This window comes from Pseudomonas sp. MYb185, from assembly GCF_002979975.1.
In the GTDB taxonomy this organism is placed as follows: Bacteria; Pseudomonadota; Gammaproteobacteria; order Pseudomonadales; family Pseudomonadaceae; genus Halopseudomonas.
The window spans coordinates 236,475-420,432 of the sequence record NZ_PCQD01000005.1; the positions used below are offsets into that span (position 1 = coordinate 236,475).

General features: G+C 59.7%; 171 protein-coding genes, 4 tRNA genes and 5 pseudogenes (1 of these 180 running past the window's edge). 133 read left to right on the forward strand and 47 right to left on the reverse strand.

Annotated features, from left to right (window positions below; all coding sequences use genetic code 11):
- The 5 genes from CQ007_RS09880 to gloB all read right to left on the reverse strand — a co-directional run.
- On the reverse strand, positions 1-528 hold the 5' end (the start) of the coding sequence (locus CQ007_RS09880; protein ID WP_105645656.1) for a microcin C ABC transporter permease YejB. 546 nt of this gene lie to the left of the window's left edge; 528 of the gene's 1,074 nt are visible here — the first part of the coding sequence; its start codon is at positions 526-528; its stop codon lies off the left edge, out of view.
- A gap of 3 nt (positions 529-531) precedes the next feature.
- The gene (locus CQ007_RS09885) at positions 532-2,367 is read right to left on the reverse strand and encodes an extracellular solute-binding protein (protein ID WP_105645657.1); all 1,836 of its coding nucleotides are present in this window, start codon (positions 2,365-2,367) and stop codon (positions 532-534) included.
- A gap of 19 nt (positions 2,368-2,386) precedes the next feature.
- Positions 2,387-4,222 (reverse strand): extracellular solute-binding protein, encoded by a 1,836-nt coding sequence (locus CQ007_RS09890; RefSeq protein ID WP_105645658.1) that lies wholly within the window; start codon positions 4,220-4,222, stop codon positions 2,387-2,389.
- 76 nt (positions 4,223-4,298) lie between these two features.
- Complete coding sequence (locus CQ007_RS09895) at positions 4,299-5,648, reverse strand: LysM peptidoglycan-binding domain-containing protein (protein WP_105645659.1); 1,350 nt, start codon at positions 5,646-5,648, stop codon at positions 4,299-4,301.
- Positions 5,649-5,791: 143 nt separating this feature from the next.
- Entirely contained in the window at positions 5,792-6,571 is a 780-nt protein-coding gene (gene gloB, locus CQ007_RS09900; RefSeq protein WP_105645824.1) for a hydroxyacylglutathione hydrolase, read from the reverse strand.
- Positions 6,572-6,647: 76 nt separating this feature from the next.
- Between gloB and CQ007_RS09905 the strand changes: the two genes are divergently transcribed.
- The 7 genes from CQ007_RS09905 to CQ007_RS09935 all read left to right on the forward strand — a co-directional run bounded on the left by CQ007_RS09905 (position 6,648) and on the right by CQ007_RS09935 (position 12,790).
- Positions 6,648-7,421 (forward strand): class I SAM-dependent methyltransferase, encoded by a 774-nt coding sequence (locus CQ007_RS09905; protein WP_105645660.1) that lies wholly within the window; start codon positions 6,648-6,650, stop codon positions 7,419-7,421.
- Complete coding sequence (gene rnhA / locus CQ007_RS09910; protein WP_105645661.1) at positions 7,418-7,879, forward strand: ribonuclease HI; 462 nt, start codon at positions 7,418-7,420, stop codon at positions 7,877-7,879. The genes CQ007_RS09905 and rnhA overlap by 4 nt, the downstream gene beginning before the upstream one ends.
- Positions 7,872-8,606, forward strand: a complete 735-nt coding sequence (dnaQ, locus tag CQ007_RS09915) for a DNA polymerase III subunit epsilon (RefSeq protein WP_105645662.1) — start codon at positions 7,872-7,874, stop codon at positions 8,604-8,606. Before rnhA ends, dnaQ begins: the two co-directional genes overlap by 8 nt.
- Positions 8,607-8,782: 176 nt before the next feature.
- Entirely contained in the window at positions 8,783-9,595 is an 813-nt protein-coding gene (locus CQ007_RS09920) for a crotonase/enoyl-CoA hydratase family protein (protein WP_105645663.1), read from the forward strand.
- 40 nt (positions 9,596-9,635) lie between these two features.
- Positions 9,636-11,288 carry a ferrous iron transporter B gene (locus CQ007_RS09925; protein WP_105645664.1) on the forward strand — a complete coding sequence of 551 codons (1,653 nt, stop codon included), beginning with the start codon at positions 9,636-9,638 and terminating at the stop codon, positions 11,286-11,288.
- A 1-nt stretch (position 11,289) separates the two neighbouring features.
- A complete protein-coding gene (gene nudC / locus CQ007_RS09930) occupies positions 11,290-12,123 on the forward strand; it encodes an NAD(+) diphosphatase (protein ID WP_105645665.1) in 834 nt (277 codons plus the stop codon).
- A gap of 19 nt (positions 12,124-12,142) precedes the next feature.
- Positions 12,143-12,790, forward strand: a complete 648-nt coding sequence (locus CQ007_RS09935) for a hypothetical protein (protein WP_105645666.1) — start codon at positions 12,143-12,145, stop codon at positions 12,788-12,790.
- 37 nt (positions 12,791-12,827) lie between these two features.
- Here the strand turns inward: CQ007_RS09935 and CQ007_RS09940 are convergent, their stop codons facing one another.
- Positions 12,828-13,595, reverse strand: coding sequence for an SDR family oxidoreductase (locus tag CQ007_RS09940; protein ID WP_105645667.1), 768 nt, complete (start codon positions 13,593-13,595; stop codon positions 12,828-12,830).
- A gap of 198 nt (positions 13,596-13,793) precedes the next feature.
- A complete protein-coding gene (locus tag CQ007_RS09945) occupies positions 13,794-14,108 on the reverse strand; it encodes an SCP2 sterol-binding domain-containing protein (protein WP_105645668.1) in 315 nt (104 codons plus the stop codon).
- Between the two features lie 206 nt (positions 14,109-14,314).
- Between CQ007_RS09945 and sohB the strand changes: the two genes are divergently transcribed.
- Genes sohB through alkB form a run of 3 tightly spaced genes read left to right on the forward strand, consistent with a single transcriptional unit; the run spans position 14,315 to position 16,991 of the window.
- On the forward strand, positions 14,315-15,334 hold the full coding sequence (sohB, locus tag CQ007_RS09950) for a protease SohB (protein ID WP_105645669.1): 1,020 nt from the start codon (positions 14,315-14,317) through the stop codon (positions 15,332-15,334).
- Between the two features lie 9 nt (positions 15,335-15,343).
- Positions 15,344-16,330, forward strand: coding sequence for a YhdH/YhfP family quinone oxidoreductase (locus tag CQ007_RS09955; RefSeq protein WP_105645670.1), 987 nt, complete (start codon positions 15,344-15,346; stop codon positions 16,328-16,330).
- A gap of 16 nt (positions 16,331-16,346) precedes the next feature.
- Positions 16,347-16,991, forward strand: a complete 645-nt coding sequence (alkB, locus tag CQ007_RS09960; protein WP_105645671.1) for a DNA oxidative demethylase AlkB — start codon at positions 16,347-16,349, stop codon at positions 16,989-16,991.
- Positions 16,992-17,071: 80 nt separating this feature from the next.
- Here alkB and CQ007_RS09965 read toward each other — a convergent pair whose 3' ends face one another.
- The 5 genes from CQ007_RS09965 to metH form a co-directional block, all read right to left on the reverse strand.
- Positions 17,072-17,566: a DUF934 domain-containing protein gene (locus CQ007_RS09965; RefSeq protein ID WP_105645672.1), complete on the reverse strand. Its 495-nt coding sequence runs from the start codon at positions 17,564-17,566 to the stop codon at positions 17,072-17,074.
- Positions 17,550-19,208: a nitrite/sulfite reductase gene (locus tag CQ007_RS09970; protein ID WP_105645673.1), complete on the reverse strand. Its 1,659-nt coding sequence runs from the start codon at positions 19,206-19,208 to the stop codon at positions 17,550-17,552. Before CQ007_RS09970 ends, CQ007_RS09965 begins: the two co-directional genes overlap by 17 nt.
- A gap of 377 nt (positions 19,209-19,585) precedes the next feature.
- Complete coding sequence (locus CQ007_RS09975; protein WP_105645674.1) at positions 19,586-19,777, reverse strand: DUF2970 domain-containing protein; 192 nt, start codon at positions 19,775-19,777, stop codon at positions 19,586-19,588.
- 73 nt (positions 19,778-19,850) lie between these two features.
- Positions 19,851-21,185 carry an MATE family efflux transporter gene (locus CQ007_RS09980; protein WP_256582260.1) on the reverse strand — a complete coding sequence of 445 codons (1,335 nt, stop codon included), beginning with the start codon at positions 21,183-21,185 and terminating at the stop codon, positions 19,851-19,853.
- A 9-nt stretch (positions 21,186-21,194) separates the two neighbouring features.
- Positions 21,195-24,887, reverse strand: coding sequence for a methionine synthase (metH, locus tag CQ007_RS09985; RefSeq protein WP_105645676.1), 3,693 nt, complete (start codon positions 24,885-24,887; stop codon positions 21,195-21,197).
- Positions 24,888-25,056: 169 nt separating this feature from the next.
- Between metH and nfuA the strand changes: the two genes are divergently transcribed.
- A complete protein-coding gene (gene nfuA / locus CQ007_RS09990) occupies positions 25,057-25,641 on the forward strand; it encodes a Fe-S biogenesis protein NfuA (RefSeq protein WP_105645677.1) in 585 nt (194 codons plus the stop codon).
- A gap of 197 nt (positions 25,642-25,838) precedes the next feature.
- Here the strand turns inward: nfuA and CQ007_RS09995 are convergent, their stop codons facing one another.
- Positions 25,839-27,785 (reverse strand): transglycosylase SLT domain-containing protein, encoded by a 1,947-nt coding sequence (locus CQ007_RS09995; protein WP_105645678.1) that lies wholly within the window; start codon positions 27,783-27,785, stop codon positions 25,839-25,841.
- 214 nt (positions 27,786-27,999) lie between these two features.
- On the opposite strand from CQ007_RS09995, the gene CQ007_RS10000 reads away from it, so the two are divergent.
- Entirely contained in the window at positions 28,000-29,916 is a 1,917-nt protein-coding gene (locus tag CQ007_RS10000; protein ID WP_105645679.1) for an ATP-binding cassette domain-containing protein, read from the forward strand.
- An 18-nt stretch (positions 29,917-29,934) separates the two neighbouring features.
- Here CQ007_RS10000 and CQ007_RS10005 read toward each other — a convergent pair whose 3' ends face one another.
- Entirely contained in the window at positions 29,935-30,381 is a 447-nt protein-coding gene (locus CQ007_RS10005) for a universal stress protein (protein ID WP_105645680.1), read from the reverse strand.
- A 259-nt stretch (positions 30,382-30,640) separates the two neighbouring features.
- Between CQ007_RS10005 and CQ007_RS10010 the strand changes: the two genes are divergently transcribed.
- From CQ007_RS10010 to fadA, 3 genes are all read left to right on the forward strand, one after another.
- Positions 30,641-31,084, forward strand: coding sequence for a hypothetical protein (locus tag CQ007_RS10010; protein ID WP_105645681.1), 444 nt, complete (start codon positions 30,641-30,643; stop codon positions 31,082-31,084).
- Between the two features lie 231 nt (positions 31,085-31,315).
- Positions 31,316-33,463: a fatty acid oxidation complex subunit alpha FadB gene (fadB, locus tag CQ007_RS10015; protein WP_105645682.1), complete on the forward strand. Its 2,148-nt coding sequence runs from the start codon at positions 31,316-31,318 to the stop codon at positions 33,461-33,463.
- Positions 33,464-33,493: 30 nt separating this feature from the next.
- Positions 33,494-34,669, forward strand: coding sequence for an acetyl-CoA C-acyltransferase FadA (gene fadA, locus CQ007_RS10020; protein WP_105645683.1), 1,176 nt, complete (start codon positions 33,494-33,496; stop codon positions 34,667-34,669).
- Positions 34,670-34,964: 295 nt separating this feature from the next.
- Here the strand turns inward: fadA and CQ007_RS10025 are convergent, their stop codons facing one another.
- Entirely contained in the window at positions 34,965-36,119 is a 1,155-nt protein-coding gene (locus tag CQ007_RS10025) for an acyl-CoA dehydrogenase family protein (RefSeq protein WP_105645684.1), read from the reverse strand.
- 315 nt (positions 36,120-36,434) lie between these two features.
- Between CQ007_RS10025 and CQ007_RS10030 the strand changes: the two genes are divergently transcribed.
- Positions 36,435-37,673 carry a CaiB/BaiF CoA-transferase family protein gene (locus tag CQ007_RS10030; RefSeq protein WP_105645685.1) on the forward strand — a complete coding sequence of 413 codons (1,239 nt, stop codon included), beginning with the start codon at positions 36,435-36,437 and terminating at the stop codon, positions 37,671-37,673.
- 48 nt (positions 37,674-37,721) lie between these two features.
- Here the strand turns inward: CQ007_RS10030 and CQ007_RS10035 are convergent, their stop codons facing one another.
- Positions 37,722-38,213: an Lrp/AsnC ligand binding domain-containing protein gene (locus tag CQ007_RS10035; RefSeq protein ID WP_105645686.1), complete on the reverse strand. Its 492-nt coding sequence runs from the start codon at positions 38,211-38,213 to the stop codon at positions 37,722-37,724.
- 139 nt (positions 38,214-38,352) lie between these two features.
- On the opposite strand from CQ007_RS10035, the gene CQ007_RS10040 reads away from it, so the two are divergent.
- The 3 genes from CQ007_RS10040 to CQ007_RS10050 are packed head-to-tail and all read left to right on the forward strand — an operon-like array spanning position 38,353 to position 41,135.
- Positions 38,353-39,651: a D-amino acid dehydrogenase gene (locus tag CQ007_RS10040; protein WP_105645687.1), complete on the forward strand. Its 1,299-nt coding sequence runs from the start codon at positions 38,353-38,355 to the stop codon at positions 39,649-39,651.
- A complete protein-coding gene (locus CQ007_RS10045) occupies positions 39,626-39,982 on the forward strand; it encodes a RidA family protein (RefSeq protein ID WP_105645688.1) in 357 nt (118 codons plus the stop codon). The genes CQ007_RS10040 and CQ007_RS10045 overlap by 26 nt, the downstream gene beginning before the upstream one ends.
- A gap of 43 nt (positions 39,983-40,025) precedes the next feature.
- On the forward strand, positions 40,026-41,135 hold the full coding sequence (locus CQ007_RS10050; protein WP_105645689.1) for a hypothetical protein: 1,110 nt from the start codon (positions 40,026-40,028) through the stop codon (positions 41,133-41,135).
- 69 nt (positions 41,136-41,204) lie between these two features.
- Here the strand turns inward: CQ007_RS10050 and CQ007_RS10055 are convergent, their stop codons facing one another.
- Positions 41,205-41,672 (reverse strand): MaoC/PaaZ C-terminal domain-containing protein, encoded by a 468-nt coding sequence (locus CQ007_RS10055; protein WP_105645690.1) that lies wholly within the window; start codon positions 41,670-41,672, stop codon positions 41,205-41,207.
- Positions 41,673-41,857: 185 nt separating this feature from the next.
- Here CQ007_RS10055 and CQ007_RS10060 point away from each other — a divergent pair, with 185 nt between their 5' ends.
- From CQ007_RS10060 to CQ007_RS10095, 8 genes are all read left to right on the forward strand, one after another.
- On the forward strand, positions 41,858-43,540 hold the full coding sequence (locus CQ007_RS10060; RefSeq protein WP_105645691.1) for a long-chain-fatty-acid--CoA ligase: 1,683 nt from the start codon (positions 41,858-41,860) through the stop codon (positions 43,538-43,540).
- A gap of 237 nt (positions 43,541-43,777) precedes the next feature.
- Positions 43,778-45,466 (forward strand): long-chain-fatty-acid--CoA ligase FadD1, encoded by a 1,689-nt coding sequence (fadD1, locus tag CQ007_RS10065; protein ID WP_105645692.1) that lies wholly within the window; start codon positions 43,778-43,780, stop codon positions 45,464-45,466.
- Positions 45,467-45,573: 107 nt separating this feature from the next.
- On the forward strand, positions 45,574-49,479 hold the full coding sequence (hrpA, locus tag CQ007_RS10070) for an ATP-dependent RNA helicase HrpA (RefSeq protein ID WP_105645693.1): 3,906 nt from the start codon (positions 45,574-45,576) through the stop codon (positions 49,477-49,479).
- Positions 49,480-49,530: 51 nt separating this feature from the next.
- Positions 49,531-50,418, forward strand: a complete 888-nt coding sequence (locus CQ007_RS10075) for an alpha/beta fold hydrolase (RefSeq protein WP_105645694.1) — start codon at positions 49,531-49,533, stop codon at positions 50,416-50,418.
- Between the two features lie 66 nt (positions 50,419-50,484).
- Entirely contained in the window at positions 50,485-51,609 is a 1,125-nt protein-coding gene (locus CQ007_RS10080; RefSeq protein WP_105645695.1) for a beta-ketoacyl-ACP synthase III, read from the forward strand.
- A 246-nt stretch (positions 51,610-51,855) separates the two neighbouring features.
- Positions 51,856-52,905 carry a porin gene (locus tag CQ007_RS10085; protein ID WP_105645696.1) on the forward strand — a complete coding sequence of 350 codons (1,050 nt, stop codon included), beginning with the start codon at positions 51,856-51,858 and terminating at the stop codon, positions 52,903-52,905.
- 232 nt (positions 52,906-53,137) lie between these two features.
- Positions 53,138-53,854, forward strand: coding sequence for a DUF2057 family protein (locus tag CQ007_RS10090; protein WP_105645697.1), 717 nt, complete (start codon positions 53,138-53,140; stop codon positions 53,852-53,854).
- A gap of 69 nt (positions 53,855-53,923) precedes the next feature.
- A complete protein-coding gene (locus CQ007_RS10095; RefSeq protein ID WP_105645825.1) occupies positions 53,924-55,063 on the forward strand; it encodes a GNAT family N-acetyltransferase in 1,140 nt (379 codons plus the stop codon).
- 11 nt (positions 55,064-55,074) lie between these two features.
- Here the strand turns inward: CQ007_RS10095 and CQ007_RS10100 are convergent, their stop codons facing one another.
- Positions 55,075-55,638, reverse strand: coding sequence for a peptidylprolyl isomerase (locus CQ007_RS10100; protein WP_105645698.1), 564 nt, complete (start codon positions 55,636-55,638; stop codon positions 55,075-55,077).
- A gap of 118 nt (positions 55,639-55,756) precedes the next feature.
- On the reverse strand, positions 55,757-56,647 hold the full coding sequence (locus CQ007_RS10105; protein ID WP_105645699.1) for a LysR family transcriptional regulator: 891 nt from the start codon (positions 56,645-56,647) through the stop codon (positions 55,757-55,759).
- 55 nt (positions 56,648-56,702) lie between these two features.
- Between CQ007_RS10105 and CQ007_RS10110 the strand changes: the two genes are divergently transcribed.
- A complete protein-coding gene (locus CQ007_RS10110) occupies positions 56,703-57,047 on the forward strand; it encodes a 3-phosphoglycerate kinase (protein WP_105645700.1) in 345 nt (114 codons plus the stop codon).
- Positions 57,048-57,063: 16 nt separating this feature from the next.
- Here CQ007_RS10110 and CQ007_RS10115 read toward each other — a convergent pair.
- Positions 57,064-57,169 (reverse strand) — tRNA-Asn (locus CQ007_RS10115).
- A 9-nt stretch (positions 57,170-57,178) separates the two neighbouring features.
- On the opposite strand from CQ007_RS10115, the gene CQ007_RS10120 reads away from it, so the two are divergent.
- From CQ007_RS10120 to CQ007_RS10325, 43 genes are all read left to right on the forward strand, one after another.
- Positions 57,179-58,045 (forward strand): ParA family protein, encoded by an 867-nt coding sequence (locus CQ007_RS10120; RefSeq protein WP_105645701.1) that lies wholly within the window; start codon positions 57,179-57,181, stop codon positions 58,043-58,045.
- Entirely contained in the window at positions 58,032-59,405 is a 1,374-nt protein-coding gene (gene dnaB, locus CQ007_RS10125) for a replicative DNA helicase (RefSeq protein WP_105645702.1), read from the forward strand. The genes CQ007_RS10120 and dnaB overlap by 14 nt, the downstream gene beginning before the upstream one ends.
- A 1-nt stretch (position 59,406) precedes the next feature.
- Entirely contained in the window at positions 59,407-60,123 is a 717-nt protein-coding gene (locus CQ007_RS10130; RefSeq protein ID WP_105645703.1) for a hypothetical protein, read from the forward strand.
- 174 nt (positions 60,124-60,297) lie between these two features.
- Positions 60,298-60,534, forward strand: a complete 237-nt coding sequence (locus CQ007_RS19180; RefSeq protein ID WP_105645704.1) for a type II toxin-antitoxin system HicA family toxin — start codon at positions 60,298-60,300, stop codon at positions 60,532-60,534.
- A complete protein-coding gene (locus CQ007_RS10140) occupies positions 60,531-61,223 on the forward strand; it encodes a DUF2786 domain-containing protein (RefSeq protein WP_105645705.1) in 693 nt (230 codons plus the stop codon). Before CQ007_RS19180 ends, CQ007_RS10140 begins: the two co-directional genes overlap by 4 nt.
- The gene (locus tag CQ007_RS10145) at positions 61,216-61,710 is read left to right on the forward strand and encodes a hypothetical protein (RefSeq protein ID WP_146114566.1); all 495 of its coding nucleotides are present in this window, start codon (positions 61,216-61,218) and stop codon (positions 61,708-61,710) included. Before CQ007_RS10140 ends, CQ007_RS10145 begins: the two co-directional genes overlap by 8 nt.
- Positions 61,710-63,626 (forward strand): ParB family protein, encoded by a 1,917-nt coding sequence (locus tag CQ007_RS10150; RefSeq protein ID WP_105645707.1) that lies wholly within the window; start codon positions 61,710-61,712, stop codon positions 63,624-63,626. The genes CQ007_RS10145 and CQ007_RS10150 overlap by 1 nt, the downstream gene beginning before the upstream one ends.
- Position 63,627: 1 nt before the next feature.
- Positions 63,628-64,233 (forward strand): DUF2857 domain-containing protein, encoded by a 606-nt coding sequence (locus tag CQ007_RS10155; protein WP_105645708.1) that lies wholly within the window; start codon positions 63,628-63,630, stop codon positions 64,231-64,233.
- Positions 64,221-65,465 carry an STY4528 family pathogenicity island replication protein gene (locus tag CQ007_RS10160; protein WP_105645709.1) on the forward strand — a complete coding sequence of 415 codons (1,245 nt, stop codon included), beginning with the start codon at positions 64,221-64,223 and terminating at the stop codon, positions 65,463-65,465. The genes CQ007_RS10155 and CQ007_RS10160 overlap by 13 nt, the downstream gene beginning before the upstream one ends.
- A gap of 117 nt (positions 65,466-65,582) precedes the next feature.
- Positions 65,583-66,392 (forward strand): PFL_4669 family integrating conjugative element protein, encoded by an 810-nt coding sequence (locus CQ007_RS10165; RefSeq protein WP_105645710.1) that lies wholly within the window; start codon positions 65,583-65,585, stop codon positions 66,390-66,392.
- A gap of 170 nt (positions 66,393-66,562) precedes the next feature.
- On the forward strand, positions 66,563-67,051 hold the full coding sequence (locus tag CQ007_RS10170; RefSeq protein WP_158256749.1) for a DUF3158 family protein: 489 nt from the start codon (positions 66,563-66,565) through the stop codon (positions 67,049-67,051).
- A 104-nt stretch (positions 67,052-67,155) separates the two neighbouring features.
- Positions 67,156-67,623, forward strand: coding sequence for a single-stranded DNA-binding protein (locus CQ007_RS10175; protein WP_105645712.1), 468 nt, complete (start codon positions 67,156-67,158; stop codon positions 67,621-67,623).
- Between the two features lie 85 nt (positions 67,624-67,708).
- On the forward strand, positions 67,709-68,305 hold the full coding sequence (locus CQ007_RS10180) for a hypothetical protein (RefSeq protein ID WP_105645713.1): 597 nt from the start codon (positions 67,709-67,711) through the stop codon (positions 68,303-68,305).
- Between the two features lie 67 nt (positions 68,306-68,372).
- On the forward strand, positions 68,373-68,576 hold the full coding sequence (locus tag CQ007_RS10185) for a hypothetical protein (protein ID WP_146114567.1): 204 nt from the start codon (positions 68,373-68,375) through the stop codon (positions 68,574-68,576).
- Between the two features lie 7 nt (positions 68,577-68,583).
- Positions 68,584-70,602 carry a type I DNA topoisomerase gene (gene topA, locus CQ007_RS10190; protein ID WP_105645715.1) on the forward strand — a complete coding sequence of 673 codons (2,019 nt, stop codon included), beginning with the start codon at positions 68,584-68,586 and terminating at the stop codon, positions 70,600-70,602.
- A 756-nt stretch (positions 70,603-71,358) separates the two neighbouring features.
- Positions 71,359-71,673: a hypothetical protein gene (locus tag CQ007_RS10195; RefSeq protein WP_105645716.1), complete on the forward strand. Its 315-nt coding sequence runs from the start codon at positions 71,359-71,361 to the stop codon at positions 71,671-71,673.
- Positions 71,670-72,293, forward strand: a complete 624-nt coding sequence (locus tag CQ007_RS18805; protein WP_146114568.1) for a hypothetical protein — start codon at positions 71,670-71,672, stop codon at positions 72,291-72,293. Before CQ007_RS10195 ends, CQ007_RS18805 begins: the two co-directional genes overlap by 4 nt.
- Positions 72,294-73,081: 788 nt before the next feature.
- Complete coding sequence (locus tag CQ007_RS10200) at positions 73,082-73,720, forward strand: hypothetical protein (protein WP_105645717.1); 639 nt, start codon at positions 73,082-73,084, stop codon at positions 73,718-73,720.
- Positions 73,717-74,349 carry a hypothetical protein gene (locus tag CQ007_RS10205; protein ID WP_105645718.1) on the forward strand — a complete coding sequence of 211 codons (633 nt, stop codon included), beginning with the start codon at positions 73,717-73,719 and terminating at the stop codon, positions 74,347-74,349. The genes CQ007_RS10200 and CQ007_RS10205 overlap by 4 nt, the downstream gene beginning before the upstream one ends.
- 9 nt (positions 74,350-74,358) lie before the next feature.
- Positions 74,359-75,096: a TIGR03759 family integrating conjugative element protein gene (locus tag CQ007_RS10210; RefSeq protein WP_105645719.1), complete on the forward strand. Its 738-nt coding sequence runs from the start codon at positions 74,359-74,361 to the stop codon at positions 75,094-75,096.
- A 3-nt stretch (positions 75,097-75,099) separates the two neighbouring features.
- Complete coding sequence (locus CQ007_RS19380; RefSeq protein WP_105645720.1) at positions 75,100-75,783, forward strand: transglycosylase SLT domain-containing protein; 684 nt, start codon at positions 75,100-75,102, stop codon at positions 75,781-75,783.
- A 56-nt stretch (positions 75,784-75,839) separates the two neighbouring features.
- Positions 75,840-76,334: an integrating conjugative element protein gene (locus tag CQ007_RS10220; protein ID WP_105645826.1), complete on the forward strand. Its 495-nt coding sequence runs from the start codon at positions 75,840-75,842 to the stop codon at positions 76,332-76,334.
- On the forward strand, positions 76,334-76,858 hold the full coding sequence (locus CQ007_RS10225; RefSeq protein ID WP_105645721.1) for a hypothetical protein: 525 nt from the start codon (positions 76,334-76,336) through the stop codon (positions 76,856-76,858). Before CQ007_RS10220 ends, CQ007_RS10225 begins: the two co-directional genes overlap by 1 nt.
- A complete protein-coding gene (gene traD / locus CQ007_RS10230; RefSeq protein WP_105645722.1) occupies positions 76,855-79,095 on the forward strand; it encodes a type IV conjugative transfer system coupling protein TraD in 2,241 nt (746 codons plus the stop codon). Before CQ007_RS10225 ends, traD begins: the two co-directional genes overlap by 4 nt.
- The gene (locus CQ007_RS10235; RefSeq protein WP_105645723.1) at positions 79,088-79,786 is read left to right on the forward strand and encodes a TIGR03747 family integrating conjugative element membrane protein; all 699 of its coding nucleotides are present in this window, start codon (positions 79,088-79,090) and stop codon (positions 79,784-79,786) included. Before traD ends, CQ007_RS10235 begins: the two co-directional genes overlap by 8 nt.
- Positions 79,787-79,990: 204 nt before the next feature.
- Complete coding sequence (locus CQ007_RS10240; RefSeq protein ID WP_105645724.1) at positions 79,991-80,542, forward strand: HNH endonuclease signature motif containing protein; 552 nt, start codon at positions 79,991-79,993, stop codon at positions 80,540-80,542.
- A gap of 319 nt (positions 80,543-80,861) precedes the next feature.
- Positions 80,862-81,209, forward strand: a complete 348-nt coding sequence (locus CQ007_RS10245) for an RAQPRD family integrative conjugative element protein (RefSeq protein WP_105645725.1) — start codon at positions 80,862-80,864, stop codon at positions 81,207-81,209.
- On the forward strand, positions 81,206-81,433 hold the full coding sequence (locus tag CQ007_RS10250) for a TIGR03758 family integrating conjugative element protein (RefSeq protein ID WP_105645726.1): 228 nt from the start codon (positions 81,206-81,208) through the stop codon (positions 81,431-81,433). The genes CQ007_RS10245 and CQ007_RS10250 overlap by 4 nt, the downstream gene beginning before the upstream one ends.
- A gap of 32 nt (positions 81,434-81,465) precedes the next feature.
- Positions 81,466-81,831: a TIGR03745 family integrating conjugative element membrane protein gene (locus CQ007_RS10255; protein WP_105645727.1), complete on the forward strand. Its 366-nt coding sequence runs from the start codon at positions 81,466-81,468 to the stop codon at positions 81,829-81,831.
- A gap of 11 nt (positions 81,832-81,842) precedes the next feature.
- Positions 81,843-82,226 (forward strand): TIGR03750 family conjugal transfer protein, encoded by a 384-nt coding sequence (locus CQ007_RS10260; protein WP_105645728.1) that lies wholly within the window; start codon positions 81,843-81,845, stop codon positions 82,224-82,226.
- Entirely contained in the window at positions 82,226-82,858 is a 633-nt protein-coding gene (locus CQ007_RS10265; RefSeq protein ID WP_105645729.1) for a PFL_4703 family integrating conjugative element protein, read from the forward strand. The genes CQ007_RS10260 and CQ007_RS10265 overlap by 1 nt, the downstream gene beginning before the upstream one ends.
- Positions 82,855-83,667: a TIGR03749 family integrating conjugative element protein gene (locus tag CQ007_RS10270; protein WP_105645730.1), complete on the forward strand. Its 813-nt coding sequence runs from the start codon at positions 82,855-82,857 to the stop codon at positions 83,665-83,667. Before CQ007_RS10265 ends, CQ007_RS10270 begins: the two co-directional genes overlap by 4 nt.
- Before the next feature lies 1 nt (position 83,668).
- Positions 83,669-85,105, forward strand: a complete 1,437-nt coding sequence (locus CQ007_RS10275; protein WP_256582265.1) for a TIGR03752 family integrating conjugative element protein — start codon at positions 83,669-83,671, stop codon at positions 85,103-85,105.
- Positions 85,092-85,544 carry a TIGR03751 family conjugal transfer lipoprotein gene (locus CQ007_RS10280; protein ID WP_105645731.1) on the forward strand — a complete coding sequence of 151 codons (453 nt, stop codon included), beginning with the start codon at positions 85,092-85,094 and terminating at the stop codon, positions 85,542-85,544. Before CQ007_RS10275 ends, CQ007_RS10280 begins: the two co-directional genes overlap by 14 nt.
- Entirely contained in the window at positions 85,544-88,495 is a 2,952-nt protein-coding gene (locus tag CQ007_RS10285) for a conjugative transfer ATPase (RefSeq protein ID WP_105645732.1), read from the forward strand. The genes CQ007_RS10280 and CQ007_RS10285 overlap by 1 nt, the downstream gene beginning before the upstream one ends.
- A complete protein-coding gene (locus tag CQ007_RS10290) occupies positions 88,492-89,286 on the forward strand; it encodes a thioredoxin fold domain-containing protein (RefSeq protein WP_105645733.1) in 795 nt (264 codons plus the stop codon). The genes CQ007_RS10285 and CQ007_RS10290 overlap by 4 nt, the downstream gene beginning before the upstream one ends.
- 146 nt (positions 89,287-89,432) lie before the next feature.
- Entirely contained in the window at positions 89,433-89,693 is a 261-nt protein-coding gene (locus CQ007_RS10295) for a DUF4282 domain-containing protein (RefSeq protein WP_105645734.1), read from the forward strand.
- A gap of 211 nt (positions 89,694-89,904) precedes the next feature.
- The gene (locus CQ007_RS10300) at positions 89,905-90,318 is read left to right on the forward strand and encodes a TIGR03757 family integrating conjugative element protein (RefSeq protein ID WP_105645735.1); all 414 of its coding nucleotides are present in this window, start codon (positions 89,905-89,907) and stop codon (positions 90,316-90,318) included.
- A complete protein-coding gene (locus CQ007_RS10305; RefSeq protein ID WP_105645736.1) occupies positions 90,308-91,255 on the forward strand; it encodes a TIGR03756 family integrating conjugative element protein in 948 nt (315 codons plus the stop codon). The genes CQ007_RS10300 and CQ007_RS10305 overlap by 11 nt, the downstream gene beginning before the upstream one ends.
- 2 nt (positions 91,256-91,257) lie before the next feature.
- Positions 91,258-92,694, forward strand: coding sequence for a hypothetical protein (locus CQ007_RS10310; RefSeq protein ID WP_177424321.1), 1,437 nt, complete (start codon positions 91,258-91,260; stop codon positions 92,692-92,694).
- The gene (locus CQ007_RS10315) at positions 92,694-93,602 is read left to right on the forward strand and encodes a hypothetical protein (protein ID WP_105645737.1); all 909 of its coding nucleotides are present in this window, start codon (positions 92,694-92,696) and stop codon (positions 93,600-93,602) included. Before CQ007_RS10310 ends, CQ007_RS10315 begins: the two co-directional genes overlap by 1 nt.
- Before the next feature lie 285 nt (positions 93,603-93,887).
- Complete coding sequence (locus CQ007_RS10320) at positions 93,888-94,244, forward strand: hypothetical protein (RefSeq protein ID WP_146114569.1); 357 nt, start codon at positions 93,888-93,890, stop codon at positions 94,242-94,244.
- Positions 94,241-95,809, forward strand: a complete 1,569-nt coding sequence (locus CQ007_RS10325; RefSeq protein ID WP_105645739.1) for a conjugal transfer protein TraG N-terminal domain-containing protein — start codon at positions 94,241-94,243, stop codon at positions 95,807-95,809. Before CQ007_RS10320 ends, CQ007_RS10325 begins: the two co-directional genes overlap by 4 nt.
- Before the next feature lie 15 nt (positions 95,810-95,824).
- On the opposite strand, the gene CQ007_RS10330 is transcribed toward CQ007_RS10325, so the two are convergent.
- The 3 genes from CQ007_RS10330 to CQ007_RS10340 form a co-directional block, all read right to left on the reverse strand.
- A complete protein-coding gene (locus CQ007_RS10330; RefSeq protein WP_105645740.1) occupies positions 95,825-96,169 on the reverse strand; it encodes a hypothetical protein in 345 nt (114 codons plus the stop codon).
- Positions 96,170-96,449: 280 nt separating this feature from the next.
- Positions 96,450-96,758: a type II toxin-antitoxin system PemK/MazF family toxin gene (locus CQ007_RS10335; RefSeq protein WP_256582267.1), complete on the reverse strand. Its 309-nt coding sequence runs from the start codon at positions 96,756-96,758 to the stop codon at positions 96,450-96,452.
- A gap of 14 nt (positions 96,759-96,772) precedes the next feature.
- Positions 96,773-97,030 (reverse strand): antitoxin MazE family protein, encoded by a 258-nt coding sequence (locus CQ007_RS10340; protein ID WP_371919818.1) that lies wholly within the window; start codon positions 97,028-97,030, stop codon positions 96,773-96,775.
- A gap of 257 nt (positions 97,031-97,287) precedes the next feature.
- On the opposite strand from CQ007_RS10340, the gene CQ007_RS18810 reads away from it, so the two are divergent.
- From CQ007_RS18810 to CQ007_RS18820, 3 genes are all read left to right on the forward strand, one after another.
- Positions 97,288-97,749: a hypothetical protein gene (locus tag CQ007_RS18810; RefSeq protein WP_146114570.1), complete on the forward strand. Its 462-nt coding sequence runs from the start codon at positions 97,288-97,290 to the stop codon at positions 97,747-97,749.
- Positions 97,736-98,017 carry a hypothetical protein gene (locus CQ007_RS18815; protein ID WP_146114571.1) on the forward strand — a complete coding sequence of 94 codons (282 nt, stop codon included), beginning with the start codon at positions 97,736-97,738 and terminating at the stop codon, positions 98,015-98,017. The genes CQ007_RS18810 and CQ007_RS18815 overlap by 14 nt, the downstream gene beginning before the upstream one ends.
- Positions 98,018-98,619: 602 nt before the next feature.
- Complete coding sequence (locus CQ007_RS18820; protein WP_146114572.1) at positions 98,620-98,994, forward strand: hypothetical protein; 375 nt, start codon at positions 98,620-98,622, stop codon at positions 98,992-98,994.
- Positions 98,995-99,272: 278 nt separating this feature from the next.
- Here the strand turns inward: CQ007_RS18820 and CQ007_RS10355 are convergent, their stop codons facing one another.
- The 3 genes from CQ007_RS10355 to CQ007_RS18825 all read right to left on the reverse strand — a co-directional run bounded on the left by CQ007_RS10355 (position 99,273) and on the right by CQ007_RS18825 (position 101,387).
- Positions 99,273-99,902: a recombinase family protein gene (locus CQ007_RS10355; protein ID WP_105645745.1), complete on the reverse strand. Its 630-nt coding sequence runs from the start codon at positions 99,900-99,902 to the stop codon at positions 99,273-99,275.
- Complete coding sequence (locus CQ007_RS10360) at positions 99,899-100,444, reverse strand: DUF192 domain-containing protein (RefSeq protein ID WP_218278864.1); 546 nt, start codon at positions 100,442-100,444, stop codon at positions 99,899-99,901. The genes CQ007_RS10355 and CQ007_RS10360 overlap by 4 nt, the downstream gene beginning before the upstream one ends.
- A 91-nt stretch (positions 100,445-100,535) precedes the next feature.
- The gene (locus tag CQ007_RS18825; RefSeq protein ID WP_146114573.1) at positions 100,536-101,387 is read right to left on the reverse strand and encodes a hypothetical protein; all 852 of its coding nucleotides are present in this window, start codon (positions 101,385-101,387) and stop codon (positions 100,536-100,538) included.
- Positions 101,388-101,787: 400 nt separating this feature from the next.
- On the opposite strand from CQ007_RS18825, the gene CQ007_RS10370 reads away from it, so the two are divergent.
- From CQ007_RS10370 to CQ007_RS10405, 8 genes are all read left to right on the forward strand, one after another.
- Positions 101,788-102,018, forward strand: a complete 231-nt coding sequence (locus tag CQ007_RS10370) for a hypothetical protein (protein WP_105645748.1) — start codon at positions 101,788-101,790, stop codon at positions 102,016-102,018.
- 105 nt (positions 102,019-102,123) lie between these two features.
- Entirely contained in the window at positions 102,124-102,561 is a 438-nt protein-coding gene (locus CQ007_RS10375) for an STY4534 family ICE replication protein (RefSeq protein WP_105645749.1), read from the forward strand.
- Between the two features lie 76 nt (positions 102,562-102,637).
- The gene (locus CQ007_RS10380) at positions 102,638-102,844 is read left to right on the forward strand and encodes a hypothetical protein (RefSeq protein WP_105645750.1); all 207 of its coding nucleotides are present in this window, start codon (positions 102,638-102,640) and stop codon (positions 102,842-102,844) included.
- A gap of 72 nt (positions 102,845-102,916) precedes the next feature.
- Positions 102,917-103,141 carry a hypothetical protein gene (locus tag CQ007_RS10385; RefSeq protein WP_105645751.1) on the forward strand — a complete coding sequence of 75 codons (225 nt, stop codon included), beginning with the start codon at positions 102,917-102,919 and terminating at the stop codon, positions 103,139-103,141.
- Positions 103,142-103,217: 76 nt separating this feature from the next.
- Entirely contained in the window at positions 103,218-103,802 is a 585-nt protein-coding gene (locus CQ007_RS10390) for a DUF3275 family protein (protein ID WP_105645752.1), read from the forward strand.
- 210 nt (positions 103,803-104,012) lie between these two features.
- Entirely contained in the window at positions 104,013-104,627 is a 615-nt protein-coding gene (locus CQ007_RS10395; protein ID WP_105645753.1) for a hypothetical protein, read from the forward strand.
- 56 nt (positions 104,628-104,683) lie between these two features.
- Positions 104,684-106,132, forward strand: a complete 1,449-nt coding sequence (locus CQ007_RS10400; protein WP_105645754.1) for a DUF6094 domain-containing protein — start codon at positions 104,684-104,686, stop codon at positions 106,130-106,132.
- Between the two features lie 104 nt (positions 106,133-106,236).
- Positions 106,237-108,486 carry a DEAD/DEAH box helicase gene (locus CQ007_RS10405; RefSeq protein ID WP_105645755.1) on the forward strand — a complete coding sequence of 750 codons (2,250 nt, stop codon included), beginning with the start codon at positions 106,237-106,239 and terminating at the stop codon, positions 108,484-108,486.
- A gap of 74 nt (positions 108,487-108,560) precedes the next feature.
- Here the strand turns inward: CQ007_RS10405 and CQ007_RS19010 are convergent, their stop codons facing one another.
- Complete coding sequence (locus tag CQ007_RS19010; RefSeq protein WP_177424325.1) at positions 108,561-108,704, reverse strand: hypothetical protein; 144 nt, start codon at positions 108,702-108,704, stop codon at positions 108,561-108,563.
- A gap of 426 nt (positions 108,705-109,130) precedes the next feature.
- On the opposite strand from CQ007_RS19010, the gene CQ007_RS10410 reads away from it, so the two are divergent.
- From CQ007_RS10410 to CQ007_RS19190, 11 genes and pseudogenes are all read left to right on the forward strand, one after another.
- Positions 109,131-109,526, forward strand: coding sequence for a DUF2946 family protein (locus CQ007_RS10410; protein ID WP_105645756.1), 396 nt, complete (start codon positions 109,131-109,133; stop codon positions 109,524-109,526).
- 71 nt (positions 109,527-109,597) lie between these two features.
- Positions 109,598-111,754, forward strand: a complete 2,157-nt coding sequence (locus CQ007_RS10415) for a TonB-dependent siderophore receptor (protein WP_105645757.1) — start codon at positions 109,598-109,600, stop codon at positions 111,752-111,754.
- A gap of 5 nt (positions 111,755-111,759) precedes the next feature.
- Positions 111,760-113,259: a PepSY domain-containing protein gene (locus CQ007_RS10420; RefSeq protein WP_256582272.1), complete on the forward strand. Its 1,500-nt coding sequence runs from the start codon at positions 111,760-111,762 to the stop codon at positions 113,257-113,259.
- Positions 113,260-113,536: 277 nt separating this feature from the next.
- Positions 113,537-115,378, forward strand: coding sequence for a TonB-dependent receptor (locus CQ007_RS10425; RefSeq protein WP_256582268.1), 1,842 nt, complete (start codon positions 113,537-113,539; stop codon positions 115,376-115,378).
- Positions 115,379-115,380: 2 nt separating this feature from the next.
- A complete protein-coding gene (locus CQ007_RS10430) occupies positions 115,381-115,857 on the forward strand; it encodes a copper uptake system-associated protein (protein ID WP_105645760.1) in 477 nt (158 codons plus the stop codon).
- A gap of 184 nt (positions 115,858-116,041) precedes the next feature.
- The gene (locus tag CQ007_RS10435; protein WP_105645761.1) at positions 116,042-116,518 is read left to right on the forward strand and encodes a copper chaperone PCu(A)C; all 477 of its coding nucleotides are present in this window, start codon (positions 116,042-116,044) and stop codon (positions 116,516-116,518) included.
- Between the two features lie 122 nt (positions 116,519-116,640).
- Positions 116,641-117,279, forward strand: coding sequence for an SCO family protein (locus tag CQ007_RS10440; protein ID WP_105645762.1), 639 nt, complete (start codon positions 116,641-116,643; stop codon positions 117,277-117,279).
- Positions 117,280-117,581: 302 nt separating this feature from the next.
- Positions 117,582-119,645 (forward strand): TonB-dependent hemoglobin/transferrin/lactoferrin family receptor, encoded by a 2,064-nt coding sequence (locus CQ007_RS10445; RefSeq protein WP_256582270.1) that lies wholly within the window; start codon positions 117,582-117,584, stop codon positions 119,643-119,645.
- A 9-nt stretch (positions 119,646-119,654) separates the two neighbouring features.
- A complete protein-coding gene (locus CQ007_RS10450; RefSeq protein WP_105645764.1) occupies positions 119,655-120,536 on the forward strand; it encodes an MbnP family copper-binding protein in 882 nt (293 codons plus the stop codon).
- Positions 120,533-121,660 (forward strand): methanobactin export MATE transporter MbnM, encoded by a 1,128-nt coding sequence (locus CQ007_RS10455; protein ID WP_105645765.1) that lies wholly within the window; start codon positions 120,533-120,535, stop codon positions 121,658-121,660. Before CQ007_RS10450 ends, CQ007_RS10455 begins: the two co-directional genes overlap by 4 nt.
- Before the next feature lie 204 nt (positions 121,661-121,864).
- A pseudogene (locus CQ007_RS19190) lies at positions 121,865-122,269 on the forward strand (DDE-type integrase/transposase/recombinase); the annotation flags it as partial.
- 149 nt (positions 122,270-122,418) lie between these two features.
- On the opposite strand, the gene CQ007_RS18830 reads toward CQ007_RS19190, so the two are convergent.
- Entirely contained in the window at positions 122,419-122,625 is a 207-nt protein-coding gene (locus CQ007_RS18830; RefSeq protein ID WP_146114574.1) for a hypothetical protein, read from the reverse strand.
- 381 nt (positions 122,626-123,006) lie between these two features.
- Between CQ007_RS18830 and mobH the strand changes: the two genes are divergently transcribed.
- Together mobH and CQ007_RS10470 are read left to right on the forward strand one after the other, a co-directional pair.
- On the forward strand, positions 123,007-124,791 hold the full coding sequence (gene mobH / locus CQ007_RS10465) for a MobH family relaxase (protein ID WP_105645767.1): 1,785 nt from the start codon (positions 123,007-123,009) through the stop codon (positions 124,789-124,791).
- A gap of 1 nt (position 124,792) precedes the next feature.
- The gene (locus CQ007_RS10470) at positions 124,793-125,767 is read left to right on the forward strand and encodes a site-specific integrase (protein ID WP_105645768.1); all 975 of its coding nucleotides are present in this window, start codon (positions 124,793-124,795) and stop codon (positions 125,765-125,767) included.
- Between the two features lie 194 nt (positions 125,768-125,961).
- Here the strand turns inward: CQ007_RS10470 and CQ007_RS10475 are convergent.
- Positions 125,962-126,037: transfer RNA gene (locus CQ007_RS10475), tRNA-Asn, on the reverse strand.
- A gap of 81 nt (positions 126,038-126,118) precedes the next feature.
- A complete protein-coding gene (locus CQ007_RS10480; protein ID WP_105645769.1) occupies positions 126,119-127,324 on the reverse strand; it encodes an amino acid aminotransferase in 1,206 nt (401 codons plus the stop codon).
- A 168-nt stretch (positions 127,325-127,492) separates the two neighbouring features.
- Between CQ007_RS10480 and uvrB the strand changes: the two genes are divergently transcribed.
- The 13 genes from uvrB (at position 127,493) to CQ007_RS19385 (ending at position 138,849) form a co-directional block, all read left to right on the forward strand.
- A complete protein-coding gene (gene uvrB / locus CQ007_RS10485) occupies positions 127,493-129,508 on the forward strand; it encodes an excinuclease ABC subunit UvrB (protein WP_105645770.1) in 2,016 nt (671 codons plus the stop codon).
- A gap of 148 nt (positions 129,509-129,656) precedes the next feature.
- A tRNA-Val gene (locus tag CQ007_RS10490) sits at positions 129,657-129,733 on the forward strand.
- Positions 129,734-129,866: 133 nt separating this feature from the next.
- Entirely contained in the window at positions 129,867-131,792 is a 1,926-nt protein-coding gene (gene thrS / locus CQ007_RS10495; protein ID WP_105645771.1) for a threonine--tRNA ligase, read from the forward strand.
- Positions 131,789-132,340 (forward strand): translation initiation factor IF-3, encoded by a 552-nt coding sequence (gene infC / locus CQ007_RS10500; RefSeq protein WP_177424329.1) that lies wholly within the window; start codon positions 131,789-131,791, stop codon positions 132,338-132,340. Before thrS ends, infC begins: the two co-directional genes overlap by 4 nt.
- Before the next feature lie 60 nt (positions 132,341-132,400).
- The gene (gene rpmI, locus CQ007_RS10505) at positions 132,401-132,595 is read left to right on the forward strand and encodes a 50S ribosomal protein L35 (RefSeq protein WP_105645773.1); all 195 of its coding nucleotides are present in this window, start codon (positions 132,401-132,403) and stop codon (positions 132,593-132,595) included.
- A 21-nt stretch (positions 132,596-132,616) separates the two neighbouring features.
- The gene (gene rplT, locus CQ007_RS10510) at positions 132,617-132,973 is read left to right on the forward strand and encodes a 50S ribosomal protein L20 (RefSeq protein WP_105645774.1); all 357 of its coding nucleotides are present in this window, start codon (positions 132,617-132,619) and stop codon (positions 132,971-132,973) included.
- Positions 132,974-133,075: 102 nt separating this feature from the next.
- Positions 133,076-134,092 (forward strand): phenylalanine--tRNA ligase subunit alpha, encoded by a 1,017-nt coding sequence (gene pheS, locus CQ007_RS10515; RefSeq protein WP_105645775.1) that lies wholly within the window; start codon positions 133,076-133,078, stop codon positions 134,090-134,092.
- A 38-nt stretch (positions 134,093-134,130) separates the two neighbouring features.
- Positions 134,131-136,512: a phenylalanine--tRNA ligase subunit beta gene (gene pheT, locus CQ007_RS10520; protein ID WP_105645776.1), complete on the forward strand. Its 2,382-nt coding sequence runs from the start codon at positions 134,131-134,133 to the stop codon at positions 136,510-136,512.
- Between the two features lie 10 nt (positions 136,513-136,522).
- The gene (ihfA, locus tag CQ007_RS10525) at positions 136,523-136,825 is read left to right on the forward strand and encodes an integration host factor subunit alpha (protein WP_105645777.1); all 303 of its coding nucleotides are present in this window, start codon (positions 136,523-136,525) and stop codon (positions 136,823-136,825) included.
- A complete protein-coding gene (locus tag CQ007_RS10530; RefSeq protein WP_105645778.1) occupies positions 136,806-137,165 on the forward strand; it encodes a MerR family transcriptional regulator in 360 nt (119 codons plus the stop codon). Before ihfA ends, CQ007_RS10530 begins: the two co-directional genes overlap by 20 nt.
- Positions 137,166-137,248: 83 nt before the next feature.
- Positions 137,249-137,325 (forward strand) — tRNA-Pro (locus CQ007_RS10535).
- A 200-nt stretch (positions 137,326-137,525) separates the two neighbouring features.
- Complete coding sequence (locus tag CQ007_RS10540; protein WP_371919819.1) at positions 137,526-138,683, forward strand: ferric reductase-like transmembrane domain-containing protein; 1,158 nt, start codon at positions 137,526-137,528, stop codon at positions 138,681-138,683.
- Complete coding sequence (locus CQ007_RS19385) at positions 138,664-138,849, forward strand: hypothetical protein (RefSeq protein WP_371919820.1); 186 nt, start codon at positions 138,664-138,666, stop codon at positions 138,847-138,849. Before CQ007_RS10540 ends, CQ007_RS19385 begins: the two co-directional genes overlap by 20 nt.
- Before the next feature lie 67 nt (positions 138,850-138,916).
- Here CQ007_RS19385 and rimO read toward each other — a convergent pair whose 3' ends face one another.
- The 8 genes from rimO to CQ007_RS10580 form a co-directional block, all read right to left on the reverse strand.
- Positions 138,917-140,263 (reverse strand): 30S ribosomal protein S12 methylthiotransferase RimO, encoded by a 1,347-nt coding sequence (rimO, locus tag CQ007_RS10545; protein WP_105645779.1) that lies wholly within the window; start codon positions 140,261-140,263, stop codon positions 138,917-138,919.
- 107 nt (positions 140,264-140,370) lie between these two features.
- Complete coding sequence (locus CQ007_RS10550; protein WP_105645780.1) at positions 140,371-140,724, reverse strand: DUF1428 domain-containing protein; 354 nt, start codon at positions 140,722-140,724, stop codon at positions 140,371-140,373.
- Positions 140,725-140,735: 11 nt separating this feature from the next.
- The gene (locus CQ007_RS10555; protein ID WP_105645781.1) at positions 140,736-141,770 is read right to left on the reverse strand and encodes an alpha/beta fold hydrolase; all 1,035 of its coding nucleotides are present in this window, start codon (positions 141,768-141,770) and stop codon (positions 140,736-140,738) included.
- 28 nt (positions 141,771-141,798) lie between these two features.
- Positions 141,799-142,614 carry an SDR family oxidoreductase gene (locus tag CQ007_RS10560; protein ID WP_105645782.1) on the reverse strand — a complete coding sequence of 272 codons (816 nt, stop codon included), beginning with the start codon at positions 142,612-142,614 and terminating at the stop codon, positions 141,799-141,801.
- Positions 142,615-142,641: 27 nt separating this feature from the next.
- Positions 142,642-144,117: an NAD(P)/FAD-dependent oxidoreductase gene (locus CQ007_RS10565; RefSeq protein ID WP_105645783.1), complete on the reverse strand. Its 1,476-nt coding sequence runs from the start codon at positions 144,115-144,117 to the stop codon at positions 142,642-142,644.
- A 156-nt stretch (positions 144,118-144,273) separates the two neighbouring features.
- Entirely contained in the window at positions 144,274-144,492 is a 219-nt protein-coding gene (locus CQ007_RS10570; protein ID WP_105645784.1) for a YgdI/YgdR family lipoprotein, read from the reverse strand.
- Between the two features lie 137 nt (positions 144,493-144,629).
- The gene (acnB, locus tag CQ007_RS10575) at positions 144,630-147,224 is read right to left on the reverse strand and encodes a bifunctional aconitate hydratase 2/2-methylisocitrate dehydratase (protein WP_105645828.1); all 2,595 of its coding nucleotides are present in this window, start codon (positions 147,222-147,224) and stop codon (positions 144,630-144,632) included.
- A 297-nt stretch (positions 147,225-147,521) separates the two neighbouring features.
- Positions 147,522-148,382, reverse strand: coding sequence for a universal stress protein (locus CQ007_RS10580; protein ID WP_105645785.1), 861 nt, complete (start codon positions 148,380-148,382; stop codon positions 147,522-147,524).
- A 150-nt stretch (positions 148,383-148,532) separates the two neighbouring features.
- On the opposite strand from CQ007_RS10580, the gene CQ007_RS10585 reads away from it, so the two are divergent.
- Entirely contained in the window at positions 148,533-149,144 is a 612-nt protein-coding gene (locus CQ007_RS10585) for a tRNA-(ms[2]io[6]A)-hydroxylase (RefSeq protein ID WP_105645786.1), read from the forward strand.
- A 51-nt stretch (positions 149,145-149,195) separates the two neighbouring features.
- Entirely contained in the window at positions 149,196-150,044 is an 849-nt protein-coding gene (locus tag CQ007_RS10590) for an ABC transporter substrate-binding protein (protein WP_158256752.1), read from the forward strand.
- A gap of 13 nt (positions 150,045-150,057) precedes the next feature.
- Here the strand turns inward: CQ007_RS10590 and CQ007_RS10595 are convergent, their stop codons facing one another.
- Positions 150,058-151,005, reverse strand: coding sequence for a LysR family transcriptional regulator (locus tag CQ007_RS10595; RefSeq protein WP_105645788.1), 948 nt, complete (start codon positions 151,003-151,005; stop codon positions 150,058-150,060).
- Positions 151,006-151,176: 171 nt separating this feature from the next.
- Here CQ007_RS10595 and CQ007_RS10600 point away from each other — a divergent pair, with 171 nt between their 5' ends.
- Complete coding sequence (locus CQ007_RS10600; protein ID WP_105645829.1) at positions 151,177-152,385, forward strand: acyl-CoA dehydrogenase; 1,209 nt, start codon at positions 151,177-151,179, stop codon at positions 152,383-152,385.
- Between the two features lie 146 nt (positions 152,386-152,531).
- On the opposite strand, the gene infA is transcribed toward CQ007_RS10600, so the two are convergent.
- From infA to aat, 3 genes and pseudogenes are all read right to left on the reverse strand, one after another.
- Complete coding sequence (gene infA / locus CQ007_RS10605) at positions 152,532-152,750, reverse strand: translation initiation factor IF-1 (protein ID WP_036989719.1); 219 nt, start codon at positions 152,748-152,750, stop codon at positions 152,532-152,534.
- Positions 152,751-152,866: 116 nt separating this feature from the next.
- Positions 152,867-153,574, reverse strand: a complete 708-nt coding sequence (locus tag CQ007_RS10610; protein ID WP_105645789.1) for an arginyltransferase — start codon at positions 153,572-153,574, stop codon at positions 152,867-152,869.
- Between the two features lie 101 nt (positions 153,575-153,675).
- Positions 153,676-154,332: pseudogene (aat, locus tag CQ007_RS10615) on the reverse strand (leucyl/phenylalanyl-tRNA--protein transferase); the annotation flags it as partial.
- A gap of 184 nt (positions 154,333-154,516) precedes the next feature.
- On the opposite strand from aat, the gene CQ007_RS10620 reads away from it, so the two are divergent.
- The 7 genes from CQ007_RS10620 to corA all read left to right on the forward strand — a co-directional run bounded on the left by CQ007_RS10620 (position 154,517) and on the right by corA (position 163,267).
- A complete protein-coding gene (locus tag CQ007_RS10620) occupies positions 154,517-156,907 on the forward strand; it encodes a DNA translocase FtsK (protein ID WP_371919821.1) in 2,391 nt (796 codons plus the stop codon).
- Between the two features lie 24 nt (positions 156,908-156,931).
- The gene (lolA, locus tag CQ007_RS10625; RefSeq protein ID WP_105645792.1) at positions 156,932-157,570 is read left to right on the forward strand and encodes an outer membrane lipoprotein chaperone LolA; all 639 of its coding nucleotides are present in this window, start codon (positions 156,932-156,934) and stop codon (positions 157,568-157,570) included.
- A gap of 1 nt (position 157,571) precedes the next feature.
- Complete coding sequence (locus CQ007_RS10630) at positions 157,572-158,906, forward strand: replication-associated recombination protein A (protein ID WP_105645793.1); 1,335 nt, start codon at positions 157,572-157,574, stop codon at positions 158,904-158,906.
- On the forward strand, positions 158,903-159,274 hold the full coding sequence (crcB, locus tag CQ007_RS10635; protein WP_105645794.1) for a fluoride efflux transporter CrcB: 372 nt from the start codon (positions 158,903-158,905) through the stop codon (positions 159,272-159,274). Before CQ007_RS10630 ends, crcB begins: the two co-directional genes overlap by 4 nt.
- A 38-nt stretch (positions 159,275-159,312) precedes the next feature.
- A complete protein-coding gene (gene serS, locus CQ007_RS10640) occupies positions 159,313-160,596 on the forward strand; it encodes a serine--tRNA ligase (RefSeq protein WP_105645795.1) in 1,284 nt (427 codons plus the stop codon).
- 196 nt (positions 160,597-160,792) lie between these two features.
- Positions 160,793-162,187 (forward strand): siroheme synthase CysG, encoded by a 1,395-nt coding sequence (gene cysG / locus CQ007_RS10645; protein WP_105645796.1) that lies wholly within the window; start codon positions 160,793-160,795, stop codon positions 162,185-162,187.
- 15 nt (positions 162,188-162,202) lie between these two features.
- Complete coding sequence (corA, locus tag CQ007_RS10650; RefSeq protein ID WP_105645797.1) at positions 162,203-163,267, forward strand: magnesium/cobalt transporter CorA; 1,065 nt, start codon at positions 162,203-162,205, stop codon at positions 163,265-163,267.
- Here the strand turns inward: corA and CQ007_RS10655 are convergent.
- Positions 163,224-164,888, reverse strand: a complete 1,665-nt coding sequence (locus tag CQ007_RS10655) for a murein L,D-transpeptidase (RefSeq protein ID WP_158256753.1) — start codon at positions 164,886-164,888, stop codon at positions 163,224-163,226. The genes corA and CQ007_RS10655 overlap by 44 nt on opposite strands.
- A gap of 158 nt (positions 164,889-165,046) precedes the next feature.
- On the opposite strand from CQ007_RS10655, the gene CQ007_RS10660 reads away from it, so the two are divergent.
- The 12 genes and pseudogenes from CQ007_RS10660 to CQ007_RS10710 all read left to right on the forward strand — a co-directional run bounded on the left by CQ007_RS10660 (position 165,047) and on the right by CQ007_RS10710 (position 177,632).
- Positions 165,047-165,796 (forward strand): murein L,D-transpeptidase catalytic domain family protein, encoded by a 750-nt coding sequence (locus CQ007_RS10660; protein ID WP_105645799.1) that lies wholly within the window; start codon positions 165,047-165,049, stop codon positions 165,794-165,796.
- A 1,725-nt stretch (positions 165,797-167,521) separates the two neighbouring features.
- Positions 167,522-167,647: pseudogene (locus CQ007_RS19390) on the forward strand (HAMP domain-containing protein); the annotation flags it as partial.
- A 339-nt stretch (positions 167,648-167,986) separates the two neighbouring features.
- Positions 167,987-168,514, forward strand: a pseudogene (locus CQ007_RS19395) (methyl-accepting chemotaxis protein); the annotation flags it as partial.
- 84 nt (positions 168,515-168,598) lie between these two features.
- Entirely contained in the window at positions 168,599-169,144 is a 546-nt protein-coding gene (locus tag CQ007_RS10670; RefSeq protein ID WP_105645801.1) for a hypothetical protein, read from the forward strand.
- Positions 169,144-169,482, forward strand: coding sequence for a transcriptional regulator (locus tag CQ007_RS10675; protein ID WP_105645802.1), 339 nt, complete (start codon positions 169,144-169,146; stop codon positions 169,480-169,482). Before CQ007_RS10670 ends, CQ007_RS10675 begins: the two co-directional genes overlap by 1 nt.
- Positions 169,483-169,526: 44 nt before the next feature.
- Positions 169,527-170,402, forward strand: coding sequence for a MotA/TolQ/ExbB proton channel family protein (locus CQ007_RS10680; RefSeq protein WP_105645803.1), 876 nt, complete (start codon positions 169,527-169,529; stop codon positions 170,400-170,402).
- A gap of 1 nt (position 170,403) precedes the next feature.
- The gene (gene exbD / locus CQ007_RS10685; RefSeq protein WP_105645804.1) at positions 170,404-170,838 is read left to right on the forward strand and encodes a TonB system transport protein ExbD; all 435 of its coding nucleotides are present in this window, start codon (positions 170,404-170,406) and stop codon (positions 170,836-170,838) included.
- Positions 170,838-171,554 (forward strand): TonB C-terminal domain-containing protein, encoded by a 717-nt coding sequence (locus CQ007_RS10690; RefSeq protein ID WP_105645805.1) that lies wholly within the window; start codon positions 170,838-170,840, stop codon positions 171,552-171,554. Before exbD ends, CQ007_RS10690 begins: the two co-directional genes overlap by 1 nt.
- Positions 171,555-171,581: 27 nt before the next feature.
- Positions 171,582-174,179: a hypothetical protein gene (locus CQ007_RS10695; protein WP_105645806.1), complete on the forward strand. Its 2,598-nt coding sequence runs from the start codon at positions 171,582-171,584 to the stop codon at positions 174,177-174,179.
- Between the two features lie 60 nt (positions 174,180-174,239).
- Positions 174,240-175,781, forward strand: coding sequence for a phospholipase D family protein (locus CQ007_RS10700; protein WP_158256755.1), 1,542 nt, complete (start codon positions 174,240-174,242; stop codon positions 175,779-175,781).
- 61 nt (positions 175,782-175,842) lie between these two features.
- On the forward strand, positions 175,843-176,838 hold the full coding sequence (locus tag CQ007_RS10705; protein ID WP_218278865.1) for a DUF4105 domain-containing protein: 996 nt from the start codon (positions 175,843-175,845) through the stop codon (positions 176,836-176,838).
- A 77-nt stretch (positions 176,839-176,915) separates the two neighbouring features.
- A complete protein-coding gene (locus tag CQ007_RS10710) occupies positions 176,916-177,632 on the forward strand; it encodes a gamma-glutamyl-gamma-aminobutyrate hydrolase family protein (RefSeq protein WP_105645808.1) in 717 nt (238 codons plus the stop codon).
- 9 nt (positions 177,633-177,641) lie between these two features.
- Here the strand turns inward: CQ007_RS10710 and CQ007_RS10715 are convergent, their stop codons facing one another.
- Complete coding sequence (locus CQ007_RS10715) at positions 177,642-178,619, reverse strand: hypothetical protein (protein ID WP_218278866.1); 978 nt, start codon at positions 178,617-178,619, stop codon at positions 177,642-177,644.
- Between the two features lie 59 nt (positions 178,620-178,678).
- On the opposite strand from CQ007_RS10715, the gene arfB reads away from it, so the two are divergent.
- A complete protein-coding gene (gene arfB, locus CQ007_RS10720; protein WP_105645809.1) occupies positions 178,679-179,092 on the forward strand; it encodes an alternative ribosome rescue aminoacyl-tRNA hydrolase ArfB in 414 nt (137 codons plus the stop codon).
- Positions 179,093-179,098: 6 nt separating this feature from the next.
- Here the strand turns inward: arfB and CQ007_RS10725 are convergent, their stop codons facing one another.
- The gene (locus tag CQ007_RS10725) at positions 179,099-179,953 is read right to left on the reverse strand and encodes a PA4780 family RIO1-like protein kinase (protein ID WP_105645810.1); all 855 of its coding nucleotides are present in this window, start codon (positions 179,951-179,953) and stop codon (positions 179,099-179,101) included.
- Positions 179,954-180,014: 61 nt separating this feature from the next.
- Positions 180,015-181,232: a serine hydrolase gene (locus CQ007_RS10730; protein WP_105645811.1), complete on the reverse strand. Its 1,218-nt coding sequence runs from the start codon at positions 181,230-181,232 to the stop codon at positions 180,015-180,017.
- Between the two features lie 174 nt (positions 181,233-181,406).
- Here CQ007_RS10730 and CQ007_RS10735 point away from each other — a divergent pair, with 174 nt between their 5' ends.
- On the forward strand, positions 181,407-181,784 hold the full coding sequence (locus tag CQ007_RS10735; protein ID WP_105645812.1) for a YkgJ family cysteine cluster protein: 378 nt from the start codon (positions 181,407-181,409) through the stop codon (positions 181,782-181,784).
- A 101-nt stretch (positions 181,785-181,885) separates the two neighbouring features.
- Here the strand turns inward: CQ007_RS10735 and CQ007_RS10740 are convergent, their stop codons facing one another.
- On the reverse strand, positions 181,886-183,550 hold the full coding sequence (locus CQ007_RS10740) for an electron transfer flavoprotein-ubiquinone oxidoreductase (protein WP_105645813.1): 1,665 nt from the start codon (positions 183,548-183,550) through the stop codon (positions 181,886-181,888).
- 301 nt (positions 183,551-183,851) lie between these two features.
- Between CQ007_RS10740 and CQ007_RS10745 the strand changes: the two are divergent.
- A pseudogene (locus CQ007_RS10745) lies at positions 183,852-183,958 on the forward strand (electron transfer flavoprotein subunit beta/FixA family protein); the annotation flags it as partial.

Genomic DNA, 183,958 nt, shown 5'->3' on the forward strand with positions numbered 1-183,958 from the left:
CAGCAGGAAGCCGGGGATGGCATAGCCGACGATGATCAATGAACTGGTCCAGACGTCGAACGCCGATCCGTGACGGATGGCCTTGCGGATGCCCAGTGGAATGGAGATCAGGTAGGTGAGCAGAGTCGTCCACAACCCCAGGGAAATGGAAACCGGCATCTTCTCGATGATCAGGTCGATGACGCTGGCGTCGCGGAAGAAGCTGTCACCGAAGTCGAAGGTCAGATACCCCTTGATCATCAGCCAGAAACGTTCATGCGCCGGCTTGTCGAAGCCGTACATACGCTCGATCTCGGCGATGATGTCCGGGTCCAGGCCCTGGGCGCCGCGGTAGTTGCTGCCGCTGGCCACCTCACCCTGGGTGCTGCCGGAAATCCGGCTGGTGGCCCCCTCGAAGCCTTCGAGGTTGGCGATCATCTGCTCCACCGGGCCACCGGGAGCGGCCTGGATGATCAGGAAGTTGATCAGCAGAATGCCGAACAGGGTCGGGATGATCAGCAGCAGGCGCCGAATGATGTAGGCAAGCATGGCTCAGTTCTCCTGCGCAGGGTCGGGCAGGAGCACGGGGGCCGGTTGTTCCGCCACGCTGGTCGCCCACCAGGTGTACAGCCCCAGGTCATACTTGGGAGCGACCGGCGGATGGGCGAACTTCTTCCAGTAGGCTACGCGGTACATGCTGGTGTGGTAGTTGGGTACCAGATAATGGCCGGCGCGCAGTACCCGGTCCAGCGCGCGGGTATGGGTGACCAACTCGGCCCGGGAATCGGCCTGGATCAGACCTTCCACCAACTGGTCGATGGCCGGATCCTGCAGTCCCATCAGGTTGCGGCTGCCGGGGTTGTCGGCACTGCTGGAATGCCAGTATTCGCGCTGCTCATTGCCCGGCGAGTTGGACTGGGCGAAGCTGGAGACGACCATGTCGAAATCGCGGGAACGCAGGCGGTTGACGTACTGCGACACATCGATGCGACGTAGTTCCATGTTGATGCCCAGCGAAGCCAGGTTGCGCTTGAATGGCAGCAGGACCCGCTCGAAATCGGCCTGGATCAGCAGGAACTCGAAACTCAGCGGTTCGCCCTCGGCATTCACCAGGCGATCATCCTCGATACGCCAGCCGGCTTCCTGCAGCAGCGCATAGGCCTGGCGGCGCTGCTCGCGGATATTGCCGCTGCCATCGGTGACCGGCGGTACATAGGCCGGGTCGAACACGGCCGCTGGCAGATGCTCGCGCAGCGGTTCGAGCAGCGCCAGCTCATCCTCGCCCGGCAGCCCTTCGGCACCCAGTTCGGAGTTGCCGAAATAACTGGAGCTGCGGGTATAAGCGTCATGGAACAGGCGGCTGTTGGCCCACTCGAAATCGAACAGCAGGGCGATGGCCTTGCGCACCCGTACATCCTGGAAGTAGGGCTTGCGCAGATTGAACACGAAGCCCTGCATGCCCCTGGTGTTGAGATTGGGGATCTCTTCCTTGACGATCCGTCCGGCGCTCAGCGCCGGGCTGTCATAGCCGGTACTCCAGTTCTTGGCGGCGTACTCTTCATTGAAGTCGAACTGACCGGCCTTGAAGGCTTCCAGGGCAACGCCGAGGTCGCGATAGTAGTCGATGGTGATCCGGTCGAAATTGTAGAAGCCTCGGCGTACCGGCAGCTCGGCGGCCCAGTAGTCGGTCACCCGCTCGTAGCTGATGGAGCGGCCGGGGCGTACCTGGCCGATGCGGTAGGGACCGCTGCCCAGCGGCGGCTCCAGCCCGCTGCGGGTGAAGTCTCGCTCAGCCCAGTAATGCTCGGGCAGCACCGGCAACTGGCCGAGCACCAGTGGCAGCTCGCGGTTGCGGCCATGCTGGAAATGGAAGGTGACACTGTGCTCGCTGTCTGCGACTACCTCCTTCACGTCGCCATAGTAGGCGCGATAGAAGGGCGCGCCGTGTTCCATCAGGGTGTTGAAGGTGAATACCACATCCGCGGCGGTAACCGGGTGGCCGTCGTGGAAGCGCGCCTGGGGACGCAGGTGAAAGCGCACCCAGGTATTATCATCGGCTCTCTCGATGCGCTCTGCCAGCAGGCCGTATTCGGTGAAAGGCTCATCCAGCGCGTGCGCGGTCAGGGTGTCGTAGATCAGCCCGATCTGGTCGGCGGGCGTACCGCGGCTGATGAAGCCATTGAACGAGTCAAAGCTGCCGAAGCCGGACAGGCGCAGGGTACCGCCCTTGGGCGCATCGGGATTGACGTAGTCGAAGTGGCTGAAGCCTTCCGGGTACTTGGGCGGCTCGCCATACAGCGTCATGGCATGACTGGCAGGGGCTGCGTTGGCGGCCACGGAGCCAGCCAGCAACAGGCATCCCAGGCAGGTTTTCAATTTATCGAACATCGAGGTGACCTTTTCTTGTTCAATCGGTCCTGCCGTCCACCCACCAACTGCGGATGGATAGCGAATAGGGCGGAATCGGTGGTGACCGCAACGTACTTCGATGGGCTATGCGGTGGTAGTTTATATACCAGTTTGGAATTGTATAGTGCTCCCACAGCAATACCCGGTCGATTGCCTGTGCCGCGGCGATCTGCCTGGTTCGGGTGTCGGCGGTCAACAGCTCGCCGAGCAGGTCGTCGACGATCGGGTTGGCGATGCCGGCATAATTGCGGCTGCCCTTGACGTCGCGCTGGGAGGAATGGAAATAGACGTGCTGTTCATACCCCGGCGACAGGCTCTGCGGCAGGCTGGTGAGGATCATGTCGAAATCGAACTGATCGAGGCGCGCCTTGTACTGGGCGCGGTCCACGGTACGAATGCGCAGGTCTATGCCCAGGCGCGCAAGGTTGGTGCGCCAGGGCAACAGGATGCGTTCCAGGCTCGCATTGACCAGCAGCACCTCGAAGGCCAGCGGACGCCCATCACGGCTCTGCAGACGGCCGTTATGCAGTGTCCAGCCGGCCTCGGCGAACAGCTCCACCGCCTGGCGCAGGGTTTCCCGCGGGATGCCCCGGCCATCGGTGGTCGGCAGGCTGAAGGGTTTCAGGAACAGTTCATTGGGCAATTGCTCACGGTATTCACTCAGGAACAGGAACTCCTGGCCAGAGGGCAGCTCCGTGGCACTGAAAGGGCTGTTGGGGTAGTAGCTGAGCGAGCGCTGGTAGGCATCGTAGAACAGCACCCGGTTGGACCACTCGAAGTCGAACAGCATGCCGAGTGCCTGACGCACCAGACGCTGGTCGAAGGGGCTGCGCCGGGTATTGAAGAACAGCGCCTGGGTCGAAGCGGGAATCTGGTGTTCGATGGCCCGTTTCAGCACGGCCCCCGACGTCACCGCGGGAAAGTCATAGGCGTTGGCCCAGTTGCTCGCCTTGTGTTCGAGGTAGATGTCGAATTCGCCGGCCTTGAAGGCTTCGAAGGCGATGTTGTTGTCGCGGTAGAACTCCACTTCCAGCCGGTCGACATTGTACTTGCCGCGGTTGATCGGCAGGTCCTTGCCCCAGTAGTCCTTGACCCGCTGGAACACCAGCCGCCGGCCCGGAGAGACCTGGGTGATGCGGTAGGGGCCGCTGTTCAGTGCCGGCTCGAAGGTGGTCTCGCCAAAGGGCCGGTCGCGCCAGTAGTGCTCGGGCAGTACCGGCAATTCGCCCAGGCGCAGTATCAGCAGGGGGTTGTTGCTGCTCTTGAAGATGAAGCGGATGCGGTAGGTGCCGAGCAGGTCGATACGCTCCACCTCCTGCAGCATCGCCCGGTAGTTCGGATGCCCCTGTTCGCTCAGCAGCCGATAGCTGAAGGCGACGTCGTGGGCGGTGATCGGCCGGCCATCATGAAAGCGCGCCTCGGCTCGCAGGTTGAACACCACCCAGCTACGGTCATCGGGAAACTCCAGGGTTTCCGCGATCAGGCCGTAGGCGGAATAGGGCTCATCACCCGAGGGATCATAGATGCCGCTGCCGACCATCAGCGGCTCGTTCAGCTCGCTGATGCCGTACTGATAGAAGTTACCGGTGCTGATCGGGCTGGTGCCCTTGAGGGTGTAGGGGTTGAGGGTATCGAAGGTGCCGCTGCCCATCACCCGCAGGCTGCCGCCCTTGGGCGCGTCCGGGTTGACGTAGTCGAGATGGGTGAAGTCGTTCGGATACTTGGGCTGGCCAAAGACCGCATAGCCATGCTGCCGATAGATCGTCGCATCTGCGTCGGGGCACAGCGAGATGAAGAGGAGCAGGGCGCAGAGCAGTTTGAGCGGCAGTATCATGGACGGTCGCATAGCCAGAGAATGTCCGTACGCTAACATTCTGCGGCTATAAGCGAAAGCCTGGCCCAGACGCCGCTCAAGGCATCTGCAGGGTCAACTGCTGGCCGGGCTTGAGGTGCGTGTCGACACCGTTCCAGGCGCGCAGCTGCTTGATCTCGACATTGAAGCGCCGGGCGATGCTGTATAGCGAGTCACCGGACTGTACAGTATAGATACGCTTGCGCGCTGCGGGAGCGCTGGCCGGCGGGGGTGTGGCACCATGAGGCACCATGAGCGTCTGGCCGACATTGATCAGGCTGCCCTGGATATCGTTAGCCTGGCGCAGCGCATTCACGCTCAGATTGTGTTTGCGGGCGATCTGCGAGAGGTTGTCACCGCGGCGCACGGTATAGCGGGTGAAAGGAATGCGCTCACTGTCAGGCAACTTGGTCAGCGCAGCGCTGAACTGTTCGGCCTGCTCCACTGGAATCAACAACTGGTAGGGTTCGGCGGGAGTGACGACGCGATGCGTGAAGGCCGGGTTCAGGTACTTGATCTCATCGGTGGAAATGCTCGCCAGCTCTGCCGCTTTGTACAGGTCCAGGGGACGTCTGATGGTGATCTGAGCAAAGTAGGGCTCGTCATTCAGCGCCGGCAGAATGGTGCCGTACTGCTCCGGGCTGCTGACGATCTGTGCCAGGGCCAGCAGGCGGGGCACGTAGTCCATGGTCTGGCCAGGCAACTGCAGGTTCCAGTAATCGGCTGGCAATCCCAGGCTCTGGTTGCGTTTCACCGCACGACCGACACAGCCCTCGCCACAGTTGTAGGCGGCCACAGCCAGCAACCAGTCACCGTCGAACATGTCGCCGAGCTTGCTCAGATAGTCCAGGGCGGCGGCGGTGGAGGCGGTAATATCACGCCGGCCGTCGTACCAGTCATCCTGGCGCAGGGAGAAGACCTGGCCGGTGGAGGGAATGAACTGCCAGATGCCGGCGGCGTTGGAAGTGGAGTAGGCCATGGGGTTGTAGCCGCTTTCCACGAACGGCAGCAGTGCCAGTTCCAGCGGCATGTCGCGCTTGTCCAGTTCTTCCACTACATAATGCAGATAACGCTGGGCGCGTTGCGAGGTGATCTCGAAATAGCGGGGCTGGGAGGCGAAATACAGCCTTTGCTGATCGATGCGCGGATTGTCGATGACGCTCGGGTCGAGCAGGAAGCCGTCGCGGATGCGAGTCCACAGGGTGCGCGGCTCGTCGATTTTCTGCGGCGATCGCCAGCGCACGGTATTGCTGCTGGCGGTGCGCTTGGCGGAGGTAGTGGAGTGTGCGGGCACTGCGGAGGTGACCGCAGAGCGGTCGGGAGTGCCGGTGGTGGTCTGGCAGCCAACCAGAACCACGAGCCACAGCGTCAGGAGTCCATTTCTGAGTGCGTTGGGCGAAAGAGTCATGGGCCGATCCGTTAAAATTTGCCCGATTCTAGGGAGTCGCCTCCCCAGGGTCAAGGAAGCCGGGCGGGACCCTCTGTCGCATCCCTGCTCCTGGCTCGACAGGCACCTGTAGTTCGCGGCTTCGGCTCAGCGTTGCTACTATTTCAAAATGTGTCTTTCCAGGCGCGGATGGCGGCGAAGGTCTGCACCCCGGGGGCGCTGACCGCGCCACTGTGCGCGGCGGCCGCACCCACGACGTGCGGTTCCTCGCAGCGCAGGAAAGGGTTGGTACGCTTTTCCAGCGCCAGGGTGGTGGGCAGGGTGATCCGGCCATCGCGGCGCAGCTCATCCACGACTTCCAGGCGTACCTGGATATCCGGATTGTTCGGTTCCACCGCCTGGGCGAAGCGCAGGTTGGACTGGGTGTATTCATGGGTGCAATAGATGGTGGTGTTGTCCGGCAGGCTGGCCAGGCGCTGCAAAGAGGCGTACATCTGTTCTGGGGTGCCTTCGAACAGTCTGCCGCAACCACCGGCGAACAGCGTGTCGCCACTGAGCAGCCAGGGTTCCTGTGGGTCATTGCAGAAGAACGCGATATGATCCAGTGTATGACCGGGTACCGCCAGCACCTCGATTTCCTGTTCATACAGGCGCAGCTGGTAGCCTTCCGCCAATGGACGGTCGATGCCCTGGATGCTGTCGTTGGCCGGCCCCCAGACCTTGCAGCCGGTGGCGGCCTTGAGCGTCAGGACACCACCGGTGTGGTCGCGGTGGTGGTGCGTGAGCAGAATGGTGTTGAGTTGATATTCCGGATGACGGCTCAGCCAGGTGATGACCGGCCGGGCGTCTCCCGGGTCCACGGCGGTGACCTGCAGGGTGCTGTGATCCTGTAGCAACCAGATATAGTTGTCCTGAAACGCGGGTAGCGCAATGAACGTTGGCATGGGCATTCACCTTCCTGGAATAGTTGTTTTCGCTATCTTATAGAGGTCGTATCACCCAGGCCAACCCGGAGGCTGTATGGAGATTCCCGAACTGTCCCGTTCCATCAGTCAGGAGGACCTGATCCGCCTGCTCACGGGCGCGCGGCAATGGTTGACCAGCGCCCCGGGGCAACTGCTGCTGGAGACCGAGCGGGCGGTGCTGGGTCGCGAACTGGGCAACTGCTTCGGCCAGCATCTGGTGCAGTATGGGCTGGCACCGGAGCTGCTGGATAACCAGCGCTCGGTGCTGCGTAACCACTGGCGGCTGGATCTGCTGGCCGGAGAGGCAGTGTTGCCGGTCGAGGAAACCCATTGGCCGTTCGCTCCCCATTCGCTGGATGTGGTGCTGCTGCACCACGGTCTGGACTTCTGCCTGTCGCCGCGCAGCCTGTTGCGCGAGGCCAGCCAGGCGGTACGTGCCGGCGGCCATCTGCTGGTGTTCGGCTTCAATCCCTGGAGTTGCTGGGGGCTCAATCACTTCGCCGGACGTGACTGGTTCAGTGAAGCCGGTTTCATCAGCCCGGCGCGGCTGACCGATTGGCTCGACCTGCTGGGTTTTGCGGTGGAGAAACGCGTCGATGGATGCTATCGTCCGCCCCTCAAATCGCAGGCCTGGCTGGACCGGCTTGCGCGCATCGAAGCGTTGGGCGAACGGCATCAGCTGCCGGGCGGTGGCTTCTATTTTCTGCTTGCGCGGCGCCAGACCCTCGGCGCCATGCCGCGCCGGCAGCGTGGCATGGCGTTCCCGGCGCTGAGCCTGCCGCCACTGGTTGCCGGCAACCGACGGGCACACAAACGGAACAAGCAATGAGTCATACGATCGAGATATTTACCGACGGCGCCTGCAAGGGGAATCCGGGCCCCGGCGGCTGGGGGGTGTTGTTGCGCCTGGGCGAACATCAGAAGACCCTGTTCGGCGGCGAGCTGAACACCACCAACAACCGCATGGAGCTGACGGCGGCCATCCGCGGGCTGCAGGCATTGAAGAAACCGGCCCGGGTATTGCTGACCACCGACTCGGAATATGTCATGAAGGGTATCCGCGAATGGATGCCCAACTGGAAGAAGCGTGGCTGGAAAACCGCCAGCCGCCAGCCGGTGAAGAATGCCGACCTGTGGCAGCAGCTGGATGAGCTGGTCAACCAGCATCAGGTGGACTGGCGCTGGGTCAAGGGGCACAGTGGTCATCCGGAAAATGACCTGGCCGATGAGCTGGCCAATCGCGGAGTAGATCAGGTGTTGGGCAGGAGGAGTGCTCTGGATGCGTGAAGTCGTTCTGGATACCGAAACCACGGGTATCGAAGTACGGGAAGGTCACCGGATCATCGAGATCGGCTGTGTCGAGTTGATCGACCGGCGCCTGACCGGCCGCCACTTCCATGTCTACATCAATCCCGAGCGGGAGGTAGAGGAAGGCGCTTTCGCGGTGCATGGCATCAGCGACGAGTTTCTTGCCGACAAGCCGTTGTTCGGCCATGTGGTCGATGACTTCATGGACTTCATCAAAGGGGCGCGGCTGGTCATCCACAACGCAGCGTTCGACGTCGGTTTCATCGACGCTGAGCTGGAGCGGCTTGGCGGTCGCCACGGACGGGTCGCCGAGCATTGCGGTGTGGTGGACACCCTGCTGATCGCCCGTGAAAAGCATCCCGGCCAGCGCAACAGCCTCGATGCCCTGTGCAAACGCTATGGTGTCGACAACTCCCAGCGTGACCTGCACGGCGCCTTGCTCGACGCGGAAATCCTGGCTGACGTCTATCTGGTGATGACCGGTGGTCAGACCGCGTTGCTGCTGGCCAGTCAGAACAGCGGTGACCATGGTTCTGCGGAGGTGGGGAGCATTCGTCGACTCGATCCCCAGACGCGGCCCCGATTGCAGGTGCCGCGGGCCAGCGAGGCCGAATTGGCCGCCCATGCCGAGCGCATTGCGGCCATCGAGAAGGCCGCCGGCTTCGCCTTGTGGAGTCAATCCGAAGCGGTCGATGCGAGCGTCTGACTAGCGTGTTTCGGTCTGTGGCAAAAGGCCGTCGATGCGAAATTGCGGAGCCTGCCACAGATCGAAATGGCGAATGCCGCCCAAGGTATGCCGCTGATACCCATGCTTGATATAGTGCGTGATTGGCCATCGATGCAGGGCCAGTCTCAGCACAGGCAATCAGGGAGCCGCTACACATGCACCAATATCAGTCACTGAAAGTCGAGCAGCAGGGCGCTATCGCTCATGTCATGATCAATCGTCCGGCCAAGGCCAACGCCATGGACGAGGCGTTCTGGACCGAGATGGTGCAGGTGTTCGACTGGGTCGACCAGACCGACAGCGTCCGCGTGGCGGTGATTTCCGGCGCTGGCAACAACTTCTCGGCGGGAATCGATCTGACCATGCTGGCGCAGGCCGCCGGCGATATGGTGCAGGATGTCGGTCGCAATGCCGAGCGCATACGCCGCAACATCCTGCGTCTGCAGGCTGCTTTCAATGCAGTCGATGAATGCCGCAAGCCGGTCATCGCCGCGATTCACGGCTATTGCATCGGTGGTGCCATCGATCTGATCGCTGCCTGCGACATGCGTTATGCTACCGGCGATGCGCATTTTTCCATCAAGGAAATCGACATGGGCATGGCGGCGGATGTAGGCACTTTGCAACGATTGCCCCACCTTATCGGGGATGGCATGATGCGGGAACTGGCCTATACCGGACGGGCGGTGTATGGCGATGAGGCGGCGCAGCTGGGGCTGGTCAACCGGGTATACGCAGATCATGGCGCATTGATCGAAGGTGTGATGGACATCGCCGCGCAGATTGCTGCAAAGTCCCCCCTGGCGATCCGCGGAACCAAGGAAATGATTCGCTACAGCCGCGACCACAGCGTTGCCGATGGTTTGAACTACATAGCGACCTGGAACGCGGCCATGCTGCAGTCGGAAGACCTCAAGCTGGCGGTGGCGGCACACATGAGCAGAAAACCAGCCGAGTTCGCCGATTGAGCGTGCCAGTCTGACTGCAGGGACGAAGGAGACTGAAGCGATGTTAACCGGTGCCACATCACTTGATCTTGTCAGGGACGAACTCTTTGTCAGCGTGACCGGCGTCGAGGAGCTGCTGCAGCAGTTCCTCGAGGAGCGCCATAATGGCAGCCTGCTGCAACAGGCCATCGAAGGGTTGCAGCAACTGCGCGGAACCTTGAATCTGATCGAGCTGGACGGCGCCGCCTTGCTGCTCGAGGAAATGATCGCCCTGGCGACCGATATCCCGGTGCATGAGGGCGAGGGCCGCAATGCCCCACTGTCGACGCTGTGCAACAGCCTGTTCCTGCTGCAACGCTATCTGCATCTGTGCCGCCAGCAGGGGCGCGAACGCCCCGAACTGCTGTTGCCGGTGATCAACGAACTGCGTTCGCACAGACCGGATATGCAACCCCTGCCGGAAAGCCATTTCTATCCCCTGGACCCATACCGGATGCCGGCGGCCCTGCGTGATGGCGCGCGCCAGCCGCTCGATCCCCGGACCTTTGCGCGGCTGCGCCAGATGTATCAATTGGGATTGCTGGGCATGATCCGTGATGAGCGGCCGGGGGCCGGGATTTCACTGATGCAGCGGGCGCTGCAGCGCTGGGAGACCCGCCTGGATGACCGTGCCGCCACGCTGTGCTGGATCGCCTCGGCCTCGCTGGAGGCGGTGGAGCGGGTACCGCTGCAGCTGACCGGGGAGCGCAAGCGCCTGTATTCGCGTCTGGATCGGCAGATCAAGCGGCTGGTGGCGGGCGGCACCGAGTCGGACGATACCGCTCGGCTGCGCCGCGACCTGCTGTATCTGGTGGCGCTGGCCGACTCGCGCTGCGTGTTGTGCGAAGAGGTCCGGCGAGCGGTCAACCTGCCGGATCCAGGCTACACCGAGGCAGCCTTGCAGCATGACTTTGCCAGCCTGCGCGGGCCGGGGGCCGATGTCATGCGCTCGGTTGCCGAGGCGCTGCATGAAGAAATCAACGCGATCAAGGATCTGCTCGACCTGCTGGCGCGCAATGCCGGTGATGCCGAGCAGTCACTGGAAACCCTGGATGTATCACTGCAGCGGTTGTGGAAGACCCTGGGTATGCTGGACATGACCAGCGTCTCCGAACAGATTCGCCGCGCCGCCGAGCTGCTTGATGGCTGGCGGGCGGGTGACCAGGGTGTCCTGGAACAGGTTGCCGATGCGGTCTTGCATGCCGAACTGACTGTCACCCGCATGGAGAGCGAAGGTGAGGGCGCTGCGGTCTTTGCCGAGGACCAGCAGCCAGCGCCAGTCGAGCTCAAGGAAGCGCATATTGTACTGGTGGAGGAATCCCAGGCCGGCCTGGCTCTTGCCAGAAGGGCGGTAACCGCCTATATCGAATCGGGTAATGACCGCATGCACCTGCTGAACGTGCCGGCGACCCTGGAAACCGTGCGTGGCGGTCTGATTTTCCTCGGCATGACCCGGGCGGCAGACATTATTCGCACGGCATCGCGCTTTATCCGCGAAGCGATGCTGGAGCAACAGAAGGTACCAGGCGTGCAGCAACTGGAAATACTTGCCGATGCACTGACCAGCATCGAATTCTATCTGGAATCGGCGGAGCGCTCTTCGGTGAATACCGGTGATGTGCTGGCTCTGGCCGAAGACAGCCTGGCAGAACTTGGTTATACGGTAGGTGCCTGACATGCAGAAATTCACCCGCTTCACCGCATCGATATCGACTGAAACCCGCGGGGATGGCTGGGTGCTGATTCGTCATGAGCAATCCTTCGCGATGTATCAGGGCAACCTGTTGCATGATCCGGACATGGCGCGTTATCTGGGTGATGCCGAATATCAGCTGACCTTGGGGCTGGTCGATGACAAGCCCTGTCAACTGGTGCGGGTCAAGGAACAGATCGACCTGCCGGGACTGTCCTGGCATGGTCTGCGTGGTTTGCTTGGGCACGTGGATGACTCCACCTTCCGTCTGCTCGGCGTGGCCCAGCAGCTGGATATCTGGCATGACACCCATCGCTTCTGTGGCCGTTGTGGCCAACCAACCCAGGTGCGACTCGACGAACGGGCCATGGAATGCAGCGCCTGTGGCAATCGCCAGTATCCCAAACTCTCACCCTGCATCATCGTTCTGGTGACGCGGGGCGATGAGGTCCTGCTGGCGCGTTCGGCGAATTTCCGTTCGGGTTTCTTCAGCACCCTGGCCGGTTTCATCGAGCCGGGCGAGTCGGCGGAAGAAGCCCTGCGCCGCGAGGTAATGGAGGAGGTGGGCGTCGAGGTCGATCAGCTGGAGTACCTCGGCAGCCAGAATTGGCCGTTCCCCAATTCGCTGATGCTGGGATTTCACGCCCGCTACGCGGGAGGCGAGATCGTGCCCCAACCCGGGGAAATCGAGGAAGCCCATTGGTGGCATGTCGACCAGCTACCTTCCATTCCGCCGCACGGCACCATTTCACGCTGGTTGATCGATTGTTACCTGGCGCGGCTGGCCGGCCAGCCGGAGCCGCCGGTTCCGGCCTGACTGTCTACAAGGAGTTCGCATGCAATATGCTGGTCTGGCAGCGCTGGTGGGATGCCTCGCGCTGCTGTTGCTGTGTCTGACGCTACGTTTCGGTTGGCGTCTGGAATGGTTGCTTGGCTGGCTCAAGGGGTGCGGCCTGCTGCTGTTGCTGGGTGTGTGTGTATCAGCGGCGGCAGTGGCCTGGGAGCTGTATCAGTTCCGCAGCATCACCGATGGGGGCCGGGTAGCCACGCTGGAATTGCGGCAGATTGCCGAGCAGCAGTACGAGGCGCGATTGGATGCCGCTGCCGGCAGCCATCAACTGCCTTTGCATGGCGATCTCTGGGAGCTGGAAGTACAGGTGCTGCGCTGGCGCGGCCTGCCGCATATTCTCGGCCTGGAGGATGGCTACCGGCTCAATGGCGTGAATGGCCGTTACCTGAGGCTGGAGCAGCAGCGCGAGATGGGCGCGGTGCTGGCCCGTCCCCTTCACGACACACCACCCTGGCGCGATGCCTGGCGCTGGTTGGACCGCCTGGATCTGGGCTGGCTGTATGCCGATGCCTTCGCCATCCGCTTCATGCCCATGGCGGACGGGGCGCGTTACGTGATCGAGATTGGTGCCACCGGGCTGTCACCGGTGGCGATGAACGCCCAGGCACTGGGGGCGATGAAGGGCTTCGAGTGAAGGGAAGGATGCCGGCCAAGCTGCCGGCATCGTCGTTTCAAGCGAGCATGCCACCATCGACATTGATCGCGGTGCCGGTAGTGTAGCTGGATGCATCGCTGACCAGATACAGCACGGTGCCGGCCATCTCGCTCGGATCGGCCGGACGTCCCAGCGGAATGCGCGCCAATGCCGGCTTGAGGATGCTCTCGTTCTTGACCAGCGCCGAGGCGAACTTGGTATCGGTCAGGCCTGGCAGCAGCGCGTTGCAGCGGATGCCGAACTGGGCGCACTCCTTGGCGAATACCTTGGTCATGTTGATGACCGCCGCCTTGGTGATCGAGTAGATACCCTGCATCATCGCCGGCACCATGCCGTTGACCGAGGCGACGTTGAGAATGACGCCGCCGCCGTTCTCACGCATCAGCTTGCCGGCTTCGACCGACATGAAGAAGTAGCCGCGGATATTCACGTCGACGGTCTTCTGGAAGGCCGACAGATCGGTATCCAGTACATTACCGAAGTGCGGGTTGGTAGCGGCGTTGTTGACCAGGATGTCGAGCTTGCCGAACTGGCTGCGAATGGCCTCGACGGTGGCAGTGATCTGTTCCATCTCGCCAATGTGGCAGGCCATGGCAGTGGCCTTGCCACCTGCGGCGACAATGGCGTCCGCCACTTCCTGGCAGCCATCGATCTTGCGGCTGGTAACGATCACATGGGCGCCTTGCTGGGCCAGCAGTTTGGCAATGGCCTCACCGATGCCACGGCTGGCACCGCTCACCAGGGCGATTTTTCCGTCCAGATCGAACAGTTGGGTTTTCTGCATCTGTCTTGTCCTTGTTGATATAGGCGTGGTCGCTGGTCAATCTACTGCAGCATCCGAGGCCTGCCAACAGCCAGCATTGCTTATCAGAAACCGTGTTGGAGGTGGATTGGTTGTATCTATGTGACCGGGTGACGGTAGCCAAGAGCAAAAAACCGGAGCCAGGCTCCGGTTTTTCATTGTGGCTGTGTTGTTGTCCGATCAGACCGGAAACAGCTCACCAAGCTTCAACGCCAGCATCATGTCGCCTTCAGCGCGCAGCTTGCCGCCCATGAAGGCCTGCATGCCGTCGGTTTCTCCGGAAATGACGCCCTGCAGCGTGGCAGCATCCATGATCAGCGTGACGTTCGGGTCTTCGGCATCACCCTGATTGACGGAGCAGGTACCGTCCTTGATGACAGCGTAGAAGTTGGAGTCATCTTCGATGTTGAACTGGAAAACCAGATCCAGGCCAGCCGCGGCGGCCGGATTGAACTTGCCTTCCATGTTGTTGATGATGTCGGCAACGGTAGTCATGGGTTCATCCTTATAGGGCTGTTTCATTGAGGCAACGGCGCAGCCGTCGCGGGGCATCGTTGTGCAGCTCAACAGAGGGTATGGTGGGTGGCGGGGCCTGTCAACAAAAATCATACGACCGTTTGAATTCGGCCTGTGCGGCCCAGTCTCCAGCGGCGGAATCATCCTGTATGCTTGGCAGGATCGAATCGAATAGGGAGATATCTGTGGATTGGCTTGCTGAGTATGGAATGTTTGCCGCGAAGGCGCTGACGACCCTGGTGGTGATATTTATCGTCTTGCTGATGGTGGCCTCGCTCAAGGGGCGGCAGCGTAAGGGCGAAGGCGCGTTGCAGGTGACCCGGCTGAATGATCAACTGGCGCGGATGACCGAGCGGCTCGGCCAGGCGGTGCTGGACAAGCCGGCACTCAAGGCCTTGCACAAGACCCGCAAGCAGGAGGCCAAGGCGCGCAGCAGGGGCAATGCCGACCGGGACAAGGTCTTCGTGCTGAACTTTCATGGCGATATCAAGGCCAGTGCCCTGGAGAACCTGCGTCATGAGGTGACCGCGGTGCTGGAGCTGGCTACCCCGCGGGACGAGGTCATCGTCAAGCTGGAAAGCGGTGGCGGCATGGTGCATGCCTACGGCCTGGCTGCGGCGCAGTTGACCCGGGTGCGTGAGGCAGGGATACCGCTGACCGTGTGTGTCGACAAGGTGGCGGCCAGCGGTGGCTACATGATGGCCTGCATTGCAGATCGTATCCTGGTGGCGCCCTTTGCCATGCTGGGATCGATTGGCGTGGTGGCGCAGTTGCCCAACTTTCACCGGGTACTGAAGAAGCACGAGATCGACTACGAGATGCTGACCGCGGGGGAGTACAAGCGCACCTTGACCCTTTTCGGTGAGAACACCGACAAGGATCGGGAGAAATTCCAGGAAGACCTGGAAAACATCCATCGTCTGTTCAAGCAGTTCGTGACCCGTTATCGTCCGGTACTGGATATCGATGCGGTGGCCACAGGGGAGGTCTGGTTCGGTAGCGAGGCTCTGGAGCGCGCTCTGGCGGATGAACTGAAAACCAGTGACGAGTATGTCAGCCAGCGTATTCGCCAGGCCGATGTGTTCGAGGTGCATTTCGCTCGTCCCAAGCGGCTGCAGGATCGTCTGAGTTCCAGCGTGTCCGCCGCCCTGGACCGTCTGCTGCTGACCTGGGTCTCGCGTTTCTACAATCAACGTTTCTGGTAGGAGTCTGTCATGTCCGAGTTCAAGGCGTTGCTGGTCAGTGAAGAACAGGGGCGGTTCGTCCCCCGGGTGGTTGCCCGGCAGGTGGATGACTTGCCGGCCGGCGAAGTACTGATCCGCGTGCAATGGTCATCGCTCAATTACAAGGATGCCCTGTCCGCCAGTGGCAACCGCGGCGTTACCCGCAACTATCCGCATACACCGGGCATCGATGCCGCTGGTGTAGTCGAAGCCAGCTCGGTATCGGAGTTGGCAGCCGGTGACGAGGTCATCGTCACTGGCTATGACCTGGGCATGAATACCCCGGGCGGGTTTGGCCAGTACATCCGCGTGCCAGCGGCCTGGGTGTTGAAGCGGCCCTCCGGCCTGACCCTGCGCGACAGCATGGTGCTGGGCACCGCCGGGCTGACCGCCGCGCTGTGCATCGACAAGCTGGAACGTTCCGGGCTTACTCCCGGCGCTGGTCCGGTGCTGGTCACTGGCGCCACCGGCGGTGTGGGCAGTATTGCCGTGGCTATGCTGGCCGGGCTCGGACATGAAGTGGTGGCGGTGACCGGCAAGGCCGAGCAGGCCGATTTTCTCCGCCGGCTCGGCGCCGCCCAGGTCCTGGAGCGCAGCGAGTTGCAGGCTGGCACCGACAAGATGTTGCTGGCCGAACGCTGGGCTGGTGCCGTGGATACGGTCGGCGGCGATATCCTGTTCAATGTGATCAAGTCGCTACGTTATGACGCCAGCGTGGCCTGCTGCGGCCTGACTGCCGGTGTCCAGTTCCAGGCCAGCGTATTCCCCTTCATCCTGCGCAACGTCAATCTGCTGGGGGTGGACTCAGTGGAGCAGCCGCTGGTGGCCAAGGCGTCGATGTGGGACCGTCTGTCCCTGCAATGGAAGACCGACCTGCAACAGTTGGAGCATGAGGTCACGTTGGAGCAGTTGCCGGAGCAGATCAGTACCATTCTCGGTGGTGGCATGGTTGGCCGTACGGTGGTCAACCTCGGTTGAGACGGTTGCCGCCGGCATGAGCACTCTCGATCTGTTTCAAGTGCCGGGACAACGGCTGCCGCTGGGCGCCCAGGCGTTCATCCTGTGTGGTTTTGCCATGCCGTATCAGGATGAGCTGTTGGCGGCGCTGAGCGCCATCGAGGCGCAGTCACCGTTTCGTAAGATGCAGACGCGTGGTGGCTACCGGATGTCGGTGGCCATGACCAACTGTGGTGAAGTGGGTTGGGTTTCCGATCTTCAGGGTTATCGCTACAGCAGTATCGATCCGCACAGTGGTGCTCCATGGCCTGCCATGCCCGGCGTATTCTCCAGGCTGGCGGAGACCGCCGCGGCAGCGGCGGGTTTTGCAGCCTTCCAGCCGGATGCCTGTCTGATCAATCGCTATCTGCCAGGCTCGCGGTTGTCGCTGCATCAGGATAAGGATGAACGGGATTTTTCCGCGCCCATTGTCTCCGTGTCGCTGGGTATGACCGCGACCTTCCTGTTCGGCGGACATCGGCGGGAGGAAAGAACCGCCAGGGTGCAGCTATACCATGGGGACGTGGCAGTGTGGGGCGGAGAAGACCGGCTGCGCTATCATGGCGTGCTGCCGCTCAAGGGAATGGCGCATCCGCTGCTCGGCGAGCGGCGAATCAATCTGACTTTCCGCAAGGTGCGCTGACGGTTGAGTGTCGTGGCGGGGAGCGGGGCGGTGCAAGCCGGACGGGCATCGACCCGTCCGACTGACCTGGGTAGAGCGGATCAGCGGCGACGGAACAGCGGCAGCGGTTCGTCGGTGGCGGCCTGATAGACCTCCGAGAAATCCTGCAGGCTGGCCAGGGCCGCATGTGGATCGTGGTCCTCACGCAGGGCATAGGCATCGAAGCCGCAGCGGCGCATGAAGAACAACTGATCGCGCAGCACGTCGCCGATCGCACGCAATTCTCCACGGTAGCCATAGCGATCACGCAGCAGGCGGGCATTGGAGTAATTGCGTCCATCGCTGAATACCGGGAAGTTCAGCGCGATGACCTGGAAGTGCTGCAGGTCATCGGCGATGCTCTCGGCTTCCTCATCGGAATCCAGCCAAACACCCAGTCCGCCATCGCGGGCCCGGAGCGCATGGGCGTGTTCGAGCCAGAGCGCCAAGGGCACGATGAGGTTACCTGAGTTGGTCAGGTCCTCGGTGCCGGCGTCCTTGGGCAGCAGTTGCCAGGTGTCCTCGATGACCTGATTACCCTTAATGATTTGCTGCATACACTCGCTCCTTAAACGGGGCCATGCCAATACGCTCGAAAGTATCGATGAGGCGCTCTTCCGGGGTGCGGTTTTCCACATAGACGTCGATCAGTTTCTGCACCACCGTCGGCATCTGGTCGGCAGCGAAGGACGGCCCGAGGATCTGGCCGATGGCGGCGTCGCGGCCGGACTTGCCGCCCAGCGATACCTGGTAGAACTCCTGACCTTTCTTGTCGACACCGAGGATGCCGATATGGCCGACGTGGTGATGGCCGCAGGCGTTCATGCAACCGGAGATGTTCAGTTCCAGGTCACCGATGTCATACAGGTAATCCAGATCATCGAACTGGCGTTGGATGGACTCGGCGATCGGGATCGACTTGGCGTTGGCCAGCGAGCAGAAGTCACCGCCGGGGCAACAGATGATATCGGTCAGCAGGCCGATATTCGGTGTGGCGAAGCCCAGTTCACGGCACTGGCTCCACAGTTCGTACAGATCCTGCTGACGTACGTAGGGCAGCACCAGGTTCTGATAGTGGGTGGAGCGGATTTCACCGAGGCTGTATTTATCCGCCAGATCTGCAGCGGCATCCAGCTGCTCGGCGGTAATGTCGCCAGGGGATACCGAGGTCGGTTTCAGCGACAGGGTCACCGCGGCGTAGCCGGGGGCGCGGTGTGCCTGCACGTTGCGGCTGGCCCAGTTGTCAAAGCCCCTGTCGCTGCCACGCTTGTCCAGGTAGCTGGCATCATCACCAGCGAAGCTTTCCAGCTCCGGAGTAACGAAGTATTTGCTGACGCGCTGCAGTTCAGCGTCGGTCAGGGTGACGCCGCTGTCCTTGAAGTTCTCCCACTCGGCTTCGACCTTCTCGGCGAAGACCGCAGGAGTCAAGGCCTTGACCAGAATCTTGATGCGCGCCTTGAACTTGTTGTCCCGACGACCGTAGCGGTTGTATACGCGCAGGATGGCTTCCAGGTAGGTCAACAGGTGCTGCCAGGGCAGGAAGGCGCGGATTTCCGCACCGACCATGGGCGTGCGGCCGAGGCCGCCGCCGACCAGTACCTGAAAGCCCAGCTCGCCGGCTGCGTTACGCACGGCATTCAGGCCGATATCATGCACGCTGATGGCGGCGCGGTCCTGCTCGGCACCATTGATGGCGATCTTGAACTTGCGCGGCAGGAAGGCGAATTCGGGGTGGAAGGTCGACCATTGGCGGACGATCTCGCACCAGGGGCGTGGGTCGATCAGCTCATCGGCAGCCACACCAGCGAATTGGTCGGTGGTGGTGTTGCGAATACAGTTGCCACTGGTTTGGATGGCATGCATCTGCACCGATGCCAGTTCTTGCAGAATGTCCGGCACGTCTTCCAGTTCGGGCCAGTTCAACTGGATATTCTGGCGTGTGGTGATGTGTGCATAACCCTTGTCGTAGCGGCGGGTGATGTAAGCCAATTTACGCAGGCGTTCGGATGAGAGGACGCCATAGGGTACCGCGATACGCAGCATCGGCGCGTAGCGCTGGACATACAGGCCATTCTGCAGGCGCAGCGGCAGAAATTCCGTTTCGGATAGTTCGCCAGCCAGATAGCGGCGTACCTGATCGCGGAACTGCTTGGCGCGGTCCTCTACGATACGTTGGTCATACTCGTCGTAAATATACATTCTGACAACCTGTTGTTGGGCGTTCACGCCCTTGGCTAACGGAGGTTCAACCCGGCAGGGCTCAGGAAGCGCCGAGACGATATCAGTTTTTTTTTATGCTTAAAAGGAATGTTTGTATATATGCTTATGTCGAATATCTAGGTTCAGATGATGCTGCTTGTACATCCGGCGGGACTGGTCTTAACTGTAGCGACAGTACATTCCCATTCCAAGAACAAGAGGAATCGCATCATGAACGACAATGACATGCACACCGGTGGCGACCACAATAGTGGGCTGGATGCCTTTGCTGCCGTCGCGCTGATTCTCATCGCGGTGGCGACTGCTGTGTTCTGGGTCAGCCAGCACTAGGACTGGCCTGACCTGGACCAACTATTCTAGCTTCCCGCGAGGTGCAGCACCAGCTTGACAATGCCGAGGATGCCGAGGATGAACACCAGCATGAAGCCAAGCCCGAACAGAATGAAGTGGCTTGGCTTGCCATGGGTGAAGTCCCGCTCCCTGGCCTTGTTGCTCTGAACTCCCAGAGCGCCGAACAGAACGGTGCTGATCATATCCCGCAATCGCATGCCTGATCGGGGGGTGGGTTGATCCTCGTGATTCTTGTGATTCTTGTTGTCGTCTGTCATTACCGGCTAGCCCTCAGATTCGGATTTCAGCCCAGTGCTTGCGTCTCCACATTATGGCAAAGATAACAGATGCCATGACCCGGTACAGGCTCTGCAGCAGCCACACGGCGAGTAGTCCGCCACCGAGCACCGGCCCGACCAGATAGGCGCAGGGCAGAAAGATCAGCCATTGGCTACCCAGGTTCACCGTCATCACCGTACGGCTGGCACCGGCTCCCAGCAGTGCCTGGGTCAGCACCAGGGCGGTCGCATCCAGGGTCATGCCCAGGCCGGTGATGCGTAGCGGCCATTCACCCAGCGCCAGCAGTTGCGGATCCTGGGTGAACAGTTGCAGCACCAGTTGCGGAGCCAGCCAGAAGGGCAGTCCCATGACGAACAGGACTATTGCCGCCACCCGCACCACGTCCCAGCCCCAGCGGTAGGCTTCCTGTGGCTGTTCCTCGCCGAGGCTATGGCTGACCAGAGTGGTCGCCGCCATGCCCAGGCCCACGCCGGGCAGGATCAGCAGCAGCGCGAGGTTGATCAGCACGTGGGCGATGGCCAGTTCGGCGGTGCCGATCTGACCGATGATCCAGAACAGGGCGGTGACGCCGGTGGCGAAGAACAGCTGTTGCAGAGAGTTGGGCAATGATAGCCGCAGCATCGAACGGACATCGGAAAGGCTCGGCAGACTGCGCATGAAGCCGTGCTGCCGAGCCTGGCGCCAGGTCAGCGCAAAGTACATGCCGCTGCCGAGGAACATGGCGATGCTGGTACCGAGTCCGGAACCGGCAGCGCCCATTTCCGGCAGGCCGAAGTGACCGAAGATCAGTCCGTAGCTGATGAGCACATTGAATACATGCATGGCGACCAGGATCTGCAGATACAGTCCGGATTGCCGTATGCCGTTCCAGTAGCCACGGTAGGCGAAATTACAGCCCACGGCGATGATCGCCAGTGTTCGCCAGCGGAAATACTCGCTGCCAATGGCCGTGACCTCGGGATCATTGGAGAGCAGGGCGATGATGTTCTCGGCATTGAACCAGCACAGCAGCATCAGCGGCAAGGCGACCAGCGTAGCGATCAGCAATCCATGGTTGAGGGGCGCTGCGGCCTGCTCGTTGCGGCCTTCACCGCGGCGGCGGGCCACCATCGCCTGTACGCCGACACCGAGACCCATTACCAGGGCAATGGCCATGAAGTTGGCGTAACCGCCCAGGCCGACGCCTGCCAGCGCCGCCTCGCCCAACGAGCCGACCATGGCGGCGTCGACCAGGTTCAGCAGGCTCTGGCTGAGCATGCCGCCCATGATCGGCAAGCCCAGCAGGATGATACTCCTGAAGCGCTCGCGGGACGGAAGCAGCGTCACTGTGCGCTATCAGACGTCGTAGCCGAGGTTCGGCATCAGCCAGCGTTCGCTGAGCTCGATATCCTGGCCCTTGCGCCGGCTGTAGCTCTCGACCTGATCCTTGTCGATCTTGCCCACTGCGAAGTACTGCGCCTTGGGGTGGGCGAAGTACCAGCCACTGACCGCTGCCGTGGGGAACATCGCGTAGTGCTCGGTCAGGGTGACGCCGCAATCGCCCTGCGGGTCGAGCAACTGGAACAGGGTGCCTTTCTCGGTATGGTCCGGGCAGGCCGGATAACCGGGGGCAGGGCGGATGCCCTTGTACTGTTCGCGAATCAGATCGTCATTGCTCAAACTCTCGTCCGGATCGTAACCCCAGTACTCCTTGCGCACCTGCTGGTGCAACCACTCGGCGCAGGCCTCGGCCAACCGGTCAGCCAGGGCCTTGACCATGATCGAGTTGTAGTCGTCACCGGCGTCCTGGTAGGCCTTGGCCACTTCCTCGGCGCCGATGCCGGCGGTGGTGATGAAGCCACCGACATAGTCGGTAAGACCGCTGTCGGCGGGCGCGACGAAGTCGGCCAGGGCGAAGTTCGGCTTGCCATCGGTCTTGATCGTCTGCTGGCGCAGGTGATGCAGGCGGCAGTGTGGCTGGCCCTGCTCGTCATACAGCTGGATGTCGTCATGATCGACCTGGTTGGCCGGCCAGAAGCCGAATACCGCCTTGGCGCGGATCAGCTTTTCATCGATCAGCTTGCGCAGCAACACCTGGGCATCGTTGAACAGTGAGGTTGCGGCTTCGCCGACTACCTCATCCTGGAGAATGCGTGGATACTTGCCTGCGAGGTTCCAGGAGATGAAGAACGGCGTCCAGTCGATATAGTCTTCCAGCACTTTGAGGTCGATATCTTCCAGCACCTTGCGGCCGACGAAACTGGGCTTGACCGGTGTGTAGTCCTGCCAGTCGAACTGCGGAGCAGCGGCCAGGGCCTGCTGGTAACTCAGGCGTTCGGTACGCTTGGCGCGGTTGGCGGTACGCTCGCGGATCATCGCGTACTCGTCGCGGATCTTGCTGGCGTAATCCGGCTTGAGTTCCTTCGACAGCAGGGTGGTGGCCACGCCCACAGCACGCGAAGCGTCGGTCACATAAATCACTGCATCGTTGCTGTAATGCGGGTCGATCTTCACGGCGGTATGCGCCTTGGAAGTGGTCGCGCCGCCGATCATCAGTGGCAGCTTGAAGTCCTGGCGCTGCATTTCCCGGGCGACATGGACCATCTCGTCCAGCGACGGGGTGATCAGGCCGGACAGGCCGATGATGTCGCACTTTTCCTCGATGGCGGTCTTGAGGATCTTGTCCGCCGGCACCATCACGCCCAGGTCGACGATGTCATAGCCGTTGCAACCGAGCACCACCGCCACGATATTCTTGCCGATATCGTGCACATCGCCCTTGACCGTGGCCATCAGGATCTTGCCCTTGGCCTCGGGCTTGTCGCCTTTTTCCTCTTCAATGAAGGGGATCAGGTGGGCGACGGCCTGTTTCATCACCCGGGCGGACTTGACCACCTGCGGCAGGAACATCTTGCCCGAGCCGAACAGGTCGCCGACCACGTTCATGCCGCTCATCAGTGGGCCTTCGATGACCTCGATTGGCCGCGCTACCTGCTGTCGGCACTCCTCGGTGTCTTCCACGATATGGGTGGTGATGCCCTTGACCAGCGCATGTTCCAGGCGTTTTTCCACCGGCAGCGCGCGCCACTCCTCGTTCTCGACTTCCTTGACCGAGCCGTCGCCACGGTAGTCCTCGGCGATGTTCAGCAGGGCTTCGGTGGCGCCCGGGTGGCGGTTGAGGATGACGTCCTCGACCTTGTTGCGCAGGTCTGCCGGGATCTGGTCATAGATTTCCAGCTGACCGGCGTTGACGATGCCCATGCTCAGACCATTCTGGATGGCGTAGTAGAGAAATACCGAATGGATCGCCTCGCGCACCGGGTTGTTGCCGCGGAACGAGAAGGACACGTTGGATACCCCGCCGGACGTCAGCGCATGGGGCAGGTGATCACGGATATAGGCACAGGCCTCGATAAAGTCCACGGCATAGTTGTTGTGCTCTTCGATACCGGTGGCCACGGCGAAGATGTTCGGGTCGAAGATGATGTCTTCCGGTGGAAAGCCCACCTCGTTGACCAGAATGTCATAGGAGCGCTTGCAGATTTCCTGCTTGCGGGCGGCGGTGTCGGCCTGGCCGGCCTCGTCGAAGGCCATGACCACCACGGCCGCGCCGTAGCGTTTGCACAGGTGTGCATGCTCCTTGAACTGTTCGACTCCTTCCTTCATCGAGATGGAGTTGACGATGCCCTTGCCCTGGATGCACTTGAGGCCAGCTTCGATCACTTCCCACTTGGAGGAGTCGAGCATGATCGGCACCCGGGAGATATCCGGTTCACCGGCAATCAGATTGAGGAAGGTCACCATGGCCTTCTTCGAATCGAGCATGCCCTCGTCCATGTTGATATCGATCACCTGGGCGCCGGCCTCGACCTGCTGCAGGGCCACTTCCAGCGCCTCGGTGTAGTTGTCCTCGCGGATCAGCCGGGCGAACTTGGCCGAGCCGGTGATATTGGTACGCTCACCGACGTTGACGAACAGCGAGCTGCGGTCGATGGTGAAGGGCTCCAGACCCGAGAGGCGGCAGGCCTTGGGGATATCCGGAATCTGCCGGGGCGGGTGCTGGCTCACCGCCTCGGCGATGGCGCGGATATGTTCCGGGGTGGTACCGCAGCAGCCGCCGACGATATTGACGAAGCCGGATGCGGCGAATTCGCCGACCAGTTCGGCGGTCTGCGCGGGGGTCTCGTCGTACTCACCGAAGGCATTCGGCAGACCGGCGTTGGGGTGCGCCGACACGTGGGTGTCAGCCTTGGCCGACAGTTCCTCCAGATAGGGACGCAGCTCCTTGGCGCCCAACGCACAGTTCAGGCCAATGGAAATCGGTTTGGCATGGCGTACCGAGTTCCAGAACGCTTCGGTGGTCTGCCCGGACAGGGTGCGGCCGGAAGCGTCGGTGATGGTGCCGGAAATCATGATCGGCAACTCGACGCCGAGTTCCTCGAACATGCCCTGCACGGCAAAGATCGCCGCCTTGGCGTTGAGGGTGTCGAAAATGGTCTCGATCATGATCAGATCGGCACCGCCCTCGATCAGGCCACGGGTGGCCTCGCTGTAGTTGTCCACCAGGGCATCGAAGGTGATATTGCGGTAGCCGGGGTTGTTGACGTCCGGCGACAGCGAGCAGGTGCGGCTGGTCGGCCCCAGCACCCCGGCAACGAAGCGCGGGCGGTCCGGGGTTTCGATGGTTTTCTCGTCGCAGACGCGGCGGGCGATACGGGCGCCCTCCAGGTTCAGCTCGTAGGCCAGCTCTTCCATGCCGTAGTCGGCCTGGGATACGCGGGTGGAGTTGAAGGTGTTGGTTTCGATGATGTCCGCGCCGGCATCCAGATAGGCGCGCTCGATATCGGCGATCACATCCGGGCGGCTGAGGATCAGCAGATCGTTGTTGCCCTTGACGTCCTGCGGCCAGTCGGCGAAGCGTTCGCCGCGGAAATCGGCCTCTTCGAGCTTGAAGCTCTGGATCATGGTGCCCATGCCCCCGTCGAGGATCAGGATGCGCTGGCGCAGAGCCTCATTCAGGGCGGTCAAACGGGTGGTCAGGTCAGACATGAATACTCCGCAAATGCATGGTGAAAAGCCGTCCATCTTACCAGACGGCAGGGAAACACTGAATGACAAAGGTGTGCGGAGTAATAACCGAGTGAAAAGGTGGGACTTTATTCGCGGATGCAGATCCCGTACACTATGTCCCATCAAGTCATCGAGCACGAGGCATTTCATGGCAGGCATTCACTTTACCGAGGCTGCCCAGAGCTATCTGGCGGAGTTGCTATCCAAACAGGACACCGACGGTATCGGTATCCGTGTGTTCATTACCCAGCCCGGTACTCCTTACGCTGAAACCTGCATCGCCTATTGCAAGCCTGGCGAGGAGAAGGCCGAGGACACGGTGATCGCGCTGGAGCCATTCCGCGTCTGGGTCGATGCCACCAGCGAGCCGTTCCTGGAAGAAGCGGTAGTGGACTACGCCACCGATCGCATGGGTGGGCAACTGACCATCAAGGCGCCCAACGCCAAGGTGCCTATGGTCAATGATGACAGCCCGCTGAATGACCGCATCAACTACCTGCTGCAGACCGAGATCAACCCCGGTCTGGCCAGCCATGGTGGCGAGATCAAGCTGATCGACGTCGTTGATGGCGGCATTGCCGTACTGCAGTTCGGTGGTGGTTGCCAGGGCTGCGGCATGGTCGATGTCACGTTGAAGGAAGGGGTGGAGAAAACCCTGATTGCGCGGATTCCTGAAATCAACGGCGTGCGTGATGTGACCGACCACTCGGTGACGGAAAACGCCTACTACTGAGCAGTCTCGCCATTATGAGCAGCCTTGTCATTGCGACGAGGCGTTTACGCCGACGCGGCAATCACTGACCCGGAGTCTGCTGCTCAATGGATTGCCACGCCCCGCTGGGGCTCGCAATGACGGCAGTGATTGTAGTCGATGCCGAGCCCTGCTACTCCGTTATTGTGAGGAGGCGGGGCGCCGACGTAGCAATTCATTTACTCGATATAACGCTCATGCTGCTCCATCACCGGCTGGCTGATGCCGAGCTTCTCCCCATAGATCACACCGTAGGTGAGCACCGCCTGGACGTAGGCGCGTGTCTCGTCGAAGGGGATGGTCTCGATCCAGATATCGGAGGGCAGCGCCGGCATGTCCCGGGTCCACTGCCGCACTCGGCCGGGGCCGGCATTGTAGGCGGCTGAAGCCAGTACCCGATTACCCTGAAACTGGCCATACAGCTGCGAAAGGTAGGCGGTACCGAGGGCGATGTTGCGCTCGGGCTGCAGCACGTCATTGGTATTGCCCAGGGGAATGTCGTAGCGGCGAGCGGTTTCCCGGGCAGTTGCCGGCATCAATTGCATCAGGCCCATGGCACCGGCGTGGGAGCGGGCGTCAGTCATGAAGCCGCTTTCCTGACGGGTGATGGCGTAGACCCAGGTCGAATTGAGCTGACGCAGTCGAGCCTGCTCGACGATGGGTTGGCGATAGGCCAGCGGGAAACGGATATCCAGATCGTCCCAGTGCTGGGCCTTGCTGATGCCGCGAATGGCCGGAAAATACCAGTCCATCTGGCGAGCCAGACTGGCCTGGGCAATCAACTCTTCGCGGCTGAACAGTCGTTCGGCGTGATACCACTCGCGGCGGGCGTCCAGATAGTCGCCGCGGGCGAAGAACTCCCGGGCGCGGATGATGCCGGCGGTATCCATCACCCGGGCTGCGGCGCGGGCATCGATCGGCACCGGCTGGTGATTGATGGCGTAGGGTTGGCGGCTGCGCTCGGCGGCGAGAAAACCGTAGAAGTCGCGCTCGGTGGCCAATTGTGCATATTCGCTGGTCAGCTCCCCGGTGCCGGCATTGGCCAATTGACTGCTGCGTAGTTGCCAGTAGCGCCAGCGGCTGTGCTGCTGCAGGTTGGCCGGCATGCTGCGAGTCAGATCCTGCACGCTATGCCAGTGACCGGTGCGCAGGGCCAGGCGTGCGCGCCATTCGGTGACGGTATCGTCCTGCATCTGCGGGTCGTTGGCCGCCATGAATGCCAGCGCCTCGGGCTTGTACCGGCGCGCCAGGCGCACGCCGATATCTCGGGTCAGGGCCAGGCGCTGTTCGTCAGTGAAGGGTAGCTGTTGATAATGCGGCCAGAGTGCCAGTGCGGCCTCCGCATCATCACGGCCGAGGCGGCGCAGGGCAACGGTAACGATGTCGACCAGTTTCTCCATCGGTTGGCCGGCGCTGGGCTGATACTGACTGAACTGGTTCAGCAGCTTGGGGTTGCTGGCGGTGGCAACGAAGCGTTCGGCCAGCGTGCTCTGCCGGGGCAGGTAGCGTGTCAGGTACTTGGCCAGCCCGTCCTGGCGATGCAGCAGGGCCAGGCGGATGCGCTCCCAGGCAACATCCTCGGTCAACCCGCCGGCGGCGATCCAGCGTTGGAACAGCGGGTCGCAGACATTGGGTTGGGATTGGCCGACGGTCCATAGTTCCCGGGCGCGCAGCATGGCCTGCTCGCTCTTGCCTTCATGCCACATCTGCATCACCAGCGGGCATTCCAGCTCCGCGGTCAGGCTGTCCTGATCGACGTGACGGCGCAGGCGCGGCCAGTCCTGTTCCTTGACCAGGCGCTTGAGCCAGTTGCTCTTCAGGCCGGCGGCGGCGGGCAGATCACCGTGGGTGGTGAGAAACTGTTCTATCTCCTGGTGCGGTGCGTGGTCCAGGCGCTTGCGCAGGGACTCGAGCTGCAGATAGGGATACAGCGGGTAGTCACTCAGGCCGGCCTTCAGCGACTGGAAGCGGGCGTGATCGCCGCGGGCCAGGGCACTCTGGGCCTGGTCGTACTGGCGGCGCTGTTCACTCAGGCGGTCGGCCTGTGCCGGCAGGCTGGCCAGCAGCAGGGTGCCGCACAGCAGACCGGTAATTCTGGCTAGGTATCGTTTCAACTGCTGAGGCATCGATCATCCTGCCCTGAGGGGCATAAGGCTGGTTTGCAAGGGGCTGCCGCAGGACGGCTCCGATTGCGCTCAGCTTAGCTGTTTGGCTCGTAGCTTCAAAGCGGTGACTGACGACGGAGGCGTTACACGATGCTTCCCAAACGATTCTTTCTAAACAATGCAGCTATCGGCGCCGGCAGGTAGAATGCTGGCCTGAATCAGCAAAAGGTGTGATATGGCTCTGCTTTCCTTTACCGACGTGTCCCTGGCCTATGGGCTGAATCCGCTGCTCGACAAGGTCAGCTTTCAGCTCGATCGTGGCGAGCGTGTCTGTCTGATCGGTCGTAATGGTGCCGGCAAGTCCAGCCTGTTCCGGCTGGTGACTGGCGAACAGGCGGCCGATGACGGCGAGCTGTGGTTCGCTCCTGGATTGAAGATCGGTCAACTGCCCCAGGAACTGCCCGAGGCCGGTGCGGCCAAGGTCTACGACGTGGTCGCCGCCGGTCTGGCGGGCGTCGGTGAGCTGTTGGCGGAATACCATGCCCTGGTGCATGGCGAGATGGGCGAGGCCGAACTGGCGCGGCTGGAAAAGGTACAGCACCAGTTGGAGTCGAAGGATGGCTGGCGTCTGAACCAGTTGGTCGAAACCACCCTGACACGCCTCGGCCTGCCGGCGGACAAGAGCATGTCGGAGCTGTCCGGCGGCTGGCGTCGCCGAGTGTTGCTGGCCCAGGCGCTGGTGGCCGAGCCGGATATCCTGCTGCTCGATGAGCCGACCAACCATCTGGATATCCATACCATCGCCTGGCTCGAACAGGCGCTGCTGGAATTTCGTGGAGCGGTGCTGTTCATCACCCACGACCGGCAATTCCTGCAGGCGCTGGCCACGCGTATCCTGGAACTGGACCGTGGCCAACTGATCGACTGGCAGGGTGATTACCGCAGTTTCCTGGAGCACAAGGAGCAGCAACTGGCGGCCGAAGCCACGGCCAATGCACTGTTCGACAAGAAGCTGGCCCAGGAAGAAGCCTGGATTCGCCAGGGCATCAAGGCGCGGCGTACCCGCAACGAAGGACGGGTGCGGGCGCTCAAGGCGATGCGTGAGGAGCGGGCCAGACGCCTCGAGCGTCAGGGCAAGGCCAGCTTCCAGCTGGAAACCGCCGACGCCTCCGGCAAGCGGGTGATCGAACTGGAGCATGTCAGCTTCGCCTGGCCGGGACAGCCGCCACTGGTGCGTGATCTGAGTACCTTCGTGCTGCGTGGCGACCGTATCGGGTTGATCGGTAACAATGGCTCAGGCAAGAGCACGCTGCTCAAGCTGATGCTCGGCCAGTTGCAGCCAACCAGTGGCAGCGTCAAGCATGGCACCAAGCTGGAAGTGGCCTATTTCGACCAGTTGCGTGGCCAGCTGGACCTGGAGCGCAGCGTGATCGACAACGTGTCCGAGGGTCGCGACTTCATCGAGATCAATGGCGAACGGCGACACGTGATCAGCTACCTGGGAGATTTCCTGTTCTCGCCGGAACGGTCCCGTACCCCGGTCAAGGCGCTGTCCGGGGGCGAGCGGGCGCGGCTGCTGCTGGCGCGGCTGTTCAGCAAGCCGGCCAACGTGCTGGTGCTGGATGAGCCGACCAACGACCTCGATGTGGAAACCCTGGAGTTGCTGGAGGAGGTGCTGGACGGATTCGATGGCACCGTGCTGCTGGTCAGTCACGACCGGGCATTCCTCGACAACGTGGTCACCAGCTCTCTGGTGTTCGAGGGGCAGGGCAATGTTCGCGAATATGTCGGCGGCTATGCCGACTGGCTGCGCCAGGGGGGACGGATCGAGTCACTGGCGGAGTGGGGCGATGATGTCGAGAGTAAGCCGGTCGAGCCGCAAGCGGAGGCTGAGCCGGTCAAACCGGCCAAGGCGCCGTCGACGAAGAGCAAGCTGAGCTACAAATTGCAGCGGGAGCTGGATGCGCTGCCGGCATTGCTGGAACAGTTGGAAAACGAGTTGCAGGCGCTGCAGCAGCAGGCCAGTGATCCGCAGTTCTACCAGCAGCCCCACGACCAGACCGCGCCGGTCCTGGCGGCCCTGGAAAGCAAGCAAGCTGAACTCGATCAGGCCCTGGAACGCTGGGCCGAGCTGGAGGAGATGGCGGGCTAGATCGGGCCCGCCGTCAGTTCAACTGGTGGTGCCGGTCTTGTTCAGGCGTACCGCGATGACATCACAGGGAGCGCCATGCAGCACGTCATTGGCGGTGGAGCCAAGCAGCAGTGCCAAGCCGTGGCGGCCATGGCTGCCCACCACGATCAGGTCGCAGCCACACTCGGTGGCGACCCGGTGAATTTCCTGGCGCGGATGGCCAAAGGCGATCTGCAGTTGCTGTTCGGGCAAACCATAATCACCGGCAAACAGCTGCATGCGTTCGCGGGCCTGTTCGAACTGCTGTTGTTGCAGCATGGACAGGTCCATGGGGACGTCGCCGCCATAGGCCATCGCCAGTGGTTCGACCACGTGGACGATAGTCAGTTTGGCGTCCAGTGCCTGGGCCAGCTGTCTGGCGTGATCGGCAACCGCGCGGCACTCGTCGATCAGATCTATCGCCACCAGCACATGTGAATAGAGCATGCAGGTTCTCTCCTTGTTTTTCGCTGATCTTAGGGCCTATTGTCGCTTCATCGCAAGCCGCGCCGGCGCCTGTTTTTGCGCGAGGCAAGGCGCGAGATGTGTAGTTTGGTGGGCCAAATAAACATCGAGCAACGCAGCATCGCGCAACGCGGCTGGCGATGAAGTGATAATAGGCCCTAACAGTCTTTCAGAACAGGTCTACAGTGAATAGCTGGCGGCCGATCAAATAGCTGGTTTTCCATCCAAACGGGGTTGCAAGATGTTGACCTGGGTAATAGTCGGCCTGGTGGCAGCGGTGCTGGTGTCCAATTTTTTCAAGCTCATGCCGCGAGGCCGGGAGCGCCATCTGCAGCGCTTGCGCGAGCGGGCCAGGGAGCAAGGCCTGGCCGTGGAATGGCTGCGTGAGGCGCATAAGGTGAACCAGTTGGCCGGTTGCATTGCCTACCGCATGCCACTGGAGCGCTGCCCGCTGGAGCGGGAGTTCAGTTGTCGCCGTGGTGAGGATGGCTGGCACTGGCTGAACGGCTCGGCCGCCACGCCTGACTGCAATGACGTATTGCAACGGCTGCCGGAGCAGGTCCGGGGCATCGATCGGCAGAGCCTGTCGGTGGTGGTGTACTGGCGGGAGCCCGATGATCTGGCGGTGCTGCAGCAACTGGTCGCCGCTCTCGAGCCGTTGAAAGGAGCGCCGCCAGGCCGCTGAGAGGGATTGTGTCGCGATCATCCCCGGGCACGTTTTTTCGCCCCCATCTGCGCACCGCAGATTGACAACGGCGGCGTTTTCCATAAAGGTGTGCGTACCCGAATCAAACGAGCGTATGAATTTTGCCTGGGCAAGGCAGCATTCCAATGCAGTCGGGAACTATCATGACACCGTCCGGCGATGGGCCGGACAGTGTTTTCTCATGTGCTTTCACAGCGTGGAGATCAGTTGATGATTTACGAAGGTAAAGCCATCACGGTTCAAACCCTTGAAGACGGTATCGCCGAACTCAGATTCGATCTGCAGGGCGAGTCGGTCAACAAGTTCAATCAGGCCACCCTCGCCGAACTCAAGGCGGCCGTTGACAAGATCCAGTCCGACAGCAGCATCAAGGGCGTCATCGTCACCAGCGGCAAGGATGTATTCATCGTCGGCGCCGACATTACCGAATTCGTTCACGCCTTCCAGCTGTCCGAAGAAGAGCTGGTTGCGGCCAATCTGGAAACCAACCGCATTTTCAACGCCTTCGAAGACCTGAATGTGCCCACGGTTGCCGCGATCAATGGCCTGGCACTGGGCGGTGGTCTGGAAATGTGCCTGGCCTGCGACTTCCGCGTCATGGCCCAGGGCACCAAGATCGGCCTGCCGGAAACCAAACTGGGCATCTACCCCGGTTTCGGTGGCACCGTGCGCCTGCCGCGCCTGATCGGTGTGGACAATGCCGTTGAGTGGATTGCCGGCGGTGCCGAGCAGCGTGCCGACAACGCCCTGAAGGTTGGCGCAGTGGATGCTGTGGTTGCCGATGACAAGCTGCGCGACGCTGCGCTGGACATGGTGCGCCGTGCCATCGCCGGCGAGCTGGACTTCCGCGCCAAGCGCCAGCCCAAGCTGGAGAAGATCAAGCTCAACACCATCGAGCAGATGATGGCGTTCGAAACCACCAAGGGTTTCGTGGCTGGTCAGGCGGGCCCGAACTACCCGGCTCCGGTTGAAGCCATCAAGACCATTCAGAAGGCGGCCAACCATGGTCGTGAGAAGTCTCTGGAAATCGAGGCTGCCGGTTTTGCCAAGCTGGCCAAGACCAGTGTCGCTGCCTCTCTGGTGGGCCTGTTCCTCAACGACCAGGCGCTCAAGCACAAGGCCAAGAAGTACGACAAGCAGGCCGGCGAAGTGAAACTGGCTGCGGTGCTGGGCGCCGGTATCATGGGTGGTGGCATTGCCTACCAGTCCGCCTCCAAGGGCACCCCGATCCTGATGAAGGATATCCGTGAAGAGGGTATCCAGCTGGGGCTGGACGAGGCAGCCAAGCTGCTCGGCAAGCGTGTCGAGAAAGGCCGCATGAAGCCGGCGCAGATGGCCGCTGCCCTGAATGCCATCCGCCCGACCATGTCCTATGGCGACTTCGGTAATGTCGACATCGTGGTCGAGGCCGTGGTCGAGAATCCCAAGGTCAAGCACGCGGTACTGGCCGAGGTGGAACAGCATGTGCGGGAAGACGCGATCATTGCTTCCAACACCTCGACCATTTCCATCAGCTACCTGGCCCAGGCGCTGAAGCGCCCGGAAAACTTCTGCGGCATGCACTTCTTCAACCCGGTGCACATGATGCCGCTGGTCGAAGTGATCCGTGGCGAGAAGTCCAGCGAGAAAGCTATCGCTACCACCGTGGCCTACGCCAAGAAAATGGGCAAGACGCCGATCGTGGTCAATGACTGCCCGGGCTTTCTGGTCAACCGCGTGCTGTTCCCGTACTTCGGTGGTTTCGCCCGCCTGATCGGCATGGGTGCGGACTTCCAGCGTGTCGACAAGCTGATGGAAAAATTCGGCTGGCCGATGGGGCCGGCCTATCTGATGGACGTGGTCGGCATGGATACCGGACACCATGGTCGTGATGTCATGGCCGAAGGTTATCCGGACCGCATGGCCGACAAGACCAAGACCGCCGTCGATGTCATGTACGAGGCCAACCGCCTGGGCCAGAAGACCGGCAAGGGCTTCTATGCCTATGAAGTGGACAAGAAGGGCAAACCGAAGAAGGTTGTCGATGCCGAGGCCTACGAGCTGCTCAAGCCAGTGGTGCAGGAGCAGCGCGAGTTCACCGATGAGGAAATCGTCGAGATCATGATGGTGCCGCTGTGCCTGGAAACCGTCCGCTGCCTGGAAGACGGCATCGTCGAGTCCGCCGCGGACGCCGACATGGGCCTGATCTACGGTATCGGTTTCCCTCCCTTCCGGGGCGGCGCACTGCGCTACATCGACACCATCGGAGTGGCCGAGTTCGTGGCCATTGCAGACAAATACGCTGAGTTCGGCCCCATGTATCACCCGACTGAGAAGTTGCGTGAAATGGCCGCCAACGGCAAGAAATTCTTCGGTTAACCGCGGAACGTACAGAGCGAGAGTGAATTTATGAGCCTCAATCCGAGAGACGTTGTTATTGTCGACTTCGGCCGCACGCCGATGGGCCGATCCAAGGGTGGCATGTACCGCAATGTCCGTGCCGAGACCCTGTCCGCCAAGCTGATTACCGGCGTGCTGGCGCGCAACCCGAAAATCGATCCGGCGGAAGTCGAAGATGTTATCTGGGGCTGCGTCAACCAGACCCTGGAGCAGGGCTGGAACATCGCCCGCATGGCCTCCCTGATGACGCCGATCCCGCACACCAGCGCTGCGCAGACCGTCAGCCGCCTGTGCGGCTCTTCCATGAGCGCACTGCATACCGCCGCCCAAGCGATCATGACCGGCAACGGTGATGTGTTCGTGATCGGTGGGGTAGAGCACATGGGCCACGTGAGCATGATGCACGGTGTGGACCCGAACCCGGCGCTGTCGCTGTATGCGGCCAAGGCCGCCGGCATGATGGGCCTGACCGCGGAAATGCTGGGCAAGATGCACGGCATTACCCGTGAGCAGCAGGATCAGTTCGGCGTACGTTCGCACCAGTTGGCGCACAAGGCGACCGTCGAGGGCAACTTCAAGGATGAAATCATCCCGATGGAAGGCCACGACGAGAACGGCTTCCTGCGCGTGTTCGCCGAGGATGAAACCATCCGCCCGGAGACCACCCTGGAAAGCCTGGCCGCACTGCGCCCGGCGTTCAACCCCAAGGGCGGTACCGTGACAGCCGGTACATCCTCGCAGATCACCGATGGCGCCTCGTGCATGATCGTCATGTCCGCGGAACGCGCCAAGGCCCTGGGCCTGGAGCCGCTGGCCGTGATCCGCTCCATGGCGGTGGCCGGTTGTGATCCGTCGATCATGGGTTACGGTCCGGTGCCGGCGACCAAGAAGGCGCTCAAGCGTGCCGGTCTGAGCATGGATGACGTTGACCATGTCGAACTGAACGAAGCCTTTGCGGCACAGGCTCTGCCGGTGCTCAAGGACCTGAAACTGCTGGACAAGATGGATCAGAAGGTCAACCTGCATGGCGGCGCTATTGCCCTGGGTCACCCGTTCGGCTGTTCCGGTGCACGTATCTCCGGCACGCTGTTGAACGTGATGAAACAGAACGGCGGCACCATTGGTGTTTCCACCATGTGTATCGGTCTGGGGCAGGGCATCACTACCGTTTTCGAACGGGTCTGATAGCCGAGTCCTGACTGAAAAGCCCCGTCAGAGCGATCTGGCGGGGCTTTTTCATTTGCGGCCCTTTGTCGTCGAGCAGGCGCTCGACAACCCGAGGTAGGCGTACCGTTCGGGGCTTGGGGTGTAGCGCGCCTGTGCTACGTCTGCTTCGGCGGCGCGGGAAACAGTCGTCGAGCAGGCGCTCGACAACCCAGGGCAGGCGCTGCGTTCGGGGCTTGGGGTGTAGCGCGCCTGCGCTACGCCTGCTCCAGCTGCGCGGGAAAGTCGCCGAGCAGGCGCTGGACAACCCGGGGGCTCAGCCCTCGACCTCGCGGATCATGTTGCGGGCGATGATCACCTGCTGGATCTGCGTGGTACCTTCATACAGGCGGAACAGGCGCACGTCGCGGTAGAAGCGTTCGATGGCGTATTCGCTGATGTAGCCGGCACCGCCATGGATCTGCACGCCCCGGTCGGCGACCCGGCCGCACATCTCGGTGGCGAACATCTTGGCGCAAGAGGCTTCGGTGCCAATGTTCAGCCCTTCGTCGCGCTTGCGGGCGGCGTCCAGCACCATGCAGCGAGCGGCGTAGATTTCCGCCTTGCTGTCAGCCAGCATGGCCTGGATCAGCTGGAAATCAGCGATACGCTGCCCGAACTGCTTGCGCTCCATGGCATAGCGCAGCGAATCGTCCAGCATGCGTTCGGCGGCGCCAACCGAAAGCGCAGCGATATGCAGGCGGCCTTTGTCCAGCACCTTCATGGCAGTCTTGAAGCCGACTCCTTCCTTGCCACCGATCAGGTTGGCTGCTGGCACCCGTACGTTGTCGAAGATCACATCCGCGGTATGTGCGCCTTTCTGGCCCATTTTCTGGTCTGGCTTGCCGATGGTCAGGCCGGGGGTGCCGCGCTCGACGATGAATGAGCTGATGCCACCAGCCCCCTTTATTTCCGGATTGGTGCGGGCCATGACGGTATAGATGCCGGCATGCGGAGCGTTGGTGATGAAGCGCTTGGTGCCGTTGAGCACATAGAAGTCGCCATCCCGCACTGCGGTGGTTTTCAAGGAAGCAGCATCGGAGCCGGAGTCCGGCTCGGTCAGGCAGAAGGAGCTGAGATATTCGCCGGCAGCCAGTTTCGGCAGGTAGTGGGCTTTCTGCTCGTCAGTGCCATCCAGCAGGATACCGATGGAGCCGATGCCGTTGTTGGTGCCGATATAGGAGCGGAAGGCGGGGGAGGTGCGGCCCAGCTCGAAGGCGATGCTGACTTCCTCCTCCATGGTCACGCCCAATCCGCCGAACTGCTCTGGGATGGTCAGGCCGAACAGACCCATTTCCTTCATCTGTTCGACGATATCGGCCGGAATAGTGTCCGTTTCCGCGACTTCATGCTCACGTGGAATCAGTTCCTGATTGACGAACTGGCGGATCGAGTCCAACAGAATCTGCAGCGTTTCCGAATCACGAATCATGTTTTCTCCTGGGCTGGCAAACAGGCCAACTGTAACGAACAGGTTCACCCGGGACGGGTGATGGATAAATGTCCCGCATGTTAGCGTCAGGGCAGCTAAAATATCAATAAATCAAAATGAAATACCGCTTGGCGAAACATGAGATTGCTGTAGATCGGTCCGGTGATTGTCAGAGCTGCTGCACCGAGGGCCCTAAACCGCGCTTTACCCGGCTGCCAGGGATACTTATGATGGCCGGCAAGACGCAGCTCCATGTTGCAGCAAGAGCGGGTATAGCGCCTGCCGGGCAGCTTTCACATGCAAGGGAAACAATCGATGGGTGCATTGACGGGAATACGCGTGCTGGATCTGAGTCGGGTGCTGGCCGGGCCCTGGTGCGGCCAGATTCTTGCGGACCTGGGAGCGGAAGTGATCAAGGTCGAGCGCCCGGGTAGCGGTGATGACACCCGCGGCTGGGGGCCACCCTGGATGAAGGATGGCCAAGGGCAGTGGACGGCCGAGGCGGCTTATTACCAGTCGGCCAACCGGGGCAAGCACTCGGTGGCGGTGGACCTGGCCACGCCGCAAGGACAGGAGCTGGTGCGCGCGCTGGTGGCTGACTGCGATGTACTGATCGAGAACTACAAGGCTGGTTCGCTGGCCCGTTACGGGTTGGACTACCAGAGCCTGTCCACGCTCAATCCGCGGCTGGTGTACTGCTCCATTACCGGCTTCGGCCAGACCGGCCCGCGGGCTGCCGAACCGGGCTATGATTTCATCATCCAGGGCATGGGTGGCCTGATGAGCATCACCGGCGAGCGGGATGACCTGCCGGGTGGCGGGCCGCAGAAGACCGGGGTGGCCTTTGCCGACCTGATGACCGGACTGTATGCGACCATTGCCATCCAGGCAGCGCTGATCGACCGGCAGAAGACCGGGCACGGGCAGCATTGCGACATGGCGCTGCTGGATGTGCAGGTCGCGACCCTGGCCAACCAGAGCATGAACTACCTGGCTTCCGGCAAGGTACCAGGACGTTTTGGCAATGCCCATGCCAATATAGTGCCGTACCAGGTGTTTCGTGCCGCCGACCGGGACTTCATCATTGCCTGTGGCAACGACAGCCAGTTCGTTGCGCTGTGCCAGGTGATCGGGCTGCCGGGGTTATCCGCCGATCCGCGCTTCGTGCGCAATGCCGACCGGGTCAGTCACCGTGAGGAGCTGGTGGAGATACTCTCGGCGCATTTTCTCACCGCCACGGCTGATGAATGGGTGGCGGCGATCCATGCGGTGAAGGTGCCGGTAGGGGCCATCAACAATATTGCCCAGGCCCTGGAGGAGCCGCAGGTCCAGGCTCGCGACATGCTGGTCGACCTGCCGCATCCGTTGAACCCGGCCTTCAGCATGGTGGGCAGCCCGATCAAGCTGTCGGCATCGCCAGTGGAGTACCACCGGCCGGCACCGATGCTGGGGCAGGACACCGATGCGGTACTGCGCGAGCGGTTGGGGCTGAGCGATGAGCAACTGGCCGGGCTCAAGGAGTTGGGCATCATCGAGCAATCTCCCTCAAGCTGAACTACCCTTTATATGATGCTCATGCTCCTGGACGGAAGGGCATGAGCATCATTGTTCGGGAATCGGCAGTGCCAGCGACTCCTTCACTTCCTCCATGACGATGTAGCTTTTCGATTCGCGTACATGGGGCAATTTCAACAGGATGTCGCCGAGCAGTTTGCGGTACGACGCCATTTCGTTGATCCGCGCCTTTATCAGGTAGTCGAAGTCGCCGGATACCAGGTGGCACTCCAGAACGTGGGGTAGCTTGAGTACCGCGCGCCGAAATTCCTCGAAGATATCACCGGATTTGTAGGACAGGTTGATTTCCACAAACACCAGCAGGCCGGCTTGCAGATGTTCGGGGTTGAGGCGGGCGCTGTAGCCCATGATGACCCCCTCCCGCTCGAGGCGACGGACCCGTTCGGTGCACGGGGTGGTCGACAGACCGACCCGCTCACCCAGTTCGGTAAAGGCCAGGCGGCCTTCGGCCTGCAGTTCGCGGAGGATCTGACGATCTATGCGATCCAGCTCTCTTTGTGCTCTATGTTTGGTTCTCATTGGGGGATCTGCCTAGACCTTTGGCTAATTGCGCGGGACTTAGTGCCAAATATAGCGGATTAAACAGTGAAATCAACTGCAGCGGCTCTCCTATAATCCGGTCCAACGTGATTGGCCCCGGTGGGCGAGGAGTTTGAACATGCGTATTCTGGTTCTTGGTAGTGGCGTTGTTGGTACCGCGAGTGCCTATTATCTGGCCCGACAAGGATTCGAGGTAACCGTGGTTGACCGCCAGCCCGCAGTTGCGGAGGAAACCAGTCATGCCAACGCCGGCCAGATATCACCCGGTTACGCTTCGCCCTGGGCGGCGCCCGGTGTGCCGCTCAAAGCCATCAAGTGGCTGATGCAGAAGCATGCACCGCTGGCGATCAGGCCGACAGCGGATATCAATCAGTACCTGTTCATGGCACGCATGCTGCGTAACTGCACTGCAGCCCGCTATGCGGTGAACAAGGAACGTATGGTGCGTCTGTCCGAATACAGCCGCGATTGCCTGGATGAGCTGCGTGCCGAAACCGGTATCCAGTACGAGGGACGTCAGCGTGGGACCACCCAGCTGTTCCGGACCCAGGCACAGCTCGATGGCGCGGCCAAGGACATCGCTGTCCTCGAACAGATGGGCGTGCCCTACGAACTGCTGGATCGCAACACCCTGCCCAGCGCCGAGCCGGCCCTGGCCAAGGTCGCGCACAAGCTGACCGGCGGCCTGCGTCTGCCCAATGACCAGACCGGCGATTGCCTGATGTTCACCCGCCGGATTGCCGAGATGGCCCGGGAGCTGGGTGTGGAGTTTCGCTTCAACCAGAATATCGAGCGCCTGGACTATGCCGGCGACCGTCTGAATGGCGTGTGGATCGATGGCAAGCTGGAGACCGCAGATAACTATGTGCTGGCTCTGGGCAGCTATAGCCCGCAGATGCTGGCACCCTTGGGTATCAAGGCACCGATCTATCCGCTCAAGGGATACTCCATCACCGTGCCGATCACCAATCCCGACATGGCCCCGGTATCCACCATGCTGGATGAAACCTACAAGGTGGCCATCACCCGCTTCGATAACCGCATTCGAGTCGGTGGCATGGCCGAGATCCGCGGCTACGATCTGAAGATCGACCCGCGCAAGGGCGAAACCCTGAAGATGATCGTTCAGGATCTGTTCCCGGAAGGGGCCGATACCTCGTCCATCGATCTGTGGACCGGTCTGCGTCCGGCTACGCCGGATGGTACGCCGATCATCGGGCCGACCCGCTACCGGAACCTGTTCCTCAACACCGGTCACGGCACCCTGGGCTGGACCATGGCCTGTGGTTCGGCACGACTGCTGGCTGACCTGCTGGCGAAGAAGACCCCGCAGATCAGCACCGAAGGGCTCGCCATTTCCCGCTACAGCAATAACCAGGAGGCACATAAGCATGCGCACCCAGCGACTGCACACTGATCGGCGTATGAGCCAGATCGTCATCCACCAGGGCACGGTCTATCTTTCCGGCCAGGTGGGTGAGAGCATGGAAGCAGGCATCGAGCAGCAGACACGGGAAACGCTGCAGGAAATCGAGAAGCTGCTCGCCGAGGCTGGTAGCGACAAGGAGCATATTCTTTCAGTAACCATTTACCTGAAGGATATAGAGCGCGATTTCGGCGGCATGAATGCCGTGTGGGATCGCTGGCTGCCCGAGGGCGTCGCCCCGGCGCGAGCCACTGTGGAGGCCGGAATGTGCGAGTCGGACATTCTGGTGGAAATGTCAGTTATTGCCGCCCAGCGTGAATAGGGCGGCCAGACCGAAAATTATAAATCCAAGTTGAGATAGACGAATGAACAAACATTCCTTGCAGATTGCACTGGCTTACATGTCTGTGGTGATTGGCGGCGGTTTCGCTTCCGGTAATGAAGTATTGCAGTTCTTCACCGGATATGGACTCGTTGGTATCGCTGGCTCAGTGGTTGCGGCTGTGCTGTTTGCCTTCCTCGGTATGCACATTGCCCGTATCAGCTCGATAATGCAGGCAGATTCACATAAACAGGTGCTGTACAGCCTATTCGGTCGGCAAGCCGGTTTTGTTGTGGACGTCATCTTGTCCTTCTTCCTGTACGGGGTAGGTGTGGTCATGCTCGCTGGAGCCGGCTCGACCCTGGCTCAGCAGTTCGGTCTGGCTCCCCTGGTTGGCTCCATTCTGATGACGGTGCTGGTGATTGGCACCCTGTGCCTGAACGTCAAGGGCATCATCAACCTGATCAGCGCGGTTATGCCGTTTCTGCTGGTCATGGTGTTGGCGATTACGGTCTATTCCATCTATACCAGTACAGGCACCAGCGCAGAGCTGAGTCAGGCGGCCACTGAGGTACAGGTCATCACCTTCCTGGGTGCCGAGGTACCGAACTGGGCGCTGAGTGGTCTGCTGTATGCTTCGTTCAATATCGCCGTAGGCTTCCCCATGTTGGCGGTAATCGGTGGGCTGACCAAATCTCCCAAGGCAGCCGCTTTTGGTGGCGTTGGCGGGGGCTTGGGGTTGGGTTTCCTGATCATTCTGCTCAACGTTGGTCTGTTCGCCAATCTGGACAAGCTGGTGGGCATCGAGATTCCCACCCTGCTGCTGGCGCAGCAGATCCACCCCTGGCTGGCTGTGTTGATGTCCCTTGCACTGATCTGCATGATCTACAGCACGGCGGTCGGTATGTTCTTCGCTTTCGGTGCCCGCTTTGCTACACCGGAAACAACCCGCTTCAAGGTCCTGAGCGCGATTTTTGCGGTGGTAGGCCTGGGTCTGAGCCAGGTAGGTTTCACCAAGCTGGTAGGTACTGTCTATCCGATGCTGGGTGTGGTGGGCCTGATCCTGATCATCGCTATCGGCATCAGTTGGGTGCGTACCCGCAAGCGTTCGGTTGAAGAGCTGGCTGCCGATCCCAGAGCGCAGCACAAGTAAGTCTGGCTCTGGAATTAACCACAACGGCCGCCCCTCAGGGCGGCCGTTGTCGTTTCTGCAGAAGGGAAATCAGTAACTGACAGGGGGGAGTTGCGGCCTGGGCAGTGCGACTTTCTCGGTGGGGGCCATCACGGTCGCGGCTCCATCCACTACCTTCTTGCCTTCCTGGTTAACGACCCGCGTGGCTATCTTCAGCCGGTTCTTCGGCAGCTTCTCGAGGATTTCCAGCTCGATGCGAATCTCGTCGCCCAGGCGCACCGGGCGCAGAAAGCTCATCTCCTGGCCGATATAGATAGTGCCAGGGCCTGGCATCTCGCAGGCGATGGCTGCGGAAATCAGTGCACCTGACAGCATGCCATGGGCAATCCGGCCCTTGAACGGGGTGGCAGCGGCGAACTCTTCATCGAGATGGACCGGGTTCACATCCCCAGAGACCGTGGCGAACAGGATCAGGTCACGCTCGGTCACCAAGTGGCTGAGGCTGGCACTATCGCCAACGTTGAGCTCATCGTAGGTGCGGTTTTCCAACATGGACATGGATTGACTCCCCATAAGATCTGAAGCGGCATGCAGCCATATTCAGAGAAGTAATGAAACAAAAGCGGATTTTGTATTTTTCGGCATTGCTGGTAATTTTGCCCAATACGCGGGTACGGCGTAAATAATAACAGCGCAAGTGTCTGGTCAGGCACTTGGCACTCCAAACGGGAGACATGGAGCCAATGGAAGCATCGTTCTGGAACGATAAACGCCCCCCAGGGGTGCCCCACGATATTGATCTGAGCCAGTTCAGTTCGATCATCGATGTATTCGAATCATCCTGCGCCAAACACGCCAGTCGCCCGGCGTTCACCAATATGGGGGTGACGCTGAACTATGCCGATCTGGAACGTCATTCGGCCGAGTTCGCCAGCTATATCCAGAAATACACTGACCTCAAGCCGGGCGACCGCATCGCCATCCAGATGCCCAACGTGCTGCAGTTCCCGATAGCCGTATTCGGCGCCATGCGCGCCGGACTGGTGGTGGTGAATACCAACCCGTTGTATACCGCGCGGGAGATGCGCCACCAATTCACTGATTCCGGCGCGCGTGCGCTGATCTATATGAACATGTTCGGCCATCTGGTGCAGGAAGTGCTGCCCGATACCGAGATCAAATACCTGTTCGAGGCGCGCATGGGCGACATGCTGCCCGGCCTCAAGGGGCTGCTGGTCAACGCGGCGGTCAAGCATGTGAAAAAGCTGGTTCCCAGTTACCGCCTGCCGCAGGCGGTATCTTTCAAGAGCGCCTTGTCTCGCTGCCGGGATGCCAGACCGGTACCGGTTTCGCGCACCCTGGATGATATCGCCGTGCTGCAGTACACCGGCGGCACCACTGGCGTGGCCAAGGGCGCCATGCTGACTCACGGCAACCTGGTGGCCAACATGCTGCAGGTGTATGCCAACATGCAGCAGGTGGACAAGGAGGGCAACCGCCTGCTGGCTGACGGCGGCGAGATCATCATCGCACCCCTGCCGCTGTACCATATCTTCGCCTTCACCGCCAATTGCATGTGCATGATGCTGGCCGGCCAGCATAACGTGCTGATCACCAACCCCAGGGATATTCCTGGCTTCATCAAGGAATTGAAGAAGTGGCAGTTCTCCTCCATCGTCGGGCTGAATACCCTGTTCGTGGCGCTGATGGAGCATCCCGAGTTCATGGAGCTGGACTTTTCCAGGCTCAAGAGCACCACTTCCGGTGGCACCGCGCTGGTCAAGGCGACCGCCGAGCGCTGGGAGGGCAAGACCGGCAGCGGCATCGGGGAAGGCTATGGCCTGACCGAATGCTCCCCGGTGGTCTGCTCCAGTCCGGGTGACGGTCTTGCGCGGCTGGGCAGTGTCGGGCTGGCGGTGCCGGGCACGGCGCTGAAGGTGATCGACGAGGAGGGCAACGAGTTGCCATTGGGCGAGCGCGGTGAACTGTGCGTCAAGGGCCCACAAGTGATGAAAGGCTACTGGCAACGTCCCGATGCGACCGCCGAGGTGATGGATGCCGATGGCTGGTTCAAGACCGGGGATGTGGCAGTGATCGATGAGGACGGCTTCGTCAGCATCGTTGATCGCATCAAGGATCTGATCATTGTCTCCGGTTTCAACGTGTATCCCAATGAAATCGAAGATGTGGTCGCCGCCCACCCCAAAGTCGCCAATGCGGCGGCGATCGGCGTGCCGGATGACAAGTCGGGCGAAGCGGTCAAGCTGTTCGTGGTGCCGTCTTCCCCTGATCTCACCGTCGATGAGCTCAAGGCCTACTGCCGGGCCAACTTCACCGGCTACAAGGTTCCCAAGTCCTACGAGATCCGTGACTCCCTGCCCATGAGTCCGGTCGGCAAGATTTTGCGCCGCGAGCTGCGCGACTAGATCTCCTCCCTCAGGAAAACCGGCTGACTGAACAGTCGGTTTTCTACTCCCGCGTTCTACCGTTTGATGGCCGCTCCAGGGCGGTGGAAGCTATGGCTTGAGCCGAAAAAAGCTGTTAGGCTGCAGCCACTTTTCGACCGGAATGAGTGAAATATTCACGAATGGGTCGAAATCTGTTTCTGCCTTCTATTAAATACAACAGCAGTTATCGCAACCGGACGCATCCAGGGGGTCTTCATGCATGAGAATTTTTGGGCTGACAAGTATCCGGAGGGCATGCCCACCGAGATTGATGCCGATCAGTACCCCAATGTTCTGGCTGTCCTGAAAGAATCCTGTGAACGCTTCGCTGACAAGCCGGCCTTCACCAACCTTGGCAAGACCATCACCTACGGTGAGATGTATCGCCTGTCGGGCGAGTTCGCCGCCTATCTGCAAACCCATTCCGGCCTGCAGCCCGGCGACCGTATCGCCGTGCAACTGCCCAACGTGCTGCAATATCCGATCGTGGTGTTCGGTGCCATGCGCGCTGGCTATGTGGTGGTCAACACCAACCCGCTGTACACCGCGCGGGAGATGGAGCACCAGTTCAATGACTCGGGAGCCAAGGCGCTGGTGTGCCTGGCCAACATGGCGCATCTGGCTGAAGAAGTGGTGCCGAAAACCGGCGTCAAGCACGTGATAGTGACGGAAGTGGCTGACATGCTGCCCACCTTCAAGCGGCTGCTGATCAATGCCGTGGTCAAGCATGTGAAGAAGATGGTGCCGGCCTGGTCGATTCCTGGCTCGGTACCCTTCCTCCAGGCGATGAAGGCTGGCGCCAACGCCGGCTTCAAGGAAGCCAGCCCGGCGGCGGAAGATACCGCGGTGCTGCAATACACCGGTGGCACCACCGGGGTGGCCAAGGGTGCCATGCTGACTCATCGCAACCTGGTCGCCAACATGCTGCAGTGCAAGGTGATGATGCCGGTGGAGATGAAGGAGGGCGAAGAAGTCATCATCTGTCCGCTGCCGCTGTATCATATCTACGCCTTCACCTTCCATTGCATGTCGGTCATGCTGCTGGGCGGGCACAATATCCTGATCACCAACCCGCGGGATATCCCGGCCACGGTGAAGGAGATGGGGCAATACAGGTTCAGCGCCTTTGTCGGTTTGAACACCTTGTTTGCCGCGCTGTGCAATAACGAGAACTTCCGTCAACTGGATTTCACCGGCATGAAGTTGACCCTGTCTGGTGGCATGGCGCTGCAGCAGGCGACCGCCGAGCGCTGGCACAAGGTGACCGGCTGTGAAGTGGCTGAAGGCTATGGCATGACCGAAACCAGTCCGGTCGTCTCGGTGAATCCGGCCAACGCAATCCGCCTGGGCACCATCGGCATTCCGGTACCCTCGACCCTGTGCAAGGTGATCGATGAGGATGGCCAGGAGCTGTCGTTGGGGGAGCGTGGCGAACTGTGCGTCAAGGGCCCGCAGGTGATGAAGGGCTACTGGCAGCGTCAGGAAGCCACCGACGAGGTGCTCAGTGCCGACGGCTGGCTGCAGACCGGCGACATCGCCATCATCCAGGACGATGGCTATATGCGCATCGTCGACCGCAAGAAGGACATGATCGTGGTCTCCGGCTTCAACGTCTATCCCAACGAACTGGAAGATGTCATGGCGGCCATTCCCGGTGTGTTGCAGTGTGCTGCCATTGGCATTCCCAGTGACAAGACCGGCGAAGCGATCAAGGTGTTCGTGGTCAAGGAACCGGGGGCGGAGTTGAGTGCCGAGCAGATCAGAACCCATATGCGCGACAAGCTCACTGCCTACAAGGTACCCAAGGAAGTGGAGTTCCGCGACAGCCTGCCGACGACCAACGTCGGCAAGATCCTGCGCCGCGAGCTGCGTGACGAGGAGTTGAAGAAACTCGGCGCAGCATAACGTCCGATTCTTTGCGACAATAAGCCCCGCCCGGGTCCTCCGGGCGGGGCTTATTCGTGCAGGACATGAATGCCCCTTGCGTGGCCACCTCTGACAGACAGGAAAGCATGACCGATTTCGACACCCTTGCCGCCAATCTTGACCAAGCCATGTCCGCGGACCGTCACCGCTTGCAGCGCCAGTTGCAGGGGCTGGGCCGTGAGCCGGCGCCGGAGCCGGGGCGACTGGAGCAGTGGCTGGCGCGCCTGTCCGCCTCCTGTGCCAGGGTGGTGGCACGGCGTGCCAGTGTGCCCCGGGTGCATTACGATGACAGCCTGCCGATTGCCGCCAAGCGTGACGAGATCAAGCGTGCCATCGCCAGCAGTCAGGTGGTGGTGATTGCCGGGGAAACCGGCTCGGGCAAGACCACCCAGCTGCCCAAGATCTGTCTGGAACTGGGGCGGGGTGTGCATGGCCTGATCGGCCATACCCAACCACGCCGTCTCGCCGCGCGCAGCGTCGCCAGTCGTGTTGCCGAGGAACTGGGCACGCCCCTGGGCGAACTGGTCGGCTTCCAGGTGCGCTTCACCGATCAGAGCAACGAGCGCACTCTGGTCAAGCTGATGACTGACGGTATCCTGCTGGCGGAAACCCAGAACGACCGTTTTTTGTCACGCTATGACACCCTGATCATCGATGAGGCCCATGAGCGCAGCCTGAACATCGATTTCCTGCTCGGCTACCTGAAGACCATCCTGCCGAAGCGCCCGGACCTGAAGGTGATCATCACGTCGGCGACCATTGATCTGGAGCGCTTCTCCGCTCACTTCAATGATGCGCCCATTATTGAGGTCTCGGGCCGTACCTTCCCGGTGGATGTCTGGTACCGCCCGCTATCGGCGGAGGTGGACGAGGAGGGCAACCGGGTCGAGGAAGACCTGAGTATCGACCAGGGTATTCTCGCTGCGCTGCGTGAGCTCGAAGCCCATGAACGGGCGACCGGCAAACCACCGGGTGATGCACTGGTGTTTCTGCCCGGCGAGCGGCAAATCCGTGATACTGCCGACTTTCTGCGCAAGGCCAACCTGCGGCATACCGAAATACTCCCGTTGTACGCCCGGCTGTCCGTGGCCGAGCAGCAGAAGATATTCTCCAGCCATGCCGGGCGCCGGGTGATTCTGGCGACCAACGTTGCCGAGACTTCCCTGACCGTACCTGGCATCGTCTACGTGATCGATCCCGGCGAGGTACGCATCAGTCGCTACAGCCCCCGTTCCAAGGTGCAGCGGTTGCCGATCGAGCCGGTGTCCCAGGCCAGCGCCAATCAGCGCAAGGGCCGTTGTGGCCGGGTGGCTCCGGGTATCTGTGTGCGGCTGTATGATGAGCCGGACTTTCTCGGGCGTCCGGGTTTTACCGACCCGGAGATCCTGCGCACCAACCTGGCGGCGGTCATATTGCAGATGCTGCATCTGCGCCTGGGCCGGATCGAGGATTTCCCCTTCATCGAGCCACCGGACGGGCGGGCCATCAGCGACGGCTTCAATCTGTTGCAGGAACTGGGCGCGGTCGAGCGGGACGGGCAGATCACTGACATCGGGCGTCAGTTGGCCCGCCTGCCGGTCGACCCGCGCATCGGGCGGATGCTGGTCGAGGCCGCCCGGCTCGGCAGCCTGAACGAAGTGCTGATCATCGCCAGCGCGCTGGCGGTGCAGGACCCGCGTGAACGGCCGATCGAGCGCCAGCAGGCGGCGGATCAGGCGCATGTCCAGTGGCGTGACGACCAGTCGGACTTCGCTGCCTTCGTCAATTTGTGGCGCGGATTCGAGGAACAGCGCCAGGCGCTGTCACAGAACCAGTTGCGTAGCTGGTGCCGGCGGCAATTCCTCAACTACCTGCGCCTGCGTGAATGGCGCGAGACCCATCGCCAGCTGCTGCTGACCTGTCGCGATATGACGCTGCCGGTGAATGCCGACCCGGCAGGCTACGATGCCGTGCACAAGGCGCTGCTGGCCGGATTGCTGAGTCATCTGGGCAACAAGACCGAGGAGGGCGACTACCTGGGAGCGCGGCAGCGGCGCTTCATGCTGCACCCCTCGTCTGCGCTGGCGAAGAAGCGCCCGGCCTGGGTGATGGTGGCTGAGCTGACCGAAACCCGGCGGCTGTATGGCCGGCTGGCGGCCAGGATCGATCCGCTGTGGGTCGAACCGCTGGCCACGCACCTGACCAAGACCAGCCATAGCGAGCCGCACTGGGAGAAGAAACGTGGCCAGGTGGTCGCCTTCGAGCAGGTCACCCTCTATGGGCTGATCATCGTACCCAAACGCAAGGTGCATTTCGGGCCGATCGAGCCGGTGGTCTCCCGCGAGCTGTTCATCCGCCACGCCCTGGTAGCGGGCGAGTGGCACGGGCGGGCGGCCTTCAACCGCGCCAACCAGGCGCTGCTGGAAGAGCTCGACGCATTGGAAGCGAAGGCGCGCAAGCGTGACATCCTGGTGGATGATGAAACCCTGTATCGATTCTTCGACGAGCGCATTCCTGCTGAGATCTACCAGCTCGCCAGTTTCGAGCGCTGGCTGAAGAAGACCAGCCAGAGCCAGCCACAGTTGTTGCACATGACCCGTGATGATCTGCTGCAACGCGAGGCCAGGGAGGTCAGCGCCGAGCAGTATCCCGATACGTTGCGCTGGCAACGGGTGGCGCTGCCGCTCAGCTACCATTTCGAGCCGGGGCATGTGGCTGATGGGGTGACCCTGACCGTGCCCCTGGCCTTGCTGCGCCAGTTGCCCGAGGAGCGGCTGGAATGGCTGGTGCCGGGGCTGCTGTATGACAAGTGCGTGGCACTGGTGCGGGGCCTGCCCAAGGCGTTGCGCAAGAACTTCGTGCCCGTGCCTGACTTCGTGCGGGCCGCTCTGGAGCGCATGCCCTTCGGCGAGGGGCGTCTGACCCAGGCGCTGGGGCGGGAACTGACCCGCATGACCGGTGCGCGCCTGGAGGAGGGTGTCTGGGCTGACATCACCCTGGAAGAGCACCTGCTGATGCGCATCGCCGTGGTGGATGCCACGGGCAAGGAAATTGCCTCCGGCCGTGACTACAGCGCATTGTGCCGCCAATTGAGCGGTGAGCTGGCCGAGCGGCAGGTCGCATCGGCGACGCCTGCGATGCCGACGGTGAGGTCGACCGCAGCGGCGGGGCAGGCCGCATTGCCGCTCAAGGTCAGCCAGCGTCAGGCAGGGATCGAGGTGGACTTCTGGCCGGCCTGGGTGGATCAGGGCGAAGGCGTTGCCGAGCAGTTGTTCGACAGCCCGGTACAGGCTCAACAGGCCCATCGCCTGGGTGTGCAGCGGTTGATCCTGCAGGCGTTGACCGAGCAGGCCAAGTTCCTGCGCCAGAAACTGTCGCCATTGAAAGAGGCGGCCATCTATTATCGCGAGCTGGGTACCCAGCAACAGTTGACCGAGGATGTGTTGCTGGCTGCGATCGATCGGGTATTCCTGCCACAGGAGCAGCCCTTGCCGCGTGATCCAGCCGAGCTGCAAAAGCGCATCGAAGCCGGTCGTGCCGAGTTCGTCCCGGCTGCGGAGCAGCTTGCGCTGCAGGTGCTGGCGATTCTCAAGGCCTGGCATGACCTGCAGAAGCGGCTCAAGGGCAAGATCGACCTGGCGCGGGCGATCGCCATGAACGATATCCGCAGCCAGTTGGAGCAACTGGTGTACAAGGGGTTTGTGCGTAACGTGCCGGGGCAGTGGCTGGCACAATACCCGCGCTACTTTGCCGCGATAGCACAGCGGTTGGACAAACTGCCGGGGCAGGTCCAGCGTGACCGGGTGTGGACTGATGAAGTCCAGCAATACTGGCAGCAGTACCAGGCGCTGACCCAGCGTTACAGCCTCGAAGGGCGACAGGACGAGCGTCTGCAGCAGTGGCGCTGGATGCTCGAGGAATATCGGGTTTCGCTGTTCGCACAGCAGTTGGGTACGAAAATGCCGGTATCGGAAAAACGTTTGAAGAAACTTTGGCACGAGATCACAGCGTGAGATGCTCGCTGTCGCTACACTGTGGCCTGGTGAAGAAAGGGCAGGCAAGGAATGACATCACTCTGCATACCGGTAGCCGCTGACGGGCAGCTGCAGGTACGGCGTTTCGCTGCTGCTGGTCCCGCGGTGCTCATGGTGCACGGCCTGGGGGCACGCGGTGACCTGTTCTGCCCGACGGGCGGTGGCGGTCTGGCGCCCTGGCTGGCCGAAGCGGGTTACGATGTCCATGTACCGGACCTGCGTGAACGGGTCTCCAGCAGCTCGGTGATACCAGATATCTCCCAGCACCAGTTGATCTGCGAGGATTTCCCGGCGCTGTTCCAGCGGCTTGCCGAGGCGCATCCGCGACAGCGCTTCTTTGTGGTTGCCCATGGTTGGGGCGGTGTGCTGGTGGCCAGTGCCCTGATCCGCCAGCCGCACTGGCTGGAGCAGGTGGCCGGGCTGGTCCATCTGGGGGTACGGCGGGTTTGCCGGCAACGCAACTGGCAGCGACGCCTGCTGCTCGACCTGATGTGGGATCGCCTGGCGCCGCTGATCGGCCAACGTCGGGGCTATCTGCCCTTGCGTTCGCTCGGGCTCGGTAGCGCGGACCTTTCCCGACAGCTGCATGATGACAGCCGGATGTGGCAAAATGGCGGCAAATGGCGTGATCCGCAGGATGGTTTCGACTATGCTGCGGCATTGACCGGCGTCGTGTGGCCAAGCAGTCTGTACCTGGCTGGCCGCAATGATCGCTGCATGGGGCATGTTGCTGATGTCAGGGCTTTCGCCCGTGAGCTGGGCGAGCACGATGCGCAACTGGTCCTGTTGCAGAAAGGCACCGGCAGCTCCCGTGATTATGGTCACCATGACCTGTTGACCCACCCACAGGCGGCCAATGACCATTTCCCGCTGATCATGTCCTGGCTGGGCCGGCATGTCGGTGCGAACACGCCATAGGGTATCGCCTGCCTGGGCGATGCATTGCCAAACCACTGAATAGACTGAATACAAAGAGGCTCAACCGTGCAGAAAGTAGTGATCAGCGGCACCGGTTTGTACACCCCCCCGCACAGCATCAGCAACGATGAGCTGGTGGCCAGCTTCAATGCCTGGGCGGAACGCTTCAACCAGGACAACGCGGCGGCCATCGCCGCGGGCGAGCTTGAGCCGGCCCCGCTGTCGAGCAGCGAGTTCATCGAGAAGGCCTCCGGCATCAAGAGTCGCCATGTGGTCAACAAGAGCGGCATTCTGGATGTCGAGCGCATGGTGCCGCTGATTCCAGAACGCAGCAACGACGAGTGGTCGATCCTCTGCGAAATGTCGGTAAAGGCCGCCACCGAGGCGCTGCAGCGGGCAGGGCGCACGGCAGCGGATATCGATGGCGTTATCGTCGCCTGCTCCAACCTGCAGCGCCCCTATCCGGCGATAGCCGTGGAGGTCCAGGCAGCGCTGGGTATCAACGGCTTCGGCTTCGACATGAACGTAGCCTGCTCCTCAGCCACCTTCGGCATCCAGACCGCGGCCAATACCGTGAGCAACGGCCAGGCCCGCGCGGTGCTGATGGTCAACCCGGAGATCTGCACCGGGCACATGAACTTCCGTGATCGGGACAGCCACTTCATCTTCGGCGATGCCTGCACTGCGGTGATCATCGAACGTGCCGAGGATGCGGTATCCGAGCACCAGTTCGAGATTGTCGGCACCAAGCTGCTGACCCAGTTTTCCAACAATATCCGCAACAACTTCGGCTTTCTCAACCGGGCTGATGAGAGCGGTATTGGCAAGCCGGACAAGCTGTTCGTCCAGGAAGGTCGCAAGGTGTTCCGTGAAGTCTGCCCGATGGTGGCCGAGCTGATCGGCGCGCATCTGCAGGAGCTGAATCTGACGGTCAGCGATGTGCGCCGCTTCTGGTTGCACCAGGCCAACCTGAACATGAACATGTTGATCGCGCGCAAGCTGCTGGGCCGTGATCCCGACCTGGAGAAGGAAGCACCGGTGGTGCTGGACGAGTATGCCAACACCAGCTCGGCTGGCTCGATCATTGCCTTCCACAAGTACCAGGATGACCTGCCAGCCGGCAGTCATGGCGTTATCTGCTCCTTCGGTGCTGGTTATTCCATCGGCAGCGTGATCGTGCGCAAACACTGATAGTCCCTCCGCGATGCTGGCCTGACGGTCAGCGTCGCGCCGCCCCTCCTGTCTGGCTACGTCGGGCGCCCGCTCGACGCAGGCCCCCGCTGTAATGGCCTTCTGCAAAAAGTTCCCCTGACTTCAAATCTTCATATTGCGGAAAGCGTTCTGTCATATCGGCTTTCCATAATCGCTTCGGTCGAAACAAACGACGTCAAGTCACTCGCAGGATGACGTTTTACAAAACCCGAAGGAGTTTTTCCGATGAAGAAGAAGTTGATTGCGATTGTTGTTGGTGCTGCAGCTGTCATGCCTGCTCTGGCCATGGCCGACGTGAGCATCTACGGTCGCGCTCACGTTTCCACCGATTTCCTGGATGACGGTGCCGACTATTCCGAAACCAACCTGTCCAGCAACTCTTCGCGCCTGGGCTTCAAGGGTGAACACCAGATCAACCCCGACCTGAAAGCGTTCTTCCAGATCGAGCAACAGATCAACTTTTCCAGTGGCAGCAGTGACGGCAGCAGCTCGAACTTCAGCACCCGCGATACCTTCGTCGGTGTGACCGGAAACAACTGGGGCGCCATCCAGATGGGGCGTTTCGACAGCCCGTTCAAAGTGGCACGTGGCCCGGCCAACCTGTTTGGTGACCAGGTCGGTGATATGCGTAACCTGACTCGGGTGGGCGACGCCCGTTTCGATGAGCGTTATGACAATACCGTGCAGTACACCACGCCAGACCTCAATGGTTTCAATATCAAGCTGGCCTATTCGGTCCATGAAGGCCAGAGCGCTGCCCAGGATCATGACTCCGATGGCTTCAGCGTCTCGCTGAACTATGCTGCCGGTGCGTTCGAAGGCGCGCTCGCTTACGAGAAACTGGAGGAAGACGTTTCCCGCGGAGAGCGTGATGGGATCCGTGCTGCTGCGGCCTACAACCTGACTGACGCCTTCAAGCTGGTAGGTTTCTATCAGACGGTAGAGCATGATACCGATGACGCTGCCCTGCGTGATCGCTGGACCTCCGATACCTACGGTGTGGGTGGTGAGTACAAGTTGACATCCAACACGGCCCTCAAGGCCATGTGGATGACCCGTGATGCCGATGATTCCGACTATGACGCTGATATGTGGGTTGTCGGTGTGGAGCACAAGCTGGACAAGGCCGTCCGCGTCTATGCCAACTATGCGGTTGTCGATAACGAGGCAGGATCGACTCAGCGGCCTTGGGCCGAGGGGCGTAGTGCCAACCCGGGTGCTGCGGCGGGCGAAGAGGCTACGGCCTTCTCCGTAGGTCTGCGTTACGACTTCTAATCCCTCTCCCTGGGATGAAGCCCCGAGCCGGGTTGCTCTGCAAGAGCAACCCGGCTTTTTCATGCGCTTCCATCCGTGGCCACTTTCCTGCGGCCCCAGTCGATGCCAAGCCAGAACTGCCCCGTAGGGCCTGTCATCGAACTGAAATCATTTGTTCTTATTCTTGTTTCGCTTGTAACCATATACATGGCGGCCGCCCCAATCAGCTTGCCCATCGCATCAAGGAGTTTTCATGCGTAGTCTTTTCGTTCTCGCCATTGCCTGCCTGCTTTCCGCCTGCGCGCAGCAGTCCCATGTACAGCTGTATCCCGGGTCTGCATTGCCGGAGCAGCAGGTTGTGACCGTCGTGATACCCAACGAACTCGAGGTGCAGAGCATCAACGGCCAGCGTGTGTCCGCCGCCAACGCCATGTTCGGCACCGGTGAGAAGCGCTTGCACCTGCAACCCGGAGCCTACCGGATCAATGCCTTCTACAAGAACGGTTTCGATATCGACGGTGGCATGAGCCATGAAGTGGTACGCGGACGCACTGGTGTGTTCAGCATCGATGGCCAGGCTGGTGAATTGTGGCAGCTGGATTTTGACCGGCCGCAGAACCTGCAGCAGGCCAAGGCCTTCGAAGCCGAGTTCAACGCCTGGGCGGTGAACACCCGCACCGGTGAGCGCCAGGCAGCACAGGCTGGCCAGCGCAACAGCTCGCTGGTCAACAATCTGCTCGGTACCGCAGAGCCTGTGGATGAGCAGTCCACCGTCGCCCCATTGGGCGCAACCACAGCCAGTGCGCCTGCGGCGGTTCCCCGGTCCAGCAGCAGCGTCACCCCTCTGCCAACGGCAGTAGCCAGTGAAACCCTGCCACACAACGATGCTACCCTGACCACGCTGCAGCAGATGTGGCACCTGCTCAGCCCGCAAAGCCGCGAGGCCTTCCTCGACTGGGTCCAGCAGTAACCAGTTAACCGCATTCGGGAGGGTGCAATACCCTCCCGTCATTGGCTGCCTTGTGGCATGCTGTTGGCCATGCTCATACGCCAGTTGAATCATATAAGCGACATCGACCCTGCCCGGTGGGACGCCCTGGCGCCCGCCGGTTATCCCTTCCTTCGCCATGCCTTTCTTGCTGCCCTGGAAGACAGCGGCTCGGTTACGCCGGCACAGGGCTGGACTCCCGCCCACCTGGTGGTGGAAAACCCGGATGGCAGTCTGCAGGCTGCAATGCCCCTGTACCGCAAGATGCACTCCTGGGGTGAATATGTGTTCGATTTTCAATGGGCGCAGGCCTGGGAACGGGCAGGGCGGGATTATTATCCCAAGCTGACCGCAGCCGTTCCCTTCTCGCCAGTGCAGGGGCCACGATTGCTGGCGCGTTGCGAAGACAGCCGTGGATTGCTTATCGGCTGGCTGGAGCAGCAGTTGGTGGCGGGCAAGGTCAGCGGTGTACATGTGCTGTTCAACAGCGGAGAGGAGAGCCGGCAGCTTGCGGAATCGGGCTGGGTGCAGCGCCTGGGCTGCCAGTTCCACTGGATCAACCGCAACTATCAGGGCTTCGAGGACTTTCTGGCAGCCTGCAGTTCCCGTAAACGCAAGAGCTTCCGCAAGGAGCGCCAGAGCATCGCCGCGCAGGGCATCGAGTTTGAATGGCTGACCGCTGAGGAGGTAAGGGCAGAGGACTGGGAGCGTTTCTATCCGTTCTATGCCGCAACCTACCTCAAGCGGGGTCGTCAGCCCTATCTGACGCCGGCATTCTTCCAGCTGCTGTCGCAAGGGATGGCGGATTCGCTACGGCTGGTGTTCGCCCGGGAGCACGGTCGTGATGTGGCCGGTGCGCTGTTTCTGGCCGGCGAGGATACCCTGTACGGTCGTTATTGGGGATGTCTGGAGGAGTATGACCGGCTGCACTTCGAGACCTGCTTCTACCAGGGCATGGAGCGCTGTATTGCCGAGGGCCTGCAGCGGTTCGATGCCGGCGCCCAGGGCGAACACAAACTGCTGCGTGGTTTCGAGCCGGTGCTGACCCAGTCGTGGCATCGCCTGCAGCCGGGTCTGCATGAAGCGGTAGCGGATTTTCTGTTGCAGGAAGGCGAGGGGGTGAAGGCCTATCGGCAGGACGCTCAGGACTACTTGCCCTATCGCAGGGGGGATTCGGCCGCCCCGCGATAGGTGCTGCTGCCTTACTCGGCGGTCTCGACCCGCTTGGCGCTATTGATGACCACCGGATTGCGCGGCACATCGCCATGCCCGTTCTGGGTGCCGGTGGGTACCTTGCCGATGGTTTCCACCACATGCTCGCCGCTGACCACCTTGCCGAATACCGCGTAGCCGAAATCGCGGCTGCCATGGTTCAGGAAGTCATTGTTGTTCAGGTTGATGAAGAACTGGCTGGTGGCGCTGTCACGCACCTGGGTGCGGGCCATGGCGATGGTGTAGCGATTGTTCTTCAGGCCGTTATCCGCCTCGTTCTTGATCGGCTGGCCGACGGCGCGCTGGCGCATGTCGGGGGTGAAACCGCCGCCCTGGATCATGAAGCCGGGAATGACGCGGTGAAAGATCAGGCCATCGTAATGGCCGGCATCGGCATAGCGCAGGAAGTTTTCCACCGAAATCGGTGCTTCCTCGGCATTCAGCTCGAGCTCGATATCCCCATGGCTGGTGCTGAGCATCACGCGGGGGTTGTCTGCCAGGGCGGTCGAGGCTGCGAGCAGCAGGGCGCAGGTTCCGATCAGTTGTTTCAGCATGCTTGGCTCCATGGGCAATAGAATGACGCGCAGCGCGTCAGGTCAGGATCTGGTTGGCGATGAGTGTAAGCACAAGCGCGCCCGGGCACAACGAGCGCGGGCATATCCGCTGTGGCGTTCAGGCATCATGCGAATGCTGGATGATCAGGTCCGCCAGTATGCGGGTGGCCGGCCCAAGGGGCTTGTCCTTGTTCGCGTAGAGGAACATATAGGCGTTACGCTGGCCGCCCTGTTCCATTGGCAGCGCCTTCAGGCTGCCCTGTGCCAGTTGCGCGGCGATCTCATGCTGGGGCAGCCAGGCGAAGCCCAGGCCCTGGGATATCAGCTTGGTTGCGGTGCTCATGCTGGTGACTGTCCAGCGATGCTCGGCGCCGAGCCAGCCCTCGTTCCGCGGCTGGCGCCGCCCGGAATCACGAATGACCACCTGCAGGTGGGTTTCCAGGTCGCTGTGGGTCAGGCTGCGGTTGAGCTGTTGCAGGGGGTGCTGGGGGTGCGCCACGGCGATGAACTCGATGGAGTTGAGCTGCTGCGGCAGATAGCCGGCAATGCTGATGCCGGAGATGGCCAGGTCGGCACTGCCATTGAGCAGGCATTCCTCGACGCCGGAGAGAACCTCTTCACGCAATTGCACGCGGCACCCCTTGCTCTGTGGCATGAAGGCGCCCAGGGCCCTGGCCAGGCGTTCGGCGGGGTAGGCGGCATCCACTACCAGCTGCACCTCGGCTTCCCAGCCCTGGTCCATGTTCCAGGCCAGTTGCTCCAGTTGATTGGCTTCCTTGAGCAGATGCCGGGAGCGTCGCAGCAAGGCGGCGCCGGCATCGGTCAGGATGGCCTTGCGCCCGGATATTTCCAGCAGTGGCACACCGAGCTGCTCCTGCATGCGGGCGACGGTATAGCTGACCGAGGATTGCGAGCGGTGCAGTGCCTCGGCGGCCTGGGCAAAGCCACCATGATCGACGACGGCCTGTAGGGTGCGCCATTGTTCCAGGGTGACGCGTGGTGCTTTCATCAATGGTTTCTCTGGCCTATGGTGAAGGGGCAGCATGACTGCGAGGATGAATGCAATGTACCAATTTTTACTGGCCATCGGCATAGCGTTGAGCCTGCCATTGTCAGCCTGGGCTTTTCCCATCGACGTGGAGTTGCAGCCCGGCGCCGCGCAAGTGTCGGTGCGCACCGCTGATCTGAGCAATCTGGCTGCGCTGATGCTGACCAATAAAGGCGAGGTGACGTTGCAGTGTCGGGTGAGTTTCGTCAATGGTCCGGAAAGACCTGTACCGCGGCGAGTGCGCTTGCAGCCAGGCAAAGAGGTGGCGGTAAGTCAATTCTTTCGGCGTGCGATCAATCGAGTACGGGTAGGTATTGATTGTGTACCTGAAGAGGCGGGAAATGAAAAACCCGGCATATAGCCGGGCTTTCAGGATGTGGCTCCGCGACCAGGACTCGAACCTGGGACCCAATGATTAACAGTCATTTGCGCGGCGTCTAGCTAGGCTCAACAAGATTACACGTATTCCATTCCAACGCTGGAGTACGTGAAATGCAGGTTTACACAGTAATATCGACCAAGGGTGGTGTCGGCAAAAGCACCACCTGCGCTCATCTCGGCGGCCTGCTGGCCGACTCATCTATCAGGGTGCTGCTGATTGATCTCGACAATCAGCCGACGCTGTCCAGTTACTATCAGCTTGAGGCCGAAGCGCCGGGCGGTACCTATGAGCTGATAGCGCTAAACCAGACTGCAAGCGAGCAGGTGGTGTCCAAAACCGTCATCAGCGGTCTGGATATCGTCGTATCCAACGACTACCACGCGCAGCTACCTCAGCTTTTGCTGTCGGCACCGGATGGACGCTTTCGTTTATCGAACCTCATACGGCAGTTTGAATCACGCTATGACGTTGTGATTCTCGACACCCAGGGCGCAAGGTCGATTGTCCTGGAAGCGGCTGTTCTTGCCGCTGATCATGCATTGTCTCCCATCACGCCAGAACTCTTGTCGGCACGTGAATTCATCCGGGGTACCTTGGGGATGCTGGAAGAGTTGGAGGTGCTTACCCAGTACACCAACCTGGTTGTGCCTAAAGTGTCATTGCTGATCAACAGGCTGGATGAAACGCGGGATGCCCGCGAGGTGAGTGCCAGCCTCTACCAGATGTTCTCCACCGACACGGACGCCCGGGTCCAGGTCATGTCGGCACCACTACGGCATTTGACTGCTTTCCGACAGGCTGCTGCGCTCGGTCAACCTATCCATCGTTTTGAGCCTACCAAACCTGCGGGACGCAAGTCTCCCGCCGGTGCAGATCAGATACGTGCAGTTGCCCTGGAGCTGAATCCAGAATGGAGCCCGTTCTTGCGAGCGGATGCCAACCAGACAGTGGAGGGCGCAAGCGATGCAATCCACTGAGTCGAAAAAACGTGTCACCCAGGAAGTTGGGAGGCTGCCGCCTCACTCGGTAGAGGCGGAACAGGCGGTACTGGGCGGCCTGCTGCTCAACAACGACTGCTGGGACGACGTGTGCGAGATCATTACCGCGACTGACGCCTTTTATGTTCCGGAGCACCGGGTGCTCTGGAAAGCGATTCAGGGGCTGATTACACGGAATCTGCCTTTTGACATCGTGACGGTGGCTGAATACCTGAGCCCGGATGAGCGCCAACTGTTGGACTTGAGCTACTTGGGCAACCTCGTTCAGAACACGCCATCCACCGCCAACATTCATGTCTATGCACAGATTATCAGGGATCGTTTTCAGCTACGTCAGCTGATGCTGATTGGCGCTGACCTAAGCCAGGAGGCGGGATCGGGTGATCTGCCGGGAGTGGAGCTGGTCGAGCAGGCTGAGAAACGATTGGCCGGCCTGGTCGAGTCGCCTGGCAAGCAGTACACCCCTTTGTCAGAAACGATGTCCAAGGTCATTGATCACATTGATTACAGCTTCAACAAGGGCGATGGCATCACTGGAGTTTCTACAGGCTTTGTGGATCTGGACAAGGAGACTGCGGGGCTGCAACCGGCAGACCTGATCATTGTTGCTGGTCGCCCTTCGATGGGGAAAACCACATTCGGGGTGAATCTGGTTGAGAACGCCCTGGTCGCGAGGGCTGATCAGCCAGCATTTATTTTCAGTCTGGAGATGCCCAGGGAGCAGTTGGTCATGCGCCTGTTGGCCAGCATGGGCAAGATCAATTTGCAGCGTTTACGAACAGGTCAGTTGGAAGACGAGGACTGGCCGAAGCTGACGCTGGCTGCCACCAAGCTTAAGGCAGTGGAAGATCGACTGATCATTGAGGATGAGGGTGGCTTGTCGGCCAGCGCGCTCAAGGCCAGGGCGCGCCGCTTTGCGCGCCGTTTCGGCAAGCCGTCAATGATCATGGTGGACTACCTGCAGTTGATGCATGAGCCGGGTAGGGAGAACCGCAACCTGGAAATTGCTTCGATCAGCATGGCTCTGAAGCAACTGGCCAAGGAGCTGGATACGCCAGTGGTGGCTCTGTCCCAGCTCAACCGTTCTGTCGATCAGCGTCCCAATAAACGCCCTACAAACTCCGATCTGCGTGACTCCGGCTCCATCGAGCAGGATGCCGACGTGATCATGTTTGTGTACCGGGATGAGGTTTATCACCCAGAAACCCCGGACACTGGAACTGCTGAGGTCATCATTGGAAAACAGCGTAATGGGCCGATAGGAACCGTCAAGCTGGCCTTCAACGGCAACTGCACCCGGTTTGACTCTTTGGAATTCAAACATCGGGAGGGGTTCTGATATGGCCAAGTCATCGTCAAGAAGTATCACCACTGATCAGGTACTGGACGCAGCCAAGTACCTCAGTTCTCAGGACCTTCGTTCCATGCAGTCCCGGCTGACCACCACCGGCAAAGAGCTATCCAAGCTGGCGGAAACATCATCGCTGAACCGTCTGTTAAGTAACGAAGAGAAGGCTGTGCTTCAACGGGCAGCGGGGGTGGTCAACACTGTCAATGCACGTATTGCTCATGCTAAGGAAAAGAAACAACGTGATGAGAAAAGACGAGAAGCAGCATTCAAAGCCAGACATGCCGAGGCTCGGAAACTTGCGCTCCAACACTTTCCATTGCCACCGGTCAATTCCGTCGAGCAAGGTGTTGAGGTTATCAGGGTGGCTCTTGTCCTCAACCATTTGAAGGTACTGCACTACTTCTACAGTACCGACGAGTTTGCCGCAAAGATATCCAGAGCCAGGCATACACCGGCCAATAGGGACGTAGCCAGCCACCTGCGACGCGAGCTTAGATTTCTTGCAAGTAAAATTCTGCAGGGCGTGGAAGATGCGTTGGCGGATCGCCCCGAGGCATTGGATGATGATCAACGAGACCTAAGCACTCTTCTCGGCATCTTGATAGCCAAGGCGGATGAAGTGCGTCCACAGGTGCTGAAACAGCAAGCGGAGGTCATTGAGGGCTGGACTGCTGCGCTGTCTGAGGCGGGGGTGGCCAATGACTAAGCCATCCGAGTCTTTTCGTTTAAGCCACTGGTGCCGTAACTGCGAGCGACATCTGACTGAGCTGCAAGCGCGAATTGTTTTCCCGGGGGAACGAGCTCATAAGACCAGGTCAACGCTATGGGGCTGCCCTTATTGCCACTCCCATGAAGTTGAGAAACTTCAGGAGGTGAGTGCATGAACAGCGCAATCGCACTCGGAAAGCTGAAAAAACCTCTCCAGGAGCTGGCTGACTTTGCCGTCGGCCTGGGCTGGCAAGTGAGCCGTACCAGGGGTGGGCACATCCGTTTCACCAAGGAGGGTTACCCGCCAATCTACACCTCATCTACGCCAAGCGATCCACGTGCAGGACTCAATGCGCGGGCTCTGTTGCGCAGGGCGGCAAGCAGATCGGTACGGAGGGTATCTCCATGATCCCGGATCGCATCATGCGCAAGATTGAGCGCTGCCTTGCCCTGTCATCCAGTGCCAATGCTAACGAAGCTGGAATTGCATTGCGTCAGGCGCAGAAGCTGATGGAAGAATATGGTCTGACCCGCCTGGATGTGGCGGCTTCTTCTATTGAGGAGAAGTGCGTTGATTCCAAGTCAGGCAAGACGCCACCCAACTACCTCGTGGTGTTGGCCTCGATGGTGGCAGCCGGCTTTGGCACTGAGGCCATTTATTCCGTCCGCTATTCCAGAAACGGCTATATCGGTAGCTGGTCTTTCATTGGCCCTGACGGAAGTCCGCGAATCAGCGGCTATGCCTACACGGTGTTACAGCGCCGCCTGCTGCAGGACCGCAAGCAGTACCAGGACTCCTTGCCCTCACGCTTGAAACGCACCACCAAGATTCGCAGGGCCGACGCATTTGCAGAAGCCTGGCTGGCTGCCGTGAAGAAGCAGGTCATCCCCGCCGCGCCTACCGATGAGGCACGGCAGGCGATTGAGTATTACCTGTCCAGGCATCACGGCAACCTTCAGGATCTTACAGGCAGGGCGACCGGCGATCTTCGCCGTCATGACCGAGCTGCACTGACAGCAGGATATGAGGCTGGCCTTTCGATACAGCTCCACCAGGCAGTAGAACAACGTTACACAGAGGTACTGACCCATGACTGATATTCGATCGTTCCCAAACAAGATGGCGGCGGATACTCGCTTCCAGTGCCAGTACTTTCTCTGTGTTGAACTGGATCCGTTATTGGCCATGAAACAACTGGTTGAGCCAGCCAATTCGTGCTCCAGATTGCTGCAACAGCTCCTCAATGATCGCCCATTGAAGGACGGCGAGGTCTGGCAGTATGAACTGGAGGATGTACGCATGATCCTGCAGGCGGTGCGTAACCCGTTGGTAAGTGAACAGGATCGGCGCCGCTGGGTGCTTCTGGAGCTGCAGGAGCAACCTGACTTTGAGCTGTATGCCATTGCAATCGATGGGGTGGCCACGGTACTGAAGCAACTGACCAATGTGCCGGGCTGGGAGGAGATAGCCAGCGCACGACAGCTGGTACTTGCCCTGAATGATTTGCATGACCGGATCATGACTGCGGTACATCCAGACAGTCAGGCGCTGCTGGAAAAACAACAGCTGGTAAGGGGACTGTGATGAGCAAGAACCTTTCCACTGCAGATTATATGGCCAAGCTGCAACAGCCTGGTCCGGCGTTACGGACAAAGCAGGTCGACAAACTGACAGCGCCGCTGGCCGAGATGGCCATGCAGATAACGCTGGACCAGGTGCGCCCCTATGACCGCAACCCGCGTACCTTACGCAATTCGAAATATGATGAGATCAAGGAGTCCATCCGGGAGGTTGGACTGAAACAGCCGCCGCCCATTACCCAACGACCGGGCGATGACAAGTTCATGATTTCCGATGGCGGCAATACTCGCCTGGCAATCCTGAATGAGCTGTATCAGGAGACGGGAGATGAAAAATACTACCGCTTCTGGTGCGTGTACCGGCCCTGGCAGTCGGAGCTGGCCACCATGGCTGGACACCTGTCTGAGAACGAAAACCGCTCGGACCTGACCTGGATTGAGAAGGCCCTGGGTGTGGCTGAACTCAAGCAGATGCTGGAGGAGGAGGCTGACAAGGAGCTGTCGCAGCGTGAACTGGCCAGACGCTTTGCCGCACTGGGCTTTTCCGTCAGCCATAGTCATATCAGTCGTATGCTGTATACCGTCGAGCACTTCTGGCCAACGCTGCCGACCACCCTGAAAAGCGGGCTGGGAAAACCTCAAATTGAGAAGCTGATTGCCTACCGCGAAGCCTGCCTGGAAATCTGGAAGCGCTGTGACGCCAAGCCGGTGGAGGAGTTCGATCCGGCCTGGCATGAGATCCTCAGCCAATTTGACTATGAGGAGCAGACCGAGCTGCCCTGGTCGATCGTTGAGGATCGCCTGTTGGGCATGCTGGAGGATCATTCGGGCGCTCACCTGCATACGCTGGATTGGTGTCTCAGACGTTTGCTGGAGTGCAGGAAGCGACGCCAGAGCATCGATGACCCGGAAATCTGGCATCCGCTGGTTGTGGAGATGGAGCGAGTACGCGACCCGTCGGCGCATCCACTGAAATTCTACCCGCCGTTGCCGGGCGAGGAGGAAGATGCGCCCAAGCGCGAGCGCAAGCCGCGCCAGGGCGAGCCGGAGCAGAGTGAAGACATTGTCCCGCTCACTGATCCTTCTGCTACTGCTACTCACAACACCTCGAGTGAAGATGAGGAAGAGAAGGCCCGTCTGCAGGCGGAGATCGAGCAGCTGCGCATGGAAAAGGAACAACTGCTGAGGCGCACCCCGGCGCCCGCGCCAAGTGTGCTGGCCGGAAATGGTGTAGGCGAGACCGATAATGAGCTGGATGACGATGCGACGGCGTTGATGTTGGGCGCAGACCAGCAGCCTGCGACTGTTGAGCCGACACTGATGGGTGAATATCTGGATGAACGCACAGATGAGCAGCGTATAGCAGACTTGACGTTGTCTCCGGTCTTCGAGTCAGAGAGCAAGCGCAAGATGCGCCACGCTGTAGCGGAATTGCAGGGAGGCAAGGCGGGCAACTTCGAGGACTTTGCTGTTCAGGCCATTCCCCTGATGTCCGCCGGGCCATTGACGGCAGTGACCGATATCTGGTGGATCGATGACCATGGCAAGGATCCGCGTACGCTGCGGTTCCTGATTTTCCGCCTGGCGATGGCAATCGGACAATGGGCAGGCTTTCCGCTGATGGATACAGCGGAAGGTGAAGCGCCGCTGCAGCGAAATCAGCAGGAGGGGCTTGGCTATGAACTGTATCCTCTGACCGGCGAACTGGAGCATAGCCTGGTCGCCCAGCGTGTCTGGCAGCTACTGGCTGCATTGAAAGGTGAAATGCAGCCGCTGTATCCCTCTGACATTACCTTGCTTGGTGACCTCTTGGGCACCACCGATAACGAAGGCTACATGCCAGATGAGGTGCTGATTCGGCTGTTCCGCCTGATTCGTCTGGTTCGTGTTCTCCACTCACTCGACAAAGGAGAGTCCTGATATGGATAGCGTCGTGACATTGTCCATCCTTCGCCAGGCCATCACCTATGTGCGTGAAGGTAATATGCGCCGCGCCAGGGCGCTGGGCTTTACTGATCCGGAGCTTCGAGAGTTGCGCCGCTTGAGCGCAACCGATGTGGATGCGTTGGCCAGCAGCAATCCGGTTGTCTGCCGGCTGTCGGTAGACCATGAACTGCTTGGCGGCGTGTTCCGCCGCCTGAGTACGGATGTGGATCGGGAGAAAACAATTGATCGGTGCCTGATGCTGGGGGCATCGGTGCAGATGATGTATTCCTTCTTCGGTTTGACCGGCAATGACTGTTCAACTCGGCGAGCGTTGCTCGGGCTGGAGTCAAGGCAGGGGCGTCTGGCCATGCCTGCCGAAGAAAGCGAGCATGATGCCTACAGGCGTTGGCAGCAGATCTGTGATGCGCCTGATGATGTTCGGGCAGCGGATGACATTCAAGGCATGATCGTGCTGGCGGAAGAAACCGACATTCCCCTGGGCGTGGTATGGCAACTGGTAAAAAACTGGAGTCGGGCCACAAGCGGCTCGCCCGCCAAGCTCCAGCTGCTGTCTGACGGGGGACGTGCATGCGCACGGTAGATGATTGGCAAGTGCTGGTGGGTAGGGCCACATCTGCCATCACCCAGCGAGCCGATGCCGGTACCGCAGAGCCATCCAGTGGTGACACACTGGATGGCTTACTGTTTTTTGGTAATCCGCATGAGACCGTTCCCAGGGCTCTGTTGTTGGACAGCTGTCTTGGCGCCGTGGATGTGCTGGGATGGCAAATGATCAGACTGCTGTCGACCGCTGACCGAACCACCGCCTTTCCTACCTATGATCAGCTGCAGCCTCTGTTGAGGTCTGCGCCGGGCACCAGTGCTTCCCGCGGCACAGTGGCACGGGTGATAGCGGTGCTACGTCTGACACGCTGGTTGAGTCTCTGTCATAAGGCACGGCATGACACCAATGGACGGATCATGGGCAACGTTTATGCGCTGCACGATGAGCCTTTGGCGGCGGATGAGGCAACCATGCTGGATCCGGCCTACTGTGAATTTGTGGAGCAGTGCCTGGAGCACAGCAACGCCGCTGTGCGTGCTGTCGCCAGGCTGGTGACTGAAGAGATGCAGCACGATGGTGGAGGCCGCTCGGTATCTCGTCTCAATCGCCGGATACAGCGCTTTGCAGAGATGAGCCAAGGTAGATCGAAGAAGGCCCGGGCGAGAGTGGGACAAGCCCAGTTCTCAGAGCGAACCAGGGCCGAGAACCAGGTGAAAACACCTAGTTCTCAGAGCGAACCAGGGCAGTTCCCTGACGTGCTCAAGCCTGGTTCGCAGAGAGAACTAAGTGGAAATACGGGGCTTTGCGCCCCAGTTCGCTCTGAGAACCAGGACAGTACAGTACAAGTACGTATTTATAAAAATACAAGTACTGTACCGAGCGACCAGGACTTGCACTGGGATGCAGCTTTGCAGATGAGCGATCAGGAGCGCGCTGACCTGGTTCCGACACTTGGCCGGCTGGAGAGAGAAACAGCCCAATGGGTGCTGGACGAAACCGCTGGCCGAGTGTTGGCGGGCAAGGCACGATCGCCCAAGGCGTTGCTGCGCTCACTGGTCAACCTTGCGCTCAAGGGTGAGTTCAAGGTTACGACCTATGCGCACTCGGTGCAGAGTGCACGACATCCCATGCCGGCTGCGCCTGTACAGCCCAACGGTAATGTTCAATACATCGCTGATGTTCCAGAGCCTCCATCACCGAGAGTGAGCGCCGAGGAGGCTCATGCCAGTCGCCAGCAGCTGTTGGCAGCCATGGGGCTGAAACGATGAATGCCAGCCCAGGGAATTGTCCGCAATGGGATTCATATTTTCCCTATGCGCCCACAGGCGTGATGCGCACAGTGGCGCCACCCATTGCATTTTCATTGTTTACAGGAGCTGGACATTATGGCTGAGATCGCTGTTGGAGCGCTGCGAAGCAAGATCGAGCTGACGCTGCATACCTACCATGCTACTCGCACCTGGTGGGGGCGGGGTGTGGAATCGGGCAAACCGCAAATCATCGGTATGCGTCAGTACCTCGCACTGGCAGGTCGAATCCAACAGAACGCTGCCAAGGATGACCCCTATGCCGATGACTGGATGTTGAGAATTGATGCGAAGCTGGACGAGGTGCGCAATATCCTGGACCCGATTTACAAGTGGTCCATGGATGTTCTGGCTGATGTGCCGGAAGAGTTGAACATCGAAGAGAATATTTCACAGAAGCCGTTCAAGACCGGAGTGTACCCCGGCGGTCAGCAGGGCTGGCAGGGTATTCACCTGCTTATCCGCTATGACCGGGTGGTGCGGAACATCCTGCTGGCCCAGCACATTGCCATGATCACCCGCGAGGAGGCCCATGAAAAACTCAGAGTGAGCGGCAACGCTATCCGTTCCCTGTGTACCAGTACCCAGCGTTACCCCGGCCTGAGTGGTACGACCCGCGATGACTTTGCGGCCCAGAATGCCAGGGCGAGGGCCGCTATCGACAAGTGGGGAGAGCTGCATCCTGATGTGTTGTCGGGCGCTCGCCGCAGTCCCTATGCCCCCATTGCCCGTACACCAGTCGCAACTACGGAGAGCGGCTCAGGTATTGCTGATACCAAGTCGGCAGCGCCGGATCTGGATCAGTTGCAGTTGGAGGTTCAGGCTGCAAAACCCGAAGAGGCTGGTTCAGGCCAGGGGTTACTGGGGGAGGGGGATGAGCTGGAGTGATGCCAGTGGCATCACCGGTGACTGGAATGAGGTTTTTGGTCGCGGCTGTTGCCAGTGGCAACACTGGTGACTGGAATGGGGTTTCTGGTCACGGCTGTTGCCAGTGGCATCACCGGTGACTGGAATGATGAGGCGATAGGCGGAACCTGATAATGAGAGCGCTACAGCAGATGAAAAACAAACCACGACATAGCTATCACCTGCCACGATATTGCGGCGAAAGGGAAAAGGGCCTTTTTCCTTTTAAGGGTAAGGGGGGACTGCTGAAATACCTGGACCAGATTGAGGGCTATGCCGCGGAACTGGAGCAAGCGGAGCACGATTTGGCGCAGCGCTATAATCCGATCCTGAAACACTATGATCTTGCCCTGGCTGTTCAGAACGAGCAGAAGCGTGGATACCTGGTGCCGATGGTGCGGTGGCGTGGTATCACTAACCGCACGATGGGGATGGCGCGCTTTGATCGTGTGTTTCGACTGGTGCAGTCTGAGGGTGAGCGGCGGAAGCTGCATGAGATCGAAGTCGAGCGCTGCTTGCTGAACCATCAGGCGGGTGTGGTCAATGCAACAACGCGGCGACTGCGCACGACACTGGAGTCGCTGGAGCATGCCGATGAGCTTTTGAAGGCTGAGCCAATCATTGGAGTGGTCAGGGATTGACTGCACCAGAATACCTTTGAATCAGAAAACTGTTTTCCTGTGTCAGTAGCGGTTTGCCCGAGGCAATGTGTTCCCACATTGTTCAACGAGGTGGAGAGCTGCTGATGAGCACGCATTTTGAAGGTGAAGGCAATATTGGATCGGACCCGCAGGTCAAGGTTTTCCCGACCACAGATAACACTCCTCCCAGGGGAATCCTGAGGCTGAATGTCTTTTTCGATAACCCTGTCGCCGTAGCCGATGGCAAGTTTGAAGATCGAGGCGGATTCTGGGCGCCGGTTGAGTTTTCCAGGGACGCTCAAACCTGTGAGCAGTGGGCAGAGCTGTATCAACGGGGTATGCGCGTCATGGTGGTTGGGCGCATGGTCCGGGAAACTTGGACAGATTCGAACGACCAGGATCGTTCTGCGATGAAGGTGCGGGCGCGCGCAGTCGGGATTCTGCCGTATCGTATTGAGCAGGTGGTGATGGTCCAGTCTCAGAACGCGACACGTTCGCGTCCTGTTGAGCAGCCTGTCCCGGACGAGCCTCTGCCGGAATCCGACGCCTTCGATGATGACATTCCCTTCTGATGAGGCCCTTGTGCAGCGTTGTCACTGCTACAGCGTAATTGCTGAATTGCCCATTTGATTGCGACGTGATGGTCAGGAGGGACCAATGAAAAAAACGATCTTCTTAGCGCTTGGTGTTGTCTCTGTCACGCTGTCCGGCTGTGCAACCGATCAGCATGTGTATTATCAAGGCAAGTGTCTCAGTTGCATGAATAACCCGCTGACCGGAGAGCCGGTCAATTATGACCCGGAGAAACTGCCGGAGGGGGCAATGGCCGTTACCGGATTCAATTCCGGAGCCAGCCAGCCATCGAATACTGGTGGGCCGCAGCCCGTGTCGATTCTGGGTGTTTCTCAAAGGGAGGAGCTGCGGATGACCTATGCGGGTGATGTGGACACTGCGGCTGCGCTCCTGAAAAACGCGTTTGGGTACATGACCAGGGAAGAAGCCATTGCAGAGAAAGGCTCGATGGTTGGCGGGATGATGTTTCACAATGGCGACTACGCCTATAGCGCGGTACCGGGAAGCACCTATTCCATGAGCGGGCTTATTTACGATGGCAGCTTGAGAACACGAGTCAGCAAAGCCTCGACCGGAACGGATGTTCTGTTTACGTTTAGCGTGACCAGGAACTACCAGGGACCGAGCATTGAGTCCGTGATGCAGGCCGTCCATGAAAGAGCGAAGGCTGCTCTGCGGTAAATTGGAGCGCGATGGCCGTGAGGCTTTTGATGATGCAAGCTGCTGAGCGGCGCTGATGGGGGAGCTGATGAAGAAGTCACCAATTGGTCGTGAGCGGGTTGGGATCACTGATGCGGCGCGACTACTGCGGGTATCGGTGACGGAACTGAAAGATGCCATTCGCCAAGGTAAGCCGGTTCATGGTGTCCAGTTACCCAAGGCCATCCTGATCGGAGCGCATTATCAGTTCTGGTTGGATGAATTGATGGCGATGGAGTTGCACCAGAGATGAGGGCGGTATGACAACGCTGGTTATCGTGGAATCACCAGGCAAGATCAAGAAGATCAGTTCGATCCTGGGGGCTGGATACAAGGTGGTGGCCAGCGTTGGGCATGTGCGGGATTTACCGGGCCGGGAGCTGGGCGTTGATCCAGCCAGTTACAAGCCCAGCTATGTGCCAACGGAACGGGGAAAGGGCGTGCTGGCGAAGCTGCGTAAGGAAGTGGCAGCAGCCGACCAGGTTATTCTGGCCACTGACCCGGATCGGGAAGGTGAAGCCATTGCCTGGCACCTGGCTGACGCTTTGAGGCTGAAACAGCCGAAGCGGATCACCTTTACCGCTATCACCAAAGAGAAGATTCGCGAGGCCATGGCACAGGTCCGTGGTATCGACTACGACCGGGTGCGGGCACAGGAAGCGCGACGGGTGTTGGATCGACTGGTGGGCTATAAAGTCAGTCCGGCCTTGTCGGATCGCGCCGGGCACGCACTATCTGCTGGGAGGGTTCAATCTCCTGCTGTGCGGCTGGTGGTGGATCGGGAGCGGGAGATCAGAGACTTTCAGCCAGTGAAGCATTTTGGGGTGGAGCTGCTGCTGCCGATACCGGGGCATTGGCCTGAGAACCCCAAGGCGGTCTGGCGAGCCCAGTGGGACACCCGTCCGCACTTGGTTGAAGGTCAGGAGTACCTGGTGGATCGCGGTCTGGCTGAGCAGGTCGCCACGGTGCGGGATGTACAGGTGACGCGCTTTGAGAATGCGTTTGCCAACAGGGCGCCGGCGGCGCCGTTCACCACGTCGACGTTGCAACAGGAAGCTGGGAAGAGGCTGAAGATGAAGCCCAAACGGGTCATGGATCTGGCCCAGAAGCTATATGAGCAGGGAGCGATTACCTATCACCGAACGGATAATCCCAACCTTGATCCCGCCGGCATCGAGGCGATTCACAGCTATGCGCAATCAGCGGGTCTGGAACTGGCAGGCAAGTTGCGCACCTGGAAGGCCAAAGACGGTGCCCAGGAAGGGCATGAGGCGATTCGTCCTGCTGATGTGACTGCCCTGCGGGCGGGTGAAGATACCGATCAGCAGGCTATGTATGAGCTTATCTGGCGGCGGGCTGTTGCCTCACAGTTGGCTGATGCCCGTTATGCGGTGAGACGTGTGCTGCTGACGGGGGCAGTGCAGGGGCTGTCTGTGCGCTTTATCGGCCAGGGCCGCAAACTGATTGATCCCGGCTGGCTACGGGTTTATGGCCAGGATGAGCCGGAGGAGGGCGACCAGGCCGAGCCGGTCAACCCCATTCCCAAGCTGGAAGTGGGGCAGGGTGTTCGTGCGGTGGATGCTCGAGTGCTGGACAAGGTCACCAAGCCGCCGGCGCGCTTCAAGCAGTCCACGCTGGTCGCCGAGTTGGAGCGCCAGGGTATTGGTCGACCGAGTACCTATGCTGCCATTCTGGAAAACATCACCAGCCGCAGTTATCTGATCGAGGACAAAAAGGGGTTTCTGTCACCATCACCAACAGGGGAGGTGATTCGTGACGCACTCGTGGGTACCTTCGCTTTTGCCAATCTGGACTTTACTCGTGAGCTGGAGGATCAGCTGGACATGATTGCAGAACAGCGCATGACCTATGATCAAGTGATAGGCCAGACCTGGGCGTTGCTGGACCGGGAGTTAGGTGGGCTTCGGCAAAGCCAGGTCAACCTGCCGAAAAGCGAACATGCCTGCCCGACCTGTGGCGCTGCGCTTCGCCGGCGCAAGGGCGGCAAGGGGTTCTTTTGGGGGTGTTCGGCCTACCCCGAGTGCAAGACGGCGTTGCCGGATGAGAAGGGCAAGCCGGGTAAAGCCCGGGAGCGCAAACCCCAGCCGGAGCCGAGTGAACATGCTTGCCCAAAGTGTTCCAAGCCGCTGTTGCACCGAGTTGGTACGGGGAAAAAAGGCCCCTATGATTTCTGGGCCTGCAGTGGTTTTCCGAAGTGCAAGGCATCGTTTGAGAACAGCAATGGGACACCGGTGCTCGATGGGGCTGCAACGAGATGAGTTGGAGATGTCATGGATAAAATGGGGCTGCTAATTTTGGCTTTGGCCATTTGGGGAGGAGTGTCAGGCCTCTTGCTGAGAAGTTATATAGGAGGGTGATGAGCCGGTGTTTGATGTAAATTCAATGAACACCTGCCTGTTCTCGCTGTATCAAAGACGCCAGGTCCTGGGAAGGATCTGGCGTTTTTGTTTGAGGTAAAGGGTGGGAAGCTGGATGGTGGTGCTACAGGCCATGTAGCTGAATGATGGAGGCTGCTGTACGTATTGCATGTCCGGCAAGCCATGCGTTGGTCCGTACCCGAATCTGATATGCAGCCGCGACTCGGTAATTTGTATGCACGATTTCCGCACAAAAGGAGCCCAGGGTTCAAGCAGCGGGCACTGCCGGAGTGAAGCACTTGGAACATTGGCCAGCCATGGTGCCTTGTTGCAAGCAGCATGGCTGGCCAATGTTACCGGGTAAAGGGTGCCCTCGACCAAGAGGGCGAAGTACAAGGAGACTGGGTTCCGGGTAGCAACACCGTGGACGTTTGGACGTTGGAACCGTGCCTTTTCACCAGTCGCAGGCACTTATAGGGCAATGAGCCGCAAGGACTCAAAGGGCGCTACTGAAACCGTCAGTAGCCAACGGGGTGAGCTTTCATTATCAGGCAGCTGGCCCAGCCGGTCAATGCTGGCTCGATCGGGTTAACATTTCCCATCGTTCGTATCGTGACTGTCATTCATTGTCGGTTCTGTCTACCTGAGGAGCTGCATATGAACCACCATGACACTACGCGAACCTTGACTGGATTGAGTGAGGCGGGCATTGCCAAGCTACAAAAGCATCTTGCTTGGACAGGCAATGAGGGGGTTGTTCAATTCGAAGTGGCACGCTCCGATTTGATAGTTGTTGTGAGCCCGCAGATCAATAATCCGGATCCCCGATTGGCCGTCGAGCCTTGGCTTTTTGCTATGGCTGTTGCTGGTACAACATACCCGAAAACAGGCGCTGAGCATGAATCATCGGGCTACGAAGAAGTATGTCTGAGTTACTACGAGGCTGATTTTCAGTTTGAGGAGGCGCTGTGAGCAAGGCCACACCTATCAGCCATTTCCAGCGTCAGGCTGAGGAGGATATTCATGCTGCGCTGGATTCTCATCAGTTAGGGGTGGGCTGGATACAGGCTCGACGAGTGGTTTTTTCTAATCGTGGGCCGTCGGGCGCCCCAGAGCTGCTGGCATTGATTTTTGCGGATGATCCCTCTCTGGGATACTGGTACGGGCATATTGTCCGGCATCCAGTCAGGCGAGCCTTATTTGTCAGCGCAATAGTCTGGACCGACGTGTTTATCGACGCTGGAGAGCCTCAGTTGGTGCTGAACCGTTTTCATTATTGGACCTCGGTGAGGCTTCGATATCAACCATGCACCGCCCAGCAGCCTGATGATACTTATGCCGAGGCAACAACTTTTGAGCAGGCGAGTCGAAACCTCGCACTGATGGTGCGTCGATTTGATCTTCGTCTGCGTGGCTCCTCGATGCCATCAGGCGCAGGCCCTGTGAACGGGGTGTTGGAATGCCGGGTCCTCGAGGTATACGGGCTTGAAGGAGGGGCCGACCAGAATGGCCAGTATCCAGAACCCCCTGGAGTGGAAAACTATATACCGCCTAACATCGCTCCGACCGGCCCGCTTGACACCCACTCATAGTCTCCAGCCGTTTCCTCTAACTGTGGATGGCTGATAACTAGGGGGTTGTCTGAAGTTTTGACAAGGTCACCAGAAGCTGAGAATACCTTCTTGAGGTAGCATTTCTGGTTCGGCTGCCATATCTGGGAAAGCCCTTTGCTCTGGCTTTTCGATAGCACGAAGTGAAAGGGGAACCTCGATTGAGGTCCGGATCCGAAATTACCGAGAGTCAATAAGATGTAGGGAATAATCCATAGAGGAATGTCTTGGTAAGCCCATATCTTTTTGTGATCAGCTATACGGGTTAGCGCCTTAAACTCCGAGACAGACAGGTTTCCTTTACGGCAAAGGGTCAGGCAGAAAGCATATGCCTGGCAAATATTATCCCGCTCAAAGAATTGCCTACGTAGAGCATCGCCTCGTGAGTAGTCCCAGCCATCAGCATGCATACCCTTATATCGGTCAGAACGATTGGCCTCCAAGCAGTCGTCCCAAGGTGCTTGTAGTTCGTTAATATTTTGATGGTCGAAGCGAGACGTTACCTGTGGGCTGTGAACCCCGTATGGGTCTACAGCCTCATCACAGCTGGGGCAGTATGGAAGTACGCCTTTGGCCCGGAAGTCAGGACCTGCCAGAGCCATGAATTTTTCAGGAGTCACGATTGGACCACCTGGGCGACCGTAACATGCGTACAGCATGCATCCTCCAATAGTCGATTATTCGCTTTTGACTTTAACATTCCTTATCGCTCCTTTTAAGGCATTTGCCGCATTGTGCCCCCTGATTGATCCATCACGAGGGCACAAATCATGTCGTTTCGCTTGCAACATTTCTCTTTGCTTGCCGCTGGGTGCGCGGTAGCTGTGTTGAGCGGCTGCGTGCAGCAGCCGGTGGCTCCCAGCCTGGCAGAGCAGTACCCGGACTCGCAGCAACTTGAGCTGCCCAGCTATCAGCCTATTGCCAATGACCTGTATGGCGAGCAGCAGCCTGATCAGCTGGAGGTGCTGCGCACTGGTCGCTATACGCTAGTCTCGACGGCGGCCCAGGTGGGGCAAAGTAATCTGCTGGAGCAGACCGTGCAGGTGCGGATTCCTACCAGGTTGAAAGCGACTGTTGCAGATGGGGTGAAACATACCCTGGATCGCTCGGGTTATCAGCTATGTTCGGACAAGGGCAAGCCCGCCCTGGAAACCTTGTTCAGCCGTCCTTTACCGGCAGCACATTATGAGCTGGGGCCGATGCCACTGCATGCGGCGCTTCAGCTACTCGGTGGGCCAAGCTATCAGTTGCAGGTCGAGCCGGTTAAAAGAGAGGTGTGCTTTGGACTGCGGGTAGCCACATTGAGGCAGGCAAGTACGAATACGGACGCTGCTGTTCTGGCCGCTCCTGCACCTGCGCAGGTGTCACCCGTACCGGACAGTCCCTCGCTGGGTGGAGGTCAGCCATGATGCGGCGGGGTGTACTGGCCGGTATCGCACTTCTGGTCTTGGGTGGTTGCTCAGGGGCAGACGATGCCGCGTTGCTTGCCCGCCTGGGCGAGTACGAAACGCGGCTGGAAACACTGGATCAGCAACTGCTGGAAAGCAGTGAAAGCTATGCGCGGGATCAGGAGAACTTACACGATAGGGTTGTTGGCTTGGTCGCTGAGTACAGCGGTCAGTTGATTGATCTCCTTGATCAGATCACCGGAATGCAGGCGACGGTGAATGAGCTGGGCGAGCAGCAGAGCAAACAGGACCTTCTGATAGCCAGCCTGAAAGAGGAGGTTGAACAACTTGAGTCACAGCTGGCCAGGCTGCAGACCGTCCGCACTACCCAGAGTGCCCCAGTTCAGCGCCGTGCAGCCCCCAAGCAGGAACCAGCCAAACCCGTAACACCAGCCTTTGATGTAACCGGCATCGAGTTGCGAGGTGGGCGACCTTTTGTGGCGGTGGCATCGCACAGTGCTCAGTCCCTCAATGAGGTGCAGTTACTGGAAGTGGGAGATACTTTCTCGGGGTGGAGGGTATCCCGTGTTGGGGACCAGGCCGCTGAATTCGTGTCTGGCACTGGAACTGTCGAACTGACAGTGCAGTAGGAGGTAGAGATGGTCAACCCGTTGAAGGTGCGGCCTGGACGCTGGGGATGTGGGCTGATAATGCTGGCATTGGCATTCCAACTCCAGGCTCAGACAGAACAGACTCGGCAGCAGGATCTCAATCTTGATCAATCGAAAAACGTTGAAACCCAGATCATTGAACGCCGAACCAAAGCTGCCGAGTGGGGGCTTACGGATGAGGAGTGGGAGCGCTACGAGTCCTTGATGGCTGGTCGTCGCGGCATCCTGTCGCCAGGGCTTGATCCTCTGACCGCGCTGGGGGTGGAGGCTCGTACAGATCAAGAGCGCCGCCGCTACGCTGAGCTACAGGCCCGCTTCGAGTACGAGCGCATCGAGCGGGAGCTGGCCTACCAGCGTTCGTATGACGAGGCAATTCAGCGTATAGCCGGGGATCAGCCCCGCGTGTCGACCTTCACGATGCGACCTGAATCAACAGTGGGGATGGGCTCCTTGAGCCAGGCTGCTGGTCCAGTGCGTTATGACGTTGTGGTTGCACTGTCAGATTGTGCGGCTTGCGACAGCACTGTACGAGACCTGGTGGCAGAGGGGCGGGCAATCAACATCTGGGTGACCGACAGCGACGGTGATGACGGAAAAATCCGGCGCTGGGCTACCAGCCTTGGGATCCCGGTGGAGAGAGTGACCAGTGGTTCCGTTACGCTGAACCATGGAGCCACTTTGGATATGACCGGGCAATCCCTGCCTGTCGTCCGCCTGCGGCAGTGAATCATGCGAAAGCACCTGCCTGCCGCCTTGGCGTATGTTGTCTGTTCGGCGCTCAGTGCTTCTCTGGTTTGTGCGCAGACAGTTGACAGGCTTGATCCAGTCGTATTTGAGAGGATTGCCGAACGGCATGGGGTGCCGGCGGATGTATTGTACGCCCTGGCCCGCACTGAATCAGGTCGCACTCAGAAGGGCGAGCATAAGCCGTGGCCCTGGACGCTGAATATTGCCGGGCAGGGCAGGTATTTCAATTCCCGCGCTGAGGCGTGTAGTGCCTTGAGAGCGGCTCTGGAACATACCAGGTTGATCGATGTCGGTGTTGCCCAGCTCAATATTCGCTGGAACCCCGAGCTGTTTGGTGCCGGGAAGCGATTTTCCGATCCTTGTGCGGGGCTCGACCCGCAACACAATCTTGATGCTGCTGCCGCCATCTTGCGCTCCCACTTCGATGATACGGGGCATTGGTTGACTGCGGTCGGGCGCTATCACCGCCCTGCAGGAGGGGAGGCTGCTCATTACTATGCCAGGGCGGTAGCATCCCGCCTGGCTCCTCGCTCCAGTCCGTCGGCGTACCGTTCTGCCGGCTCTTCCGCCGCTTCACATTCCAGCCCTGTCCCCCCACAAACAGCCATCGCGCCCACGCACTGGATCGCTCCTGTTGCGATGGTCTGGATTTCTTCTGGAGATTGAATATGTATTTGACGCTTCATTTCGTACGAGCTTTTGCTGCCGGATGCTTGGTGACCATGTCCTGGTCATGCGCTGCTTTAGCCCAGCCGGCAGGCTTGCCAAGCCTCACTATTGTGGCGGATCTGGGTGGAGAGCCGGCGCGGCCTTACTTTGTGGCTATTGGAGGGGCCGGGGTTTCCGAGTATGAGGGAGTTCAGGCTGCACGCACCGCGCCGTACTCCGTTGACGATATGTTGCCCGTGTCAACGCCCAGTCTGAGCCCGGGCCGGGTCGAGCGCCGTGCCCTGTCCATGCCACCCGCATTCCAGCCGCTGTTTATCGTTGGAGATGACCCTCTGAGCCTGAGTTGGCTTGCTGCCAGGGGGCCATCATTATCGCAGATGGGAGCCAGCGGTCTGGCGGTCAACGTGCAAACGGCTGAGTCATTGCGGTCGCTGCAGGAGCTGGTGCCAGACCTGCGCATAGATCCTGTTCCTGGTGATGACCTGGCCAACCGATTGGGTCTGACACATTACCCGGCTCTGATTACGGCTACGGGGGTGGAGCAGTGATGGATTGCCTTGATCTGGAGCTGCCGAAAGAGGCGTTTACCAGCCTTGAATTGCCGACGATTGACAGGCCCTTTGCAGTCGGTGAACAGGCTCATGTGTTATGGCTTTGCCGTGCCATGTGGATAGCGCTACATGCCACGCAGCGAGAGGTGACCCCTGACGAACTGGTTGAGCAGCTGCGAACCCAGGATCAGGTGGATCAGCTTTGCATCGACTATGCGCAGTCCTTCTTGTCAGCACAGGATGCCGGAGCCTGGCCGCAAATCGTGGCATTGGTCGACAGCCTGTCGGAGCCTGCGTTGCCTGTAAGGTTCAAGCACAGAGATCGTCGTATCCCTGCCCTGAAGCTGTATATCGCTACGGCCGCTCAAAGGTCTGCATTGAAAACAGACGCTGTGTTCGCCGGCCTTACCACTCTGACTGATTATGACCCTGACCATTATCGCGCCCTGACCGCTGTGCTGGATCAGGATGGCTTGCCGATCGCCAAGGCTGCATTGTCCTTGTGGGAGGGCGATTCATGAATCAGCGACATCCGATGGAATCGTTGCTACGGCCTGCTGTAGAACTACAAACCGTATGGGTCTGTCTCGGGTGCGCGGTGTTGTGCATCTGGGCACCTTGGTCGGTGGCTTTGACCCCATCAATCGGGCTGGGAATGGCGGCGGGATTTCTGATCTATGGCGCGCATCGAGGTCGACAGGCGTGGATTATTCTCAGGTACCGCCGGAATATGCGCCGCTTGCCGCGCTTTGCGCTACGCAGCGAACAGATTCCGGTGAGCAGCCGGTATCTGTGGCTGGGCAAAGGCTTTCGTTGGGAAGCCAGACATACACAGCGTCTACATGAGGCCCAGCAGCCGAACACTCAGGTCTATGTGCAGCCATCAAGGTGGTACCGGCTGGCCAGGCGTCTGGAGATTGCGTTAGATCGCTACCGTGCTGCTCGCCTGCTGGTCAGGATGCTCGCAGCTGACGTGCCGCTCAACCCTGTTCGACCGCTTCCTCCCGTTGGCGGGAATCCGGCTATTCATGCAGTGGAGTGGAAGGAGGAAGATGCTTGGATGCCACTTGGGGAGCGTGTCGGACACACTTTGGTCGAAGGAACCACGCGGGTAGGGAAAACGCGAATGGCCGAGGTGATGATTACCCAGGACATTCATCGGCCCAGCAAGGATGTGGTGGTCTGTTTCGACCCAAAAGGCGATGCGGACTTGCTGGTGCGCATGTACATCGAGGCAGTGCGTGCTGGACGTCAGAATGAGTTCTATGTGTTCCACTTGGGCTGGCCCGGCCTGTCGGCGCGCTATAACGCGGTAGGTCGGTTTGGCAGGTTGTCGGAGGTGGCCACGCGGATTGCCAACGCACTACCCAACGAGGGAAACAGCGCCGCATTCAGGGAGTTTGCCTGGCGGTTCGTCAATATCGTCAACCGGGCTCGGCACGCCCTTGGGCACCGGCCCAGCTATGAGCAGATCCTCACTGATGTCGTGAATATCGACGGCCTGCTTATCGAGTATGCCGAGCAGAAGCTGGAGGCGGCCGTACCTGGTGCGTGGGGACATGTAGCGGAGTTCGAGGGGCGATTGAACGACCGGAACTGGCCGCGTAACCTGATGGGGCGGGATAAGCGGGTAGTGGCCTTGATCCAATATCTGCAGTCGCCCGACGTGTCGATCAAGGACTCGGTGCTGGAGGGGCTGCTGTCAGCAGTACGTTATGACAAGACCTACTTTGACAAGATCGTGGCTTCGCTGCTGCCGCTGCTGGAGAAGTTGACCAGTGGGCGGATCAATGAGCTGTTGTCGCCGGATTACGATGACCTGGAGGACACTCGTCCCATCTTCGACTGGCTTCAGGTGATCCGCAAACGAGGCATCGTCTATGTCGGGCTTGATGCGCTGAGTGACTTCGAGGTGGCCCAGGCTATTGGCAACTCCATGTTTGCCGACCTTGTCTCGGTGGCTGGGCACATCTACAAATTCGGTGTGGATGATGGGCTGCCGACCCCGGCCAGCGGCAAGATTGCCATCAACCTGCACTGTGATGAATTCAACGAGCTGATGGGGCCGGAGTTCATTCCGTTGGTCAACAAGGGCGGGGGTGCCGGCATCCAGGTGACAGCCTACACACAGACCGTCTCTGACATCGAGGCCAAGATCGGCAGCGCCGCCAAAGCGGGGCAGGTCGTGGGTAACTTCAACAATCTCATCATGCTGCGGGTCAGGGAAGACAAAACCGCGGAACTGCTGACCAACCAACTGCGACAGGTGAATGTGCAAAGCCGTATGTTGGTGTCCATGGCTGCGGACAACAGTAACCCTGATTCCGATGTGGACTTCACCAGTTCGGGCGGGGATCGGATCAGCACCGTACAGGTGCCCATGTTGGAGCCTGCCGACATCGTCAATCTGCCGAAAGGCCAGGCGTTTGCACTAATGGAAGGGGGGCAGTTATGGAAAATTCGCATGCCGTTGCCGCTGCCGGATAAGGGCAAAGATGTTCCCGCATCAGTATCGGATATTGCTGCAGGCATGCGTCGACAGTACAACACTGGCGAGCGCTGGTGGGAGGCGGTGGCCCCGCCGCCGGTGGAAATCGATCCGGAGCTGCGCAGGGCGTTCGATAGCTTTGCCGCTGCGAACCCTCAGCCACTTGGTGAACAGGGGCTTGCCGCAAATGAAGGAGCCAGGGAAAGTGCTGTGAGGGTGGCTCTGGATGACTCCGTAGCGAACACAGCGGAGGTCCACGGCGATGGCTGAAGATGCACGGGTGCGGACGGCTGAAAAGAAGCGCACCGGGGCAGTGTCGAAACTGTTTTCCCTGCCATTCAAGGTCGTGGGCGTTGTGTTGGTCTCTATCCTGATTTCTGTAGGGATTGAATGGGCGGGGATCTACCTTGCCTGGTGGGCCTTGCCAGGAGCTGAGCATGCCGAGATGGTGATGCGCCAAGAGATGCGCTGGCTGGATACCAACTTCTCTCGTTCACTTATGGTGTCGGATCCGGTGCAGTTTGCGGGGCAGGCTCTCGCTGCGGTGAACGACTGGCTGTTCATTCGGACCGGCATTGCCGGGTGGGCGCATGAAACCACCAGTGGCGGTTGGGCGGGGGCAATCAAGCAGTACGTGATGGCTGCGATGTACGTCACGTTGATGACCCTGACGCGCTGTGTGATCCTCGTGCTGACCAGCCCCTTGTTTCTGCTGGCAGCCCTGGTTGGGTTTGTCGATGGCCTGGTGTTGCGCGATCTGCGCCGTTTTGGGGCAGGGCGTGAGAGTGCCTTCATCTACCACCATGCCAAGCGAACCGTTGTGCCGGTATTTCTGATCGGCTGGCTGATCTATCTGAGTCTGCCCTTTGCGATACATCCCAACCTGTTCTTGTTGCCCTGTGCGGCCTTGTTCGGGTTTTTGATTGCTGTGGCTACCAGTACATTCAAGAAGTATCTTTGATATGGAGAATCGGGGTCGGAGTTTAGGTTCTGTACGAAAGGTATTACTGTAGGCGCTGCGCACTAGACAGTTTGAAAAATACAGTTGTGGTCGTTCATTGGGCTCAATATTGGATGAGAGGGCAGAGTCGATGGCTTTACACAGCAAGGATCGTCTATAAATGCATACTCAGCTCTTAAAGTCAGCCGAACAGGTAGGATGTCGATGAGACAGAATGAGATAGACGATATTGCGAAGGCAGCAGAAGGGGATGCCAACGCCTTGATGCGCATAGAGCGGCGAGACGTCATACGTAAAATGGTTCAGGAAGCGCGCCGCGATCGTCTGAAGGACGCTACGCCTGCTTGGTCCGACCTAAAAGCGATCAAAGCTATTTACCAGCAAGCACGTCGCCAAACATTGGAGACTGGAATTAAGCACGAAGTTGATCATATCCTACCTATTCAGGGTAAGAAGGTATGTGGGCTACATGTTCCCAGTAATCTTAGAGTAATTACCAAGGCAGAGAATGCTCGTAAGCGTTCGAAGCATGGTGATGAGGATGTGGCTGGATTCCTCTCTACGAAAGGCTATGAGGTAGTGTACGGCAGTCGTAAACTGAATCACGCAATAAAGACAGGAAAAGCAGTGGTCGTATATACGGGACTCGGCGAGTGGTTTCGTATCTATGCAGATCATGGCGAGCTTGTTATGTCGAGCATTGCAGAAAGTGACCTGAAGTCAGAAGTTCTTATAAGAAAGAAAGCTAAGGATTGAATTCCGAGGTTCAGTACGATTAATCGATGCGAAGCAGAATAGCCACCATGATTGGTGAGGAACACACACGGCAAGGTGCGACGAACTCCCAGCCCCCAGCATGGGGGCTGATCAAGGATTCTCCTTCCAGGGCCCAGAAGATGGGCTGGCCTCGCCTGTGATGACTACTCTGTGGAGTCCACGGCAATATTTTTCGTATAGAACCTAAGCCCCCTTACCGAATAAAACCCATCGCATTGCACTTAATGTTCTCTATCGAATTGCCAGCTCGGAGCTTTGACACTGTAGCCAAAGCATCACACCGGGGGCCTCTTGGCACATGTACCACTTTAAATCGTTGTTTCTTCCCATGCTGCTGTCGGCATCTGGCGCGCTTGCCAATGTGGTCTATGCGGCGGAGCCCTATGACGAAATCCAGCGTCGTGACCTTTCGCTGATCCAGGGCCAGCTCAATCAGGTTGTGACTGTCCTGGATCGCCTGGAGGCGCGTCAGGCAGGCCAGGCCGGGCAGATCGACCTGTACCTGGATATTCCCCGCGTGCGCGCTGATGTGCATGCCATTCAGCGCGGTCTGGATGAGTACCTATCCCCGTCACGTATGCCGCCACGGCGACTTGAGCCCATGGAAGACGATGTGGTTGGTCGCTACCTGGGACAAAAGCCGTGACGCCAGGTGAAGCCTTCCAGGCCGGATCAGGGTTCGAGTCGCTAGATGTCTGGACGTTGATCGTTGGTGTGGGCTGCGTCGTGGTGCTGATTATCGCCGCATGGGTTCTGACTTCCTGTTATCGGGGGTGGGCAAAAAACAATCTTGATGGTGATGAGGCGCTGCATACAGCAATCAAGGCGATTCTCATCGTTGTGGTGATGTTCTGGATTCTGCTGTCGTGAGGATCCGCGTTTCTTAACTAAGGAGTGAATACATGAAGTTCAAACAAACGATCCGGGTAACCGGGGATAAGGCAGCACAGGTTCTGGCGTTGGCAGGCCTTGGCATGAGCCAGGCTTTTGCGCAGGGGCTGCCTACGATGGATGCACCTTCTCAAGGTAGCGGTGGGGGGCTTATGTCCACGCTGCAGGGATATATTTACGACGGTGCAATCCTGATCGGCCTGGTTCTCTGCGTTATTGCATTCTTTGTGGTGGCCTCATCCAGTGTGGCCTCATTCAAAGAGGCGCGAGAGCGGGAAACCTGGGGCAAGTTTGCAGTGACCGTCATGGTGGGGGTGCTGCTGGTCGTTGCTGTCATCTGGCTGGCTACCGAAGCCGCGCCGGTTCTCTCACAGTAACAGGGTGACCCATGGCCGACACCATCAGCTGGGTACCCAAGCGATTGAACGCTGCTCCCATAGTGTTCCGAGGGATGACTGGCAAGGAAGTCGCCACGCTGACATTGGCGGGTCTGGGTGTATTTACACCGATCGGCATTGTGGCTGCGCTGGTCATGGGCATGATTGCGATGGCGCCGACAGTGGCCTTTCTCGGGGCAGGGCTGACGCTGTTCTTCGGCGGCACCATCATGCGCCGCCTGCGTCGGGGAAGGCCCACCTCTCTCATGTATCGCCAGCTCCAGTTCTATCTGGCGTGTAAGGGGATTGCTTCCGGCGAGAAGCTGATTACCCGCACGACGAGGTACAGCATTCGTCGCCACCCCCCACTCAAGCCTGACTTCAGGAAACACTAATGTCTCAATACCGAAATGCCAATACCTCACGGGATTCGCATATCACAACGCTGCGTGCCATTTGTGGTGTTCTTGTGCTGGCCTGTGCTGCGATGTGGTGGGGATGGAGTCAGGCCCCCAAGGATCTGACCATCAATATCCCACCGGACTTGCGTAGCGGTTCAACACAGAAGTGGTGGGAGGTACCACCCTCTACCGTCTATGCGTTCAGCTTCTATATCTGGCAGCAGCTCAACCGTTGGCCAGTTAACGGTGAGGCTGACTACCAGCGCAACCTTCATGGGTTGCAAGCCTTCTTCACTCCCGCCTGTCGCGTAACGCTTAACGAAGAGTATGAAATGCGCCGCAGCCGCTCGGAATTGCGTGGGCGGGTACGCGGTGTTTTCGAGGTGCCCGGCAGAGGATATCGGCCTGAGTCCATCAAGATCCTGGGACAGGACACCTGGATCGCAAACCTGGATCTGGTGATCAACGAGCAGTACGCGGGGGTGGATGTGCGTGATGTGTATGTGCGCTACCCCTTGCGTGTCGTTCGGGCAGATGTGGATCGCGAACGGAATCCGTTCGGCCTGCAGATCGACTGTTTTGACGGAGTGCCACAACGCCTGAACATGCCGGGAGTAGATAAATGAAAATGCGTTTGTTGAAAGGATTGGTGTGTGGTGCGCTGCTTGCGGCGCCCCTGGCCAACGCTGTCGAGTTGATGGAGTGGGATCGTACGCCATTGGTGATCGACTTGCCGGTTGGTCAGGAGCGACTGGTGGTGCTGAACCGAAATGTGTCGGTCGGACTGCCGCTTACGATTGCGCATGATGACATTCTGCGAGTGCAGTCAACAGGTGGAGTGCTCTACTTCAAGGCTCATGAGGCGTTTGATACTGAGCGTGTTCAGCTGAAGGATGAATCGACAGGTGAAATCATCCTGGTCGACCTTACTGCCAAGGCAGATGCGTCTGCAGAGCAGATCCAGGTAATCAGTGCCGAAGTGGCTGAGGCAGATGCCAGCGAGCGCCCAGATCCAGCTGCGGAACAGCGCGCACCCTTGCCGGTGGTGTTAACCCGCTACGTTGCTCAGTCCCTGTATTCGCCGTTGCGCGTTATCGAGCCGGTACCGGGCATCAACCGGGTGGCCATGCGGCTGCCGGGTTCCGTGGAAACACTGTTACCAGCCTTGCCTGTGGAAGCCAGGCCCATAGCTGCCTGGACCCTGGAAGGACTGCATGCGACGGCGATTGAGCTGCGCAATCAGGATCCAGACCGTAGTTTTGAGCTGGATCCGCGCTATCTACATGGTGCATTGATGGCTGCGACCTTCATGCACCCAACCATTGGCCCCCGCGGACACCTGGATGACACCACGACCATCATTATCGTGACCAGAGGGCCACTGGCAGAGCACCTGCAACTACCGCGCTTTCAGCCGACGGTCGGGGAGGGGTGAGATGTCGATGTCATTGAAGAGCAACGGTCTGCTGAAAATCTTGGTACCAACGGTATTGGTAGTGGTGGTGCTGATCGTAGTGATGTCCGGTGGCAAAGGCTCGGGGAGACCGACGCAACAGGAGGTGGACCCCTCGCTCCAGCTCACGTCAGAAGAGCTGGAGTTGTTGGGTGTTGAGGCTGATACCCCCCAGGACACAGTAGCCACCTTGGTTGGCCGTGTCCGGCTGATGGAGCAGGACCTGCAAAACACCCGCAGTGAGAGTCAGCGCCTGGTGGAGCAGAACAAGAAGCTGGCAGAGCAAAACACCAATGTCGATCGCCGGTTGGAGGAAGTGCTGCGTCAGGAGCGCCGGCGGATGGCCGAAGAGGAGCAGCGCAAGGAACAATCGATGCTGGCTCGGTTTGAGCGCCAGTTTGAACAGTTGAAAAATAACTATGCATCTAATGCGGACCCAGCCAGTACCGGACAGATGCCGATCGGGGCGGCCCGAGGGGATGGTTCAGGGTTCGCCCCAGCCCCATCAACAGTCTGGGTTACGCCTATGGATGGTGTCCAGGAACAGAAAGGCCGCAATCAGGGAGAGTGGAGCTTTCCCAGCGCGTTTGCTGATGGTGTAGGTACTGTCGCGGATTCTGTTGTGCGTGGTGCAACGGCAGCAGAGTCGAAGGTGACAGGAAAGCCGGACGCTTCATTGGTGCAACCAGTCTATACGGTGCCCGCCAATGCCACCTTGATGGGCTCGCTCGGCATGACGGCATTGATTGGCCGGGTGCCGGTGAACGGCACCGTCAGCGATCCGTATCCCTTCAAGGTGGTAATCGGCAAGGACAACCTGACAGCGAATCACATCGAGATCCCGGAAGTTCATTCAGCGATCGTCAGTGGTACTGCCACGGGTGATTGGACTCTGTCCTGTGTGAGGGGAGCCATTAATTCGATGACCTTCGTCTTCGAGGACGGAACCATCCGTACTGTCCCTCAACCGGAGACTGGTAACTCTCGTCAGAGCCGTTCCAATAATGATGAGGTACTCGGCTACATTTCCGATCCCTACGGGATCCCCTGTGTCAGCGGGATTCGTCGTAGCAATGCCAAGGAGTACCTGAGCAGCCGGGCGCTGATTACGGCTGCCGGCGCCGCTGTGGCATCCAGCCTGGTAGATGATTCCGAAGGGGTGGCCACCATCAATACTGATGGTTCTGTATCCAGCGCTATCACGGGCAATCAGGCTGTGACCTCGGTGTTGACCAACGGTATTTCCGATATTTCCGACTGGGTAAACCGGCTCTATGGCGAAGCATTCGCTGCCGTATACGTGCAGCCGGGTGTAGAGGTGGCTGTGCATATCGAGCGGCCACTGGAAATTGACTATGAGCAGGCGGGTCGCAAGGTTCGCCATGGTACGACAGCGAGGGTGTCCTATGAACTTCCCTAAGATCATCACTGTGGCCTTGTTGGGGGCTGCGCTGGCCGGATGTGCTACGTCCAAGGATGAGTTGATGCCGCATGGCGATCAGACGATGCAGGACCTGTGGCGCCAATCGGCCAGCGGTCGCAGTGGTGACAATCTGAGTCAGCAGGCTCTGCTCGATGCGCGGTCGGACTTGCGTCGTCCGATGACGGATGGCGCCCTGGTGGAGCAGCGTATCCACCATACTCGAACCGCAGCCAATGAGATTTATAGCCAGTTTGCCCGCCTGCCGAACCCGGACCTGGTCATGTATGTCTTTCCTCACCTGGCGGGAGGAGAGCCAGTGCCTGTTCCAGGGTATTCGACAGTATTTCCGCTATACAGCAGACCGCAGTATGCAATGCCAGGCGATATGGCCAGGCCGCAGCTCAACCCACTTGACCGTATGGGAAGGGCGCGCTGATGTCTGGATTCAATGCGTTCATGTCGAGGCTTTTTCCGGCCAAAGGGGCAGGCGTTTCATCGCATGAAACTGACGAGGTGGTTGCGGAAACTCAGGGCAACGAGGTGACGCCGAATGTGGAGGAACTGATTACCGATGAGTCGGGTCAGCGGCTGGTACTTCCACGCGGCAAACCTATCACTATGGCGGCCCTGCGTCGGACCTATGAACGTGCGCCGAGTTTTGCCAGCCGGCTGCCCTGGGTTGAATTCCTGGACGAGTCCGGCTGCTTTATGCTGGAGGACGGAAAATCGGTTGGGGTGGTGGCGGAAGTCACGCCGGTACCAACCGAAGGGCGGTCGCCGGAATCCTTGGAGCATATACGCGATCAGATAGAAGCCGCACTGCAGGATAGCTTGCCGGAGGAGGATGATTATCCCTGGGTGGCGCAATTGTATGTCAGTGATGACACCAACCCCCGGACTGATATCGAAAAGATCCACCATTACATAAAGCCCGATGTGTTGGATACACCCTATACCCAGGATTGGTTAGCCAATATGGACCGGCACCTGAAGGCCATTTCCAAGCCTGGTGGGCTGTTCTTCGATGAGGTTATTACCCAGGCCGACTGGCGCGGCCATACCCGTAGAACGCGATTGGTGTTGTACCGGTGGTTGCCGGATCACGCAAAACAGGGCAAGAAGCGTATCGGTGACCGTAAGCGGGCCTTGAACCCGGAGGCAGCGGTCAATCATGTTTATGACCGCCTGGTGGGAGGGCTGGGCGCTGCCGGACTGCGTTTGAAGCGATACGGTGCAGCGGATTTTCACAATTGGATGATGCCATGGTTCAACCCCAGGCCACGCCTGTCGCCTGAGGATCCCAGGGCATTCTATGACCAGTTCCGCTATCCCGAGCGTCCGTCCTGGTCTTATGACCTGTCAGAGGGTTTGCTGGCTTCCAGTCCTCGAGGAGATATGGAAGCGGGACTGTGGTACTTCGATGGCATGCCGCATTGCGTAGTGCCAGTCGAGGAGCTGAGAACACCACCGAAAGTCGGTCACCTGACAGGTGAGTTGCCCCGGGGCGACTCGGCAGCGCGCAATGCATTGTTTGACCATCTTCCTGAAGGCACGGTTGCGTGTTTGACTATCGTCGCCACCCCGCAAGAACCTTTGGAAAGTCATATCAATACCCTTCGTCAGAAGGCGATCGGCGACAGTGTGCTGGCGGCCAGTGTGCGCAGCGACTGTGACAAGGCCCGGGACATGCTCAGCGAGAGCCACAAGCTGTACCAGGGCAGCCTGGTGTTCTTCGTTAAGGGAGACACGGAAGCTGAGCTGGATACACGGCTTCTGCAGCTAGGTACGCAGTTGATCAATGCCAACCTCAAGCCCACTGAGCTGGAGGATGAGGTGGCCGCGCTCAATAGCTATCTGCGCTGGTTACCAATGAACTTCCAGCCGGAGCTGGATCGGAAAAACCGCTGGTATACCCAGTATCAGTTTGTGCAGCACCTGGCCAACCTGGCTCCTTTTTTCGGTCGAGCGCGTGGTACCGGTAACCCGGGGCTGAGCTTTTTCAACCGGGGAGGTGAAACGCTGAGTTTCGACCCCCTGAATCTTGATGACCGTCAGGCCAACGCGCATATGCTGATTTTCGGTCCTACGGGTGCCGGAAAATCAGCGACGCTGAACGCCATGTTGGCGCAATTGATGGCGGTGCGCCGGCCGCGTCTGTTTGTGATTGAAAAAGGCAACAGCTTTGGTCTGCTGGGTCAGTATTTTGAGCGCCTTGGATTGTCAGTGAACCAGGTGCGTCTGTCCCCTGGCAGCGGTGTGCGCTTGCCACCTTTTGCAGAGGCCCACCGACTCCTGGAACCAGAGGAGTTACGCCGCAAGCAACTGAAAGATATCGAAGCGCGTCTTGGCCAGGAAGATGCGCCGGCTGACCTGGAGATCGAGGAAGAAACGACTGAGGATGAGCGCAACATCCTGGGAGAGATGGAGATCACTGCCCGGTTGATGATTACCGGCGGTGATCCCAAGGAGGAGGCGCTGTTTCGTCGTAGCGACCAGCGTACCGTTCGTGATGCCATCTTCCGTGCTGCACGCAAGGCTGTGGCTGAAGGCAGGCAGTGCTTGACGGAGGATGTGCGGGCCGCATTTCGGGAAATCGCTAATGACCCGGATACGCCAGAGCATGGGCGCATGCGTGCCTATGAGATGGGCGAGGCCATGGGGCTCTATGTGGATGGTTTCGACGGTGAGGTCTTCAACCGCCCAGGCGAACCCTGGCCGGAATGTGACGTTACCATCATTGACTTGGCCCACTATGCCGATGGGGGCTATAGCGCCCAGCTGGCTCTGTCCATTATCTCCATCACCAACGTCATTACCGCCATGGCTGAGCGCGACCAGTATAACGGTCGTCCCATTGTCCAGGTAATCGATGAATCCCACTTGCTGACCACTAACCCATTGCTGGCACCGTTCCTGGTGTCGGTCGGCAAGATGGGGCGCAAGCTCTCGCATTGGCTGTGGATGGCTACTCAGAACCTGGAAGACTACCCCGACGTTGCAGCGAAGCTGCTGAACATGATCGAGTGGTGGGTGCTACTGACCATGCCGCCTGATGAGGTTTCCATGGTCATGCGCTTCAAGGAACTTTCTGATGATCAACGCAAGTTGGTTCAGTCGGCAACCAAGGTTACCCGGAAGTACACCGAAGGGGTGGTGCTGGGCGGTCGGGTTGAATCGCTTTTCCGAATCGTACCGCCCAGCTTGTACCTGGCTTTGGCCGGCACAGAGGGGGAGGAGAAGGCCGAGCGGCGACGTGTGATGCTTGAGTTGGGCTGCTCCGAACTGGACGCGACCATCGAAATTGCTCGGAGGCTGGATGAGAAGCGGGGAATTAATGGAGGCGTCTGTGTGGCCTATTCAAGCAGTAACCAGGGGATGGCAGGATGAATATGGGAGATGCTGAAGCACGTGCTCTGGCTTGGGCAGGCGGTGCAATGCTGGTAACCCTGCCGGTTGCCGCGCTTATTGCTGGAGTTGGCAGTGTTTTCGCCTTGTGGACCCAGTTGGGCGAAGACAATCAACAACAGGTCGAAGCAGTACTGCCGATCGTTGAGTCCAGATTGTCGCCGGTACTAGGGCTGAACGAAGCGCGACTGCAGAGCGGGGAGCGGGTATACATCAGTCATGGTGGTAATTTCTTCCTGGTCGGTAATCTGTTCCAAGTCACGGCGGAAGGAGTAGTCAATCTGACGGAGATCGCCCATAGGGAAGACCGCCTGGGTGAGCTGGCCAGCGTGCCGGAGGACCGTTTCCTCAGCTTTATTGCCAATGATGAGCGTGCTGTGGTGACAGTCTTCACCGACACGAGCTGCCCGTACTGCCAGCTTCTTCACCGGGAAGTGGCCAAGCTCAACGAGTTGGGCATCACCGTACGTTACCTGGCGTTTCCCCGGGCCGGATTGAACTCCACCGTAGCCTCGCAAATGCAATCTGTCTGGTGCAGCTCTCAACCAGAGAATGCGCTGGAGCAGGCTTTTCAGGGTGGCTGGGTGCAGGTAGATCAAAACACATGTTCTGGAGCAGCTATTTCAACCGGTTTTGAACTGGGGCAGCGCTTTGGGGTTAGAGGAACGCCTGCTGTAGTGTTGCCCAACGGTGAGCTGGGGGAAGGGTATATGTCGGCTGCTCAACTTGCCGAGGCTATCAGCGCATCCAGCGCCGGGAGTGAGTCGCACTGAGGTTTTGGTGTCGCATCAACAGGCAAGCATTGGTCGAACGTTGAAACACCAGCACATTACCCTAGAATAGCGCGGGCTGTTCTAGGGCCGTGGGTGGCTTTGCCTGGACAGCGATTAACGCTGTGCTTTCTCATCAAGGAATAAAAATGAATCAAATATTTTTCATCAAGTCGATGCTCACTCCCAAAATCATTACGGTGGTGTACTGGCTTTTATTGGTGGGTGTTGTCTTTGCCGGTTTGGGTAGCATGTACACTGGGTTTGGTGGTTTTTCCTTCGGCAGCTTCATCAGGGGATTGTTCTATATCGTGATCGGCGCAGTGGGGGCTCGGATCTGGTGTGAGCTGATGATTGTGCTGTTCAAGATTCACGAAAACCTGCAAAAACTTGCCGACCGGGAGTCCTGACCGGCGATCCAGGCCTGTCTGAGGGGGACCTCAGTTCAGGCTTGAGCGGGTAGCTGCTACTACCCAACTACCTTCCCTTGATTGTCTGACGCGCTGAGCTATAAAGGTGGCCGAGCCAGAAAAAAGCTGGACTGCATTTAACATTCCCTGATGCGCCGACTGACAGTAGCCAGTCAATCTGTAGGTCTCATGCCTACGGAGCTTTTTCATCATGCGTTTCATCACTATCGGTTTCACCTCGCTTGCCATGCTGGCCTGTTGGTCCAGTTCGATATTGGCAAGCCCCGAGGTCTTTACCGCATCCCATATTGAGCTGAGCAACCTACCTGAGAATGCCACAGTGGTGGAACTGGATGCTTTGGCTGGGCTGGATGAGCTGTTATCCCTGCAACTGCCGGGTGATCCTGACATGGCCAGTGCCATTGCCCTGGAGCGTATGCAAAGTGCCAAATGGCTGGAAATGCGTGAACGGTATGAGCACGCCGCCATGGCGGTGGCTAGAGCCTGGATGCTGGGTGTCGAGAAGATCCCAGCGGTGGTGATCGATGGCCATGTCGTTTATGGCGAGACAGACGTGGCCACCGCTGTTGCGCTGATCGAGGAGGCCCTGATCCATGCTGAATAAATCCATTCTGATCTGGGTTGCAGGGTTGGTTGCCGTCGCCGGCATTGCTGGCCAGGCACAGGCTGCCAGGCTGTCTACGGCTGAGGTTATCTCTTCTGCTGCTTCCCCTGCCTGTGTCGATTACCAGGTGGTGGGCGTGTGTGCCTGGCTGCATTGTTCACTTGGGTGCCGAGTTAGAACCTCAGTGAAGGTCAAGCACTATATCCCAGAGCTGGTGGTGTCCAGTTACAACAGGACTGGTGGCAACCCCTGGTCAGATGTGGCGGCGCTGAGCCCGCCGGTGGCAGGGGCGCAAGGCGGCGGAACCATGACCAACCGCCATAGCCACTCCAGAGACATCCTTCGGTTCAAGAATGTCGACGCCATTGGTCATCCCGCTACCTCGATGTTCTCGGCATTGACTGGTTTGCGCGGAATGGTATGTGCGTCTGGCACGGTATCCATGAAGCCTCACTTCTTCTCAACACTGGATTTTGTGGGGTGGCGGCAAGCACTGGTGGAGATGTTGTACCCAGAAGCCTATGTCCCAGGTATGCGCGAGCTGGGGCGAGCAGGGGATGTATGGGGCAACATCTATCCGCGTAGCGGCTTTGTATCTCAATCAGACGACTATCGTGGGGCTGCGCTGGCAGCTCAGCGTGTGGCGGACCTGGTTACCCGTAGCGGCTCTCCTCATGTCTACCAACCGCTTACGCCGAGTTCTCGGGATGGGTGGTGGCCACCATCGCCAGTGCTGGAAGGCAATGCTGGGACTCACAAATGGCAGGCGTTGTCACCCAGAAGCGAGGGCAGCTGCGATGTGTGGCCGGATCGAGGGCAGCTTGCCTCGTATGGCGATCGCACTGATGGCTCAGGTGACTATGCATGGGCTCTATGGCGACCGTATAGCTGCTGTGAGCGGCGTGGTCAGCGGCTGCTATGGCATACAGGAGGTTGAATATGAAGCGTACTATGCTGTTTTCCCTGGCTCTGATGAGTGCTGCAGCAAGCCATTCCACCCAGGCAGAGAATATCTATTACCGCATTGGCGGAGCCAGTCCGTTTTCAGTGTCGGCAACATCCGGCATCAACCTTCCGCCGGCGCCAATCCATATGGGCGTGCGTTGGAATGCCAATGCTACCTGCGGGAACTTTGACCTCGGCTATTCGGTATCGAATTCGCTCAATGGCGTCACCAACACCTTTCAGAACCTGATGGGCAACGTGATCCAGAATGCCCAGGGAGCCGTGGCATCGCTACCGGCTTTGATCATTCAGCGTTCCTATCCGCAGTTGTATGAGCTGCTAAGCAATGGTGTGCTGCAGGGGAGGATCGACTATGACAGAGGCAAGCTGTCGTGCCAGAACATGAGCGAGCAGATGGGCGACTGGATGATGGGCTCGCGTCTGCAGCAAGTGGCTACCGGGGAAGCGTGGGCCAATGCTGCTACGGCGACACGTGATCCAGTACAGGCACAGGAGCAGGTTGAGCAAACCCGTGGTAATGAGGGGGTGATCTGGGTAGGCGGTGCCAAACGCGGTGGCCAGGGGCAGCCGCCGATCAATGTGGTCACTGATGTGGCCATTGCGGGATACAACCTGTTGCATGCGCGTACCGACCCGACCAGCTCGCAACCGGTAACCGGAGGTGGCGGCGGTTGGGGCGCGGCACCGGCCAATAGCGGGACCTGGCCAGGCGGCGGCAATCAGGCCGGTAGCACTGCTGCATCTGCCAGTGGGCTGTGCAGAGGTGGCATGTGCACCATCTGGGGGGAGCCTGAGGATGCTGCACGCTGGGTCAAGAAAGTAGTGGGTGAAACGACGCTTCAGACCTGCGATGGCTGTGAGCGCGGGGAAGGCCAAGCCGGTACAGGCCTGATGAAAGACCTGGAAGAAGAGCAGAAAGACATACTGGACATGCTGATGCAGCTGCTGGCTGGTGCTGCGCCGATTACCCCAGACAACCTGCGACAGGTCTCCGGTGGTGAAGGCCTGGCAGTGTCGCGGAACGTGATCGAGGCGATCCGGACAGATCCTGATTCCGAATTGCTGGCTCACCGGCTTTCCAGTGAGATGGCTTTATCCAGGACGTTGATCAAGGCCATGTGGGCGAGGCGAATTCTGATGGCGGGTATGACCGAGCCCTCGATCTCGGAGGGCACCGCCAGTGAGCAGTCCCCAGTCGGTCCAGCTCTGAAGCAGAAGGTGGAGGCACTGGATCGTGATATAGCGGCCTTGAAGACCGAGCTGGAGATCCGTACGGCGATGGCCAGTAACACGGCTGTGGTCGCTCTGGAGCGTGCTGCCGGTCGTTCGCAAGGAGCCAGTGAAGCTGAGACCTTTGTACCTGGCTCGACACTGGACAGTCGTGGCCGTCCTACAACTGGGGCGCCGTGATGATGCAGAATGTGAGGGTGATCAAGCCTGCCGTGGTGGAACGGGATGAAAGTGGCCAGTGGGTTCATCCTGACCTGCCGGACTTTGATGATGATGTACAGGCATACCGGCGATGGGTCTATGAAGAGCAGCGGCTGGATATTACGCAGAGCCTCATGCCGGACAGCCAGGGCGAGAAAGCAGAGCAGGGCTGCGTCGGATGGAACCCGTTGCCCCCGGCAGGTCCCGGCTGGTTCATGCTGGCTATCGCTGACACCTGTGATGGACCTTGTGTCACCTGGGCCAGGCCCCAGCGGCGCAAGGGTATTCCACTCCTAGAGCGCAAGGCTCCTGAGCAGAACCGGGAACTCTGCCTGGAGCTGTTGCGCGATGTGATCAAGGGACCGGACATCACTTTCACAAACCGCAATATCCTTTGTATCAGAGCGTTCTTGACCCCGGATAAACTGTATGTGATCCGGGGCAGTTTTGAAGCCATGCTCAAACGCCTATATGCGCACCGATACAAGATAGGCGAAGGGACGCCGACCGTTGAGCAATTCATCAATCACGGGCTTATCGCCCCGCGCCAGTTGTTCGGGCTAAACACTGATGGCTCACGGCAACACAGCTTTGCCGTCATTGAAATAGAGCCTGGCATCATCTGGGGTGCGGGCGAGGCGAGGCCTGTGTACTGGTCACACCACCCCGTAGTCGAGGCTGCTACAGCGTCTGAGGAATCTCGGTCGAGTGATCCTGCCAGACATCAAGTGGACTGGGATACAGATCTGGCTTTCCTTCTCTGCACCAAGCCTCAAGAGGCTCTTCGGGAATCGTCAGATCTTTCAGAGCGGCATGTATGGCTATCCACTTGTCGCGAGGAATTAGATCGCGCACATCATGTAACGGCCAGGAATATTTCTGAATGATGGCATATTCAATAGCCTCGATACCTTTCAGATCCCAACTGTACTTCTGGGCCAACGCATTCCCTTGCACATATAAAGCAAAGACTTCGGCAATGTATTTCCATTTGTGTGTATTGCGCTCTGTGTCTGGCGAATGCTTTTTGTATAAGTGTTCGATGAGTTTGTCATACGGGAAATTATCTTTCATGCCGGACCTCCGTTGGTTGGCCATTGGGTGTGTAGGAGCGCCAATCCTACCACCGGGCGCGTCCGGCTCCTTTTGTGCTCAACCCGGGGGGATCGCTGATGCAGCAGAGTAGATTGATCAGCACTGCGGTGGTTGTAGTCTCTATTGCCGGAATGGTTCTGCTGGGCTTACTGATCGTGTATATCGGCTCGCGCCTGGCAGGCGGGCTAGATGCCTATGGTCAACTGCTGCTATCTGCCTGGCCGACTTTACTGGTGTGGCGGCTTGCGCTGTACGTCCTGCTCACCGTGCTGTGGGTTGGTCGGCTTCGTCAGCAGGTCGTGCGGTGGCTGAGGCAGGATGAGGACGGTGGCGTGGAAGGCTATGCCCGGCTCAGGCGGCTGGAATGGGCGGCGCTGGCCTTCGTGGTACTGCTTGAAATATACAATCTGAATGCAGCGTGGGGGCAGGCATGAACGCGAACCTGATCGTTACCGACTACATGGAAGCACCTCTGCTACTGCTGGGCTGGATCGTCAATAACACGCTCTGGAACACCCTGATGGCGACCGGCCTGGCTGCGGTGCCCTTTGTCGCCATGATGGTCTCGGAATGGTTCCGCGCTCGCAGAGAGGGCGATGATGAGGGCAACAAGGGCAAGCTGGCACTTAACCGGATTGAGACCGGCCTGTACTCCATGGTGCTCTGTTACGCCTTTACTTGCTTGCCGTTGCTCAACGTATCCATCAACCCGGTCAACACCATAGTACGCACCGATGGAAGTGGAAATGCCTGCTCTGTGGCAGTAATCGGCGAAGGCGAGTGGAGTAGCAACACGATGAACTCGCTTTCCGGCCAGACTGCCAGTATTCCACTCTGGTGGGCCTTCGTGCATGTCATTTCAAAAGGGGTGACCAACAGTGCCGTGGCATCGATTCCCTGTACCCCGGACTGGCAGGCTATCGCAACAGAGGTTGACCTGCAGGAGGTTGGTGATCAGATCCTGAAGGCCGAGATCGCTGACTTCCAGCGGGCTTGCTATGGCGCGGCGCGGGACAAGCTGTTCCGTGAGCAGCCCACCATCGAGAGAAGCCTGGCGAAGGATGTTGCTTGGCTTGGCTCAAACCATCTGCTTACCACTCCTGGCTTTTACGATACATTCTATGCGCCGCGTCCCATTCAGGGTTTTCCCTATGTGGAGGCGCGGGATTCGGCCAGGAGCAATACCGGGCCGGGGCAGCCGGGGTATCCAAGCTGTTCCGAGTGGTGGTCAGACGGTACCCAGGGGCTGTATAAGCGACTGCATGACGAAGTGAACCCGAGCCTCTGGACTACGCTGCAGGCAGCAGTGGGTGTGCATGACTCCGCTGAAGAGGCGGTGATCAGAAGAATGGTCAGTCCAAAGGAAGGGGCTGCCAATGGTAAGACTGTAAACCCGGTGCGTGGGTATGGGGACGTTAACCTCGATGCCGGGGCACTTGGGCGCGCCGGCGCGGGGGCATCTCATGTTGTTTCTGGGGCGCTGGGTGCTGTGGGTGGAGCCTACATGGTGGCCAAGGAAAAGGCCGGCATGGACATGCTGAAGATGGCTCTACCTATGGTTCAGGCTGCCTTGGTCATGGCCGTGATCATCTGTCTGCCCCTGATCATGGTCATGTCCGGCTACAGCATGAAGGTGGCTGGCACAGCGACTTTCGGGTTGTTCGCTCTGTGGTTTCTGACCTTCTGGTGGGAGCTGGCCAGGTGGTTGAGCAACAATCTGATTACCATGCTGTACGATGGTGGCGGCTCGTCAGGAGGACCCTTGGACGCTCTTTCTGGTGCGGTCAACCTGTATGACAAGTCGCTGTTGGTGCTTGTCGAACGGGCCATGTTTCTGGTGCTGCCGATGGTCTGGATGGCTGTGATGGCTTGGGCGGGATCGAATGTCGGAAGAGGGGTTGATAGTATGTTAACTGGCGGGACAAAAGGCGCACAAGCAGCAGGAGATAAGGCATCAGGTGCAGCAATAGGCGCGGCGACCAAAGGCAAGGTTCGGTAGGTTTTCTGCTACGGGTTATCCAATCCTCTCACCCGGGTAGACCCAGCCATCGACAGGATCATCCTTCAACCCGCAGCTAGGAGCTTCGTCTTCATCGTCATCTAAATGCTGAGACGCTTCAGCCAGAAAAGCCGCTACGGAACCTAGTGTAGAGAAGGTCGCATCAACAGCCCCTTGCATGGCTAGAACGCGCACTGGGGTAGGGGGCAACTGCCGGATCTTGGCGGCGACTGTCTCCGCATCGTCGATCGGCTCGCCATAGATATTGCAGGCACGGCCATCAGCCCGCTGTGGCAGCTCCACGGCGGGTTTTTCTGTGACAATATCAGGGATCGGTTCCCCGTAGAGATTGAAGGCCATGACGCCCCTCTGTAGCAAAATCGTGGCGATTCACTTGGAACATAGCGGCTGGGGATGGGGTTGTCCAGTTCAGCCAAAAACTCGCCCAAATACCCAGACTCCGATCAGGCCCAGTATGCCGAGGATGAGCAGACAGACCAAGATAAAGACCAAGCGAACCCAAAGCGTTACCAAAAACATACCGAATCGGCCTATAGAATGAGCGCAGGCGACGATCAATCTGTCTATGAACTCCATCAGCGTAATATCTCCAACGGTGTATCTGTCTTGCAGATAGCTTTCACTTGGCAATCCCCAGGAACAAGGCAAGACAGCGCTCAATCTCCACTAAGGCATCCGCATCAATATGTCCGAAAGCCGGCCCAATCTTGTCCCGTTTGATCGTCATGGCCTTGTCCACCATCACTTGTGAAGGCTTCTTCAGGCCATTTTCTACGCTGGGCTGGACCGTGATGCGTAGTAATGGAGCGCGGATCAGGGTGCTGGTTACTGGCAGAACAGTGATAGAGCTATGCTCGTTAAACAGGTCTGCCTGAATCACCAGTGCTGGCCTGGGTTTTCCAAAGTCGCCTGCCATGGCGACGGTCACGAAGTCACCTCGCATCACTCTGTCCAGCCTTCGATGTCCCCAAGAGCTTCATCCATAAAGTCCTGCATGTTATGGTCGGCGGAGTCTGCTTTGGCAGCAAGGCGGCTCTGGCGACGGCATTCCTCAGCGAAGTCCGGGCGTCGTGTATCAGGGACCCATATCTGCACCGGTCGAAGCCCTGACATACGCAGCGCGTCTCGGTGTTTCTGAACCCGTGAATTGACATGTGTGTTTGCCATTCGACGAACCTCCTTTCTGTTACATGTAACCATGATAGATATGTTTTTTGTTACATGCAACAGAGCATGAATGAATAGCGATCAACGACGGCGCAAAGGGGGCTGCGTGTGTCAGAACTGAAAACCCATGGAGAGGAGAATACCTGATTCCTCGTACGGTACGGCCTGCATGGACTTCCCTCCAGGATGTATCGTTGGCTGATGAAAATGTCCTGTCCGCCGAGCGCTCGGAGCTGATTGATGAAATGGCCATCGGTAATATTGATTCTGAGTAACCAGCAGGGCTTGAAATGGCAGTAACTTACTATGGGCCGGGCGAGCATCCGGTCGGTTTTATCGGGTTCCGTGTGACGGCGGGATTCAATGGTGACTTTCATCAGCGCTATTTCAGCACTTCAGCAGCAGCCCAGCAGGCGGACGAGGATGTTATCTTTCTGTCGCGCCGTTTGGAGGCTGAGTTGCAGGACCTGGAGTGGCGACGCGATAGTCTGCAATACCGGTACCAGCGTTTTGTCAGCGAGGACCATTCCAACACCTTGCCGGAGCGTGGTGTGGGTGTGCATGGTATCACTGCTGCGTTTGTTCGCCGGGGCAGGGGGGCCTTGGCGAGCCTGCTTCAAGGTGGCCAAGTCTCAAGCTGCAACAGCCTCTCGCCAATCATCAAAGGTATTTCCATTCTCCAAGCCTTTCTCAGAGGTGTGGGAGGAGGTGGTCGAGTTCTGGGCAGAGGAGCATGGAGTGCGTTCTGCTGACAGGCAACGAGTACTCGATAGCCAGCCTGATCCAGATCAGTTCAAACGGCTGCGCCGGCAGATGAATGAGCATAAGGGGTATGACGTCCCAGTGGAGGTGCTATCACCGGTATTTGCGGAGCAGCGGAGCCTGCTTGCCAAGCAGCGGGCAGAGTTGAAAGCAAAGGAGATGAAGCTGCATGTCGGGGTGCCTTCTCCGGTCAGTACGGATATTCAGGCGGAGATGGCGGCGTGGTTTGAGAGTGTGACCCGCGCCGATCAAAGATAGCAGAAGGTAGCCATTGGCTAAATGGCTGCACCAGCCGAAAGGGGAAAATGGCCCTTGAAGGGAATGGTAGACCAAGGGTCAAGGGCCTTGCCCGAAAGGTATAGACTTGATTAACCCCAAAAGGGTAAAGGGTGCCGGAAAGGGTTGCTTTCGTGAGACGTTCCTTCGAAAAAGAAGCCAGCTTTCCGACCCTAAAAAGGGGCGTCGAGAGAGAAATTTAATTATTAAAGAACTAGCTCGAATGAGGTTGACAAGCTCCGTATGACGGCCCTGATTTGTATGTTATCTTAAAATCAGCTGGCTCAGGATTAGGTTGACACGCAGGGCTATGGAAGGTGAAAGTAGTAGGAAATTGAGGCAGAATCGACCATGATCGCTGACGGCGGAATGCCGCAGAGTAGGAGGGTTTGTGTATACACTCTATGCTATAGGGATTTTCTTTGGGCTGTTAATTCTCAGCTTTACGCTTGCAGGTATTAGTTATCACATTAAGGCTATTAGTCCTATCTGGTATGTCTCGTACATGCTTAATAAGTTTTCCGCCGTTGCCATCCCGGTCTGCATGGTAATCGATATTTTTAATCTGATATTTTGAGAAAGCCATGTTATATAGTGCGAACGATTTGAGCCGCATCCAAAAAGCAACTGGAATTAAAGTTGGACAAAACCAAATAAACTCCATTCTCACCCTGCAGAGCCCTGAACAAACAGAACAATTTATTGAAGATCTTCAGAAAGTTGTTTTTATCTACGAGGATTCGCTGCCAGCAGACGGACGGGTGCAGGATCAATATGCCGAGGAATGGGGGCGGGTTTGCAAGAGAATTGGCATATGGTTCTCTTATCTTTCCCTCCTTGAACCCAAGCGACGTGGCTGGTTTGGTAAAAAAGAAATCCCATTTGCTGCAAAAATGATGTTGTCCCGAGCATTATCCCCAGACGCTCCAATACGAAAAACAGGGATTCTCGAAATTTGAGGTGTTGATCAAGCCTTGCCTTATCCGTCGCATTGTTAGGGCGTCTGGCCGTAGATAATACATACCGTGGCCAAAGCCTGGGGGCAATTTTGCTTGCCGATGCCTGCAAACGTATTGCTGCAGCGAGTCAAACGCTGGCAGTTACAGCATTGGTGGTTGATGCCAAATCAGCCCATAAGCACTTCGGTTTTTTTGAACTGCCCGGACAGCCGGGGAGGTGGATGCTGCCGAAAAAGCATTTTGTGAGTTAATTGAATGCTCATACAGGCTTGGTGCTCTCACACCTTTCTGTTCTGGTCGGCCTGCCACTGCGCCCATATCCGTTTCACCTGGCTTGGACTACAGCCGGCCAGCCTGGCTGTCTCTGCTATGGTGTGGCCACTACGACGCAAGGTGATGATTCGCTCATGGGTGAGGGCATCCGCTTTGCGACCCTTGTATTTTCCGGACTGCTTGGCCAGCTCGATGCCTTGGCTCTGTCGTTCCCGGCGATCCTCGTAGTCGTCTCGGGCCATCTGCAAGGCAAGCCGCAGCAGCATATCCTGAACCGATTCCAGCACAACTTTTGCGACACCAGTGGCATCAGCGGCAAGATCTGACAAGTCAACGAGGCCTGGCACAGCGAGGCGAGCGCCCTTGGCTCGGATAGCGGCAACCAATCGCTCTGCCTCGGACAGGGGCAGCCGGGACAGTCGGTCAATCCGTTCGGCAACCACCACTTCGCCTGGTTGCAGGTCCTCAATCATGCGCAGCAGCTCGGGGCGATCAGAACGGGCTCCCGAGGCTTTTTCACGATAGATGCCCGCCACATAGAAGCCAGCCTCTCTTGCGCCTTCGATCACTCCGTTTTGGCGGGCCAGCTCTTGGCTGTCGGTACTGACTCGCAGGTACGCCCTTGCAACCTTCATTCTGCCTCCAGTTTGCGCATTGCTTCATTATCGAGAAGCCAGCAAGTTCTACCTGTCAGGCGGACACCTTCTTGCAAGCCGTATCTCTGAAAATCACCTTGTGGCAGCTCCAAGGCATCAGCCGCTGGATGCACGGAAGCGTGGTGATCATCTGTGTTTGGTTGCATGTCTTCAATAGCAAACAACCGGCCATCACCATCGAAGAAGCCGATTGTCAGGGGTATCCAGGTGTCCCGCATCCAGAAAATACGTGGTTCCGGCTCTGGCCATGTGAAGAGCATGCCTGGCCCTACATCGTTCCGCTTGGACAGTCCCTTCGTATGCTGAGCGACTGTCTCGGCAACGGGCACGCCGGCGAGAGTATAGCCATTGGAAAAATGCAGATCACAGGCCCGGGTTGGTTCTGCTGGGTCAGATTGTCCTTTTAAGCTGATAGCAGCCACTGTGACAGTGATTCCAAGAGCACAAAGCACAGCGCTCTGGATCAGTCTGACTTGATTAGCTGATTGTTGCTGCATTGTTCGGTGGTTGTGTCGGCTCATTAGGGTATAGCCATACTGGCCAGTAAGTGGCAGCTGGCCAAATAGTAGTGACGACAATCCTACGTGGCCATGTGGCTATTGACCACTCAAGTTAGCCAGGTATGCCCAGCAAATGTTTCAATAACCGGTGTTTCCAATGCGTATTCCGTTTTATCTCTGCCTGTCGTCGCTGCGCTTCTTTTTCCTCCTGTTGCAGCACTTCATGCAGGTCGAGTGTTCTGGCTGCTTCAGAGCGGCTACCAGGGGAGGCAAAGAGCTGCCGGTCACAGACCGCACGATACACACCAGCTTCACTGGGTACATTTTCCAACTGATTCCAGCGTGTTGTTTTGACGCCGTAGCTACTCAAGATCTGCTGAGTGGTATGTGGCGCCAGAAGCACTTGCAGGTACCGATTGTCGAGCACGGCGTATCGCAATTCACTGCATGTGGTCGAGGTCACAATCTTCAGCCTGTCTGGCGACGGGTAGGGGAGATTGTCGACTTCGGCCTGGAACAGTGGCTCATGGTGGTGGCGCATGAAAGCAACCCGGTGTTTTCCTTCATGAGCAAAATACACACCCAACGCAGGTATATATGTTCCTGATGCCGCAGGGCCCGATGCTTTATTTTCTCGATACTGAGCTATGCGTTCAGGGATGTCCTTTTCCTTGATATGGTTAGGAAGTCCCTTGATAGATGCGCCTATGGCGATTTCTACCGGCACCAGGGCTGAATACTTTGTCGAACTGGCTTCTTCTTCCCAAAATAGGAAAGGCAATAGACGCCGCATATAGGTGTCTGGGAAAAATGCACAGGTGTTGCTGGCCTGCATCCAGTCGTTCAAAAATGCTTGGCCGAGCAGGGTGCGGGAAAGCCGATCTTGATCGATTTTCAGCGCGGCCATGCTTTCAATGACTGATCGCAGTGCAGGTGGTGGGCCTGCCAAGGCAGCTAGCTCCATGTTTCACTCCAAGATCTGTTGAAACATGGCTGTGTGGGCCGTCTCAACCCCAGCAGGCCGCACACGAGACGCTGGTGATTGTACGGCTGTAGGTTGCATATAACTTATGGAAAATAAGAATGCCGTGGCCCCGAGGCTTGCAAGCAAGCTCGAACTCAGCATGGGATGGAGGGTTTTGAGAAGGGCGCCTTGACAACCCACTCCAAATCGCCAACCATCCCTCTTGCATAACCGTTGTCCACGTCCGGTAATCGTGGAGCCTTTAGCATCTTCGGATGCAACCCTTTGAGCGACTGCGCATTCTGAAAAGTCGACCGCACGAGAGTGCTGAATGCTACCTAAACCACCCCAGACGGGCCTTCCCGTCGGGCGGGTCTCGTCATTACGATTGGAGAGACCCATGAAAAGCAGTATTGCGCTGTACCAGGCGCTGAAGTCGATCGATATATCCGACGAACGCGCAACCGCTGTAGTCGATGCCGTGGAGGCAGATATGGCAACACATCTTGTCACGAAGGCAGATCTTAAAACTGAACTCAAAGATCTTGAGCTCAGGCTGACCATTCGTATGGGGCTCATGCTATCTGCGGTCGTCGGCATCATGCTGGCTGGCATGCGGTACATGCTCTAACCCTACATCTCAATCCGTTGTGCCCACCCAAGCGGGGAATCCTTTCCCCTGCAGGGGCAAGTGTTTCTCCGCTTTCGCATATCTATTCGAAACTGGAGAAATACCATGAGCAATACCTCTACCAACGAAGCCCAATATTTCGACCTGCACACCACTGGCGTTGGCTATCTCAACCGCATACGTGAAGTGAAGCCCCGCAAGGGCAAACCCTTCATGGCTGTGACAGTCAGTGCCCTGAAAGGCTCTACTGATTCAGCTGAGTACACCCGCATCGACTGCAATGTCGTCGGAGAAGAAGCTGACAAGCTGATTCGGCGCTGCCAGCAGGCCGTAGAGGCTGAGAAGAAAGTCCTGGTTGGCTTTCGAATCGGTGACATATGGACCGATCCCTTCACCTACCAGAAAGGCCCCAAACAGGGCCAGCCCGGTGCAGCCCTGAAGGGGCGCTTGCTATACCTCGGCTGGATCAAGGTTGATGGGGAAATGGTCTACCAGGCCGAACCTGTGAGCCCAGCCTCAAATCAGCAAAAACAAACCGCTTGATACCAATCTGAACCACCCCAGACGGGAGCCTTTCCCTTGGGAGAGGTCCGTGCTGGTAGGCTTTTAGGAGAACCGCATGCTTCATGTGTCTTTGGGGCGTTTGGCCGCAGCTATGGGCAAACAGTTGCCATTGAGCGTTTTGAAAAGTGCTGCTGGCTTCTACATTGGAACTGCCGACGAGTGCGGACCTGTTTCACGGGAGTCGGTGGAGTATTTTCGCTCAGAAAAGTCCGCGTGGAATGCTTTGCAAACAGATCGTTGGCAGCAACGGACTAACCCTTAACTTCGTTAACCACCCCATGGCGGGAGCCTTTCCCGTCAGGGGGAGGCTATCGCCAGGGATATGGAGATCGCAATGAACTGGATATTCAATACCGCCCTGGATGCGCGTACTGAGTTTGAGAAATCCCTGCTTCAAGGGGAGCGTAACCTGGAAGCGCTGTTTCAGGCGCAGCTTTGTGGCTACCACTGCTTTGCTGATGGTGTCCACCAGGTTCCACCGTTGCTGGCTAGTCAGTCTCGCTTGAAACAAGCGTGGACGGATGGATACCTGGTAGCTGCCGAGCGCCGCTGCGGTTAGCGCTATCACTCAAAACCTTTTCATACCCTTGAGAAACCGTCCAGATGACGGTTTCTCGTATTCCCTGGGGATACCCATGATCAATATTCCCGGCCAACTGGCCATTCGTACCATCCATGGACGTAACGGCGCGTTCAACGTCGCGCGACTACTTACCAGTATTGGTGAGTTTGCGGTCAAAGATCCGATACTGGAGCAGTACACCGAGGGAAAGTACGAAGGTAGCTTCGTAATCGCTCACATCGGCCCATCCAAACCTTACTTGACTGGCAGCGGCAGAATTGTCATTGAGGCGCCGAAGGCCAAAATTGACAGCATGGTTCTCAATGATATGGACGCGCTGTCCCAGGACGATACCGAGCGGCTGGATCAGAAGGAAGTCGATCCACTCGAAGAGGAGGTGCCTGCCGTACCTGCTACATCACCCTCTGATGTTGGTGATGCACCTTTCGGCATGCCGTCTTCAGAGCCTGCACCCCGTGCCAGTCCAGCTCCTACCAATGAGGACGAAGCACTGTTCAGTACGCTTTGGCCTCTGGGCGACAGCGTGAAACTCGATCCCACAGTGGATCGGCAACGGATGCGTGCTCAGTGCGTACGGCTTGGCCAACTTGGCTACAAACTGGACTTCAAGCAGCAAATATGGGAGCGAGACTCATGAATACCGCTGCACACCCCTCTGTTTTCTGAGTTGCTTTTGCTGGTATGTGGTGCATTGCGAGAAGTGGGGCTGACTCAGGAAGCGAATGCTTTTCGAGATGCTCTACCCGTACCACCAGCAACGCGCCTGCAACTGATCTATCAACCCACCCGAGGGGCCGATTCGCCCCTTGTCTGGGGCGGCCGCGCCCTCCGTTCAGGAGGCCCACTTATGAACCAAGGTTCACCTGTTGCTTTGTACCAGGTCGATGAATGTCCTGACCTGTATGTCGATGCCTGCGTCTGCGATGAGCAGCGCAACTTGGTGTTTCTGTCCGTCTGGGGCCGGGATACGGCTATTCAGGAGTTCCTGGCCAGGCTGACCCTGGGTAGGGAAGAGCGGGGGCTGGAGCAGTTCCACATCGTTGTGGATGGCCGCAGCCTACCGGTCTTTCCTCGCGTCGACATGCTGGAAAAGCGCACAACCCGCCAGATGCGCGGAACGCTATTCGGCAGCCTGCTGCACCTATGGCTGTTCGACAGCCGCTGCATGACGCCCGACCGGGCCAATCACATCGCCTACGCCTTGATCGAGGCTGACGCGAACCCTCAACACAGGCTGTGGCCTCTGGTCATGGACGCCTGTCCTTTACCGCTGCTTCAACACTGGCGTGAGCCGGTTATGGAACTGTTGGTACAGCAGGAAATGCTACAGCGCTTACCGGGCTCAACAGGCCCTGTGACTGCCTGGCGCTTGTCCCTGCAACTGGATCGGCTTGAAGCCGAGCTGGGCCAGCTCATTCGCCAGAATGTCCTGGACACCTCTTCCGACCAGGCCTGTGCCTGAATTTCCCATCCACTGAGCGGCTTTGCCGCTCTACCTGACTCACAATGGAGGCTTTCATGGCTTTGATGTTTCCGCGCCTGGCGCGCAACTTTGCTCGCAATGGCTACTATCCCACCGACGAAGCGACCCTGGAGCGCACGTTGCAAGCGCTGGCACCATCACCAGGATGCATGCGTATCATCGACACCTGTGCCGGGGAGGGCGTGGCACTGGCCGAAGCTGCCCATGCCCTTGGGCGTGAGAACGTCGAGGCCTGCGCGGTGGAATATGACCGCGAACGTGCCGCCCATGCCCGTGGTCTGCTGGATCGGGTGCTGCACAGCGACCTGATGGATACTCTGATCAGCAAGCAGTCGTTTGGACTACTCTGGCTCAACCCACCCTACGGTGACCTGGTAGCCGATCACTCGGGCGCATCGGTGTATCAAGGGAAGGGCAGGCGGCGGCTCGAAAAACTGTTCTACCAGCGCTCATTGCCACTGCTGCAGTATGGCGGCGCCCTAGTCTTCATTATTCCGCACTACGTGCTCGATGACGAGCTGTGCGGCTGGCTGTGCAATCACTTCACTGACCTGCGGATTTATGCGGCCGCCGATGCCACCTTCAAGCAAGTGGTGATATTTGGTACCCGTGTCCGCCGGCAGGATCTGGTCAAGCCCCGAGTGGCTGTGATGCGTGACCGTCTCAGGGCGGTGGCGGCTGACCTGCAAGCAGCTGAAGAACTTCCAGCCAGTTGGCCCTGGGAACCCTATGTGGTGTTGCCGGCGGTCAACGAACTGGAGCACTTCTGTCGGGTCAGCCTGGAGCCGGAGCAGTTTGCTGATGAGATAGGGCGTCTGCGCGGTTTCTGGCCGGACTTCATGCTGCATTTCGGACAGACAGGTATCCAGCCCAGGCCTCCGGTGAGGGAATTGTCTAACTGGCATTTGGCATTGGCCCTGGCGGCAGGTGCCATTTCCGGTGTGGTTCACTCCAAGACTGGGCGTGTCCTGGTGCTAAAGGGTGACACCTACAAGGATAAGGTACGCAAGACCGAGTTCACCGAGGATGCTGACGGCAACGTCTCCGAAGTGAGGATTCTGACAGACCGTTTCATACCCATTATTCGGGCATGGGACATGACGCCAGATTCCCCAGATCGGGGGCGGGTACTGACGATCAGCTCATCACCGAGCGAGTCGCCAACACCAGCCACGGAGAGGGAGCCGGAACCTGATCCTGTACCCAGCCTGTTGTTTGAAACAGGCCGCCTGGTCATGACGCGCGCCGTCAGCGATCTGGTCGAGCGCGGTGTGCTCGATCCCTCCCTCTATCTCAGGCGGCATATTGCTGGTGACTGGGGAGAGCTATGCGATGAAGACAGGCAGACCAATCAGCAGGCACTGCGCCATGGTGATCGGCTGCTCTCAAGCTATGACCTGAGCATCGACGAAGAGCCTCGGCTCTGGATCATCACAGAGACTGACCGGAGCGTGACCACGCTGCTGTTGCCATCTGACTACTGATCTCCAACGCCGTCTGGCGTTACTTCAAACCACCCGCAGGGTATGCCTATACCCGCCGGGGTGTCGTGCATGCCCTGCTTTATTCCATATCACGGAGAAGCATCATGAGCGACCTGATCCAGGGCCTTGCGGCCCCTCTTTCCCCCCTGACCATCGGTCTGACCGACTTCATCGACGAATTCGGTGACGAGCTGCTGGACTCCCTCAACCGTTCCAATCCACCGGTCTATACCGGCAACGCCCACCCGCGTCGCCAGGCCGTCATGGACTCCCTCAAGCGTACCCCTTTCCCTGCCCAGGCAGAGGTGGTGCAGGCCATTACCGCGTTGCTGCTGGATCGCAACGAGCAGGCCGGCATCATCAATGCTGAGATGGGGACGGGCAAAACCATGATGGCCATCGCCACGGCGGCTGTCATGCATGATGCCGGCTACCGGCGGACCCTGGTCATCTCGCCACCGCACCTGGTCTACAAGTGGCGGCGCGAGATCCTCGAAACCATCCCGGACGCCCGTGTCTGGGTGCTCAACGGCCCGGATACCCTGGTCAAGCTGCTGAAGCTGCGCGACCAGTTGGGCGAGCCCTACGATGGACGCCAGGAGTTCTTCGTCCTCGGCCGAGTGCGTATGCGGATGGGCTTCCATTGGCGCCTGGCCTGCTGGCCACGGCGTGCAACGGGTGGCCAGCTTCTGGCGGGTTGTCCAGATTGTGGTCGCATCCTCGAGGACCAGGATGGCAACTTCGTCACGGTCGAGGCGTTTCAGCAGGAGGACCGGCGCCGTTGCTGTCCACACTGCCATTCTGCGCTGTGGACTCTGATGCGCCCTGGGAAATCGAATGGCGGTGACCGGCGTTCGACGATTCTGAAGTCGATGTGCCGGATACCGACCATCGGCCCGGTGCGTGCTGAACGGCTGCTCGGTGACTTTGGTGAGGACTTTCTCGCCTCGATGCTGGGTGACAACGTCAGCGAGTTCATCAACCTGATGGATGCCAAGGGCAACTTCATCTTCAGTGACCGCCAGGCTAGGCGTATGGAGCGCGCCATGGCCAACATCGAGTTCGGCTTCGGTGAAGGTGGTTACCAGCCGACGGAGTTCACCAAGCGTTATCTGCCTGATGGATTCTTCGATCTGCTGATCGTCGATGAGGGGCATGAGTACAAGAACGCCGGCTCTGCCCAGGGCCAGGCCATGGGTGTGCTGGCAGCGAAGGCACGTAAGACCCTGCTGCTGACCGGCACCCTGATGGGTGGCTACGCGGACGACTTGTACTACCTGCTGTTCCGGATACTCACCCGGCGCATGATCGAGGACGGTTACCGTCCAAACGCGCGTGGCAGCATGGCCCCTGCGGCTATGTCGTTCATGCGTGATCATGGGGTGTTGAAGGACATCTACACCGAGCGGGACAACGAGTCGCACAAGACGGCCAGGGGCAAGAAGCTCTCGGTACGCACGGTGAAGGCTCCGGGCTTCGGCCCGAAAGGCATCCATCGGTATGTACTGCCGTTCACCGTGTTCCTGAAGCTCAAGGATATCGGCAGCAACGTGCTGCCGGCCTACCAGGAAGATTTTGTCGACGTGGCTATGGATGCTGATCAGGCTTTGGCCTATCAGAAACTGGCTGGCATCTTGACCCAGGCGTTGCGCCAGGCTCTGGCCCGGCGGGATACCACCTTGCTCGGCGTTGTGCTCAACGTGCTGCTGGCCTGGCCGGACTGCTGTTTCCGTTCGGAAGTCGTCAAGCATCCTCGTACCCGGGATACGCTGGCGATGGTGCCGTCGATATTCAGTGAGGGGGAGCTGATGCCCAAGGAGCGGGCGTTGATCGACCTGTGCCTGGAGGAGAAAGCCAAAGGGCGTAAGATCCTGGCCTACACCGTCTACAGCGGGAAACGCGACACAACCTCCAGATTGAAGCGTGTCCTCGAGCAGGTCGGGCTGAAGGTGGCTGCACTGCGGGCAACTGTGGACACGTCCAGGCGAGAGGACTGGATTCTCGACCAGGTCGACCGGGGGATCGACGTACTGATCACCAACCCGGAGCTGGTGAAGACGGGGCTGGATCTGCTCGACTTCCCAACCATCGCCTTCCTGCAGACAGGTTACAACGTCTACACCCTGCAACAGGCCGCCAGGCGTTCATGGCGGATAGGTCAGAAACATCCAGTACGGGTGGTGTTCTTCGGCTACGCCGGCACCTCGCAGATTACCTGTCTGGAGCTGATGGCCAAGAAAATTGCCGTGGCACAAAGCACGTCGGGAGACGTACCGGAGTCAGGCCTCGACTCGTTGAACCAGGATGGTGATTCGGTTGAGATGGCGTTGGCCAGGCAGTTGGTAGTCAATTAAAAGGAGGTGAAAAAGAAAAACCCCGGTGTGAGCTCATAAGGCCTCTTCACCGGGGTTTTGCTTTGTAGAAAAAGTCAGTGCTGATTGATCGGCTTACGCCGAGGGGTCTCGGTACCGTATTTCTTGTCGAGATGACCAGCAACAAACCACCCAATCACGGTAGCAATGGACAGAGTGCCGACGACAAAAGCGGTGAGCGAGTAGATAGTAAAGGTCATCACTTTTCTCCGTATTCAGTGGCTGGGGAAATTGCTTTGGTCAACTGTATCACAAGAGACAAAAGCTGATAGGTAACCCCCTACGACGCGCTGAATGAGATGAGTGGGGGACCCCTTTCGGTAATTACACTGACAGCTGCCACTGCAACGAGGCTGAATCCCCCGCTCTTATGTACCAGGTCGGTGAATGACCTGGTGGCGATAGAAAGTAACACACTCATGATCTGCGTGTGACACAGTGTCTCACCTGGTCCGGCTTGCGTTTAATGACGAGTTGATTTACAACACTAGCTGGAGGAGCTATGAGTAGGTTGGTGACTGGAATCACCCAACTCTGTTATCCCGGTCTTAATTCAGACGTAAATTAGAATCGATCGAAGCTTCTCCAGCGTATGCTATATAAAATTTTGGTGGCAGACTTCACCCATGAAACTGGCTCGCAAAGACCGCTCACTGACTGCTTGGGTGCTGTACTTCAGCGTCCTGATCAGTGCGTTTGCCTGCGCGTACAGCCACGGGCAGATGGCTAGCCTGCAACTTAGCGGCCTGGACATCCAATACTGCTCATTGGATGGCAGATTTAACGCGGACGCTGAGCTTGAGGCCTTCGGTATCATTCCGCTGAAGCCGACGACCGGTTCCAATTGCGCCCTCGCCAGCCTGTTTTGTGCGATCATTTTGGCTGCGTTCTTCGGTCTTCTCGGGTTGCTCGTTGCCGAGCGAATGAGGCCGTTGCCCGCTCAGCATCTTACTCGAATCGTTCGTTATCGCTGGCCCCCTGCCAACCCCCGTGCCTCTCCCACGCTGCTTCCTGCTCTCTGAGATCATCCGCGTACAGCTTGTGCCGTAACACGTGTGCGTCGGTTTATTAAATAAAAGCCTGGAAGTCATGCATGTATCGTATAACGATCCTGGCGCTGCTGGTTGGCAGTGCCTCTTTTGCTTGGGCGCAAGAAGACGCCCTAACCCTACCCGCCAGTACTGTATCCGCAGTTGCCCCAGAGTCTGGAGATGCCACAGGCATCAACCTGGACAAAAGCATCGAAAGCGGTACGCGCCTCAACCTCAGCGCTCGTGAAAACCCAGCCTCGGTCAGCGTGGCTGACCGGGCAACCATGGAACGCCTGGGAGTGCGCAACTTCCAAGATGCCGCCAATGCTTTGCCCGGCGTTAACGCTTCGGCACCACCCGGACACGGCGGTTACGTGGCTTTTCGTGGTTTTAATGGCGCGCAGATCGGTCAACTTTTCAATGGCATTAATCTGCAGTACGGCGCTTCGGCACGCCCCGTCGGAGCGTGGATCTATGACCGTGTGGAACTGCTTGGTGGGCCTTCGTCCTTCCTCAACGGCAGCGGTGCGGTCGGCGGTAGCCTGAACTACATCACCAAGCTGGCCAGCCGTGAAACTGACAGCCTGGAAGGGCGCGTCAGCTACTCACGCTACGACACTTGGGAAACCGCGATCGGCCTCAACCAGGCGCTTAACAAGGGAGATGGGGCCCGTCATTATGTGCGGCTGGACTACAGCCGCACTCATACCAATGGTTACATTGACCGCCAGGAAAACGGCGCGGGCAACCTCGCGTTTTCTCTGCTCAGCGACATCAATGACCAGCTCTCCCATACGCTGGCTATCGAGTACCTGGAGGAGAAAGAAGACAGCCCGTATTGGGGAACACCCGTGTTTCAGCCACTGCTTGGCAAGCTGCATATCGACAGACGTAACCGTTTCAACAACTACAACGTCGAGGACGGTCGCTACGAACAACGCACTCGTTGGCTGCGTTCGATCACCGATTACCGCCTCAATGACGCCACTCAGCTGCGCAACACCTTCTACCATTACAAGGGACAGCGTGATTACCGCAACCTCGAGCGTTATCGCTACAATACCGATAATACCGAGGTGATCCGCTCTGCCGCCTACCGTCAGCGCCATGAGCAGGAGATGAACGGTAACCGTATTGAGCTCACTCACACGGGGACGATGTTCGGCCTGAGCAGCGACTGGGCTTTTGGTCTGGAATATAGTCGCAACCAGCAGGCCAACTACCCGCTGTCCATTTCGTCAGATTTCGATACCGTCGATCCCAATGGTTTCGACCCAGGAAGATTTCTCGATATCCCGGGTATGGATGCCTCTCGCACCAAGGGTCGTAGCACCAGGAACGACACTTCTTCTGCCTTTATTGAGAATCGCACCCGCCTGACCGATCAGCTGGCGCTGGTCACCGCGTTACGTTACGACCATCTCGACTTCGAGGTGCTCGAACATGCGACTCGCACCGAGCTGGACCGCCGCTGGGATGCCTTCACCGGGCGTGTAGGCCTGATCTATGACTTGACCAATTCCGTTAGCCTCTACACTCAATATAGCACCTCAGCAGAGCCCCCAGGCGGCGCCCTGACCAGTGCCTCGGTCGGACAGGTCTCCGACTTCGATCTGGGGTCCGGTCGGCAGTTCGAGCTCGGAACCAAATTCAATTTCCTCGACGGGCGCGGCTCGGCCACAGCGGCGGCGTATCGCATCGTACGCAAGAACATCACCGTGCCGTCCTCGACGGTGCCGAATACCACTGAGCAGGCGGGTCAACAGACCTCCACCGGTATCGAGCTGGCGGCCTCGTTCAAGATCACCCCGCAGTTGCTGGCCGCAGGTAACGTCGCTTGGGTACGGGCAGAGTACGACGACTTTAACGAAACCGTTAGCGGTGTGGTGATATCGCGCAAGGGCAAGAATCCGGTGAATATCCCCGATCGCGTCGCCAACCTCTGGCTGACCTACGACCTGACGCCTGACTGGCAGGTGGGAGCGGACGCCCGCTACGTTTCCTCGGTCTATGCCAATACCGCCAATAGCATGTGGGTGCCGTCATATACGGTCTATGGAATGTTCCTGAAGCACGACCTGGACGTCCATACTGAGCTGAGTGCGCGTCTTCGCAATCTTACCGACGAAACCTATGCCCGCTTCATCCACCAGAGCAACACCCAGTACTACCTGGGTGAGCCGCGCAGCCTGGAAGTGGCTGTGCAGTGGCGCTACTGATGGGGCTGAAACGACAGCTGTACCTCTGGCATCGCTGGCTGGGTATCGCCCTGTGCTTGCTGATGGCGCTGTGGTTCGTCTCCGGGGTGGTGATGCTCTATGTAGGCTATCCCAAACTGACCCCGAGCGAACGCCTCGGCCATCTGCCAGTCCTGCCGACGGCATGTTGCGCCGAGGTGCCTGTGCAGTGGGCGCAGACGCCGTTGCAGCGGCTGCGCCTGACCAGTCTGGGTGGCCAGCCGTTCTATCTGCTGGAGCTGGTCGATGGGCAGCGGGTGACGCTTGATGCACTTAGTGGCGAGCCGCTGGAACGTGTCGATGAAGCCTGGGTGCTGGCTGGTGCCCGACAGTTTGCCGGAAATGCAGCCCTGAACTACCGCGGACAGGTCAACGAGGACGTCTGGACACATTCGCGTGCCCTCGATGTCGAGCGTCCTCTGCATCTGGTCGAACTGGGAGATGGCGAACGAACCTGGCTTTACCTTTCCGGTAGAACCGGCGAGGTGGTGCGCGACGCTAGCCGCACCGAACGCGTGTGGAACTGGGTGGGTGCTTGGTTACACTGGCTCTATCCATTACGCGGTGGCTTTGGTTTCGACAATGGCTGGCGTGTGCTGGTGATCGGTTTGTCCCTGCTCGGCACGGCCATGGCCGTGCTGGGCATGGTGGTCGGCGTGCTGCGCTGGCGTTTCCGAAAACCCTATCGCAGCGGCTCACGTAGCCCATACCCCGGGGGCTGGCCGCGTTGGCACCATATTGGCGGATTGCTGTTCGGTGTTGTGCTGGTAGCCTGGATATTCAGTGGTTTGATGTCCATGCGGCCCTGGGGGACCACTGACAGTCGTTCGCACCTTGATCCTGCGCTGATGCAGGGCGGCGCTCTGCGGGCTATAGACCTTCCACTCTCGGTCAGCAGCGCACTGCAGCTGGTGCGTACGGAACTGGATGTGGTTGAGCTGGAATGGCGCCGCCTGGATGGTAGCACCTACCTGGTGGCGCGAGATGCGACCGGCGAGAGCCGCATACTGTACGGCCAGACCCTGCAGCGCCAGTTCTCCCGCGAGCGACTGCTCATTGCGGCCAGCATCATGGCGCCGGATAGAGCTTTGGAAAGCGACTGGCTTGAGCGCTTCGACAGCTACTACTTCGCCCGCGATGCGCAGAGCATGTACGGCTTCCAGAGCCGACCGCTGCCGGTGCTGCGGGTCCGCTTCGAAGATGCCGAGCAGACCTGGATTTACCTAGACCCAGCGAGTGGCGAGATGGTTGCGCGGCATGACCAGCGTCAGCGCATAGGCCGCTGGCTGTTCAACCTGCTGCATAGCTGGGATTGGCAGCCGCTGTTGGAACGCCCGCTGCTGCGCGAAGCCTTGATCATCGTTTTCAGTCTAGGCGGCTTGGTAATCTGCCTCAGCGGTACGGTGCTGGGGTGGCGCCGACTGCGCCCCCGACGCAGACGGCGGCGTGAGGCGAAACCAGCGCAACTGCGGGGGCAAGTGCGATGACTGCGGCCATGCCATCACCCACTCGGCAGTGCCTAGTGCAAATGATGCCCCTGGATCGGCGTGATGATTGTGCTCGGTGTGATCTTTACGCTGCTGGGTGCTTCGTTGCTGCTGGTTTTCGCGCTCGACCGGCTGTTCGGCTTTCTGCGACCTGCCATGAAAACTGCTTGAACTCGCCATAAGGAAAACAAGGATGCCTCACATATTTACCCTGCGCAGTAGCCTTAGTCTGCTGATTTGCGCAAGTGCCCTGCCTGTCTGGGCTGCCGAGCCCATTATGGAGCTGCCGGCCGTCACGGTGGTTGGCTCGGCCATCATCGATCAGAACCATGTCGACCGCTTCGCTAGTCTGGCAACGGTGGTCGACGAGCAGCAGATTCGCGATCTCAATGCTCTTGATCTATCTTCGGCGTTGCGGCGTACCCCAGGTGTCACGGTTTCGCGGTTCAACCCGGTCGGTTCCTTCGGCGGCGCGGAGGGCGGCGCGGTCTATATCCGAGGCATGGGTGCCAGCCGCCCAGGTAGCGAGATCAAGACCTATATTGACGGTGTACCTTTCTACATGCCGGTGTGGAATCATCCGCTGCTCGACCTGCTGCCGGTCAACGGCATGCAGCGCATCAGTGTGTACAAGGGGCCGCAGCCGCAGCAGTTCGGTAACGCCTTCGCCGCCATCGATCTCACCCCACGCCAGGCTGAGGCCGGCGACAATCATCACGGCGAACTGCGGCTCACCGGTGGCAGCTTCCGTACCTTTACCGAGCAGGTCTTGTTGACCGGGCGCAGCGGCGCGTGGGATTACTCACTCGCGCAGGGTGCTGCGCGCTCCGACGGTGACCGCGACGATGGCGACGGCCGCCTGAGCAACGGCATGGCCCGCATCGGCTACCGTATTGGCGACAATTGGTCGGCCAGCCTATTGACCTTGCATGCCGACAACCGGGCCTCCGACCCGGGCCAGAAGGGGTTACCGAACACCAAAAATGGCGAGTTCAACACCCGTGGCACGCTGGTCGCGCTGTCGCTGGAGCATGACTACGAGCAGGCCCAGGGCAGCATCAAGCTGTATCGTAACGAGGGACGTGGTAGTGCTCTGGATCAGTCCGGGCTGGATGGCGACACCATCACCGACTTCACCATGCAGGGCATGCGCTGGCAGGAGAGTCTGCAGCCTTGGCAAGGAGGAAAGGTCGCGTTGGGTCTGGATGTGGACGAGACGGAGGGCGAGGTTAAGTTCCGCCGTGTCTTGCCTGCGCCGCAGGATCGCTTTGACACGCCGACCTTGCGCCTGACTTCGCCATACATTGCGCTGAGCCAGGCCATCGAATTGAGTCAGGACTGGACGCTGACCCCCTCGGCCGGTATCCGACACTACGACCATAACGTTTACCAAAGTAGCAACGCGCCGCATGCCGGCCTGTTGCTGTCGACGGACAATGTGGAGTTTCGTGCGAATGCTTCGCGTGGCATCAACTATCCCGGCCTGGAAACTTCGGTGTTGTCGCACCTGATCCCGGCACTCGGGCAGAGCTGGAGAAAGCTGGAGCCTGAGCGCGTCGACCATCAGGAACTGGGCGTCAAGTTCAACCCCTTCGCCGACACCACCCTGGATATCGCGGTATTCAAGGATAAGCTCAAGGATCGTTACCTGTTCGCCTTCCCGCCAGCGGTATCGCAGCCGGCTTATGTCAACCTCGGCGACTACGAGATGCGCGGTGCCGAGACGAGTTGGCAACAACGCTGGACATCCAACTGGAGCAGTTTCGTCGGTTTCACCTGGCTCGACCCGAGCCTGAAGACGTTGCCCTATGCGCCGAAGCGTTCGCTGTCGGTGGGTACCACCTATGAGATCGGGCCATGGCGCCTGAACGCCGATGCGCAATACCAGAGTTCGATGTACGTACTGCAACAGGAGCGCACCGAGGGTGCCAGCAACTTCGAGAAGGTCGACGCCTTCACGGTGGTCAACCTGCGTGTCGGCCACGCCGTGCCGGCTATGGGTGAGGTGGGGGAGGTGTTCGTTGCCCTGGAGAACCTGTTCGACCGCGGTTACGCCTACCGCACGGGTTATCCGATGCCGGGCACTTCGGCGCAAATGGGCGTGAGAATGGGATTTTGAACATGAAAATAATTCCAGCGCAGTGGGGCAAGAGGATGCTGATGATGAATATCGTACGGGTTATGGCCTTGGGCGTTGCGTTGTTGTCTGCGGGCGCCTGGGCAGGCGAAAGCGAGGATAGTCAGGCCATCAAGCACCTGATGAAGCACACCTGGGAGCGGCCCAACGCGCCGCTACAGGTCAAGCCGGTTACCGTCGAAGAGGATTACGCCATCGCCGGGTGGACGCAGGACGAGCGAGGCGGGCGTGCCTTGCTGCAACGTACGGACGGTGCCTGGCGCGTGCTTATTTGCGCGGGTGATGGCCTTCTGGAAGAAGCGCTGTTGCTGGATGTCGGGCTTGATGCTGGGCAGACGGAGCGTTTGCTGACGCGCACGCGTGAGGCCGAGCGCGGCCTTTCTGACGCACACTTGGCGCGTCTGGCGCTATTTGGTAGGCCCGTCAGGGTCGACTCCGAGCATAGCCACTCGGCTCACTGAGCCTGTGCGAGTAAATAGATAGCTGTGATTGGGCTTCGTCATGTTACATGCCACATCATCTCTATGTCCTCGGAGCCGATTATCGGGCCATCGACAAACTGACTCCCGGCGACGGTTGCGCACTGTATGCCGGGTTAACCCTGGATTTCTGATGTTTTCGTTTTTCCACAAGGAGGCAATACCCATGACACTAAAGAAAACCCTGATCGGACTGTCCCTACTGCTGCCGACTCTGTTGGTGCAGGCCCACGAATATGAGGCCGGCCAGCTGCATATCGACCACCCCTGGTCCCGTGAGATGCCGCCAGTGGCGCCGACTGCTGCTGCCTATTTCGTGATCCACAACAAGGGCAGCGAAGCTGATCGTCTGCTGCGTGCCAGTACACCGGTGGCGGGCAAAGCCGAGCTGCACGAGCATGTGCACGCGGACGGCATGATGAAAATGCAGGAAGTCAAGGTGGTCACGATCCCTGCCGGTGGGGAGGTGGCGTTCGAGCCTATGGGGTATCACGTCATGCTTCTGGACGTGACGCAGCAAGCCAAGGATGGAGAGCACTTTCCGCTGACACTGACCTTCGAGAAGGCTGGCGAGGTCGAGGTCGAGGTCGCAGTGCATAAGGAAGCACCGGCCGGCTATGACCACGGTGAACACCACCACTGATGCCTCTTACAGCCCGTAACGTTTCTATCTTGCGGGCTTTCGTTGGGATTGTGTTGTTTCGCTTGGCTTCGCCAGCTGGCTGACGGTGACGTGGGCTATAGCGTCTTATAAATGGAGTAGGTATGTCTATTTCACGTAACTGGCTGTTGTTTTTACTGCCCCTTTTTTTACTCGGTGGCGGAGGTGTCCTTGGTTTAATGAATTCCAAGTCGTCGCCAGAGGCAGCGCAATTGGCCCAAGCAGGAATAATCCTGCTGCCAGCGGCGCGAGAGCTGACAGAGGTCTATATCGACACAATCGATGGCCAGCGCTTCAGTCCGGCCTTTTTCGAGGGAAGATGGACGTTGGTGCTATTCGGCTATACCTACTGCCCGGACATCTGTCCTGCGACGTTAAGTGAGCTGCAGCGGATTCGGGCTGCAATGCCGGAGGAGGTACGAAATCGACTGGGGGTAACCATGATTAGTGTTGATCCTCAGCGCGATACCCATGAGCGCTTGCAGCAGTATATGAACTACTTCGATCCGGCTTTTATGGGCATGACTGGTGAGATTTCGGAAGTGCAGAAGGCTTCTTCTCTCATGGGGCAGGCTTTTGTGCCGGGCAATACTAGCAAAGAGCATTACACGGTGGATCACAGTGGCAACTTGGCGCTGATCGATCCTCAGGGACGGCAGGTGGGCTATGTTCGTGGGCCATTGCGGGAGTCCGAATTGATTCAGCAGCTTCCTAAGTTACTGCGGCTTGATGTCTTGCCGTGACGCCATGAGGTGCTGCTGGTACGGCCTCCAGCCAACCATCTTGTTTCTGAGAAGACAGCAGCAATGCTTGGTACTTATCTGTGGCGGTTTATCGCACTGAGTCCATTGCACTACGGGTTATTAGGATCACTGAAAGAGGTAAAGGCCCTTGTTGGAGGGGCTTTGTGTGTCATCCCGACCATCGACAGGCCGCTGTTCAGCGGCGCTTGATGAAGACCAGAAAAGGACGGGCATCGCCCGACATTTCTCTGCTGTGGTCCGTGGCTCGTGCCTGTCGATAACAACGAGAAGGAATGCAATTAATGTACGATTTTTCCCTTTTGTCAGCTATACCGCGTAAGCCGCTGGTGCGTGCCATCCGACGGGTATGTGTCCTGCCAGTGCTATTCTGCGGCGTCGCCCTGGCGGCCGAGATGAGCGTGGACTCGCTGCTGCTTGACAGCACCACGGTGACGGCTACCCGCACCAGTAACAGCGTTTTCGAGCTGCCCGTATCGGTTTCCACCGTGACCCGTGAAGAGCTGGATGACGCTCAGGCCGATACCCTGTCACGGGTGCTGCGCAGCGTGCCGGGGGTGAACTATGGCGGCGGCCCGCGCCCGGCGGCGCAGAGCCCGGCCATTCGCGGTCTGCAGGGTCCTCGGGTGATCCTGACGGTGGATGGCGCGCGGCGTAACAACGAAGGCGGGGTCAACACTCCGCTGTTGCTCGACCCGGATTTCATCCGCCAGGTCGATGTGGTGCGTGGGCCGATGTCGGCTGCCTACGGCAGTGGTGGACTGGGTGGGGTGATGGCCTTCGATACCATTCGCGCCGAGGATTTCGTCGAGCCCGGTGAGGTGTTCGGTGGGCGTCTCAAGGCGGGTTACCGCAGCGCCACGGAGGCTTTTTCCAGCAACCTGACGGCTGCCGCGATGGGCGAGCGTGCGGACGTACTGGCCAGTGTCACTTACCGCAATTACGACAGCATCCACACCGGCAAGGGCGGTGAACATGCCGAATACCCCAATGACGGTGATCTACAGAGTGCTCTGTTCAAAACCGGCTTCAGCCTCAATGAGTTCAATCGCTTCGATCTGGCCTATCAGAGCTTCGATGACGAGTTCGTCGGGCCGACTAACCCTGGTGGCAACCTGTTGTTCCCGTTCGACCAGGAACTGCGCCGCCGTCAGGAGCAGTACAGCGGCAGCTGGAGCTTTCAGAATGCCGGGCAGTCACTCATCGACGGCAAGCTGAGCCTGTACAAGACGCGTTTTAAGCTCGATGGTGAGAGCCGTTCCGTGCCTCGCCAGCCGGATACCACGACCATGACCGAGACAGTCGGTGGCAGCTTGCAGAACAGCAGCCGCTTAGCCATGGGCGACTGGGTGCAGCACCGCTTCACCTATGGCGTGGACTTCTACAAGGACACCAGCGTGAACACCTCCAACGGTCAGGGCAATTCGGTGCTGCCAGATGGCGAGTTGCGCTCGCTGGGCGGCTTCGTGCAGGACGAAATCAGCTTCCTGGAAAAATGGACGCTGATCGGTGCGTTGCGCCACGACGACTATCAACTGACTTCGCCAGGGCAGAGCAGCACTAGTCACAACCGGTTATCGCCGAAGATCGCGTTGAAGTATCAGCCTTGGGAGCCACTCGGCGTCTTCATCAGCTACGGCGAGGCTTTCCGTGCACCGACGTTGACCGAGATGTTCGGCAACCTCAACACCAACCGGGCGTTGTTCAACTTCAGGCCCAACTCGGCGCTCAAACCGGAGCTGAGTCGTACCAAGGAAGCCGGCTTCACCCTCGACATGGCCAATCTGCTGGCGGCGGGTGACCAGTTGCGCTTCAAGGCCACCTACTTCGATGAAGAGGTCAAGGATCTGATCGACCAACAAGTGGTGGGCACCTACGTACGCGAGGCACCCTTCGCCGGTACTGGTCTGGTCTTCCAGCGTCGCAACGTTGCCGAAGCCGAGCGCCATGGAGGAGAGATCGAGGCCGCTTACCAGTATGAGCGCCTGTCAGTGGGCCTAGGCTATTCGCGCATGCGTTCGCGCAACGCCGAGACCCATGATCACCTCTACTCGCCGCCGGACAAGTTGACCCTGGCCATGCAGTACCGCCTGGATGACAACTGGTCGCTGAACTATCAGGGGCAGTTCGTTCAGGCCCAGGATTATGACGCGACTGTACTGCGGCAGCGTGCCGGCTACGGCTTGCACGATATTGGCGTGGCCTACGAGACAAGGCAGTACCGCGTCGATCTGGGCGTAAGCAACCTGTTCGACAAGGCCTATGCTACTTATCAGCAGTCCCAGGCCAACACCTTCAGCTACGAGGAAGGCCGTAGCGTCAATCTCACGCTGAGCATGCGTTTCTAGGAGGTGGGCATGAACACGTCGAAGTGTTTTGGCTTGCTCGCTTCTGCCGCCCTGGTGGGGGCGTGCAGTCACCCTGTCACGCACGAGGCTCAATCGCAGAGCATTGCCTTCGAGCTGCTGGCCAATGGCCAGTCAGCGCGCTGCTCCGCACCGCTTGGACCGTTGGGGCGTGATCAGATACCGGCGCAGTTGCACGATGCGCGTTTCTACGTGCAGGACGTCGTACTGATCGCTAAAGATGGCCGCCACGTACCGCTACAACTGACAACCAGCGATTGGCAGAACGCCAATGTGGCGCTGCTCGACTTCGAGGATGGCAGCGGCCAATGCGTGGGTGGCACACCCGAGACCAATCATGAGGTGCGTGGCAGCATTCCGCCTGGCGATTACGTTGGCCTGGCACTGACCCTCGGCGTACCGCCAGGGCTCAATCACACCAGCACCGAGCTGGAGCCGCCGCCGCTGGATATCGCCGCCATGGGATGGAGTTGGCAGGCCGGCCGCAAGTTCGCCAAGCTCGAGGTCGATCCGCAGGGCGGGGCGGCCAAGGTCGATGGCTCGCGTTCGGCGACCTGGTATGTGCACCTGGGCTCCACAGGTTGCACGGGCAATCCGGTTACGGGCGAGACGGTCAGTTGCCTGCGCGGCAATCGCCTGCCGCTGCTGTTCGAACGCTTCGATCCACGGCAGGATGCTGTCGTGGTCGACTTGTCCGCGTTGCTCGCTGGCAGCGACATCGGTCGTGATCAGGGCATGGCGGTGGGTTGCATGAGTGGCCCGGACGATCCCGAGTGCGGCCCGGTATTCGAGCGCCTGGGGCTGAGTCTGCAGAGCGGTGAGCCGCTGCAGCCTGGGCATTCACCGAGTGTCGCGCGCGGGGCGCGGCCATGAAGTTGGGGCGAATCTGCTGTGGTCTGGCAGGTCTGCTATTGAGCCTGTCGGGTATGGCGGTCGAGGGCTGGGACTGGCAACTGCCTTCACACGTGCCGGAGCCCCGTGTGCCACAGGATAATCCGATGAGTGCGGCGAAAGTCGAGCTAGGCCGGCACTTGTTCTACGACCCGCGTTTGTCCGGCAATGGCACCCAGTCCTGCGCTACTTGTCATGTGCAGGAGCAAGCCTTCAGTGATGGCAAGGTACTGTCCACCGGCAGTACGGGGGAAACTACCCACCGCAATGCCCCCGGGCTGGCCAATGTCGCTTGGCATGCCACCTACAACTGGGCCAATCCTGCCATCGTCACGTTGGAGAGGCAGATGGAGGTGCCGTTGTTCGGTGACGACCCGGTGGAAATGGGCATCACCGATGGCAATCGGGCCCAGGTGCTGCAGCGCTTGCGTGATGAGCCACTTTACCCGCCACTGTTCACAGCGGCATTTCCCGAGCAGGACGAGCCGCTGAGCATGGGCTCGGTGATTAAGGCGATTGCCGCCTTCGAGCGCAGCCTAATTGCTGTCGACAGCCGCTATGACCGTTATCTGCAAGGGCAGGGCGGATTGACGGCCTCCGAGCTGCGCGGCAAGGATCTGTTCTTCAGCGAAAAGGCCGAGTGTCATCACTGTCATGGCAGCTTCAACTTTAACGACCAGGTCGTGCATGCCCGCTCGCGCCAGGTGGAGATGCCCTTTCATAACACTGGTTTGTACAACCTCAATGGTGAGGGCGCTTATCCCTTCCCCAATCGCGGCGTCTTTGAGCTCAGTGGCGAGCCGCGCGACATGGGCGCTTTTCGTGCACCCAGCCTGCGCAACGTGGCGTTGACTGCGCCCTATTTCCATGACGGCAGTGCAGCCACTTTGCGCGAAGTGCTGGGCTTCTACTCGCAGGGCGGACGCAACGTCGAGCATGGCCCCAGGAGTGGCGATGGCCGGCTCAATCCGTACAAGAGCGGGCTAATCGTGCGCGTTGGTTTCAGCGAGCAGGAAATCGGTGACCTACTGGCCTTTCTCGAAAGCCTAACCGATGAATCGTTGCTGCGTAAATCTGCTCATTCGGACCCCTGGCAAGGGGATTAACGATTGTAGATATCCATTAATGCTTGCCATCATTTTTGGAGAGAATGATTACTGTGAGTCACGCCGAGTTTCCTGGAGACCATTTCGTTTAGGTCAGGCAATCACGGCCTGAGCGGTGTGTTGCTGGTAGTAGTGTGCCCCGGCGTCCGTTGGCGATATATATCCAATCGAGCTCAGTAGCTGCTGGTGGTTATACCAGTGAACCTTTACTTGTGCATTGTACTGGATCTGTACACCAAGTTGGTGGCTGGCTGGCCGATGCATCATCGCCAAGATCGTCAGATGGTGATGCGTGCAGTGGAGATGGCTATTTGGCAATGTCAATGCGTTGGCAGAGTGATTCTGCACGCGGATAGAGGTAGCCAATTCGCAATGGTGACTATCAAGTTGCGCTGGCACGCAATTGGTTGATTTGTTCAGTGAGTGCAGTCAGCCATCGTGGCGACAACGCGGCCTGCGAAGGATTCTTTGGCATGATCTAGCGTGAGTGATTTAACCGCAAGACGTACCGGACGATGGGCCAGTGTACTCAGCTACATTGGATGGTTCCATAATCCACTTATGCGGCGCAGAATTGCCAAGGTTGAACAGCAGTTTTCCGATCTTTGAGAGGTGTCCGTTTAATCGGGGTAGGCCTGGCAATTCCAGTAATGTTTTTCTGAACACCAGATTCTCCTCTGGTGTTGGCTGACGGGGCTCGCTCGTCAGGGAAGGTTTTATCAGCAGCTCTACCACCCGAAGGTGATAGAGCTGCTGGTTTAGATAAGGGAGGCAAGCGGTCCAAGAGCACGTGGCGAAACAGCCATTTCGCGTTTGCGCCACTGATCAAGGTCTACCTTTTTGACGCGTTCGAGAGCAGGGCGTTCATATTCGCTCCAGTCACGCTCACGTCGCATCAACGGGTTGCTGCAGTGCTTCTTGGCAATGCTAATCAGAGCTTCGATGCTGGTAAGCAGTTGGGACATTGTGGTTCTCCAATTTCGAATAGGCATACGAATGCGGAGAAACACTTTCCCTGCAGGGAAAGGATTCCCCGCATGGGTGGGTACACAGGATGCCGAGCACTGCCCGACGGGACAGGCCCGTCTGGGTTAGTTGAGGAAGCATTCAGCACGGTCGTGCCGTCGACTTTTCAGAATGCGCAGTCGCTCAAAGGGTACGCCCAAGGGCGCTAAAGGCTCCACATTTGCCGAACGTGGACAACGGTTACGCCTTTCGATAATTAAATTCTTGCTGCTTCCTGTCAAGCCCTCATCAAAATGCAGCGAAACCAATAACTTATTTTTCCTATGCCGGGCCGGCAAGTTGGGGTGTAGTCCGCTGGCAGATAGGAGGTTTGGATTCGCATGGCAATAGCAATAATGAGTGTGTTCAAGCGCTTGGTTTCCAGGGAAGAGAAGCAGGCTGATGACCTTGAGAGCAGCGATGGCTGGATGTCTGTGCAAGCAGGTGCACAGTTGTTGGATACACCGTACCGCCAAGGGTTGCTCCAGGTTCTATATGAGCTGTGCTCAATCCCAAGAGACACATTCGATATTTACGTCAAAGCGCCTGTTGAGCGATATGCTGAACTGGTCCAGCTTTTACCCGCATCGGAAACCCATCATCACTCCTACCCAGGTGGGATGCTCGATCACGGCCTTGAAATCATGTGCTACGCGCTGCGCATCAGGCGCAAGCACTTGTTGCCGCCGGGCGCGCGGCCAGAAGACCAGGTGTCGGTAGGCGAGCTATGGAGCATGGGTGTTCTGTATGCGGCCCTATTGCATGACGTGGCCAAGGCGCTTGTCGATGTCGAGATTCAGCTTCAGGACGGGTCACAGTGGCGTCTATGGAATGGTGCTATTCCAAGCGCTTATCGGGTGCGGTACCGCCCCGGCCGAGACTATCGATTGCACGAAGCGGCAGGTGCACTGATGTGCAGGGATATCTTGGGTGGGGCGGTTATGGACTGGCTGTACAGCGATGTCACGCTGTTTGGCTTGGTCATGTATACCATTTCCGGGCACATGGCGCGGGCCGGCATCGTAGGTGAGATTGTCCATCAGGCCGACAAGTCGAGTGTCAGCAAGGCGATGGGAGGAGATTTACGTCGATTGGACGCTGCTCCGAAGCAATCCTTGCAGAGCAAGCTGGTAGGAGGCCTGCGTCATCTGGTGCGGGGTGGTACGTTGCCCTTGAATGGCACCAAGGGCTCCGCAGTGTTTTTGTCGGAAGATGCCGTGTGGTTCGTCACTCCTACCGTACCCCGCCAGCTAAAGACCTACCTGTTGGAGCAGGGCATACCGGGCGTCCCCGCCGACGAGAGCAGACTGTATGACGAGATGTTGGCTCACGGCTTAATCATGCCGAATCCGGAGGGGTTGGCCGTATGGTCTGGCTGCACTGTCCGGGTTGGGGAGTGGAGTACCGCAAAACTGCACCTGCTTAAAGCGGCGCCGTCGCTTATCTGGGGGGCTGAGGATGAAAGGCCGGAAGCTAAGGCGGTAGTGACTGCAATTTCCACGGTTGCCTCTGATCAGAGCGAGGAGACAGCCACTCCAGAGGCGGAGGGTGCTTCTGCGCCGATTACAGTTGAGCCGGGTATACGGCCAGTCGAGGCGGCTGCCGCATGTTTCGATTCCATTGAGGATGAGTTTGAAGATTGCATTCCCTTTTCCGAAAGCCAGGCTTCTGCTAAGGCTGAAACCAATCCTGCTGTTGCGTCCGTCGAGCCAGTGAACCCGAAACCGGCTGCAGGGCCTGCCGTAGAGGGGCAGGCAGACCCTGGCGAGGAGTTCGTCAATTGGGTCAAGGCCGGATTGCAGTCAAAACGACTCGGCGTTAACCATGCCAAGGCATATGTTCATGCGGTGAACGGAACCTGGTTTCTGGTGAGTCCAAATATTTTCAAAAAGTTCTGTGTTGAGCGTTATGGGGTGGATGACGCATGGGAGCAAGTGCAGGGGCGGTTCCAGAAGCGGCGGCTGCATCTTCGTTCAGGGAAAAACAAGCAGAATATTGTGAGCGTGTCCGTCAGAGGGCCTACGGGTAAAACCAGCAAGCTCAAGGGCTTTCTATTGACACAGCCAGAAGCACTGGGACGACCACCGGCAGACAACATATATCTTGAGCTGAATAAGGAGTTTTAAGGTGCATGTTTTCACGTTTGAGGAACTACTGACGGAATTGTTCACTGAGCGCTGGTCTTCGCCGGACACGCAGGCCAGCTATCATGTCAGCGTCCGCGCTTTGCAAAGGCATATACAAACCGATTATCCCAGCGAAGTGACAAAACGGATGGTGTACGCCTGGCGGGCCGAGGTGGTGAGGCAACCGGGACAGTCTGAGGGTATCAGCCCAGTGAGCTGGAACAGCTACATCCGACATTTGAAATCGCTGTACAACTTTGGCTTAAACAGTGGCTATCTACCTGGGAAGACTAACCCATTCGCGAAGGTTGACTTGAAGCCCCCGCAGACCAAAGCGAAGACCTTACCCAAAGGAGCGATACACAAGATACGGACGTTGCTGAGAGAGTATGTGCATGCCGAGGAGTCGGGGCAGAATGGAAAAACGTATATCCACCCGGCCTGGTTCTGGTTGACTGTGGTGGAGATGCTCTATCACACAGGTATTCGACGGCGGCAGCTGGTGCATATCAGGATATGTGACATCGATCTGAAGCAAGAGCAGTTCATCTGTTCAGCTGCAGGGGCAAAAAATCTGGCAGAAAAGACCTTGCCGTTACATCATGACCTGATCCCGCTGCTGGAGCGCTTGATCAGAGAGTCGCTTCGCCGCGGCGCAAAGCGCACGGATCAACTTTTTAACGTAAACAGATTCAGTGTACGGCATAGAAGAGAAACGATGAATGCCGGTCAAATTGGTGCCTTCTTCAAGCGTTTGTCATCCAGGCTGGCCATGAAGCTTTCTCCGCACCGCTGCAGGCACAGCTTTGCGACAGAGCTGATGATAGGGGAGAGAGCGGATATCCACCTGACGCAGCGCTTGATGTGCCATCTGGATATCAGATCCACCATGGTATATGTCGATGTTCCTGTCCCTCGGTTGAAGCGCTACCTGCTTCAGAGGGGCACCGGTCAAGATGAGTTGTTGCAAGGCTGAGAGGGGGAGGGTAAGCAGCCTGGCTGTTTACCCTGGAACACAAGAGCTTGACATTCCATATCCAGAGCTTAAGCTGCTGCCTAGCAACATCGTGTACTCTTGTTTTGAATGGCAAATAGAGACTACCACAGATCGCATGACCTGTGGCATCTGGGTGGCTACCGACAGTAGCGATTCTGTCGATAACTTGAAGGTGGCTCCGCGACCAGGACTCGAACCTGGGACCCAATGATTAACAGTCATTTGCTCTACCGACTGAGCTATCGCGGATCGGATGTGCGCACTTTACCAAAAAAACTTTCCAAGTCAACACCTTGTGTCGGTTTTCGGTGAAAGTGCGCGACCCTCATCTCAGCCCTCGAGCATCACCTTGGCCATGGCGTTGGCGACCAGGTCGATGTTCTTGTGATTCAGCGCGGCCACGCAGATACGACCGCTGCCGACCGCGTAGATGGCAGATTCCTGGGCCAGGCGTTCGACCTGATCGCGGCTCAGGCCGGAGTAGGAGAACATGCCCCGTTGTTGTTCGATGAAGCTGACATCCTGTTGTACACCCGCGGCGCGCAACTTTTCCGCCAGGGCCTGGCGCATCTGCTTGATGCGCACGCGCATCTCGGCAAGTTCCTCTACCCACATGGCATGCAGGTCGGCGCTGTTCAGAACGGCGGCGACCACTTTCGCGCCATGGGTCGGCGGGTTGGAATAGTTGGTGCGGATGACGCGCTTGAGCTGCGACAGCACGCGTTCGCCTTCCTCCGGGGTTTCGGTGACCAGGGTCAGGGCGCCGACCCGCTCGCCATACAGCGAGAAGGACTTGGAGAATGAGCTGGCGATCAGGTAAGGCAGGCCAGCCTCGGAGAACAGGCGTACCGCCAGGGCATCTTCCTCCAGGTTGTCGCCAAAGCCCTGATAGGCGATATCCAGGAAGGGCACATGGCCGCGTTTGCGCACGACCTCGATCACCTGCTTCCACTGATCGGCACTGAGATCGACCCCGGTGGGGTTGTGGCAGCAGGCATGCAGCAGCACCACGCTGCCTTCGGGCAATGCATCGATGCCCTGCAGCATGCCCGGCAGGTTCAGGCCATGGGTTGCCGGGTCATAGTAGGGGTAAGTAACTACTTCATAGCCCGCAGTCTCGAACAGCGAGCGATGATTTTCCCAGCTCGGGTCGCTGATGGCCACCAACCGCTTGCCGGCGAGGCGATACAGGAAATCTGCACCGAGCCTCAGCGCACCGGTACCGCCCAGCGATTGGGCGGTGACCAGGCGACCGGAACTCAGCAGGGGGGAGTCTGCGCCCAGCAACAGTTTCTGTACCGCCAGGTCATAAGGCGCCAGGCCTTCCATGGGCAGGTAGGTGCGCGGTGCGTACTCGGCAACGCGGGCTTCTTCCGCGGCCTGGACTGCACGCAGCAGGGGGACCTTGCCGTTTTCGTCGTAATAGACGCCAACGCCCAGATTGACTTTTTCTGCACGCGGGTCGGCATTGAAGGCTTCGTTCAGGCCAAGAATGGGATCGCGTGGCGCCATTTCAACGGGGGAAAACAGACTCATGATATGGGCAGACTCGAAACAGGTGAATGGAGTTGTCGGGCTGTGCCGCAGGCGGCCGGCTATTATAAACAGAGACGGGGGTGGGGTGCGAGTCCGTGCGTCCTGCATGGTGGCAGTCGGGCAGTGCTATGATAGATGCTGTGATTCCATTCGCGGTGCTTCCCTGTCATGAGTCAATTCAATCTGCAAACCCGTTTCAATCCCGCCGGTGACCAGCCGGTTGCCATAGCGCAGCTGGTGGAGGGCCTGGAAGCCGGACTGTCGCATCAGACGTTGCTCGGGGTGACCGGCTCAGGGAAGACCTTCACCATCGCCAATGTCATCCAGCAGGTTCAGCGCCCGGCGATCATCATGGCGCCGAACAAGACCCTGGCGGCGCAGCTATATGGCGAGTTCCGCGAATTCTTCCCGAACAACGCCGTGGAATACTTCGTTTCCTATTATGACTATTACCAACCGGAAGCCTATGTGCCGGCGTCGGATACCTTCATCGAGAAGGATGCCTCGATCAACGATCATATCGAGCAGATGCGGCTGTCCGCGACCAAGGCGCTGATGGAGAGGCCGGATGCGATCATCGTCGCTACCGTCTCGGCGATCTACGGCCTGGGCGATCCGGAGTCCTACCTGCGCATGGTGTTGCATATCGATCGAGGCGACATTCTTGACCAGCGCACCATGCTGCGCCGGCTGGCAGAGCTGCAGTACACGCGCAATGACATGGAGCTGTCCCGGGCCAATTACCGGGTCCGCGGGGATGTGATCGATGTCTATCCGGCGGAGTCGGATCTGGAGGCGATCCGTATCGAGCTGTTTGACGATACGGTGGAAACCATCAGTTTCTTTGATCCTCTCACTGGTGAGGTTCTGCGCAAGGTTCCGCGTGTAACTATCTATCCCAAATCACATTATGTGACTCCGCGAGAGAAGCTGCTGGAAGCGGTGGAGGAGATCAAGGTCGAGTTGAAGGAGCGCCTGGAAGTGCTCAACAGCCAGAATAAACTGGTCGAGGCCCAGCGCCTTGAGCAGCGCACCCGCTTCGATATGGAAATGATCATGGAGCTGGGCTACTGCAACGGTATCGAGAACTACTCGCGCTATCTGTCCGGTCGACCGCAGGGTGAGGCGCCGCCGACACTGTTTGATTATCTGCCGGCCAATGCGCTGCTGGTGATCGACGAATCGCACGTCTCGGTGCCCCAGGTCGGGGCCATGTACAAGGGCGACCGCTCGCGCAAGGAGACGCTGGTGGAGTATGGCTTCCGGCTGCCTTCGGCGCTGGATAACCGGCCCATGCGCTTCGACGAATGGGAGGCGATCTCACCGCAGACCATCTTCGTCTCGGCAACGCCGGGACCCTATGAGGAAGCCCATGCCGGACGCATCGTCGAACAGGTGGTGCGCCCGACCGGCCTGGTGGATCCGCTGATCGAGGTGCGCCCGGCAACCAGCCAGGTCGATGATCTGCTATCGGAAATCGGTCTGCGTGTTACCCAGGGGGAGCGGGTGTTGGTCACCACCCTGACCAAGCGTATGGCTGAAGACCTGACCGACTACCTTGGAGACCATGGCGTGCGGGTGCGCTATCTGCACTCGGATATCGATACAGTTGAGCGTGTGGAGATCATCCGGGATCTGCGCATGGGCGTTTTCGATGTGCTGGTCGGCATTAACTTGTTGCGGGAAGGTCTTGATATGCCTGAAGTTTCCCTTGTCGCCATCCTGGATGCCGACAAGGAGGGTTTCCTCCGTTCGGAGCGCTCGCTGATCCAGACCATCGGTCGTGCGGCGCGTAACCTGAACGGCAAGGCAATCCTCTATGCTGACCGCATGACCGGCTCGATGGAGCGGGCCATGGGTGAAACCGAACGGCGCCGGAACAAGCAGATCAGTTTCAACCTCGAGCATGGCATCACGCCCAAGGGTGTGATCAAGAGTGTGCAGGATATTCTCGAGGGCGCGGTGGTGCCCGGTAGCCGCTCGAACAAGCGGCGCCAGTCGAAGGCCGCCGAGGAGGCGGCCGGCTACCAGGTACAGAAGCTGCGCTCGCCATCGGAAATCACCAAGCGCATCCGCCAGTTGGAAGAAAAGATGTATCAGCACGCGCGGGACCTGGAGTTCGAGGCGGCGGCGCAGATGCGCGACGAGATCCAGCAGTTGCGGCAGCAATTGGTCAATATCTGAGCGCGTTGCGGAGCCTGTCCAAGGGGGCATTTCCCGGCCGCTGGGCGATGGCGGGCAGTGGGCCCTGGGGTGCCAAGGTTTTTTCAGTTATTCAGTGACTTAGGGGTTGACGGCATCAGGGGTGGTGCGTATAGTTCGCCTCCATCGCAGGCACGTAGCTCAGTTGGTTAGAGCACCACCTTGACATGGTGGGGGTCGTTGGTTCGAATCCAATCGTGCCTACCAAATCAAAGCCCGATCACCCTGTGATCGGGCTTTTTTATTTCTACGCCGAACGGAGCTGCAGCAGCAGTCATCCCGGTCGGCTATTTCCATCATGTGGCCTTACGTAGCGGTCACCACTGAGAAGGAGCGGTTCATGCCCATCGTTACTCTTCCTGACGGCAGTCAGCGCACTTTTGATCATCCTGTAAGCGTGGCCGAGGTGGCACAATCCATCGGTGCCGGTCTGGCCAAGGCCACCGTGGCGGGCAAGATTGACGGGCGCCTGGTCGATGCCTGCGACATCATCGATCAGGATGCCAGCCTGCAGATCATCACGCCGAAAGACGAAGAGGGGCTGGAAATCATCCGCCACTCCTGCGCTCACCTGGTCGGGCACGCGGTCAAGCAACTGTATCCCACCGCGAAGATGGTGATCGGGCCGGTCATCGACGAGGGCTTCTATTACGACATCGCCTACGAGCGCAGCTTCACGCCAGAGGATATGGCGGCCATCGAAAAGCGTATGCGTGAGCTGATTGCCACCGAATACGATGTCATCAAGAAGATGACGCCGCGTGATGAAGTCATTCAGGTGTTCACCGAGCGGGGCGAGGATTACAAGCTGCGCCTGGTCGAGGACATGCCCGATGAAACGGCCATGGGCCTGTACCATCACGAAGAATATGTCGATATGTGCCGTGGCCCGCACGTGCCCAATACCCGTTTCCTCAAGGCCTTCCAGCTGACCCGCATTTCCGGCGCCTACTGGCGTGGTGACGCGAAGAACGAGCAACTGCAGCGCATCTACGGTACCGCCTGGGCGGACAAGAAGCAGCTGGCGGCCTATATCAAGCGGATTGAAGAAGCCGAGAAACGCGATCATCGCAAGATCGGCAAGCGGCTGAACCTGTTCCATACCCAGGAAGAAGCGCCTGGCATGGTGTTCTGGCACCCGAACGGCTGGACTGTTTACCAGGTGCTTGAGCAATACATGCGCAAGCTGCAGCAAACCAATGGCTACAAGGAAATCCGTACACCCCAGGTCGTGGACCGGGTGTTGTGGGAGCGTTCCGGGCATTGGGAACACTATTCGGCGAACATGTTCACCACCGAGTCGGAAAGTCGCGACTACGCAGTCAAGCCGATGAACTGCCCGTGCCATATCCAGGTGTTCAATCAGGGGCTGAAAAGCTACCGTGAGCTGCCATTGCGCCTGGCCGAGTTCGGTTCCTGCCATCGCAACGAGCCATCTGGTTCACTGCATGGGCTGATGAGGGTTCGTGGTTTTACCCAGGACGATGCGCACATCTTCTGTACTGATGAGCAGGTCAAGTCCGAAGCGGCTGACTTCATCGCCCTGACATTGCAGGTCTATCGTGATTTCGGCTTCGACGATGTCGAGCTGAAGCTGTCCACTCGTCCGGAAGATCGGATGGGGGATGATGCCGACTGGGATCAGGCAGAGCAGGGGCTGGAAGCGGCACTGAATGAGGCTGGTCTGAAATGGGAGCTGCAGCCGGGCGAGGGTGCTTTCTACGGTCCGAAGATCGAGTTTTCCCTGCGCGATTGCCTCGGCCGCGTATGGCAGTGCGGCACGCTGCAGCTGGACTTCATGCTGCCGGGCCGTCTGGGTGCCCAGTATGTGGCCGAAGATGGAACCCGCAAGACACCGGTCATGCTGCACCGCGCGATTCTCGGTTCGTTCGAGCGTTTCATCGGTATTCTGATCGAGCATTACGCCGGTGATTTCCCGGCATGGCTGGCACCGACCCAGGTCGCGGTGCTGAATATTACCGACAATCAGGCGGAATTCTGCCAGGAAGTCGAAAAAACGCTCAATGAAATGGGCTATCGCGCTGTTGCGGACTTGAGAAACGAGAAGATCGGCTTTAAAATCCGCGAGCATACTTTGCACAAGACTCCCTACCTGCTGGTAATCGGCGATCGGGAAGTCGAATCGCACACTGTGGCCGTGCGCACGCGGGAGGGTAAAGATCTGGGTACAATGACCATTGCCGAGTTCTCCGAGTTCCTTGCCCGCGCCGTTGCACAACGAGGCCGCCCGAATTCGGAGCAATAAAGATTAAACGCGAGATGAGACAAGACAAAAGAGCCGCACAACGCCCGCCGATCAACGAAAATATCACGGCGCGCGAAGTGCGCCTGATTGGCGCCGAAGGTGAACAAATCGGTATCGTGTCCATTCAGGAAGCACTGGCCGCCGCAGAGGAGGCCAAGCTCGACCTGGTTGAAATCTCCCCCGACGCAGAACCGCCTGTTTGCCGGATCATGGATTACGGCAAGCACATCTTCGAGAAGAAGAAACAGCAGGCTGCTGCGCGGAAGAATCAGAAACAGATCCAGATCAAGGAAATCAAGTTTCGTCCAGGGACGGAAGAAGGGGACTATAAGGTCAAGCTTCGCAACCTTATACGCTTCCTCAGTGAAGGGGATAAGGCCAAGGTATCCTTGCGATTCCGCGGCCGCGAGATGGCCCACCAGGAGCTGGGAATGGAGCTGTTGAAACGGGTCGAAAACGACCTGCTTGAATACGGCACCGTTGAACAGCACCCGAAAATGGAAGGTCGGCAACTGATGATGGTCCTCGCACCCAAGAAGAAAAAGTAATCTCCAGGGCAACGCCAGGCCTTGTGATTATCTTATCCACTCTATTTGGAGTACCTGAACATGGCAAAGATGAAAACCAAAAGCGGTGCCGCCAAGCGCTTTAAAGTGACTGGCAATGGCATCAAGCACAAGCATGCTTTCAAGAGCCACATCCTGACCAAGATGACCACCAAGCGTAAGCGTCAACTGCGCGGGACTTCTCAGCTCAATGCTGCGGATACCCAGAAAGTTGAACGCATGTTGCGCCTCCGTTAATCAAGGTTGAGGAATTAAAGAATGGCTCGTGTTAAGCGTGGTGTAATGGCGCGTAAGCGTCACAAGAAAATTCTGAAACTCGCCAAAGGTTACTACGGTGCGCGTTCGCGTGTATTCCGGGTTGCCAAGCAGGCGGTCATCAAGGCAGGTCAGTACGCCTATCGTGACCGCAAGCAGCGCAAGCGTCAGTTCCGTGCTCTGTGGATCGCCCGTATCAACGCCGGTGCTCGTCAGAATGGCATGTCCTACAGCCGTCTGATCGCTGGTCTGAAAAAGTCGTCCATTGAAATCGACCGTAAGGTTCTGGCCGATCTGGCCGTGAACGAAAAAGCGGCGTTTACTGCGATTGTCGAAAAAGCAAAGGCTAGCCTGGCTTAAGCCCTCGTTACGACAATCACCGGCGTTCGCGCCGGTTGGCAACGTCATTAATAGGGGAAGAGCCTCATCGCTCTTCCCCTATTTTTGTTTCTGGAGTGTTAAATGGAAAACCTAGACGCGCTGGTCTCCCAGGCCCTGGAAGCTGTGCAGCAAGCGGCCGATGTCAATGCGCTGGAGCAGCTTCGCGTCCAGTATCTTGGCAAGAAAGGCGAACTTACCCAGGTGATGAAGACCCTGGGCAACATGCCTGCCGAAGAACGCCCCAAGGTCGGGGCCATGGTCAATGAAGCCAAGGAGCAGGTACAGACCGCGCTCAATGCGCGCAAGAGCGCGATGGAAGCGGCGGCGCTGAATGCCAAGCTGGCTGCCGAGCGGGTGGACGTCACCCTGCCTGGTCGTGGCCAGGTGAGCGGCGGCCTGCACCCGGTCACCCGTACCATGGAACGGATCGAAGAATTCTTTTCCCGCATCGGCTACGCCGTGGCGGAAGGCCCTGAAGTCGAGGATGACTATCACAACTTCGAGGCGCTCAATATTCCCGGCCATCACCCGGCGCGGGCGATGCACGACACCTTCTATTTCAATGCCCACACGCTGCTGCGCACCCACACCTCGCCGGTGCAGGTGCGGACCATGGAAAGCCAGGAGCCGCCGATCCGGATCGTCTGTCCCGGTCGCGTGTACCGCTGCGATTCGGACCTGACCCATTCGCCGATGTTCCACCAGGTCGAAGGCCTGCTGGTTGATCGCGAGGTCAGCTTTGCCGACCTGCGGGGCACCATTGCCGAGTTCCTGCAGGTGTTCTTCGAGAAGGATCTGAAGGTGCGTTTCCGTCCGTCATTCTTCCCCTTCACCGAGCCGTCCGCCGAGGTCGATATCCAGTGCGTGATGTGCAGTGGCTGTGGTTGCCGGGTCTGCAAACAGACCGGCTGGCTGGAGGTCATGGGCTGCGGCATGGTGCACCCTAACGTATTCCGCAGTTCGGGCATCGACCCGGAGAAATACCAGGGCTTTGCCTTCGGCATGGGCGTGGAGCGCCTGGCCATGTTGCGCTACGGCGTCAATGACCTGCGCCTGTTCTTCGACAATGACCTGCGCTTCCTCGCGCAATTTCGCTGAACGCCGCAACCGCAACCCTTTGATAGCAGGAAGAGAACATGAAATTCAGTGAACAGTGGCTGCGCAGCTGGGTGAATCCCGAGGTTTCCCGTGATGACCTGGTGGCGCGCCTGTCCATGACCGGGCTCGAGGTGGATAGCGTAACCCCCGCTGCCGGTGAGTTCAGCGGCGTGGTGGTTGGGGAGATCGTCAGTGCCGAGCAGCACCCCGACGCCGACAAGTTGCGCGTGTGCCGTGTCAGCAACGGTAGCGAGGAGTTCCAGGTGGTCTGCGGGGCGCCCAACGCCCGGCCGGGTATCAAGGTGCCGTTCGCCATGGTGGGTGCCGTGCTCGGTGAGGACTTCAAGATCAAGAAGGCCAAGCTGCGCGGTGTCGAGTCCTTCGGCATGCTGTGCTCGGCCTCCGAGCTCGAGCTGTCGGACGATCACGATGGTCTGTTCGAGCTGCCCGCCGATGCGCCCACCGGGCAGAGCCTGCGCGAGTACCTGGGACTGGACGATGCCATCATCGAAGTCGACCTGACGCCCAACCGCGGCGACTGCCTGTCCATCGCTGGTCTGGCCCGTGAAGTCGGTGCCAACTACGCGGCGCCGGTCAGCCGTCCGGTGATCGAGCCGGTTGCTGCCAGCCATGATGAGACTCGCCCCGTCGAGCTGCTGGCTCCGGCAGCCTGCGCTCGTTACCTCGGTCGGGTGATCCGCAATGTCGATCTGTCCCGCTCCACGCCGCTGTGGATGGTCGAGCGCCTGCGCCGCAGCGACGTGCGCAGCATCGATCCGGTGGTGGATATCACCAACTACGTGATGCTCGAACTGGGTCAGCCCCTGCATGCCTTCGACCTGGCGCAGGTTCGCGGCGGCATTCGTGTGCGCATGGCCGAAGAGGGCGAGAAGCTGGTGCTGCTCGATGGCCAGGAAATCACCCTGCGCAGTGACACCCTGGTGATCGCCGACCACGAGCGTCCGCTGGCCATGGCCGGCATCATGGGTGGCGAGCACAGCGGCATCAGTGAAGGAACCACCGACCTGTTCCTGGAAAGCGCGTTCTTCGACCATATCGCCATTGCCGGCAAGGCGCGCAACTACGGTCTGCACACCGACGCATCGCATCGCTATGAGCGCGGTGTCGACTGGCAATTGCAGCGCGAAGCCATGGAGCGGTTGACCGCGCTGATCCTGGAGATCGTTGGTGGTGAGCCCGGTCCGGTCATCGAAGCCGTTGAGCAGCAGCACCTGCCGCAGCCGGTGACTATCACCCTGCGTAACGAGCGCGTGACCCAGATGCTGGGCCTGGAGATCGCCCCGGCGGACGTTGAGACCTATCTGCGTGGCTTGCAGCTGGAAGTGACAGCCAGCGGCGAAGGTGAGTGGCAGGTGTCGGTACCCAGCCACCGCTTCGATATCACCCTGGAAATCGACCTGATCGAAGAGCTGGCCCGGCTGTATGGCTACAACCGCTTGCCGGTCAGTGCGCCCAAGGCGTCCCTGAGTCTCACGGCGAAGCCGGAAACCCGGGGCGAGTTGCCGATCCTGCGTCGTCTGCTGGTCGCCCGCGGCTACCAGGAAGCCATCACCTACAGCTTCGTCGAGCCGGGGTTGAACAAGCTGTTCGACCCGCAAGCGGAGCCGTTGGCACTGGCCAACCCCATTTCCAGCGACATGGCGGTCATGCGTACCTCCCTGTGGCCGGGGCTGAGCAAGGCGGTACAGCACAACCAGAACCGCCAGCAGGCACGCGTACGCCTGTTCGAGAGCGGTCTGCGCTTCGTGCCGCAAGCCGGTGGCGAACTGCTGCAGGAACCGATGCTGTCGGGTATCGCCTGCGGTACCCGTCTGCCCGAGGGTTGGGCGAACGGCAGCGACAAGCTGGACTTCCATGACGTCAAGGGCGATGTCGAGGCGGTATTGGGGCAGGGCGGAGCACTGGAAGCCTTCCGTTTCGAGCCTGCCGAGCATCCGGCACTGCACCCGGGGCAGGCTGCGCGCATCGTCCGTGATGGCGAGCAGGTAGGTTGGCTCGGCGCACTGCATCCGCAACTGGTCGACCAACTGGACCTGCATGGCCCGGTATTCGTCTTCGAGCTGCGTCTGGATGGCATTATCGAAGGGCGTCTGCCGCAATTCTCTGAACTCTCCCGCTTCCCGGAAGTCAGACGGGATATCGCAGTGCTGGTGAGCAAGACGGTAGTGGCCGGCGATCTGCTTACGGATATCCGTGAACAGGCTGGAGCGTTCCTCAAGAACCTCAGGTTGTTTGACGTATATGAAGGAAAAGGTATTGATCCTGAAAGCAAAAGCCTGGCAATTGGCTTGACCTTGCAACATTCATCGCGCACTCTTACTGATGATGAAGTGAATGCAGTGATGGACAAGGTGCTCGGCTCATTGGAGCAAAGGTTCAACGCCACGTTAAGGAAATAGGAAGTTGCGCATGGGGGCTCTGACAAAAGCAGAAATGGCGGAACACCTCTACGAGGAACTTGGCTTCAACAAGCGTGAAGCCAAGGAACTGGTGGAACTGTTTTTCGAGGAGATCCGCAACGCGCTTGAGAACAACGAGCAGGTCAAGTTGTCCGGCTTCGGCAACTTCGACCTGCGCGACAAGCGCCAGCGCCCCGGCCGCAACCCCAAGACCGGCGAAGAAATCCCGATTACGGCCCGGCGCGTGGTTACCTTCCGCCCCGGTCAGAAACTCAAGGCCCGAGTAGAAGCCTATGCTGGAACCCAGCCATAACAATGAACTGCCGGCGATCCCGGGAAAACGCTACTTCACCATCGGCGAGGTAAGCGAGCTATGTGCGGTCAAACCGCACGTGCTGCGCTACTGGGAACAGGAATTCCCACAACTGTCCCCGGTCAAGCGTCGCGGCAATCGCCGTTACTACCAACGTCAGGACGTACTGATGATCCGTCAGATCCGTTCCCTGCTGTACGATCAGGGCTTCACCATCGGCGGTGCTCGCCAGCGTTTGTCCGGTGATGAGGCGAAAGATGATGGCAGCCACTATAAACAGTTGATTCGTCAGACCATTGCCGAGCTGGAGGAAGTCCTTCAGGTACTCAAGGCGAATTGATTGAAATATGAAAAAAACCTTTCGCATTTCAGTTAGTTAATGTATAGTTCGTCCCGCTTTGGCAGCAATTGCAAAGCATCAGTCGGGGCGTAGCGCAGCCTGGTAGCGCACTTGCATGGGGTGCAAGGGGTCGAGTGTTCGAATCACTCCGTCCCGACCAAATCAATCAATGACATAGCCGCTTTCGAGCGGCTTTGTTGTTTCTGCCCAAGTGACTTTTCAAGTGACTTGGGCTTTTCTGGTTTATCCATCCCACCTTGCTCCTCATCAAGTCGCTATCGCACCTTTCCCACTACCATGAAACTGCCGTTGTACTGGTATTTTCGGTCATGCTGTGACCTGTGCCGGGAGTTTCAAAAGATGAAGTACATCCGTACTACCTACGTATTGTTGTTCGTTGGCCTGATGCTACTTTGGCTGCTGACAGGTAATCTGCTCCAGAGGCCGCTGCAGTTCTTTCCATTCCGCTCCGCGATGATCAACTTCACCGGCGTCCTGGCCATGGGGGCCATGAGTGTGGGCATGATGCTGGCGTTGCGTCCGTTCCGGATGGAGCCCTTTCTCGGCGGGCTGGACAAGAGCTACCGGCTGCACAAGTGGTTGGGGGTGACGGCGCTGGTGATCTCCATCATCCACTGGCTGTGGGTCGAGGTGCCGAGATGGCTGGTTGGTTGGGGCATGCTGGTCAAGCCACCCAAGGGGCCCAAGCCGCCCCAGTCCTGGCTGGTGGAGTGGTTCAACCTGCAGCATGGGTTTGCCGAGCAGGTAGGAGAGTGGGCCTTCTATGCGGCGGTGGTGCTGATTCTGCTGGCGCTGATCAGGTATTTCCCCTATCGCTATTTCTTCCGGACTCACCGCCTGCTGGCCCTGGTTTACCTGGTTCTGGTCTATCACTCTATCGTGCTGATGAAGCCGGCCCAGTGGCCGACTGCCCTGGGCATGGTAATGGCGCTGTTGATGCTGGGCGGAAGCATCGCTGCGGTGGTTTCCCTGGTGGGAGGTATCGGTCGTCGGATGCGGGCGGTGGGGGTAGTGGATGCACTGGAGTATTTCAGGGACAATCATGTGCTTCAGGTGGTCATTCAACTGCGCGATCGCTGGATGCCGCATCGGGCCGGGCAATTCGCCTTCGTTACCTTCGACGAGAAGGAGGGTGCCCATCCCTTTACCCTGTCTTCATGCTGGGATCATCGTGGCAAGCTGTGTTTCCATATCAAGGAGCTGGGCGATTACACCCGCACCCTGCCAGAAGTGCTGAGAGTCGGTCAGATGGCTATCGTAGAGGGACCCTATGGCTGTTTCGATTTCAGCGGACCGCAGCAGCGGCAGATCTGGATTGGTGGCGGCATAGGTATCACCCCTTTCATGGCTCGCCTGCAGGCGCTGGCGGTGCAGCCAGATGGTCGTGAGATCGACCTCTGGTACAGTACCGCCGAACCTGATCCTGGTTTCATTGAGCGGCTCACACGTCTGGCCGAAGAGGCCGATCCGGCTGCATGTGGTCTTCAGCGAGCGTGATGGTCGCCTCTCGGCGGATCGGTTGTGCGAAGCGGTGCCGCAATGGAAGGAAGCTTCAATCTGGTTCTGTGGTCCCGGCGGTTTCGGCAAAGCGCTGCGTGAGGGGCTGACCGAGCGTGGTCTGGCCCCGGCCAACTTCCATCAGGAATTGTTCGACATGCGCTAGCCCTGCCGGGTAATCGGAACTCGGTAGGCGAAGCGCTGATCGTTTGTCCAGGCGGGGCGGGTCGGTATCAGACCAGCTCCGCCCACAGATCATACTCATCAGCCGCCGTCACCCGTACATTGAGGATATCCCCTGGGTTCAACGGCTCCTCGGTGTCGATATAGACATTGCCATCGATCTCCGGCGCATCGGCCATGGAGCGGGCGATGGGGCCTTCCTCGTCGACTTCATCGATAACCACCTGGATGGTCTTGCCGATCTTCAGCTGCAGGCGGGCGGCGGAGATGGCCTGTTGATGGGCCATGAAGCGTTCCCAGCGTTCCTGCTTGATATCGTCCGGTACCGCTTCCAGACCCAGCTTTTCGGCCGGGGCACCTTCTACCGGTGAGTACTGGAAGCAGCCGACGCGGTCGAGCTGGGCCTCGGTGAGCCAGTCGAGCAGGTACTGGAAGTCCTCTTCGGTCTCGCTGGGGAAGCCGACGATGAAGGTCGAACGGATGGTCAGTTCCGGACAGATCTCCCGCCATGCCTTGATTCGTGCCAGGGTCTTGTCTTCGAAGGCCGGGCGCTTCATCGCCTTGAGCACCTTCGGGCTGGCATGCTGGAAGGGGATATCCAGGTAGGGCAGGATCTTGCCCTCGGCCATCAGTGGGATCAGTTCATCGACGTGTGGGTAGGGGTAGACGTAGTGCAGGCGTACCCAGACCCCGAGTTCGCTGAGGGCTTCGCACAGTTCGGTCATGCGCGACTTCACCGGGCGTCCATTCCAGAAGCCGGTGCGGTACTTGATATCCACGCCGTAGGCGCTGGTGTCCTGGGAGATGACCAGCAGCTCCTTGACGCCAGACTTGACCAGGCGTTCGGCTTCGCTGAGCACGTCGCCCACCGGACGGCTGACCAGCTTGCCGCGCATGGAGGGGATGATGCAGAAGCTGCAGCTGTGGTTGCAGCCTTCGGAGATCTTCAGGTAGGCGTAATGGCGCGGGGTCAGCTTGATGCCCTGGGGTGGCACCAGATCGATCAGTGGGTTGTGATCGGCCTTGGGCGGGACCACTTCGTGCACGGCGTTGACCACCTGTTCGTACTGCTGAGGTCCGGTGACGGCCAGTACGCTGGGGTGGACATCACGGATGGCGCCTTCCTCTACACCCATGCAGCCGGTGACGATGACCCGGCCATTTTCGGCAATCGCCTCGCCAATGGCATCCAGCGATTCGGCCTTGGCCGAGTCGATGAAGCCACAGGTGTTGACCACCACCACGTCGGCGCCCTCATAGCTGGATACCACCTCGTAACCTTCGGTACGCAGCTGGGTGAGAATGCGCTCGGAATCGACGAGCGCTTTGGGGCACCCGAGCGAGATGAATCCTACACTGGGATTGCTCTTCTTGGTGGGGGTTGCGGTTTCAGTCATCAGGGGCCACGTGTGTCGGAAAAAACGTGGCGTATTCTAGCCGGCGACCCTGCGCTGCGCCATAGCTGCGGCGAGCCGCCGGTCATTCATTTTCCTACCGGGCCTGCTTACAGACGGACGGCCTCGCGAAAGCCGCCCCAGAACATGCGTTTGCCATCGAAGGGCATATTCTCCGGGTCGGATTTGAGACGTGGATCTGCCATCACCTGGGCGAGGATGCGATCCCTATCTTCTTTTCCGGCGTAGACGATCCATGAGAACACCACGATCTCGCCAGGCTGCAATTTGACGCTCAAGGAAAAGGAGGTATGTTCGCCTTCTGGCACGTCGTCTGCGAGACTTTCGACGTATTCGAGAGCGCCGTACTCTTTCCATATTGCTGCTGCCTGTTGCGCGAGTTTCAGATAGTCGTCCAGTCTGTCACGCGGGACCGGAACGACAAAGCCATCAATGTAGCTCATGTTGCCTCCTGTTATATAGCAGCTTGTGGGGGAGATGGCATGTCGTCCGAGCATAGTTGATGGTCGGTCTGGTCGAGGACTTTCGCGATGGATGGTCGGGGCTGGATGGCAGTGTCCATTGCGCGCCGGATGAAGTCGGCGGTGACCTCCGGTTGGGTCAATGGCAGCATGTGTCCGCCATCGATCAGCTCCAGTGTCGTGCCAGGGGCTATGTCGACCAGCGCCTGGCCCTGTTCCTGCGGATTCAGGATGCGATCCTGCCGGCCATACAGCACGGCAATCGGTAGGGCCAGTCTGGGGTACTGCTGTTGCATCTGCGGTAGTACCTGTTCCAGTGCGGTCAGGTCAGAAGAGGCAGCAATGAAGTGGCTGGGGCGCAGGCCGAGGAGCCCACCACCGCGCAGGCCGAAATCGGCGGGTGGTTGCTCGGGGCCGAAGACGATGCCCAGTATCTTCTCCCGTTTGCGTATCGACAGCGGGGTTGCCAGGGTCCAGGCCACCAGCTTGCGTAGCCAGGACCAGCGGATGGTCAGCGCGGCAAAGGCGGGGGACACTTCGCCAGGGAGGTGGGTCAGGGGAGCGACCAGGGCCAGCCCACGTGCTTTCTCCGGGTATCTCAGGGCGGTAGCCAGGGCGACAGCACCACCAAGTGAATGGCCGACGAGCAGGGGCTTTTCGAGCCGCAGGATGTCGATCAGCCCGCCGAGGATATCGGCCTGCACCGCCAGTGACGCGGATGAGCGCGGGTGGCGTACCGAGTAACCGCTGCCGGGGCGGTCGATGGCGATCACATGATAGTCCCTGGCCAATTGCTCAATGACGCTGTAGCCAAAATGCTGGGCGACGCCGCTGAGGCCGTGGACCAGCAGAATGGTCGGTCCCTTGCCCTGTTCGATGTAGTGCAGGCGGTTGCCCATCACGGTGATGAAACGTCCTTCCGGCGGCATGCCGGCCTCGACGCGCTTGGCGATGAACAGGGTGTAGAGGAATAGTCCGGCGGCAATTGCCAGCAGGAGAATCACTATTATGCTGAGCAGATGACTCACGATGAAATCCTTGTGCGTATCGTCGGTATCAGTCGTTGTTGGTCGCCAGGCCCGGTAGCAGACGCCAGTAGTTGACTGGCATCAGGCGTTCCAGCCAGGAGAGTACCCGCGCATCATTGCCCACCACCACGCGAGGCTTGTCGCGCTCGATACCGCGCAGAATGATCTGCGCGGCCCGGACGGGCGGCATGCGCAACAGTCTCTGGGCTCGGGCCAGTTTCTGTTGTTTCTGCTCTTCGCTGGCATCGTCCGGGGAGCGGGCGCTGGTGGCAATCGCGGTAGCCACGCCGCCGGGATGCACCACGGTCACGCCCACCGGGCTGCCCTGCAGCTCCAGGCGCAGTGCATTGGAAAAACCGCGTACCGCGAACTTGCTGGCACAGTACGCAGTCTGCCCGGCCGGGGTGATCAGTCCGAACAGGCTGGAAACGTTGACGATGCGAGCGGCAGGGCGCTGTTTCAGCAAGGGCAGGAAGGCGCGACACAGGCACACCACCGCATCGAAGTTGATCGACATCAGCCAGTCGAAGTTGTCGGTCGAGACCTGCTCGAAGTTGCCACCAAGGGCGACACCAGCGTTATTGATCAGCAGATCGACCTGGCCATGCTCGTCCATGACGACCTGGGGCAGGGCGGCGATGGCTTCGCGGTTGGAGACATCCAATGGGTGTTCGCTGACACGCACGCCCTGGACGCGGGCCTCGGCAGCAGTTTGCGCCAGCGCCTGGGCATTCAGATCAGCCAGTGCCAGGTGGCAGCCGCGCTCGGCCAGGGCTAGCGCCAGGGCACGGCCGATTCCGCTGCCTGCACCAGTCAGTACTGCGACACGATCGTTGACTTGCATACGTTGTCATCCTTTTCCGTTGTTCCGTCATTGAAACTGCAGTACACCGTCATCGACGCGTCCGTACTGGATGGTGAGCTTGTCCTGCAGGTAGTTCTGATGCACTTGCCAGGGTCTGCGGTTGCCCTGTTTCGGCAGGATGCCTGCGGCCCGCTGCACGTAGCCCGAGGTGAAATTCAGGAAGGGTTCCACGTTGACCGCTGGATCCCGGCGCGGTACGGCGATGCGGTAGCCCTTGCGGTCCATATGGCGCAGCAGGCGACAGGTGTAGTTGGAGGTCAGCTCGGCCTTGAGGGTCCAGGAGGCATTGGTGTAGCCGAAGGTCAGGATCAGGTTGGGAATGTCGCTGAGCATCATGCCTTTGTAGGACATGCACTCACCCAGCACCATGGGCTTGTCATCCACGCTGATCTCGACATCGCCCATGGCATTGAGCTTGAGGCCGGTGGCGGTAACGATGATATCGGCCTCCAGCTCCTCTCCTGAGGTCAGGCGGATGCCTTTCTCGGTAAAGGAGTCGATGGTGTCGGTGACTACCGAGGCGCGCCCGGCGCGGATGTCATGGAACAGATCACCGTTGGGGACCGCGCACAGGCGCTGATCCCAGGGTTTGTAGGACGGGGTGAAGTGTTTCATGTCTATTCCCGGGCCGATCTGCGCCCTGGCCATGTGCAGCAGCCGTTCCTTGAACAGCTCGGGCTTGTTGCGAGCGAGCTTGAAGAAGAAGGCGCTGACAAGGATATTCTTCCAGCGCGTCAAGCGGTGGGCGATGGGTAGCGGCAGCCATTTCTGCAGGCGCTGGGCAAGGCCATCTTCCAGTGGTCGGGCCACTACGTAGCTGGGCGAGCGCTGCAGCATGGTCACGTGCGCAGCGGTCTGGGTCATCGCCGGCACCAGGGTCACGGCGGTTGCGCCACTGCCGATCACCACCACGCGCTTGCCGGCGTAGTCCAGATCACTCGGCCAGAACTGCGGGTGAATGATCTGCCCGGTGTACGCCTGTTCGTTGGGGAAGGCCGGGCGGTAGCCCTCATCGTAACTGTAGTAGCCAGCGCAGACCGACAGCAACCTGGCCTGGAACCGCTCTTCGCGCTCGTTACCCAGCTCATCGGTGGCCAGGGCGGTGACGCTCCACAGCGCCTCCCGGCTGGACCAGCTGGCATGGGTGACCCTGCGCTGGAAACGGATGTTGTGGGTGATCCCCGCCTCTTCGGCGATGTCTTCGATATAGCGTTTGATATCCGGGCCGTCAGCGATGGCTTTGCGGTGGGTCCAGGGTTTGTAGCTGTAACTCAGGGTATACATGTCCGAGTCCGAGCGGATGCCGGGATAGCGGAACAGATCCCAGGTGCCACCGATGGCGTTGCGCCGCTCGAGAATCAGGTAGCGCTTGTCTGGGCACTGATCGGTCAGCGCCCGGGCGGCGCCGATCCCGGAGAGGCCCGCCCCTATGATCAGTACGTCCAGCGGGCCTGGTTGAAATTGTTCTTGTTGTCTGCTCATGCCAGTATCCCTGCAATTGGCTATACCGACAATCTAGAGTGTCGTGTACGCGCAGACAATTCCGATAGCCAGAATTCACTGCCTGAATACGCTGACTGCCGTGTGAGGTGGCGGTGGAGGCAGTCGTCCTCCGCTATGCGGAGGCGACAGGCTGGATCAACGTTCCTTGATTTCGCGCACGTCACCCTGGGGAATCTGGTTCATGCGGCCGCTTTCGTCCTCGTATTCGATCATGCCGGTGTCGTCATCGATTTCCGGCTTGTCATCCGCTTCGATGATCTGGCCGTCACTGGTACGGATCAGGTGATCATTGGAACAGCCTGCCAGGGCGAACATACCGGTAATGCAGAACGCCGCGATTATCCACTGCTTCATGTCGTAACCCTCTTGTTTGCGTCATGTTTAGAGCAAGTACACAATTTGTGACAGGATTTCGTCAGGCCGGTTCCGCTTGTTTATTGACCGCAAAAAAAAGCCCCGCACGGAGCGGGGCTTTCACTGATTACGGCTAATCAGATTTCGGTCACCGGAATGCTGGCAGCAGCTTTCTGGTAGGACGCGATTTCGTTGAAGTTCATGTAGCGATAGATCTCGCTGGACATGCTGTTGAGATCAGCAGCATAGGTCATGTATTCCTCAACGCTCGGCAGGCGGCCAAGGATGGCTGCAACCGAGGCCAGTTCGGCGGAGGCCAGGAAGACGTCGGCACCATCACCCAGACGGTTCGGGAAGTTCCGTGTGGAGGTGGAGACCGCAGTCGACTTGGCGGCGATGCGTGCCTGGTTACCCATGCACAGCGAGCAGCCGGGCATTTCCATGCGTGCGCCAGCCTTGCCGTAGATGCCGTAGTAACCTTCCTCGGTCAGCATCCACTGATCCATCTTGGTCGGCGGGGCCAGCCACAGACGGGTCGGCAGAGCGTCCTTGTTCTTCTCCAGCAGCTTGCCGGCGGCACGGAAGTGACCGATGTTGGTCATGCAGGAACCGATGAAGACTTCGTCGATCTGGCGGCCAACCACGTCGGACAGCAGACGGGCGTCGTCAGGATCGTTCGGGGCGCACAGGATCGGCTCCTTGATCTCGGCCAGGTCGATCTCGATCACCGCTGCGTACTCGGCGTCGGCATCGGCTTCCATCAGCTCGGGCTTGGCCAGCCAGGCTTCCATGGCCTGGGCACGACGCTCCAGGGTACGCGCATCATCGTAACCTTCGGCGATCATCCAGCGCAGCAGGGTGATGTTGGACTTCAGGTACTCGGCGATGGCGTCTTCCGGCAGCTTGATGGTGCAACCGGCAGCCGAACGCTCGGCGGAAGCGTCGGACAGCTCGAACGCCTGCTCGACGGTCAGGCCGGTGAGACCTTCGATCTCGAGAATGCGGCCGGAGAAGATGTTCTTCTTGCCTTTCTTCTCGACGGTCAGCAGACCTTCCTGGATGGCGTAGTAGGGGATCGCATGAACCAGGTCACGCAGGGTGATGCCCGGCTGCATGTCGCCCTTGAAGCGCACCAGTACCGACTCCGGCATGTCCAGCGGCATGACACCGGTGGCAGCAGCGAAGGCGACCAGGCCGGAACCGGCCGGGAAGGAGATGCCCATCGGGAAGCGGGTGTGCGAGTCGCCACCGGTACCGACGGTGTCGGGCAGCAGCATGCGGTTCAGCCAGCTGTGGATGATGCCGTCACCCGGACGCAGCGCAACGCCACCACGGTTGTGGATGAAGTCGGGCAGGGTGTGGTGGGTGTTGACGTCGATCGGCTTCGGATACGCGGCGGTGTGGCAGAAGGACTGCATGACCAGGTCGGCGGAGAAGCCCAGGCAAGCCAGGTCCTTCAGCTCGTCACGGGTCATCGGGCCAGTGGTGTCCTGGGAGCCGACAGTCGTCATCTTGGGTTCGCAGTAGGTGCCGGGGCGTACGCCTTCGACGCCACAGGCCTTACCGACCATCTTCTGCGCCAGGGTGAAGCCCTTGTCGCTCTCGGCAGGTGCTTCGGGCTTGCGGAACAGCTCGGAGGGAGCCAGGCCCAGTTCGGTACGGGCCTTCTCGGTCAGGCCACGGCCGATGATCAGCGGAATACGGCCACCGGCGCGCACTTCGTCGAGCAGCACCTGGGTCTTCAGTTCGAAGGTGGTGATGACTTCATCGGTGCCGTGCTTGCATACCTTGCCTTCGTAGGGGTAGACGTCGATGGCGTCACCCATGTTCAGGTCGTTGCAGTCGAACTCGATCGGCAGGGCGCCGGCGTCTTCCATGGTGTTGTAGAAGATCGGGGCGATCTTGGAGCCGAAGCAGTAACCACCGGCGCGCTTGTTCGGCACGTAGGGGATGTCGTCACCGAAGAACCAGAGTACCGAGTTGGTGGCAGACTTGCGCGAGGAACCGGTACCGACCACGTCACCGACGTAGGCGACCGGCAGGCCTTTGGCCTTCATCGCTTCGATCTGGGTCAGCGGGCCAGTGACGCCGGGCTCGATCGGCTCGATGCCGTCACGGGCCATTTTCAGCATGGCCAGGGCGTGCAGCGGGATGTCCGGGCGCGACCAGGCATCGGGAGCCGGGGACAGGTCGTCGGTGTTGGTTTCGCCAGGCACCTTGAATACGGTCAGGCTGATCTTTTCCGCAACGGCAGGCTTGTTGGTGAACCACTCGCCGTCAGCCCAGGACTGCAGGACGGCCTTGGCGTGGGGGTTGCCGTTCTTGGCGCGTTCGGCGACGTCGTGGAAGGCGTCGAACATCAGCAGGGTGTGCTTGAGTTGTTCGGCGGCGGTAGCAGCCAGCTCTTCGCTGTCGAGCAGCTCAACCATGGTGGCGATGTTGTAGCCACCCTGCATGGTGCCCAGCAGTTCGACGGCGCGAACCTTGTTCAGCAGCGGGGAAGTGGCTTCGCCCTTGGCTACGGCGGACAGGAAGGCAGCCTTGACGTAGGCGGCTTCATCCACTCCCGGCGGGACGCGGTTGGTGAGCAGATCAAGCAGGAATTCTTCTTCGCCGGCAGGTGGGTTTTTCAGGAGATCAACCAGACCAGCGGTTTGTTCGGCATTAAGCGGCTGAGGCACGACGCCTTGAGCGGCGCGTTCTTCAACGTGTTTGCGATAGGCTTCAAGCACAATAATTACCCTCATCAGTCTGTTCCGTTTGTGACGGAACGGTCATCCTCACGGACCTGGGATGCCGAAAATAGGGATGGGTGCAAGCGCAGGCCCGATCTGGTGGGGGGGCAACCTGGTTTACTGGGGTAACAGAATACGGTTGCGGGCAAACGCCTGTACACATGCACTCACGGCGGGCAGGAATTCTACAGGAATAGGCGCACAAAGTTAAGGTGGACGGTGTTACAACCTTCGTCGCGATGCGGGCAAGGGACAAAAGGTCGCGGCCCAGGAGCAGGCCGCGAACCACCCGGGTTATTTTTCCACCAGTTGCTCCAGGTGGGCGATCATGTCGTCCGGCTTGAGTACCAGGACATCCCCGCTGAGCTGGTCGAGCACCACTTCGGCGGTATTGCCGATCAGCGCGCCGGAAATACCGGTACGGGCCACGGTGCCGATCACGGTAACGGCGGCGCCGATCTGCTGGGCAACCCGGGGAATCAGCGTGTCAGCCGGGCCCTCGTCGATATGGGTATTGGCCTCGCTGAGACTGTACTGCTCGATATAGCGGGCGGCCTTGTCACTGTAGATCTTCACGATGTTCTCGCGCAGCTGGTAGACCGGGTTGGCAGCCGACAGCATGGGCGCCGGGTGGGCACTGATCAGATGCAGTTCGCCGCTGATCATGTCGGCGATATCCGCTGCGTGGCTGACGATGGCATCGTGCAGCCGATAATGCTCGTCATCGTGGCTTCCCAGGTCCACTGCGGCCAGGACCTTGCCCTGCAGCCAGGAGGCATTGTCCTTGGCCAACAGTACCGGCGCCGGACAGTAGCGCAGCAGTTTCCAGTCGTCCGGTGTGAGCAGAGCCTTCTTCAGTGGGTTGTCCGGCAGATGCTGCTTGATGACCAGGCCGCAGCCCTCGGCCATCAATGTGCGCACTATGGTGTCGGTCGTGTTGCCGTGCCAGGCCTGGGTGTAGCTGGCCCTGATCCCGGCCGCCTCCAGGCCGGCGCACAGTTCGTCGAGCAGCGGGGAGAAGTCACTGCGGTTCTCGCAGACCAGCAGGTGCAGTTCGGCTCCGAGATAACCGGCAATCAATCTCGAGCGCACCAGCGCTACGTTGTCTTCCCTGGTGGGGTCGATCACACTCAGTATTCGTTTGATGGTTTGCATGGCTTCTCCCTTCTCGACAAGCATCGTATCGCTGTAATGTACCTACCAATGTAGACGCTTTTCGCCGGTGTGCCGTTGACCTGGGGCAAGATGACGAGCGGGTGTATATCCGTATAATGCCGCTCGACTTCATTTTGCTGACGTGAATCCATGACACTTCCCGACCATCTGCTTGCCTTTTTGCGCTGCGCTACCCCGCAGGCGTGGGTCCGGCAGGCCCTGCAGCACCCCGAAGAGCTGCTGATCGACCATGCCAACTGCGAGAAGAAGGCGGCTTCGACCGCGCTGAACCTGATGTTTCGCTATATCGACAAGCCCGACCTGCTGCAGAAAATGTCGCGCCTGGCCCGTGAGGAGTTGCGGCATTTCGAGCAGGTCACGGCCTTGATGAACAAGCGTGGGGTGGCTTATCGCGGGCTGTCGGCCAGCCACTATGCGCAGCGCCTGCGCCAGCATGTGCGCACCGTGGAACCGGGCCGACTGATCGATACGCTGATCGTCGGCGCCTTCATCGAGGCGCGTTCCTGCGAGCGTTTCGCCAGCCTGGCGCCACATCTGGATGACGAGCTGGCGGATTTCTACCGCTCGCTGCTCAAGTCCGAAGCGCGGCACTATGAGGACTACCTGAAATTGGCCCGGGCCTATGCTGATGGCCCGATTGACGAGCGCATCGCCTTCTTTGCCGAAGTAGAGGCCCAGGCGGTGCGGGAGGACGATACCGAGTTTCGCTTCCACAGCGGTGCTATCGATTCGCCAGCCTGAATGATGTCGCTATACTGCGGACAGCGATAAATGAGCAGGGGAGAATGGTTGATGGCGGCACGCAGAGGATTCACAGGCAGGTTGTACCTGGCCGCAGTACTCACGCTGGGGCTGGGGCCGAGCGGCGCGGTGCTGGCTGCCGGCGGCGCATGCGAGCGTATCGTGGTCACCGGCAACTCCCAGTACCCGCCGCTGCTGTGGGTCAACCCCGATGATCCCAAGCGCCTGACCGGGGCCGCGGTGGAGTTGTTGGAAATGGCTCTGGAAGGCAGTGGCATTAATGTCGATGTGCTGCATGTCGGGCCCTGGGCCCGGGCCCAGGAAGAGGTGCGCAGCGGTCGGGTGGATATGCTCGCCGGCGCTTTCCTGACCCCGGCGCGGCTGGCGGAGATGGATTATATCCATCCGCCGTACATGGAGGTGCCCAGCGTCATCTTCGTCAAGCGCGGCAAGGCCTTTCCCTACAGCGGCTGGGATGATCTGCGTGGCAAGCAGGGCAGTTCGCTGGTCAACAACAGCTTCGGCGCAGCCTTCGATACCTATGCTGCCGATCATCTGGATATCAGTACCGTGCCGTCGATCCAGCAATCCTTCGAATTGCTGCTGCGTGATCGGGCCGACTATGTGGTCTACGAGCGGCATCAGGGGCTGGCCCTGGCGGCGCAGTTGAACATTCTCGACCAGTTGGACATTCTCGAAGGCTCGTTGATCAACGAGCCACTGTACTACACCGTCTCCCATAACTCGGCGTGCAACTCGCCCGCCTTGCGCGCGGCATTGACCCTGGGCGTGTATCGCATGGTGCGCCAGGGCGAGCCGCGCAGGTTGCTGGACAAGTATCGGGAGATCTGGGCTGCCCAGTTCGCGCCGATTCCAGAAGAGGAACCGGCACTGGAGTGAGCGTCTGAGCCGGTCAGGCTTCGGACGGCAGTACCGCTTCGCGTTCCTTGGCCATCTTGCGTTCCAACTGCTGTGACAGCTCGATGATCTGCTCGCGCATCCAGCGGTTGGCCGGGTCCTGGTCGGTGCTTTCATGCCAGAACAGGTGGGTCTGGATCGGCGGGATGTCCTCGATCGGCAGCTCGACCCAATGCAGATCGTGGCGTCGGGCGAAGCGCTCATTCACGGTCATTACCATGTCGGTCGACTCCAGCACCAGCGGCGCCATCTGATAATGCTGCGAGCGCAGCACCACACGCCGCTGAATACCCATCTTGCCCAGCGCCAGATCCACGTGGCCGAGGCCGTTGCGCCGGCTGGAGATGTGGATGTGCGATTGTGCCAGGTAGTCATCCAGGGTGATCTTGTCCTTGCCGGCCAGCGGATGCCCCTTGCGCATGATGCACACGTAGCGGTCTTCGAACAGGCGGACGTGGCGTACCTGCGGGTCGGTGTTGAGCGGCGCGTCGATGGCGAAGTCCAGACGCCCGGCGGCCAGTTCCTTGGTGGTCTCGCGGCGGCGGGTGAGGAAACTGTCGATGTTGATGTTTGGCGCCAGGCGTCGGATGCGCGCGGCCAGATGCGGCAGGATCACCGCCTCGGTGAGGTCGGTCATGCTGATGCGGTAGGTCTTGTTGGCTTCGTTGGGATTGAAGCTGCGGCTTTCCTGCACGGACACGCGCAGTAGCTGCAGGGCGTGGCGTACCGGGGTGATGATGTTCTGCGCCATCGGCGTGGGCACCATGCCCTGGGCGGTGCGCACGAACAGCGGATCATTGAAGGTGTCGCGCAGCCTGGCCAGGGCGTTGCTCACCGCTGGCTGGGTAATGCCGACGATCTGCCCGGCACGGGTCAGGTTCGCTTCCGTATAGATAGCGTCAAATACAATGAACAGGTTCAGGTCAACTTTACTGAGGTTCATCGCAGCATCCTTCGTTGGGCTCGTTTATAGGCTCTTATATAAGTGGGACATGTACATATTGCTTATGAATCTTTATACACGCCGAAAATAGATTAGGTAAATTTGTCTGTCTCATCTACCTTTTTTGTACCTCAGATACATATGAACAACAAACCAGAAAAGGTAAATGGCATGGATTTCGGATACTCCCCAAAAGTCAAACAGCTGCGCGAGCAGGTGGATGCCTTCATGCAGGAGCATGTGTTTCCTGCGGAAGCCATCTTCCATCAGCAGGTCAACGAGGGTGATCGCTGGCAGCCCACCGCGATTGTCGAAGAACTGAAGGTCAAGGCACGCGCGGCTGGCCTGTGGAACCTGTTTCTGCCCGAATCGGAACTGGGCGCCGGCTTGACCAACCTGGAATACGCGCCGCTGGCCGAGCTGATGGGCCGCTCGGGCCTGGCTTCCGAGGCGTTCAACTGCAGCGCGCCGGATACCGGCAACATGGAAACCATCGTTCGCTATGGTAGCGAAGAGCACAAGGAAAAATGGCTCAAGCCGCTGCTGGCTGGCGAGATCCGCTCCTGCTTCGGCATGACCGAACCGGGTGTGGCGTCCTCTGATGCCACCAACATGCAAGCCAATGCTCGTCGCGAAGGTGACGAGTGGGTCATCAATGGTCGCAAATGGTGGACCTCCGGTGCCTGCGACCCGCGTTGCAAGATCATGATCTTCATGGGTCTGACCAACCCCGATGCGCCGCGTCACCAGCAACACTCGATGATCCTGGTGCCGATGGATACCCCCGGCGTCAAGGTGATCCGTCCATTACCGGTATTCGGCTATGACGACGCGCCACACGGTCACGCCGAAGTGGTACTGGAGAACGTGCGGGTTCCCTACAGCAACGTGCTGCTGGGTGAGGGCCGGGGCTTCGAGATCGCCCAGGGACGCCTCGGGCCAGGCCGTATTCACCATTGCATGCGCTCCATCGGTGCTGCTGAACGGGCGCTGGAACTGATGTGCAAACGCTCGACCAGCCGCACGGCATTCGGCAAGCCGTTGGCCCAGCTGGGTGGCAATATCGATCTGATTGCCGAGTCGCGCATCGAGATCAACCAGGCCCGCCTGCTGACGCTGAACGCGGCCTACATGATGGATACCGTCGGTAACAAGGTGGCCAAGAGCGAAATTGCCCAGATCAAGGTGGTGGCACCGAACGTCGCCCTGCGGGTGATCGACCGGGCGATCCAGATGCACGGTGGTGCTGGTGTGTCTGAGGACTTCCCGCTGGCGCACATGTATGCCATGCAGCGTACCCTGCGCCTGGCCGATGGTCCGGATGAAGTGCACCGTGCCGCGATCGGCAAGATGGAAGTGGGTAAATACATGTCGCGCTGAGCAGGCGGCAGGCAACGCAGCCGTGCGCAAGCCATCGTGCTTGCGCACGGCTTTTTGCATTCAGGGGATAAGAGGCTCTGGGAAGAGCCGGCGCCCCGGAGGAGCCAGATGGAAAGGTCGGGGCGTTGCGGATGCGCGTCCGGGAATCAGCGGGCGCGGTAGGTGATGCGACCCTTGGTCAGGTCGTAAGGCGTCAGCTCAACGCGCACTTTGTCACCGGTCAGAATGCGGATGTAGTTCTTGCGCATCTTGCCTGAAATGTGGGCAGTCACCACGTGGCCGTTCTCCAGTTCGACGCGGAACATGGTGTTCGGCAGGGTATCAACGATGGTACCTTCCATTTCAATACTGTCTTCTTTCGCCATTAAGCAAAGGCCTCTCAAATTCTGTTGCCAAGGCGGGCCGTCAGGATGAAGCCCGCAAAAAAGGTGAGCAATTGTGCCTCAAATGCAGCCAACAGCCAAGTTTTGACGGGGATTTTTCAAGTGACGCGAATCCAGCGCTGGTTCACCAGCATTTCCAATGGCCGATATTCGGTCTTGTAGCTCATCTTGCGGCAGTTTCTGATCCAGTAGCCGAGGTAGATTGCCGGCAGGCTTGCCCGGCGGGCCTCCTCTATCTGCCAGAGGATCGCATAGCGTCCGAGGCTGCGTCGGGACTCATCCGGATCGAAGAAGGTATACACCGCTGACAGGCCATTGCCCATGCGGTCGGTCACTGCCACCGCCAGCAGACGACCATCGAGACGAAACTCGTTGAATTCGCAAAAAGCATCGTCGCTGACCAGGAACGAGCGGAACTGTTCCTGGCTCGGCGGGTACATGTCGCCATCGGCATGGCGCGCCCTGATGTAACGGGCATACAGCTGATAGATCTCGTCAGTGATGACCGGGCGTATGGTCTCCACCTGCAGATCCCGGTTGCGCTTGTAAATGCGCTGCTGCTGGCTGTTCGGCACGAAGTCCGCCACTGGAATGCGCGCCGGGATGCAGGCCTTGCACTGGCCGCAGTGGGGGCGATAGAGATGTTCGCCGCTGCGGCGAAAGCCCAGTTCGGACAACCGGCTGTAGGTGGAATCATCTATGCGCTGGTGCGGGTCGAGAAACAGGGTGACCGCCTGCTCATCCGGCAGGTAGCTGCATTGGTGCGGCTGCGTGGCATAGAACTTGAGATGCGCCAGATCAGTCATATCGATCGCTCTGGAGTAGGTTCGTCAAGTATAGAAGCTGCAGCCACGGCTTCAATCCCGGCGTCTCCCGGCGGTCGACTCCAGCAGTCCCGTACCCGGATGTCGCACAGTTGTTGCAGTACAGCTACGAAGGCCGCCCGGGGGATCTCGTTGGCGCCTAGGCTTTGCAGGTGCTCGGTGGGCATCTGGCAATCGATCAGTTCGCAGCCGCCGGCCTGCAGGTGACGGGCCAGGGCGAGGAAGGCGGTCTTCGATGCGTTGCTGCGGCGGCTGAACATGGACTCGCCGAAGAATGCCTTGCCCAGCGCCACGCCATACAGGCCGCCAACCAGTTCGCCCTCGTCCCAGATTTCGACCGAATGGGCCATGCCGCGCCGATGCAGCTCCAGGTAGGCCTGCTGCATCTCCTCGGTGATCCAGGTGGCGTCGGTATAATCGCGCGGCTCGGCGCAGGCGCGGATCACCGCGGCAAAATCCCGGTCGAAGGTGATGCGCAAAGGCGTCTTGCGCAGGAACTTGCGCATGCTGCGCGAGATATGCACCGCGTCGGGAGCTACGACAGTACGCGGGTCAGGCGACCACCAGAGCAGCGGCTGACCCTGTTCGTACCAGGGGAAGATACCCCGGCGGTAGGCTGCCAGCAGCCGGTCGGGGCGGAGGTCGCCGCCCACCGCCAGCAATCCGTTCGGGCTGGCCAGTGCTTCATGGGAAGGAGGGAAGTCCAGGCTGTCTGGATCCAGCCACCTCAATTCGGTCATTCCAAATCCTGTGCAGTTCGCATTTCGAGCTTGAACGGTTTATCAAGAAGCATCGTTAAGTTATTGTCGCAGATCAAGATAGTTCCCGCTGTCCGCGGAACGCAACCCATCTTTTCAGGTCAATCCATACGATGTTCACAGAACCTGTACAATACGTGGCTGAGTCACGATGGAAACCAGAGCGTTGAAGGATACCCGATCCCACAAAGGCCAGCACTTTGCCTGGCGAGAACAACTCAGCCTGCGCCTGCGCGAAGGAGCGCTGCTGGGGATGATTGCGCTGTGCCTGTACCTGTGCATGGCGCTGTTCACCTATAACGTCGGCGATCCCGGCTGGACCCGTAGCAGCGGGGAGGTGGCGGTGCAGAACGCCGGCGGCCGCATGGGCGCCTGGATCGCCGATGTGCTGTTGCTGGTGCTGGGGTACCTGGCCTATCTGTTCCCGCTGATTGTCGCGGTCAAGGTCTGGCAGATGTTTCGCCGGCGGCATCTGCCGTTCGTCTGGAATGGTTGGCTGTTCTCCTGGCGGTTGATCGGCTTCGTTCTCACGCTGCTGGCCGGTACTGCGCTGGCGGCGCTGCACGGCACAGCGCATGCGAGCTTTCCCGAAGGCGCCGGTGCTGGCGGGGTGCTTGGCCAGTTGCTGCGCGACATGGCCTACCCGGTATTGAACATGCAGGGCAGTACCCTGGTGTTCCTGACGCTGTTCCTGTTCGGGCTGACGGTATTCACCAACCTGTCCTGGTTCAAGGTGATGGACCTGACCGGACGGCTGACCCTGGATCTGCTCGACCTGCTCAAGCGCGGCTGGGCGGGCTGGCGTGCACGGCGCGCAGCGCAACTGCCGGCGCAGAGCCATCAGGCGCCCGCGGCGCGGCGTGAACCGGTGGTTTCCAGTGAGGAGAAACGCCAGCTCGAGGCAGCCCGTGCGCAGCGCCATGAAGCACTGGCCCAGCATGTCGCCGCCCAGGAAAAACGCCAGCCTCCGAAGATCGAACCACTGGATACCAAGCCGGTACCGGCCAGCGTGCGGACCCAGAAGGAGCGACAGACGCCGCTGAGCTTCGAGCCGGTGGTACCAGGCTCGCTGCCACCGATCGCGTTGCTCGATCCGCCGAGCAAGATCAGCAAGGGCTTTTCCCCCGAGTCGCTGGAGGGCATGTCGCGCCTGCTGGAGCTCAAGCTCAAGGACTTCGGTGTCGAGGCCGAGGTCGAGAAGGTCCAGCCTGGACCGGTGATCACCCGTTTCGAGATCCAGCCGGCCCCTGGCGTCAAGGTCAGCAAGATTTCCAACCTGGCCAAGGACCTGGCGCGTTCGCTGGCGGTGATCAGCGTGCGGGTGGTGGAGGTGATTCCCGGCAAGACCACCATCGGTATCGAGATTCCCAACGAGGACCGGGAGATCGTCCGCCTGTCCGAAGTGCTGCAGACCCGTGAGTTCGACGAGGCGCAGTCAGCCGTGCCATTGGCCCTGGGGCATGATATCGGTGGCAAGCCGGTACTGGCCGATCTGGCCAAGATGCCGCACCTGCTGGTCGCCGGTACCACCGGCTCCGGCAAATCGGTAGGGGTCAACGCGATGCTGCTGAGCATCCTGTTCAAATCGCACCCCGAGGATGTGCGACTGATCATGATCGACCCGAAGATGCTCGAACTGTCGATCTACGAAGGCATTCCGCACCTGCTGTGCCCGGTGGTTACCGACATGAAGGAAGCCGCCAATGCGCTGCGCTGGTGCGTGGCCGAGATGGAGCGCCGCTACAAACTGATGGCGGCCATGGGGGTGCGTAACCTGGCGGGCTTCAACCGCAAGGTCAAGGATGCGCAGAAGGCCGGCGAGCCACTGACCGATCCACTGTTCCGCCGTGAGAGCATGGATGACATCCCGCCGGAGCTGGAGACCCTGCCGGTGATCGTGGTGGTGATCGACGAATTCGCCGACATGATGATGATCGTCGGCAAGAAGGTCGAGGAGCTGATTGCCCGTATCGCGCAGAAGGCGCGGGCGGCGGGTATTCACCTGATCCTGGCGACCCAGCGTCCGTCGGTGGACGTGATCACCGGCCTGATCAAGGCCAACATTCCCACGCGGATCGCCTTCCAGGTATCCAGCCGCATCGACTCGCGGACGATTCTCGACCAGGGCGGCGCCGAACAACTGCTCGGGCATGGTGACATGCTGTACATGCCGCCGGGCACCAGCCTGCCGGTACGGGTGCATGGTGCCTTCGTCTCCGACGATGAGGTGCACCGGTTGGTGGACGAATGGAAGCTGCGCGGTGAACCGGATTATATCCAGGACATCCTCGACGGTGCCGACGACGGCGGCTCCGGCAGCTTCGATGGCGGTGGCATGGGTGGGGAGGGTGAAGAGGATGACCCGCTGTACGACGAGGCGGTGCGCTTCGTCACCGAGACCCGGCGGGCATCCATCTCCTCGGTGCAGCGCAAGCTCAAGGTTGGTTACAATCGCGCTGCGCGCATGATTGAATCGATGGAAATGGCCGGTGTCGTAACACCAGCAAACACCAATGGCTCGCGCGAGGTGATCGCGCCGCCTCCCGTACGCGATTAGTTTCAGCGGAGCAACCAAGCCAAGATGATCAGCACCTTACTGCGTTCCAGCATTACCGCCCTGTGTCTGGTGGCCCTGCCCCTGGTGGCCAGTGCAGACGACCAGGCCCGCGCCGCCGAACGGCTCAATGATCTGCTGTCCAGAGCGCAGACCATGAGTGGCGGCTTCTCCCAGATGACCCTCAGCTCGAATGGCGCCAACCTGCAGGAAACCACCGGCACCCTGGCGCTCAAGCGTCCCGGCATGTTCCGCTGGCATACCGATCCGCCGCTGGAGCAGCTGCTGGTATCGGATGGCGAGCAGATCTGGCTGTACGATCCGGACCTGGAGCAGGTCACCATCCAGAAGATGGACAAGCGCCTGACCCATACGCCGGCGCTGCTGCTGTCCGGTGATGTCAGCCAGTTGCAGGAAAACTTCGATATCGAGTGGAGCGAGGGCGGCAGTGTGGTGGACTTCACCCTGACCCCGAAGGAAGCCGACTCGATGTTCGACCACCTGCGGGTCTCCTTCAGTGATGGCGTGATCAATGACATGCAGATGAGCGACCCGGTCGGCCAGCGCACCAATATCCTGTTCCGCAACATGCAGCTGAACCCGCCGCTGGATGACGCCCAGTTCACCTTCGACATCCCCGATGGAGTCGATGTCATCAGTGAGTGACATGGACCTGTTCGCAGCCAAGGCGCCGCACCAGCCACTGGCGGCGCGGATGCGTCCGGCCAGCCTGGACGAGTATGCCGGCCAGCAGCATCTGCTGGGCCCGGGGCGACCGCTGCGGGTGGCATTGGAGCAGGGCGCCCTGCATTCGATGATCTTCTGGGGCCCGCCAGGGGTAGGCAAGACCACCCTGGCCAAGCTGCTGGCGACCCTGGCCGATGCCCACTTCGTGACCATTTCCGCGGTGCTGGCCGGGGTCAAGGAGATTCGCCAGGCGGTGGAGCAGGCCCGCCAGCATGCCGCGCAGAATGGCCGACAGACCATCCTATTCGTCGATGAGGTGCACCGCTTCAACAAGGCCCAGCAGGATGCCTTCCTGCCCTTCGTCGAGGACGGCACGTTGCTGTTCATCGGTGCGACCACCGAGAATCCGTCCTTCGAATTGAACAACGCGCTGCTGTCCCGCGCCCGGGTCTACGTGCTCAAGTCGCTGGATGAACCGGCGCTGGATGCGCTGCTGGACCGGGCGCTGACGGATGTCGAGCGGGGCCTGGGGCAGCACCGGCTGGGTATCAGCCCCGAGGCTCGAAGCATCCTGATTGGCGCTGCCGACGGTGACGCCCGTCGCCTGCTCAATCTGCTGGAAATCGCCGCCGATCTGATGGCCGATGGCGGAACCATCGACATCGAGCTGGTCGGTGACCTGTTGAATGACAATCGCCGGCGTTTCGACAAGGGCGGGGAAGCCTTCTACGATCAGATATCCGCGCTGCACAAGTCCGTGCGTGGCTCCAACCCCGATGCCTCCCTGTACTGGTATGCGCGGATGATCGACGGTGGCTGCGACCCCCTGTATATCGCCCGTCGCGTGGTGCGCATGGCCAGCGAGGATATCGGCAATGCCGACCCCCGCGCCCTGACCCTGTGCCTGAACGCCTGGGACGTGCAGGAACGCCTCGGTAGCCCGGAAGGGGAGCTGGCGGTAGCCCAGGCGATCGTCTACCTGGCCTGTGCGCCGAAGAGCAATGCGGTGTACAAGGGCTACAAGATGGCGCTGCAGGATGTCGCCGGCCAGCCGTCGCTGGAGCCGCCGCTGCACCTGCGCAATGCGCCGACCAAGCTGATGAAGGAGCTGGGCTACAGCGAGGGTTATCGCTATGCCCACGATGAACCCGAAGCCTATGCCGCCGGTGAGGACTATTTTCCCGAGGAACTGGAGCCGCGTCGCTACTACCAACCGGTCAACCGCGGGTTGGAGCTGAAGATCGGCCAGAAGCTGGACCACCTGCGCAAGCTGGATGCCGCCAGCCCGGCCAGGCGCCGCCAGGAGAAGCCGTGATCTGGAGCATACTGGCAATTGCCCTGGGCGGTGCCGTCGGGGCCTTGTCACGCTATGGCATGACCTACGGCGTGGGCCTGCTATGGCCGACGGCCTTTCCCCTGGCGACCTTCCTCATCAATCTGCTCGGATGCCTGGCGATAGGTATACTATACGGCGTGTGGCTGAACCGCCCGGAGCTATCGCCGGTACTGCAACAGGGACTGACTGTCGGTTTCCTGGGTGCCTTCACCACGTTTTCCACTTTCTCCCTGGATGCCTGGCGTCTGATGGAGAATGACCAGGGCCTGATGGCCCTTGGATATATCCTGCTCAGTGTGTGCCTCGGTCTGATCGCCACCTGGGCCGGCCTGATGCTGACCCGCTAGTCGCCAGGCTGTAACCCGCAACCAAAAGATGATGCCCCATGCTTGATCCAAAACTGGTCCGTAGCCAACCCCAATTGATTGCCGAACGCCTTGCCACCCGTGGTTTCGAGCTGGATGTGAGTCAGCTCGAATCGCTGGAAGCCCGCCGCAAATCCGTGCAGACCCGCACCGAAACCCTGCAGGCCGAGCGCAACAGTCGTTCCAAATCCATTGGCCAGGCCAAGGCGCGTGGCGAGGATATCCAGCCGCTGCTGGCAGATGTCGACCGCATGGGCGAGGAGCTGAGCGCAGCCAAGCAGGAGCTGGAGGCCATCCAGGCGGAGCTCGATGCCATCCTGTTGGCGATTCCCAACCTGCCGGACGACAGCGTGCCGGTGGGCGGGGGAGAAGAGGAGAACGTCGAAGTGCGCCAGTGGGGTACGCCCCGGGCCTTTGATTTCGAGGTCCGCGACCATGTCGCCATCGGTGAGCTGCACGGCTATCTGGATTTTGAAACCGCGGCCAAGCTGTCGGGCGCGCGCTTTGCGCTGATGCGCGGGCCGATTGCCCGCCTGCACCGGGCCCTAGCCCAGTTCATGCTCGACCTGCACGTCAATGAGCATGGTTATGAAGAGGTCTACACCCCTTACCTGGTCCAGGCCGAGGCGCTGCAGGGTACTGGCCAGTTGCCCAAGTTCGAGGAGGATCTGTTCAAGATCACCGGTGGAGAGGACCAGCGCGACCTGTACCTGATTCCGACATCCGAGGTGTCGCTGACCAATATCGTCAGCCAGAGCATCCTGGATGCCGACAGCCTGCCGCTGAAGATGACCGCCCACACCCCGTGCTTCCGCAGCGAAGCCGGCTCGGCTGGTCGCGACACCCGCGGCATGATCCGCCAGCATCAGTTCGACAAGGTCGAAATGGTGCACATTGTTCGGGCAGATGACTCCATGCGTGCACTGGAAGAGCTCACCGGCCACGCCGAAGATGTGCTGCAACGGCTCGGCCTGCCGTATCGTGCCATGGCATTGTGCACCGGCGACATGGGCTTTGCCGCGGTCAAGACCTACGACCTGGAAGTCTGGATCCCCAGCCAGAACAAGTATCGCGAGATATCTTCCTGCTCCAGCTGTGGCGACTTCCAGGCCCGGCGGATGCAGGCACGCTGGCGTAATCCGGAAACCGGCAAGCCGGAGTTGGTACATACCTTGAATGGTTCAGGCCTGGCCGTTGGCCGGACCCTGGTCGCGGTGCTGGAGAATTACCAGCAGGCCGATGGCAGCGTGATCGTTCCGCAGGTACTGCGCAGTTATATGGGCGGGCTGGAACGTATCGGTTAAGTGTTCTCGTCGCAACGGGGGCAGTGTTCTCGTCAGGCATTCCCCTGCATCCGTCATTGCGAGGAGCGCAGCGACGTGGCAATCCATGCACTCCGCATTGTCGGTCGGCACTGGATGGCCAGCCCGTGGATTGCCACGCCCTTTGGGCTCGCAATGACGATGTTTAAAGCTGGCAGCTCATTTCGGAGAAATATATATGGATTTTCTGCCCCTGTTTCATCATCTGGATGGTCGATTGGTATTGCTGGTCGGCGGTGGTGATGTCGCCTTGCGCAAGGCGCGTCTGCTCAGGGAGGCGGGAGCTGCGCTGCGGGTGGTGGCTCCGGAAATCGAGCCGGCCCTGCGCGATCTGAGCGAACAGGGCAATGGCGAGTGCCATCTGCGGGGCTACCGGCCTGATGACCTGGACGGAGTGGTTCTAGCCATCGCCGCCACCGATGACCAGAACATCAATGCCCAGGTTTCCGCAGAGGCCCAGGCTCGGCATCTGCCGGTCAACGCGGTCGACGCCCCTGAACTGTGTACGGTGATCTTCCCGGCGATCGTTGATCGGTCTCCATTGGTCATCGCCATCTCCAGCGGTGGTCATGCTCCGGTGCTGGCCCGCCTGACCCGGGCGCGGATCGAGACGTTGTTTCCACATTCCTGGGGCCGGCTGGCTCAACTGGCCCAGCGCTTCCGCAGCAAGGTCAAGGCTGCTTTCCCCACCATCAATCAGCGTCGGGTGTTCTGGGAAGATGCCTTCCAGGGCGATATCGCCGAACGGGTATTCGCTGGCCGTGAGGCCGAGGCCGAGCAACTGCTGGTCGAGCGCCTGAGCAGCCAGCAGGGCCAGCGTTACCAGGGTGAGGTCTATCTGGTAGGCGCAGGGCCGGGTGACCCGGACCTGCTGACCTTCCGCGCCCTGCGGCTGATGCAGCAGGCCGACGTGGTACTGCATGACCGCCTGGTGCCGGATGCGATCATCGACCTGTGCCGCCGCGATGCCGATCGCATCTATGTCGGCAAGGCGCGGGCCAACCATGCCGTGCCGCAGGAACAGATCAACCAACTGCTGGTGCGGCTGGCCCATGAAGGCAAGCGGGTGCTACGGCTCAAAGGCGGTGATCCGTTCATCTTCGGACGCGGCGGGGAAGAGATCGAGGAGCTGGCCGCCAACGGCATCCCGTTCCAGGTGGTGCCGGGCATCACCGCGGCCAATGGTTGTTCCGCCTATGCCGGTATTCCGCTTACCCATCGTGACCATGCGCACTCGGTACGTTTCGTCACCGGCCACCTGAAGGACGGCACCACCAATCTGCCCTGGCAGGAACTGGTCGTGCCGGGGCAGACCGTGGTGTTCTACATGGGGCTGGTCGGGCTGCCGGAAATCTGCCGCCGGCTGATCGAGTTCGGCCGCGATCCAGCCACCCCCATCGCCTTGATCCAGCAGGGCACCACCGCCCGGCAGCGGGTGCTGACCGGCACCCTGGCGAGCATGCCAGCGCTGGTCGAGCAGACCGAGATCAAGCCGCCGACCCTGCTGATTGTCGGTGAGGTGGTGAGCCTGCGTGACAAACTGAAATGGTTCGAAACGCAGGACCAGGACTGACCCCGAGGAGGCGGTATGGCGCGCAAGCTGGTGGTCAAACGCGGCGGCAAGGTGGGAGCGCCGCCCGGCACGCTGGTGCATATTGGCAAGCACAGGCCGGCCAGCGCGGTTCTGCGGCTGATCGGCTATGGCCCCGATGATCTGCGGGAAGCCGCCATCGAGGATCTGGCCCAATGGCAGCCAGGGGCCGGGGAGGGACGCATCACCTGGCTGAACGTGGATGGCGTCGCCGACACCGCGGTGGTGGAAAGCCTGGGTGCGAGCTTCGGGCTGCATCCACTGGTGATGGAAGATATCCTCAATACCGACCAGCGTCCCAAGGTGGAAGATTACCAGGGCTACCTCTATATCGTGCTGCGCATGCTGCAATTCGACCAGGACCGGCAGCAGATCCACTCCGAGCAGCTCAGCCTGGTACTTGGTGCGGATTTCGTACTGTCGTTCCAGGAACGGCCAGGCGATGTGTTCGACGGGGTCCGGGAGCGCCTGCGGGCGGGACGGCGCATCCGCTTCATGCGCAGCGACTATCTGGCCTACGCGCTGCTGGATGCGGTGGTGGACCACTATTTCGAGATGCTGGAGCTTCTTGGGGAACAGGTCGAGGAGCTGGAGGACCAACTGATCAGTGCGCCGGGGCCGGATACCCTGGCGCGGATCCATCATTACAAGCGCGAGATGCTGCTGTTGCGCAAGTCCATCTGGCCGCTGCGTGAAGTGCTCAGTCGACTGACGCGGGATGAAAGCCCGCTGATCTCCGATGAGACCCGGCTGTACCTGCGTGACGTGCACGATCATGCCATTCATGTGATGGACAGTATCGATACCATCCGCGAGCTGCTGGTCAGCATGCTTGACCTGTACCTGTCCAGCGTCAGCAAGCGCATGAACGAGATCATGAAGGTGCTGACCATCTTTGCCACGCTGTTCATGCCGCTGACCTTCATCGTCGGCGTGTATGGCATGAACTTCGATGTCATGCCCGAGCTGCACTGGCGATGGGGCTATCCCACGGTGATGGGCGTGATGCTGCTGATCGTCATCGCTCTGCTGGCGTTCTTCCGGCGTCGTCGCTGGATCTGACGGCCCTGGTGAAGACCTCGGTCAGTTTCCCATCCAGGGCGTAGGGGTCTGGCGTGAACCACAGCTGTCCGTCCGCGCTGGCCTGGGCGGTCCAGTAGGTCAGCAGTACCTGCGGGCCGTTTTCAACCCGAACCTCCCTGGTTCTGCCACTGGCCAGTTGCTCTTCGATCTGTTCGCGCTGCTGTGCATCCAGGCTGTGAAACAGGTAGTCGGCGAGCTCCGTTGCCTGCTCCACCCGCACGCAGCCGGAGCTGACATTGCGTATCGCACGGGCGAACAATGACTGGCTGGGCGTATCGTGCAGGAATACCGAAAACGGGTTGTCGAAGCGGAACACCATCTGGCCCAGGGGGTTGTCCGGGCCCGGGGGCTGACGCAGCATCACCCCGCGGGGGTTGGTCCAATCGATGTCCATCGGATTCAACCGGTTGCCCTGGGCATCCAGTACCTGCAGATCGCGCTCCGCGAAATAAGCCGGATTGGCACGGATCTGTGGCAGCTTGTCCTCGCGCATGATGGTCGGCGGTATCGTCCAGCTGGGATTCAGGGTGACCCGGTTGATCCGCGAATCCAGCAATGGTGTAGCTCGACCCGGGCTGCCCGACTGCACCCTGGATTGCCAGCGGATCTCGTTGCCCTGGTAGAGGATGGCATTGCTGCCGGCGGAATTGACCAGCAAGACGTGGTGATGGCGCCTGGCGTCCAGCCAGCGCAGGCGTTCCAGGTTGATCTGCACCTGACGGACCCGGTCAGCGGGACTGATGTTCAATGCGGCGACGGTCTGCTGGCCGACAATGGCGTCGGGTTGCAGGCCATGGGCTTGCTGAAACGCACGCACCGCCTGTTGCAGCGGAACATCATAGCTCAGTGGCTGCCCCCGTACCGGTTCGGGGGAGGGCAGTACCGGTTCGGTCAGCGGGCCGGCACTGGCTCCCGGCGCCAGGTAGCCGCCGAACATCAGCCGCTGGGCAAGTTGTGCCAGCCGCGGGTCGTTGCTTCCGGGTTTGATCGCCGGGCCGTCGGGGAAAGTAACCAGCTCCGGTGCGTGGTGATCCATTTGCTGATAGGCCTGGCGCAGCTGGTGGTACAGCGGCAGGCTCGGGCGGGCGCTGTCGAAGGCCTGTTGCATGTCCTGCAGGCCGATAATGCCCAGCCTGGCCACCTCCACGCGCGCCGGTGGCAGCAGCGAGGTGGAGGTCCACACCGGCTCATGGCGCTGTTGGTCGAGCCGACCGCGGCTCAGGTGCTCAAGTGCCCGCAGGTAGTCCCCGCTTTGGCGCAGTTCCCGGCACAGGGCGTCTTCCCCCCGGGCGCGTTCGGCAACATATTGCTGCGGGTTCAGTCCATCATGCGCCATTTCCAGCAATTGCTCGCGCAGGTCGCGCGTGCGCTTCCTGTCCTGCCAGATCGGAATATAGCCGTTGGCCTGATACAGCCAGCCCAGGGCCTCGGCGATGGGCTGGCTGCGCAACTCCGGCAGGGACTGGCACCGCTCTGTCGGGTCATCGACCAGCACCTGCTGGATGGGCGTCAAAGGCACATTGACGGTGAATTCAGCCTTGGCGGGCAGGGCAGCCCAGCAAAGGCAACTGACGAATAGCACTGTACATTTTTTGAGCAACAGGTAATCTCCCAACCACAATTTGGGGGCGCACCGTTCCATTCGGCCTTTCATGCAGTATAGGCAAAGCCACGCATGATTCTTCACCGGGCCGGATTGCGACCTGTTTTTCTACTTTTTTCTTGTTGGCTCGTTCCTTTTGGGCCAAGGGGCAACCGATGTTGAATCGTCTACGCCGTATTGGCGTATTGACTACTGTCTGTCTTGCGTTCGTGGCCGGTCCTGCCGGCGCTATTGAAACCGCCATCACTCATCCACCTGCTCAACCGTACTCACAGCCGCAGCCACAGTTGGCCAGCACGCTGGCAGCCCAGGCTCCCGACCTGAATCCACAGGTATTGCAGACTGCCGTGTCGGCGATGCAATGCGCCCTCAACAGTGGTGCCGAGCCGGCCAGCCGGCTGGCGGTGATCGACTTCTCGCTACCCTCCACCGAACAGCGCCTATGGATCTTCGATCTGCACAGCCAGAGCCTGGTGCTGCAGGATCTGGTAGCGCACGGTCAGGGCTCCGGTGACAACTTCGCCCGGCAGTTCTCCAATGTAGAGGGCAGTCACCAATCGAGCATTGGCCTGTTCCGCACCCAGGAAAGCTACATGGGCAAGCATGGCTATTCGCTGCGGATGGATGGCCTGGAGCCGGGCATCAACGATCTGGCGCGCCAACGGGCGATCGTCATACACCCTGCCGATTATGTCGATCCCAGCTGGATAGAGCGCCATGGCCGCATCGGTCGCAGCCACGGCTGTCCAGCGGTGCGACCGGAAGTCGCCAGCATGGTCGTTGATAGTCTCAAGGGCGGCCAATTCATGTTTTCCTACTACCCGGATGATCACTGGCTGGCCACCTCGTCCTTCATCAACTGCCCGTCCGAGGACGGCGGCAACATGGTCGCATCGACCCACTGACTGCCCCGCTGAGCCGGTAACTGGATAGTGGCCAGTTGCCGGCTGTCATCATAGTGCAACCCATTTTTCATAACCTGCATCACACCTTCGGTTCTCAGTGTGTTGCCTAAGGGCCTGTTCCTGTTTCATTACCAGCCGCGCCGGCGCCTGTTTTTGCGCGATGCAAGGCACGAGGAGAGAAATTTGGCCATTCCAAATGAACGACGAGTAACGCAGCATCGCGCAAAAACAGGCCCGGCCCTGCGGGTTGCGCGTCAAATCTCGCCATGCGTCGTTGTGGGACTTGGCAAGGGAATGACCATTACCTGCGTCCCACGCCTAGCCTGGCGAGATTTGACGCTGCAACGCGGCTGGTAATGAAACAGGAACAGGCCCTAGATGAAGATATCCACCCGCTTGATGCTAGGCTCGTCGCTGCTGACGATCCTGGCGGTCGTCGTTTCTTCCGGAATTACCGGCTGGCTGGCCCTGGACCGCAGTACCGATGCGGTCGGTCGCAGCGTCGAGCAGCAGTTCATGGCGGTAGCGGCTGGCCGCCAGGGCAGTGTCAGCAGTCTGCTGCAGAGCCATCATGACCTGTTGCTGTCGCTGGCCAACAACCGCATGACCCAGGAAGCCATCTACGGCTTCGTGCGCCCCTTCGTCTCCTACCGCTACGAAGTAACCCCGCCCAAGCTGGATGCCTTGCGGTCGGCCATGGCCGAGTGGTATCAGCAACACTATCGACCGCTGTACGAACAACGCACCCGCGGCGAGACGCCACCGGTCGCCGAGTGGTTGTCGGCAATCCGCCTGGAAGGGTTGCTGTTGCAACAGGCCTACATGGCGAACAACCCCAACCCCGTCGAGCAACTGGGTGCAATGATCGATCCGCAGGACGCGACCATCTACGGCCAGCAGCACCTGCGCTATCAGGAAAGTTTCGCCGAGGTGACCCAGCGCTACGGTTATCACGACCTGATGCTGGTGGATGCCGCCAGCCATGAGGTGATCTACAGCGTCAACAAGGGGCCGGTCTTCGCCACCTCGCTGAAGGATGGTCCTTTCGCCCAGTCGGCGCTGGGTGAGCTGCTGGCCCGGATGGCCGCCGCCCCTCAGGCCGGGCAGTTCAGCGTATCGCGCTTTTCGCTGTTCGCCGGTCACTTCGACGAGCAGGTAGTGTTCTTCGGCGTGCCGGTGTATCACCCGGTATACAGCCCGGATACACCGTTGGGCTATCTGGTGGCGCAGTTGCCCGCCGAGCGTTTCACCGCGCTGATGAGCGCGGGTGGCAACTGGCAGGAGATCGGCCTGGGTGCCAGCGGCGATGCCTATCTGGTGGCGCCCGATGGCCGCCTGGTCACCGAACCGCGATCGGTGCTGACCGAGCCGGAGCAGGCCTTGCAGCGCCTGGATGTCCGCGCCCAGCCAGCGGCGAGGCTGGCGGCCATGCAGCGCCATCAGGCCGTCAGTGGGCGCTATGTCTTCGATAGCCCGGTGGTGCACGATGCCGCGGCTGGCAAATCCGGTCTGGGGCAGAAGCCCAATCCGTTCGGTGAAGCGGTACTGATGAGCTGGCAGCCACTGCAGGTCGGTGATGCCACCTTTGCGCTGATCACCGAGCAATCGCTGGAGGAAAGCTACGGGGCGGTCGGGGCCATGCGCAGCGAGATCGTGCTGAGCATCGTACTGGCGGTGGTGATCATGGGCCTGTTGGCCGCGCTGGCCTCCTGGCTGCTGACACGGATGGTGGCCAACCCGCTGGGGCGGCTGTCGGCTTCGATCATTGAGATCGTGCACCAGCGTGACATGACCCGTCGCATGCCCGATCGGGGCAATGACGAGATCGGCAGCATTTCCCTGGCCCTCAACCAGTTGTTCGAGACCTTTGCCGGCCTGATCGCCCGTATCCGTTCCACTTCGGAGCAGACCGCTGACGCCGCCACACGCAATGTCAGCACCAGCCAGGACTGCCGGGATGTGGCGTTGCATCAGCGCCAGGCGCTGACCGAACTGGATGTCGAGTCCAGTGCCCTGCAGGAGTCGATTGGCGAGGTGGCACGGCTGGTGGGTGAGTCCGCCAGCCAGGCGCGTCAGGCAGACCAGAGTGCGGAGCAGGGGCATGATTCGGTCTCGAAGGTAAGTCGCATGATCCACCAGCTGGCGGGGGAAGTGGCCAACTCCTGCGACAGCATGCAGGAGCTGCAACAGGCTGCCGGGGATATTGTCTCGGTGCTGGATACCATCGAGGGAATCGCCGAGCAGACCAACCTGCTGGCTCTCAATGCCGCTATCGAAGCGGCCCGTGCCGGCGACCAGGGGCGCGGCTTCGCGGTGGTGGCCGACGAGGTCAGACGCCTGTCACGCAGCACCCAGGATGCCACCGGGCAGATCCAGACGATGCTGGACCGGCTGCGCAGCACTGTTAGCGACGCGGCGCTGGGGCTGGCCCAGGAGCAGGAAACCGCGGCGCAGTGCCTGCAGGGCGCCTCCCAGGCGGAGCAACTGCTGGTGGCGATACGCGACCAGGTGGCGGATATCACCCGCGCCAGCGGCGCGATCGACAGTGCCATTCTGGAAGAAAGCAGGCGGGCCCAACGCATGGGCGAGAAGCTCGCCGGCATTCATGTGCAGGCGCAGAATACCGCCGAAGCGATGACGGAGCTGACCGCCAACGCCCGGGCCCAGGAAGAGCTGGCGCTCCAGGTGCAGCAGGCTTCGGCGGAATTCAAGGTCTGAGCGGAAAGGGCGTGAGACAACTATTGATTTTGTACTCTCTGCCAGATAGAGTGCTTTGTATCAGAAAAACAAGAGAAGCATTCCATGCAGCCAACCGCCGAAGAGGCCGCCCAAGCCCTGCGTGACATAGCGCGGGTCAAGCATCGGGCCGCCGGCTTTCAGGACTACCGGGCCGAGTCCGGCCAACTGATTCTCTGGGGCCTGGCCTATGTGGCCGGTTTCGCTCTTACCGCCTGTTTTCGCGATCATATTCTGCCGATCTGGATCATCGTCATCCTCGCCGCGATGACCATGGGTATCCGTCTGGCCCGCCGCTCGGGTGCCGGATCTGCGGTGGCCTGGCGCTATATCGGGGTCATTGGCACCATCATTTTGTTCAGCCTGGCGCTGAACCTGGTTTTCTGGCCACTCACTCCCGAGCAGGGCGCCATGCTGGCACCGATGCTCCTGGCCGCGCTGTATATCCTCCGCGGTATTCAGCTGCGTCCGCGCTACACCCTCATCGGACTGATGCTGGGCACGCTGTGCATGTTCGGCTACCTGTTTCTGTTGCCGGTATTCTGGGCATGGATGGCGCTGGCCTGCGGCGGAACCCTGATTCTGTCAGGCCTCTGGCTCAGGGGCCGATAATGCAGACCCCCGACGAGATCATCCATCAGCCGGTACGACTGAAGATCATGGCCGCGCTCAACACCCTCGAAACTGGGCAGTGGCTCGAGTTCGTTGCCTTGCGCTCCATCGTACAGGCCACCGATGGCAATCTTGGCGCCCACCTGGCGACGCTGGAAACGGCTGGCTATGTGCTGCTGAAGAAGGATTTCGCCGCGCGCAAGCCGCGCACTCGCGCCTGCCTGAGCCGCGCAGGCCGCGAGGCTTTCAATCGCTATGTCATTGCTCTACAGGCGATTCTCATGCCGCAGAATGTCGATGCCGAAGCCTGGGAAAGTAAACGGGATAGCCACGAATAACCGACAGACACTCAAATCTACAAAAACAATAAGAAGGAAACTCCATGAAAATCGATACCCTCCCATCCCGGCTCGGCCGCTGGCAGACAGTGCTGCGTCTACTCAGCCTGTTGGCGGTGCTGGCGGTTGGTGCACTGGTTGGCGGCCTGGTCCTGGCCCAGGCCGAGGCCGAACCGCCAGTCGAACAACAGATTCCCGCGCAGCAACTGCCTGCTGACAGCAGCGTACTCATGAGCGCGCCGGTGGGCGAGCGTTTCGGGGTACGTGAGATGTTCATCCAGGCCGACCTGGTGGTGAAGTCGGTGATGATATTCCTGCTGTTCTGTTCACTGCTGACCTGGGCCATCCTGTTCGATAAGCTGTTGACCTTCGCTGGCGCCAGACGCCGCAACAACCAGTTCCTGCATCTTTTCCGTACCGGCGACGCGGCGCAACTCGATGAGCAGGCCAGTCGCAGCGCTATCGGCCGCATGTGGCTGGCGGCGCAGGCGGAATTGCGCCACTTCGGTCAGCACCGTGGTAGCCAGGCCAGTGCCGATCAGATCAACCGGCTGCTGCAGCGCATGGCGTTGACCGCGAGCATAGTGCAGGAGCGGGACCTGGCTCGTCTGGGCGGCATGATGGGGGTTCTGGCGACCATAGGTGCAACCGCGCCCTTCATCGGCCTGTTCGGCACCGTCTGGGGCATCCTCAACAGCTTCGCCGGTATCGCCACCATGAAAAGCGCCAGTCTTGCGGTGGTTGCGCCGGGGATTGCCGAAGCGCTGCTGGCCACGGCGCTGGGGCTGTTCGCAGCGATTCCGGCGGTGATGATCTTCAACAAGTTCGCCCGTGATATCAACGGTTTCGTCGGTGCTCTCGACAACTTCTCCGCCGAGCTGCTGGCTTCGGTTTCCCGTCAGTTGGACGAGGCGCAGTGATATGGGTATCCAACTGGATTCCGGGCCGACGGTAAAACGGCATAACTATCAGCAGAACGCCGAGATCAATATCACCCCCTTCGTCGATGTGATCCTGGTATTGCTGATCATCTTCATGGTGGCCGCGCCTCTGGCAACGGTGGATGTACCGGTCGATCTGCCGAGCAACGCCTCGACACCCGCGCCGCCGCCAACCGAGCCGGTGTATATCAGCGTGCAGACCGACGGCAGCATCTTCGTGCAGGAGCAGGCCGTGCCGCTGGCGCAGCTGGCCGCATCGACCCACGGGGTAACGGCGGGGCAACTGGAAACCCGGCTGTTTCTGCGCGGTGACCGCACGGTGGAATATGGCACCCTGATGCAAGTGATGAATGTACTGCAGAAGGCCGGCTACTCGCGGATCAGCCTGGTCGCTACCGAAGAGCTGGAGTTCTGATGAGTAGCGCCAGTGAATCCCGGCCATGGAACTGGCTGGTGCGCTTGCTGGTCGTCGGTGTGTCGGTGGCGTTGCACGCGGCGCTGGTGGTATGGCTGATGAGCAGTCATTTCAGCCACCCGCAGGTGCCATTGCCAGAGGCGGTGGCTGTCGAACTGGTGGAGCTGCCAGCGGTGCCGGAACCTGATCCTGAGCCTGAGCCGGAACCAGAGCCGGAACCCATTTCCGAACCTGAGCCGGAACCCGTTCCCAAGCCACAGCCTGTGCCACCCAAGCCGGTGCAGCGGGCAGCGCCGGCAAAACCCGCAGGCCCACCCGCGTATGCATTCGGTGACAACCAGGACTGGGCACCACCGCCCACACCTTCGGCATCGAACCCGACAGCCACCCGCGGCCGGCCGGTGCCATCAGCCTATGCCGACACGGTGAAGAACCGGGTTACCGCCAACCTGAGGCGTCCCGAAGGCTCGGTGTACAAGCCGCCGCCGGGATACAAGGGCGATCCGAATGACTTCAAGCGCCAGTGCTATATCCCCTACGAAATCACCGTGGATGCGGCTGGCCACATGCTGCATTACACCATCGACCGTTGCGGTGATGAGCTGCTGGATGCCGCCGCCGAGCAGGCGGTGCGCAGCGCCGGGCCATTTCCGCCGCCGCCCAATCAGGGTGCCGAGCAATACATCATCTACGGCACGGCGATATTCATCAAATAACACCGCTCCAGGAAAGGACAGAACACTATGCCGGTAAACGCACTTTTCTCTTCTGCTCTGCTGGTTGCTGTCGTGCTGCTCGGCGGCTGTGCGGCGCCGGTGCCACCGAAGCCGCCCATCGACACCACCCCCAAGGCCCGTCAACCGCTGCCGCAGACACGCGCCAGCTTCGACTGCAATGGCGCCTTGCCGGCGGTGCACCGGCAGATCTGTGCCGATGAGACCCTGGCCCGGCTGGACAAGGAATTGATAGCCCAGCAGCATCGCCTGCAGCAGGAGGTGGACCCGGTCGGACGCCTGTTGCTGGCAGCCAATCATCGGCAATGGCTGCTGAGTCGGGGTGAACTGTGTCGCGTCCCCGACGGGCCTGATGCGCAGGCCCAGGCCTGTCTGATGGCGCTCTACCGTCAGCGCAGCCGTGAGCTGAACGAGTGGAAAATACCGCCGATGACAGGCAGCGGCCCGCATGCACTGGCCAGCTATGCCGAGTACCGGCTGGCGGACAACCGTGCCCCCGGACTCTGCGAGCCACTGGGGCAGGAGTTGAACCGGGATCTGCGCAGCAATGGCCTGCCGTCACCGGCCCGCCTGTCCGGCGTGAGCATGCTCGCAGGTAGCCATGCGCCCACGGCGCAAGCCCGCGTGAATGGACGCCAGGTAATGGTGGAACTCTACAACCCCGGCTTGTATGCCGGTTACCAGATTCGCGCCCGGGGCTTGAGTATCGAAGGCCAACCGTTACTGGACGACGCCACCTTGCCGTACTGGATAGCCGAGCAGCCGAACTACGGCGGGCGTGCCCATGCCGCCTCATCGCAGACCGGTGATTATGGTTCGATCGATGTCTTCCAGCGTGCCGGGCGCCACCTTGTGCTGGTCAACGAGACCTGGGGGTTCCATTCTCCGGCAGCGCGGGGCGAGTCAGCCTATGCCGGTCTCTACGAGTTGACCGACACCACCCTGCAGCCGCGGTGTCTGTATCAGACCTACCTGACGCCGCCGCGCACCAATACCCTGGCCGGACTCGCCATCTATGCACAGTTGCAGGCTGAACTTGATGATATCGTCGGCGGCCCGTTGCCGGGCATGGCCCAGCATGAGCGGCGCGACAGCTTCCAGGAGTGGAAGGAGCAGCAGTGGACACTGCTCAACCTGCCGCTGCTCGGCGTCGATGCACTGGCCCGGCATGCTCATGAGAATACATTGCGACAGCGGCATGATCGGGCGCTGGAGGGGCTGTTCGACTGGTCCGAGCGTAACCTGAACAACAAACAGGCCTATCGCCGAGTGTTGCCAATGCTGCAACCCGCTCGGCAAGAGCTGCATCAACTGTTTATCGGCCAGGGGCTGGAACAGGAAGAGGCGGATACCGCGGCCGACCTGCTGCTGCATGCCACCCTCGCGCGGGCGGTGGAAAGCCTGGCTGCGCCGACCCAGCCGGTGCCGCTGCCGACGCCGCCCCCGACAAGCTGGCAACCGCGTTATGCCATTGCCCCGGCGCCGGGAGATATCGAGCGTGGGCGTCAGTTCTCCACCCTGCACAGTGTACTGCTCAACAACGCCCCGGCCCACGTGGTGGCGGATTTTATCGCATATGAAACCGAGACCCGTGGCGGGCAGTGGGGACGTGGCCCGGACGACAACCCGGCTGCTGCCGCAGCGGTGATGCTCCCCGCCAATTTGCGGTTGCTGCTCGAGGCCGGCATCGATCCCGAACAGGGTAACCGATGGGACAAGACCGCGCTGATGAGCGCGGCTGAGCACAACCAGGCGCAGAGCGTAGGTTTGCTGCTGCAGCACGGCGCCAATGTGCACCGGCGTACCCGCCAGTTGATGAACACCGGGATCGGCGGGCCGGAACGCCGTGAGGCGGAGCAGGGCAGGCAGACTGCGTTGCTGCTGGCAGCCGGTCACGCCGGGGCTGAAGTGCTTCAGTTGCTGATTGATGCCGGCGCCGCGCGTCAGGCATGGGAGGGCTATGATCGCCAGGTGTGTCAAGCCCTGCAAGACAACATCCAGCTGGCGGATACCGAACGCGAACGGCTGCAGGGGCCGCTGTGTGGCAGCTATGCGGCGCTGCCTGTGGCCGAGCGTGTGCAACTGGATGTGCGTCGTGGCGATGTGCTGCCGTATCGACTCGATGGCGTGGAGTACCGCATCAGCCTGCTGCAGCGGCCAGCCACACTGCTGTTCGGTCGTTCACTGGATTCCACGCCGGAGAAACTGGAGCGGGAGGTTCACGCCCTGGCCGTCAAAGCGGGTACCGCTGCCGTGCGCCGAGGGCATCTGCAACTGACCGGTCCGCTGACCCTGTATGCAGCGGACCTTACCGCAAATTCCACCACGACGTTGCAATTGCATGTCGGCTACCCGGTGTCCAGTGGTGCCGGGCATGTCGCCGGGTACACTGTGCTCAATCAACCCTCAGCGCAGGTCCTCAGCGTCCGTTTCGATCGCGAGCGCAACGACAGTACCGGCACCTGGCGTGCGCTGCTGGCTGCAGCGCGCGAACAGGGACTGGCACCGACCAACCAGGGGTTCATCGTGCTGCATACCCGCGATGGCCAGACTACCGAGTACCAGTTGGTGGTGACTGACCGCCCGCAGGAGAAGGAACCCGGCTAACGCCTTCAGCCAACCGGCTGCTAGACTTGCGCTGTTGGCAAATCGAGGATGGCAGGCAGGGTGAAGACAGCTTTCTGGAAGGCACTATGGTTGGTCTGGCTACTGGTGACCCTGGCCGGTTGTGCCAGCTCGTTGCCGATGCAGAACCTGCCGCCCAGCCATGCGGTGGCACCCAACCTGGACTCGGAGATCGGTCGCTATGTGCGCGACCATCAGCCGGAGGACAGTGCCGGCCTCTCCGGCTTCACGCTGGTGCAGACCGGTACCGACGCCCTGGCCGCGCGCTTGGCGATGATCGATCGGGCCGAGCGCAGCCTGGATCTGCAGTACTACATCTACCGCGGTGATGTGACCGGCGGGCTGATCGCCGAGCGCTTGCTCAGCGCCGCCGACCGCGGCGTACGGGTGCGCCTGTTGCTGGACGACATCGGCAGCGGCCTGCGTGACTTCGATGTGGCCACGCTGAATCACCACCCCAATATCCAGGTCAAGTTGTTCAATCCGGTCACCCTGCGCGGCAGGGTGCTGAAGTACTTCAGCAAGATCGGCGAGTTCGGCCGCATCAACTACCGCATGCACAACAAGCTGATGGTGGTCGACAGCCAGATGTTCATCACCGGCGGACGCAATATCGGCGATGAGTATTTCTCCCTCAGCGTCATGGACTTCCAGGATATCGATATCCTCGGCATGGGGCGCATCACCCGGGAGGTGGTGGGTAGTTTCGACGATTACTGGAATGCCAACGAGGCGGTGCCGGTCGAGAGCCTGTTCCGCCGCCCGGGCAAGCAGGCGGTGCTCAAGTTGCGCAAGCAACTGAGGGGGCTCAGGGAGCGTCACAATGGCGGTGCCTACCTGCAGGCGGTGGCCGAGTCGCCCTTTACCCGGGCGCTGCATGATGACCGCATCATCTGGCATTGGGGCGAGGCCGAGTGGCTGAGTGACCCGCCGACCAAGGCCGATCCGGGGCACGCGACCAATCAGGTTCCTATCCTGGCGCGCAAACTGGTCCGGCATGCCCGCGACAGCGAGCGGGAACTATTGCTGATGTCGGCCTATTTCATCCCCGGTTCCCGCGGTCAGGTGTTTTTACTGGATCTGGTGGATCACGGGGTGGATGTAGGGGTGTTGACCAATTCGCTGGCCACCACCGACGTGCTCGCTGTGCATAGCGGTTACGCCAGCTACCGCAAGCCACTGCTCAAGGGTGGTGTACGCCTGTGGGAGTTGCGCAAACAGGCCACGCATCAGGAGCGGACCAGCGCCTTTCTCGGGGAGTCCCAGGCCAGCCTGCATGCCAAGGCCTTTGTCTTCGACCGCGAGAAGGTCTTCGTCGGCTCGGTCAACCTCGATCCGCGCTCCATCGTGCTCAACACCGAGGCGGGGGTACTGGTGCACCAGCCCGCACTGGCAGAAACACTGGCCGGCCTGTTCAGCCACTGGACCTCGGCGGATTTCTCTTTCGAACTGACACTGGATGAAAACGACCAACTACGTTGGGAAACCGAGGGTCAAAGCTGGGACAGGGAGCCGCACGCCAGCCGCTTCCGCCGCGGAGCCGCCTGGTTTCTCGGCTGGCTACCGATAGAGGGGCAATTGTAGGCCCTGTACCTGTTTCCCGGCTTTGTCGTAGGATGGGCGAAACTCTTTTCACAGGACTCGCATGCTTCGAACCTCTCTGCTGTCCCTGGCCAGCATGATCATGATCCTGAGCAGTATATGGGCACTGCTCGCCCTGTGGTTCCAGGCCCCCGGCGGCATGTGGGGGCGTGTCGGCCTCGGCGGGCTGTGGCTGGTGTGCCTGTGTGGACTGTTGTACTGGCTCTGGTCCGGGGCGGCATGGTGGCATGGGGCGCTGGGTTACGTCGCGCTGTTCGCCCTGCTGGCGTGGTGGTGGGCGGGCATCAAGCCGAGCAACCAGCGGGACTGGGCCGATGACCTGACCCATATCACCACCGGCGAGCTGAATGCCAACCAGGTGAGGCTGCACAATGTGCGCAACTTCGACTGGCGCAGCCGGGAGGATTACGATATCCGCTGGGAAAGTCGTGAGTACGACCTGTCCCGCCTGCGGTCGGTGGACATGATCACCTCCAACTGGGGGCTGGCACCTGTCTCCCACGTGCTGGTGTCCTTCGGTTTCGACAACGGCGAGCAGGTGGCGTTCTCCGTGGAAATCCGCCGCGAGCGGCACGAGACGTTTTCCGAGCTGGGTGGCTTCTTCAAGCAGTTCGAGCTGAGTATCATCGCTGCCGATGAGCGCGATATAGTACGGGTGCGTAGCAATGTGCGCGAAGAGGAGCTGGAGCTGTACCGCATCAACCTCAGCCCGGCCGATGCCCGCGAGCTGTTTCGCTCCTTCGTCCTGCAGGCCAATGAGCTGGCCGAACACCCGCGCTTCTACCATACGGTCACCGGCAACTGCACTACCATAGTATTTTCGATGATGAAGCAAATCGTTGACGGCCTGCCGCTGGATTACCGGTTGTTGCTGACCGGCTATCTGCCGGCCTATGTCCATGAGGTGGGTGGCATGATGCCGGGCCTGCCGCTGGAGGAACTGCAGCGCCAGGGGCGGATCACCCAGCGGGCGCGTGATGCTGGTGATGATCCGGCTTTCTCGGTGCTGATCCGCCAGGGCGTGCCGGGCTGGGAGTGAGCCCCTGTTGCTGTACGGCATGGCTGTTGCATCCTGTTGTCCGGTTCCATGTGCGGATTCAATCAGTGAGGTGAGAAGTGAAGATCGGTATTTTGCAGTGTGATGATGTCAAGGACAGCCTGCAGGCTGCATACGGCAACTATCCGCAGATGTTTTCCGAGCTGTTGCTGGAGCTGTTGCCCGACTGCGAGTTGCCGATATACCGCGTGCTGGATGGTCAGTTGCCAGAGAGCCCCCGCGCCTGCGACGCCTGGCTGATCACCGGCAGCAAATTCGGAGTGAATGATGGTTTGCCCTGGATTGAGGCGCTGAGCGAATTTGTGTGCACTCTTTGGGAGCAGAAAATCCCGCTTATCGGTGTGTGCTTCGGCCATCAGTTGATGGCCCACGCCCTGGGTGGCGTGGTTCGGCAATCGGAGAAGGGCTGGGGTGTGGGCCTGTCGTTCAACCAGGTGATCGAGCGCAAGCCCTGGATGGAGCCTTTCCAGACCCAGCTGGATCTACTGGTCAGCCACCAGGATCAGGTGGTGATCCTGCCGCCGCAGGCCGAGGTGCTGGCCAGCAGCGAGTTCTGCCCTTATTACCTGATCCAGTACGGCGACTGCTTTCTCAGCGTGCAGGGCCACCCGGAGTTCTGCAAGGATTACTGCCGGGACCTGATGCAGATGCGCGGGCTGGCACTGCCACCGGCGCGTCTGCGGGCCGGCCTGGCCTCGCTCAGTGCCGAGGCGGACAGTGCCTTGATGATGCGCTGGATCGTGCGTTTCATGCAGCAGGCGCTGCCCGGCGAGTGAGGGCAGGCCTCAACGCCGGACTATATCGCCCTGGAAGAACATTTCCAGGCGCAGGGTAACGCCCCAGCGCGGATCGAAATCGGTATCGCGGTGAAAATGCAGTTCCGGGATCAGGTCCGCGTACAGAATGTTCCGGTGCACGTTGCGCCGATACAGGGTCTGCAGATAGTAGTCGTTGATCCTCGGATTGGAAGCGCTGCTGCCCACCACCACTGCGGCGTAGCGGATGACGCTGCGCCGCCCCAACACCTGGTGCAGCGCGGCGGTTTCGGAGAACTCCAGGGTATCTTCCTCTTCCTGCCACTGGACGTTGGTGACGAAGCGCAGATGCCGCACCTCGTCCAGCGGGCGGCCGAAGTCCCAGCGGGTGCGGGCGAAATAGCCATCGCTGTTGAACCAGGACACACGGTTCTCCGAAGCCAGCTGCCAGGGCCCGCTGCCCAGATCCCACAGACGCTCGGCGTCGAAACGCAGATAGGGGTCCAGCGGCAGACGGAACTTGACCCCGGCGCCGAACTTGGTATCCCAGTTGCGTGCCCAGTCCTTGCCGCTGAGCCGGCTCAGGCCGATGACCGTGTTGCCCGGGTCCCGGTCGTCGTTGCGCAGTCGCTGGGAGCCTTGCTCGGCCAGGGTGCCCTGGGTCTCCTCGGGATCGCTTTCGATGATCAGCCGCAGGCGTTCCTCGGTGGTCGGCAGGTCCAGCTTGAAACGGATGCCCGGATCAGCGCTGAAGCCTTCACCTTCCTCCCACTGGAGCTCCTGGCTGAGGCGGATATAGGACTTGTTGCTGGTGTTGAGGTGGTCATCGGTGCCGAAAAAGCCATCGATATTGCGCGAGGTGTTACTGACCCAGCGCGAGACCCGGTCATGGATGGGGGTGATGCGGTCGATGGTCCATTGCGACAGGTCGCTGTCATCGCTCGCCTCCTGGGCGCAGACATGGCAGGTCGTGACCAACAGGATTGCCGCCATTCCTTTGTTCATCATTTTTTTCTCCTGTACCCTTGCCCGCAGTATAGGCAGCAAAGCGTAGCGGAGGAGGAGAGGTGATCAAACTGTCGGCGTCGGTCGAGCTGGATGAGAACGAACTGGAGTTCACTGCCATCCGTGCCCAGGGAGCCGGCGGTCAGAACGTCAACAAGGTGTCCAGCGCCATCCATCTGCGTTTTGATATCCAGGCCTCGAGCCTGCCCGATTTCTACAAGGAGCGGCTGCTGCAATTCAAGGATCAGCGCATCAGCAAGGAGGGGATCGTGGTGATCAAGGCGCAACAGCATCGGACCCAGGAAAAGAATCGGGACGATGCCATTGCGCGACTGGTGCAACTGATCCAGGCGGCCACCGTGGTCGACAAGCCGCGGCGACCGACCAAAGCTACCAGAAGCTCGCAGAAGCGGCGTATGGACAGCAAGACCCAGCGCGGCAAGATCAAGGCGCTGCGCGGCCGGATCGAGGACTGACGGGCCTCATTCCTGGTTGGCTTGCTGGATGCGCTCCAGGCGTTCCTGTTCCTCGACCTGGGCGGCCTTGATCTCGGCCACCACCGCATCGACATCCGCGGCCTCGTCGCTGTCGGCGAATTGCCCGGTGAGCGGCGTGTCCGGGGTCAGGTTACCTTCCTCGTAGAGCGCCCACATCTCCTTGGCGTAGCGCGTGTCCAGTAGTTCGGGGGCGTACTGGCCATAGTAGAGTGACATATTGGCGACGTCCCGCTGCAGCATGGAGAAGGCGTTGTTGTTGGCGGCGGCATCCACCGCCTGAGGCAGGTCGATGATGACCGGCCCATGTTCATCGACCAGTACGTTGAATTCGGACAGGTCGCCATGCACCAGCCCTTCACAGAGCATGCGCTTGACGAATTCCATGACCAGGGCGTGATCCTCGATGGCCTGCTCGGCGGACATGGAAACATCATTCAGGCGCGGTGCAACCAGGCCCTGCTCATCGGTGACCAGTTCCATCAGCAGCACACCATCAAAACAGCCATAGGGCACCGGCACGCGGACGCCGGCCGCTGCGAGCCGGTAGAGCGCATCCACCTCGGCGTTCTGCCAGATGTTTTCCTGCTGCTCACGACCGAACCGCGAGCCTTTTTCCATGGCACGTGCTCGGCGGGTGTTGCGTACCTTGCGACCTTCCTGATACAGCGCTGCCTGCTTGAAACTGCGCTTGTCGGCTTCCTTGTATACCTTGGCGCAGCGGATCTCATTACCACAGCGCACAACATACACGGCGGCTTCCTTGCCACTCATCAATGGGCGGATGACTTCGTCGACCAGTCCATCGTCGACCAAGGGTTGTATTCTCGGGGGTATCTTCATTGCGCCGTTATACGCTGATCGGGGCTTTTTATCAGCCCCTCGGAGCGCTTTCCTCTGAAAATCAATCAACCAGGGCTGCGTTGACCAGCGCCCGCAACTCCTGACGGACCTGATAACTGGAGGAAGGAATCAACTGGGTCATGAAAATCACGATCAGATCCTCCACTGGATCGATGAAGAAGGTCGTTCCAGCCATGCCTCCCCAACCGTACTCCCCAGGTGAGCCGATGGTCTGGGACTTGGCTATGTCGGTTTTTACCGCAAAGCCCAGGCCGAAACCGGAGCCCTCGTAGGGCGTCTCGCTGAAGCCGCCGGTGGAGACCGAGGGCAGGTCGGTATTGCCCGGCAGATGGTTGAGACGCATGAACTCGAGGGTCTTGCGACCGATGATGCGCGCGCCATCCAGTTCACCACCCCGGGCCAGGGCCTGGGCGAAGCGGTAGTAGTCACCGATGCTGGAAACCAGCCCACCGCCTCCGGACAGGTAACCATGGCGTCTGGAAAAGTGGGATGACTGGGGATCATCCTGCAGGCTGAAGCTGTCTCCGTCCTGGTACTGATAGCAGGCCGCAAAGCGTGACAGCTTGCTGGCGGGCACGGTAAAGAAACTGTCCTGCATGCCCAGCGGCTGGAAGACATGCTCGGTGAAATAGTCATCCAGCGGCTTGCCGGATAGCAGCTGGACCAGGTAACCGCACACATCCGTTGCCAGGGAATAGTTCCAGGCGCTGCCCGGCGAGAACTCCAGGGGCAGACGGGACAGCTCATCTATCAGGCTCTCCAGCGTCAGGCCTGAATGACCGTCCAGTTGCCGTTCGCGGTAGGCGGCGTCCACATTGGTACGACAGGAAAATCCATAGCTCAAGCCGGCCTGGTGGGTCAGCAGGTCGCGAATGGTCATCGGTCGCGCCGCCGGGGTGGTGACGAACTGCGGGTAGACGCCCGATTTGTATACCTGCAGGTTGCGCCAGGACGGGATGTACTTGTGTACCGGGTCGTCGAGCAGAAAGCGTCCCTGTTCATACAGCTGCATCAGGGCAATGGAAGTGATTGGTTTGGTCATCGAGTAGATGCGGAACAGGGTGTCGGTCGTGGCTGGTTGGGCGCGCTCGACATCCATCAACCCCTGGGCCTGCTGCCAGACCACCTGACCGTGACGTGCCACCAGGGTGACAGCGCAGGGCAGTTTGCCGGGCGCCAGATACTTCCGGTCCATATGCTCGGCAATGCGGTTCAGTCGTTGCAGGTCCATGCCGGCGATAATGGGGGAATCAGACATCAGGCTCTCCAAGGGGGTAGGCGGTACACGAGAGGGATAGTAACGCGAAAGCGCCAGGGGAGGGCAAGCATGCAGGACGGTGCGGGTGGACACTTTTTTTCATTCGACTACTTGTGGAAAGGGGGGCAACAGGCGTAAAAATCGTTCGCAAAGCTGAATGAGGATGGCCATGCGATGAGTGAGTTTTCCCCCTGTCTGGATTGCGGTGCCTGTTGTTCGACCTTCAGGGTTTCCTTCTATTGGGGGGAAACGGATGACGTGCCCGGAGGGCTGGTACCCCAGCGCCTGACGGAGCAGGTTACGCCCCACCTCAGCTGTATGCAGGGCACCAACCAGCCCCAGCCCCGTTGTGTCGCGCTGATGGGCCAGGTGGGTGATGCGGTGCGTTGCAGCATCTATGAAAAGCGCTCCAGTACCTGCCGCGAGTTCCCGTATCACGGTGAGAACGGCCAGGACAGCCCCGACTGCCAGCGTGCTCGCGCCTTGCATGGCCTGCCGCCGCTGCCATCCAATCCCCGTGGGCCGGGACAGGAGCCGCCCGTCGCTGCCTGAGCCGCTATTGCCCCGGCACGATAGCCAAATAACAGACAAACGCAAAAAAAGCCCCGGCAGATCGCTCTGCCGGGGCTTTTCGGTTGCGCAGCGCGCCGAACTTACATGTTGGGGTAGTTCGGGCCGCCGGTGCCTTCCGGAGCTACCCAGTTGATGTTCTGGGCCGGGTCCTTGATGTCGCAGGTCTTGCAGTGTACGCAGTTCTGGGCGTTGATCTGGAAGCGTTTGCTGCCGTCGTCGTTGCTCACCACCTCGTATACGCCAGCCGGGCAGTAACGCTGGGCCGGCTCATCATACAACGGCAGGTTCTGTTCGATCGGAATGCTCGGGTCCTTCAACTGCAGGTGGACCGGCTGGTCTTCCTCATGGTTGGTATTGGACAGGAACACCGAGGACAGCTTGTCGAAGCTGATCACGCCATCGGGCTTCGGATAGGCGATCTTGGGAGCTTCGGATGCCTTCTTCAACTGGGCATGATCCGGCTTGTTGTCATGCAGGGTGACCGGGATCTTGCCGCCGAACCAGTTCTGGTCGATATAGTTGAATGCACCGCCGCACAGGGCGCCGAACTTGTGGATTGCCGGGCCGAAGTTGCGCGAGCGGAACAGCTCGTCATACAACCAGCTGGACTTGAAGCTGTCCACGTAGCCGGTCAGCTCATCGCCACCTTCACGGCCGGCTTTCAGCGCTTCGACTACCGCATCAGCGGCAAGCATGCCGGATTTCATGGCTGTGTGGCTGCCCTTGATCTTGGCGAAGTTCAGGGTGCCCAGGTCGCAACCGATCAGTGCACCACCGGGGAATACCATCTTCGGCAGCGAATTCAGGCCGCCCTTGCAGATGGCGCGCGCACCGTAGGAAACACGCTTGCCGCCTTCCAGGTACTGCTTGATCACCGGGTGATGCTTGTAACGCTGGAACTCATCGAACGGCGACAGGTGCGGGTTGCTGTAGGACAGGTCGACGATCAGACCCACCACAACCTGGTTGTTCTCGATGTGATAAAGGAAGGAGCCACCGGTATTCTGGTTGCCGGTGATATCCAGCGGCCAGCCGGCAGTGTGTACCACCAGGCCCTGCTCGTGCTTGGCCGGATCGACGTCCCAGATTTCCTTGATGCCGATGCCGTAGTGCTGGGCGTCGGCTTCGGAAGCCAGGTCGTAGCGCTTGATCAACTGCTTGCCGATATGACCGCGGCAGCCTTCGGCAAACAGGGTGTACTTGGCGCGCAGCTCCATGCCAGGGGTATAGAAACCTTCCTTCGGGTTGCCTTCACGGTCGACACCCAGGTCGCCGGTCAGAATCCCTCGGACCACACCATTCTCATCGATCAGCGCTTCCTGGGCGGCGAAGCCGGGGTAGACTTCCACGCCCAGGTTCTCTGCCTGCTGGGCCAGCCAGCGGCACAGGTTGCCCAGGGAGATGATGTAGTTGCCTTCGTTGTGCATGGTTTTCGGCACGAAGAGGTCAGGCAGTTTGGTGGACTTTTCTTCGCTGGTCAGCATATAGATGTCGTCACGCTTGACCGGCGTGTTCAGCGGAGCGCCAAGCTCTTTCCAGTCGGGAAACAGCTCCTCCAGGGCGCGGGGCTCGAACACCGCACCGGACAGAATGTGGGCACCGACTTCGGAGCCTTTTTCCACGACACAGACGCTGATCTCTTGACCAGCGTCGGCTGCTTGCTGTTTGATGCGGCAGGCGGCGGACAGGCCGGCCGGGCCCGCCCCCACGATGACAACATCAAACTCCATGAATTCGCGTTCCACTATTTTTATCTCCTAACTCTTAGGCCGAATCGAAAATCGCTTTGTCTAGAGATCTTCCGTGATCGATACATAACGGCGCATTATATCAATCATGCCTCGTCACACCAGTGTAAAGATGTAAAGCTTCGGGTTTTTTCAATGCGACTTTTGCAGCATGACTATTGACCCGCCAGGGGAGCCTCGGCATGATAGGGCGCTTGCCGAAAAGCGTTTCCTGGTCCTTTAATGACTGTAAATGATGTTTTGGTCATAATTCAAGACGGGCTTCGCCTGCAGTTACGCGAAAAATTACGAGGTAACCATGAAGGTATTAGTAGCGGTCAAACGAGTCGTTGACTACAACGTCAAGGTTCGCGTCAAGGCGGACAACAGCGGTGTCGACCTCGCCAACGTCAAGATGTCCATGAA

What these genes read in the sequence shown, in the direction of transcription:
- lolA (WP_105645792.1), top strand. Translation starts at nt 156,932, where the DNA reads ATGATCAGCACCTTACTGCGTTCCAGCATTACCGCCCTGTGTCTGGTG.
- CQ007_RS10035 (WP_105645686.1), bottom strand. Translation starts at nt 38,213, where the DNA reads ATGAGAACCAAACATAGAGCACAAAGAGAGCTGGATCGCATAGATCGT.
- CQ007_RS10610 (WP_105645789.1), bottom strand. Translation starts at nt 153,574, where the DNA reads ATGACTGATCTGGCGCATCTCAAGTTCTATGCCACGCAGCCGCACCAA.
- CQ007_RS10055 (WP_105645690.1), bottom strand. Translation starts at nt 41,672, where the DNA reads ATGTCCATGTTGGAAAACCGCACCTACGATGAGCTCAACGTTGGCGAT.
- gloB (WP_105645824.1), bottom strand. Translation starts at nt 6,571, where the DNA reads ATGCCAACGTTCATTGCGCTACCCGCGTTTCAGGACAACTATATCTGG.
- CQ007_RS09920 (WP_105645663.1), top strand. Translation starts at nt 8,783, where the DNA reads ATGCACCAATATCAGTCACTGAAAGTCGAGCAGCAGGGCGCTATCGCT.
- CQ007_RS09890 (WP_105645658.1), bottom strand. Translation starts at nt 4,222, where the DNA reads ATGATACTGCCGCTCAAACTGCTCTGCGCCCTGCTCCTCTTCATCTCG.
- CQ007_RS10595 (WP_105645788.1), bottom strand. Translation starts at nt 151,005, where the DNA reads ATGAACCTCAGTAAAGTTGACCTGAACCTGTTCATTGTATTTGACGCT.
- CQ007_RS10090 (WP_105645697.1), top strand. Translation starts at nt 53,138, where the DNA reads ATGCGTAGTCTTTTCGTTCTCGCCATTGCCTGCCTGCTTTCCGCCTGC.
- CQ007_RS10735 (WP_105645812.1), top strand. Translation starts at nt 181,407, where the DNA reads ATGAGTGAGTTTTCCCCCTGTCTGGATTGCGGTGCCTGTTGTTCGACC.
- CQ007_RS09905 (WP_105645660.1), top strand. Translation starts at nt 6,648, where the DNA reads ATGGAGATTCCCGAACTGTCCCGTTCCATCAGTCAGGAGGACCTGATC.
- CQ007_RS10690 (WP_105645805.1), top strand. Translation starts at nt 170,838, where the DNA reads ATGAGTAGCGCCAGTGAATCCCGGCCATGGAACTGGCTGGTGCGCTTG.
- CQ007_RS10415 (WP_105645757.1), top strand. Translation starts at nt 109,598, where the DNA reads ATGTATCGTATAACGATCCTGGCGCTGCTGGTTGGCAGTGCCTCTTTT.
- CQ007_RS10305 (WP_105645736.1), top strand. Translation starts at nt 90,308, where the DNA reads ATGCTGAATAAATCCATTCTGATCTGGGTTGCAGGGTTGGTTGCCGTC.
- CQ007_RS10395 (WP_105645753.1), top strand. Translation starts at nt 104,013, where the DNA reads ATGAACCAAGGTTCACCTGTTGCTTTGTACCAGGTCGATGAATGTCCT.
- CQ007_RS09975 (WP_105645674.1), bottom strand. Translation starts at nt 19,777, where the DNA reads ATGCGATTGCGGGATATGATCAGCACCGTTCTGTTCGGCGCTCTGGGA.
- CQ007_RS10385 (WP_105645751.1), top strand. Translation starts at nt 102,917, where the DNA reads ATGAACTGGATATTCAATACCGCCCTGGATGCGCGTACTGAGTTTGAG.
- CQ007_RS10320 (WP_146114569.1), top strand. Translation starts at nt 93,888, where the DNA reads ATGCAGCAGAGTAGATTGATCAGCACTGCGGTGGTTGTAGTCTCTATT.
- CQ007_RS10085 (WP_105645696.1), top strand. Translation starts at nt 51,856, where the DNA reads ATGAAGAAGAAGTTGATTGCGATTGTTGTTGGTGCTGCAGCTGTCATG.
- CQ007_RS10155 (WP_105645708.1), top strand. Translation starts at nt 63,628, where the DNA reads ATGGATAGCGTCGTGACATTGTCCATCCTTCGCCAGGCCATCACCTAT.
- CQ007_RS18830 (WP_146114574.1), bottom strand. Translation starts at nt 122,625, where the DNA reads ATGTCCCAACTGCTTACCAGCATCGAAGCTCTGATTAGCATTGCCAAG.
- CQ007_RS10280 (WP_105645731.1), top strand. Translation starts at nt 85,092, where the DNA reads ATGAACTTCCCTAAGATCATCACTGTGGCCTTGTTGGGGGCTGCGCTG.
- CQ007_RS10565 (WP_105645783.1), bottom strand. Translation starts at nt 144,117, where the DNA reads ATGAGCAGACAACAAGAACAATTTCAACCAGGCCCGCTGGACGTACTG.
- thrS (WP_105645771.1), top strand. Translation starts at nt 129,867, where the DNA reads ATGCCCATCGTTACTCTTCCTGACGGCAGTCAGCGCACTTTTGATCAT.
- CQ007_RS10005 (WP_105645680.1), bottom strand. Translation starts at nt 30,381, where the DNA reads ATGCTCTATTCACATGTGCTGGTGGCGATAGATCTGATCGACGAGTGC.
- CQ007_RS10210 (WP_105645719.1), top strand. Translation starts at nt 74,359, where the DNA reads ATGGTCAACCCGTTGAAGGTGCGGCCTGGACGCTGGGGATGTGGGCTG.
- CQ007_RS10040 (WP_105645687.1), top strand. Translation starts at nt 38,353, where the DNA reads ATGCGTATTCTGGTTCTTGGTAGTGGCGTTGTTGGTACCGCGAGTGCC.
- CQ007_RS09940 (WP_105645667.1), bottom strand. Translation starts at nt 13,595, where the DNA reads ATGCAGAAAACCCAACTGTTCGATCTGGACGGAAAAATCGCCCTGGTG.
- CQ007_RS10130 (WP_105645703.1), top strand. Translation starts at nt 59,407, where the DNA reads ATGGCCAAGTCATCGTCAAGAAGTATCACCACTGATCAGGTACTGGAC.
- CQ007_RS10220 (WP_105645826.1), top strand. Translation starts at nt 75,840, where the DNA reads ATGTCCTGGTCATGCGCTGCTTTAGCCCAGCCGGCAGGCTTGCCAAGC.
- CQ007_RS10430 (WP_105645760.1), top strand. Translation starts at nt 115,381, where the DNA reads ATGAAAATAATTCCAGCGCAGTGGGGCAAGAGGATGCTGATGATGAAT.
- CQ007_RS10410 (WP_105645756.1), top strand. Translation starts at nt 109,131, where the DNA reads ATGAAACTGGCTCGCAAAGACCGCTCACTGACTGCTTGGGTGCTGTAC.
- CQ007_RS10270 (WP_105645730.1), top strand. Translation starts at nt 82,855, where the DNA reads ATGAAAATGCGTTTGTTGAAAGGATTGGTGTGTGGTGCGCTGCTTGCG.
- hrpA (WP_105645693.1), top strand. Translation starts at nt 45,574, where the DNA reads ATGACCGATTTCGACACCCTTGCCGCCAATCTTGACCAAGCCATGTCC.
- CQ007_RS10170 (WP_158256749.1), top strand. Translation starts at nt 66,563, where the DNA reads ATGAAAAACAAACCACGACATAGCTATCACCTGCCACGATATTGCGGC.
- CQ007_RS10045 (WP_105645688.1), top strand. Translation starts at nt 39,626, where the DNA reads ATGCGCACCCAGCGACTGCACACTGATCGGCGTATGAGCCAGATCGTC.
- CQ007_RS10290 (WP_105645733.1), top strand. Translation starts at nt 88,492, where the DNA reads ATGAATATGGGAGATGCTGAAGCACGTGCTCTGGCTTGGGCAGGCGGT.
- CQ007_RS10315 (WP_105645737.1), top strand. Translation starts at nt 92,694, where the DNA reads ATGATGCAGAATGTGAGGGTGATCAAGCCTGCCGTGGTGGAACGGGAT.
- rplT (WP_105645774.1), top strand. Translation starts at nt 132,617, where the DNA reads ATGGCTCGTGTTAAGCGTGGTGTAATGGCGCGTAAGCGTCACAAGAAA.
- nudC (WP_105645665.1), top strand. Translation starts at nt 11,290, where the DNA reads ATGCAGAAATTCACCCGCTTCACCGCATCGATATCGACTGAAACCCGC.
- CQ007_RS10425 (WP_256582268.1), top strand. Translation starts at nt 113,537, where the DNA reads ATGGAGCTGCCGGCCGTCACGGTGGTTGGCTCGGCCATCATCGATCAG.
- CQ007_RS10660 (WP_105645799.1), top strand. Translation starts at nt 165,047, where the DNA reads ATGTTGAATCGTCTACGCCGTATTGGCGTATTGACTACTGTCTGTCTT.
- ihfA (WP_105645777.1), top strand. Translation starts at nt 136,523, where the DNA reads ATGGGGGCTCTGACAAAAGCAGAAATGGCGGAACACCTCTACGAGGAA.
- CQ007_RS09885 (WP_105645657.1), bottom strand. Translation starts at nt 2,367, where the DNA reads ATGTTCGATAAATTGAAAACCTGCCTGGGATGCCTGTTGCTGGCTGGC.
- CQ007_RS19180 (WP_105645704.1), top strand. Translation starts at nt 60,298, where the DNA reads ATGAACAGCGCAATCGCACTCGGAAAGCTGAAAAAACCTCTCCAGGAG.
- CQ007_RS10235 (WP_105645723.1), top strand. Translation starts at nt 79,088, where the DNA reads ATGGCTGAAGATGCACGGGTGCGGACGGCTGAAAAGAAGCGCACCGGG.
- CQ007_RS10390 (WP_105645752.1), top strand. Translation starts at nt 103,218, where the DNA reads ATGATCAATATTCCCGGCCAACTGGCCATTCGTACCATCCATGGACGT.
- CQ007_RS10600 (WP_105645829.1), top strand. Translation starts at nt 151,177, where the DNA reads ATGGATTTCGGATACTCCCCAAAAGTCAAACAGCTGCGCGAGCAGGTG.
- CQ007_RS09925 (WP_105645664.1), top strand. Translation starts at nt 9,636, where the DNA reads ATGTTAACCGGTGCCACATCACTTGATCTTGTCAGGGACGAACTCTTT.
- CQ007_RS10445 (WP_256582270.1), top strand. Translation starts at nt 117,582, where the DNA reads ATGTACGATTTTTCCCTTTTGTCAGCTATACCGCGTAAGCCGCTGGTG.
- CQ007_RS10550 (WP_105645780.1), bottom strand. Translation starts at nt 140,724, where the DNA reads ATGAGCTACATTGATGGCTTTGTCGTTCCGGTCCCGCGTGACAGACTG.
- CQ007_RS10540 (WP_371919819.1), top strand. Translation starts at nt 137,526, where the DNA reads ATGAAGTACATCCGTACTACCTACGTATTGTTGTTCGTTGGCCTGATG.
- CQ007_RS10195 (WP_105645716.1), top strand. Translation starts at nt 71,359, where the DNA reads ATGAACCACCATGACACTACGCGAACCTTGACTGGATTGAGTGAGGCG.
- cysG (WP_105645796.1), top strand. Translation starts at nt 160,793, where the DNA reads ATGGATTTTCTGCCCCTGTTTCATCATCTGGATGGTCGATTGGTATTG.
- CQ007_RS10570 (WP_105645784.1), bottom strand. Translation starts at nt 144,492, where the DNA reads ATGAAGCAGTGGATAATCGCGGCGTTCTGCATTACCGGTATGTTCGCC.
- CQ007_RS10340 (WP_371919818.1), bottom strand. Translation starts at nt 97,030, where the DNA reads ATGGTTACATGTAACAGAAAGGAGGTTCGTCGAATGGCAAACACACAT.
- rnhA (WP_105645661.1), top strand. Translation starts at nt 7,418, where the DNA reads ATGAGTCATACGATCGAGATATTTACCGACGGCGCCTGCAAGGGGAAT.
- CQ007_RS10370 (WP_105645748.1), top strand. Translation starts at nt 101,788, where the DNA reads ATGAAAAGCAGTATTGCGCTGTACCAGGCGCTGAAGTCGATCGATATA.
- CQ007_RS10300 (WP_105645735.1), top strand. Translation starts at nt 89,905, where the DNA reads ATGCGTTTCATCACTATCGGTTTCACCTCGCTTGCCATGCTGGCCTGT.
- CQ007_RS10285 (WP_105645732.1), top strand. Translation starts at nt 85,544, where the DNA reads ATGTCTGGATTCAATGCGTTCATGTCGAGGCTTTTTCCGGCCAAAGGG.
- CQ007_RS10695 (WP_105645806.1), top strand. Translation starts at nt 171,582, where the DNA reads ATGCCGGTAAACGCACTTTTCTCTTCTGCTCTGCTGGTTGCTGTCGTG.
- infA (WP_036989719.1), bottom strand. Translation starts at nt 152,750, where the DNA reads ATGGCGAAAGAAGACAGTATTGAAATGGAAGGTACCATCGTTGATACC.
- rpmI (WP_105645773.1), top strand. Translation starts at nt 132,401, where the DNA reads ATGGCAAAGATGAAAACCAAAAGCGGTGCCGCCAAGCGCTTTAAAGTG.
- traD (WP_105645722.1), top strand. Translation starts at nt 76,855, where the DNA reads ATGAATCAGCGACATCCGATGGAATCGTTGCTACGGCCTGCTGTAGAA.
- CQ007_RS10240 (WP_105645724.1), top strand. Translation starts at nt 79,991, where the DNA reads ATGAGACAGAATGAGATAGACGATATTGCGAAGGCAGCAGAAGGGGAT.
- CQ007_RS10705 (WP_218278865.1), top strand. Translation starts at nt 175,843, where the DNA reads ATGCTTCGAACCTCTCTGCTGTCCCTGGCCAGCATGATCATGATCCTG.
- CQ007_RS10255 (WP_105645727.1), top strand. Translation starts at nt 81,466, where the DNA reads ATGAAGTTCAAACAAACGATCCGGGTAACCGGGGATAAGGCAGCACAG.
- dnaQ (WP_105645662.1), top strand. Translation starts at nt 7,872, where the DNA reads ATGCGTGAAGTCGTTCTGGATACCGAAACCACGGGTATCGAAGTACGG.
- CQ007_RS10150 (WP_105645707.1), top strand. Translation starts at nt 61,710, where the DNA reads ATGAGCAAGAACCTTTCCACTGCAGATTATATGGCCAAGCTGCAACAG.
- alkB (WP_105645671.1), top strand. Translation starts at nt 16,347, where the DNA reads ATGAGCACTCTCGATCTGTTTCAAGTGCCGGGACAACGGCTGCCGCTG.
- CQ007_RS10680 (WP_105645803.1), top strand. Translation starts at nt 169,527, where the DNA reads ATGAAAATCGATACCCTCCCATCCCGGCTCGGCCGCTGGCAGACAGTG.
- CQ007_RS10145 (WP_146114566.1), top strand. Translation starts at nt 61,216, where the DNA reads ATGACTGATATTCGATCGTTCCCAAACAAGATGGCGGCGGATACTCGC.
- CQ007_RS09895 (WP_105645659.1), bottom strand. Translation starts at nt 5,648, where the DNA reads ATGACTCTTTCGCCCAACGCACTCAGAAATGGACTCCTGACGCTGTGG.
- CQ007_RS10295 (WP_105645734.1), top strand. Translation starts at nt 89,433, where the DNA reads ATGAATCAAATATTTTTCATCAAGTCGATGCTCACTCCCAAAATCATT.
- CQ007_RS10205 (WP_105645718.1), top strand. Translation starts at nt 73,717, where the DNA reads ATGATGCGGCGGGGTGTACTGGCCGGTATCGCACTTCTGGTCTTGGGT.
- CQ007_RS10675 (WP_105645802.1), top strand. Translation starts at nt 169,144, where the DNA reads ATGCAGACCCCCGACGAGATCATCCATCAGCCGGTACGACTGAAGATC.
- CQ007_RS10185 (WP_146114567.1), top strand. Translation starts at nt 68,373, where the DNA reads ATGAAGAAGTCACCAATTGGTCGTGAGCGGGTTGGGATCACTGATGCG.
- CQ007_RS10275 (WP_256582265.1), top strand. Translation starts at nt 83,669, where the DNA reads ATGTCGATGTCATTGAAGAGCAACGGTCTGCTGAAAATCTTGGTACCA.
- CQ007_RS10075 (WP_105645694.1), top strand. Translation starts at nt 49,531, where the DNA reads ATGACATCACTCTGCATACCGGTAGCCGCTGACGGGCAGCTGCAGGTA.
- CQ007_RS10355 (WP_105645745.1), bottom strand. Translation starts at nt 99,902, where the DNA reads ATGAAGGTTGCAAGGGCGTACCTGCGAGTCAGTACCGACAGCCAAGAG.
- CQ007_RS10265 (WP_105645729.1), top strand. Translation starts at nt 82,226, where the DNA reads ATGTCTCAATACCGAAATGCCAATACCTCACGGGATTCGCATATCACA.
- CQ007_RS10725 (WP_105645810.1), bottom strand. Translation starts at nt 179,953, where the DNA reads ATGAAGATACCCCCGAGAATACAACCCTTGGTCGACGATGGACTGGTC.
- uvrB (WP_105645770.1), top strand. Translation starts at nt 127,493, where the DNA reads ATGAGTCAATTCAATCTGCAAACCCGTTTCAATCCCGCCGGTGACCAG.
- CQ007_RS10050 (WP_105645689.1), top strand. Translation starts at nt 40,026, where the DNA reads ATGAACAAACATTCCTTGCAGATTGCACTGGCTTACATGTCTGTGGTG.
- CQ007_RS10110 (WP_105645700.1), top strand. Translation starts at nt 56,703, where the DNA reads ATGTACCAATTTTTACTGGCCATCGGCATAGCGTTGAGCCTGCCATTG.
- CQ007_RS10310 (WP_177424321.1), top strand. Translation starts at nt 91,258, where the DNA reads ATGAAGCGTACTATGCTGTTTTCCCTGGCTCTGATGAGTGCTGCAGCA.
- CQ007_RS10060 (WP_105645691.1), top strand. Translation starts at nt 41,858, where the DNA reads ATGGAAGCATCGTTCTGGAACGATAAACGCCCCCCAGGGGTGCCCCAC.
- CQ007_RS18810 (WP_146114570.1), top strand. Translation starts at nt 97,288, where the DNA reads ATGGCAGTAACTTACTATGGGCCGGGCGAGCATCCGGTCGGTTTTATC.
- CQ007_RS10200 (WP_105645717.1), top strand. Translation starts at nt 73,082, where the DNA reads ATGTCGTTTCGCTTGCAACATTTCTCTTTGCTTGCCGCTGGGTGCGCG.
- CQ007_RS10440 (WP_105645762.1), top strand. Translation starts at nt 116,641, where the DNA reads ATGTCTATTTCACGTAACTGGCTGTTGTTTTTACTGCCCCTTTTTTTA.
- CQ007_RS10375 (WP_105645749.1), top strand. Translation starts at nt 102,124, where the DNA reads ATGAGCAATACCTCTACCAACGAAGCCCAATATTTCGACCTGCACACC.
- CQ007_RS10730 (WP_105645811.1), bottom strand. Translation starts at nt 181,232, where the DNA reads ATGTCTGATTCCCCCATTATCGCCGGCATGGACCTGCAACGACTGAAC.
- CQ007_RS10140 (WP_105645705.1), top strand. Translation starts at nt 60,531, where the DNA reads ATGATCCCGGATCGCATCATGCGCAAGATTGAGCGCTGCCTTGCCCTG.
- CQ007_RS10095 (WP_105645825.1), top strand. Translation starts at nt 53,924, where the DNA reads ATGCTCATACGCCAGTTGAATCATATAAGCGACATCGACCCTGCCCGG.
- CQ007_RS10585 (WP_105645786.1), top strand. Translation starts at nt 148,533, where the DNA reads ATGACACTTCCCGACCATCTGCTTGCCTTTTTGCGCTGCGCTACCCCG.
- CQ007_RS18820 (WP_146114572.1), top strand. Translation starts at nt 98,620, where the DNA reads ATGTTATATAGTGCGAACGATTTGAGCCGCATCCAAAAAGCAACTGGA.
- serS (WP_105645795.1), top strand. Translation starts at nt 159,313, where the DNA reads ATGCTTGATCCAAAACTGGTCCGTAGCCAACCCCAATTGATTGCCGAA.
- CQ007_RS09945 (WP_105645668.1), bottom strand. Translation starts at nt 14,108, where the DNA reads ATGACTACCGTTGCCGACATCATCAACAACATGGAAGGCAAGTTCAAT.
- CQ007_RS10400 (WP_105645754.1), top strand. Translation starts at nt 104,684, where the DNA reads ATGGCTTTGATGTTTCCGCGCCTGGCGCGCAACTTTGCTCGCAATGGC.
- CQ007_RS19380 (WP_105645720.1), top strand. Translation starts at nt 75,100, where the DNA reads ATGCGAAAGCACCTGCCTGCCGCCTTGGCGTATGTTGTCTGTTCGGCG.
- pheS (WP_105645775.1), top strand. Translation starts at nt 133,076, where the DNA reads ATGGAAAACCTAGACGCGCTGGTCTCCCAGGCCCTGGAAGCTGTGCAG.
- CQ007_RS10360 (WP_218278864.1), bottom strand. Translation starts at nt 100,444, where the DNA reads ATGAGCCGACACAACCACCGAACAATGCAGCAACAATCAGCTAATCAA.
- CQ007_RS09935 (WP_105645666.1), top strand. Translation starts at nt 12,143, where the DNA reads ATGCAATATGCTGGTCTGGCAGCGCTGGTGGGATGCCTCGCGCTGCTG.
- mobH (WP_105645767.1), top strand. Translation starts at nt 123,007, where the DNA reads ATGGCAATAGCAATAATGAGTGTGTTCAAGCGCTTGGTTTCCAGGGAA.
- CQ007_RS09965 (WP_105645672.1), bottom strand. Translation starts at nt 17,566, where the DNA reads ATGCAGCAAATCATTAAGGGTAATCAGGTCATCGAGGACACCTGGCAA.
- CQ007_RS10455 (WP_105645765.1), top strand. Translation starts at nt 120,533, where the DNA reads ATGAAGTTGGGGCGAATCTGCTGTGGTCTGGCAGGTCTGCTATTGAGC.
- CQ007_RS10670 (WP_105645801.1), top strand. Translation starts at nt 168,599, where the DNA reads ATGCAGCCAACCGCCGAAGAGGCCGCCCAAGCCCTGCGTGACATAGCG.
- CQ007_RS10180 (WP_105645713.1), top strand. Translation starts at nt 67,709, where the DNA reads ATGAAAAAAACGATCTTCTTAGCGCTTGGTGTTGTCTCTGTCACGCTG.
- CQ007_RS10100 (WP_105645698.1), bottom strand. Translation starts at nt 55,638, where the DNA reads ATGCTGAAACAACTGATCGGAACCTGCGCCCTGCTGCTCGCAGCCTCG.
- fadB (WP_105645682.1), top strand. Translation starts at nt 31,316, where the DNA reads ATGATTTACGAAGGTAAAGCCATCACGGTTCAAACCCTTGAAGACGGT.
- CQ007_RS10175 (WP_105645712.1), top strand. Translation starts at nt 67,156, where the DNA reads ATGAGCACGCATTTTGAAGGTGAAGGCAATATTGGATCGGACCCGCAG.
- corA (WP_105645797.1), top strand. Translation starts at nt 162,203, where the DNA reads ATGGCGCGCAAGCTGGTGGTCAAACGCGGCGGCAAGGTGGGAGCGCCG.
- CQ007_RS10225 (WP_105645721.1), top strand. Translation starts at nt 76,334, where the DNA reads ATGGATTGCCTTGATCTGGAGCTGCCGAAAGAGGCGTTTACCAGCCTT.
- CQ007_RS10580 (WP_105645785.1), bottom strand. Translation starts at nt 148,382, where the DNA reads ATGCAAACCATCAAACGAATACTGAGTGTGATCGACCCCACCAGGGAA.
- CQ007_RS10245 (WP_105645725.1), top strand. Translation starts at nt 80,862, where the DNA reads ATGTACCACTTTAAATCGTTGTTTCTTCCCATGCTGCTGTCGGCATCT.
- CQ007_RS09995 (WP_105645678.1), bottom strand. Translation starts at nt 27,785, where the DNA reads ATGCCTCAGCAGTTGAAACGATACCTAGCCAGAATTACCGGTCTGCTG.
- CQ007_RS10160 (WP_105645709.1), top strand. Translation starts at nt 64,221, where the DNA reads ATGCGCACGGTAGATGATTGGCAAGTGCTGGTGGGTAGGGCCACATCT.
- exbD (WP_105645804.1), top strand. Translation starts at nt 170,404, where the DNA reads ATGGGTATCCAACTGGATTCCGGGCCGACGGTAAAACGGCATAACTAT.
- topA (WP_105645715.1), top strand. Translation starts at nt 68,584, where the DNA reads ATGACAACGCTGGTTATCGTGGAATCACCAGGCAAGATCAAGAAGATC.
- CQ007_RS19010 (WP_177424325.1), bottom strand. Translation starts at nt 108,704, where the DNA reads ATGACCTTTACTATCTACTCGCTCACCGCTTTTGTCGTCGGCACTCTG.
- CQ007_RS10590 (WP_158256752.1), top strand. Translation starts at nt 149,196, where the DNA reads ATGGCGGCACGCAGAGGATTCACAGGCAGGTTGTACCTGGCCGCAGTA.
- CQ007_RS10450 (WP_105645764.1), top strand. Translation starts at nt 119,655, where the DNA reads ATGAACACGTCGAAGTGTTTTGGCTTGCTCGCTTCTGCCGCCCTGGTG.
- CQ007_RS10715 (WP_218278866.1), bottom strand. Translation starts at nt 178,619, where the DNA reads ATGATGAACAAAGGAATGGCGGCAATCCTGTTGGTCACGACCTGCCAT.
- dnaB (WP_105645702.1), top strand. Translation starts at nt 58,032, where the DNA reads ATGCAATCCACTGAGTCGAAAAAACGTGTCACCCAGGAAGTTGGGAGG.
- CQ007_RS10025 (WP_105645684.1), bottom strand. Translation starts at nt 36,119, where the DNA reads ATGATTCGTGATTCGGAAACGCTGCAGATTCTGTTGGACTCGATCCGC.
- nfuA (WP_105645677.1), top strand. Translation starts at nt 25,057, where the DNA reads ATGGCAGGCATTCACTTTACCGAGGCTGCCCAGAGCTATCTGGCGGAG.
- CQ007_RS10030 (WP_105645685.1), top strand. Translation starts at nt 36,435, where the DNA reads ATGGGTGCATTGACGGGAATACGCGTGCTGGATCTGAGTCGGGTGCTG.
- CQ007_RS10260 (WP_105645728.1), top strand. Translation starts at nt 81,843, where the DNA reads ATGGCCGACACCATCAGCTGGGTACCCAAGCGATTGAACGCTGCTCCC.
- CQ007_RS10165 (WP_105645710.1), top strand. Translation starts at nt 65,583, where the DNA reads ATGGCTGAGATCGCTGTTGGAGCGCTGCGAAGCAAGATCGAGCTGACG.
- CQ007_RS10380 (WP_105645750.1), top strand. Translation starts at nt 102,638, where the DNA reads ATGCTTCATGTGTCTTTGGGGCGTTTGGCCGCAGCTATGGGCAAACAG.
- CQ007_RS10010 (WP_105645681.1), top strand. Translation starts at nt 30,641, where the DNA reads ATGTTGACCTGGGTAATAGTCGGCCTGGTGGCAGCGGTGCTGGTGTCC.
- CQ007_RS10480 (WP_105645769.1), bottom strand. Translation starts at nt 127,324, where the DNA reads ATGAGTCTGTTTTCCCCCGTTGAAATGGCGCCACGCGATCCCATTCTT.
- CQ007_RS10560 (WP_105645782.1), bottom strand. Translation starts at nt 142,614, where the DNA reads ATGCAAGTCAACGATCGTGTCGCAGTACTGACTGGTGCAGGCAGCGGA.
- CQ007_RS10630 (WP_105645793.1), top strand. Translation starts at nt 157,572, where the DNA reads ATGGACCTGTTCGCAGCCAAGGCGCCGCACCAGCCACTGGCGGCGCGG.
- CQ007_RS10120 (WP_105645701.1), top strand. Translation starts at nt 57,179, where the DNA reads ATGCAGGTTTACACAGTAATATCGACCAAGGGTGGTGTCGGCAAAAGC.
- CQ007_RS10435 (WP_105645761.1), top strand. Translation starts at nt 116,042, where the DNA reads ATGACACTAAAGAAAACCCTGATCGGACTGTCCCTACTGCTGCCGACT.
- CQ007_RS18825 (WP_146114573.1), bottom strand. Translation starts at nt 101,387, where the DNA reads ATGGAGCTAGCTGCCTTGGCAGGCCCACCACCTGCACTGCGATCAGTC.
- rimO (WP_105645779.1), bottom strand. Translation starts at nt 140,263, where the DNA reads ATGACTGAAACCGCAACCCCCACCAAGAAGAGCAATCCCAGTGTAGGA.
- CQ007_RS10000 (WP_105645679.1), top strand. Translation starts at nt 28,000, where the DNA reads ATGGCTCTGCTTTCCTTTACCGACGTGTCCCTGGCCTATGGGCTGAAT.
- metH (WP_105645676.1), bottom strand. Translation starts at nt 24,887, where the DNA reads ATGTCTGACCTGACCACCCGTTTGACCGCCCTGAATGAGGCTCTGCGC.
- CQ007_RS10105 (WP_105645699.1), bottom strand. Translation starts at nt 56,647, where the DNA reads ATGAAAGCACCACGCGTCACCCTGGAACAATGGCGCACCCTACAGGCC.
- CQ007_RS10530 (WP_105645778.1), top strand. Translation starts at nt 136,806, where the DNA reads ATGCTGGAACCCAGCCATAACAATGAACTGCCGGCGATCCCGGGAAAA.
- CQ007_RS10325 (WP_105645739.1), top strand. Translation starts at nt 94,241, where the DNA reads ATGAACGCGAACCTGATCGTTACCGACTACATGGAAGCACCTCTGCTA.
- CQ007_RS09955 (WP_105645670.1), top strand. Translation starts at nt 15,344, where the DNA reads ATGTCCGAGTTCAAGGCGTTGCTGGTCAGTGAAGAACAGGGGCGGTTC.
- fadA (WP_105645683.1), top strand. Translation starts at nt 33,494, where the DNA reads ATGAGCCTCAATCCGAGAGACGTTGTTATTGTCGACTTCGGCCGCACG.
- CQ007_RS10330 (WP_105645740.1), bottom strand. Translation starts at nt 96,169, where the DNA reads ATGGCCTTCAATCTCTACGGGGAACCGATCCCTGATATTGTCACAGAA.
- CQ007_RS10405 (WP_105645755.1), top strand. Translation starts at nt 106,237, where the DNA reads ATGAGCGACCTGATCCAGGGCCTTGCGGCCCCTCTTTCCCCCCTGACC.
- pheT (WP_105645776.1), top strand. Translation starts at nt 134,131, where the DNA reads ATGAAATTCAGTGAACAGTGGCTGCGCAGCTGGGTGAATCCCGAGGTT.
- fadD1 (WP_105645692.1), top strand. Translation starts at nt 43,778, where the DNA reads ATGCATGAGAATTTTTGGGCTGACAAGTATCCGGAGGGCATGCCCACC.
- CQ007_RS09970 (WP_105645673.1), bottom strand. Translation starts at nt 19,208, where the DNA reads ATGTATATTTACGACGAGTATGACCAACGTATCGTAGAGGACCGCGCC.